The organism is Psychrobacter sp. Pi2-1 (genome assembly GCF_904846645.1).
Classification (GTDB): domain Bacteria; phylum Pseudomonadota; class Gammaproteobacteria; order Pseudomonadales; family Moraxellaceae; genus Psychrobacter.
On the sequence record NZ_CAJHBO010000003.1, the window covers coordinates 1 to 173,082 of the forward strand.

The 173,082-nt window shown below is 43.2% G+C and carries 138 protein-coding genes, 5 tRNA genes and 2 rRNA genes; 107 read left to right on the top strand and 38 right to left on the bottom strand.

All coding sequences use genetic code 11. The features are described 5' to 3' along the window. A 23S ribosomal RNA gene (locus tag JMX91_RS02945) occupies positions 1-105 on the top strand; the annotation flags it as partial. Between the two features lie 158 nt (positions 106-263). After that, positions 264-377 (top strand): 5S ribosomal RNA (gene rrf, locus JMX91_RS02950). Between the two features lie 397 nt (positions 378-774). Here rrf and JMX91_RS02955 read toward each other — a convergent pair. Then, positions 775-2,493 (bottom strand): hypothetical protein, encoded by a 1,719-nt coding sequence (locus tag JMX91_RS02955; protein WP_057758891.1) that lies wholly within the window; start codon positions 2,491-2,493, stop codon positions 775-777. A 121-nt stretch (positions 2,494-2,614) separates the two neighbouring features. On the opposite strand from JMX91_RS02955, the gene JMX91_RS02960 reads away from it, so the two are divergent. From JMX91_RS02960 to JMX91_RS02970, 3 genes are all read left to right on the top strand, one after another. Then, on the top strand, positions 2,615-3,028 hold the full coding sequence (locus JMX91_RS02960; RefSeq protein ID WP_201547601.1) for an OsmC family protein: 414 nt from the start codon (positions 2,615-2,617) through the stop codon (positions 3,026-3,028). Position 3,029: 1 nt separating this feature from the next. Next, the gene (locus JMX91_RS02965; RefSeq protein ID WP_201547602.1) at positions 3,030-3,494 is read left to right on the top strand and encodes a flavodoxin family protein; all 465 of its coding nucleotides are present in this window, start codon (positions 3,030-3,032) and stop codon (positions 3,492-3,494) included. A gap of 100 nt (positions 3,495-3,594) precedes the next feature. Further along, the gene (locus tag JMX91_RS02970; protein WP_201547603.1) at positions 3,595-4,269 is read left to right on the top strand and encodes a DUF938 domain-containing protein; all 675 of its coding nucleotides are present in this window, start codon (positions 3,595-3,597) and stop codon (positions 4,267-4,269) included. Positions 4,270-4,382: 113 nt separating this feature from the next. Here the strand turns inward: JMX91_RS02970 and JMX91_RS02975 are convergent, their stop codons facing one another. Further along, positions 4,383-5,174, bottom strand: a complete 792-nt coding sequence (locus JMX91_RS02975) for a dienelactone hydrolase family protein (RefSeq protein ID WP_201547604.1) — start codon at positions 5,172-5,174, stop codon at positions 4,383-4,385. Between the two features lie 560 nt (positions 5,175-5,734). On the opposite strand from JMX91_RS02975, the gene JMX91_RS02980 reads away from it, so the two are divergent. Next, positions 5,735-7,822: a catalase gene (locus JMX91_RS02980; protein WP_201547605.1), complete on the top strand. Its 2,088-nt coding sequence runs from the start codon at positions 5,735-5,737 to the stop codon at positions 7,820-7,822. A 328-nt stretch (positions 7,823-8,150) separates the two neighbouring features. Beyond that, positions 8,151-8,939, top strand: a complete 789-nt coding sequence (locus JMX91_RS02985) for an MBL fold metallo-hydrolase (RefSeq protein ID WP_201547606.1) — start codon at positions 8,151-8,153, stop codon at positions 8,937-8,939. A gap of 102 nt (positions 8,940-9,041) precedes the next feature. On the opposite strand, the gene JMX91_RS02990 is transcribed toward JMX91_RS02985, so the two are convergent. The 7 genes from JMX91_RS02990 to leuS form a co-directional block, all read right to left on the bottom strand. After that, positions 9,042-9,117: transfer RNA gene (locus JMX91_RS02990), tRNA-Lys, on the bottom strand. Between the two features lie 159 nt (positions 9,118-9,276). Continuing rightward, a tRNA-Lys gene (locus tag JMX91_RS02995) sits at positions 9,277-9,352 on the bottom strand. 194 nt (positions 9,353-9,546) lie between these two features. Next, positions 9,547-11,496, bottom strand: coding sequence for a MacB family efflux pump subunit (locus JMX91_RS03000; protein ID WP_227679252.1), 1,950 nt, complete (start codon positions 11,494-11,496; stop codon positions 9,547-9,549). A gap of 269 nt (positions 11,497-11,765) precedes the next feature. After that, entirely contained in the window at positions 11,766-13,091 is a 1,326-nt protein-coding gene (locus tag JMX91_RS03005) for an efflux RND transporter periplasmic adaptor subunit (protein WP_201547608.1), read from the bottom strand. 298 nt (positions 13,092-13,389) lie between these two features. Beyond that, positions 13,390-14,490 (bottom strand): DNA polymerase III subunit delta, encoded by a 1,101-nt coding sequence (holA, locus tag JMX91_RS03010; RefSeq protein ID WP_201547609.1) that lies wholly within the window; start codon positions 14,488-14,490, stop codon positions 13,390-13,392. Positions 14,491-14,648: 158 nt separating this feature from the next. Continuing rightward, positions 14,649-15,365 (bottom strand): hypothetical protein, encoded by a 717-nt coding sequence (locus JMX91_RS03015; protein ID WP_227679245.1) that lies wholly within the window; start codon positions 15,363-15,365, stop codon positions 14,649-14,651. 66 nt (positions 15,366-15,431) lie between these two features. Continuing rightward, positions 15,432-18,119, bottom strand: a complete 2,688-nt coding sequence (gene leuS, locus JMX91_RS03020; RefSeq protein WP_201547610.1) for a leucine--tRNA ligase — start codon at positions 18,117-18,119, stop codon at positions 15,432-15,434. Positions 18,120-18,330: 211 nt separating this feature from the next. Between leuS and JMX91_RS03025 the strand changes: the two genes are divergently transcribed. Next, on the top strand, positions 18,331-18,702 hold the full coding sequence (locus JMX91_RS03025) for a Spx/MgsR family RNA polymerase-binding regulatory protein (protein ID WP_201547611.1): 372 nt from the start codon (positions 18,331-18,333) through the stop codon (positions 18,700-18,702). 128 nt (positions 18,703-18,830) lie between these two features. Here JMX91_RS03025 and argB read toward each other — a convergent pair whose 3' ends face one another. The 5 genes from argB to JMX91_RS03050 form a co-directional block, all read right to left on the bottom strand. After that, entirely contained in the window at positions 18,831-19,742 is a 912-nt protein-coding gene (gene argB / locus JMX91_RS03030) for an acetylglutamate kinase (protein ID WP_201547612.1), read from the bottom strand. 77 nt (positions 19,743-19,819) lie between these two features. Beyond that, a complete protein-coding gene (locus JMX91_RS03035) occupies positions 19,820-21,622 on the bottom strand; it encodes a phosphomannomutase/phosphoglucomutase (protein ID WP_201547613.1) in 1,803 nt (600 codons plus the stop codon). Between the two features lie 136 nt (positions 21,623-21,758). After that, positions 21,759-22,223 (bottom strand): dUTP diphosphatase, encoded by a 465-nt coding sequence (gene dut, locus JMX91_RS03040; RefSeq protein ID WP_201547614.1) that lies wholly within the window; start codon positions 22,221-22,223, stop codon positions 21,759-21,761. A 159-nt stretch (positions 22,224-22,382) separates the two neighbouring features. After that, on the bottom strand, positions 22,383-23,786 hold the full coding sequence (mgtE, locus tag JMX91_RS03045) for a magnesium transporter (protein ID WP_201547615.1): 1,404 nt from the start codon (positions 23,784-23,786) through the stop codon (positions 22,383-22,385). Between the two features lie 168 nt (positions 23,787-23,954). After that, positions 23,955-25,988, bottom strand: a complete 2,034-nt coding sequence (locus JMX91_RS03050) for a UvrD-helicase domain-containing protein (RefSeq protein WP_201547616.1) — start codon at positions 25,986-25,988, stop codon at positions 23,955-23,957. Positions 25,989-26,816: 828 nt separating this feature from the next. On the opposite strand from JMX91_RS03050, the gene ndhC reads away from it, so the two are divergent. The 14 genes from ndhC (at position 26,817) to JMX91_RS03120 (ending at position 44,178) form a co-directional block, all read left to right on the top strand. After that, positions 26,817-27,440, top strand: coding sequence for an NADH-quinone oxidoreductase subunit A (ndhC, locus tag JMX91_RS03055; RefSeq protein WP_102091044.1), 624 nt, complete (start codon positions 26,817-26,819; stop codon positions 27,438-27,440). A gap of 174 nt (positions 27,441-27,614) precedes the next feature. Next, complete coding sequence (locus JMX91_RS03060) at positions 27,615-28,283, top strand: NuoB/complex I 20 kDa subunit family protein (protein WP_101206265.1); 669 nt, start codon at positions 27,615-27,617, stop codon at positions 28,281-28,283. 152 nt (positions 28,284-28,435) lie between these two features. Then, the gene (nuoC, locus tag JMX91_RS03065; RefSeq protein WP_201547617.1) at positions 28,436-30,211 is read left to right on the top strand and encodes an NADH-quinone oxidoreductase subunit C/D; all 1,776 of its coding nucleotides are present in this window, start codon (positions 28,436-28,438) and stop codon (positions 30,209-30,211) included. 147 nt (positions 30,212-30,358) lie between these two features. Beyond that, positions 30,359-30,868, top strand: a complete 510-nt coding sequence (gene nuoE / locus JMX91_RS03070) for an NADH-quinone oxidoreductase subunit NuoE (protein ID WP_057758927.1) — start codon at positions 30,359-30,361, stop codon at positions 30,866-30,868. Next, positions 30,865-32,289: an NADH-quinone oxidoreductase subunit NuoF gene (nuoF, locus tag JMX91_RS03075; protein WP_201547618.1), complete on the top strand. Its 1,425-nt coding sequence runs from the start codon at positions 30,865-30,867 to the stop codon at positions 32,287-32,289. The genes nuoE and nuoF overlap by 4 nt, the downstream gene beginning before the upstream one ends. A 10-nt stretch (positions 32,290-32,299) precedes the next feature. After that, positions 32,300-35,371 carry an NADH-quinone oxidoreductase subunit NuoG gene (gene nuoG, locus JMX91_RS03080; RefSeq protein ID WP_201547619.1) on the top strand — a complete coding sequence of 1,024 codons (3,072 nt, stop codon included), beginning with the start codon at positions 32,300-32,302 and terminating at the stop codon, positions 35,369-35,371. Between the two features lie 52 nt (positions 35,372-35,423). Continuing rightward, positions 35,424-36,416 (top strand): NADH-quinone oxidoreductase subunit NuoH, encoded by a 993-nt coding sequence (nuoH, locus tag JMX91_RS03085; RefSeq protein ID WP_179798733.1) that lies wholly within the window; start codon positions 35,424-35,426, stop codon positions 36,414-36,416. A gap of 55 nt (positions 36,417-36,471) precedes the next feature. Continuing rightward, positions 36,472-37,020 carry an NADH-quinone oxidoreductase subunit NuoI gene (gene nuoI / locus JMX91_RS03090; RefSeq protein ID WP_010198902.1) on the top strand — a complete coding sequence of 183 codons (549 nt, stop codon included), beginning with the start codon at positions 36,472-36,474 and terminating at the stop codon, positions 37,018-37,020. Further along, positions 37,017-37,760: an NADH-quinone oxidoreductase subunit J gene (gene nuoJ, locus JMX91_RS03095; protein WP_201547620.1), complete on the top strand. Its 744-nt coding sequence runs from the start codon at positions 37,017-37,019 to the stop codon at positions 37,758-37,760. The genes nuoI and nuoJ overlap by 4 nt, the downstream gene beginning before the upstream one ends. 98 nt (positions 37,761-37,858) lie before the next feature. Continuing rightward, entirely contained in the window at positions 37,859-38,167 is a 309-nt protein-coding gene (gene nuoK, locus JMX91_RS03100) for an NADH-quinone oxidoreductase subunit NuoK (protein WP_025653102.1), read from the top strand. A gap of 4 nt (positions 38,168-38,171) precedes the next feature. Next, entirely contained in the window at positions 38,172-40,046 is a 1,875-nt protein-coding gene (gene nuoL, locus JMX91_RS03105) for an NADH-quinone oxidoreductase subunit L (protein ID WP_201547621.1), read from the top strand. A gap of 3 nt (positions 40,047-40,049) precedes the next feature. Next, the gene (gene nuoM / locus JMX91_RS03110; RefSeq protein WP_201547622.1) at positions 40,050-41,675 is read left to right on the top strand and encodes an NADH-quinone oxidoreductase subunit M; all 1,626 of its coding nucleotides are present in this window, start codon (positions 40,050-40,052) and stop codon (positions 41,673-41,675) included. Positions 41,676-41,678: 3 nt separating this feature from the next. Continuing rightward, positions 41,679-43,157 carry an NADH-quinone oxidoreductase subunit N gene (locus tag JMX91_RS03115; protein WP_201547623.1) on the top strand — a complete coding sequence of 493 codons (1,479 nt, stop codon included), beginning with the start codon at positions 41,679-41,681 and terminating at the stop codon, positions 43,155-43,157. A gap of 193 nt (positions 43,158-43,350) precedes the next feature. Further along, complete coding sequence (locus tag JMX91_RS03120) at positions 43,351-44,178, top strand: ferredoxin--NADP reductase (protein ID WP_201547624.1); 828 nt, start codon at positions 43,351-43,353, stop codon at positions 44,176-44,178. A gap of 108 nt (positions 44,179-44,286) precedes the next feature. Here JMX91_RS03120 and JMX91_RS03125 read toward each other — a convergent pair whose 3' ends face one another. Next, positions 44,287-45,066: a hypothetical protein gene (locus JMX91_RS03125; protein WP_227679246.1), complete on the bottom strand. Its 780-nt coding sequence runs from the start codon at positions 45,064-45,066 to the stop codon at positions 44,287-44,289. Positions 45,067-45,647: 581 nt separating this feature from the next. On the opposite strand from JMX91_RS03125, the gene JMX91_RS03130 reads away from it, so the two are divergent. Both JMX91_RS03130 and JMX91_RS03135 read left to right on the top strand, forming a co-directional pair. After that, positions 45,648-46,535 (top strand): TonB family protein, encoded by an 888-nt coding sequence (locus JMX91_RS03130; protein ID WP_201547626.1) that lies wholly within the window; start codon positions 45,648-45,650, stop codon positions 46,533-46,535. Between the two features lie 161 nt (positions 46,536-46,696). Beyond that, entirely contained in the window at positions 46,697-47,572 is an 876-nt protein-coding gene (locus JMX91_RS03135) for a mechanosensitive ion channel family protein (RefSeq protein WP_101206253.1), read from the top strand. 49 nt (positions 47,573-47,621) lie between these two features. On the opposite strand, the gene ybeY is transcribed toward JMX91_RS03135, so the two are convergent. Continuing rightward, positions 47,622-48,221: an rRNA maturation RNase YbeY gene (gene ybeY / locus JMX91_RS03140; RefSeq protein ID WP_201547627.1), complete on the bottom strand. Its 600-nt coding sequence runs from the start codon at positions 48,219-48,221 to the stop codon at positions 47,622-47,624. Between the two features lie 319 nt (positions 48,222-48,540). Beyond that, the gene (locus tag JMX91_RS03145; RefSeq protein ID WP_201547628.1) at positions 48,541-49,644 is read right to left on the bottom strand and encodes a PhoH family protein; all 1,104 of its coding nucleotides are present in this window, start codon (positions 49,642-49,644) and stop codon (positions 48,541-48,543) included. Between the two features lie 599 nt (positions 49,645-50,243). Between JMX91_RS03145 and JMX91_RS03150 the strand changes: the two genes are divergently transcribed. The 3 genes from JMX91_RS03150 to JMX91_RS03160 all read left to right on the top strand — a co-directional run bounded on the left by JMX91_RS03150 (position 50,244) and on the right by JMX91_RS03160 (position 54,291). Further along, complete coding sequence (locus JMX91_RS03150; RefSeq protein ID WP_201547629.1) at positions 50,244-51,572, top strand: UbiH/UbiF/VisC/COQ6 family ubiquinone biosynthesis hydroxylase; 1,329 nt, start codon at positions 50,244-50,246, stop codon at positions 51,570-51,572. Positions 51,573-51,738: 166 nt separating this feature from the next. Next, positions 51,739-53,022, top strand: coding sequence for an FAD-dependent monooxygenase (locus JMX91_RS03155; protein ID WP_201547630.1), 1,284 nt, complete (start codon positions 51,739-51,741; stop codon positions 53,020-53,022). A gap of 36 nt (positions 53,023-53,058) precedes the next feature. Further along, positions 53,059-54,291 carry a PIN domain-containing protein gene (locus JMX91_RS03160; protein WP_201547631.1) on the top strand — a complete coding sequence of 411 codons (1,233 nt, stop codon included), beginning with the start codon at positions 53,059-53,061 and terminating at the stop codon, positions 54,289-54,291. A 1-nt stretch (position 54,292) separates the two neighbouring features. Here JMX91_RS03160 and JMX91_RS03165 read toward each other — a convergent pair whose 3' ends face one another. Continuing rightward, positions 54,293-55,204 (bottom strand): lysine exporter LysO family protein, encoded by a 912-nt coding sequence (locus tag JMX91_RS03165; protein WP_160021578.1) that lies wholly within the window; start codon positions 55,202-55,204, stop codon positions 54,293-54,295. 265 nt (positions 55,205-55,469) lie between these two features. On the opposite strand from JMX91_RS03165, the gene JMX91_RS03170 reads away from it, so the two are divergent. The 3 genes from JMX91_RS03170 to JMX91_RS03180 are packed head-to-tail and all read left to right on the top strand — an operon-like array spanning position 55,470 to position 60,187. Beyond that, on the top strand, positions 55,470-58,163 hold the full coding sequence (locus tag JMX91_RS03170; RefSeq protein WP_201547632.1) for an alpha/beta fold hydrolase: 2,694 nt from the start codon (positions 55,470-55,472) through the stop codon (positions 58,161-58,163). Positions 58,164-58,166: 3 nt separating this feature from the next. Next, on the top strand, positions 58,167-59,363 hold the full coding sequence (locus JMX91_RS03175; protein ID WP_201547633.1) for a patatin-like phospholipase family protein: 1,197 nt from the start codon (positions 58,167-58,169) through the stop codon (positions 59,361-59,363). Then, a complete protein-coding gene (locus JMX91_RS03180; RefSeq protein ID WP_201547634.1) occupies positions 59,360-60,187 on the top strand; it encodes an SDR family NAD(P)-dependent oxidoreductase in 828 nt (275 codons plus the stop codon). Before JMX91_RS03175 ends, JMX91_RS03180 begins: the two co-directional genes overlap by 4 nt. 26 nt (positions 60,188-60,213) lie before the next feature. Here JMX91_RS03180 and JMX91_RS03185 read toward each other — a convergent pair whose 3' ends face one another. The 3 genes from JMX91_RS03185 to nadA form a co-directional block, all read right to left on the bottom strand. Next, positions 60,214-61,107 carry a phosphatidate cytidylyltransferase gene (locus tag JMX91_RS03185; protein WP_201547635.1) on the bottom strand — a complete coding sequence of 298 codons (894 nt, stop codon included), beginning with the start codon at positions 61,105-61,107 and terminating at the stop codon, positions 60,214-60,216. A 121-nt stretch (positions 61,108-61,228) separates the two neighbouring features. Next, entirely contained in the window at positions 61,229-63,133 is a 1,905-nt protein-coding gene (gene nadB / locus JMX91_RS03190; protein ID WP_201547636.1) for an L-aspartate oxidase, read from the bottom strand. Positions 63,134-63,203: 70 nt separating this feature from the next. Beyond that, positions 63,204-64,343, bottom strand: coding sequence for a quinolinate synthase NadA (nadA, locus tag JMX91_RS03195; RefSeq protein WP_201547637.1), 1,140 nt, complete (start codon positions 64,341-64,343; stop codon positions 63,204-63,206). A 360-nt stretch (positions 64,344-64,703) separates the two neighbouring features. Here nadA and JMX91_RS03200 point away from each other — a divergent pair, with 360 nt between their 5' ends. The 3 genes from JMX91_RS03200 (at position 64,704) to JMX91_RS03210 (ending at position 67,700) form a co-directional block, all read left to right on the top strand. Beyond that, positions 64,704-65,735 (top strand): NUDIX hydrolase, encoded by a 1,032-nt coding sequence (locus JMX91_RS03200; RefSeq protein ID WP_201547638.1) that lies wholly within the window; start codon positions 64,704-64,706, stop codon positions 65,733-65,735. Between the two features lie 160 nt (positions 65,736-65,895). Continuing rightward, on the top strand, positions 65,896-66,756 hold the full coding sequence (nadC, locus tag JMX91_RS03205; protein WP_201547639.1) for a carboxylating nicotinate-nucleotide diphosphorylase: 861 nt from the start codon (positions 65,896-65,898) through the stop codon (positions 66,754-66,756). 302 nt (positions 66,757-67,058) lie between these two features. After that, entirely contained in the window at positions 67,059-67,700 is a 642-nt protein-coding gene (locus JMX91_RS03210; RefSeq protein ID WP_082624565.1) for a MarC family protein, read from the top strand. 152 nt (positions 67,701-67,852) lie between these two features. Here JMX91_RS03210 and JMX91_RS03215 read toward each other — a convergent pair whose 3' ends face one another. Further along, complete coding sequence (locus tag JMX91_RS03215; protein WP_201547640.1) at positions 67,853-68,455, bottom strand: LysE/ArgO family amino acid transporter; 603 nt, start codon at positions 68,453-68,455, stop codon at positions 67,853-67,855. Positions 68,456-68,621: 166 nt separating this feature from the next. Between JMX91_RS03215 and JMX91_RS03220 the strand changes: the two genes are divergently transcribed. The 3 genes from JMX91_RS03220 (at position 68,622) to JMX91_RS03230 (ending at position 70,802) form a co-directional block, all read left to right on the top strand. Then, a complete protein-coding gene (locus JMX91_RS03220; RefSeq protein ID WP_201547711.1) occupies positions 68,622-69,350 on the top strand; it encodes a hypothetical protein in 729 nt (242 codons plus the stop codon). A 173-nt stretch (positions 69,351-69,523) separates the two neighbouring features. Further along, a complete protein-coding gene (locus JMX91_RS03225; RefSeq protein ID WP_201547641.1) occupies positions 69,524-70,210 on the top strand; it encodes a hypothetical protein in 687 nt (228 codons plus the stop codon). 40 nt (positions 70,211-70,250) lie between these two features. Next, positions 70,251-70,802: a hypothetical protein gene (locus JMX91_RS03230; protein WP_201547642.1), complete on the top strand. Its 552-nt coding sequence runs from the start codon at positions 70,251-70,253 to the stop codon at positions 70,800-70,802. Between the two features lie 154 nt (positions 70,803-70,956). Here JMX91_RS03230 and rluB read toward each other — a convergent pair whose 3' ends face one another. After that, positions 70,957-71,883, bottom strand: a complete 927-nt coding sequence (gene rluB, locus JMX91_RS03235; protein ID WP_101206234.1) for a 23S rRNA pseudouridine(2605) synthase RluB — start codon at positions 71,881-71,883, stop codon at positions 70,957-70,959. A gap of 631 nt (positions 71,884-72,514) precedes the next feature. Here rluB and JMX91_RS03240 point away from each other — a divergent pair. From JMX91_RS03240 to JMX91_RS03315, 16 genes are all read left to right on the top strand, one after another. Next, on the top strand, positions 72,515-73,561 hold the full coding sequence (locus tag JMX91_RS03240) for a polysaccharide biosynthesis/export family protein (protein WP_227679247.1): 1,047 nt from the start codon (positions 72,515-72,517) through the stop codon (positions 73,559-73,561). Positions 73,562-73,759: 198 nt separating this feature from the next. After that, entirely contained in the window at positions 73,760-76,021 is a 2,262-nt protein-coding gene (locus JMX91_RS03245) for a polysaccharide biosynthesis tyrosine autokinase (RefSeq protein ID WP_227679248.1), read from the top strand. A gap of 51 nt (positions 76,022-76,072) precedes the next feature. Further along, positions 76,073-78,100 carry a polysaccharide biosynthesis protein gene (locus tag JMX91_RS03250; RefSeq protein ID WP_201547645.1) on the top strand — a complete coding sequence of 676 codons (2,028 nt, stop codon included), beginning with the start codon at positions 76,073-76,075 and terminating at the stop codon, positions 78,098-78,100. A 73-nt stretch (positions 78,101-78,173) separates the two neighbouring features. Next, complete coding sequence (locus JMX91_RS03255; RefSeq protein ID WP_201547646.1) at positions 78,174-79,490, top strand: oligosaccharide flippase family protein; 1,317 nt, start codon at positions 78,174-78,176, stop codon at positions 79,488-79,490. Between the two features lie 69 nt (positions 79,491-79,559). Next, entirely contained in the window at positions 79,560-80,576 is a 1,017-nt protein-coding gene (locus tag JMX91_RS03260) for a glycosyltransferase family 2 protein (protein WP_201547647.1), read from the top strand. A gap of 58 nt (positions 80,577-80,634) precedes the next feature. Beyond that, a complete protein-coding gene (locus JMX91_RS03265; RefSeq protein WP_201547648.1) occupies positions 80,635-81,759 on the top strand; it encodes a hypothetical protein in 1,125 nt (374 codons plus the stop codon). 13 nt (positions 81,760-81,772) lie between these two features. After that, the gene (locus tag JMX91_RS03270) at positions 81,773-82,855 is read left to right on the top strand and encodes a polysaccharide pyruvyl transferase family protein (RefSeq protein ID WP_201547649.1); all 1,083 of its coding nucleotides are present in this window, start codon (positions 81,773-81,775) and stop codon (positions 82,853-82,855) included. Then, positions 82,852-83,898, top strand: a complete 1,047-nt coding sequence (locus JMX91_RS03275; protein WP_201547650.1) for a glycosyltransferase family 2 protein — start codon at positions 82,852-82,854, stop codon at positions 83,896-83,898. Before JMX91_RS03270 ends, JMX91_RS03275 begins: the two co-directional genes overlap by 4 nt. A gap of 5 nt (positions 83,899-83,903) precedes the next feature. Further along, positions 83,904-85,016: a glycosyltransferase gene (locus tag JMX91_RS03280; RefSeq protein ID WP_227679249.1), complete on the top strand. Its 1,113-nt coding sequence runs from the start codon at positions 83,904-83,906 to the stop codon at positions 85,014-85,016. Between the two features lie 39 nt (positions 85,017-85,055). Beyond that, a complete protein-coding gene (locus tag JMX91_RS03285) occupies positions 85,056-86,096 on the top strand; it encodes an EpsG family protein (protein WP_201547651.1) in 1,041 nt (346 codons plus the stop codon). Beyond that, positions 86,096-86,959 (top strand): glycosyltransferase family 2 protein, encoded by an 864-nt coding sequence (locus JMX91_RS03290; protein WP_201547652.1) that lies wholly within the window; start codon positions 86,096-86,098, stop codon positions 86,957-86,959. Before JMX91_RS03285 ends, JMX91_RS03290 begins: the two co-directional genes overlap by 1 nt. A 32-nt stretch (positions 86,960-86,991) precedes the next feature. Continuing rightward, complete coding sequence (locus JMX91_RS03295; protein WP_201547653.1) at positions 86,992-88,134, top strand: glycosyltransferase; 1,143 nt, start codon at positions 86,992-86,994, stop codon at positions 88,132-88,134. Positions 88,135-88,137: 3 nt separating this feature from the next. Then, positions 88,138-88,749, top strand: a complete 612-nt coding sequence (locus JMX91_RS03300) for a sugar transferase (protein WP_201547654.1) — start codon at positions 88,138-88,140, stop codon at positions 88,747-88,749. Positions 88,750-88,894: 145 nt separating this feature from the next. Next, the gene (locus JMX91_RS03305; protein WP_201547655.1) at positions 88,895-90,094 is read left to right on the top strand and encodes a DegT/DnrJ/EryC1/StrS family aminotransferase; all 1,200 of its coding nucleotides are present in this window, start codon (positions 88,895-88,897) and stop codon (positions 90,092-90,094) included. A gap of 278 nt (positions 90,095-90,372) precedes the next feature. Then, positions 90,373-91,251: a bifunctional methylenetetrahydrofolate dehydrogenase/methenyltetrahydrofolate cyclohydrolase FolD gene (gene folD / locus JMX91_RS03310; RefSeq protein ID WP_201547656.1), complete on the top strand. Its 879-nt coding sequence runs from the start codon at positions 90,373-90,375 to the stop codon at positions 91,249-91,251. A gap of 99 nt (positions 91,252-91,350) precedes the next feature. Beyond that, the gene (locus JMX91_RS03315) at positions 91,351-91,869 is read left to right on the top strand and encodes a phosphate-starvation-inducible protein PsiE (protein ID WP_057759021.1); all 519 of its coding nucleotides are present in this window, start codon (positions 91,351-91,353) and stop codon (positions 91,867-91,869) included. Positions 91,870-91,948: 79 nt separating this feature from the next. On the opposite strand, the gene corA is transcribed toward JMX91_RS03315, so the two are convergent. After that, a complete protein-coding gene (corA, locus tag JMX91_RS03320; RefSeq protein WP_413772214.1) occupies positions 91,949-93,103 on the bottom strand; it encodes a magnesium/cobalt transporter CorA in 1,155 nt (384 codons plus the stop codon). A gap of 162 nt (positions 93,104-93,265) precedes the next feature. Beyond that, on the bottom strand, positions 93,266-93,655 hold the full coding sequence (locus tag JMX91_RS03325; RefSeq protein ID WP_057759025.1) for a DUF2237 family protein: 390 nt from the start codon (positions 93,653-93,655) through the stop codon (positions 93,266-93,268). Positions 93,656-94,143: 488 nt separating this feature from the next. Between JMX91_RS03325 and JMX91_RS03330 the strand changes: the two genes are divergently transcribed. The 12 genes from JMX91_RS03330 (at position 94,144) to JMX91_RS03385 (ending at position 110,319) form a co-directional block, all read left to right on the top strand. Continuing rightward, entirely contained in the window at positions 94,144-95,442 is a 1,299-nt protein-coding gene (locus tag JMX91_RS03330) for an ATP phosphoribosyltransferase regulatory subunit (protein ID WP_057759027.1), read from the top strand. A gap of 212 nt (positions 95,443-95,654) precedes the next feature. Further along, positions 95,655-96,944: an adenylosuccinate synthase gene (locus JMX91_RS03335; protein WP_201547657.1), complete on the top strand. Its 1,290-nt coding sequence runs from the start codon at positions 95,655-95,657 to the stop codon at positions 96,942-96,944. A gap of 331 nt (positions 96,945-97,275) precedes the next feature. After that, entirely contained in the window at positions 97,276-97,707 is a 432-nt protein-coding gene (gene ndk, locus JMX91_RS03340) for a nucleoside-diphosphate kinase (protein ID WP_057759031.1), read from the top strand. Positions 97,708-98,220: 513 nt separating this feature from the next. Next, the gene (gene rlmN, locus JMX91_RS03345; RefSeq protein ID WP_201547658.1) at positions 98,221-99,450 is read left to right on the top strand and encodes a 23S rRNA (adenine(2503)-C(2))-methyltransferase RlmN; all 1,230 of its coding nucleotides are present in this window, start codon (positions 98,221-98,223) and stop codon (positions 99,448-99,450) included. Between the two features lie 211 nt (positions 99,451-99,661). Next, positions 99,662-100,597, top strand: a complete 936-nt coding sequence (gene pilW / locus JMX91_RS03350) for a type IV pilus biogenesis/stability protein PilW (RefSeq protein WP_227679250.1) — start codon at positions 99,662-99,664, stop codon at positions 100,595-100,597. Continuing rightward, entirely contained in the window at positions 100,594-101,406 is an 813-nt protein-coding gene (locus tag JMX91_RS03355) for a helix-turn-helix domain-containing protein (protein WP_201547713.1), read from the top strand. The genes pilW and JMX91_RS03355 overlap by 4 nt, the downstream gene beginning before the upstream one ends. 158 nt (positions 101,407-101,564) lie before the next feature. Further along, complete coding sequence (ispG, locus tag JMX91_RS03360) at positions 101,565-102,680, top strand: flavodoxin-dependent (E)-4-hydroxy-3-methylbut-2-enyl-diphosphate synthase (RefSeq protein ID WP_057759039.1); 1,116 nt, start codon at positions 101,565-101,567, stop codon at positions 102,678-102,680. Positions 102,681-102,803: 123 nt separating this feature from the next. Next, positions 102,804-104,093, top strand: coding sequence for a histidine--tRNA ligase (gene hisS, locus JMX91_RS03365; protein ID WP_160021592.1), 1,290 nt, complete (start codon positions 102,804-102,806; stop codon positions 104,091-104,093). Positions 104,094-104,162: 69 nt separating this feature from the next. Continuing rightward, a complete protein-coding gene (locus JMX91_RS03370) occupies positions 104,163-104,957 on the top strand; it encodes a YfgM family protein (RefSeq protein WP_201547660.1) in 795 nt (264 codons plus the stop codon). A gap of 146 nt (positions 104,958-105,103) precedes the next feature. Further along, positions 105,104-106,312 carry an outer membrane protein assembly factor BamB gene (gene bamB, locus JMX91_RS03375; RefSeq protein WP_201547661.1) on the top strand — a complete coding sequence of 403 codons (1,209 nt, stop codon included), beginning with the start codon at positions 105,104-105,106 and terminating at the stop codon, positions 106,310-106,312. A 393-nt stretch (positions 106,313-106,705) separates the two neighbouring features. Next, entirely contained in the window at positions 106,706-108,127 is a 1,422-nt protein-coding gene (gene der, locus JMX91_RS03380) for a ribosome biogenesis GTPase Der (protein WP_057759046.1), read from the top strand. 227 nt (positions 108,128-108,354) lie between these two features. Further along, positions 108,355-110,319, top strand: a complete 1,965-nt coding sequence (locus tag JMX91_RS03385; protein WP_201547662.1) for a sensor histidine kinase — start codon at positions 108,355-108,357, stop codon at positions 110,317-110,319. A gap of 189 nt (positions 110,320-110,508) precedes the next feature. Here the strand turns inward: JMX91_RS03385 and JMX91_RS03390 are convergent, their stop codons facing one another. Both JMX91_RS03390 and JMX91_RS03395 read right to left on the bottom strand, forming a co-directional pair. Then, positions 110,509-111,675 carry a D-alanyl-D-alanine carboxypeptidase family protein gene (locus JMX91_RS03390; protein ID WP_201547663.1) on the bottom strand — a complete coding sequence of 389 codons (1,167 nt, stop codon included), beginning with the start codon at positions 111,673-111,675 and terminating at the stop codon, positions 110,509-110,511. 500 nt (positions 111,676-112,175) lie between these two features. Next, the gene (locus JMX91_RS03395; RefSeq protein WP_201547664.1) at positions 112,176-112,610 is read right to left on the bottom strand and encodes an MCR_0457 family protein; all 435 of its coding nucleotides are present in this window, start codon (positions 112,608-112,610) and stop codon (positions 112,176-112,178) included. Positions 112,611-113,150: 540 nt separating this feature from the next. Between JMX91_RS03395 and surE the strand changes: the two genes are divergently transcribed. The 12 genes from surE (at position 113,151) to modB (ending at position 123,719) form a co-directional block, all read left to right on the top strand. After that, the gene (gene surE, locus JMX91_RS03400) at positions 113,151-113,969 is read left to right on the top strand and encodes a 5'/3'-nucleotidase SurE (RefSeq protein WP_201547665.1); all 819 of its coding nucleotides are present in this window, start codon (positions 113,151-113,153) and stop codon (positions 113,967-113,969) included. A 135-nt stretch (positions 113,970-114,104) separates the two neighbouring features. Continuing rightward, positions 114,105-114,893: a peptidoglycan DD-metalloendopeptidase family protein gene (locus JMX91_RS03405; protein WP_201547666.1), complete on the top strand. Its 789-nt coding sequence runs from the start codon at positions 114,105-114,107 to the stop codon at positions 114,891-114,893. Positions 114,894-114,962: 69 nt separating this feature from the next. Then, entirely contained in the window at positions 114,963-116,261 is a 1,299-nt protein-coding gene (locus tag JMX91_RS03410; protein ID WP_201547667.1) for a lytic murein transglycosylase, read from the top strand. A gap of 406 nt (positions 116,262-116,667) precedes the next feature. Beyond that, complete coding sequence (gene glp / locus JMX91_RS03415) at positions 116,668-117,963, top strand: gephyrin-like molybdotransferase Glp (protein ID WP_201547668.1); 1,296 nt, start codon at positions 116,668-116,670, stop codon at positions 117,961-117,963. A 130-nt stretch (positions 117,964-118,093) separates the two neighbouring features. Next, positions 118,094-119,206: a GTP 3',8-cyclase MoaA gene (moaA, locus tag JMX91_RS03420; RefSeq protein WP_201547669.1), complete on the top strand. Its 1,113-nt coding sequence runs from the start codon at positions 118,094-118,096 to the stop codon at positions 119,204-119,206. Positions 119,207-119,335: 129 nt separating this feature from the next. After that, positions 119,336-119,866 (top strand): molybdenum cofactor biosynthesis protein B, encoded by a 531-nt coding sequence (gene moaB, locus JMX91_RS03425; protein ID WP_201547670.1) that lies wholly within the window; start codon positions 119,336-119,338, stop codon positions 119,864-119,866. Between the two features lie 18 nt (positions 119,867-119,884). Next, complete coding sequence (locus tag JMX91_RS03430) at positions 119,885-120,631, top strand: molybdenum cofactor guanylyltransferase (RefSeq protein ID WP_201547671.1); 747 nt, start codon at positions 119,885-119,887, stop codon at positions 120,629-120,631. A gap of 27 nt (positions 120,632-120,658) precedes the next feature. After that, entirely contained in the window at positions 120,659-121,165 is a 507-nt protein-coding gene (moaC, locus tag JMX91_RS03435; RefSeq protein WP_165596862.1) for a cyclic pyranopterin monophosphate synthase MoaC, read from the top strand. 93 nt (positions 121,166-121,258) lie between these two features. Beyond that, the gene (locus JMX91_RS03440) at positions 121,259-121,540 is read left to right on the top strand and encodes a MoaD/ThiS family protein (RefSeq protein ID WP_201547672.1); all 282 of its coding nucleotides are present in this window, start codon (positions 121,259-121,261) and stop codon (positions 121,538-121,540) included. A 77-nt stretch (positions 121,541-121,617) separates the two neighbouring features. Further along, positions 121,618-122,109 (top strand): molybdenum cofactor biosynthesis protein MoaE, encoded by a 492-nt coding sequence (locus JMX91_RS03445; RefSeq protein WP_201547673.1) that lies wholly within the window; start codon positions 121,618-121,620, stop codon positions 122,107-122,109. After that, the gene (modA, locus tag JMX91_RS03450; protein WP_201547674.1) at positions 122,102-122,971 is read left to right on the top strand and encodes a molybdate ABC transporter substrate-binding protein; all 870 of its coding nucleotides are present in this window, start codon (positions 122,102-122,104) and stop codon (positions 122,969-122,971) included. The genes JMX91_RS03445 and modA overlap by 8 nt, the downstream gene beginning before the upstream one ends. 46 nt (positions 122,972-123,017) lie before the next feature. Further along, the gene (modB, locus tag JMX91_RS03455; protein WP_201547675.1) at positions 123,018-123,719 is read left to right on the top strand and encodes a molybdate ABC transporter permease subunit; all 702 of its coding nucleotides are present in this window, start codon (positions 123,018-123,020) and stop codon (positions 123,717-123,719) included. 157 nt (positions 123,720-123,876) lie between these two features. Here the strand turns inward: modB and JMX91_RS03460 are convergent. Both JMX91_RS03460 and JMX91_RS03465 read right to left on the bottom strand, forming a co-directional pair. Further along, positions 123,877-123,953: transfer RNA gene (locus JMX91_RS03460), tRNA-Asp, on the bottom strand. A 37-nt stretch (positions 123,954-123,990) separates the two neighbouring features. Further along, a tRNA-Val gene (locus JMX91_RS03465) sits at positions 123,991-124,066 on the bottom strand. A gap of 423 nt (positions 124,067-124,489) precedes the next feature. On the opposite strand from JMX91_RS03465, the gene JMX91_RS03470 reads away from it, so the two are divergent. From JMX91_RS03470 to JMX91_RS03500, 7 genes are all read left to right on the top strand, one after another. Next, positions 124,490-126,127 carry a cardiolipin synthase gene (locus JMX91_RS03470; protein WP_201547676.1) on the top strand — a complete coding sequence of 546 codons (1,638 nt, stop codon included), beginning with the start codon at positions 124,490-124,492 and terminating at the stop codon, positions 126,125-126,127. A 116-nt stretch (positions 126,128-126,243) separates the two neighbouring features. Then, entirely contained in the window at positions 126,244-127,779 is a 1,536-nt protein-coding gene (locus tag JMX91_RS03475) for a tetratricopeptide repeat protein (protein ID WP_201547677.1), read from the top strand. A gap of 132 nt (positions 127,780-127,911) precedes the next feature. Then, a complete protein-coding gene (locus JMX91_RS03480; RefSeq protein ID WP_201547678.1) occupies positions 127,912-129,468 on the top strand; it encodes a 3-deoxy-D-manno-octulosonic acid transferase in 1,557 nt (518 codons plus the stop codon). Then, positions 129,465-130,187 (top strand): 16S rRNA (uracil(1498)-N(3))-methyltransferase, encoded by a 723-nt coding sequence (locus JMX91_RS03485; RefSeq protein WP_201547679.1) that lies wholly within the window; start codon positions 129,465-129,467, stop codon positions 130,185-130,187. The genes JMX91_RS03480 and JMX91_RS03485 overlap by 4 nt, the downstream gene beginning before the upstream one ends. Positions 130,188-130,454: 267 nt before the next feature. Further along, the gene (locus JMX91_RS03490; RefSeq protein ID WP_201547680.1) at positions 130,455-131,579 is read left to right on the top strand and encodes an extracellular solute-binding protein; all 1,125 of its coding nucleotides are present in this window, start codon (positions 130,455-130,457) and stop codon (positions 131,577-131,579) included. A 199-nt stretch (positions 131,580-131,778) separates the two neighbouring features. Further along, on the top strand, positions 131,779-133,455 hold the full coding sequence (locus JMX91_RS03495) for an ABC transporter permease (protein ID WP_201547681.1): 1,677 nt from the start codon (positions 131,779-131,781) through the stop codon (positions 133,453-133,455). A gap of 187 nt (positions 133,456-133,642) precedes the next feature. Next, positions 133,643-134,905 carry an ABC transporter ATP-binding protein gene (locus tag JMX91_RS03500; protein ID WP_413786766.1) on the top strand — a complete coding sequence of 421 codons (1,263 nt, stop codon included), beginning with the start codon at positions 133,643-133,645 and terminating at the stop codon, positions 134,903-134,905. 33 nt (positions 134,906-134,938) lie between these two features. On the opposite strand, the gene JMX91_RS03505 is transcribed toward JMX91_RS03500, so the two are convergent. Then, on the bottom strand, positions 134,939-135,784 hold the full coding sequence (locus JMX91_RS03505) for a methyltransferase domain-containing protein (RefSeq protein WP_201547683.1): 846 nt from the start codon (positions 135,782-135,784) through the stop codon (positions 134,939-134,941). 55 nt (positions 135,785-135,839) lie between these two features. After that, positions 135,840-136,121 carry a hypothetical protein gene (locus JMX91_RS03510; RefSeq protein WP_201547684.1) on the bottom strand — a complete coding sequence of 94 codons (282 nt, stop codon included), beginning with the start codon at positions 136,119-136,121 and terminating at the stop codon, positions 135,840-135,842. Between the two features lie 488 nt (positions 136,122-136,609). Between JMX91_RS03510 and JMX91_RS03515 the strand changes: the two genes are divergently transcribed. From JMX91_RS03515 to JMX91_RS03545, 7 genes are all read left to right on the top strand, one after another. Continuing rightward, the gene (locus tag JMX91_RS03515; protein WP_201547685.1) at positions 136,610-136,789 is read left to right on the top strand and encodes a hypothetical protein; all 180 of its coding nucleotides are present in this window, start codon (positions 136,610-136,612) and stop codon (positions 136,787-136,789) included. Positions 136,790-137,093: 304 nt separating this feature from the next. After that, positions 137,094-139,886 (top strand): DNA gyrase subunit A, encoded by a 2,793-nt coding sequence (gene gyrA, locus JMX91_RS03520; RefSeq protein ID WP_201547686.1) that lies wholly within the window; start codon positions 137,094-137,096, stop codon positions 139,884-139,886. Between the two features lie 177 nt (positions 139,887-140,063). Further along, a complete protein-coding gene (gene rarD / locus JMX91_RS03525; RefSeq protein WP_201547687.1) occupies positions 140,064-141,134 on the top strand; it encodes an EamA family transporter RarD in 1,071 nt (356 codons plus the stop codon). Positions 141,135-141,374: 240 nt separating this feature from the next. Continuing rightward, positions 141,375-142,445 carry an EamA family transporter RarD gene (rarD, locus tag JMX91_RS03530; RefSeq protein ID WP_201547688.1) on the top strand — a complete coding sequence of 357 codons (1,071 nt, stop codon included), beginning with the start codon at positions 141,375-141,377 and terminating at the stop codon, positions 142,443-142,445. Between the two features lie 243 nt (positions 142,446-142,688). Then, positions 142,689-143,357, top strand: coding sequence for a glutathione S-transferase (locus tag JMX91_RS03535; protein ID WP_201547689.1), 669 nt, complete (start codon positions 142,689-142,691; stop codon positions 143,355-143,357). Between the two features lie 189 nt (positions 143,358-143,546). Beyond that, a complete protein-coding gene (locus JMX91_RS03540) occupies positions 143,547-143,744 on the top strand; it encodes a hypothetical protein (protein WP_227679251.1) in 198 nt (65 codons plus the stop codon). Positions 143,745-143,776: 32 nt separating this feature from the next. Beyond that, entirely contained in the window at positions 143,777-144,919 is a 1,143-nt protein-coding gene (locus JMX91_RS03545; protein ID WP_201547690.1) for a ribonuclease Z, read from the top strand. Positions 144,920-144,959: 40 nt separating this feature from the next. Here JMX91_RS03545 and JMX91_RS03550 read toward each other — a convergent pair whose 3' ends face one another. Further along, the gene (locus JMX91_RS03550) at positions 144,960-145,931 is read right to left on the bottom strand and encodes an ATP-binding protein (RefSeq protein ID WP_201547691.1); all 972 of its coding nucleotides are present in this window, start codon (positions 145,929-145,931) and stop codon (positions 144,960-144,962) included. Positions 145,932-146,123: 192 nt separating this feature from the next. Between JMX91_RS03550 and JMX91_RS03555 the strand changes: the two genes are divergently transcribed. From JMX91_RS03555 to JMX91_RS03565, 3 genes are all read left to right on the top strand, one after another. Next, positions 146,124-147,164, top strand: a complete 1,041-nt coding sequence (locus tag JMX91_RS03555; protein ID WP_201547692.1) for a serine/threonine protein kinase — start codon at positions 146,124-146,126, stop codon at positions 147,162-147,164. 167 nt (positions 147,165-147,331) lie between these two features. After that, a complete protein-coding gene (locus JMX91_RS03560; protein WP_290176998.1) occupies positions 147,332-147,892 on the top strand; it encodes a DJ-1/PfpI family protein in 561 nt (186 codons plus the stop codon). Between the two features lie 57 nt (positions 147,893-147,949). After that, complete coding sequence (locus tag JMX91_RS03565) at positions 147,950-148,348, top strand: ribbon-helix-helix domain-containing protein (protein ID WP_201547694.1); 399 nt, start codon at positions 147,950-147,952, stop codon at positions 148,346-148,348. A 213-nt stretch (positions 148,349-148,561) separates the two neighbouring features. Here JMX91_RS03565 and JMX91_RS03570 read toward each other — a convergent pair. The 3 genes from JMX91_RS03570 to JMX91_RS03580 form a co-directional block, all read right to left on the bottom strand. Beyond that, positions 148,562-148,646, bottom strand: a tRNA-Leu gene (locus tag JMX91_RS03570). Positions 148,647-148,854: 208 nt separating this feature from the next. Continuing rightward, on the bottom strand, positions 148,855-150,636 hold the full coding sequence (locus JMX91_RS03575) for a sigma 54-interacting transcriptional regulator (RefSeq protein WP_201547695.1): 1,782 nt from the start codon (positions 150,634-150,636) through the stop codon (positions 148,855-148,857). A gap of 99 nt (positions 150,637-150,735) precedes the next feature. Further along, positions 150,736-152,100: a two-component system sensor histidine kinase NtrB gene (locus JMX91_RS03580; protein ID WP_201547696.1), complete on the bottom strand. Its 1,365-nt coding sequence runs from the start codon at positions 152,098-152,100 to the stop codon at positions 150,736-150,738. Between the two features lie 135 nt (positions 152,101-152,235). Between JMX91_RS03580 and rimO the strand changes: the two genes are divergently transcribed. The 12 genes from rimO to JMX91_RS03640 all read left to right on the top strand — a co-directional run bounded on the left by rimO (position 152,236) and on the right by JMX91_RS03640 (position 167,424). Then, complete coding sequence (rimO, locus tag JMX91_RS03585) at positions 152,236-153,822, top strand: 30S ribosomal protein S12 methylthiotransferase RimO (RefSeq protein WP_201547697.1); 1,587 nt, start codon at positions 152,236-152,238, stop codon at positions 153,820-153,822. A gap of 172 nt (positions 153,823-153,994) precedes the next feature. After that, entirely contained in the window at positions 153,995-154,720 is a 726-nt protein-coding gene (gene pyrH / locus JMX91_RS03590) for a UMP kinase (protein WP_057759121.1), read from the top strand. 112 nt (positions 154,721-154,832) lie between these two features. Next, positions 154,833-155,387, top strand: coding sequence for a ribosome recycling factor (gene frr, locus JMX91_RS03595; RefSeq protein WP_057759123.1), 555 nt, complete (start codon positions 154,833-154,835; stop codon positions 155,385-155,387). Positions 155,388-155,770: 383 nt separating this feature from the next. Next, complete coding sequence (gene uppS, locus JMX91_RS03600; RefSeq protein WP_201547698.1) at positions 155,771-156,529, top strand: polyprenyl diphosphate synthase; 759 nt, start codon at positions 155,771-155,773, stop codon at positions 156,527-156,529. Positions 156,530-156,718: 189 nt separating this feature from the next. Further along, positions 156,719-157,528, top strand: coding sequence for a phosphatidate cytidylyltransferase (locus JMX91_RS03605; protein ID WP_201547699.1), 810 nt, complete (start codon positions 156,719-156,721; stop codon positions 157,526-157,528). A 179-nt stretch (positions 157,529-157,707) separates the two neighbouring features. Further along, the gene (gene ispC, locus JMX91_RS03610; protein ID WP_201547700.1) at positions 157,708-158,916 is read left to right on the top strand and encodes a 1-deoxy-D-xylulose-5-phosphate reductoisomerase; all 1,209 of its coding nucleotides are present in this window, start codon (positions 157,708-157,710) and stop codon (positions 158,914-158,916) included. A 96-nt stretch (positions 158,917-159,012) separates the two neighbouring features. After that, positions 159,013-160,389, top strand: coding sequence for an RIP metalloprotease RseP (gene rseP, locus JMX91_RS03615; protein WP_201547701.1), 1,377 nt, complete (start codon positions 159,013-159,015; stop codon positions 160,387-160,389). 262 nt (positions 160,390-160,651) lie between these two features. Beyond that, entirely contained in the window at positions 160,652-163,069 is a 2,418-nt protein-coding gene (bamA, locus tag JMX91_RS03620) for an outer membrane protein assembly factor BamA (RefSeq protein ID WP_201547702.1), read from the top strand. 146 nt (positions 163,070-163,215) lie between these two features. Beyond that, positions 163,216-164,232 (top strand): UDP-3-O-(3-hydroxymyristoyl)glucosamine N-acyltransferase, encoded by a 1,017-nt coding sequence (gene lpxD / locus JMX91_RS03625; RefSeq protein ID WP_201547703.1) that lies wholly within the window; start codon positions 163,216-163,218, stop codon positions 164,230-164,232. Between the two features lie 52 nt (positions 164,233-164,284). Further along, positions 164,285-164,821, top strand: coding sequence for a 3-hydroxyacyl-ACP dehydratase FabZ (gene fabZ, locus JMX91_RS03630; protein WP_201547704.1), 537 nt, complete (start codon positions 164,285-164,287; stop codon positions 164,819-164,821). Positions 164,822-164,994: 173 nt separating this feature from the next. Then, entirely contained in the window at positions 164,995-165,774 is a 780-nt protein-coding gene (gene lpxA, locus JMX91_RS03635; RefSeq protein WP_101206170.1) for an acyl-ACP--UDP-N-acetylglucosamine O-acyltransferase, read from the top strand. Positions 165,775-166,071: 297 nt separating this feature from the next. Beyond that, entirely contained in the window at positions 166,072-167,424 is a 1,353-nt protein-coding gene (locus tag JMX91_RS03640) for a sodium-dependent transporter (RefSeq protein ID WP_102094408.1), read from the top strand. Between the two features lie 141 nt (positions 167,425-167,565). On the opposite strand, the gene tgt is transcribed toward JMX91_RS03640, so the two are convergent. Next, positions 167,566-168,717, bottom strand: coding sequence for a tRNA guanosine(34) transglycosylase Tgt (tgt, locus tag JMX91_RS03645; RefSeq protein WP_201547705.1), 1,152 nt, complete (start codon positions 168,715-168,717; stop codon positions 167,566-167,568). 420 nt (positions 168,718-169,137) lie between these two features. Between tgt and JMX91_RS03650 the strand changes: the two genes are divergently transcribed. Beyond that, complete coding sequence (locus JMX91_RS03650; protein WP_265089153.1) at positions 169,138-169,731, top strand: SOUL family heme-binding protein; 594 nt, start codon at positions 169,138-169,140, stop codon at positions 169,729-169,731. 63 nt (positions 169,732-169,794) lie between these two features. On the opposite strand, the gene asd is transcribed toward JMX91_RS03650, so the two are convergent. Further along, positions 169,795-170,928 carry an aspartate-semialdehyde dehydrogenase gene (gene asd, locus JMX91_RS03655; RefSeq protein ID WP_201547707.1) on the bottom strand — a complete coding sequence of 378 codons (1,134 nt, stop codon included), beginning with the start codon at positions 170,926-170,928 and terminating at the stop codon, positions 169,795-169,797. A 439-nt stretch (positions 170,929-171,367) separates the two neighbouring features. Here asd and JMX91_RS03660 point away from each other — a divergent pair, with 439 nt between their 5' ends. Next, positions 171,368-172,498, top strand: coding sequence for an endonuclease/exonuclease/phosphatase family protein (locus tag JMX91_RS03660; RefSeq protein WP_201547708.1), 1,131 nt, complete (start codon positions 171,368-171,370; stop codon positions 172,496-172,498). Between the two features lie 469 nt (positions 172,499-172,967). Here the strand turns inward: JMX91_RS03660 and JMX91_RS03665 are convergent. Further along, positions 172,968-173,082: transposase (locus tag JMX91_RS03665; RefSeq protein ID WP_201547709.1), on the bottom strand; the 115-nt coding region annotated here is incomplete at its 5' end.

Consider the following 173,082-nt stretch of genomic DNA (forward strand, 5'->3'; position numbering starts at 1 on the left):
ATTTCCCTAAAGAGCCGTTCAAGACTAGGACGTTGATAGGCAGGGTGTGGAAGCGCAGCGATGCGTGTAGCTAACCTGTACTAATTGCTCGTTTGGCTTGACCATACAACACCCAAGTGGTTTGTATTGTCTAATTATCTGTCACAGACAGAACATTTCGATATCACCTTTGACCTTGATTCAGTTAGGTTACAAGTTGATCGACAACTAGCTTAAACTTGATGTCAATAAAAACAATAACAGACTCATATCTAACCCCCTTTGCTGACGACAATAGCGCGATGGCCCCACCTGATCCCTTCCCGAACTCAGAAGTGAAACATCGTTGCGCCAATGGTAGTGTGGTTCGCCCATGTGAGAGTAGGTCATCGTCAGCTCTCTATTCTAGATAAATCCCCCGACATTAGCTTGTCGGGGGATTTTCTTTGCGTCTATCTTTTATTCCTAATTACCTACGCAGCAAATCCTGTTTAAAGGTGAGTAAGGAGTAACGACTGTCTGGGAGACAGTCATCCGTAGCGCAAGACGGAAGGATATGCCTGTAGATAGCTCTTGTGCTGCCTAGTAGAGCAATGCTTTGCCTTAATGGTGCTCTTCTCGTTCGTCAGCTCTCTATTCTAGATAAAGCCCAAACGCTCATGCGATGGGGGATTTTCTTCGTCTGTAGATTGGTGCTGAAAAGCTACTAGTAATTGAGTTCATGAACTTTCCCTATGATAGTCAAATAAGACTCTTATACGAAAAATTTGTCTAGAAAATATATAAAACAACAGATCACGATACATGTTTCTTGTCGAATATAAATACGTTGTGATGAATTGCTTCGTTAGTCTTTTGAATATTAAATGTTTTCTTATCTTCAGGTAATCGTAGTACTTTTGGTAGTCGTGCTATTGCCATTTTTTCATTAGCAATGGCATAGTGACGATAGTATTCATTTAAGATTTCATTGCAGTCAAATTCTACGTAAACAATATTATCATTATGTTTTTTAGCTAAATTTATTATGGACAGAAAAAACTCATTTTTCGCTTCATTTTTTGAATGTTCCACATCTTCTAAAGTATAATTTGGTGGGAAACCGACCTTTATTTTTTGCCAAATACTACCATTTTCCTTAGTTTCAAGATAAAATTTTAATTTTTCTTCTAATTGATTCAACTTTATCAGGTTCTGTTCAGTACTATCGAAAGCTTCCTTAACAATTGCAATTATTTCTTTAGAAGCATTAGTGAAATTTTTAATCTCAAATTTTTTATCCTCTAATGAATCATAAATCGTATCTAGAAAATATTTGAAGCTAATTAGCCTGGCAATCATAATTTCTACATTAGAAGAGTATGTAGCGATAGGTCTTAATTGAAAGTTTTGGAGATTATCTATAAGTTTATTAAAAATTTTAGTCAAATAATAAAATAAATAGTATCGATCATCACTATCAGTGACTGCATTATTAATTATATTAGGTAATTTATTCAAAATCGAAATTGTGATTTGGTGCTCATAGTCATTCATACGCTTACTGATATGATACTCTGTCTCTTCGCCGTCTTTTTTCAATTCTTTTTTGAGTAGAGGTATAATTTGTGTCTTACAGAGATGTTGTGCTTCTGCTATAAATTTGATGATTGTGTCTGATACACCAGCATCCAAAGTGTATAGTCGACTTGTACAGTATTTAACGTGTCGTATATAACGTTCTTCATCTATAAGCTCTTTTCTAATGACAACGTGTGTCAGATATACAAATAAATCATTACTACCGCCATCTTCATGTAAAAAACGTTTAATAGAATAAGGATTTTGTCTTGATTTGTCGGCAATACCTATTAAAAACCAGTAACGCTCACTTTCAATGACAAAGAACTTTTTACGCTTTGCCTCTCTTTTTATAATATCAGGTAATTTGTCTTGTTCCTGAAAGTCTATATCAGTAGAATCCCATGCGCGAAAGTCTCGCCCCTGAATCTTTTGCTTAATAAATACTTCTTTAAAGTATGTTTTTACGATATCAGTATTTAAGTGCCTTATACCAGGTTGTACTATAAGATTTACATTATCGATCCAAAATGCTAAATCGTACAAAAATGCTTTTTTTATACTTTCACGACTTTTTTGGTCTAAAATATGATCACCTATATCAATACGGTTAAGATAATCGATCATCGCCTCTACTTTATCAGCAAGTTCAATAGCATCATATGAATCCGGCTTGGACTCAATAAATTTCAACATCTGTATAGCAATTGCTTTTAGCTCTCGATGACGAATTGCTGTTTTAGATAACAAACTTCTCAAATCATCTGGAATAATATAAGTAAAATTTGGGCTAATGTTCCTTTTTGATAATATTTTTTCGTACACACTTTTACGACTGGGTATATCGAGCTGCGGCAAAATACTGATAAGAATGGTTTTCCAGTTACCACCTAATGCTGGGTCTATCGATTTTAATTGATAAACTTGGTATTCTGAGAGCTCATACACATACATATTACAATTTCCTTTACAGAACTAATGTTTGCACAAATGCTCGCTATCTTAGCATCTATCAAATAACTATCACAGCATCTTTATTTCTCAGGCAGCTAGTTTAATAAACTAAGGTAAGATTATGACCACCTCAAAAGTAACCTACCAAGGCAATTTACGCACCCAAGCCATTCATCTACAGTCTAACAACCAAATCATTACTGATGCGCCAACGGACAATCATGGCAAGGGCGAAGCGTTTTCTCCGACTGATTTGCTAGCGACCAGTTTGGGCTGTTGTATCTTAACGATTATTGGTATCAAAGCCGAAGCGATGGACATCGATATCTCAGGTACGACCGCAGAAGTTACCAAAGTCATGGCTGCCAAACCAAGGCGTGTGAGTGAAATACATGTCGTGGTCAATTTTTCAAAAGCATTGGACGAGAGTACCTTAAAGCGATTTTATAAAACTGCGTTGACCTGCCCAGTAGGCAATAGCTTGGATCCTGAGATTACTCAAAACTTAGTGTTTAACAATGGCATAGAAGCCTAATATGTCTACTAAGACGTTACTCATCGTCGCTCATGCGCCATCGCCTAATACTCAAAAATTGGCGCAGGCAGCTTATGACGGTGCCAATCATCCTGATATAGATATTACTGTCATTTTGAAATCACCGCAGGATACGCAGCCTGAGGATGTATTGGCTGCTGATGCGTTACTGCTAGGTACGACTGAAAATCTGGCGTATATGGCAGGGCTGACCAAGGACTTTTTTGATCGTTGCTACTATCCTATATTAGAGAAGAAGCAGGGCATGCCGTTTGCGGTATATATACGCGCAGGGCATGATGGTACAGGTACCAAGTTTGCGCTCAAAACGATTACGACGGGGCTACGTTGGTCATGGATTCAAGAGGCGCTGATACTACAAGGCGATTGGCAAGATAGCTTTGCTGAGCAAGTAGAAGAGCTTGCTATGACGTTGGCTGCTGGGGTAGAGGCAGGTATTTACTAGTAGTAAGTTGTTTGGCGGCCACTAGGTTAGTCTTAGGCAGTGCTTGTTAATCTACTGCTATCAATATTGAGAGCACAATAGACGGTCTGGGAGGATAGTGATGCATGACGATAATCTGAAGAGTAAAGTGGACATCGCTGCATTGCCGTTTTCTCAAGCGTGTGAGAATAATAAACAGCCTATTCTAGAAGTACTCCAAACAGAGCTACAAGGCTTTAATCATGTATTAGAGATTGGCTCTGGGACAGGTCAGCATAGTGTTTATTTTGCGCTTAATCTGCCTGAGGTACAGTGGCAAACGAGTGATGTCACTGGTAATCACCGCCATATAGTCGCTTGGCATAATGCTTATCCTGCGCCCAATCTATATTCGCCATTAGCGTTTGATTTGGCGCATGACTCAGTACCTGTTAGTAGTCATTCAGATAGTGGTCATTTAAATAGCAGTCATGTAGACAAACCTTACGATGTGATATTTACGGCCAATACTTTGCATATTATTAGCTGGGCTTTGGTAGAGCGGTTATTTGCATTGGCTGGTGAGGCGCTACCTGTTGACGGTAAGCTGATTGTATATGGCCCTTTTAATGAGCATGGTAAATATACCAGTGAGGGCAATCAACGATTTGATAGGATGTTGAGAGCAGGTAATCCTGACAGTGGTATTCGTGATAAAGAAGATATTGTAAGCTTGGCAACCGCGCATCATCTACTACTATGCAAAACTTATGCGATGCCTGCCAATAATCAACTATTAGTATTTCAAAAAAGTTGAATGCTTAAGGTTGCATAAAAAAAACACCTCAATGGATCGTTATAAGATCTTATTGAGGTGTCTTTTTGTTTGGGCTTGCTTATATTCTTACTTATTCAACTTGTGCCGCTGGATTATTTATATTCTTCTGCTAAAAAGTCCAAGTAGCGTTTCCAAGAGCGCTCATCGGCGCGAGCATCATATCTATCGCTGCCAAATACACTAAAAGCATGTGGCGCGCCGCTATAGGTCACCATCTCATGAGGTACCTTGGCCGCTTCTAATGTCTTGCCCAAAGTCGCAAAGCTCTCTAACGAGACAGATTGGTCAGCAGAGCCGTGGAATACTAGGATTTCTCCCGTAGTTTTGTCATAACTTTGACCGGTTGGAATATCGAAGGCACCGTGGAAGGGTACAAAGGCTTTTTGCTCAAAACCTGAGCGTGCTAGCTCTAACGCGACTGTACCACCGAAACAGTAGCCCATAGTCGTGCCTTTGCGCACATCATTGCCTTGTAGCTGTCCTGCCGTTAATGCCCCTGCCAATATGCGGCGCATTTTATTACGATCATCATATAGCTCCCCAGTTAGGCGTTTGTTTTCTTCGATAGAAGTAGGGCGAATGTCTTGTCCAAACATATCGGCCGCCAATACGTTGTAGCCTTCAGCCGCTAACATATCAGCACGTTTGCGCTCATAGTCAGTTAGACCATCCCAATCATGAATCAATAAGATAAAAGGTGCATTAGCTTTGTCCGCTTTTGCGTAATAGCCTTCGTACGCTTTATCATCGACCGTATAGGTCACGTTTTTGGTCGTGATAGCAGCAGCTGTTTGACTGAACGTTAATGCCATTAGACCCATTGACGCGCCTACTAGCAACGAGTGATAAGGTTTTTTAGTCGGGGAGCTTAGAGTTGGTAACATGGTAGGTAGCCTTATAGTTATATAAAAAATAGTCGCATCATCAAATCCATATAAATCCGTTACATCGTCATCCTCGCTAACTATACTAATGTATAGCTTACGCTCGGTTTTCTTGTATCGAAATTATTTGAATCCAAAGATATAAAGAAGATAAATATAAGGCTAAAACCCTGCCAATTTATTTATCAATAGTCTCTGGTACTTCATAAAAAGCATACCTTAAAGAATAACTACATTACAAGATTCTATTGTTAACGTTTATGCGCCTTTAAGACCAACTAAAGCTGCTGGTTTATAGCGTCTATAGACCTTAACCAAACATCAACAAGGTTTACTATATACGCAACTATATTTGACTTATTTTTTGGGTAGTATAACTCCTAAGCCTATTATTCCTTTACGAATTTTAGTGCGATATCAATTTAACGTTAAGCAATGCTGAAAACACAGATAAATAAATGACAGATGAAGTCACCACTATCTCAAAGGATATCAAACCTGTGTAGGCACTCTTTTAGTGATTTAAAAGAGCACTCTCAATCTATTAGCTAGGACTTTTTATGAATAATAATATCGATCATACTGACCCCGCCAAAGACATGAATACGGAACGTGGCAATGGTGGTGAAACCCATCAGCGCGCAGGTGACGACACCAAAGTATTAACTACGCAACAAGGTGTGGCCATCGCTGATAACCAAAACTCTCTAAAAGCAGGCTCACGTGGGCCAACGCTGTTAGAGGATTTTGTATTACGTGAAAAAATCAATCACTTTGACCATGAGCGTATCCCTGAGCGTATCGTCCATGCTCGTGGTAGCGCAGCACACGGTTATTTTGAGCTAACAGAGTCACTAGAAGAATATACAACTGCTAAAGTATTGACCGAAACAGGTAAGCAAACGCCACTATTTACTCGCTTTTCAACGGTAGCGGGTAACAAAGGTTCAAAAGATACGCCACGTGATGTACGCGGTTTTGCTGTGAAAATGTATACAGAAGAAGGTAACTGGGATATCGTTGGTAATAACATGCCAATCTTCTTTATCCAAGACGCGATGAAGTTTCCAGATTTGATTCATGCGGTAAAACCAGAACCAGATCGTGGTTTCCCGCAAGCGGCCTCTGCCCATGATACGTTTTGGGATTTTGTCTCACTAAGCCCTGAAACCATGCATAATCTAATTTGGCTGATGAGTGATCGTGCTCTGCCACGCAGCTTGCGCATGATGGAAGGCTTTGGTATTCACAGCTATCGCTTAATCAATAAAGATGGCAAGAGCACTTTTGTCCGTTTCCATTGGAAGCCAGTGCTGGGCGTGCAGTCAACCACGTGGGATGAAGCAGTAAAAATCTCAGGTGCTGACCCTGATTATCATCGTCGTGATTTATTTGAGTCAATCAATAATGGTGACTATCCTGAGTGGGAGTTTGGCGTACAGTTATTTACTGAAGAAGAAGCCAATGAGTTCCCATTTGACCATCTTGATGCGACCAAGCTGATTCCAGAAGAGTTGGTGCCAGTGAAAGTCGTCGGTAAAATGGTGCTGAATCGTTATCCAGATAATTTCTTTGCAGAGACTGAGCAGGTAGCATTCTGCCCATCGCATCTGCCACCGGGTGTTGACTTTAGTAATGACCCATTATTACAAGGTCGTCTGTTCAGTTATTTGGACACTCAGCTATCACGTCTAGGCTCGCCAAACTTTGCTCAGATTCCTATCAATGCACCAAAATGTCCGTTTGCTAACAATCAGCAAGATGGTCATATGCAGATGCAAGTGCCTAAGACGCGTGTACTCTATGAGCCACAAAGCCTAGATCCAACTCGTCCTCGTGAAAGCGCTAAACGTGGTTTTAACTCATTCCATGAGCAATTAGATGATGGCGTAAAAGGTCGCGTACGTGACGAGAGCTTTGCAGATCATTATAGCCAGCCACGTATGTTCTACCGTAGTCAGACAGCAACTGAACAAGCACATATCGCAACCGCTTATGCGTTTGAGCTAGGTAAAGTAGACACAGCCCATGTACGTACGCGTATGCTTAGCCATTTGATTCATATCGATGAAGACTTGGCCAATCGCGTAGCAACGGCATTGGGTATGGAGCTACCAGAGCCAGCGGATGCGGCTGCACCTGTCCAAGACTTGGGAACCTCTAAAGCGGTACAAACTATTGGCCTAACGCCTGATAGCTTAAAAGGTCGCATGATTGGTATCTTGGTTGCAGAAGGTTCTAATAGTAGTGAAGTTAAAAAATTCGAAGATGCTGCCAAAGCGCAGGGTGCTAGTGTCAAAATCGTAGCGCCTAATAAAGAAGTCGTATTGGATGATGGTACACGCATACAAGCTGATGAGCGCCTCGCTGGTGGTCCATCAGTGATGTTTGATGCCGTCGTTAGTATCATCATGCCTGACCAAGCTAAAAAGCTCGCAAAAGATAGCTCAGCATTAGATTGGTTTAACGATGCGTACAATCATTGCAAAGCTATCGCCTATTGCGGTGCGACTGATGAATTTATCCTAAGTAAACTGCCGGTTGAAAAAGATGAATTTGTCACTCCCTTAGCTGAGCTAGATGCCTTTATCAGCAATGCTAAGTCTCGTCTATGGGAACGTGAGCCAAAGGTTCGTGATCTTGCATAGTCGATAAGTAGGTAATTTACGAATTATCCAAAATACTAAATAAGATACTAAGTTTTTCCTCAAACCCAGCCTAAGCGCTGGGTTTTTGCTTTTTGTTAATAAGGTGAGATTTATCATGGGTAGAATTATATAGGCGGTTATTAACAGTCAGTTGTGCATAGTTAGTTGTTAGTCGCATTGTCTCTGTATACCGCCTAGCCTTTGTATATAGTCACAAGCGTTCACTCAAAGTCGTTTTATTTATCGTGACGGGCGCTATACTAAAGATTGGCTATAAAACTGAACAAAAGCCTCACAATAATAACGACGAATGAGGTAGGGAACACCAATGAGTCTATGTGAAATTGTACGTTTAGAAGGATATATCCAGAGTAGCTATCTAGCAGTATATCCAAATAAAATAATGCTGCTAGATGGCTGCTGCCGTGCTGATGTGCCGATGGTGCTGGACTATATTAAGACAACGTTAAAACGACCCGTCACCGATCTAAAAGTAGTAGTGGTCACGCACATGCATCCGGATCATGCAGGCGGCGCGAATAAGTTTCGAGAAAAGACGGGCTGTCTAATTGTCTCAGCAGATAGAAAAAAGCAGTGGTATAGCGGTATTGGCGGGCACACGATGCACTTCGTAGATATACATCTAGGATATTATGTAGCCAGACGTCAAGGTAGGCCATTTAAAAACCTATATTACTCGGCAAGTCTGAAACCGGATATCACCGTCAAAGATGGCGAGCTTGTGCCACATTTTGATGAATGGCAAGTACTAGAGACACCAGGTCATACAGATCGTGATTTGTCTTTGTTCCATCTGCCCAGTCGCGAAGTATACACCGCTGATTTAATCATTAAATTGCGTCACAAGTTCGTAGCGCCATTTCCTGTTTATTATCCTAAAGATTATGTCCAGTCGCTAAAAAAAATCAGAGCATTGCAACCGTCAATGGTGATGATGGCACATGGTCGAGAGTTGGCGATGAGTGAGGCGGAGTTTGACGAGTTTATTGCTCATGCTCCTAAGCACCCACGTACCATCAAAGATACGATCAGACATAAACTACTATGGCGCAAGAAAGATAACTTTAGACTGTTTAAACGCAAGCATAATAAATAGAGGTATATAAAAGCTAAGAAACTAATAGCTAAAAAACAACGTTTAAAAAGCCCAGACGAAAAAAAGCCCAATTACTAAGATAGTAACTGGGCTTTCTAAATATGGTGGGCTGTCCGCGACTCGAACGCGGGACCAATTGATTAAAAGTCAACTGCTCTACCAACTGAGCTAACAGCCCTGAAGAGTATATAAAAAAGCAATGCTTTTTAACTCTGCAAGAGAAAATTCTAACTAAAGAAATTTCTAAAACTAAACATCTTAACGATGTCTTTTAAACTTATCTTTATTAGTCTACTACCGGATAGGGCAGAACGATTAATAAAGATTAAACTAAATATGGTGGGCTGTCCGCGACTCGAACGCGGGACCAATTGATTAAAAGTCAACTGCTCTACCAACTGAGCTAACAGCCCTAACGTTTAAAGTGTTTGTATCCCTAAACGTGAGAGCACATTATATATATTATTATGACAATTACAACCCCACATGATAAAAAAAGTGTAATTCTCTTATAAAATTGCCAATTTATTCCAGTTTATTTAAATTTTCATCATTATATCGATATTGACTGCTCTATTTTCGGCCAAAGCGAGCCAATAATTGATTATTAGTCTCGAGAAAGTGCTTCAACAGGATCTAGTTTGGCAGCATTACGTGCTGGCAAGAATCCAAATACTACGCCAATTAACGTCGAACAAACAAAAGCGGCAATGATAGAGGTTGATGAATAGATAACTTTGAAATTATCACCGCCCACACTATTAATCAGTTCTCCAATGGCAAAGGCCAGCCCAATACCAATTAGTCCCCCTAAGATACAGACCAAAACGGCCTCGATGAGGAACTGCTGCATAATATCGCTCTGACGCGCGCCCACTGCCATGCGCACGCCAATCTCATTAGTGCGTTCAGTGACAGAGACCAGCATGATATTCATTACTCCAATACCGCCGACGATCAACGAAATAACCGCGACCGATGAAATAAGCAGGGTCATCGTGCCTGTTGTCGACTCGATGGTTTGCCGGATAGAGTCTGAATTGCGCAACTCAAAGTCATCTTTGCCATGGCGACTCTCTATCAAGTCAGAGATGGCAGATTCAGCAGCACTTGAGGAGATACTGTCGTCTAGTAAGGCTATAAAGCGGTCAATATTGGTGCTACCAGTGACACGCGACATCACCGTCGTATAAGGCATATAGATAGTGGGTGTCGTAACATCTTGACCAAAGCCACCGTCGCTTTCCTCAAGCACACCAATCACGCGACCAGGAACACTACCAATCAAGATAACCTCGCCGACCGGGTTGTCGACCTCTGAAAAGAAGGTTTCTTTGGCATTATTATCAATAATAATATCTTGGCTACGTAAATTGATGCTCTTCGCATCAAATCCTTGGCCCAATGCCAATGTCTCACCAGTGACGGTTAGATAGTCTTCACCAACGCCGTTGACGGTAGCGTCCTCTTGTATACTACGATAGCGCACGCTAGAGTTGGCATTTACCTGAGGGCTAACGCTGATAATATAGGGCTGGTTACCGACCGCTTCTGCATCTTCTGGTGTCAAGTTGTCATCGTTATAGCGGCGTCTAGGGTCGCCTCTAGGGTAGCCATCATTGACGGTAATGGTATTAGTACCTAACGAGCTAATATTAGCGAGGATTTGCTGCTGAGAGCCTTGTCCAAGACCTACGATAGATACAACCGCAGCGATACCGATGATAATGCCGAGCATAGTCAGTAGGGTACGCATCTTATGCGCGCGCATGGCAAGCAAAGACATTTTAAATGCTTCAATCAGTCGATCGATAAAGCTACCAAAGGCACTTTTACGGTGTTCACCCAGGATAGACTCTGGTTTTTTGTCTGTGTGCTTATAATGCTCAGTTTGATAATCAGCGATGATATAGCCGTCTTTTAGCTCAATCACACGCTCCGCTTGCGCCGCTAGCTTTGGATCATGAGTGACCATGATAATGGTATGACCTTGTGCACTGAGGTCATGCAAAATTGCCATGACGTCTTCGCCAGACTTACTGTCTAGGGCACCAGTTGGCTCATCGGCCAAGATCACGTCACCACCATTCATCAGTGCACGAGCAACAGAAACGCGCTGTTGCTGTCCACCTGAGAGCTGATTGGGACGGTTATTGACCTTATTGCCAAGGCCAAGGTCAGTTAGTAGCTTCTCAGCACGATTGGTGCGTGCTTCGGTATCCATGCCCGCATACACGGCAGGGACAGCGACGTTGTCTTTGGCACTGATATCACCAAGCAAATGATAGCGCTGAAAAATAAAACCAAAGTGCTCACGGCGCAGCTCAGCCAATTGATCGGCATCGAGCTTACGGGCGGATTGACCATAAATCTTATAATCGCCAGCCGTGGCTTGATCTAAACAACCTAAGATATTCATCAAGGTGGACTTACCAGAGCCTGACTGTCCAATGATGGCAACCATCTCACCTTGGTGAATCGTCAGATTGATATCATGTAACACTCGAATGGTTTGCTCACCAGCAGGGAACTCTCTGATAATGCCAGACAACTCCATAATGGGCTTGCCTGGTACAGGGTGGTTAACGGTATTGGTTTTTGCCCGATTATCTAAGTTATCTGAGCTGTTTGAAGGGTTAGCAGAAGTGTGTGACCCTAAGTTTTGAGCCGTGCTACTTTCAGAGCTATCTTCAGTCGACGGTTTAGGAGATTGAGATATAGTCATAGCAGTGTCTTTAATAAAGGCTAATAAGCGTTATGGTGTTGTTATGAAAGGGCTGCGATATTTAACAAGCCCTTTTTTATCCAACATAGTCAAAGAACAAGTTACATTCGAGGTCCACCAGGGATACGGCCGCTACCTGATTTCTTACCGCTTTCTTCACTGATGATTACTTCTTCCCCTTCTTTCAAACCACTTAAGATTTGTGCGTTTACTCGGTTATCGATACCGACTTCTACGGTACGCTCTTCTACAGTTCCATCCTCTTTTAATACACGTACAAACTTGCCAGTGGCCGCTTTGCCTTTTTCTTTACCTTTAGAGCGTTTTTCTTGTATCACTGTTGACGGTACTAATAAGGCGTTTTTGGCTTCATTGACAATGATATAAATCTGCGCGGTCATATCAATTCGGAACAAGCGGTCAGGGTTTGGTACTTCTACGTAGCCGACATAATAGATAGCAGCGTCTGTCGAGCTGGTACTACTGATTTGCTCTGGGGCAGGCTCGATAGCAGTCAACGTCGCATCATACTGCTGATCTGGATTACCAATGATATTGAAATAAGCGGGCATACCAGCATTGACGTTAATAACGTCAGCTTCGGAGATTTGCGCGTTGATACGTACGGTCGATAAATCTGCTAGTGTCACTAGTGTTGGCGCCGTTTGGTTGGCGTTAACCGTAGTGCCTTGCTCAGTGGTAATAGAAACGACAGTACCTGATATCGGGGCGCGAATCGTGGTATAGCTCAAATCTTCTTCAGCAGTACTAACGTTGGTTCGAGATTTGCGTAACGCCGCTTGCTGACTGTTGATATTGGCTTCGGTAGTCGCAATCGCGGCCTTTGCCGTATCGATAGCTGCACGTGCATTGGCAACGGCTGCTTTTGCGGTCTCGACACTGGTCGCTTGCGTATCATATTCTTGCTGCGAGATAGCGTCGATAGCGACTAAGTCTTGCAAACGCGCAAAATCAGACTGTGCCTGTTTGAGCTCAGACTGACGGCTGGCAAGATCAGCATAGGCACTTTTTAGACTGGCTTGTTTGCTCAACGATTCTGCTTGCGCACTTTGTAGCGCGGCTTCGCTTTGTTCAAGACTGGCTTGTTCATTGCTCAGGCTGTTCTTCTGAGTCACTTGATCAATCTGCGCAATCAAATCGCCTTGTTTGACTTCGTCACCGACTTCAACGTACAGGCGTTTTACTTCACCAGATACCTGTGCCCCTACATCGACGGTATTTAACGCTTTTACCTTACCGGACGCCATGACATTGTTTTCAATATCACCGACTTCAACGGTTGCGGTTAGGTAGTTAGGTGTGGTTTCTTCTGGTTTTAAAAAAGTATAGGCCAAAGCCCCTAATGCTACGATAATTAAGGCAATGACACCCCATTTTATAGCAGACTTTTTGCTTATTTTGCGCATGACAACAATCCAATCACAATTAAATCAAGTGTAGATATAGTAGAGACTTCACCTACAAAAGGGAATGGAAATTAGTTTACGAAAGGTTAAGGTAGCCAAGAATAGAGACAGGTACAGAAAAGGAATGCTTACTAAAAATCAATAAAACAGAGATTATAGGAGAACAAGATAGGGTAGTAGAATCTAGATTTATAGCGTTTAAATGTATAAACCAGTAAGAAAAACGTATAAATCAGTAAGAGAAGAGATGGATAACTCGTGGCTAAGCGCAACAATAAAAGGTGGTGACAGGCTAGTCTTAGCGCATAGCAAATAAACGCTTACCTGCAAGCTCTAGTGCTGCTTGTAATAATAGCTCCCATGCTGGCTGGCGTATAAGTCCTTTGATGGCTTGGTCACAGCGGTAAAGCAGTGCAGGCCATTCGCTCGTTTGTTGTTTTGACTGACGGCGGCAGGCTTGTTGGTATAACCCTTGCTTACTACGCCAAATGCCTAATGCTTGAGGGTCTTGACCGTCCATAAGTTGGATAATTTGACGCATGTCTTTGCTAATAGCCCAGAGTACTAAAGTAGTGGGCTCATCGGTCGACTTTAGCTGAAACATGATTTTGGCTACCTGCGTACTATTGCCCGCGAGCATTGCATCAGACAAATCAAACACGCTAAACTGCGCGTCGCTGACCAATGCTGCTTGTAGGTCTGCAATATCCAATGCCACATTATTCACAGGTTGTGAAAAGCTATTAGATTGTTCGGTACTGTTGTCAGTAGCACTATTTTCACCAGTACTGTCATTAGCAACTAGCTGCGGTGCAAACAAATAGGACAGCCGCCATAGGGTTTGATAAGCACTTAGCAAATGATGCTCAGTGTGTGACATGAGTAGCTGCCACGCCTCTTGAGACAGTCGTAAGCCAAACTTCTGAGCTTGTATTCGTAGTAGCTGTTGGCGCTGCTGCTCATTGTATAAATTGCAATCAATGACATTGCCATATTGCGCAAAAGGAGCAAACCATTTGCTGCTCTGGCTGCGTTTGTCTTGCTTAGGTGTGAGCCACAACACACTATGACCGTGTGTGCCCGCTTGCGCCTCGACCGCAAAACGTTCCAATTCAGCGATAACTGCTTTGTCGGGTTTATGGTTCCCCGTCACGATTAAGGCACTGGCATCATCAAATAGAGACTGGCTGCCAAGCTCGGACAGTACTTCTTGCCAGCTCTTGACAGAAATCAGCTCTATACGTTTGATTGCGTAATTCTGTGCGCGCCAGTGTGGGTGCAGCGCATCTATCAACCATTGACTCAGCAGTGGCTCGTCACCGTGCGCCAGCCACAAACCCGCTACCGCAACGGAAGGCTGCAGTAGTTTTGGGTAGGCTTTTATGAAAGTATCTTGCATAGCGTGGTGTTACACAGGTTGATGAGCATGTAATACCAGTTCTAAAATATGATCAGCAGTGTCAAGCTAGCTTAGTCTATTCAATGTAGTACTTACGCTCGCTTAGTTTGCTACTCATACTTCTAGAAATGGTATCGTTTGATAATCAGAACGACTAACTATTCCGGTTGTGGTACGACGACAACGGTTGGTGTCACGCCTTTATTCATCTGTATAGACTGTTTGGAAGCAGGTGCGACTTTTGGAAGCGAGATAGCAACGTACTGGTCAGTGATACGGCGAGCTAAAGTATCATAGAGCCAATCGCGAGTCTGATCGCCTTGCTGATCGTCAGTACTGACAGAGGCTTCGTTGTACTGATAGCTTCGCTCGACTTGAATGGGATTGCTCAGTGTTACAGGCTTACCATTTTCCATCGTTTGATAGCTGACATCTGCTGATAGTACCAAGCGAATCTCTGTTAATACGCCAACCAATTCGTAACGTTTAAAACGTACATTACGGATATCGATAGCGGCAATAGTCTCAGCCCCTGCTTGTTGGTTATTACGAGCAACTTCTTCCGAGCTCATATTACCAATAACATCGACACCTAACGTCTTTAGGCGCCGCGTCAATGGTAGTTTCAGCGGGAATGAGGTGCGATTATCTTCGATAATGACCGCTGTTTTTTCGACGTCAAGCAGCATCGCTGAGTCGTAGCCACGTAGCTGAAAGCCGCAGCCGCTAAGAGTAGCTGCTGCACCTACCACGGCGAACATTGGCAGCGTAGCAAGTAAGACTGCTCCGAGTTTTTGGCCATGGGACTTTTTGTTAGCTAGGCTGTGTGCGCTTGATTCTGGTTGCGCCTGCTCAGCTCGATGCTTGTATGACATAAACGCTATCCTCATATGATAAGAAGGCTTAGAGCACTAAGCCTAAAATACTTAGCTCAAGATATCTCAGCCTACAACCACGATGTTAACCAATTTGTTAGGAACGACGATTTCTTTTTTGATCTCGCCAGTGATGAATTTTGCCACGCTTTCCATAGTGCGAGCCTGCTCTTTTAGCTGCTCAGGATCGCTATTTGGTGCGACATCCATCTTACCACGCATCTTACCATTGACCTGTACCACCATCGTGATCATGTCCTGTACCAGCGCACTTTCATCCACGGTTGGGTAGTCTAAGGTTAAGGTATCAAGACCCAATTGCTCAAGCAGATGCTCACCAACGTGCGGCGCATAGACAGATAGCATAATCAGCAGGTTGGTCAACGCTTCGTGTTTAACGTGAAGCTCTTGCTCATTACTCGCGTTAAAGCCAGTCAGCTCATTAGCAAGTTCCATCAGGCTTGATACTGGCGTATTCAATGCCAGACGATCACCCAAATCACTATCAATCTTAGCAATCGTTTCGTGCGTTTTACGGCGTAAGTTTTTGGCTTCTTTGCTTAGACCGTCTGTGTTCAAGGTAGCACTGTTCAGCGTATCAATGCTGATATTGGCGGCTGTTAGCGCTTGCATATGGTCGGTTGCAATACGCCATACTTTTTTCACAAAGTTATAAGGGCCTTTTAGCGCGTCGTCTGACCATTCAAGCGTTTGATCCGCAGGCGCAGTAAATAGCGTATATAGACGAACCGTATCAGCACCATATTTATCAATGGTTAGCTGTGGATCTACGCCATTGTTTTTTGACTTAGACATTTTTTCGATTTTGCCAATCGTCACTGGCTGGCCGTCAGATTTTAAAATGGCTTTGATTGGTTGACCGCGTTCGTTGAAGTCAATATCGATATCTTCTGCAAAGTAGTAGGTCGTACTACCATCCGCGTTGACGCGATAGAACGTACCAGCGAGTACCATGCCTTGCGTCATTAGATTGGCAAATGGCTCATCACCTGTGACTAAGTTTTCGTCACGCATCAGCTTGTGGAAGAAACGCGCATACAACAGATGCATCACCGCATGCTCGACACCGCCCACGTATTGATCGACTGGCAACCATTTATTGGCAGCAGACCTATTGACCATGTTTTGCGCATCATTTGGGCTAGCAAAGCGTGCGTAGTACCAGCTTGACTCTACGAATGTATCAAAGGTATCGGTCTCACGCTCAGCAGGGTTGCCACATTTAGGACAAGTAGTATTGACAAATTCTGGGATGTTCTTGAGTGGATTACCGCGACCATCAGGTACGACGTCGGTTGGCAACACAACTGGTAGGTCTTGCTCTTCAACAGGTACCGTACCACAATGCTCACAGTTGATCATTGGGATAGGGCAACCCCAATAGCGCTGGCGAGAAACACCCCAATCACGCAAGCGATATTGAATTTTTTTCTTAGCAAGCTCTTTTGGCTCAAGCTTGGCAAGCATTGCTTCAAACGCTTGCTCAAAGTCTAGACCATCAAACTCACCTGAGTTAACCAAGGTATTACGCTCGGTATAAGCAAGATTCACTTCACTATCGTTCGCTTTAGCATCTGCTTTTAAATCATCAAAATAGCCATCAGGCGTATTGATAACCTGCTTGATCGGTAGATTATACTTCACCGCAAACTCGTAATCGCGCTCATCATGAGCTGGTACCGCCATGACCGCGCCTGAGCCGTAGCTCATCAGCACATAGTTGGCAACCCACACTGGCACTTCTTCACCAGTCAAAGGGTGCGTCACAGTGAGGCCTGTATCCATACCGATTTTTTCAGCTTTGGCCAAATCCGCTTCAGCGACTGAGCCTTTTTTACAAAGCGCACAGAATTGAGCGATTGCGTCATCTTGCTCAGAGGCATACTGTGCAAGTGGATGCTCTGCGGCCACGGCAACATAAGTCACACCCATCAAGGTGTCAGGACGAGTAGTGAACACATCTAAGGTGTTTTCTTCACCAGCAAGCTCATAAGGGAAGTGGACTTCCATACCAGCACTACGACCAATCCAGTTGCGCTGCATAGTCAGTACTTCAGATGGCCAATGACCTTCTAGCTGATCCAAATCATCTAATAGCTCATCAGCATAGTCAGTGATGTTGAAGTAGTACATAGGGATGTCGCGTTTTTCGACCGCAGCACCACTACGCCAGCCTTTACCATCGATGACTTGCTCGTTTGCTAAGACGGTGTTATCAACAGGATCCCAGTTGACCGTCGATAGCTTTTTGTAGACTAGTCCTTTTTTGTACAATTGCAAAAATAACCACTGCTCCCACTGATAATACTCAGGGCTACAAGTGGCAAACTCACGTGACCAGTCAATAGACAGGCCTAGCAATTTAAGCTGTGCACGCATACTGTCAATATTGGCAAATGTCCATGCAGCAGGTGGCGTTTGGTTAGCAATTGCCGCGTTTTCTGCTGGCAAGCCAAAACCATCCCAGCCCATTGGCTGCATGACTTCATAGCCTTTTAGGCGATAATAACGGCTTAATACGTCAGAAATCGTATAGTTACGGACGTGGCCCATATGCAGCTTACCACTTGGATAAGGGAACATTGATAGCATGTAACGACTTGGCTTGTCGCTTGGCTCATTGCTGACTTCAAAGCGCTTGTCAGTTGCCCATTTGGTCTGCTGCGCGGCTTCTATCGCTTGTGGGTTATAATAATTGTTTTCTGCTTGGTCTGCTGTCACGGCGTTGCTCATAGTCGGCTCGAAATTGGTTGATACTGATTTGTTTAATACTGATCAAAATAGGTGGAATTTGACAATGCCATAGCATAGCGTAATTTGGCGAAAATTGCGACGATATGATGCAGTTGCTTACTAGGTTTGACGATTAAAAGTAATGCATTCTCTATATCCCGTCAGCCTTAGGTATAATAGACAAATTAATGAATATTTATGAGGATTTATCATGACCATCACCATTTACGGTATCAAATCTTGTAGCACGATGAAAAAAGCGTTCACTAAGCTAAACGATCTAGATGTCAGCTATGATTTTCACGATTATAAGAAACAAGGTATAGAGAAAGAAACAGTACAGCGCTGGGTAAATGAACTAGGTATCGAAAAAGTGCTCAATAAGCGTGGTACGACATGGCGCAAGCTAGACGACAGTCAAAAGCAAGCGGCTGACGCTAATGTAGACAACGCGATAGATTTACTCGTGGAAAATACCAGCATGATTAAACGTCCGATTGTAGAAGGTCAGTTGGCAGATAGAGATCAAGCCGTATTACTATGCGGATTCGATGAAGCGGAGTTTAATAAAGTTTTTTCGTAAATTTAATCCATAAAAATTAAGCTAGGCTTATTTGTTAAGTATAAAAATGCACAAAAAAGCCCGAGCGTTTATATTAACTCGGGCTTTTCTATATTTAGCTTTTTTACATTTAGTATTGCTAGATTTTGCTAGCTCAATGATGAGTCTATCTCACGACTAATGAGCGTACCAACCCCTTCGTTGGTAAAAATCTCCAGTAAGGTCGCATGAGGCACACGGCCATCGACGATAACCGCACTTTTGACACCGCTACGCACCGCATCAAGTGCACATTGAATCTTGGGAATCATACCGCCTGAGATCGTACCATCTTCAATCAAGCCATCGACTTTCTTAGGTGTTAGTCCAGTCACCACTTCACCGTCACGGCCCAATACCCCTTTGATGTTGGTCAATAGCATCAGCTTCTCTGCTTGCAAAAACTCAGCCACTTTACCGGCCACCAAGTCGGCATTGATGTTATAGGTATTGCCTTCAGCGTCAACGCCAAGTGGTGCGATTACAGGGATAAAATCAGAAGCAATTAGCATGTTGATCACGTCTTTATTGACGCTGACCACATCACCGACGAATCCTAAATCAACTGGTACAGCGATACCATCTGCGCCAATTTTTTCCATCATCAGTTTTTTTGCTTGAATCAAGTTGGCATCTTTACCAGTTAGGCCGATAGCGCGGCCGCCGTGTTTGTTGATGAGACTGACGATAGATTTGTTGACGCTGCCGCCTAGTACCATCTCGACGACATCCATGGTGCTTTTGTCAGTGACACGCATGCCATCGATACGGTCTGATTGACGACCGAGCTCTTTTAGGAGGTTGTCAACTTGCGGGCCACCACCATGTACGACTACTGGATGCATACCGACGGTTTTTAGCAAAACAATATCACGAGCAAATGAGCTCTCAAGCTCAGGGTCGGTCATGGCGTTGCCGCCGTATTTTACGACGATGAGTTTATCAACAAAACGCTGGATATAAGGCAGAGCAGTGGTCAATACTTCAGCGGTGTTTTTGGCATCATCTAAATTAAGCGTCATTACAAACTCCTAAGGGCCGGGTTTAAATTGGTTGTTTTTCTATTATGTCTAATGAGACAGCTATATGTCTTATGAGGCTACTCCGCAGGAATAGCAAGAATCTGTTCAGCTAGCGCTGCGTTAAATGGTCGGCATAAAGTGGCAAATGTCGCCTGAATACTTTTTAGGTCATCTACACTGTCACCTGCAAAGCGCGCGGTCAGGCTATTGCTGGTATTTGATTGACGCAGTACGCCAAAACCATGCGCAAAATCCAAACGCACACCATCGATACAGCTCAGTTTAGTTCCCATAGGTAATAATTCATGCGTCTGTTTTACTGCTATTTGCGCCTTCGCAGTAGTGCAAGTACACGCTGATGACTTGCATGTTGTGGCGGGCAGGCAAGTACCTTTTAACTGCTGACTAGATGAAGAATCAGTATGAGTAGACATATCTACTAGATACTGCAAGTAATAACAAAATCTCGTTAGTTGCTCTACAAGTGAGCAGTCGGTAGTAGCGGTCTGCGGCATTGGCAAATAATGGTCAGCAGTACTGACTATAGTGGGCAAGTTTTGGATGATATCTGATAACGGTTTTTTATCGTTAATACCATTCTGAGTTTGGTCAAGCCAATGCAGCAACCGTAATGCAGCATACATCGCATCATCGTAGGGAATAAAGCGGCTGTCATTAAAGATGAAATGCCCTGATAATTCACCAGCGAAGACAATCTGATTGTCAGGATGCTGTACCTGCTGGCGCATAAAGCTGCTGCCAGTCTTGCTAATCACAGGTGTAGTACCAAGCTCAGATAACAGTCTTGGCAAATGATGGGCGCACTTAATATCGAAAAGAACTTCAGATGCTAATAAAGAGTCGCTAAGAGAGTTAGGATGTTCAGTAATAGCAATACGTGCCAATAGATAGAGCAAATGATCGGGCGTAACTATTTTGCCGTTGTTATCAACGATCATCAAACGATCGCCATCGCCATCAAACGCCAAGCCTATATCTGCTGCATTCGAAACAACGGCTCGTTGCAATTCGTTCAAGCGGTTTGGTTCGGTGGGGTCTGGATTACCAAGGGGGAAATTACCATCGGGTATGTCATTGAGAAAAATAACATTCTGACAAAAACGTTCGAACAAGCGTTGAGCAATTCTACCAGTTGCACCGTGCATACAGTCAATAACCACGATCAAATCAAGTTTATAAGCGCTTTTCTGATTGTCTGCAGTTGCCGAGTGATGGTGTTGAAATAATTGTTCAAATACCTGCGCAATAGCATCGATATAGACGCTTGCTACTTGATGAGCAGGTAGTTGCTCAAGCAAATCAATTGGTAATTTTGAGTCGTGGCTACTCTTAAGATTTTTAATGCCTTCTGAAAACCAGATAGGGTTGTTAGCTTGATTATCGGGATAGGTGTGATGACCATGATTGGCGGTGAGTTGATGATAGAGCGTCTGTATCTCTGAGCTACTAGGGGACTTGTTATTTACTAACCATTTGATACCTAGTATGTCTTTAGCAGAATGGCTCGCTGTTACGACAATGCCATGACCTTGATACTGCATTGCCCAAAATGCCATCATCGGCGTGGTAACCAGACCTAATTGGATTACGCGTAAACCCTGCTGAGCTAGTACAGTAGAGAGCGTACGTGCAATAGCCTCACTACCAATGCGCATATCATAACCAATAACGACAACATTCTGCTTAGTATCAACAGAGGCATTAGCATTGTTGTTTTGAGTCGGTTGGCTATCTTGGGCATTGTAGAGAGTAGCAAAAGCATTGCCTAACGCTTGTATAAAACTGCTAGTAAAATACTGGTTGGTACCACGAATATCATAAGCACGGAATAAGGATTGCTGCGCCGCAAAAGGTGGCATTGCTTACTCTCCTTATAACCGTGATAGATGTTCAATGATAAATAAAAATGAATAGCGCAAGGTTTTATATATAGCTTAAGCAAAACCTTGAAGGCTATCTAAAAATTACTAGCAGGATGGACCATCAAAATAGCTATTATTGACGACCTGAGTGTCCAAACCCGCCTGCACCGCGTACGCTTTCATCACTGAATTCTGCAACCACTTCAAACTCAGGACGCGCAACAGGTACCACGATGTACTGTGCCATACGCTCAGCTGGGTTAAGAACAAAGTCTTCGCTACTGCGGTTCCAAATACTAACCATCAGCTCGCCTTGATAGTCGGCATCAATTAACCCAACCAAGTTACCCAAGACGATACCGTGCTTATGGCCAAGACCTGAACGCGGTAAAATCATACCTGCATAGTTAGGGTCTTGAATATAAACCGCAAGGCCTGTGCCAATTAAATGGGTTTCACCTGCTTTAATCGTTAATGGCTCGTCAATACAAGCACGCAAATCAATACCTGCACTGCCATCGGTGGCACGAGTTGGTAGAGAAAACGCTTTATCTTCAGTAATTTTAGGGTTTACCACTTTAATTTGTACAGCTTGCATAACACACTCACTTAACGATTTGATGGTTTTTAAATTATGATTTTAAACTAGGACTTTAAACTAGGACTTTGAACTAAGGTTTAAATAAATCTTATTCGAAATTTTTATACAAATAGCAATTCTAGATTTGGATTGAGTAATTGATTATTCAGCAATCAACTAGAGTATCAATACGCTAGCCAATCCTAAAAAGGACATAAAGCCGACGATATCCGTGACGGTCGTTAAGATAACCGAAGCAGATAGAGCAGGGTCAATATTCATCCGTTTTAGCATCAGCGGTATGCTGATGCCAGAGACATTAGCTGCAGTCATGTTGATCGCAATGGCAAAACCAATGACGGCACTGATCTTAATATCATGAAACCATAACTGAGCAATAAACGCCATAATTATCGCCCAGATGATACCGTTTATCGCACCCACCCACAGCTCTTTATTCAATAGCCAGACACGGTTGGAACCACCGATTTGACCCATCGCCATCCCGCGAATAACGACCGTCAGCGTTTGCGAGCCAGCAATACCGCCCATACTGGCGACTACTGGCATCAATATCGCTAGCGCCACGACTTGTGCCAATACTTCTTCAAACTGTCCAATTACTGCTGCGGCCAAAAGGGCAGTACATAAATTGATACCTAGCCAAACGCTACGGCTTTTGGCGCTGGTTAGGATAGGGGCAAACAGCTCTTCATCTTGGCTAACACCAGCGAGGTTTTTCATGGTGCTGTCGACATCATCTTGGATAATTTCCATGATGTCTTCACCGTTTAGTTGACCAACTAGCTCGCCATGACTATTGATTACAGGCGCAAAACGGATGTCTTCTGAACGAAAAATCGCGGCAGCATCTTGGATATCTAAGCGATCATTAATCGTAATGGCGGTATCAATCAGCTCCGAGACCAAGGTGTTTTGTCTATGCTTAATTAAATCTACTAGACTCAATAGCCCTAGTAATTGCTGGCTTTGATCGACAACTAACAGCTCTTGGCTTTCGTCATCGAGCAGGTCGTCGTTTTCACGCAGCCACTCTTGCACATCTGCCAAATAGATATCATCCCTTATCTGGATAATATCGGGATCCATATAGCTACCAACTTCCCAGTCAGCATATGTATCAAGCTTATTGACTTGGACTCGAGTTTCTTCGTCTAGCGTTGCCATAACTGAGGTACGTACGCTCTCAGTGACAGTGTCCAAAATCTCAGAGATATCTTGCGCATCAAGATCTTGGGTAAACAACGATATTTCTTGAGAAGAAATATTCTCCATCAATGGCTGGCGCGTATCGACATCTAGCTCGGCAAGCACTTCACCTTTGATGTGCTCTGGCACCTGCGCCCAAATCAACAGACGGTTTTGAGTTGGGAAAGACTCTAGTAGATTGGCAATCTCATATTCGGATTGCTTTTCTAAAAACTCAGTAATGGCCTCGTATGCTTTATCAGCAACCAAACCCTGCAGATACAGAAGCTTATATTCGGCACTATACTCAGCCGAGTTATAATCTCCTGACAGCATGGCGGTTCGTTCCTGATTGGGCGTCGGGGTAGGCATAAGTGTTCCAAGTTTTTACAGTCAATTTTTTACAGTGTATAAAGAACAAGAACAAGAACAAGAATAATAACGATTATATCAATCGTTTTTTGCACAGTCTAAAGCGTGTTCTCTTGAGCGTTTTACTTAAGTGTTTATTGCTTAGGTGCTTAAATGTCTTGATTAAGATTAACGCTTACCCAGTAACGCTCGAATATTGGCCAAATATTCGTCAGCGACGGCCTCTGGGTCTTTGGTCGCTTTTTTCTTTTTCGCTTTAGCAGGCCAATCAATATGATCTTCAGGTAGCTCATCCAAAAATCTTGATTCTGAGGTAACGCGCATTTGACCACCAGCACGGCGCTGGGTCGCGAGTGTCAATGTCAGCTCACGGCGCGCACGGGTAATGCCCACGTACATCAGACGGCGCTCTTCTTCGACCGTCTCACTCATAATAGAGTTGCGATGCGGCAGCATCTCTTCCTCAAGCCCCATGATATAAACAAAATCAAACTCCAAGCCCTTTGCCGCATGTAAGGTCATTAAGTTAACTTTGTTGGTATTCTCTTCTTCTTGCTGTTGCTCGAGCATATCAAGCAATACCAGCTTACGAATGATGGTATCAATCGTCCGATCTTCGTCTTCTTCAGCACGATTAATCAACGACTGAATGCTGGTATAAAGCATATCGATATTATCAATACGGTTTTTTTCTTGTTGCGGCGTTTTGGCGTCGCTACGCACAAAATCAATATAACCCGTCTCATCAATCATCTGGCGTACGATTGGTACAGGGTCAGGATGTTGATCCAACTCACGCGTATAGTGCTCAATGAATTCACCAAACTCTTTTATCGTACCATAAGCCTTTGAGGGCAATACATGAGTTAGGCCAGCGTGGGTGCAAGAGGCCAATAGTGATATGCTGTGTTCTTGCGCAAACAAACCAAGCTTTTCTAGCGTGGCTGGTCCCATACCGCGCTTAGGTGTATTGATAATACGTAAAAATGCACTGTCATCTTCAGGGTTCAAAATCAGGCGCAGATAGCCCATGATGTCTTTGATTTCACTACGGGCAAAGAATGACTGACCGCCTGATAACTTATAAGGTACTTGCAACTGGCGTAATTGTGCCTCTAGCATACGTGCCTGAAAGTTACTGCGGTACAGTACGGCATACTGTTCCCACTCATTGCCGAAACGCAGCTTGTGCGTGACAATTTCTTTGGCCACGCGCTCGGATTCATCATCGTCATTACGACAGTTAATGATGCGGATTTTTTCGCCTTGACCTTTATCCGACCACAGTTTTTTCTCGAATAAATGCTCGTTATTTAGAATAACGGCGTTGGCCGAAGTCAAAATACGCGTGGTTGAGCGGTAATTTTGCTCAAGCATAACGATTTTTAGTTTTGGAAAATCTTCTTTGAGTAGTGCCATGTTTTCAGGCTTTGCTCCGCGCCACGCATAAATAGATTGGTCATCATCACCTACCACGGTGAATCGACCCTGAGGCCCGACCAAGTACTTAATCATCTCATACTGCGCTGTATTGGTATCTTGATACTCATCGACCAATAGATAACGAATACGGTTTTGCCACTTATCACGCAGTTCTCTATTTTCACGTAATATCTTGGTTGGCAATACAATCAAGTCATCAAAATCGACGGCATTATAAGCGCGCAAGTTACGCTCATAAAGCGCGTACAAGGTTGCAAAAATCATGTCTTCTGGATCGTCTAACGTTTCCATCGCCTTATCAGGCTCGACCAAGTCATTTTTCCAATCAGAAATCATTTTGATGGCTTTACCGACCAACTCACGGCTTTCAGCGCCACTCAAGTTGTCGCGCATCATCAGCTCCATCAACAAGCGTTTACTGTCATCGCTGTCCATAATGGAAAAGTTGCCTTTTAGTGGGGTATGAATCAGCTCATAGCGCAAAAACTGTAGACCAAATTGGTGAAAGGTCGATACGGTCAGACCACGCATTTTTTCGCTAGGGAGCAGTTTGCTAACTCGCGCTTTCATTTCACGTGCCGCTTTATTGGTAAAGGTCACAGCGGTGATACGCTCAGCTGGCATGTCGCATTCTTGGATTAGGTAAGCAATCTTACGCGTAATCACAGAGGTCTTGCCGGAGCCAGCACCTGCAAGTACAAGTAATGGACCAGATACGTAGAGCATGGCCTCGGATTGTTTGGGATTGAGTTGACTCATAACGTGACCTGTAAGACAAAAACAAAAAAGAGGGTAGCGCTGATATGACAAAGATAGATAAACGCAGCGCGCATCATCAAAACTCGTATCGTTGCGATATTTTAATAATCTTTATTGTAAGAATAATAGAATTTAAGGTTTGATGATGGCATATCATAAAAATCTGGTGGGTCATTATAAAGCAAAAATGCTCACTTTGGGGGAGGACTTGGGTGATGAAAGTGGGGTATTCGGACACTTGATTTTTGACAAATAGCGTGGCAGTGTTTGCTCATAGCCAAAAGTACGGATTTGGGGTTAATATAAGGTAAGGTCTATATCATAATTCATAGTAAAAAAAACACATTTTTTTTACACAGAAAGTGACCGTTCAATACAGTTAAAAACTAGCTTTTAGGCACTGATATGCGTATAGTACGTAAATAATTTATGCCAGTTGTCACGTCATTGTTGACCACGTGTAATGAGCTATTAAATCAATTAAGTAAGCAGTCAGATATGATATTGATTTAATACGTTGATCTTACGTTGTTAGAAGATGCGTTGGGCGACCAGCCTTTATCCGCGCGCATACCGGAATCTCTACAGTTGGTCACGTCTGACATCGTCGTCAATAAGCTTGATAGTTGGTTGTTACCAGAAAAATACCTAACATGTGACTCAATGACAGTTACTTAAACACAGTGACAGTTGCTGAAGTGCAGTGACAATTACTTAAATAAAGTCACTTTGTGTTTTCGTCTGCGTTATACCTGTCGCAACATGGCCTGAGTGGGTCAGTGCTTGCGCTGTGTCTAACACTCGATTGGGTGAGGAGCACGTATTATCATGTCTGCTTTTAATTGGTCAGCCATTGCTTTTATCTTAGCCGCCATTGGGCTAGTTGTCTTTATGCTGGTCGTACCGCGCTTACTTGGCGGTCGCTCTCAAGGCTCACAAAAGGAAGAAGTATTTGAAGCGGGTGTTGTCGGATCTGGCAACGCCCGTATTCGTTTGTCTGCCAAATTTTATTTGGTCGCAATCTTCTTTGTGATTTTTGATTTAGAGGCGCTATATCTCTACGCTTATGCTGTGTCAGTACGCGAGGCAGGCTGGCTTGGCTTTGCCGCCGCTGGCACGTTTATCACTATTCTAATTATTGGTTTGATTTATGAGCTGAGCTTGGGTGCGATGAACTGGGCACCTGCTGACAAGCTACGCAAAAAAGCACGCTTATATGCGGCGCCTGCAGGCTTTAATTTGGCAGACATCACCAAGTTTGATGGTGCTCATGAGCTAATGGTCGATCCGACAGGTAAAGTACCCGCGCAGTCATCCGGTCAAATCAATGTCTCAAACAATATTGAGACCAATCGTCGTCATCTACAAAACATCGATCATATTAATACCACGGGTAACGTTACTTCTGTGGATTTTGCGACGTCTGCTCAGCAGGACAAAACTGAACGTTAATAGCAGTTGATGCTCAGCTTATAGCGTTTGCAAAAACGAGCAGAAAAGCATGAAAGCGTAAGTGCTGTTTGTATTAATGATCGCTGATGATTAGCCACTTATTAATAATAAAATTATGGCGATAGCGCGAGCAAGATGATTGCCACGCCAAGCCTAATATGAAGGTTGTATGTTATGAAATACACATTAACAAAAGCCAACCCCGATGCAGATACCTATCCTGCACAGACCAGTCAAACGGTCAATGATCCTATCGAAGATGAAGTGAATAAAAACGTCTTTATGGGTCGTCTCGAAGACCTCGTTCATTCAACAGCAAACTGGGGGCGTAAAAATTCACTGTGGCCATTTAACTTTGGTACTTCTTGCTGTTATGTTGAATACGCTACTACCTTAACCGCCGTTCATGATTTGTCACGTTTTGGGGCAGAGGTTATTCGTGCCTCGCCTCGTCAGGCGGACGTCATGATCGTCGCTGGTACTTGCTTCGTTAAGATGGCACCTGTCATCCAGCGCCTATATGAGCAAATGCTTGAGCCAAAATGGGTTATCTCTATGGGTGCCTGTGCCAACTCGGGCGGTATGTATGATATCTATTCAGTCGTACAAGGCGTCGATAAGATTATCCCTGTTGATGTGTATGTGCCAGGTTGTCCGCCGCGTCCAGAAGCGCTTATTCAGGGTTTGATGTTGTTACAAGAATCTATTACTAAAGAGCGTCGTCCGCTGGGTATCCATGTCAATGAGCAGGGTATCTATCAGCCGCAAATGACGCCTGAGCGTGACCGTAAGCAGGCAGATCGTATCGCTGTCAAAAACTTGCGCAGCCCAGATAGTATTTAAGTTTCAAACAGCATTTAGACTTATAGCAACAGTTTCAATATTTTATGCGCTTATCATAGTTCGGTTATGATTAACATAGCTCAGTTATGGTTGACATAGTTCGGTTATGACTAACATAGTTCAGTTATGATTAATGAAGGAATACATCATTCATGGTCACGGTAGTCGAAAACATAGATCCTAAGATCAAGCCCGTCCCAGCAGTCATCACAGAGCTGGAACAAAAGTATGCTGGTAAATTTGTCGTGCAGCAGACTGTGGATGAGATTCCAACGGTTTGGGTGGCGCGTGCTGATTTATTAGATATTCTCTTATTCTTGCGCAAACTGCCTAAACCTTACGTCATGCTATTTGACTTGTCAGCGATAGATGAGCGTTTACGCCAGCATCGCGCGGGTTTGCCTGACAGTGACTTTACGGTGTTTTATCACTTGATGTCGCTTGAGCGCAATAGTGATGTACGTATCAAGGTCGCGCTGAGCGAAGACGATGTCAATGTACCGAGCGCCACCAATATTTGGCCAAATGCCAACTGGTATGAGCGCGAAGTGTGGGACATGTTCGGTATCGTCTTTACAGGTCATCCGCATTTAACCCGTATTTTATTACCGAAATATTGGGAAGGTCATCCACTGCGTAAAGAGTATCATGCGCGGGCGACTGAATTTACCCCGTATTTCTTGAATACCGCCAAGCAACAATACGAGCAAGAAAACCTACGTTTTGTCCCAGAAGAATGGGGCATGAAGCGTTCAGGTCGCGATGAGGACTTTATGTTCTTGAACATCGGTCCTAACCACCCCTCCGCTCATGGTGCGTTTCGCTTAGTACTACAGCTGGATGGCGAAGAAGTCGTCGACTGTATCCCTGATATCGGCTATCACCATCGCGGCGCCGAAAAGATGGCTGAGCGCCAAACGTGGCACTCATTCATTCCTTATACCGACCGTATTGACTACCTCGGCGGTGTAATGAATGAGCTGCCATATATCATGTCGGTTGAAAAGCTTGCAGGGATTACCGTGCCACCGCGCGCTGAAACCATTCGCGTGATGATGAGTGAGTTTTTCCGAATCACCAACAATTTGCTATACGTTGGTACGTTCATTCAGGATGCGGGTGGTATGACGCCTGTATTTTATATGTTTACCGATCGCCAAAAAGCCTATGACGTCATCGAAGCCGTGACAGGCTACCGTATGCATCCGGCTTGGTTCCGTATCGGTGGTACTGCTGCTGATTTGCCGCGCGGTTGGCAGCGTTTGGTGCGTGAGTTCTTAGATTGGATGCCTAAGCGCCTGGACGAATATGTCAAAGCAGCATTACAAAACAGCGTGCTCAAAGGCCGTACCCAAGGAGTTGCTCAGTACAATGCCAAGCAAGCACTTGCTTGGGGCGTGACGGGCGCTGGTCTGCGCGCGACAGGCGTGGATTTTGATCTACGTAAAGCACGTCCATACATGGGCTATGAGAATTACGATTTTGAAGTGCCAGTTGGTTACAACGGTGACGCTTATGATCGCTGTATGGTCAAAGTTGAAGAGATGCGTCAGTCATTGCGTATCATTCGTCAATGTATGGACAATATGCCACAAGGTCCTTACAAAGCGGATCATCCACTGGCCGTACCACCGCCAAAAGACCGTACGCTAAATGATATTGAGACATTGATTAATCATTTTATCTCAGTATCTTGGGGGCCTGTGATGCCAGCAGGCGAATGTACGACGATCGTTGAGGCGACCAAAGGTCTGAACAGTTATTACATCACCTCAGACAAGGCCACGATGAGCTATCGTACCCGTATTCGTACACCGACATTTGCGCATATACAACAGATGCCATCGGTCATCAATGGCTCGCTGGTTTCTGATGCCATTATGTACCTAGCATCGATTGATATTGTGATGGCGGATTGTGATCGTTAGAGCCGCTGCTTCAAAAGTATTTGTTCATCAATATATTATTGCCTGATGGCATACCAAAATGCTGTCACTTGTCGATATAACCACAGTTTCAATCAGACTGATATTGGCTTGTGATAGAGCAGGATGAGTGAGGAAAGACAGAAGATTATGAAAATTGTTTCCGACAAAATGCCAAAAGTAGATGTGGAAAGCATTCTCACTAGTGATGAAATTGCTGCCATTCATGAGTTTATGCACCATTACCCACAGGCGCGTGCTGCCTCATTAGATGCGCTAAAAATCGTGCAAAAGCGTAACGGCTGGGTCGATGATGCGCAAGCAAATGCCATTGCCAATATCCTAGATATCCCGATGTCAGACATGGACGGAGTTGCGACTTTCTTTAACCGTATTTATCGCCAACCTGTCGGTCGCCATGTGATTCTCATATGCGACTCTGTGGCGTGTTATTTGACAGGTTATGAAGCGCTGTCAGCTGAGATCAGATCACAGCTGGGTATTGAGTATGGTCAGACAACTGCTGATGGTCGTTTTACCCTATTACCAATTTGCTGCTTGGGCAACTGTGATAAGGGACCAGCGGTACTGATCGATGAAGACACTTATGGCCCTGTCCAGCCATCTGAGGTCGCGCAATTATTGGAGCTATACGCATGAGTTTAACGATTTCAGAGCAAATTGCTCGTCGCGGCCAAGGCCAAGCGCCAAGCCAGCTAAATGCACAGCGTGTTCCAATTTACGGTGATAAAGCGACAGCCACTAGCGAAACCAAGCCTTTGACGTGGCGTTTGGCGCATCATGATGCGGTGCTTGATTTAGCTACTTATGAATCTCTAAAGGGCTTTACGGGTCTAAAAGAAGCGCTATCTAAGTCGCCTAAAGACGTCGGCAATATGATTAAAGCGGCCAATGTCCGAGGTCGCGGCGGTGCGGGCTTTAATGCTGGTCTAAAGTGGTCATTTATGTCGCCGCCGGACGGTTTGCCGCGTTATCTGATCTGTAATGCGGATGAAATGGAGCCGGGCACGTTTAAAGACCGTTTGCTCATGGAGCGTCTACCGTTTCAGCTAATCGAAGGGATGCTAATTACCGCTCATGCGATTGGCGCCACTGACGGTTATATCTTTATCCGCGGTGAGTATATCTTAGCCGCTGAGCGTTTGGTCGCTGCTATCGAAGAGTGCTTGGCCAACAATCTCATGGGCGACAACATTTTAGGCTCAGATTTTAGCTTTAATTTGCACGTGCATACGGGAGCTGGACGTTATATTTGCGGTGAAGAAACGGCACTGATTAACTGTCTAGAAGGCCGCCGTGCTAACCCACGTACTAAGCCGCCGTTTCCACAAATCTCTGGTGCATGGGGTCGTCCAACCGTTGTTAATAACGTTGAGACTCTATGCAATATGCCAGCGATTTTGAATCACGGCGTCGAGTGGTATCAGTCATTATCTGAAATCAAAGGCAAAAGTAAAACGCCGGGCACCAAACTGTTTGGCTGCTCAGGATTGGTCAATGATCCAGGCCTCTGGGAATTACCGTTTGGCTATACGGCGCGCGAAATCATCGAAGATTTAGCGGGCGGTATGAAAGATGGTAAAACGCTTAAGGCTTGGCTGCCGGGCGGCGCATCGACAGACTTTTTAACCGCTGATCATCTAGACGTAGTCGTAGATTTTGACCCAATTCAAGAAGCGGGTAGCCGTATGGGTACTGGTCTCATTATGGTCGTCGATGAATCACAAGACATGGTGCCATTACTGCGCAACCTTGAGATTTTCTTTCAGCGCGAGTCATGTGGTTGGTGTACACCATGCCGTGATGGTCTGCCGTGGGGCGTTAAACTGCTTACCGCCATCAATGATGGTGAAGGGCAAGTGGGCGATGTCGAAAAACTAGAAGGCCTGACGCGTGACTTATGGATTGGTAAAACATTCTGTGCGCATGCGCCAGGTGCGATGGAACCACTAATGAGTGCGATTAAATATTTCCGTCCAGAGTTTGATCAAAAAATCGCGCAGGCGGTTGGTGTCGATGTTATTGATGCGGCAGCCAACCAACAGCCAGTAGTGAAATAAGGAGAGCGGCATGGCAGTCATACATATTGATGGAACCACTGTCGAAGTAGATAGCGCAGATAACTTGCTACAAGCCTGCTTATCACTCGGCATTGATGTGCCGTATTTTTGTTATCATCCAGCGCTTGGCTCAGTAGGCTCGTGCCGTCAGTGCGCGGTCAAGCAATTCCAAAATAAAGAAGATATGGAAGCAGGTCGCGGTCGCCTCGTGATGTCATGTATGGTCGCTCCTGGCGATGACATGTACATCTCTGTGACTGACGATGAAGCCAAAGCTTTCCGCAAGTCGATGGTTGAGCTACTTATGACCAACCATCCACATGACTGTCCAACTTGTGAAGAGGGTGGACATTGTCACTTGCAAGACATGACCTATATGTCAGGTCATAGCCGTCGTCGCTATCGCTTTACCAAGCGCACGCACCATAACCAAGAGCTTGGTCCATTCATCGCGCATGAGATGAACCGCTGTATCGCTTGCTATCGCTGTGTACGTTTTTATAAAGACTACGCAGGCGGCGAAGATTTGGGCGTTTATGGCTCAAACAACCGCGTTTACTTTGGCCGTGATAAAGATGGGCAGTTTGAAAGTGAGTTTTCAGGTAACTTGACTGAAGTCTGCCCAACCGGTGTGTTTACTGATAAAACCCACTCTGATCGCTACAATCGTAAGTGGGACATGCAGTATGCGCCTAGCATCTGTCATGGTTGCTCGGCTGGTTGTAATATCTCACCAGGTGAGCGTTATGGTGAATTGCGCCGTATCGAAAACCGCTATAACGGAGAAGTAAACCGTTACTTCTTATGTGACCGTGGTCGCTTTGGTTATGGCTATGTCAATCGTGATGATCGTCCAACCCAAGCGCTTGAACGTATCAATGATAAGCATGTCAAAATCAATATCGACTATGCACTTGATGAAACCATCAAACGTATTAAAGATAAAAAAGTCATTGGTATTGGCTCACCGCGTGCCAGTCTAGAGACCAACTTTGCGCTAAAAAACCTAGTCGGCTTTGATAACTTTTCAACCGGTCTGAACCATCAGCAGCAAGCATTGGTCAACAAGTGCATCGAAGTGCTGAGCACTGAAGGCATTTATAACCCTAGCATGACCGATATCGAAACGCATGATGCAGTGCTCGTATTAGGCGAGGATATCACTCAAACGTCATCACGTGTCGCATTGTCAGTACGTCAAGCGGCAAAAAATGAAGGCCTGAAAATGGCAGCGGCATTGCAAACGCAGCCTTGGCTTGCCGAACCAGTCAAACGTATCGCTCAAGATGCGCTAAGCCCAATCTATGTCATCGATGTAACGCAAACCAAGCTAGAAGACATCAGTAAAGTGAGTGTGGTGGCGACTCCCGAAGATATTATTAAACTTGGCTTTAAGGTTGCTGATGAGATTGCAAAACTTTCTGATGACTTATCAGAAATAGCAGATCCGCAAGCGGCTGAGCAAGATGCCAGTATCGATACTGATGGTATGCAAGCATTGGCGCAGCAAATCGCTTATGACTTGATCCAAGCCGATAAGCCATTGGTTGTGTCAGGTAGTAGCCTGTCTTCTACCGCATTGATAGAAGCAGCGGCGCAGATTACCCAAACATTGACCCAAAAACGCGAGGCGGTCAAAGCGACTGAGCAGCAGCAGGTTGAGGCACATAATGCCAAAGTCAAAGCCCAAGCGTTGTCTGCTAATGATCAGCCTGAAGAAGATAAAGAGCTATCAGCCAAACCGAACAAGCCTGAAACAGGTGTGGATACAGAAGTACAGGACGATATAGAACGCGAACCTGCTGAAAACCTTGAGCTGAAAGAAGTTAATACTAAATACCAAGCGCAAGCAGGTATTTACTTAACGGTTCCTGATGCCAATAGCATGGGCGTTTGTATGCTTGGCGGTCAATCAGTTGAAGAGTTGCTAGCCACTGATTACGATGTGGTTGTGGTTGCAGAAAACCAGCTAACAGATGCGATTGATGCCAATAAATTGACGCAGCTATTGACGGATAAAACGGTCATTGCGTTAGATCATCAGCTCCTTGATTGGCATAAGGACGTCGATATCGTATTGCCAGCGGCTAGCTTTGCAGAAGCGGATGGTACATTGATATCAGCTGAAGGTCGTGCGCAGCGTTTCTTCCAAGTTTACGATAACGAATACTACCATCCGATGAGCAGTATTAAAGAAGGCTGGCGCTGGATACATGCTGTGCATAGCAGCATCGAAGGTCGTGATGTCGACTGGACGCAGTTGGATGATGTGATCAATGCATTGATTGCCACCCATCCTAAACTTGCGGGTATCAAAGGCGCTGCGCCTGATGCTGATTACCGTATAACGGGTCTGAAAATCGCGCGTCAACCGCGTCGTTATTCAGGTCGTACTGCTATGCGTGCGCCAATCTCAGTGCACGAGCCAATGCAGCCAAAAGATTTGGACACTGGTTTGACCTTCTCAATGGAAGGTTATAGCGGTAAAGAAACGCCAAGCTCGATGATTCCTTTTGCCAATGCGGCAGGTTGGAACTCACCGCAAGCATGGAACAAATATCAAGATAAAGTTGGCGGTCATCTGAAAAATGGCGATCCAGGTGTGCGTTTGTTCGATCAACTAGAGCGCCTAGCCACTCGTCAATATGTGGCGCCAGAAGCCATGTCTGCAAACACTACTGACTTACAGCAAGGCCAAGCGAAACTGGTACCGATTCATAATATCTATGCCAGCTCAATGATGGCATCACGTAGCCCACTCGTTGCAGAGCAACTACCCGTTGCTGCATGGCGTATCGGTATAGACGATGCCAAAGACTGGAATATTGTGGCTGGTGATTACTTGGCGATTGAGATTGATAAACAACAAATCACCTTGCCAGTACAGCTGGTCGGTTATTTAGCAGAAGGTTGTATCGGTTACCCAGTTGGGCAGGTGAGTATCATTCACCCGTCAATGCCAGCGTCGGTGCGTAAAGTAGATGCACCAGTGACGATGATGGGTAGCATGGCTAACGATATGATTAATGATAATGACACAGCGCAAATGAACGCAGCGCCGACCACCACACAGGAGGTGTAATATGCAAGTTACCCGTATTATCCCTGATGTGCCAAGCTTTTTGGCCAATAGCATGAGCTTTGATACTTGGTCTATTCTGTTTTTGGTGGGTCAATCACTAGTCATCTTTTTGGTCGTGGTATTGGTTGCCGCGATGATGATTATCTATGAGCGCCGTATGCTGGCCTTATGGCAAGATCGTTATGGTCCAAACCGTGTGGGGCCTTTTGGTTCACTACAACTAGTCGCCGATATGCTCAAAATCTTCTTTAAAGAAGATTGGACACCAAACTTTACCGACAAGTTTATGTTCACCTTGGCACCTGCGGTCGCAATGTTTACTGCCTTGGCTTCATTTGCCATTATTCCTATCTCACCAACACTTGGCGTGGTTGATTGGGATATTGGTATTCTGTTTTTCTTTGCCATGGCTGGTATTGCTGTTTACGCCGTGATGTTCGGTGGTTGGGCATCTGCCAATAAGTTCTCGCTACTTGGTGGTTTGCGCTCTGCTGCACAGACAATCAGTTATGAAGTGTTTTTGGGTTTGTCGTTGATGGGCGTTGTTGCGCTAACAGGTTCATTTAACTTACGTGCCATTGTCGAAGCACAAGCGGATGGCTGGTATATCATCCCGCAGTTTTTTGGCTTTCTAACATTTGTGGTGGCTGGTGTTGCCGTTACGCATAGACATCCATTTGACCAACCAGAAGCAGAGCAAGAACTGGCTGAAGGTTATCATGTTGAATATTCTGGCATGAAGTTTGGTATGTTCTTTATTGGTGAGTATGTCAACGTTGTCTTGATTTCTGCCTTGATGACTTGCTTGTTCTTTGGCGGTTGGCTTGCGCCGTTCAATTTAGATATTCCATTTATTCCACCAGCTTTTTGGTTCATGATTAAAACGCTGTTCTTTATGACCATGTTTGTTTTGGCTCGAGGCTCACTCATGCGTCCGCGTTATGATCAGGTGATGAACTTTGGCTGGAAAGTATGTCTGCCCGTAACCTTGATCAATTTGTTGATTACTGCTGCGGTCATTTTGATCTTTTCCCCAACGTTATAGTCATTACTAGCCATCACTGATGAACTAGGGTAAAGCTGATAAGGATAATAATCCCATGTTTACTACCATAAAAAAGACCGTCATTGGTATATTTACCATTGTCCGCAGCATGTGGATGGTCAATAGTCATGCGCTCAGACCGCGTGACACCATCCTTTATCCTGAAGAGCCGGTACCTGTACCGCCGCGTTTTCGTGGACGTATTGTCCTAACGCGTGATCCTGATGGAGACGAGCGCTGTGTCGCTTGTAATTTGTGTGCGGTGGCATGTCCGGTAGGGTGTATCTCATTACAAAAAGCCGAGCGTGAAGATGGACGCTGGTATCCAGAGTTTTTCCGTATTAACTTCTCACGCTGTATCTTTTGCGGTTTGTGTGAAGAGGCCTGTCCAACGACAGCGATTCAAATGACCCCAGATTTTGAACTGGGTGAATATAAGCGCCAAGATTTGGTCTATGAAAAAGAGCATTTGCTCATTTCAGGACCAGGTAAATACCCTGATTATAACTATTATCGTGTGACAGGTATGGCGGTAGCAGATAAACCAAAAGGCGCAGCACAAAATGAGTCTGCACCAATTGATCTAAGGAGCTTGCTACCATGATGAATATTTTGAACCATCCTGAACTGGCTGGGTTTTATTCACTGGCAGCAGTGGCGATATTTGCCAGTCTGCGCGTAGTGACTCAGGCCAATCCAGTGCATGCTATCTTATCGATGATTGTATCGTTGCTAGCAATTGCTGGGATATTTTTTGTATTAGGAGCGCCGTTTGCGGGTGCGCTAGAGATTGTTGTCTATGCTGGTGCCATTATGGTGCTATTTGTTTTCGTTATCATGATGCTTAATTTGGGCATGAGCAATGACGAGCGCGAAGAGCGTTGGCTTGATGCCGGCACTTGGGCGATACCGACAGGATTGACGATAATCATTGCCGTTGTGCTCTATGCGATGATTGGTCTCAATCACGATGAAGCTGTCATGATGGGTGGCACGACTATCTCTGCCAAAGCAGTCGGTACAGTGCTATTTACCAAATACATTATGCTGGTTGAAGTGGCAGCATTGCTATTATTGGCAGCCTTGGTCGCCGCTTATCATTTAGGTAAAGAGACAGTCGACGATGAGGTCATCGGTAACGATAGCCAAAATTTCAAGCCAAGTGTAGGTAGTATCAAACAATACGACAATGATAGTACGCTTACACAGCATGACGGCGTAGAAATGGCTAAGCCTTACGAATATAAAGATGTTGACCCGCATGACTATGTAGGTATGAAGGTAGGCATGACAGCAGGTAGTCAAGTAGGTGCGAACAAAGTTACGCGCAAGGAGTCAGACTAATGGTACTAGCAGCAAGCGTGGCACAAGATGTGTCAAACGTGCCGTTTGCCCACGAGGTGGCAGGCTTAGTACAGCCAGTTGCTGAGGCGCAAAATGTACTGGGTATGATACCCATGAGCCATGGACTGATTTTGGCAGGTATTTTATTTGCTATCGGTCTGTGCGGCGTCATGGTACGACGTAACTTCCTATTCATGCTAATGAGTCTTGAAATCATGATGAATGCGGCAGCATTAGCATTTGTAGTAGCAGGTAGTCGCTGGGTCGATCCAGACGGACAGATTATGTTTATCTTTATTTTGACCTTGGCCGCGGCTGAAGCGTCAATTGGTCTGGCAATATTATTGCGTTTTTATCATCAGCGTGGGCATCTCGATGTCGATAGCGCCAATGAGATGAAAGGATGATGTCATGAGTTTATTACCATTAACCTTTATATTCCCGCTCATTGGCTTTTTGATTTTAGCCTTCATGCGCGACAAATTATCAGAGACGGTCGCAGCGATTGTTGGCGTGGGTAGCATGCTGTTATCAGCACTATGTACGCTAGTGGTTAGCTATACCTTTTTGACCACCAATCCTGCCGGAACGGTCGTACAGGTTCCGCTGTGGACATGGTTCCAAGTGGGCGACTTTGCGCCGCATTTTGGCTTGAGCTTTGATGGCTTAGCACTGACTATGACCGGCGTTATCACTGGCATCGGCTTTTTGATTCATCTATTTGCTTCTTGGTACATGAAAGGCGATACTGGCTTTGCTCGTTTCTTTAGCTATATGAACTTGTTCGTTGCCAGTATGTTGTTATTGGTGCTCGCAGATGATTTGTTCTTGCTATATCTCGGTTGGGAAGGCGTGGGTATCTGTTCGTACCTATTGATTGGTTATTATTATCACGACAGAGCCAACGGCCGTGCCGCGATGAAAGCCTTTACCGTTACTCGTGTCGGTGATGTGTTCTTAGCCTTCGGTTTGTTTTTATTATTCCGCGAATTCGGTACGCTTAATATTCAAGAGATTATTACGCGCGCGCCAGAAGTGTTCGATGTTAATAACCCAACGATGATGCTTACCACGATGATGTTGGTCGGCGGCGCGATGGGTAAGTCAGCGCAGTTGCCACTACATACATGGCTTGCTGATGCGATGGCAGGCCCGACACCGGTATCGGCATTGATTCATGCCGCGACGATGGTGACTGCAGGTGTTTATCTGATTGCTCGTTTACATCCTTTGTTTGAGCTGACCCCAGGTATCTTATTGTATTGGGTTGGCGGCGTCGGGGCTTTGACGTTGGTCGTTGCTGGATTCTGTGCGCTTGCGCAAACAGACATCAAACGTATCCTTGCTTATTCAACCATGAGTCAGATTGGTTATATGTTCCTAGCACTTGGCGTGGGCGCATGGCAAGGGGCTATCTTCCACTTGATGACCCATGCTTTCTTTAAAGCATTACTGTTCTTATCATCAGGTGCGGTTATCCTTGCGGTACATCACGAGCAAGATATCTTTAAAATGGGTGGTCTGCGCAAAAAGATACCATTGGTATTTTGGTGTTATATCATCGGTGGCGGTGCACTCGCTGCGATACCTTGGGTTACCGTTGGTTTCTATTCTAAAGAAGCAATTCTTTGGGAGACCTATGCGACTGGACACTTAGTACTATTTTATATGGGTGTATTTGGTGCATTCTTAACGGCGATTTATACGTTCCGTATGATTTGGATTATCTTCTTTGGTGAAGAGAAAACCCATGCTCATAAGCTATCAGGGGTGTCGTATTGGTTACCTTTAACTGTATTGCTAGTGTTATCTACAGCCGTTGGTGCTTGGATTACGCCACCACTAGATGGTGTATTGCCAGAGAGCGTTGGCCATCTATTAGAAGTCGCTGGTCAAGCACATGCTAAGCACACCGCAGAGTATATCGCGATGGGTGCCATGGCAGCAGGTTTGATATTGGCAGCACTGTTGTATGTGGTTAATAAAGGTCGCTTGCTCACTAGCTTTAAGCGCTCACGTATTGGTGGGGCGCTATATCACTGGTGCTATCATGGCCTAGGTTTCGACGCGCTATATGATGTAATTTTTGTAAAACCCTTTTTATTCATCGGCCGCTTATTAAAAGCCGACCCTATCGATAAAGCGTGGCTCGTCTTGCCTAAGCTGGCCTCAGCAGGTAATAAAGTATTGTCTGCGACACAAACAGGGTCTCTTCGAGGTTATGCCACAAGCTTTGGCTTGGGTATGGCTGTATTGCTGGTGCTGGTAATGATGACGGTGGTATAAAAGATGATTGAGTTACAACAAACGTGGATGCTACCAGCATTAATTGCAATTCCTTTTATTGCAGGATTGCTATGCTGGGTAGTAGAGCGATTTAATAAACGTCTGCCGCGCTGGATTGCCTTGATCGGTATGATGTTGACTTTTGCTTTGTCGTTGGTACTTTGGCAGCAAGGTAATTTTAGCGGTATGAGTAAGCAGGTCATTGCACCAGATGCTGCCGTGCCTTGGGTCGCTGAATTTAGTGTGCCATGGATACCAAGTTTCGGTATTAGCTTTCACTTAGCACTAGATGGTTTGTCACTGATGATGGTGGCTCTAACAGGTTTGCTTGGTGTGGCAGCTGTTGCTTGTTCGTGGAATGAGATTCAGCGCCGTGTTGGTTTCTTCCATTTAAACTTGCTATGGAGTTTGGGCGGCGTTATTGGTGTTTTCTTAGCGATTGACCTATTCTTATTCTTCTTCTTTTGGGAGATGATGCTGGTTCCTATCTACTTCTTGATCGCCATTTGGGGTCATGATGTGGTTGGCAAAACCAAAGAGTATGCCGCAACTAAGTTCTTTATCTATACCCAAGCGTCTGGGCTTATCATGCTCATCGGTATTTTGGTATTGGTCATTATCAGCTATGCCCAAAAAGGGGTAGTGAGCTTTAACTATAATGACCTGCTCGGTACGTCACTTGGCGGCTGGGAATATCCAATCATGCTGTGCTTCTTCATTGGCTTTGCGGTGAAGTTACCAATCATTCCTTTCCACGGCTGGTTGCCAGATGCGCATGCGCAGGCACCAACGGCAGGTTCGGTGGATTTGGCAGGTGTACTAATTAAAACTGCTGCATATGGTTTGATTCGTTTTGTGTTGCCGCTATTTCCAGCAGCCTCACAAGAGTTTGCACCGATAGCAATTACCCTAGGTACGATTGGTATCTTCTACGGTGCATGGCTTGCGTTTATGCAGACCGACATGAAGCGTTTGCTGGCCTATACCAGTATCTCGCATATGGGTTTTGTGGTACTAGCAATTTATGCTGGAACATTGCTCAGCTTGCAAGGTCTGATGATTCAGATGCTTGCTCATGGTTTAAGTTCAGCTGCACTATTCATTATGGCAGGACAGCTATATGAGCGTCTGCATACACGCGATTTGACCTTAATGGGTGGTATGTGGGGACAGTTCCGCTATTACGCACCGATATTGATGTTCTTCTGTGCCGCGCTGCTAGGTATTCCTGGTACGGGTAACTTCATTGGTGAGTTCATGATTTTATTTGGCTCATTTGCTCAGTATCCAGTGTTTGTGGTTTTTGCGACATTCAGTTTGGTATTAGCAGGTCTTTATTCGCTGATTTTGATTCATCGCGCACTATTTGGTGAAAACAACATCGCTGCATTGGCAGAGCGAGAAACTAAGTCACATGGCTTACCTGCACGTAAACTAAAAGATTTGGGCAAGCGCGAGCTGTCATTACTACTGATGTTAGCTGCTGGTTTGGTATGGCTCGGACTGTACCCACAGCCGTTCCTTGATACCTCAAGTCACGCAATGCAGTGGATCAATAACGCATATATATACAGTCAAGTGACACAGGTAGATGCGTCGCAGCTGCTTGATGTAATGGAGGCACGTTAAGTCATGAATGATATTACGATGAATGATTTGATAGGATTGTTGCCTTACGCGCCGATTATCGCCGTAGTGATTACGGTACTGACGGTTATGATCGCGATTACCTTTAAACGCTCGCACATGGTCACTGGTACGATTACGGTGGCAGGCTTGAATGTTGGTCTATTTACCCTTATCGGGCAGATGATCGGTGTGATTGACAGCGGGTCTATCGCGCCAAACGCTGAGCAGTTATTTGTTATAGATAACTTTGCTCAATTTAATATGGTGGTGATTTTTATCTGTGCTTTGGCTTGTTGTACGCTGTCTTATGCGTATCTGGCCAATCTCAAAGATAACAAAGAAGAGCTGTATTTGCTCATGCTGCTATCGACCATTGGTGCATTACTCATGGTAAGCGCGCAGCATATGGCGTCATTCTTTATGAGCTTGGAGATGCTGTCAGTACCGTTATATGGTTTGCTTGCTTATACTTATATGCGCAACCAGTCACTTGAGTCGGGACTGAAGTATTTGGTATTGTCGGCGACTGCATCAGCGACATTGCTAATGGGTATGGCCTTTATCTATGCAGAAGTAGGCTCACTAGCATTTAAGCCAATCAGCATGGTGCTGGGCAATATCTTTGAGTCGCCACTACTGATATTAGGCGCGGCAATGATGATGTTTGGTATCGCCTTTAAACTCTCGGCTGCTCCTTTCCATATGTGGACGCCAGATGTTTACGAAGGTGCACCAGCGCCTATCGCTACCTTTTTAGCATCCGTATCAAAAGTGGCGATGATGGCACTAGCCGTGCGTTTCTTAATCGATACTGCTTTGCTAGCATTGCCATCAGTGCAAATGCTATTGATGGTCATGGCTACTTTATCTATCTTGGTAGGTAACTTGTTGGCAGTACGTCAAACTAGCCTGAAACGTCTACTTGGTTACTCATCTATTGCCCATATGGGTTATGTGATGATCGTGATTGTCAGCATTGGTTCAGCCGCTGATAGTATCTCTAGTATGTATATGGCGGTTTATGCCTTTACCTCTATCGGTGCCTTTGGTGTAGTGACGTTGATGTCGAGTCCGTATCGCTTATCTGGTGAAGCTGATGAGTTGACGCATTATCAAGGGCTATTCTGGCGTCGTCCATTATTGACCGCTGTCATGACTATCATGATGTTGTCATTGGCTGGTATTCCGTTGACGGCAGGCTTTATCACTAAGCTATTTGCTATCTTAGCTGCAGTACAAGGCACCAACTGGTTCTTGGCTGCGATGATTATCTTGGGCAGTGCGATTGGTCTATTCTACTACTTACGCGTTTTACTCACGCTGTTCAAACGTCCTAAGCAGTTCATCGAGTTTGACGTGTCTGGGCAATGGGGTATTCGTACCGGTGGTATCATGGTCATTGCTGTGACGGCGATTATTCTATTCTTTGGTATCTTGCCAAATAGTATGATTGAGTGGGCAAGTTTGGCTCGCATTTGGTAATGTCGCTGAGTTAATACAACAGATAAGTCGCTGCGATCTATCTGTTGTTACGGTTAAAAAACCAAGATGCGCCAGCTTTATGATAAGCTTGGCGCATCTTTTTTATGCTTACCTTTTTGGTATTTATTTTCTTTTGCCTATCAAAGGTATCTTATAAAAATACAGTTTAATAAAGTATAAGTGACGAATAATTATGAGTGATAATATTCAAACAGTAACGGTGCTCAGTAAAACCACATGGACGCCAAATTTATTTAGCTTTACCGTCAGCCGTCCCGATAGTTTTAAGTTTACAGCGGGGCAGTTTGTACGCTTGGGCGTTAATCCTAGTCAATTAAAATATTATCAACAGACTGAGGCAAGTGACGAGAGTTCTGATACCGCATTGAATGAAGATGTTTTTCGCGCGTATTCGATTGTCTCTTCGCCCTTTGATGAGGTGATAGAATTCTTCTCTATCGTAATTCCTGACGGTGCATTTACCTCGCAATTGCAGCATTTACAAGTGGGCGATGAACTGCTGCTCAACACCATGCCATTTGGGTTTTTGACGTTAGCACGTTACCAAAAACCATTGCCAAAAGACTTATGGCTGCTAGCAACAGGGACTGGCTTAGCACCGTTCTTATCGATGCTACAAGATTTAAAGACATGGGAAGATTACGAGCACATTGTATTGGCTTATAGCGCACGCACGCTCGATGAACTTGCTTACGTTGAGAAAATAGAGAGCCTACAAGAAGACTTCGGTACACTGGTTGATAATCCAGCAAAGCTTATCTTTATCCCAATCGTTACTCGTGAGCCTGTCGATGGTGCATTGTCAGAGCGTCTGCCGAAGCTGCTGCTAGAGGGTACGTTGCAAGCGCGCGCGGGTATCGCATTAGATATTGATACTACGCATGTCATGCTATGTGGCAACCCAGATATGGTAGAAGATACCAAAGAGGCATTAAAGACACTGGGACTAGTAATGAATCGCCGCGGTGAGGGTAATATTGCCGTAGAGAACTACTGGTAGTTGACGACTTTAATAAAAAAACGCTGCATCTATAAGGCCAATAACCTCTAAGCTGCAGCGTTTTTTTATGGGATAAAACATTGTCTTATGGGATGAAACATTAGCGACTTACTCTTGGCTTGGTTCAGTCGCATCGTCTACAGGGTTAATAGGGCCTTGCATCAATTCAGGATCATCATCATCACCGATGATATCTTCGTTACTGCTGGCAGCCAGTAAATCACGATAGTTGATTTGAGCCTTCAAAATCATTTGCTCTTCTTCTAGCTCGCCATAATTTATCTGTACCTTATGCAAGGTACTCATGATTTTCTTATTGTTTTTTAACCAACGATGGATATCGAGATAAATCACTTCGTCTTTTGCGCGAGCAATATTGACGTACGACAGAATAAAGCCTAAAGGGTCTTTTTTGAGGACGCTATGATAAAACCAAATCGCAAGTTTGACACCTTGGCGTTTCACGAAAGATTCGCAGCGCAGATTTAATATATCGGTATAAGTTTGCTGACCAAATACAAAGCGCTGCACATTGCGATCGAGCTGAACGTGAACTAAGCGAAAGTTACTTGCTACCTCAGCATAGATGCCGCCTGCATTGACAGTGCAGTACAAACGAAACCAATCCTCATGCATCTCGACACGTAGCTCTAAAATGGCTTTTACATTGTCGGTGACGAATTTTTGTAGTGCATCATTAACGTAAGTCTGTGCCACTGGCAATGACAACTCATCTTCGAACTTGTCCGTCGTCTTATTATAGATATCTTTAACCGATTGGGCGATACGCTCCCAACCACTGCCGAATGACTCGTCAAAACGATAGCCAATACTCTCGAAGAACTCATCAAAATTGTCTGAATTATTCACGTTATCAAAGTCACTCAAACTTATTATCCTTATAGGGCGCGTCATTCAATCGGTGACGTAAAAATGGCTAAACAAACTTTGCAGGCTATCATTAATTTAAACGAAAGCTAATCATCTATAATTTCTGAATATCTACGACCATTAGTAATTTTTATACTGATAGGTAGCAAAAGCGAAAAACTGACCTCTGATACTAGTGCGTAGTGAATCTGCACTTATTGTGCTGCTTGATTATCTACTCTGCCTAATTAAGACGATGCACAGTTCTGATTGTTGCAAAGTATCATGCTACTAATTCTATTGTGCTAAAGCAGTATATAACAAATACAGTGGCTTCAAAATGAACACATGCGTTTTATAGCAATTCATTTGGTATAGACAGTGTTTTGTCTGTCTTATAGATTGTCAAATGCATGTTTTTCAATCAGTGGTTAAGGTTACCAATACTATATAGCAGATGTCAAAATGCCGTCTAGGTGCTTATACTGGCGACATAATTCTATGTCATGTTATGATAGCGCCAGTATAAATCATGCCTATCGTTACAACACTTGTTAAATAGTGCTTTGTACTGATGTGCTCACAAGCTGAGATTCATTGTGGCCTATATAAAAGACTCACAGAGCTATCATTTTTCGGCGCAAGCGCCCAAGCGCGATATAAGTTTGCCTGTTGCTATTGTTATTGCGGTGGCTGTTCATGTGCTGATTATTTTTGGGATTAGCTTCTCTATGGGAAAAGACCCAGCTGCTATGATGCAAGATGTGGCAAAGGTGCTGACCGATAACATGAAGCCTAACGAAGATGCGCACTTTATTGCCAACGCTTCACAAGAAGGCGGCGGTACAATAGAAGAGCAGCTAAGACAAGAGAACAATCAGCTAAGTGCAATGTCTGCTGAGCAAGTGAGTGAGACTCAAGACATCGTTAACTTACAGCGTAAAGTGCGTCAGCAGCGTTATCAAGAGAGTTATCTACGCACGACGTTGAGTTGGCGTCAGGCCACTGTAGAGTCGGATAATGACAGCGAGCAAGCGCAAGATGACGCGATGGCGCAAGAAGAGCGGCTACGTAAGCAGATTGCTACCTTAGAAGCTCAGCTATCTCAGCGTCAGCAGGTCTACGCGACCAAATCCAAAGTCGTGACCATGGATAGTAACTCGACCACACGGGGTGCGGCAGCAGACTATATCAATACATTTCGTGAGCATGTCGAGCGAGTGGGCAACTTGCATTATCCTGTGCAAGCGCGTGCCCAAGGTATTACGGGTGAAGTACGGCTTATGGTTATCATCAGTAACGACGGCAATATCAAAGCCATTCGTTTGCTTGAAAGCTCAAACTCTACGATATTGGATGAAGCGGCCAAGCAGTCGGTACGACAAGCTGCACCCTTTGGTAAATTCACTGAAGACATGAGCGATATCGTCGAGCTGCGCTTGATACGTACCTACCGCTATAGTGATACAGTCGAAGTAACGTACTAAGGTTAACGTATTCAAGCACTAAGAAGACAGGTGCTAAGAAAAAAGTTACTGAAAATAAAGTTACTGAAAACACAATTGTTAAGAATAACGCTTAACGCACTATTTTTTATCATTAAAGATACTCAAGTTCATAACACACAGCTATAAAATAAAGAGTCAGTATGGAATTTTTAGGTTTTACCGTCGATGTCGCTACCTTAACGAGCAACGCCCTAGAGCTGGTCATTAAAGTCGCTTTAGCAATACTTATATTTATCGTTGGACGTTGGCTTGCCAAAAAGGCAGTCGCTTTTTCCGATCGCTTGATGACGCGTAGCCATCTGGACGAGACAGTTGCTAGTTTTCTAAGTCGTCTATTGTATGGCGTACTACTGGTCGTGGTGATTTTAGCTGCACTTAGTAAAGTCGGTGTACAGACTACTTCGGTCGTCGCGATCTTAGGTGGTGCCGCTGTCGCCGTTGGTTTGTCACTAAAAGACCAGCTATCAAATTTTGCCGCTGGTATTATGATTGTGACGTTTCGCCCGTTTGTACGCGGTGATTATGTACAGATTAGTAGCTACACAGGTACGGTGACTGAGATTACCTTGGTTAATACCCATCTGACGACCATTAACAATCACGATATCATCATTCCTAATAGCGATATCACGACTTCACCTGTGGTCAATTATACAGCGCTACCCAATCGCCGCGTCGATATCACCGTCGGTATTGGCTACGATGCTGATATCAAAACGGCTAAAGACGTGATGCTAAGTCTGGCAAGAAATAACCCATTGGCTTTCACTGATCCTGAGCCTATCGTGCGAGTGACCAATCTAGGCGACAACTCAGTAGATCTTACCCTAAACGTTTGGACAACCAATGCCGATTGGTGGTCGATGCAGTGCGAGCTACTAGAGCAATTCAAGCAAGCTCTAGATGATGAGAAGATTGAGATTCCATTCCCGCAGCGCAGTGTCCATGTTAAAGGCTTAGATCATATGATCAACCAAATGGGTCAAGCGCAAAAACTACCATTAACTAAAGATTAAAGAGTAGCTGCCTAATATTTAAAAGACTGTTTAATAGAGCAGTGCTAGTTTATACATAAGGGTTTGGTAGGTTTAGGCCTGCCAAAATCTCAATCTCAAAGTACTCCATCTCATCTTGCTCAGCTTGTCCGAGCTCGTGATCAAAACCCAGTAGGTGTAGCACGCCATGCACTAGCAAATGGCTGATGTGCTGCGCCACGGTTTTGTCCTGTTCAGCCGCTTCACGTACCATCACTTCATGACAGATAATTAACTCTCCAAGAGGCAATGTTGGCATTAGCTCAATGACGGCAGCAGGTAATTCGCTTGGATAAGACAAAATGTTGGTCGCATAGTCCTTACCACGTGCTTCTAGATTTAAAGCACGGCCTTCGACGCCATCAGTAATATATATATCTAGAGTTTTAGATTTTTCTTGCCAAAGCTCAGGATCAATATCTGCAAAATAGGGTAGGGTCAGACCATTATTAATACGACCGTCTATATAATCTAAAGTCGCCATCATAACTGATAGTAAATGCTCGCGATTATAAAAAGTATCTAATATTTCATCATCAATACTGTCGGTCGCACTGATATCAAGTGCTGCTAAGCTGGCATGGTTGCTAGCGATCTTGTCGTCAAAATTAGTATTGTCAGGTTTGCTCATGTGACTGTCCTTTTTATTATAAATAAATGTGTTTTTAAGGCTGTATCGTCTGCGTTATTTACTTAGTGGTTTTTTTATCATAAAAGTAGTTCAATCACTGTTTATCTCATCGCTAAAGTGTTGGCTAATAAATAGAGGCCAATGTATAGAATGTATAGAGGCTACTATAGCTAAGTTGCTGGTAGGCGACTAGTAGCGAAAGAGCTAAATTCAATAAATTACCGGTAAGAAAAAACCGGACTACTTTTAGTAATCCGGTTTTCTTATGCAAGATAAACGCTTATAGCAAATGATTGTAATTCGATGATTAGCTTAATTACTACAGATTTGCTGCTGCATTAGCGACGGCTTGTCTACGCTCTTGTTCTTTAATACGTTCAAACTTACGTTTTTCTTCTAAAGCCATTTGCTCTTCATCAAACACATCATAGGCTTCAACAATTTGTTGTACCAATTGATGTCGTACGACGTCTTTTGAATCAAACTTTGTGATATGAATCTCTTCGATATCCTTTAGAATATCCATTGCTTGTGCCAAGCCTGACTTATGACCACGTGGCAAATCCACCTGAGTAATATCACCAGTGATGACAGCACGTGAGCCAAAGCCCAAACGCGTCAAAAACATTTTCATCTGTTCAGGCGTGGTATTTTGCGCTTCATCTAGAATGACAAACGAGTTATTCAAAGTACGACCACGCATATAGGCCAGCGGTGCCACTTCGATAATCTGACGCTCAATCATTTTACCGACTTTCTCAAAGCCTATCATCTCATAGAGTGCGTCATATAGCGGGCGTAAGTACGGATCGATTTTTTGGGTCAAATCACCTGGCAAGAAGCCCAGTTTTTCGCCAGCTTCTACCGCTGGACGCACTAGCAAAATACGCTCAATCTCATTACGCTCAAGCATATCGACGGCACATGCCACTGCTAGATACGTTTTACCCGTACCAGCTGGCCCAATACCAAACGATACATCAGAGCTCAGGACATTTTTTACATAGCGTTGTTGGTTGCCACCACGCGGAACGATGCGGCCTTTACGTGTACGTAAACTGATGGGCGTAAACTCGCTAGCCTCATCCAAATCTTCATCATATTCCATGTCATCGTGATCTTGTTCGTCTTCTTCCATGTCTTCATCACGAGAGAGGCTAGATTGGATGATGAGATGCAGCTCTTCTGCACTGATGTCTTTGGTGTTCTGTGCTTCATCTACCATTTTGTAGATAATACGTTCACCGCGTTCGACATTGGTCACATCGCCACTCAGGCAAAAATCGCCTTGGCGCTGCATGATTTTAATATCGAGGCGTTCTTGGATATATTTCATGTGGTTGTTGTATTCGCCAAGCACGGTTTTCAGCTGTGCTGGGGTCAATGATTCAAACTTTATACGGCGGCTCATGGAATCAGTCAAGCGATTATCCTTTTATTGTGTACCCGACGCTATGATTTGGTTTTAATTGCGTGGCGGGTTGCAGAGATAAAATAGTTAGTGGCGTTACAGTGTTTAGGTGATACAAAGATTGTAGATAATAAAGATGACGGCGATATTATTGTTGTTTTTGTGGAAGGTGATAAATGAAAGTAATGAAAGTCTTGCCTTCATTATGGTAGAGAATTTTTAAATTTCAAGCCATACATCAGATAGATAACGCTGTTTTTGTATGCGGATTGCAACTGTTTCAAAGATTTTCTATAGATTGATTCGATGTTGCTATCAGTTCCGTATAATTCATCGCTACCCATCGTATGATAGTGCTTTAATAAGATTAAGATTTTCGAGTTTTATGAATATAAACCTCGTTTACGATGAGAGTGGAGAAACGATTTGTCTACTGTTAAGACCACGGCATAATAGACAATTTGTGGTAATCTATGGGCGATACCATAGGTTGCTGTAAGCTATCTAACAACAGTAGTAACACGATAAAAATTATAAAATAAAGTCAGTGACGAGTGGCTATCTATCATTAATAAATTGCTTGTCCAAAAGATTATAATAGGAAAATAACGATGCAAGATACTGATTCACATTTATCCAATGCTGACAACATACCTAAAAATTTCGACAGCGTCTCTAAAAACAAAGAAGCGATAACCGACCAGCAAGTGCTTATCGCAGGTGGTGGTCATGTTGGTTTGTCTTTTGCATTGCTATTGGCCCATCACGGTATTGCGAGCACCTTATTAGAAAAAAACAGCTATCCAACCATCAGTCCAACGGATGATAGTACTCGCAGCCATTATTTAGACAGTCGCAATACGGCGTTATCGCGGCGCACGGTACAGATATATCAAGAGATTGGACTGTGGGATGAATTACAGAGCCATGCCTGCCGTATCGAGACCGTACAGATTAGTGAGCAAGGTAGTTTTGGGCGCGCGCAGCTGAATAAAGCAGAGGAAAAGGTCGAGTCATTTGGGCAAGTCATCGAAAACGCTTGGCTAGGGCGTAAGCTTTTATTAGCCGCACAGCAAGAGCCACTAATTACCTTGATAGATAATGCCAATGTGACGTCTGTCCAACAGCAGGCCGATAGTGTGACGGTTAGTTTTAATTATAACGATGAAGCCGAAAACGAGCAGGAGCTGCAAGCTAGCGTATTAGTTGCCTGTGATGGACGCGACTCTACAGTACGCCAATTGCTAGATATCGGTACAACCACGTATGATTATCAGCAAACGGCCATCGTCGGCGTAGTAGAGACAGATACGCCACACGAGCATGCAGCGATAGAGCGTTTTAGTCCAGCTGGCCCACTTGCCGTGCTCCCACTGACTGATCCAGAGGGCGATGGCAATGATGAGTATCAACAAGGCTACAGACGCTCTGTCGTGTGGGTATGCCCAATAGGTGAAGAAACCAGATACTTAGAAGACGACGCACATTTCTTGCAGACCCTACAACAAGCTTTCGGTCAACGCGCTGGCAAGTTTACTACTGCTGGTCGCCGCGGCGCCTACCCGTTGACCCGCGTACTAGCGGATAAGCAAGTAGAAGGACGCTGCGTCATTATGGGTAATGCTGCTCATACTCTGCACCCTGTCGCTGGTCAAGGGTTTAATCTCTGTATGCGAGATGCGCATGTGCTGGCACAAATGCTAAATGCACAAGTGCTCAAAGGAGCAGATATCGGTGATGCACCGCTATTAAAGCGTTATGAGAAAGCACGTCAAACCGACCAGAAGCGAGTGATTCGTTTTTGTGATGCGGTAGTACATGGCTTTAGGCATCCTAACCCAGCGATTAAGCTGGCACGAAATATGGCGCTATTGGCCTTTGATAAATTGCCAAATATCAAGCCATTAGTCGCCACTTATGCGATGGGTCTAAAATCATAGCGCTATAGTTAATCTTCTTTAAAAGAGTGACAGCGTTAACCTCGCTTGAAATATTGCCTATACATCTGCACTCGGTTGCCTTGTCTCTCTTTTAAACTGAATCAACTAACTGTAATTAAGATTGATAATAAGCATTCTAATATTGAACAATATTGAGAGACACCTTATGAAGAACAACCATACGCTGATTATCGGTAGCGGTATCGTTGGGGCAACGCTTGCGCTAAAGCTGGCACAAGATAAAATGCCGGTGACGTTGATTGATGCCCGTCCTGAGCGTGATGAGTCAGCTTGGCAAAATGAACTTAGCAAACGTGATGCACGTGTCTATGCACTTAGTATGGCTAGTATTAATTTGCTTAAAGATATTGGCGCGTGGCAAAAGATTGCCGCCTCTAAACGCAAAGCAGAGTACTCGCAAATGCAGGTATGGCAGCTCAATGGGATGGGTGAGTTATTATTTGGAGAAAGTGAAGATATTGGCGCCGAGGATAATAGTAGTGAAACTCATGAGCCTACATTATTAGGCAGTATGGTCGAGCCTGCTGTTATCGAGCACGCACTATGGCAACGCTTGCATGAAGCTGATGTTAGTGACTATCTGACCCTTATCGCTGGTCAAAAAGTTGTTGATATGGATTGGCTAGGGGCGCAGCAAGGCTACCGTGTAACTCTAGACAATGGCGAAGCGATTGATGCGCGTCTATTAGTTGGCGCTGATGGGCGCGGTTCATTTGTCCGTCAGCAAGCAGGGATTGGTGTAGATACGTTTGACTATAATCAAACGGCGATTTGCTGTGCGATTCAGACTGAGAAACCGCATCAAGCGACAGCACGTCAAGCCATGCTACCGACGGGTACACTGGCACTATTGCCATTAGCAGATATAACCGATGCTGATAAGACAAACCCGCAGCATTGGCAGTCGATCGTATGGACATTGCCGCGCAATCAAGCATTAGCACTGATAGAGGAAGAAGATCGATTTGTCGCTGATAAGTTAGCAGCTGCTAGCAATTACGAGCTGGGTGCGATTAATCAGATTGAGTCTATCGCTAGTTTTCCATTAGCGGCACAGCAAGCGAAAAGCTACGTGGCGGATAACTTGGTGCTGATCGGTGATGCTGCTCATGGCGTGCATCCGCTGGCGGGTCAAGGATTGAACCTTGGCATGCTGGATGTGCAAGTATTATGTGAACAGCTAACGCATGACTTTACCCGTAGTGGCGGCACGCTGTGGGGCAGCAATCAAACGCTGCGTCATTATGAGCGTTCGCGCCGTCCGCATAATAGCCTAATGATGCATAGCTTTTCTGCGCTTAACTGGCTATTTGCAGGGTCGCTTGCACAAGTGCGCCCTGTGCAGCAGATACGTAATGAAGGTATGTACCGAGTTAGCAAAATCAAGCCATTAATGCGTTTGTTTGCTAAGCAGGCGAGTGGTGTGTAGGAATAATAATTTAAATTAAATAATAAGAATATTTTCATGAAACACATTTTAATCGACTATGAGAACATTCAGCCCAAAAGCTTCGATAATGTAGAGGTGGATGAATGCCATGTATGGCTGTTTTTGGGTATCAATCAGCAGAAGAGTTTACCTCTTAAATTGGTTGAAAACTTGCTCAGGTTTGATAATGAAAATGTGCACATTATTAGGATGCAACATGCAGGGAAGAATGCGCTAGATTTTTACTTGTCTTTTTATCTTGGCAAAATCTCTGAAATTGATCCTAGTGCTGATGTTTGTATTTTAGCAAGAGATAGTGGTTATGATATCTTGGTTGAGCATCTCAATAGTGCTTATGATGGTATGAACATCATGCGGTTAGAAAATTCTAATCAGCTAACAGTGGCTTACGAGTCAAACATAGAAAGTGCACCAGATATAAAAAAAAGCCAACTTGTCATTGAAGACAGTCATCATGTTTTGTGTGATGACGTTACTAGCGTTGCCATGGACAATAAGAAATATTTAGCGCAAAGCCTTGAAGAGAGCGTTCCCAAATCGGTTATACATGAGTGTTATGTATTGGTTTTTGATAGCATTGTCAATCGTAAGGTTTTTTTACCGAGCTATAAATCCAACCTATTGTACTCGATAAAGAAGTACGTTCCAGTAACAGTACTAGAGAGATTTAATAGTACTGAGCAAGATTATATTTTTGAACAGGTTTTTGGAAAATTTATCAAAGCAGGACTTATCAGACTTGATGAAAATGAAGAAAAACTAAGTTATAAAGTAGACAGTCAAGGAATATTAGATTTAGTCACTGATCAAGTTTTACGAAGCAAGGCAAAAGAAATTGATGGATTGAATAATGTGATAAAGCAAAAACTTGCAAGTTATCGCCAAGCAAATAATCAGGATCAAATTGATTTAGTTGTAAATTACCTCAAAAAGAAAGACATAATAAAACAGGATAACAAAGCTATCTATTACTCACCTTTCGATAGTATCAAAGGAAATTCGAGTAAAGTGTCACAAGATGACAATAAGAAGAGCAAAGACTCTGCTACAACATATCAACGTGCAATAGCACAGCTAAAAAGTAGACCAGCAGGTACTCGACCATCCAAAAAGTCAAGTTTAACAAACTATCTTAAAAACCATTTACGCAATGAAGACCCTAAAACCATTGATAAGCTAGTTAAACAGATGGTTAGTAATAAAATAATCGTAATATCAAATACGAATAAGCTGATCTACAAAATATAGCCTACCCAAGCGCCGAAAAGAACACCATCAGCACTGGCGAGACAATATTAATCAAAAAGCCAAAGCTAATCGCTAGTGGCACGACTTTTAGACCACCTGACTGCTGAATGATAGGCAAAGTGAAATCTAAACTGGTCGCGCCGCCAAGCCCAACCGCAGCGGAGGGGTATTTGCGCATAAATACTGGAATAAAGATTAACGCAAAGAACTCACGTACCAAGTCATTAAACAACGCGACACTACCCCAAACCGCGCCATAAGCATCGGTCATGACAATCGCTGATAGCGAGTACCAACCAAACCCTGACGATAGTGCTAAGCCTTTCGTCCATGAGACATCCGTAAATAGTAGCGCGAAAATAAGCCCGCCTGCCAATACTGCTAGCGTAAAGATGACACTCATTTCTACGCCGCGTTTATTAAGTAATACTTCTTTTAAGGTGATGCCCGAGCCTTTTAAGCCTATACCAACCAGTAAAATCAAAATCATCAGCATGACGGTCATAGAGTTTTCAGGCGGCATATAATCAGCAGGCAAGAAATAGCCAATCACCATCCCGATCACCACACAAACCACTTGCGCCAAGCTACCTCGAATGCTCACCCGATGCTCTTTAGATTTTACACTTGGTTTTTTGGCATGCCATGGACGCAGATGGTCAAACAGCATAAGCGCAAACAATCCTGTACCAATTGTTAATATTGATAGGACGGTGACATATAGAGCAATTTCACCCAGCTGATTACCTAGACCTTCTACCTGAGACAGCTCAATACCGATCAGCGCTAGGATGATAAATACTAAGTATGATAGACCTTTGTCGGCCACTTTTGTCATGGTAGGGTTAGACGGAATGGCAAAGCCAATAAACATTGGCATTAGAACCAGAACAAGGGTGACTAGGCTTTCCATGATAAAGGGCTCGCAGCATTTTTAATAAGGCGTTTTTAAGAAGCTGAAGATTGTACCATATAAGGTCAGCAATACTGATATGAGCCATTGAGATTCATTGCAAATCATCGCTCATTGTTGGCCAAAATATAAAAAACTGGACGATTATAATGACGATAATAAATATCTTTTTCAAAATGTTTGAACGTTTTTGAGCGCTTTGTAATTCTTTACCTTATAAACTTTTGTTGCTACATTAAAGTACTGAAAATATTTGGCTAGACTCATGTCGCTATATCAGCTCAAAACTCAGTTTCAAAATCAACTACGTCCGATGAGTAATGCGCTGGTTGAGCAAAACATTACCGCTAACCAAGTGACAGTATCCGCTGTTTTATTAAGTATCGGTACTGCCTATATCATTGCCAAACCAGCGGCTGAACAGCATAGGCTGTGGCTTTTATTGCCTTTATCATTGTTTGTACGTATGGCACTCAATGCTATCGATGGCATGATGGCGCGTGAGCATGGACAGGCCTCAAGGCTCGGAGCCGTGTTAAACGAGGTAGGTGATATGGTTGCCGATACGGCGCTATTAGCGAGCCTGACCCCTCATATTCTGACCCATCATATCAATGATAAAGAACAGCAGACGTTAATAGCCAACTTGCCAACGAATATATCAACTTCTCAGCATCATATCACTGCTCTGATCGCTCTTAGTATTGGCACCGAACTGTTAGGCGTTACTAGTAATACCATGTTAGGTGTTCGTGCTAACCAAGGGCCTTTGGGCAAAAGCGACCGCGCCTTCTTATTAGGGGTGCTTGGTGCCTTTATGGGTAGCAGAGCCAAAGCGCCAGTAAGTATTAAAGGGCAGGTGGCTTCGCCTGCCGTCAGAATAGATCAATTATTTATACTAACAGAAATCATGCTACTAAAGACCTGTCTCAATCGACTACGTTATATGACAGAGTTATACTTGATGCACAATCCACCTGAGCTGCGATCCGTACTGGGTGAGTCAACAAACAACTCACTCTCTCTTACTGTTGTTTTGCCAAATACTTCTACTGATAACGTTCGCCCATTGGAGTTCAAAGAAATGCCAACCACAACCGTTGATAGTCAAAAATCCGAAGAACAGGCCAGTGTTGGTTTTGATTTGCCCGCATCTAAAATCATCAATGGTGAGAGCTGTTATAACGCTTACGATGGCACTGCTATTTATTATCGCTATTGGCTAACGAGGGCTTTAGAAGATATTAAGCAAGCCAACCAACCGTTGCGCCAAGTTATCTTATTGCACCGAGGACATGAGCATTCGGGACGATTGACAGAGCTGGGAGAGCAGTTTGCAACAGCTGGCTATCAAGTGTTTGCTTGGGATGCGCGCGGCAATGGTCGCTCAGGGGGCATTAAAGATCATGCAGAGAGCGTCACAGAGCTTGAGCGAGATTTAGAGGGTTTCGTCCAGTTGGTGATTGGGCAAACAGGCATTGCTATCGAGGATACATTGATTGTCGCCAGTAGTATCGGCGCGGTATTGGCAGCAGCATGGGTACACGATTATGCGCCTAATATTCGCGGCATGATACTTGGCACGCCTGCGCTCAGTATTCGTCTATATCTGCCCTTTGCTATACCATCGCTAAAGGTGGCACGTACGCTAGGTCTGATGTCACGTGTCAGCAGCTATGTTAAAGCACAAGTACTGACCCATGATAAAGACGCGCAGCAGGCTTACAATGCCGATCCATTGATATCGAATAGTATCTCGACTGATTTACTCATTGATACCCATGCAACGGGGCAGCGTCTACTCGATGATGCTGGTGCTATCACCGTACCGACGTTTGTCTTATGTGCGGGCAAGGATTATGTGGTCGATAAACAGGCTGAGCGGAAATTCTATGAGGCGATTAACACACCGATCAAACGCTGGCAGTTGTATCCAGACAGCTATCATGCAATCTTTCATGAGACCAATAAAGCCGATGTATTTGCCGACTGTATTGAGTTTGCTGAGCAAGTATTTAGCGCACCAGTCCAAGCCCCTGATCTGAGTACCGCTCACTTAGACAGTGCCAGTAAAGATAAAGTAGACCGTTTGGCGATTAAACCATTCAATCCAAACTTTGCCATTACCCGTTTTGCGATGCAAAAGTTCGGTCACGTCAGCGATGCGATTGCGACAGGGCTTGAGCATGGATTTGATTCAGGTCACTCGCTGGATCATGTCTATTACAATCAGCCCAGCGGGCAGAATAAATTTGGACAGGCAGTCGATAAGTTTTATTTAAATAATATTGGTTGGCAAGGTATTCGTATTCGCCGTGAGCACATATTGGAGTTGGCACGCTTAGCACTTACAGATATTGAAGATAAAAATCAGAGTAACGCCAAACCATATCAACCAAAACTGTTAGATATCGCCAGTGGCCATGGTTTTTATGCGTTTGATCTGTTGACTGAGTTTACCGATTTGCAGGCAGAGCTACGAGATTATGAGATGCATAATATACAGGCATTACAAGCAAAAGCGGAGCATTTGGCCATGAGCAGTCGAGTCGTGACCAGTAAAAAGGACGCCTTTGATCCTATTAGTTATATTGATGCACATACGAAAGACACTAGCACCGATACTAAAAAATCAGATCTTGCTATTGCTTCAGGGTTGTTTGAATTGTTCTCTGATAATGCGCTACCAGCGACAGCCTTAGCGGGTATTTATGACAGTTTAAAATCGGGCGGTTATCTGATTTATACCAACCAACCGTGGCACCCTGAACAGGAATTTATCAGTAAAACACTAAACAATCACCGTGGCAGTAGTTGGGTGATGCGTTGTCGCTCGCAAGCGGAAATGGATCAATTGGTTGAGCGTGCAGGCTTTAGGAAAATCACGATGCGTATCGATCGCTTTGGTATCTTTACTGTTTCGTTAGCGATTAAAACTGTATCAGCTGATGATGAGTAATAGATGAACAATCAGTTGGTTAAACCTTACGAGCGTGTTCAGCTGTTTTCAGGCGGCGGTTCACGTTTTGGTTATTATTTGGGTAGCTATGCAGCCTTAGCGTCTCATGACTTAGCGCCAGATATTATCGTTGGTACTTGCGGTGGGAGTTTGTCTGCTTACTTAGTACAATTTGCGCCTGACCCCAAGGATTTGCAAGCGTTGATATGTAGTCGTGAGTTATATCGCGTCATCACAGCCATCAGACATGTCGCGCCAGATGAAGCCAATAAACGTCTAAAGCTGCGTTATATGACACATGCACTTAAGCGTTGGCGGTTATCAAAGCAAAAGGATAATGGACAAAGACAACGTCAAGCAGACAGCTACGAGCGACTGTTAAATGAGCTACAGCAGTTAGCGATGTTTCGTATCGATAACGAGCAGTACTGGCTAGATGAGCTGTCGCAGTTTGCTACTAGTAATAATGATATTAGCAATACTGATAAAGCAACGCCAGAGATAGCCATCATTGCCAGTCGATTGTATCAATCACCTACTGATGGTTTGTATAGTGAAAAACTCGCACTGCAAGAGTTGTTATTTGCGCCGCCGCGCTTAGCAAATTTGCCAAATTTTGTATCAGGTCTGGCCGACGGGCAAATGACATCGCCTGCGCACACATTTGCAAACGGGCGCATACACCCTTCTGTAAAGGTTCAAACACAATGGGATTTTGCCCCAGTGATCCGCGCTTCTATGGCTGACATGTACTATCTGCCGCCCACACATATCACAGAGCTTGGCTGGTGTTTAGGAGGTGTGATTAATCTGACACCAATTGAGCTAGCCTGTCAGTTGGGTAACAGCGTATTTGCAGAGACTAAGGCAGGTTATGACCCATGGCTGGCTGCTCCCGCGATTCAGCGTGTTTTTGGTTTTGATCCTAATGAGCGTTTGGCACAAGTGCATGATTATCAACCAATCAATGTGTCGCCGCCCACTGACACTACTGATAAAAACCGTCAGCTACACTGGTTACCATTTGCAGATAATGAGCAGCAACTGAGAGGGCAAAATATGCAAAAGCGCTTTAACCTAAAACAAATGACCGTCGAGCTAATACATAGCGATTATGACGGTTTTGTGCAGCAAATGCAGGCGCAATGGCAATATGGCTACCAGCGTACAGCCGGTTATATACAGCAGCATAAACTATGAAAAACCTCGCAAAAGGTATCACTAGAAACCATGCGCCACATATTATTATCGTCGGTGGCACGAGCGGTCTTGGCTTAGCATTGGCGTTGCATCATCAGACGCTTGGCTGGCAAGTCAGCGTTGTCGGAAGTAGCGCAGCAAAGATAGCCGATATCAACAGCCAGCATCCTGCTATCGTGACTTATGTATGCGACTTAACTGACCCAAATCAAACGCAAACGTTATTAGACAATTTGTCAGGTATTTCATTTCAAAAACTGATATATAGTGCTGGTAGCTATACCAATGAGCGTATCCATCACTTAAATCAAGCAGATAGCGACCAAATGCTAGCGATTAATTTACAGGCGTTTGAGCAAGTTTTTAGATGGGCAAGCAGTCAGTTAAAGCAGCAGTTAAAACAGTCATGTCAGGCATTAGATATGACTAAAGGTGATAGACCTAGCCTCATCTGTATTGCCTCTATCGCAGGCACGATAGAGTATCCTTATGCCAGCCTTTATGCAAAAAGCAAGCGCGCAATGATTGCGACTGCCAGCGCTTATCGGGCAGCACTTGTACCTTATGATATCCAAGTGAACTGTATTGCCTCAGGCTATATTGATACTCAAGCATTACGTGATTTAAACGATGGTGATGCTAGCCATAAGCCATTTATTATGAGCACGCAAGCGGCGGTTAATCATATTATGCAAGCGATTGACGATGATGTAGAACTGGCTATATTTCCACGCTCGATGCGCTATATCACGAGTGCTTTAAATCATTTACCAAAGCCTGTGCTCAATTGGATATTGCACAGTAAGCTAGATAAAGCCAAATGATTTTTCCATCTGTGCTTTTACTAGGTTTAACCAAACAGCCAGTACAGTAGAGTAAATGCTGGCACTCCAATCAGTAAACTGTCTATCCGATCTAATACCCCACCATGACCAGCGAGCATCGTTCCGGTATCTTTTACCCCATGTTGGCGTTTAAATGCTGATTCTAATAGATCGCCAAAAATACCGCTCACAGCCAAACTATACGCAGCTAATAAACAGACCCACCAATCAAAAGGGGTGAGCCAAAGACCTAATAATGCTGCCAACATCGCCGCAACTAAACTGCCAAAGACAGCACCTTCAATGCTTTTATTCGGGCTAATAGTCGGTGCTAGACCTCGTTTAAACAGCTTACGGCCAAGCAGCCTTCCACATAGATATTGGGCAATATCGTTGAACTGACTGGCAAATAATACGAAGAGTAAAACGCCATATTGTTGGCGTTGCCAGGTCAATTGCTGTAAGACAATAAGGCTAATGATGAGTGAGAGGAAAGTAACACTCAGTAGCAGGTCTAAGTAATTAAGCCGCGTATAGTGTTGAGTCAGATTGAGAGAGGTTTTCGCTAGCAGGACAGTACTTGGCTGTAAGCCTTGCGCTTGGAGTTTGTGAATGAGTACGGCTTTACTGCGTAAACACCATAGGCGTTTAATCTCGTAGCTGCCGCGTAGACCAATTAATATAAAAAATAAAATGACTAGCCATTGATAGGGATATACTTGCGAATGAGAACCTTGCGTATCGTTTGTTATTTTTGCAATCACATAGCAAGTGCAGAGCGCGGCGAGCATCAACCACCACGAGCGGGCTATCAAGTAGATTTTTGGCAATCGTTTGCGCAGACGAGGTACGGCAAGTACACTCCAAGCCAAGCTGACGATTATCATCAGGGCAATCACAAACACAATATCAGAAGCCATACCGTGGACACTCAAAGAAGAGGTAATATTTTAAGCCTATCCATAATGATAGCTTAAATGCTTCTTTAACTATAGTGTTAGATATCGTCCTTGATGGGTTTGGCTATTATCTGCCGTACGCTTAAATATGGTCAGTAATAGGCATCGGATAACGCTCGTCTTCTATAACGTGAGAAAAGGAGTTAAGCGTAGTTTTTCTTAATGGCAGAATGATACTGGTTAAAGGCGTTTCAGCTAAGTTAGGATAATCCTCACGGTAATGCCCACCGCGACTCTCAAAACGCTGATAAGCCGATTGGACAATCATCGTTGCTAACGCTAATTGCTTCGCCAATTGAAAAATTGCCAGCTCATCGAAAGTAGTGGGGAGGTTGTTATTTATATTGGATTTACCAAAATATATGAGTGACTCCTGCCACTGCTCAATTTTTTGCAATGCTTGCTCTAATTGTTTGGCACTACGTGTAATGCCCATATTGGCTGTCAAAAGAGCTTTCAATGCTATCGTTATCTCTGCAATATCTACGTCAGAATGAAATGCTTTATCAGCATTATAAGTTGGATACGATGACTGCTTAGAAGATGGCAAAACAACAAATTGTGTGTTTTGTAGTGTCGGAGATTGCCACATATCGGCAGCTAACTGATGCAGTTCATAATAGTTAGTCGTATGTGGCTGCGCCATTTTTTCTAAAGCTTCAGCCGTTTTCTTTAAAGCTTCTAAGTTCTTTAAGCGATCCAATTTTGTTAAGTAACGAGGTAAGTTGGCGGCGATGTTGCGACCAACTACCACACACTCCAACAATGAATTACTTGCTAAACGGTTGGCTCCATGTAGCCCTGTATAAGCAACTTCGCCTGCTGCATATAGTCCTGCGACGTCGGTCAAACCATTGGCGCAAGTCACCACGCCGCCACAACTATAGTGGGCAGTCGGAGCGACTGGAATAGGCTCTGTGGTCATATCGACGCCGAATGCTAGCAGCGTCTGATAAATCTGCGGGAAATGCGCTTGTATAAATGCAGCTGGCAAGTGACTGACATCAAGGTGTACGTAGCCAAGTCCGTTACTACTAATCTGATTGGCTATTGCCCGAGCGACGATATCGCGTGGCGCCAATTCAGCACGCTCATCAATATCTAACATAAAGCGCGTCCCAGTCTGTGGACAATAGAGTCGTCCACCTTCACCGCGTAACGCTTCAGATATCAAAAAACTGCTGTCATCTAATGCTAGACCCGTCGGGTGAAATTGAATAAATTCTAAATTTGCCAAACGACAGCCTGCCTGCCATGCCATCATGACGCCATCACCAACACAGACGTTAGGCGCGCTGGCACGCTTAAATAACTGACCTAAGCCACCACTAGCCAGTACAACAGCCGCACTATGAATGGTGAGTTGGCGCTCATTGATATGATCAAAGACCAGTGCCCCTCGGCAATGTCTAATATCGCTATCGTTCATGCTAAAAGAGGAGCTGCTAATCATAGGTGAAGTCAGTAACTCTAATGCTTCATGATAAGGCAAGATAGTGATATTGGTTGCAGTCTGTGCTTTGATAATTAATGCATCCATCACGTGCCGACCCGTTGCATCATCCGCATGGGCCACACGTCTACAGCCATGACCGCCTTCTTTGGTCAAGTGTAAGTCACTGGTTTTTAAGACTGAAAAATCAGGTGTATTATCATTTTCTTTAGTTAAAGTGGTTTGAGTAAATGGCACACCTTGCTCGCATAACCACTGCACCGCTTGCTGTCCTGCACCCAAGATACGGGCAGTATTGTCCGTCGCACACAATCCTGCACCAGCGATTAAGGTGTCAGCGACATGATCAGTCACAGAGTCCGCCGTGTCTAAGCTGGCTGCGATACCACCTTGAGCGTAGTGACTTGAGCAAACCTCAAGTGCCGCTTTGCTTAAAACAGTGATATTCAGCGATTTTGGCAGAGATAGCGCGGTGCTCAAGCCTGCCAGACCAGCCCCAATAATAAGAACATCAGTTTTTATAATATTACTCATATCACTGCTGCTCCTGTTATTTTTATAGCGAGTGGTGTTGGAACAATCAACTGAATGCAACTGACTCATGCTAGGCTGCCCCAACGTTAGCGAACAGCGCACGGTCTTTTACTATGTCGCCACTGGCGGCTACACGTTGCTTTTGTGTTTCAGCAAAATCGAGCATCCGTTGTAATGGTTTTTTTGCTGCAGTCGCTAGCTCAGGTGTCATTAGCACTTCACCGCTTTGATTGGTTAGGCACTGTTCAATCCCTTTTAAGCCGTTCATAGCCATCCAAGGACAAAACGCGCAGCTCTTACAGCTAGCGCTCTCGCCAGCAGTTGGTGCGGCCAAGAATCGCTTGTTTGGCGAGCGTTTTTGCATCTCGTGCAATATGCCCAAATCAGTAGCGACGATAAAGGTATCAGCATCCATCTCATACGTTGATTGCAAAAGCTTGCTAGTCGAGCCGACCACATCAGCGAGTGCCACCACGCTATCAGGTGACTCAGGATGCACCAAGACTTTGGCCTCTGGGTGTTCCTCTTTTAATTGCAAAAGTTCAGTGGCTTTAAATTCGTTGTGTACCAAACAAGACCCTTGCCAAAGCAGCATATCTGCGCCAGTCTCACGAGCGATGTATTTGCCCAAATGGCGATCAGGCCCCCAAATAATAGGCTCGCCTTGCGCATGTAAATGACGAACGATGTCGATACCGACAGATGAGGTGACCACCCAATCAGCTCTCGCTTTTACCGCGGCGCTGGTATTGGCGTAGACGACAACAGTACGTTCAGGATGAGCATCGCAAAATGCTGAAAACTCGTCAGCAGGGCAGCCCAAGTCAAGCGAGCACTCGGCTTCCAAATCTGGCATGAGGACGGTCTTTTCCATACTTAATATTTTTGCTGATTCACCCATGAAGCGCACACCAGCGACCACCAAAGTCTGAGCGCTATGAGCTTGTCCAAACCGAGCCATTTCAAGTGAGTCACCGACGCAGCCACCGGTTGCCAATGCCAAGTCTTGGATAAAAGGGTCGACATAGTAGTGTGCTACCAGTACGGCATTATTCTCTTTCAGTAGCTTCTTGATATTTTCTTCGACCACGATGCGTTCAGCGCGAGGCAAGTCTGCTGGCATTTTAGCCTTAGCATATTCAATATTCATCTGAGTGGCGATGCGATTGTCCGTACTCATGATAGGTGCGTCGTAAGGATATTTTTTCATAATGGCAGCCTTTGTTGGTGCGATAACGATAAATGTATGAGCTAAAAAATAGGTAATTGGACATAACAAATTTATAAGTTGTCTTAATTATGCTCATTTTGAGTATAATTACAAGTGGTTTTTTATACTTAATAAGTCAAAAGATTAGGTTTGAGTGCTCAAAGTGATGTGCAATTAAGCCGTACTAAGCTTAAAAATGGTGCTAATTCATGCCCCTTATAACTATTTATCGATATTGATTTTTCATACTTACAACCACAGACTATGATAGTTTTAGATTCAAGCTATACTAAGTCATACAACGGCTGTTAGTCTCAATAGCCTTTTACATTTTAGAGAAAAAGGATAATTCCCAAAGCCATGACGTTGTCTTATTCACATGCGCACCAGCAAGGTAGCGGCACGACAGAAGTGGTCGCCGTATTGGTCGCTATCACCGATCATATCGCGCGCGTTCTAACCGTTGACCAAGGCAAGCTATTGCCAAATGGGCCACTTATGCCGCTACATCGCTCTCTACAAGCGGGAGTACGTCAGTGGGTAGAGGAGCAAACGCAGCAACCGCTCGGATACTTGGAGCAGTTATATACCTTTGTCGATACTAACAGGCGTAATATTGATGGCCATGCGTTGGTGTATGTGAGTTATTTAGGTTTGGTGCAAGAGACGCAAACGCAGGCACTCCAAAGCAAAGCACTCTGGCGAGATTGGTATGATTATTTCCCGTGGGAAAATCATTTGGACGGTATGCCTAGTATTATTATGGACTTCATTGTGCCTGCGCTACTTGAATGGGCCAATACTGCCAATGACTCAATCGTTCAACAGCGCAGGCGTCAGCGCATTGGCTTATGTTGGGGGCTGGACGAAGCGTTTTTAGCAAGTGGTAAACTCACTGACAGTCAATCCGTCAACGAACACGATAATGAAAGTAGAGAGTGGATTGCAGAGCATGTATTACTACGTTATGAGATGCTTTATGAAGCAGGTCTAATCCCCGAAGCCCCTAATTATCCGCCCAATTATCAGGCTATTGCTTTGCCAGAAGACTGGTCACAACGCATAGGCGTACCGATGTATTATGATCACCGTCGCGTGATTGCTACTGCTATCTCAAGACTGCGCGCGAAGATTGAATATAGACCGCTTATTTTTGGTCTGATGCCAGACGTCTTTACCTTATCGCAGTTGCAGCAGAGTGTTGAGGCGTTATCAGGAGTGCGCTTGCACAAGCAAAATTTTCGTCGCTTGCTTGATTCGCAAAATTTAGTAATGGAGACAGGAGAGAGTAGCACTGCTCAGCGCGGTCGTCCTGCCAAACTATATCGCTTCCGTCATGATATCGAGCTACAGAGTTTATTGATGGACAGCAAACTTCCTAAGCGAAAATAGTCATTTCAAGCCAGTCCGTTTTATCTCTAAATCGGTTTGTAAAACGAAAAATTTGTCACCTTTCCTTGCAGGGCCGCTAACTTTGCGCTATATTTATGCTCATTTTGAGTTTAAATAACGAGCAGTTTCTATCAATATCATGCCTAGATAAGGGTCAAAGATGACAATTGAAAAAGAGCCAGCATTGGATGACGTATTGCTTAAACCATTGGTTGAGAATGCACTAACTGAAGATTTGGGTAGGCGTGGTGATGTAACCTCACAAGCTACTATCCCAGCCGATATGCAAGCGCAGCTACAGATCAAGGCGCGGCAAGCAGGTGTGATATGTGGTATCGATTTGGCACGTTTGTCTTTTGCCTTAGTCGATGCGCAAATTGAATTTATTGCACAAGTACAGGATGGCGAAACAGTAGAGGCTGGCACAGTGTTAGCGACCGTAAAAGGTAACGCGCGTCACTTGTTGACAGCAGAACGCACGGCTCTGAACTTTATGACCCATCTCAGCGGTATTGCGACAGCGACCCGTCAAATTGTCGATAGTGTGGCCCAATATCCTGCACAAATTACTTGTACGCGTAAGACCATTCCAGGCTTACGTATCGTACAAAAATACGCCGTACGCTGCGGTGGCGGACGCAATCATCGCTTGGGGTTAGATGATGCGATTTTAATTAAAGACAATCATATCGCCATTGCGGGTGATATAAAAACAGCCATTCAGCAAGCACAGAAATTTGCTGGGCATCTGATTCCTATTGAGGTCGAAGTCGATACACTAGAGCAATTAAAGCAAGCGCTCGATGCAGGTGTGAGTTTAGTACTATTGGACAACATGTCGCCTGAAACATTGTCGCAAGCGGTTACTATGTGTAAGGGTCGAGCAAAGACTGAAGCATCAGGTGGTATTACGCCTGAAACGGTACAAGCGGCGGCAAGTACGGGGGTTGATTTTATCGCGATGGGTTATTTGACGCACAGTACCACCGCTTTGGATATTGGGCTAGATTTTAGTGCATAAATATAGATGTGCTAAAGGTTAATAGTGCTACAAGCGCTCGATTTCATCGAAAGGACTATCAACGAGTTAATACAATGTTAATTTATATTAATTACTTGTGCTGATAATCTGTTAAATGCTTGTTTTTACACTGAAGCTTTACTAAGGTGACATGTAGGCGTAACGGCGCAAAGTTAATGATTTTATTAGCTTATCTGCCTATGCTACAATGCTATTTTTAGTTGCCTATTGGGTCATCGTTGCACTCGCACGATGACTTTATCTTTTTGCACAAGCAGTATCAATAGACAAGCGAGCGCTCAGTGAATACTGAAATTATCAAGATAATCCTAGCCTTTATGGTATTGATCAATCCATTTAGCGCATTGACGTTATTTTTAGATTTGACTCGCGGCTATTCGATGAACAATCGACGCAAGGTCGCGCGCGTTGCTTGTCTGACCATTTTTATCACCATCAGCTTTTTCACGATTGCAGGTGAGACGCTGTTAAAAACCCTTGGTATTTCTATCGGCTCGTTCCAGTTGGCAGGCGGTATATTGGTATTTTTAATTGCCCTAAATATGATGAATGGAGAGGGTAATCCTGTTAAACCTGATCAAGAAAACTTCGATGTTGATCATGTAAAAGATGCGCCAGTTTCAATGGCAGCTGCCGTGGTTCCTCTTGCGATTCCGATGATGATTGGGCCTGGTGGTATCTCTACAGTTATCATTTATTCTTCACAAGTATCAGGTATTTTGCAGGTATCTGCCATCTTGATTGCTGGCTTATTCATCAGTCTGTTTTGCTATTTGGCATTGATGGCGGCAGGTCGAATCAGTCGCTTACTAGGCGATACTGGCTTGAACATCATGAGTCGAATCATGGGTATGCTATTGGCCGCCGTTTCTATCGAGATTATCGTTAATGGACTGCGTACGCTCTTTCCTAGCTTGATGTAAATGATCAATACAATATTGCTAACCATATATATTTATACAGTGGTTAGCGGATATCGGATATCGACGTAATTTAGTTTATCCAATACGTCGTTTACTTAATATTCAGTTTATTCAACACTCAGCTTATCTATCATTTCCTAGTTATACTTCTATCAGCTTTGATACAAATGCCAAGCTAGATAGAGCATCAGTAACCCTACCAAAGCATCCAGGATGTTCCATGCTTTAGGCTTCTCAAATAGAGGCCTGAGTAATCGCGCACCATACCCAAGCGCAAAGAAGAAAAAGAACGAAGCGCTAATTGCACCTGCGGCAAACGTCAATTTACTGCTTGCACCCGTAGAGACCATGCCGACGAGTACCAATGTGTCTAGATAGACGTGCGGGTTTAGCCAAGTAAAACCAAAGCATAGTAACAAGGCTTTTTTTAAGCTAGTCACGACTTGTCCTTCGACAGTCAAAGCATGTGACACACGTACGCTGGCATACAAACTCTGTAAACCATATCCTAATAAAAATATAACACCTGCTATTTTTGCGATATCTATAACGTGAGGATAGCGGGCCGTAACTGCACCAAAACCACCAATGCCTGCTGAAATTAAAAACGCATCGCTCACCGCACAAAACAAGCAAACAAAAAATATGTGCTCGCGTTTGAGACCTTGTTTGAGTACAAAGGCGTTTTGGGAACCAATAGCAATGATGAGAGATAACCCAAGTAGGAAACCAGAAATATAATCGGGAGCATTCATAATACGGTGCTTAACGGTTGGCGTGTAGGAATGGTGACATTTTGCTTACTGGCAGGCCAGCAAAAACCTGCTAAGATACGCTATTGAATGAATGTATGCAATATGCGCACAATGTGAGTGTAATAGACGAGGGGCAGAGCAAGTCATGGTAGTCAGTTTGACAAGAATGCTACAGTCATTTGGGCAAGCTCAAGATGACCTACCGACATTGGCAGCAAAGAATGCTCAGGAGATGAGCGTCAATCATGAACAAGATGCTACTGCCAATAGTGATAGCAATCACGCAGTACAAGAGCGTTCTACACTGACTCCGCCTGAACGTGTAAACCGCATATGTGATGCGTTGGCACAAGTGAGTGATAGCCAATCATCCACGCCTTTGACTGATCGCTATCTGAGTAATCGTGCTCAAATGCGCCCAACCAATAGACCGCCTTTTGACCCAGATACTTTGTGGTATCTCAAACATGGACGTTGTCCGATTATGACTGAGCTTGTTGATGTGGTTGATGAGGCCACCCTAAATGCCATGCCTATTGAAGCCGTTGCGATATTAGATCGTATCAATGGTAAGCTAAAGCGTTATCGTGAGTGGAGTAGTGAGCTGAACGAACAGCAACAGCAGCAACATAATGAGCGTCAGTTTGTTATCGATAAGCTGGTGTCCGAAAGTATCCCTGAAGCATTACATCATTATGAGCAGCTACAACGCTTTAGTCCGCATCGCACCAAAAACAATATGGTGCAGGGCAAGATGACAGCCGGTGATATGCTGACAGATTTGTTTTTAGAGATTGATTATGAGCTTGACGAATTATTGGATGAATTGCACCAAACAGTCTTAAACCGCCTTGCCTCAACCCATCGCTATGTTAAGAGCCGTACGCAAAGTTAAATGTTCTTTGATGATGTTTTTTTGAACACTGGCAAAGGTTAAGTATTATCAAAAAACACAATCGACGCAGTGCATAACAATATAGGGCTTTAATAGAGCCTTATTTTTTTGTTTAATAATAACAATCATAAGAAATCAGCCACGACATTCTGATAAGTAATAAGGACAATATAATGACCCAAATGACTGCAATGTTCGTAATGTTTGTTTTGTATGGGCTGTTGCCAGCGGCTGGGTTATATCTAGGTTATCGTGGCATTAAAAAAGTCACAGCACCCAAAATGCTCGAATATAAGGCGATGCCGCAACTGGGTTATATACCTGAAAAAAGCCTACCTGTCGACGTTAAAACCGCTCTGGAGCAAATTAATACAAAGGGTGAAAAGCTGCGTGTCATGTATGGCGATACCAATAACGATGGCAAGATTGATGATAAAGATACCGTCAACGAAACTTATATTATGATTCAAAACTTAATGGATAGGCACGTGCCACTTGCTGTAGCTGACTATAGACGCTTGCATGATTTAGATGTGACAGATAGTGCGCTTGCTGATACTACCAAAATTAGACATTCTAATGTCACTGGTAAAGAAGCCTTGTTAGACGTGCTTAAGACAATTAACACACAGTTCGATGACCTGCTCAACGCGTCATATCATCAAGACGGTCAAAAGCTACTCGCGACCAATCGCTATCTCCAAAAACGTTTTGACAATCCTGCTAGCAATACAGAGTTTCGAAAGCCCGATATCAATGCCAGTAGTAATGCCAATAATAATGCTAGCAGTGATGTCAATATCCAAGCGATTGAAAGCCCAACTGGTGAAAATGTGAGTGCTAAAGACATTAAGCTATAAATACAAAGTTGAATGGTGAAAGGGTAAAGAGCAAGCGTATATGAGTATCTTAATAGGCATCGGCATTGTAACGACCGTCACTACCTTTTATCTAGGTAGAAAAGGCTGGCAGGCTTTTCATAAAGCCGTCGGTATCTCACCTGGCGTACTCACTTATCAAGATTATGATGCGCCCTTGTCATTAGCCACATTAAGCTTGCAGCAGTTAACGTTAAATAAACAGCACTTAAAAAACTTGTCTGAGCAGCAACTACGCCAGTTAAAACGTATTGATGAGAAAGTAAGCAGTTATCACGCTTATCAAGCAGCCCTACAAACTCAGAATAAGACACCAGCGATAACAGAAGCGCAGTTTGTATTGAATAAAATGCTGCAAACACGGTTACCGGAAATGCTAGCCACTCACTATCAGTTAACAAATATAAATGCCAATAATGGGAATAACGACAAGAGATTGGAAGCTAATGAGTTATTGCAGAGTGTTTTAGATAATATCGAGCAGCGTTTGGATAGATTACTGGCACAAATGGACGAGGAGCAGCTAAAAGAGCTGCGAGTCATGAAACACTATATTAATAGCCATGATAGCTGAGCCGTTATATCTATACTGAGCGACTATGACGCCTGTAAACTGTGAAGCCTATAAAGAGACACAAAAAAGCGGTCAATGACTATTCATCATTGACCGCTTTTTCATGCTTCTCCTAAATCTATCAAAGATTTAGGGTAATGTTAAACCAAATCAACTAGCGCTTATCATTGCGATCACGGGTGTTACGTGTACCACGGCTGGCAGGGCTAGCACTACTTTTAGGTTTCGCGCTGCTGTTGCGGTTATCGCTACGGGTGTCAGTGCGACGCGCTTTAAGCGGCTTGTTTCTGATACGTTCTTGCTTTTCTTTGGCTGCGCCATGTAGACCCGTGCCATAACGTGGACGCAAGCTGACCAAATCCGTCAACGTGTTGATTTCTTTTTTATCAAGCTCTAAGAAACGGCCAGTACGTAGCTCTTTTGGTAGAACAATCGTGCCATAGCGTGTACGTAGTAGACGACTAACTTTTAGACCTTGTGATTCAAATAAGCGACGTACTTCGCGGTTACGGCCTTCTTTTAGCTGGACGTGATACCACTTGTTGACGCCTTCGCCGCCGCCTTCTTTGATGTCTTCAAATTTTGCAAGGCCATCTTCTAGCATGACGCCAGCGGTCAATGCACGAGCGATATCAGGCGTTACTTCACCCAATACACGTACCGCATATTCACGAGTGACTTCACCAGATGGATGCATCAAGCGATGCGCCATTTCGCCATCGTTAGTAAATAACAATAGGCCAGTTGAGTTAATGTCCAAACGTCCAACCATTACCCAGCGGTCATGCGTCAGCTTTGGCAAACGTTCAAAGACAGTTGGGCGGCCTTCTGGATCTTTAGCAGAGCAAACTTCGCCTTCAGGCTTGTAGTAAGCGATAACACGGCGACGCTTCTCATTTTCAGAAGTGTATTTTATTTGACGGCCATCAACGCGAATCTCATCACCTTGCGAGACGCGATCACCGATGGTCGCAGGACCGTTATTAACCGTTACGCGGCCAGATTTGATGACTTCTTCCATTTGGCGGCGTGAACCAAGTCCCATGCGGGCGAGTGCTTTCTGTAATTTTTCGTCTTTCATCATAATATCCTTGAGTCGGTGGGTTTACATTTCTCAATGTAAAAAAAATTGGATTGACTATTCTACGCTATTTTAACAAATTTAGCACGTAAACCAATACTTTACTGGTTATTAATGCCTAAACAAACATGGTGCTAATCAATAAAAGTTTATTAGTCATATACGAAATATAGACTTGAAGACTCTTACCGACTGATAGTATGAATGATTACATAGATACAAACACTTACACTATTTCGGCATTAAAAGGATAGTTCCAATCATAAATGTAATCGAAACAAGCCTTCGTTAAATTGAAGTTTTTCAAATTAAAAATAAAAACTCCATTTATTAAGAAGCTGTTTTTACTTCCGTTTTTTTATCGATCAGTAACCTGAAAGTCGATATAAATTTTCGCAATTAACCGTAAGCAAAGGGTTTGATGAGAAATTGCAAAATAGTCAGTTAATTATTTTATGACAGATTATATGTATTGCACTGAATATAGTTTAGGTGTATATTTATTAAATATATTCTTTTTTACGAATATAAATACTGTAGTAAGGTTTTCTGTTTTGATTCACAAATATAAATATGAGTAACTGTTATGGTTAATAAATATTTCATTTTTGTACACAAACGCTGCTTGGTAATGAGCATATTTTGCTTATTTCTAATGGGGTTGTTTAGTGGCTGTACGATCAACTCAGGACTTCAGTCAGGAAATCTTCCTGAATCTGGCACCTTTACCGCAGAAAACGGCCTTCAATTTCATATTCAGCCTTTAAGTCTGGCAAATTTACCGCGTACAGCGCCGCCTACTGTTACGCAAGACCTCTCTCATTTGATCAAAACCTCTGGACGAGTCAATTACGGCATTGCGAAAGGGGATGTGCTGAATATCATCCTTACCAATTATCCGGATATTAATGCGTCAACTGCTAGCTTAACGGTAGATCAACAAGGGTATATACAGTTTCCATTGATAGGTAGAGTTCAAGCCAGTGGACTGAGCGTGCCGCAGTTCACCGCTACGTTGCAAAGCAAACTACAGCGTTATCTCAAATACTCAGATCCTCAAGTCAAAATCATCAATTACCGTGGCAGCAAGTTTTTCGTAGATGGTGCGGTGAAGCAGTCTGGTGAGTTTGCTATTGCTGATGTGCCGGTATCGGTATATGGCGCTATATCTATGGCAGGTGGTACTACTGAGACTGGCGATTCAAACAACATTGTGCTAAATCGTCAGGGCAACAGCTACCACTTAGGAGTGCAGTCACTACAAAGAATGGGGCTGTCTGCCAATCAAATCTATCTGCGGGATGGTGATTCTATTCACGTCAATAGCCAAAGCCGCAATAAAGTCTACGTGTTGGGTGAGTTTGGCAAAATTGAGCCAGTGGCGATTCCAGAACAAGGGCTGAGCTTAGCGCATGTATTGGGTGAGTCAAATGGACTAAATTCCAATACGGCTAATGCAGCCAAAGTATATATCGTGCGCGACAACCCTCAGTACCAGTACACCAATATTTATTATGTCGATATGCAGAGCATTACAAGCTTAGCATTAGCCAGTCGCTTTGACATGCAAGCCAATGACATTCTTTATGTTGATCCAACAGGCTTGGCTCGCTGGAATCGTGTGATTAGCGCGATACTACCATCAACCTCTGCCATCAACGTGATATCAGGGTTATAAATGATAGCTAGTGAAAATACTGGATGTGCTTCGAATTTCAATACTGAGATTAATTGAAATAAGAATAGGAAGTAGAGTGATAGATTTTATAAGGTGCGATGAGGCAGGGGGCAATCTAACTGCAGTAAAGGGCAATTAGGGTCTTGAAGCTAAGCGAAAGCTATTAAGCGATTAACATTGAATAATGGGTATATGGTTATGAATAATATAGATTCAAAAGACCTATCGACACCTAAGGGTGACAACGACAATGACAACATCGACTTAACGGCGCTGGTTTTGGTTTTGTTGCGTGGCTGGAAAGTCATAGCGCTCATGGCAGCAATCGGACTCTTAATAGGATTTTTTTATACACGCTATATTAATCCAACCTTCAAGTCTGATGCGCTAATCCAAATTGAAGAAAATTCCCAAGGAGTCGATGCGCTTGGGGCGAATATCTCAGAGTTGGTCGGAGAAGAAGTGAGCAAGGCTGAGGCAGAAGCCGAGCTCATACGGTCTCGGATGATACTAGAGCCAGTCGTCGATATGCTACATCTAGACATCAAACTGACCGATCCTAATATTGGCTATCTCGATAAAATAACAAACGACCGCATTAACACTCAGTTGAACACGAATGATGGTGTGTCTCTGAGCACAAAAAACGGTTCCGTACAAATCAATCAGTTCGATGTGTCACCAGCGTATTTAAACCAATCTTTTACGCTATCACAGTCTGACACAGGGTTTGTCCTGAGCAATGGACTAGATGATTTTAAAGGACAGTTAGGTCAGCCGCATCAGTTCAATGGGGTAAACGGTGAGATTAACATTACGGTGACTGAGCTACCTGCAGACGGTTACCCTATTGGCATCACTCAGCAGACCTTAAAGACCACGACAGATGCAATGAATAGCGCCTTGTCTGTGGAAGAAAAAGGCGATAAAACCAACATTATTCAGCTGTCGATGACAGGCACAAACCAACAGCAAATCACGACCACACTTGATCAGATAGTCCAGTCATATATCGATCAAAACCAATCTCGTGGTACGGAAGAAACGACCAAAACATTGGCTTTCATGGAAACGCAGATTCCAGCGTTAAAAGAAAAATTAGACGCCTCTGAAGCTCAGTTCAATGAATTTCGTAAAAAGCACGGCACCATCGATGTAGGTAAAGAAGCTGAGCTGTTACTAAATGAAAAGTCTCGAATCGATGAGCAGCTCAATGATCTCAAATTAAAGCGAGCAGATTTAACGACTTACTATACCAATGAACACCCACTCGTTATCCAGATTAATGAGCAACTAAAAGTCCTCAACAGTCGAATAGGAGCGATAGGTAGCACCGTGGCAGGACTGCCTGAAATACAGCGAGAGTTCTTAAAATTATCAGAAGATACAGCCATTAATAGAGAGATTTACCTCACGCTGCTCAAAAATTATGAACAACTAAAAATCGTTAGAGCTGGTCAGGTTGGTTATGCCCGTATTCTAGATAGACCGACCAGTACCTTCGATGCCATTGCACCAAACAAATTCCAAATTATGCTGCTAGCGCTACTCGTAGGTACTGTACTTGGGGTAATGCTGGTTCTAATCAGAAACTTGATTAGAAATGTCGTAAAAGACCCAGAACATCTAGAGTCTAAAACGGGAATTCCTGTTATTGCAACGATTCCACGTTCGACCTCGATATATAAGCTAGGTAGGAACAAAAAAAATACTGGTCGGATGCTTGCTCATGTTGATCACAACGGCTTGAGCTATGAAGCAATTAAAAATTTACGAACAAACCTTTTATTCGGTAAGACGACGAAGACAATAGATGAGAAATCCGCTCAGACCATATTAATCACTGGAGAAAGCCCAGGTGTCGGTAAGTCTTTTATTACGGCCAATTTATCCGAAGTATTTGCACAGCTTGATAAGAAAGTACTGATTATCGATGGAGATATGCGTTTAGGGGAGCTGCACAAAATGTTTGGTATGAATCCAGACAGTGGTCTCACAGACTATTTACTGCAAGATAAAGATAGCTCTCTATCAGCCGATGAGCCTCGATTAGATACTGACGTGGCTAAGTTAAACCTTGAGAGCTTTATTCAACCTACTGGTATGGAGCATATCGACCTTATATCGCGGGGACGACCATCGCATAACCCGACTTCGTTATTGATAGGAGAGAGGTTCGATCATTTGATGGCAGCGCTCAAAACGAAGTACGACTATATCGTTATCGATGCGCCGCCTATATTGGCTGCATCAGATGCCATGGTGCTGGCACAGCACGCAGACAAAGTACTGATCGTCACCAAATTTGATCATTCAGTAGAAGGTCAGCTGGTCTATGCCATTAAACAGATGAGTAAAGCAAACGTACAAGTCGATGGCATCATCTTAAATGACATACAGCAAAGTATTTTGAATCGGTATAGCTATCACTACCATTATGCTTATGGACACAATTCATAGTCAGCTACTGTCCATAGCAAACGAGCGACATAACTTAAGTAGGTGGATCTTATGTTTATAAAAACAGAGTCTAACAATGCTTATCGAACGCCAAGTGATCTCAATCGATGGTCGAAGCGTATGACGCTGTTTTTATTAGCCTTACCACGCTTTGCGAAATGCTCTATCTTATTTGGCATCGATTTTTCAGTTGCTATCCTTTGCTTGATAGCGGCATTGGCACTGCGTCAGGGTTATGTCGATGATCAAATTGGCCTTACGGTATTAGCTTTTTATGCATTGATACCTGTCGTCAGCTTGTATCTGATTGGCTTTTATAGAGGCGCCTCTAGAGGGTTTTTCGATGCGGCGATGGGTCGAGTACTACAGTTGTTTTTATTACTTATTATCGTTTATCAGTTCATCATTTATGTGAACCCAGTATCAATGATGCCGCGCTCAGCGCCAATTATATTTTTGTTCTTATTCTTTATTTGGTTGTGGAACAGTCGGCTAATGATTCGTGGGTTGTTGAATCGACTACAGAAACCAGACAATCAAGATCGCCTAGATAGTTGCTGTGATAACGTGATTATTTATGGTGCAGGATCGGCTGGTAGAGAGCTATTAGAGAGTTTGAGACATTCTCATAAATACAATGTAGTGGCATATCTCGATGATGATCCGCAGCTAATAGGGGCTTATCTACATGGTAAAAAAATATATGCCGCTCATGCGTTACCTTGGTTAATAGAAAAATTAAATGTTGCGCAAGTGATTTTGGCAATGCCTTCTATGAGCCGTGGTCGTAAAAAACAGATTATGGATAGCCTGTCAGGTGTTTCTGTCAAATTAAAAGATTTACCGAGCTTACGAGAGCTTGCTGATGAGATCGTAACAGTCAGCCATATACGTCCGGTCGATATACTAGATGTGCTTGAAAGAGAAACTGTAGAGCCAGTTGCTGAGCTTCTCCAAAAAAACATTACGGGTAAAAACGTACTCGTGACAGGGGCAGGTGGTTCTATTGGTAGTGAGCTGTGTAGACAAATCATGAAAAACAAACCTGCATGCTTGGTGTTATACGAGCAGTCTGAATACGCTTTGTACACAATCGATCAGGAACTTAGAAGCCTTGTCTCTAGTAACGTCACTAGCAATGTCATTAGTAATATTGAGTATCACAATATCGAGATTGTTAGCATCATTGGAAGCGTGGCTAACGAAAAAAAATTAATCAATATATTCGAAAAATACCATATAAAAACGATTTATCACGCTGCTGCATATAAACATGTACCGATTGTCGAGTCCAATCCATTTGAAGGCACAATAAACAATACTAAAGGTACCTATCATTGTGCTTGTGCTGCGATAAAGGCTCATGTTGATACGTTTGTACTGATCTCTACTGACAAAGCAGTGCGACCGACCAACGTGATGGGAGCCTCTAAACGCTTGGCTGAACTCGTCTGCCAAGGATTGAGCCAAAGCAACAGTCACACGTGTTTTAGTATGGTGCGTTTCGGTAATGTCTTAGGTTCATCAGGCTCTGTGGTACCACTTTTTACCAGACAAATTGAGCAGGGTGGTCCGATTACCATCACCCATCCAGACATCACACGCTACTTTATGACCATACCGGAAGCAGCCAGTTTGGTTATCCAAGCAGGGGCTATGGCGTTCGGTGGTGAAGTATTTGTACTTGATATGGGAGCGCCCGTCAAAATTGTGGATCTTGCCAAACGTATGATTCGTCTGACAGGGTGCGAGCTAAAAGATGCGAGCAATCCTAATGGTGATATCGAAATTGTGTTTACTGGATTGCGGCCAGGTGAAAAGCTCTATGAAGAGTTAATCATTGGTGCCGACAACATAGAGACCACGTTTCATCCACTCATTATGCAAGCAATGGAGCATAGTTTTCCATTGGAAGATATCGAAGCTATCTTGTTTGAGTTTATTGAAAGATCAAAGCAGCACGATACTGAATGGTTGAAAGCACAGTTTAGGACCTTCGTTGAAGGCTACCGAGAAGGCGATGATGTCAGGATCGAGGTCGAAAAACTGACATCATCGTTGATGGATGAGGTTGGTTAATACAGTAGGTAGATAATCACAAGATTACTGGTTCTTTATAAGTTATATGAAACATAAAATTGGATGATGAGTAATGGCCTCTGAAGTGTTTTTATCGATACAAAGCGTAATCAGTCGATTGAAAACCAGTCACTTTGTACGGGATGTGGCCATGGTTGGAGGCGGTATTGCTGCTGGTCAGGCAATCGCTATGGTCTTTATGCCGTTTCTCACCAGATTATATAGTCCTGAAGATTTTGGTATCGCTGCCGCATTTGCCGCAGTCATCAGTATTATTACTCCGATTGCGACCATGGGTTATGCCAATGCCATTGTGATGCCTAATAGTGACGAGGATGCCGCTGCCATTATCAGATTGTCTGTATTGCTCAGTTTGTTTATAGCAGCTATAGCGTTTATCGCTGTCTATTTCGGCAATGTTTATTTGGCACGATGGACGGGTATGGAAAGTGCACCATACATGTTGTATCTCATACCGTTGACGCTATTGGCCGGCGCGTTTCTATCTGTTGCTGATCAGTCTGCTATCAGAGTAGGTTTGTTTAAAGCCAAGGCTCGTGCTTATGTGGAGAGCAAGCTTGTGACAGATACCAGTAAGTTGATAGGTGGTGTATTGGCCCCCTCTGGTATGTTACTTATTTTGTTAACGATAGCAGGACAGCTTACGAATTTTATGATGCAGATGCTTCGGGTACCTAGGATTGGTGTATTAAATATCCGAGACTGGTTTGGCACGGTTGGTATTCGTAATGCTGCTATATCGCAGCGTGACTTTGCCATATACCGCATGCCGCAAAGTATGCTCAATGCTGCTTCAGTAGGGCTACCAACCATCTTGTTAGCATCACTATTTAGTGCTTCTTCTGCTGGGCAGTATTCGTTGGCTGTTCTTGTGCTCGGTGCACCAGCGATGTTGTTAGGCCAAGCTGTTGGAGAGGTTTTTTATCCTAAGATTACGCGTGCGATCACAGCAAAGTCACCAGAGGCTTATCAGTTTTTATTAAAAGTGACGGTAATTCTATTGGTGGTTGGTATTGTACCATTCGGTACGGTGTTCGTTTTTGGCGATTATCTTTTTTCTTTAGTATTTGGCGCAGAGTGGGCATTAGCAGGTAGTTATTCGCAGTGGCTTTCTATTTGGCTTTTGACCAGCTTGGTATCAGGTGCGAGCACTGCGGCATTGCCAGCATTAAGTTTGCAGCGTTTTCTTTTGATTAGAGAGATTTTTGCAGTGATATTTCGTGCTGCAGCGCTGTATATGGGTTTTTACGTTTTTGAGTCAGATATGGTAGCCATTGCCCTGTTCTCATTCGTTGGGGTCTTGCTTAGTTTATCTATCATTTATGTCGCTTTTCGGCGTCTTGTTCATATTCATAAAGTGCCGCAGTAGGTAAATATGTTGACTGCGTTGGATGGCACAAAGGATATGCATTAGAAGTCTCAACTCAAGAGGCTCACTATGATTTCAGTTATTATCGCCGCATTTAATGCCGCTGCCACTATTGATCGTTGTATTAGTAGTATTGACGTTGCGAAAAAAAGCCATGAGATTGAATTGATCGTTATTGACGATGGTTCTGATGATGAAACTGCTAGGTTATTGCACAAGTGGGAAAGTGATAGGGCATGGATTACGGTGCAATATCAAAAAAATGGGGGCGTGGCAGATGCGCGTAATACTGGGCTTGATATCGCTATCGGCGACTACATCGTTTTTATAGATGCGGACGACACTATCGACGATTGGTATTTTGACTTTGTCATTGCACAAACGGTTGATCGAGATATTGAGCTGTTGGCGTTTGGTCATAAGCGCATCATGTTAGATGGCTCTGTTACCGAGCGCCGTAACATTACAGCAGAATATTCACGGCAAGACATTAAAATGCTACAGCTGAGAGTGACAGAGAATAGAAATATATATTGGTATGTAACTACCAAGGTTTATAGCAAAAGACTGATAGCGGATTTGCGGTTTAATTGTGACATAAAACTTGGTGAAGACAGTATTTTTAATATTGAGTGCTTGGGGAAAGCGAACCATTTATCTGTCGTACCCGACTGTCCATATAACTACTATGAAAATGCCACTTCGATGACGAGTTTGCAATATAAGCCAGGGCTACTAGAGTCTATTGAAGCAGACTACAACGCCAGAGTCAGGATACATGACTGGTCTATCAGTGCTACTGAGAGGCAAGTACTGCTATCAGATTTTGCCCGTAGTTATATCGAGCATATGCTGCCATATTTACTCAATAATTTGGCTCATATTCAGATGAGAAAACGCCATGCAGAGTTGATAAAAATACGCCAGTCTTTCGTTTATCAGAACTGTTTGCCACATTACCATCAACGGCATCCAGCACGCGGTATTCGTATCTTGATTTCATATTTTTCACGACGTTGGTATGTGATGACATTGGCTTTTTTGCAGCTGTCTTGGTCTAAAGCGAAGGTAAAAAGACATGTTTAATATTGATTTGTTTCCCCAGGCTTTAAAAAGTGACGAAAATGGACAGACTCGTTCTTGTTTGCTGAAACAAACAACCATGGGTGAAAGTGTCACTGAGCAAGAGTTGTGGTTTGCATATCCTATCAATCTACCAATGCCAGAAGACGATGATTGCGACTCTTACTTGTTAGCCACATTGTTGCCTGCGATGCAGCTAGGCGCGGCTATTCGGGTTCATGGCAGTGTGTCCCACGAGCTATTAGCCAATCTGACAGAGCTGCAGTATGTTTGGAATAAATGGTTACCAGAGCGTTATTTTGCGATTGATATACAAGTTGATCGTATTAGAGCGCGCGACGTACAAGTAGAGGGTGCGATTGCTGCATTTTCTGGTGGCGTTGATGCTCAATTTACCGCTTATCGTCATGCGACAGGCAGAGCAGGATATGCCACGCGAGATATTAAGGCAGGGGTTTTTGTGCATGGCTTTGATATACCTTTAGATGATACAGAAGGTTTTGATAGTGCTGTGGAGATAGCAACCAAAGTACTTTCTGATATTAACGTTGATCTACTGCCAGTTAAGACGAATGTTCGAGCATTGTGGTCTATCGATTGGGAAGAATATCACGCGGCTGCCATTGCTTCCGTTCTATGTGGATTGAAACGATATGCAGGAATTGGGCTCATCGGTAGTGGCGATTCTTATGAGGTATTACTTACGCCATGGGGTTCACATCCCATAACAGATCCATTATTGAGCGGTGGTAATTTTAGACTTCTTCATGATGGTGCAGGGTTTAGCCGGTCTGAGAAGTTAAACATTCTTTCAAATTGGTCTATAGGCATACGAAACCTACGTGTTTGCTGGGCTGGTAATAAGCATGATAGAAACTGCGGTCACTGTGAAAAATGTGTACGAACTCGATTAAACCTCGTACTTGCAGGTGTTGATAATCCTGCTTGTTTTGACGCTCCGATAGATTCGTCACTTTTCAAGTTCATGGTTCTGAAAAGTGACGCTGTACGCATAGACTGGTCTCTAATTCGTCAAGAAATGATTGAAACGGGCAAAGGTGTTGAGTGGCTTCCGTACATTGAAAAAGTACTCAAACGTAAGTCATCTCCAAAATTGAGTAAGTTATTTCCTTTTGGGTCAAAGCGTCGCATGTGGGTAAAAAAGATGTTAATGAGAAATAAATAAGGGAGTGTCAAAAATGAATACTACCGCCATAAAAAAGCTCATACCAATTAAACTGAAAAAACACTTAGTTACTTATATGGGCGCGCGCGATTTCCCTTTACCTAGTAGTAATCGATGCTTCATTTTTCTGGCGGCTGACTACGGCAATATTGGTGATATCGCTATCTCTTACGCTCAAAAGCAATACTTGCAACATGTGATGACCGATTATGAAGTTGTCAGTGTTCCTATTAGTCAAACCAGATTGGTGCTTAATTCGATTAAACAACAGATAAAACAGAGAGATATTGTCACTATTATTGGGGGAGGCAATATGGGTAGCTCGTATCCTGATATTGAAGAGCTGCGCCAATTAGTTATCAATACATTTCCTACGAATCGCGTTGTGTGTTTTCCCCAGACCTTGGATTGGAGTGATTCTGCTAAGTCTAAGCAAGCATTGCATCGTATCGTAAACGTCTACGCCAAGCATCCAGATATACACATTTTCGCTAGAGAGTCGATGACAGCGGCCAAACTCATCAAGCTTTTTACCGAGTATAGCAATGTCCATGTTGGTCTTGTGCCAGATATCGTTATGAGTGCAAACGCAGCAGTACTTGGGACGACAAATGACGTAGAGTCTTCAACTATTCTGCGATGCTTACGAGATGACAAAGAAGCTGCGCTATCAGGTGAGCAGTATGCAATGATAGACAAAGCCTTAGCAGATACTGGCTATCATATTGAAAAGACAGATACCCATGCTGGCGGTTCTCAATTGGGCGAAGTGCATTGCAAAAAATTACTGACCGACAAGCTTAGCCAGTTTCGTGCTGCAAAATTGGTCGTGACTGACCGCCTACATGGCATGATTTTATGTTTACTATCGGGTACACCTTGCTTGGTATTGCCGAACTCCAATCATAAGATAAGACAAACGCAGTTAGACTGGTTACGTAATCATCCAAGACTTGTGTTTTTAGAATTAGATGAGGTTGCTGAGATTTCAAAACATATCGACAAACTGATATCCCTGTCTCATGGCACCATGAATGAGTCACCCGTTCATATCAATGAATACCATGAGTTGGAAAAATCGGTGGTTATTATATGACTAGCCTAGCAGAGCCATTGGTGAGCATTATCGTGCCAGTATACAACGTCGCGTTATATGTCGACGCGTGTTTAGAATCTATCAAGCAGCAAACCTATAAGAATATTGAAATCATTGTCGTTGAAGATTGCTCTACTGATAATTCAAAACAAGCGCTTGCCTTACATCTCACAGATAAGCGTATAAGAGTCATTCAACATAATGAAAACAGTGGTCTTTCTGCTGCTCGCAATACTGGTATTAAATCTGCAGTAGGCGATTATATGATGTTCGTGGATTCCGATGACATTGTAGATACTCGCTTAGTGGCAGCTTGTGTAGATTGTGCTCTCACTACGAATGCAGAAGTAGTGACATATGGTTTTGCACCGTTTAAAGAGGGAGCGGCAGAGAATGAACTACCGTATTCAGCTGCTAACTTAGTATTTGAGGCAACCAAGATAGACGATTCGTATTTCAGCCTACCGCATTTTGCATGGCTTAAATTTATTAAATCCAGTGTCGTACAAAAGGCTTCTCTAAGTTTTCCAGTGGGTTTGTATTACGAGGATTGGCCTTTCCATTGGCATCTTGGCTTATCTACTAAGGTTAGATATCAGTTGCCTATTGATTTTTATCTGTATAGACAGCGAGGCACGTCGATTACGGGTTCAACAGATAAAAAGCTATTAGACCTATTTATTATTCATTCAGAAGTCATGAACCTAGTAGAAGACTATCAAGCGGATGACGTTAAAAAAATACTTGCTAATAAAATCAGACAGAGTCATTGGAGCATTCTCACCCGTATAGATAATGAGTATTTAGCAAGGGCATTGGTACAAGCTAAAAAAGCAGATAAAGCACTACGATTAAATGGTTATCAGAACAAGTGGACGTTAAGGAATACAGTGGTCAGCAATATAGTACGTATGCCAAGCCAAATCGCGCTACCTATAATGCAGGTGCTTCGTCAAGCACTAGAGAAAGAAACAATATTAAAAGGAAGCAAATTGGAAATAGTTACGAGAAGCAAAGTTGGCTTTATGTTTCTTAAAAGGTAAATGATATGACTATTCGAAGAGTACTGCACATAGTGGGAAAAATGGATCGCGCTGGGGCAGAGACCATGCTTATGAGTTTATATCGTCATATAGATCATCGCCAGATTCAGTTTGATTTTGTCACTTTTACCGACGAGATTGGCGACTATGACGCTGAGATAACAGCGTTGGGAGGTAGAATTATACCAATTTTAGCTGGTCATTCATTAACGCGCATGCTCAAACTTAAAAAATTCCTTAAACAGCAGCCTGATTATCGAATCGTTCATGCTCATATGCTATTAAACAATGCTTTTCATCTGTTGGCTGCTAAAGGTGCTGGCGTGCCGCATCGCATTTCGCACTCTCATAGCACCAGTAATGGTAAAACCAATATTATTAAAAAAATATATGAACAATGGGCATTAATTACCAATCGTACATTGGCTACTAAGAGAATCAGTTGCGGTGACCATGCTGCAAATTACCTATTTGGTACTACAAAAGATGTGTGGCTACTGCCCAATGCTGTTGATATACAGCAGATGATATCAGTCGCTAACCAATCACGGCACTATATCGATCAGGAGTTTAGTGCTAAAAAATTTGGAGATAAAGGGTTAAAAATCATCCAAGTTGGTCGTCTCAGTGAGGTTAAAAACCATCAGTTTTCTTTAGAAGTCGCTGAGCAGTTAAAAAAACGTCATGTTGACTTTACCTTATATATCGTTGGACAAGGTCCATTGGAAGATCAATTAAAACGACAAGTGAAAGAGCAAGCCCTAGAGGATAATATTAAGTTTTTGGGTATGCGTACGGATGTTACTGAGTTAATGGCTGGTGCTGACTGTATGATTATGCCATCCCTGCATGAAGGTTTCCCAGTGGTCTTAGTAGAAAGCCAGACAGTAGGACTTATGGCATTAGTTTCTGATCAAGTATCACCTGAAGTAGATTTAGGACTTGGACTTGTATGTTTTTTACCTATACAGTCAGCCAATGTTTGGGTGGATAGTTTGCTGAGTTTTCAGCCTCCAATATCCAATGAAGCAGAAATAATGAAGGCGCTAAATCTACATGGCTTTAGCGCCGCGACCAATTCGCAGAAGTTAACGCAAATGTATTTGAATATGCGATAAGGCTTTTACTTAATATTCAGCTACTTTATAGAGGGTTAAATGCTTCCTTATCTGTTGGTCCTTAGCCTTGTTGTTTTCTGGATAGTACTGGAGAAAAAATCTCTCAATCGTACGTCTTTTTGGCTGCCCTTAATTACTTTAGCTCTGTTCGCAGGCAGTCGTAGCTATTGGGTCGGTACAGATACTGCAAACTATACCAGAAATTTTAACAATAAATTGAGTCCTGAGTCCTTTAGATTTAATGAAGATGTTGAGTACGGCTACCAGCTATTTGAGTATTCATTACTGCATGTGACGAATAACTATTTTTGGCTACTGATTATCACCAGCTTGGTTATCGTCTATTGCTATTTGAGAATCATCAGAAGATACAGTGTGAACTATTGGTTCTCTGTATTTCTGTTTATTACGCTAGGCGTCTATACCTTTTCATTCAATGGGTTGCGTCAAGGAATCGCAATGGCTTTGTTTACGTTGGCCATTCCTTATCTGCTAGAGAAACGGCTTTTTCCTTATTTATTAATATGTGCCATTGCATCATTTTTTCATATCACGGCTTTATTTATCATTCCATTTTATTTCATTGTAAATTTGAGAGTGAAGCCAGCTTATAAAATACTTGCGACATTTTTTGGGTCGTTATTCGTTAGTAGGTTACTCGTATCTTATATTTCATCTACTAATGATCGATATGAAGACTATGCAAAAGTATCTGAAGAGTCAGGCGGGTTTTTGACACTTGGGTTTTACACTGTGCTTATGCTTCTCATCATTATTGCGAGCTATGTATATAAAATTAAAGACAAAAGCTTTCAGCAGCTATTGATGTTTTATGCATCAGGCGTGGTTTTTGTTATACCACTAGCGCTGTTAGGTACGAGCGCTTCAGGCCCGCAAAGAATCATTTCGTATTTTACATGGACTTTGGTTTTGTTGCTGCCTGTGGTTTTGAAAAAGATAAATAACATTTATGTCTATATCATTAGTGTGTTTATCTTCCTTGCGTATTTCATATTGACAACATCAAGGTTCAGCGATCTAAGTCCTTATATTATCAATCCTATGTTTGAGGTGTTCTGATGAAGAGTCACGCTTATATCTCAATTGGCATTCCTATCTATAACGCTGAAGCCTATTTGGCGACAGCCATAAAGTCAATATGGGCGCAGACACACGATCTGTGGGAGCTTATCTTAATAGATGATGGTTCTACAGACAACTCGCTAGCAATAGCCAAACAGTTTGAGAAGATTGATAGCAGGATAAGAGTGATATCCGATGGTTCCAACAAGAAACTGCCTGCTCGTCTGAACCAGCTTATTGATGAGTCAAAATATGATTACATTGCCCGTATGGATGCTGACGATCTCATTCACCCAGATAGATTGGCTGTTCAAATAAACTTTTTAGAGAACAATCCCAGTTATGACTTAGTGTCTACTGGCGTAGTATCTATTGATGCTCAAAACAAGGTGTATGGTTGTCGTCATGTAGACCGTTTATATGCAGGATTTGAGAGTGTGGAGACTGCATATCCCATTGTCCATGCGTCTATTTTGGCAAAAAAAAGTTGGTATGAGCGTAATAGATATAATGAGAATTATCCAAGGTCTGAAGATTATGACCTGTGGTGTAGAGCCATATCCAAACAGGATTTGCGCTTAGCCGTGCTCCCAGACTTGCTCTATTACTATAGAGAAGAGGGCAATCTGTCATTAGCAAAAATCGTTCGATCTTACAAAGATAGTCTTACGACATATAGTGAATATAAAAAAACCAATATCGTCGACAGTGCTAAGTTAGAAGCAAAAATCGGTGCGGTAAGGTTATTAGACTCGCTAGGGCTCTTGCAAAAGATAGCCAATAAGAGAAACAAAATAACGATGTCCGAGCAGCTACAAGAAAACCATCAAGCGGTTGTTAATGGTTTGGTTGCTGAATAAATTTATCAATGAAGTAATAATGAGGTGCTTAAATGAAACCAAAAATATGCTTTATTATGACGGACGCCGTTTCTTTTAATGTGTTATATCGCAATCAGCTTGAATATATTAGAGACTCTTCAAACTTTGAGATTACGGTAATCTGTGGCGGCAGTAGGGAGCAGCTAGATATTTTACGTGCACGTAATCTAGGAGAAGTGGTTGATTTAAATTTTCAGCGCAAGCCTTCTGTGCTACAAGATGCCAAGTCATTAGTGCTATTAACTCGTTACCTGTTCATTAGGCGATTTGATATTGTGATTTATTTAACACCAAAGGCTTTATTGTTAGGAAGCATAGCCAGCACACTCACTATGCAAAAGAGAAGAGTTGCCTTTAGTGTGGGACGAGCCTATGAGAATTTTTCAGGCCTAAAGAAACGCGCTTTTCAGGGTCTTGATCAACTTAGCTTTGGTCTTTCTCATGAGGTGCTATTCGTTTCTGATTCCTTAGTAAATGTGTGCTTATCAGAAAATCTTCTTAAAGAAAATAAGGCGCGTGTCATCGATAATGGTTCATTTAACGGTATTGATATTGATGTACTCAGACCGGTAGAGCAAATGGCAAAACAAAAATTAAGACGACAGTATAGAGTGCCTGTAGACGCTTTTGTAATTTGTGTTGTCGGTAGAATTTGTGAAGACAAAGGCCTAAAAGATATTGGTGAGATATCTGAAAGCCTTAAATCAGAGAATATTCACTTTATGTTCATCGGAGACTTCGAAGATGACATCGGCAAGTCGGTCGTGGATAGAATAGTGAAAGAAGGTAGGGGCGTATATATACCAGCCAATCCAAAAGTAGAAGAGGTAATTCAATGTGCTGATTTGCAACTATTTTTAAGCTACCGAGAGGGTTTTGGGAATGTTGCTATCGAAGCAGCTAGTTGCGGTGTGCCAACGTTTGCCTATGATGTGGTGGGTGTAAAAGATAGTGTAAAACAAGATATCAGCGGTCAAAAGTTCCAGTTAAAAGACACTGTGTCCGTGACAAAAGCCATCAAACAAGCAATCACTGATATCAATTTTAAAGATAAGTATCCTAAAGCAAGAGCTTGGGCGATTCAGAACTTCGAACAAAAAGAACTATGGCAGAGTTATTTGGATTTTTATCTACACCATACAAATAAGGCCTAACGGATGATAAAACGACTATTTGATATTGTAGGTGCAACGACAGCGTTAGTAGTGCTATCTCCTGTCTATGCTGCAACTGCCTACAAGGTGAGTAAAAATCTTGGCGCGCCTGTTCTATTTCGTCAGATTCGTCCAGGTCTGTATGGCAAGCCATTTGAGATGATAAAGTTTCGTTCCATGAAGGATGATATAGATGCAGATGGCAATCCTTTAGAAGATGGCGCGCGATTGACATCGTTTGGTAAAGCGCTGCGTAACACTAGCCTTGATGAGTTGCCAGAGCTTTGGAATGTCATAAAAGGCGATATGAGTCTAGTGGGCCCGCGACCATTATTAATGGAATATCTGCCCTTATATAATGATGAACAAGCGCGCCGACACAATGTCCGCCCAGGTATTACAGGATATGCTCAAGTCAATGGTCGCAACGCTATTGGGTGGGATGAGAGGTTTGCATTGGATACATGGTATGTGGACAATCAGTCGCTGTGGTTGGATATTAAGATTTTATTTAAAACAGTGAAAAAGGTCATTATCAAAGATGGCATTAGTGCTGAGGGCGAAGCAACTATGAGTAAATTCATGGGCAATAGTATTAATGAAGAAATGCTTTAAAAATACTCTTTGCTGACAACAATACAGTTAATCAAAAGACATTAGGCATCAAAAAAGTCATGATAGATAGTAAGATTAATAACAGAGTGAGCAGTTTATCGTAGAGCGTGACACAACATTAGACATAAGTACCATAGAGGAACATATGCTAAATACCCCTTTTTCACCTTGGCCAAAATTTACGCAACATGAGGCTGATGCTGTCAGTCGAGTGCTACTATCTAACAAAGTCAATTATTGGACAGGCGAAGAATGTCGTCAGTTTGAGCGAGAGTTTGCTGACTGGACAGGTAGTAAATATGCAATAGCGTTGGGTAATGGCACCTTAGCATTGGATGTCGCGTTACAAGCACTCGATATAGGTGCAGGTGATGAGGTCATCGTCACACCGCGTACCTTTATTGCTAGTATCTCATCAATCGTTAATGCAGGTGCGACGCCTATTTTTGCAGATGTCGATGAAGCAACTGGTAATATCACTGTCGAAACCATCACCGCTGTACTGAGTGATAAAACCAAAGGTATCGTGTGCGTCCATTTAGCTGGCTGGCCATGCGACATGGACAGCATTATGGCACTGGTAGATGAGCATGACCTATATGTCATTGAAGATTGCGCACAAGCTCATGGCGCACGATATAAAGGGCGAAGCGTGGGTAGTATTGGTCATGTTGGGGCATGGAGTTTTTGCCAAGATAAGATTATGACCACAGGAGGTGAGGGTGGTATGGTCACCACTGATAGCGAACTGCTATGGCGAAAAATGTGGGCGTATAAGGATCATGGTAAGAGCTATGCTGCAGTCTATGAAACGGAGCAATCACCTGGCTACAACTGGCTCCATGAGAGCTTTGGCACCAATTGGCGTATGACTGAGATGCAAGGCGTTCTAGGACGTATTCAACTGAATAAAATGAGTGAGTGGACAGCCAAACGGACTACTAATGCGGAAGCCATACTAGAGGCCTGTAGCAAGTGGGAGTCCAAAGGCTACCTTTGTGTGCCGAGACTAGAGCATTTAGCGCAGTTCTCCAATACGAACCATGCTTACTATAAATTATATGTCTATATGCAGTCTGATAATCTACCTACTGGTTGGACACGTGACCGTATTATTGAAGCAATTAACAATCAAGGTGTGCCTTGCTTCTCTGGATCTGCGTCAGAAGTCTATTTGGAGAAGGCTTTTGATAATACAGGGTTGCGTCCAAGTGTTAGATTGCCAATGGCAAAGCAGCTAGGAGAGAGTAGTCTCATGTTTTTGGTGCATCCTACGCTTACGGCGGCTGAAATTGAACTGACAATACAGGCGATCGATAGTGTGTTTGGTTCGATGGACGAATAAGACGATAATTAATGATTATTTTTAAAAATGCATCCCTCAGTCGACGCTATTTTTATTGAAAGCATAAGGTACATTTGCCTATATATAAGCAATACTGTTTAATTGACTTATTATGAAAATTTATCAGTGCGCAGGCTTTATCTTACGCTAGGATTTTGTAGCGTACACAGGTACAATATTACTCTTAGTCAAAGATTGACGAACCAAAGGACAGGCATGCAAAGTATTTGCGCGCGCTGTCTTTATTTTTTTATATCGTACCCTCTATTGGAGTTACTATGTCTACTGCCCAAGAATCCGCCACCGTTTTGGACGGCAAAGCACTTGCCAAACAAATAGAACAGGATCTGCGCACGCGCGTAGATACGATTAAGGAAAAGACTGGCCGCACCCCAAGCTTAGCGACGATATTGGTTGGTGACGATCCAGCCTCTGCCACTTATGTTCGTATGAAAGGCAACGCCTGTAAGCGTGTTGGCATGGACTCTATACGCGTTGAGATGCCGAGTGCCACGACCACTGAGCAGCTCATGGCAAAAATAGATGAGTTAAATAGCAATCCAGATGTACACGGCATTTTGCTACAGCATCCGGTTCCTGAGCATATTGATGAGCGTGCTTGTTTTGAGCAGATTGACTTAGCAAAAGACGTCGATGGTGTGACTTGTCTTGGTTTTGGTCGTATGGCGATGCAGCAGTCAGCTTATGGCTCATGTACACCGCAGGGCATCATGCATTTGTTAGAGCATCATAATATCGAGCTATCAGGTAAAGAAGCAGTAGTCGTAGGGCGTAGCGCTATCCTAGGTAAGCCAATGGCGATGATGCTATTGAATGCCAACTGTACAGTGACGATCTGTCATTCAAGAACTCAAGATTTGGCAGCACATATTAAGCGTGCAGATATCGTGGTTGGTGCCGTAGGTGTACCTGAGCTGATTAAAGCGGAATGGATCAAAGCAGGAGCGGTTGTCGTTGATGCAGGTTTCCATCCAACGGATGATGGCGGTGTTGGTGATATCGAAATGACAGGCATGGAAAATATTGCCAACGCTTATACGCCAGTACCAGGCGGCGTTGGCCCAATGACTATTAACACGCTTATTCGCCAAACGGTCGATGCTGCTGAAAAATCAGCGGGTTTGAATAACGGCTAAAAAGATAGTCATACGAATACTGATTGCCGATATATAAGGGGCCTGAGGCAACATAAACTCAGGCTAAATCAACCACATTTCAGTTGATAGGACCTAAACATGGCTAAAAAAAACGTAGGTGTCCATGAGCGACTACAAAGTATTGGTAGAGAGTTTGTTGATGTTTGTCATTACGTTATTTTATTTCTAATCAGTGTAGTGGTAGTCTGGACCGCAGGTAAAGAGTTTATTTATATCGTCCAAAAGGGTTCAGCGGATCTAAAAGACATATTAATGTTATTTATTTACCTTGAGCTACTGGCTATGATAGGTATCTACTTTAAAACCCACCGACTGCCAGTACAGTTTTTGATATTTATTGCCATAACGGCCTTGTCACGACATTTGGTGGTTGATGTGCAGGCTGTTTCAGACTATTTCCATTTATGGCTGCTAGCGACAATTTCCGTGGCCATCATGCTATTAAGCGGCTCTATTGTAATCCTGACTTGGACAGCAAAAACGTTTGGTCGCCCAGAAGACAATCTTGATAAGCAGCATGCAAACCTAACGGTTAAAGCACTATTGCCTGATAATGCTCAAGCGCCTGATAGCCATACTAAGCATCGCCGTGAATAATTAGATAGCAATACAAAAAGATAGCAACATAAAAAAAGAGCGACCAGTGGTTGCTCTTTTTTATGCCTAACGTTTGGCATTACAACCATTTCAATCTTTTAAAGTTATAGTACAGATAGCTACATAAGGCGATAATAATGGCCATAATGATAAGGTAAGAGTACTTCCAATGCAGCTCAGGCATAAAGTCAAAGTTCATGCCATAGATACCAGCGATAGCTGTCGGTACTGCTAAAATACCTGCCCATGCAGCGAGCTTACGCACCACTTCATTCTGACCCATATTGACCATCGCCATATAGGTATTCATCACCACGCTTAGCATTTCATTGAGACCATTAATAGCATCTAGTGAGTGCAACAGGTGATCGTTAACATCGCGAAAGTAAGGCTTAGCGGCTTGAGAAAACCCAGAGACAATCTCACTTTTTTTATGATTGATAAAAAAGCTACAGATGTCTTGCACAGGTAAGATAATGGCACGCATATGTACCAGTTGCGATTTAAGCTCGTAGAGGTTTTTTAGCGTACCTTTATCAAACTCAGAAGTAAATACGTAGCGTTCTTGCTCGCGCAAGTAACGGCCCAATCGATCGGTAATCGGCATATAGTTATCAACGATAAAATCGAGGATAGCATGCAGTACAAAGATAGGGCCCATGCGTAACTTTTCAGGGCGACGATGGCAGTGCTCACGGACAGGTGCATAAGAGTTTGACGGGCCATTGCGAATTGTAATGAGGTAGTTTTTACCCATAAATATCGCAGTAGTACCATAACGAATGACATTGTCTTCTAGCTTAGCCGTACGTAGCACCACAAAGACCATGTCATTATCGTAGTTTTCGACCTTGGCACGTTGATGATCAGCAAAGGCATCTTCAATCGCTAGCTCATGCAGGTCAAAGGCTTCTTTTACTTTAACCATGGTTTCTAAGCTTGGATCATATAGCCCAAGCCAAATAAATTGACCGTTGTTCCCTAGAGTACGACTTACATCATTGAGCGCCACTCTATTAAGGTTCTCACCTGTTTTACGTGAGTAAGCGTAGCAATTGACCACTTCACCTGCGCTTGATGAGTCAATATCTTCATAGCGTTCAGAATCAGGATCGTAGACCGTCATAGTCTCAATAGTATCTTCAGTAGTGGCGTCCACATCACCATAGATATAGCTATCATCATCGTCCAAATAGAGATGCTTGTCATTCATATTGGCGTAGATATGATTCATATTGGAATCAGGCGCAATATGAGCCGTTTTTTTAATCAATTGATTATTATCATTTTCCATATACTTTCCTGTCATATAATAAAAAACTTCAATAATCCAAATATACTATGAACGCTGCTACGGTTTTATCGTGTGCCAATACTATCTATAGGGCATAGGTTTCTATAGGGCATAGCTTTTTAGCGTATCGATATCTACCAATGCTAGCAGGCTCTCGTGACACGCTTCTAACTTGATTTGCGGTGCAATATCGAAGTCCAATGCTTCAACCCAACGTAGCGCACAGATGCACCAGTAGTCACCAGGTTTGAGACCAGGAAAATTGTATTCAGGTAGTGGGGTAATTAGGTCGTTACCGCGACTGGCAGAGAAGTTTAGAAACTCGCTGGTCATCTTGGCGCAGACGGTATGTTGACCAACATCATGGTTGCCAGTATGACAAAAACCATTGCGATAATAGCCAGTAATTGGATCGAAACAACAGCTGGCAAGTGCGGTGCCTAAGACATTGGTTTGGTTGATGGCAGGGTTTGGGTGGTAATCAGATGACATAAGGCTTCCGAGATAAAAATATGTGTTAGTGTATCATGAGTCTGTGCCGAAGACGCTGCCGTAATCACGCTCATTATCTTATGGGTAACAAAAAATAAACCTCTCGGCTATTTGCCCAATATTGAGTTAAATACATCAACGATGACCGTTACATCTGCTAAGCTAATAAGCAGCAATTGAACTGTAATTAGATAGTGATTGTGGCTAATTGTCACTAGGCGAACCTTGAGTGCTATGCTAAACTAAAGCATAAAGTGCCTTGATTATTTGTCGCAATTTTTTAGCGCATAAAGATACTCGTCTTATCATTCTAAATTATACTTATTATTCACCCTTTTGCGGTTACCTGGTTTGTTTATAAATAATTGGGTCAATGACGTTGCGCGTTAAAAATAAATACACACAGCGTCAATACCCAGCAAATCACCCTTTAAGTACCGCATCAGTACCGCGTTTTTGGTAAGCGATACGCCAAACAAGGATTTATTGTGTCTGTTAGTTCTGATTCTGCAAAACCTGACCAGCCAAACTCTACCAATGAAACAGTGTCTCAGCCTGCCGAAAACAGTGCTGCACCCAATCGTATGCCATATTTGAGTAACTTTGGCAGTGATGTTGCCAATAGTTGGCTATTGCCTGATGGGGTGGTTGATGTCCTGTTTGAAGATGCGCATAAGCAAGAAGTGCTTAGACATCAGTTAATCGAGCAGCTTATTACTCATGGTTATCAGCTGGTTTGTCCACCGATGATCGAGTTTACTGAGTCTTTGCTAAGTGATGCATCAGAAGATCTAAAACGCCAAACCTTTAAGATTATCGATCAGTTGACTGGTCGCTTAATGGGCGTACGCGCTGACATTACCCCGCAGATTTTGCGTATAGATGCGCATCATGGCGGTACGGGTATTGCGCGTTATTGCTATGTGGGCGATGTGATTCATACCTTGCCATCAGGTCTGTTTGGCTCACGTACACCGCTGCAGTTAGGTGCTGAGATATTTGGCTGTGCGTCACTAGCGGCAGATATTGAGCTGATAGATGTGCTATTTACGATGGTGAATAAACTCAATATGAGTGCAGCGCTCCATATCGATTTGGGTCACGTAGCGATATTCAAACGTTTGGCTGAATTGGCTGAATTGTCAGACAGTGATACTGAACAATTGATGTACTTATATGCCAATAAAAACTTACCAGAGCTCAAGCGTGTTTGTCGCGCTTTGCCAATGGGTGATGATTTTTATGTGTTGGCACGCTTTGGTCACGATATCGCAAACCTATTAGCCAAATTATCAGATGCGGCGCAGCAAGACAGCCAAATCGCAACGGCAATTGATGAGCTACAGCGTTTGAAAAACTATCTACAAGACCAATGGCAGTGCCCAGTCAGTATTGATGTGACTGAGCTATCAGGCTATCACTATCATACTGGCATCGTCTTCAATGGTTATATCAATAGCGAAACGCAGCCACTAGTACGTGGTGGTCGTTTTGATGGTATGCAAAGCCAGACACAAGCGTTACGTGCAGCTACGGGTTTTAGTATGGATGTCAGCCGATTGTTGGCCCATACACAGTTAGATGCGCCAACCGTTGTCTTGGTTGATTTTGCTGCTTTGTCTAATGCCAATACAGATGAGATGCAGACGCTAATGCAACAAGTAGAGAGTCTACGTCAGCAAGGCTATCGCGTCACTATGCCGTTAGATGCACAGGACAGTCCAGATGATGTGACGCATCGTCTGAGCATGGCTGATGACAGTCAGTGGCAGCTACAAACTGTTTAATGGTCTAATAGTAGGCGATTGAATGGCGCACGCGGCGCACGTAGCCAAGATTATTCAGTACAGATTACGAGAACGCAAAATTATTCGTTAGATATCTCAGTGTTTCTATTTCATAAATCACTGAGATAAAAAGATATAGCTAAGAAAATCAAATCATTTTAATTTTCAGCTTTTATTGCACACACCTCAATACATAAAGGTAAGGATTGATCATGGGTAAGAATGTTGTAGTTTTGGGTAGCCAATGGGGCGACGAAGGTAAGGGTAAAATCGTTGATTTACTTACCGAAAAAGCCTCAGCAGTAGCCCGCTTCCAAGGCGGTCATAATGCTGGTCACACGTTGGTTGTCGATGGCAAAACCACTGTCTTGCATTTGATTCCATCAGGTATCTTGCGTGAAGGCGTCACTTGCTTTATCGGTAATGGCGTGGTGTTAGCACCTGACGCACTACTAAAAGAGATGAAAGAGCTAGAAGACAACAACGTACCAGTACGTGAGCGTCTACGTATCTCTCCTAATTGCCCACTTATCATGCCTTATCACGTGGCACTTGACCAAGCTCGTGAAGCCAAGCGTGGTTCTGGTAAAATCGGTACAACAGGTCGCGGTATCGGTCCTGCATACGAAGACAAAGTAGCACGTCGTGCGATTAAACTTGCTGATTTGTTCCGTGAAGATCTAGAGGAAAAACTACGTAACCTAATCGAATATCACAACTTCCAACTGACTGAGTACTATAAAGTTGAAGCGATTGATTTTAATGAGACACTTAAGCTTTGTAAAGAGTGGAAAGAAGAGATTAAAGGTATGGTTACTGATGTAACTGAAGACCTAAATCAATTACGTCTAGCTGGCAAAAACCTAATGTTTGAAGGTGCTCAAGGTACGCTGCTTGATATCGACCATGGTACTTATCCGTTTGTAACCAGCTCAAGTGTAACTGCTGGTGGTGTATCAACTGGTACAGGTATCGGTCCATTGTATTTAGACTATGTACTTGGTATCACCAAAGCGTACACTACGCGCGTTGGTAGTGGTCCATTCCCAACTGAATTGTTCGATGATGTTGGTGCTCACTTAGCCAAAGTCGGTCATGAGTTTGGTGCGACGACTGGTCGTGCCCGTCGCTGTGGTTGGTTCGATGCTGAAGCATTACGCCGTGCAGTAGTACTTAACTCTATGTCAGGTATCTGCTTGACCAAGCTTGACGTACTAGATGGTCTTGAAGAATTGCTAATCGGTGTAGGTTATAACCTACCTGAGACTGAGTGTGCAGGCGCGCATGATGCTGAATTCTACGAGTCAGTTACGCCTAAGTATGAAACCATGCAAGGTTGGAGCGAGTCTACCGTTGGTATCACTAACTATGATGAGCTTCCAGAAAACGCTAAAAAATACATCAAGCGTATCGAAGCATTGATCGGTTGCCCAGTTGATATTATCTCGACTGGTCCTGATCGTGAAGAAACGATCGTATTGCGTGATCCGTACGACGCTTAATTTGTACTACAAACTTGATTAAATAGTTTTGAGTATTAATAAAAAACCCCGATGCTGAGCGTTGGGGTTTTTGCTTTTGTTAGAACTTATAGCATTATCAACGACTAATGCACAATAAATTTACTTTTATGCAAGGTATGGTCATAAATTAACCCTATCATTTATGGCCTTAATCATTATAATAGGCAGCAATCCGATGTTGGCGCTTATGGTTATATACTGATATACCATGAGTTGTGTAAAACAGTCCAAGTCAACATTGTGGCTAAAGCTAAAACAACGCATTAATTTTTCATATTTTATTGAATTTATCATTTATTAGGAGCTTCTCATGGCTAACGAACGTACTTTATCTATCATCAAACCTGACGCAGTTGCTGGCAACCACATCGGCGCTATCTATAGCCGTTTCGAACAAGCTGGTCTAAAAATTGTTGCAGCTAAAATGCTACAACTTGATGATGAAAAAGCAGGCGGTTTTTACGCTGAGCACGCTGAGCGTCCATTTTACAACGACCTAAAGTCTTTCATGATGTCAGGTCCAGTATTGGTATCAGTACTAGAAGGCGAAAACGCTATCGCTCAGCATCGTGAAATTATGGGTGCAACTAACCCAAAAGAAGCTGCTGAAGGCACTATCCGTGCTGACTTCGCTAGCAGCATCGATGAAAACGCAGTACATGGTTCAGATTCAGCTGAATCAGCAGCACGTGAAATCAGCTACTTCTTCAGCGATGATGAAGTTTGTGCACGTACACGCTAATATAGTAAATAAACTATAAGCTTTTACGGCGTTCGATTTGTTTGAGGTAACTGCTATAATAAGACAGCTACGATTTAAACTGATCTTACCTGTATGAGTTTTATACTTGATTGACTATAGACGAATTATTTACAACATTAATTGTTTATAATTGGTTTGCGAGACGGCTTATATCTTATGGGTATAGGCCGTTTTAGCTATTATAATAATCCTATAATCAAAGAATTACTAAACTGCGACGGCGTTACCCTCATCAGATGTACTACTTGTACAATCTGCAGTCGGCTGCCTTGTATCTACTTTAGAGTTCTATAATTATATTATTCATTGAAATTATCAATAACTTGCCTCATTATTAATTTTACTTAGCGTTATCAATCCCTTATCAGCATGTTTTTGTCAATTTAGAAAACTGCGCTCATAGCGGATTGCTCATGCACTCATGTATGTATGGCAAAGCCCATATAAATAATTGCACCGCTTATCTAAGCTTCTGCAAAAAGGTTACCTATTATGTCAACTGTTCAAACACCTACTCAGCACGTACCTGCTAAGATTACTGATAGCATTAAGCTGGTAGATGAGGTACATGCCAAAACCAATCTATTGGGTATGACGCAAGCGCAACTGGCTGATTACTTCAAGAGTATTGGCGAAAAGCCGTTCCGCTCAACTCAGGTGATTAAGTGGATTTATCAGCATGGCGTGACAGATTTTGAGCAAATGACCAATCTGAGTAAGTCGTTGCGAGACAAATTGTCACTTAATGCTTGTGTGGTACCGCCTAAAGTGATTCATCGTCAATACAGCGATGATGGTACGCGTAAGTGGGTATTTGAAGTCACTGGTGGCTCATTGGTTGAGACGGTTTTGATACCAGCAGATGACAGTAAGTTAAATGGCCGTAAGACATTATGCGTGTCTTCTCAAGTAGGCTGTGCACTAGACTGTAGTTTCTGTAGTACAGGCAAGCAAGGGTTTGAGCGTGACTTAAGTGCGGCTGAGATTATCGGTCAGTTATGGGTCGCTAATGCATCATATATGACAGATGAAAATGAAAGCTTAGAAAACGTTGATCATAGCCTATGGGAAAATAACGTCACCAACGTGGTGATGATGGGCATGGGTGAGCCGCTATTGAACTATAAGCCTGTAGTAGGTTCAATGGAGCTGATGCTAAGCGATCATGCTTATGGATTGTCAAAGCGTCGCGTCACATTATCGACTTCTGGTGTCGTCCCGAAAATGTATCAGCTAGCACAAGACATCGATGTGGCATTGGCCATTTCACTGCATGCACCAAATGATGTGCTGCGTAACGAGCTGGTACCAATTAATAAAAAATATCCGTTAGAAGAGCTGATTGCCGCGGCAAAAAACTATGTCTATGATGTCAATCCACGTCATAAGAAGCACGTTACAATCGAGTATGTGATGCTTGATGGCGTCAATGACAGTAATGAGCATGCCCATCAGTTAGTTGCTTTATTAGAAGGGTTACCAAGTAAGATTAACCTTATTCCGTTCAACCCATTCCCACATGCACCGTATGACAAATCAAGCAACAACCGTATTCATGCGTTTAGTAATATATTGAGCGAAGCGGGTTTCGTTTGTACGATTCGCCAAACACGTGGTGATGACATCGATGCCGCTTGTGGTCAGTTGGTTGGACAAGTTGCCGATCGTACTAGACGCTCAGCCGCGTGGCAGCAGAGCATCAAAGATCGTGAAAGCGTTTAGCACGTTCTCTAGAAGATAAACGTTATATCTGACTGGTATAGCGTTTTAGCTGTCTTTTGTCTGTCGCAACGGTAAGAAAATGTAGCAATGACTGTCAAGATTGCAGAACGCGGCAATTAATAACAACTAAATTGTACTTATAGGGGTTAAATCTATTAAACTGAGGCCTCGAAGATCGAACGCATTGAATCCCAGTTTTATGATGGCGGCTATGATGACTTCTAAAAATTCTTGTCAGTTCAAATATCAAAAATCATTTTCTAAATTTTATAAGCAGTCGAGTATTAGTGCTGCCCAAACCGCTTTGCCAAAGCGTGCAGTGCTGTCGGCAGTATTTGGCGTCCTTGTATTAAGTGGCTGTCAGACCACCCCGACTAATGATTTGCTAGGCAACTCTCCTTATCAAACATCTACGCGCGCTAGCAACGATCGAAATTTAGATCAGCAGGAAATCGCCCGTGTGCGTACCTCACTTGCCGCGCAATACATCCGAAAAAATGAGCTTGATACCGCGCAGCAGCAGCTCGAAAAAGCCTTTGCTGCCGATAGCCGTTATGCGCCAGCCTATGATATGATGGGCGTTTTGTTGCAGCAAGAAGGCAGCCGTATCAATCTAGCCAAAGCTGATGAGTACTTCAAAAAAGCAATCGCACTAGATAAAGACTTTGTACAAGCACACAATAATTATGGCGTGTATCTGTCACAGACAAAGCGCTATCGTGAAGCAGCAGAACAGTTTGAGATTGCAGGGGCGTCGCTAGGCTACGAAGGCCGTATTGGCGCGCTAGAAAACCTAGGCCGTACTTATCTGCAGTTAGGCGATAATAGTGCCGCTTCAAAAGCATTTTTACGGGCACTCGATGGCAATCGTAATAGCATCATTGCTCATATCGAATTGGTAGATTTATTGCTCGACCAACAGCGTGTACCGCAGGCACAGAGATTGTATGATGAGACACTGATATTGGTGCAGGGGCAAGGTATTAGCCCGCGCTTGCTCTTACAAGGTATCAAGCTTGCAGCAGCACAAAATAATATAACAACGCGCCAGCAATTGGCACAGCAGCTTTTATCCGCTTATCCGCTAAGTGATGAAGCAAAACAACTTAAGACTTGGCTTAACAATCCAGAGGCACCATGGAAATGATCACCCCATCATCTAACACTCAATCTAACGCTCAGGGATCATTTGGTGCCGTGTTGCAGCAAGCCCGTAGAAATAAGCAAGTAACTTTAGACGCAGCCGCGGCTGAGCTGTTTATTCTAAAGCGTCATCTAGAAGCGCTAGAAAGCGAAAACTTCGCTGAGCTACCACAGGCTGCGTTTGCTCGTGGTTTTGCGATTAACTATGCCAAATATCTGGGCTTAGATTCAGCAAAAATCGCTAGTAGCTTCGATGCCGCTTATCCCAATGAGCTAAAGGCCAAATCAGCCAGCAATATCGATACGCCACTGCGCCCAATGGGGACTTTGCAGCGTGATACTCACAACCGCATCCGCTTTAACCCGCTATTGATCATAGGCGTTATCGGATTGATTATCTTGGCGGTGTTCCTATTCCGTATGGTGAGTAACGCTAGCAAAGAAAACACCCAAGAGCCTGTATCAGCTGTTGAAGACATGTCAGCGATAGAGCAAGCCCAAGGTGCCGCCATCAATAGTGATGCAAGTGGCGTTGGTGCTTCTGGCTCTGCATTGAATCTAGGTGATGCTGCAGCAACGGCTAACCTAAACCTTGTATTGACAAGCGACGCTGTGGTTAGTATCACGGATGCTTCTGGAAACAGTCTGATAAATGGTTCTCAGTCTGCAGGTAACTATGACTTGTCAGGTATGCCACCGTTTAATGTGCAAATTGATAATATCGATAATGTTAACTTGATGCTCAATCAACAACCAGTTGCGTTAGATACGTATGCAACAGATAAGCAAGCTACTTTTGAATTGACACCATAGTCAGTTGCATAAGCACCAAATTTGAATAAAGCACTCATATATTTGGATGAAGCAACCATGTGTTTGAATAAAGCGAATATGTGTTTGTCGATTTAGCTGGTTTATATTATATGTACAAAGGCCTAGGGCTTTTCTATTTTTGATTCAAGGATTTATGTATGTCAATGCCATCGCCTATTAATCGTCGTCTGACCAAAAAAATCTATGTCGGTGATGTCGCGGTTGGTGGTGATGCACCAATTAGCGTACAGAGCATGACCAACACTGACACCTGTGATGTAGCAGCGACTGTTGCCCAAATCGAGCGTTGTGTCGAAGCAGGTGCTGATTTGATGCGCGTATCAACGCCAACAATGGATACTGTCAAAGCTTTTGGCGAAATTCGTAAACTGGTAAGCGTGCCTTTGATCGCTGATGTGCATTTTGATCATAAAATCGCTTTGGCAGTCGCTGAAGCGGGCGCTGACTGTTTACGTATCAATCCTGGTAACATTGGTAGCGATGCCAAAGTACGTGAAGTGGTCGCTTGTGCCAAATATCATAACATCCCGATTCGTATTGGCGTCAACGCTGGCTCTTTAGAAAAAGACATCCAGCGTAAGTATACTGAGCCAACTGGCGAGGCAATGCTAGAGTCGGCAATGCGCCATATTGATATTTTAGAGCGTCTTAATTTTGACCAATATAAAGTATCTGTCAAAGCCAGCAACGTGTTTTTGACATTGGATGCTTATCGTTTAATATCAGCGCAAATTGATAATCCATTACATTTGGGCGTGACGGAAGCGGGTGTCTACCGTACGGGCGCTGTTAAATCTGCTATTGCGCTAGGTGGATTATTGCTAGATGGTATTGGCGATACTATTCGTATCTCGTTAGCCGCTGAGCCTGAAGAAGAGATTAAGATTGGTTTTGATATTCTAAAATCGCTTAATATTCGCTCGAACGGCGTAAACTTTATCGCCTGTCCAAGCTGCTCGCGTCAAGAGTTTGATGTAATTAAAGTAATGACAGCGTTAGAGTCGCGCTTAGAAGATATTCGTGAACCGATGAATCTATCTGTGATCGGCTGTAAGGTGAATGGTCCAGGGGAAGCAAAAGAGGCCGATATCGGTATCGTTGGTGCTGCCCCTCGATCACTGGTCTATCGTATGGGTGAAAAAAGCCACCTTATCGATACAGGTAATCTGGTTGATGAAATAGAAGGTATGGTTCGCGCCCATGCAGAAGACTTGGCGAAAAAACGTGAAAATGAAATCATTCGCGTAAAATAAGCCATAGAATAGATTAATACTTTAGGCCATACCGTCGCAGTGTCAATTAGATACGACGCTTATTTGAATATATAGACAACAATAATAGAATACCTGTTAAACATTTAAGGATACGACCGTACCATGATCAAAGCTATCAAAGGTTTTAATGATATTTTGCCTGACCAATCAGCAAAGTGGCTGCATTTAGAAGCGATATTGGCTGATGTACTTGGTAGGTACGGTTACGAGCATATTCGCTTGCCTATCGTTGAACAAACGGATCTTTTTGCTCGTGCTATTGGCGGCGCGACTGACATCGTCGAAAAAGAGATGTACAGCTTTACTGATAAATCTGAGCCACCAACACCGTTAGCGTTACGTCCTGAAGGAACGGCTGGAGCAGTACGCGCAGTTATCGAGCACAACTTGCTACGTGGGGACACGCCTAAGCTTTGGTATATCGGTCCGATGTTCCGCTACGAGCGTCCGCAAAAAGGCCGCTATCGCCAGTTTCATCAGTTAGGTGTCGAGAGCTTTGGTAGTGCATTACCAGATGCTGATGCTGAGCTGATTGCCATGACTCATCTGATGTGGAAAGAGCTAGGCCTCAACAATGAGATGCGTTTGCAACTAAACAGTTTGGGTGAGCTGGATGAGCGCTATGCTTATCGCGAAGCATTGGTTACCTATTTAACTGATAAAAAAGACCAGCTAGACGAAGACAGCAAACGTCGTCTAACGACTAATCCTTTACGTATCTTGGATAGTAAAGAGGCGAGCACGCAAGCAGTATTGGCAGATGCGCCAAAGCTTGCTGACTTCTTGGGTGAAGAGAGTGTGGCACATTTTGAGCAGGTCAAAGCCTATCTGACTGCGCTTAATATCGATTTTGAAATCAATCCGCACTTAGTACGTGGCCTTGATTATTACAATAAAACGGTATTTGAGTGGGTAACGGATAAGCTTGGAAGCCAGGCTACCGTTTGTGCGGGTGGTCGTTATGACGGGTTAGTAGGACAATTAAAATCAATCGGTACAGATGGTAGTAAACCAGTAAAATCTGAGCCTGGTGTTGGTTTTGCAATGGGGCTTGAGCGTTTATTGCTATTGATAGAAGCGGTTGCGCCGATTGCTGATATACCTGCTTGTGATGTATTCGTTGTGGCCCATCCTGAGGTATATAGTGCTGGTATAAGCTATGCACAGAACTTACGTCACAGTCGTCCAGATGTACGAGTAAAGATGGCCAGTGCCACGAGTCTAAAAGCGCAAATGAAGAAGGCAGACAAGTCAGGCGCGGCATTGACAGTCATCATCGCACAGCAAGAGCTGGATGATAATACGATTAGTATTAAAGATATGCAGACAGGTGAGCAAAAGACGGTCGCCCAAGATTGGTTATCAAATAAAGATAACTTTTCTCGTCGCTAATCGACTTTGACTAATCAGATTTGTTTGTCGCACTAGCAATTTAATGTAAATTTTATCAGGTAAATATATATGGCTCTGACACCTAATTCGCCGAATGCAGATAACTCCATGCAAGCGCTAAAGCAATATGGTAGTTATATCGTCACTGCGATTTTGTTAGCACTGGCCGCTTACTTTGGTTGGACGTACTGGCAAAACAACCATGCGCGAGTAGATACCGTCGCCGCCGATCAATATGCTGATATTCAGCAGCTAAACGAAGAGGTCAAACTGGCCTCGCAAAACCCAGATTTGGAGGCAGAGGCTCAAGAAGCACTTACCCAAAGTCGTAGCCAACTAGACAAAGATATTGATACTTTGGTCAGTACGCATGGTGAGTCGGTTTATGCATGGCAAGCGCTAATGATAAAAGCACGTCAACAAGTAGACAATGATGACTTTTCAGCAGCGACTGAGACATTCAAAAAAGCATTGGCCATTGATTTGGGTGATGCTGGTCTAGAAGCGATTACTCGTTTACGCTATGCAAAAACGTTATTGGCCGCAGGTGATACAGATGCTGCACTATCAGAAGCAAACAATGATATGCCAAGCTCGTTTGAAGCAAGTCAGCAGGAGCTACTAGGGGATATTTACTTAGCGCAAGACAATAAAGACTCAGCGATTAAATCTTATAGCAATGCGTGGGAGCTATTACGTAGCCGTCAAGAAACGCGTGCAGTATTGGCGTTAAAGATGGAAAGTTTAGGTATCACGGCTGAGCCGATTGCTGAGCAAACCAGTCTTATTCAAGAGCCATCTGCTCCTGAGCCATCGCTAGTGATGGATACCTCGAATGAAGTCGCTGTCGAAGCAGGGCAGTAATTCAGTAGGCTAGATATTAAGTCAGTAGTATAGTATTGAGAGTTGGTAATCAGCCAAAGCTCTTTTTTAATATAACCTAATGATTACTAATTTGCCGTTGGCCAATTTACCAATTAATAATAATTTATCTGTAGTGAGAACATACAATGACTCAATCTATTCGCTCTAGCAAAATGTTAAACACCAAGACTATCAAAAAGACAGTCATGCATGTGGCCGTACTGGCAGTAATGAGCACGGCAGTGATTGGATGTAATCGCGGTATTAAGCCGGTCGTTAATGATCCGGTAAAATTGGTACAAATCGCTCAGCCGATTAGCGTACTACAACCCGTATTTAGTACCGATGTTGGCAACAAAAAAGCCAGCAAAAAAGATCCGCTAGATTTGCAAGTTGGCTATGCTAATGGTCAAATCGTTACGGCCTCACGCGGTGGTGAGCTGTCAGGGTTTAATAGTGCAGGCGAGCGTGTATGGTCCATCAATGTTGACGATCAAATCACCGGCGGTGTTGCATTGGATGCATTGAGCCAGACAGCTATTGTTAGTACTCGTGGTGGCAAGGTCATGGCGTTTGATAGCACGACTGGTGCAAAACGTTGGCAGCAGCAGTTGTCAGGTTCGGTGTTGACACCAGCACTGATTACTAATAATCGTGTGGTATTGTCAGCGAATGATGGTTTCTTACATGGTCTGTCGCTGCAAACTGGACAGTCAGTATGGCAGTTCGCAACTCAAGTACCTGCTATCAGCGTTCGCGGTAGCGCTGCGCCAACTTTATTAGACAATGAGACGGCACTTTTGGCGACAGCTGATGGTCGTTTGCATGCAATTACTGTTGATAACGGTCTTCCGCTATGGTCAAGACGTGTTGGCGTAGGTGCTGGTAGTAGTGAAGTTGAACGCATGAGCGATGTCGATGGCAAACCTATCGTAGATAAAAATCAGTTGTTTGCGATCAGCTATAGTGGTCAGCTATTAGGTATTGATTTGGCCTCGCGTCAGGTGATGTTCGTCAATGAAATTGCGAGTCTCAAATCACTGGCAGTAAATACTCAGCAAGTCATCGCTACCAGTCTAGATGGCAAAGTAGTTGCTTATGATCGCAACAGTGGCGAGACACTATGGGAAAGCGACGAATTGGCTTATCGTGATCTCACCAATCCTGTGATGATCGGCAACTATATTGCCATTGGTGACTTTGATGGCGTAGTGCATTTGTTTGATCCTGCTACGGGTAGCATCGTTAGTCGTGTAGAGACAAAAGGTGCGTTGACCAACTTGCAAGTCCAAGGTAGCCGATTAATGACTCAAAGTACGTCAGGACAAGTTGCTATCTGGCAACTAGTTCGCTAATAACTATATAGATAGGTGCTTATAGATAATTAACGAAGTGTAATATTTCACTATAGCCCTTAAGCCTATTCTTGATTATCATTTATAAAACACAAACGCTGCTTAGTCAGCGTTTAGTGCCTTGTGTAAATTGCTTGTTTAAACACAGGCTTTCGCGTACTCTATGCGACCGATGTGCTATCCATATATACTACTTATTTATGTATAATAGGTATAATGAATCCATCCTATATACTATTTTTAATCGTAAAATAGCCATCTATTATTTTTGCTATTGTTCTATCATTCATTTTAATTCACGGTCAATTGCAGCATATCTATTACTATTGTTATGTCACTGGTTATAAGAATAACTGTACTGCCCGTCATTGTGCCTTTCACTGAGAGTAACCCATGAGTATCAAGCCTGTGGTCGCCTTAATTGGTCGTCCAAACGTCGGTAAATCCACCTTATTTAATCAGTTCACAAAAAGTCGGCAGGCATTGGTCGCTGACCTTTCAGGATTGACTCGTGACCGTCAGTACGGTGATGCAACTTATGAAGACAAATCCTTTATCGTTGTAGATACGGGTGGTATCGGTGAAGCTGATGACGGTAGCGGTAATATCGATGACTATATGTCTGAGCAGTCGCATACAGCAATCCATGAAGCAGACATCATCGTATTTGTCGTTGACGCTCGTGCCGGTATGATTGGCGCTGATGCTGAAATTGGTAAGTTTTTGCATACGTTAGGCAAGCCTGTCTATGTTGTTGCCAATAAAGTCGATGGCGTACATGATGCAGCACCTGCCGAGTTTTATGCACTAGGCTTGGGTGAGCCATATCCGATGGCAGCCAGTCATGGTCGCGGTGTAGGCAATTTGCTTGAAGTGCTAACGGCTGATATGCCTGAGCAAGAAAACATAGTAGAGCCAAGAGGCTTAAAGCTTGCCATTATTGGTCGTCCAAACGTGGGTAAATCGACGCTCGTAAACCGCCTGCTTGGCGAAGACCGAGTCGTAGTATTCGATATGCCAGGCACGACGCGTGATAGTATTTATATTCCTTATCAGCGTGAAGGTCGCGACTATGTTTTGATCGACACTGCTGGTGTACGTCGCCGCGGTAAAATCGATGAAAAGGTAGAAAAATTCTCTGTCATCAAGACTTTGCAGGCGATTGAAGATTCTAACGTAACCGTGATTGTTATTGATGCTCACGAAGGTATCGTGGATCAAGATTTGCATATGATTGGTTATGCGCTTGACGCTGGACGTGCGTTAGTCGTTGCGATCAACAAGTGGGATGGTCTAACGCAAGATCAAAGAGACTATATCAAGCTTGAAATGGATCGCCGTTTTAGCTTTATTCCTTATGTAAAAATACATTTGATTTCAGCACTGCATGGTACAGGCGTTGGCAATTTATATCCGTCTATCTTGCGTGCCTATAAATCTTCGATGTTTGAAGTATCGACCAACCGTTTGACTCAGATTCTGCAAGATGCGGTAACGGCCAATCCGCCACCAACCGTTGCTGGTCGTCGTATCAAGTTACGTTATGCGCATATTGGTGGCCACAATCCACCCGTTATTGTTATTCATGGTAACCAAACCAGTGCGCTTCCTAAGAGCTATCAGCGTTATCTAGAAAATCAATTCCGTCAAGTGTTTAAGCTAGAAGGCACACCGCTTAACGTTATCTTGAAGCAAAACGATAACCCATATGCGAACAAGAGTGACACACCGACTAAGGCAAAAGCTCAGCAATTGCGTCAACGTGAGCGTAATAGATCACAGAAATTTACTACCAAAGATAAAAAGCCTCGTTAATTCTCGTATTTTATGCTTTATGCTTTATGCTTTATGCTTTATAGCTTTAGCTTTATGATTAATGTCATCGCGTTCGATAGCGCGATGACATTTTTCTATTAATACGCTATAGTTTGGGCTTATAAATAGTTATCTGAATGCTTTAAAAATACTCAAATGTTTTACTTATCACATCTTTAAAATACCTGTACTATAAATGAAAGCTGCACGCGACTCAGTAGAGTGATATGAACAACCGTTCGTCTCAAACCATTCCCGTACTTATCTGGCGTTCTGTCATACAAGCCGCTGTTTTGGCAGTATTGGCAGGTTTTTTATTGCCTTTTATTTATGGTTTAGTGCATCACTATCAAGAAAAAGAACAGCATATTCAACAATTGGCATCGCTATTAACGACTAGTGCATCGACTGCAGATGGCGCAGATATCGTGGCTGAACAAGTGAATATCTTGTTAGAAAATGAGCCGACTATCCAGAGTATTGTTTTCTATTCAACCTCTGAGCCAATTGAGGATATAGACCAGTCGCTTGCTGATTGGAAAAATGCTTTATTTGCGCACACGGTCAGTTTCAACTATCCAGTGATTAGTAAAGACCTTAATGCCAATAGTGCCACGTCCAATGAGTCTGATTCCAATCAACAGTTAGCACTGACTTTATCAAACATTATGAGCGAATCGTCAGTGCCAGATGAGACGACTGATACAGCTACCGAAAATAGCACATTGATTGGTTATATCAATATTACGATGGACGTAGAGTTGCTACGTTTACATTGGTTCCAAAATATCCTGTGGTTATGGCTAACAACAGTAGTAATGATTGTTATATTTGCCTTATACATTTTTAGAAAGCTGAATTGGCCAGTTAAAGATATTGAAGTGTTAACTGATGTTTGTGACATTGTCATAGACAACGCAAATCTAGAGCAACTGCCAGTCATTCCGCAACAATTTAACTTCCAAGAACTGACTCATATCAAGAAAGCATTAATTGTGCTATTTAATCGTTTACAAGAAGCGAGGCAAGGTTATGAAACCCTTGCGGCCTTTGAACAGCAGTTACACAATAAAGATGTGTCACTTGATGTGCAATTGCATAATTTTCAAAGCATGATTTCTCATGAGTTAAAAACGTCATTGAATGCAATTGTAGGTGGTTTACAACTATTGGATCATGAGGCGCTCAACAGAGAGCAAAAAGACGCGGTAGAGATTATCAGTAGTGGTAGTGATAAATTGGTATTGTCGTTAGATCATATTATACAGTTGAACCAGATCCAAAAAGGCCAGATAAGAATTCATAAAAATGAGTTTAACCCATTACAGTTAATCGCTGACCTGTTAGTTAAGTTTGAAAATACAGCTACGCAAAAAGGGCTAGAGCTGATTAGTAATATTCATCATATAGACTATAGCCTATACGGTGATTCAGAAAAAATACATCAGATACTATCGATACTACTCAATAATGCGATTAAGTTCACGCCTGTTGGAAAAGTTACGATTACGTCGCAACTGACACATTTTAATAAGAGTAATCGCTGGCAGATTAGCGTGAAAGATACCGGTATTGGTATCGATAATGAGCACCTAGACGATATATTTAACCCGTTCTTTCAGGTGGATTCGTCGCAAACTCGCCAGTATGAAGGCTCAGGGGTTGGCTTACCTATCGTTAGACAAATGGCACAGCTTATGGGTGCTACTATAGATGTTGATAGTGTGCTTGGTGTAGGTACGCAGTTTACGCTGACCATAGCGATGCCCAATCAACAGCAATCAAAACAGCAGCGCTTATTGTCTGGCCTAACGATTATTTATTATTACTATCATGAGACAGGCTCCTTGTTAGAGGAACTGGAATACCTAGGCGCTACGATTATTTGTCGCCAAGGTAACCAACTCGTCATAGAGGAGATGCGTAAGCAGAAAGTTGACATGGTGATGTTTGCTGAAGATGTCTTCCCAGAAACAGCTGAGATACTAGCCAAACGCATTCGTCAGTATGAAAGCGATGAGGGTAGTAAGAGCGAGCATCGTGCGTTATTGGTATATTGGTATCCGCAGCATCGGGCGCGCTATGTAGACAGTTTTGAGTATGGTTTAAAAGCAGCTGGCGTTGACTATTGTCATATTGCTACTTATAAAGACAAAGCGTTAAGCGACTTATTAAAACAATGGTTGGTTTAGACGTAGTACGGTTCTATTAAATCCGTATTCCTAGTTAGATTTATTTTACTAGGTAGCGTTTTTATATTTTCGACTTTTCAATGTCGAAGCACTTTTAAATTAAAGTAGGTATAAATACAAAAAAGACGCCCATTTTAAGGCGTCTTTTTTAAATAGTTTTTAGCTAGAATTGCTTTTTAAAAGTTTCTCTTAGAAAAGATTTTTTACCCAGCGTACGATATGTTCCCACGTACGGCTCATAAAGCCTGACTGTTCGATATCATTGGTTGCGATAATTGGAACTGAGGCTACCGCTTTACCATCGATTACAGCCATCATTTTACCAACTTCCTGACCTTTCTTGATCGGTGCTTCTAAGCTCTCAGGAATATCGACCACTGTAGTAATTTTGTTTTTCTGTGTTTTGCTGGTTAGAATTTGCAAGTTGTCGCCAGTTGCCAGTTCTACCTCGTCAGCTTCTCCAAACCATACTGGAAGCTTACTAACGAACTGTCCAGTGGGTGCTTTGGTAACGGTTGTAAAGTGACCGAAACCCCAGTTAAGTAGTTCACGTGACTGATCAGCGCGAGCCTGTTGGCTCTTGGTACCCATAATGACAGAGATTAGACGCATGCCTTCACGATTGCTTGATGCAACCAAGCAGTAGCCTGCCGCATCAGTGTGGCCTGTTTTTAAGCCATCAACAGTTGGGTCAGTAATCAGCAGAGCATTACGGTTACCTTGGGTAATACCATTATAAGTGAACTCTTTTTCTGCGTAGATACTATAGTAGTCGCCGCTGTTTTTGATAATAGCGCGAGCAAGTTTAGATAAATCCAAAGCAGATGCTAAATGACCTTCATCAGGCATACCGGTAGCATTGACAAAGTTAGAGTTCTCCATGCCAATCTTTTGCGCTTGTTCGTTCATCAAGATTGCAAACGAGGCTTCACTGCCAGCAATATGTTCAGCCATGGCTTTTGATGCATCATTACCTGATTGAATAATGATCCCACGTAGCATATCGATGACGCTGGCGGTTTTGTTCACAGGCACATACATACAAGATTGGCTGCTGCTACCACGGCACCATGCGTTTGGACTCATCAATACCTGTTCATCTTCTTTCAAATCGCCTGATGCTAAGCGTTGCTCAATGATATAACTGGTCATCATCTTAGTCAGAGATGCTGGCGGCAGTGCCTCATTGGCGTTCTTTTGAGCCAAGATTTCGCCAGTGTTATAGTCCATCAACACATAGGCAGTATTGTCCATTTCAGGTGGTTGAATGGCTGCGTTTGCCACTACTGCAATCATTGAGATACTTACACCAACTACCAGCTGTATCAGCTGATTTTTTACACGCTTTACTGTCATATATCATTACACCGCATCATGGAACCAAATGTATCTATCGCTTATGTTTTGTACCTATTTCCATACATTATTTTAAGCAGCATGTCTTAAATGCAGTGTTTAAAATAATGTATCGACGAAAATAGTAACGCCTACACAATAGACATAAAATTAACGCCTTATCTTAGCAAAATGACTACCGATGGGGAATCGATAAATGCAAAAATAAGGCAAGTTTGAAAAGAAAAATGAAGGCCTATCATATATTTGTTCTAACTATCATCTGACCAGTCTCTGTAATAAAAATTTAACGCTCACAAAAAAGCCTGCTGCCCTGCTTGTGAATAACAAGTAAAGTGACAGCAAGCTTTGATGCTACAGATATCTAAACAATCAGTTGATAATATTTGCTTAACCGATGTTATAAATAGTACATAGCTTTTATTTTATTATCATTGATACCAATATTATTAATAAGTTAAGCAGAGGACGCTAGTCGTTAAATCAAACTAGCTAGTTGTCTAATAATCCGCGTTTGCCAAATCTTCACATAGTGCTTTGTTTTCTTGCTTTGAGAATCCCATTGTCCAACTACGAATACCTTGTAGTATCTGGCGATAGTCTTGCTGTGTAGATAGGTATTGAATAGCCGCTTTTGGATCTTCTAGAGAAGGCATTAGCTCATGTAGCTGTACGGTATACGACTTATAGAACCGCTGTTTTTGCTTACCATTTAGCATTGGTGGGCATATCTCTGATAGTACCTGCATCACCGCAATTTCATGCTTAGTAATGTTAATGCCAGACAGGTCTAGCGGAATGGTAGTGCCAGAGTTATTCGCAGCATTAGAAGCTTGAGACAGCATAGCAACAGACGTTATCAGTCCTGCAATCCCAACTTTTGAGGCAGTATTTGCTATCACAGAAGCTATAGATAATATCGATTGTTTATTCATTCAGTATTACACTCGCTCGTCTTTATTTAATGGTCATATGTTAATCGGTAAAAAAACAAAAGTCACATAAAATATTGATTTATGTGTAGATATCTTGTGAGCCAAAACCATTTTTTAGCAACATATCAGTAGCATACCCTAATGACGTTACTTCAGTATCAGTACATCGGTTTGTATTGTTGTGGGGTGTTGCGTATTGTAACTCGATACTTAATTTACTAATTGTCATCCGCTCTACACAAGTATTTGTCACGTTACTTTTCTCATATAATTATTGGCATAAGAAGAGCATGATACTTTGCTAAAGACAGGGTTCGTGTCGTTATATTATTCAGTTATAATCGCCCATGCTATCAAAACGATTCTTTTTCTCTAGACTGAGACGTAATGTCACTGGAAAATTAGAGTATCATGATTTTATTTTAAACATGAGCATCGTTCGTTGATGGCTATTTTGATCAGATATGACACGATAGCAGAATTATCAAGTAGAGATGTAGAAAGACAGCTAATAAAATATTAACCACATACTGAGCAGAAATGAGATTTTTAATTAGTAATGATGATGGTGTTTATGCACCAGGATTATTGGCGTTATCTCAGGCATTATCGACTATCGGCGAAGTCGTCGTCGTTGCTCCCAACGATGAACAAAGCGGCTATGCCAGTGCGTTAAGTGTTTCAAGACCACTGCATACATATCAGCTGCCTTCTGGATTTATAGCGGTAAATGGTTCACCAGCTGATTGTGTTTATCTAGCAATCCATGATTTGTATCGTGATAGTGACTTTGACTGCGTGATTACAGGTATCAACTCAGGGGCTAACTTGGGACAGGATGTGATGTTCTCTGGTACGTTTGGTGCAGCATTGACTGCGCAACTATCTGGTATTCCTGCTATAGCAACGTCTTTGGTAGGCGGGGGTGTCAAAAACGGCGGGCAAGAATCAGCCAGTGATTATCAAGTGGCCGCACATGAAATCGTCAAACTGCTTACTGAGACTTCGGTTTTAGAGATGCTTAAAAGTTTGCCCTATCATGTATTAAACGTTAATATTCCTGATGTGCAGCATACCGATGATATCAAGGGTAGAAAAATAACCTCGCTAGGCCATAAGCAAGCTGCTCAGCCAGTACGTCATATGATAGACCCACGCGGCCGAGATGCATATTGGTTGTCTCTACGAAAAGGTAAAAATGAGCAATCATCAGAGACGTCAATCGATGCGTTACAAGCGAATCAGGATATGATGACAGATTATGAGGCCGTAGCGGCAGGGTATGTCAGTTTGTCACCAGTACGCCTACATCACACGCCAACGGCAGCGCTAGATAGATTATCAACACTCGCGCTATAAATTCTATAAGATATAATCCATACCGGCTTATTAAACACTGACGTGTTATGAGAATATCAGAAGACTCTTGTATGGCATTAAGATCTTTTGAATGATTAAACAATGAATGAGCAACACAAAGAATAGGAACCTTGTATGAAAAAAATCATAGCTGGATCGCACCTTGTTAAAGCCGCGTTGATTGGTACTATGGCAGTCGCTACTCTATCTGTCGTTGGCTGTGCAACGAAGCCTACCTATCAATCAGCAAACCAAGCAGGTCCTAAGATTATCACTAACGCGCAAGGCGTCCCTAACTATCACCGTGTACAACGCGGCGATACGGTCAGCCAGATTGCAGCGCGTTATCGTCTGAACTATCGCCAAATCGGTGCGATGAACAATCTAGATAGTAAATACACCATCTATAGTGGGCAATGGCTCAAACTATGGCAAGGCAATGCGGCAACCACTGCAAGTAACAATAGCTACAGTGCTCCAGTTCAAACGCAACCAACTTATACGTCACCTGTGACCCAATCTCAAATACCAGCCTATGAAGCCACTGCCAACTCGACCTCTGGTTATGATTACCCTACGCGCAACCCAGTAACTCGTAATATTGACCCTGCTGCGGGCAATATGGGAATGTGGTTTGCAGGCAAGGTTGGTGATCCAGTACTTGCCAGCCAATCGGGAACTGTGCTTTACTCAGGCAACGGTCTGCCAGAGTATGGCAATCTAATTATGATTCGTCATAGTGATAACTACATCACAGCCTACGCGCACAACAGCCAATTATTGGTGCAAGAAGGCGATACAGTACAGCGTGGTCAACGCATTGCCAGTATGGGCAGCAGTGGTCAGACCAATGAGGTAGGCTTAGAGTTTCAAGTTCGCTTAAATGGCAATCCTATTGACCCACGTAGCGTACTTGGGCGTTAGACTTAAATAATAGCTACGGATAGCTTGGCCACTGTGAGCCATTTTATTTATTCATGTTTGAGATTTTTTATGAGATTAAAAAAGCAATACCTCACCCTTATGCCAGCATTAGTGATGGTCGGGTGTACAAGCCAGCAGGCAATGCAAAGTAAGCCTGTTCGTCAAGGCGGCGTTGAGATTACTCAAACCCAAACCGTTCAGGTCAAACCAACACCTGCGCCAGTCGTAAAACCGCAGCCTGCGCCAAAGCCTAGCTACAGTAGTTTTTCTGATTGGAAGTCAGACTTTTCTATGCGTGCTATCTCGTCAGGCTATGATGCCCAAGTTATTGGTCGATTGCTCGATTCTGCTTATCTAAATCAGCAAGTCATCTCATTAGATTCAGGTCAACCCGAGTTTTCCAAGATGCCGTGGGAATACGTAGATTCTGCGGTATCAAGTGGACGCGTCAGTGTAGGGAAGCGTAAATTTGCCGAGCAGCGTGCTTATTTGTCTCAGCTAGAGTCTCAGTATGGGGTCAATGCAGAGATTATCGCTGCGATATGGGGCATGGAGTCATCGTATGGCGCTGTGACCGGTAATAGTGATTTGCCAAGTTCGCTTGCCAGCCTTGCCTATGATGGTCGTCGTCAAGAGTTTGCTGAAACGCAGTTGCTATCGTTAGCGACACTGCTACAACGCGGTGATGTATCATGGTCACAGTTGGACGGTTCTTGGGCAGGTGGTATGGGACAAACCCAGTTTATCCCTGAGACTTGGCTCAAACAAGGGGTCGATGGTGATGGTAATGGACATCGCAACCCTTGGGCCACTGGTGATGCACTAGCGTCGACTGCCAACTATCTGAGTAACTCAGGTTGGGTTCGTGGCTTAGCGCCTTTTTATGAAGCAACGGTGCCAGCCTCGTTTGATTACTCAGTGGTTGGTAGTAAACAACCTGCCGCTAGATGGGCTGCGATGGGCGTCGATACGATAGAGGACGTTTACTTAGATGCCAATACTCAGATGGAGCTATGGTTACCTGCTGGTAAGGATGGTCCAGTATTACTGTTAAGCCCAAACTTTGATGTGATTAAAGTCTATAACAACTCATCAAGTTATGCGTTGGGCGTTAGTCTGCTAGGCAAAACGATTAATGGACAAAGCGGTTTGCAAAAGTCTTGGCCTCGTTATGAGCGTCCGTTATCGACTACGCAAGTGACTAACCTACAACGTCGGTTGACTAGTATGGGTTACGATACCAAAGGCGCTGATGGTATCGTGGGTACCAATACTCGTATGGCATTCCAGCGCTGGCAAGCAGATAACGGCCAAACACCAGATGGATTTATTACTCAAAACAGTGCGTCTTCATTGGCTGGATGGTGAGGTAAACTGACGGTATTTATACACTGTATAAAAGTGGCTCTTTTTAATCGTACTTAGCCATTATGAATTAGTCACTAGTCATCAAACGATAATTTACTTTGTTCTACAAAAAGCACCTTGCCAAGGTGCTTTTTTTGTCTCAATCTATGTCTGATTTTGCTGACACCTTCAACACCATTGACAATGCAACAAATATCAAATATTAAGACCAGTGTAATCTGGCTTTATTCAAAACTTATCAGGACAAGGTTAATACAAGAAAGTTGATACTTTGAATGATAGACTCTAGATAATATGTTTTTTAACGACGACTTTTATCCATAGTGTTTAGTAACAGTTTTCAATGACCATTTTAAATAACAATTTTGATTATAAATAATTAGAACGACAGAAAGAGCGTGACCTTATGATTACCATGGAAGAATTACAAGCTGCGATACAGCAACGGATAGATAATTATCATATTACTGACTTTCCACTACAAAAAAGAGCCGTTAACACTCTAGAGTTGCTGGGCAGCCTAAACCATATACTGGCTCAAGATATTGCTTCGCCCTTTGATGTACCGCGACAGAATCTATCTGCGATGGATGGCTATGCGATTGCCAAAGGTAGTGAGTTATCAGAAAGCAGTACTATTGAAATCGTTGGTGAGTCGCAGGCTGGTAGTGCTTATACTGGTAAGGCAGCAGCAGGGCAAGGGGTGCGGATTTTTACGGGTGCAGTCGTGCCTGATTGCTGTGATACGGTCATTATGCAAGAGAATACAAATTTTGCAGATATCAGAGCAACCGTTGATAAATCTCGACCTTATTACATCAAACTCACGCAAACGGCCAAAGTTGACGATAATATCCGCTCACAAGGCGAAGAGATTGAGTCTGGTGAAGCCGTTTTAAAAATTGGTAAACGACTTAATCCTGCAGATATTAGCTTACTGGCTAACCTTGGTATTAGCCAAGTGAACGTGTTCCAGCCGCTTGTCGTAGGCGTGTTGGCAACAGGTGATGAACTTGTAGCTATTGACAATGAACTGCAAAGTCTAGCCCAAATATATAACTCGAATACCCCAACGCTCAAAAGCTTGCTATCAGATCTGCCTATCACTATTCGTGATTATGGCATTATTCCTGATAACCTAGAGCAGACAACTATCGCAGTCAATGAGGCCATGCAGGACTGTGATGTACTGATATCGACAGCAGGTGTCTCTGTTGGTGACTATGATTTTTTGACCAATGTGATTGAAACACTAGGTCGGATTAACCATTATAAAGTAGCGATGAAGCCTGGTAAGCCTTTTGTATTTGGTGAATTGAATAAAAATCTCGATAAGCCAGTACTGTATTTTGGCCTACCGGGCAATCCGCTATCTACGGTTGTGGGTACGTTACAGTTTGTGATTCCTGCATTGTGGCAAATGTCAGGTGCTAGCGTATCAGAGCAGCCGATGCCGCTAACGATCAAGGCCAAACTCATCAGTGATATCAGAAAATCTCCCGGCCGCAAAGACTTTCAGCGTGGCGTATTGTCACGAGATAATACAGGTCATTATCAAGTTGAGTGCTTCTCAAGACAGCAGTCACATAGAATTAAACAGTTGAGCCGCGCTAATTGCTTCATTGTGTTGGATAAAGATAGTGGGAACGTAGCAGCTGGTAATGACGTCGTTGTACAACCGTTTCCTTGGCTACATCGCTAATTCATCGTTTGCCAATTTATTGTAGGGTGGTCGCACAAAGTTAGAGAGCAATCCCATGACCTTACACTGGTATGCTAAACACGAATAATAAAGTAGTGCTTATAGTAAGCAGTACTGATGGCAGTAACATATGATTGATGACAACATAGATGACAAACACAAAATAGACAGCCCGCAACTCTATTCACCGAGCTTGGCACCGGCATTATCTGATGGCTACATAGAGCCTTCCTTGGTCATGCCCACTGAGCAGATGAGTGACTATCACCAGCCGCTAACCGATGGGTTTGCACGGCGTCTAACCTACTTGCGTCTGTCTATTACTGACTTTTGTAACTTTCGCTGTGAGTATTGCCTGCCAAATGGTTATCAAGGTAAGCGCCCTGATGATGAGCTGAGTATCTCTGAAATTGCCACCTTGGTGCGTGGCTTTGCTCAAGTAGGTACTAAAAAAGTTAGAATTACAGGTGGTGAGCCTTCTATTCGTCGTGATGTTGTCGAAATTATCGAAAAGATTAAGCAGACTGACGGTATTGAGACAGTTGCGATGACCAGTAACGGCTATAAATTGGGTAAACATATAGCCAGCTGGCAAGCGGCTGGACTTGATCAGCTCAATATTAGTATGGACAGTTTTGATGCCGCTACTTTTCATAAAATGACAGGCTTTGATACCTTGCCGCAGATATTGGCTGACATGGATACGTTGTTAGAAACGACTGATATCAAACTGAAAATAAATAGTGTCTTGATGGCGGAGACTGCTTTTGAGAACTTAGTCACGGCGATTGACTATGTCAAAGACAGACAAGTGACATATCGCTTTATTGAATTTATGCAGACCAGTGACAATAGCGATTTGTTTTTTGCTCAGCATGCTCAGTCTGATATTATCACTGATTACTTGTTAGAAAATGGCTGGCAGCCGCACGAGCGCGGTAGTGCCGATGGTCCAGCAGTAGAGTATAGCCACCCTGAGTATGTCGGTCGTATCGGTATGATTGCCCCATATGCGGCGCACTTCTGTGATACCTGTAACCGCTTGCGCGTAAGCAGCCAAGGCAAGGTGCATTTGTGTCTGTTTGATCAGGGCAACTATGATATCCGTCCATACTTACAGCAAGACGATATCCAAGGACTGGTAAACACTTTACATAGCTTTATGCCAATCAAGCCTGAGCATCATCATTTGCATGATTCTAACAGTGGCATCATGCACAATCTATCGATAATCGGCGGATAAAAACCTTTGAGTCTACAATTATGACGCTGATAGAGATTGTCTGCCAGTGCAATCGTTTTTCTACATAACTTTTTTTGATACAACGGATCTTTAATACAATTATAAAATGACATCTATAAAGGATTATTTATGAGTAAGCCTGCTGCACAATTTACACCGCTTAATATTGCTGTATTGACCGTTTCTGATAGCCGTACGCTGGCAGAAGATACATCAGGTCAGTACTTAGTAGATAGCTTGACTGAAGCAGGGCATCATTTGGCAGATCGCCAACTAATCACCGACGATATTTACCAGATTCGCGCAGTCATCAGTGGTTGGATTGCTAGTCCAGACGTTCATGCGGTTATTACAACTGGCGGCACAGGGTTTTTCATCAGAGATAGCATGCCAGAAGCTGTGAGTGTACTGTTTGATAAATCAATCGATGGTTTCGGTGAAATGTTCCGTTTAATCTCAAAAGATGGGATCGGTATGTCTACTGTACAATCGCGAGCAGTTGCTGGCATGGCCAATGGTACGGGTATATTTTGTCTACCAGGTTCTTCTGGTGCTTGCCGTACGGGTTGGGAAAATATCTTAAAAGATCAGTTTGACAGTCGTACTCGTCCGTGCAATTTTGTACCGCATTTTTTGGCACAAAACCCCAGCCATGATTGAGTTATAAATAATTGAGCTATGAGTGATATACAGTCAAGTCCGACAGGTAATGGCATAGTGACAGATTGCTCAAATAATCTGGATGTTTTGGCAGGCATGGTTATCTTGGCAGGCGGTGCATCTAGACGTATGGGAACGGCTAAGGCTATGTTGACGCTACCGTCAGGCGAGCAGCTGTTAGATTATCATGTTCGCCATGCGAGTAAGTTACAGGTTCCTATATTGGTTGCAGATAACGGTCGCGGCTTTCAGACTGGTTTAGATGTCCATTCAGAAAAACCTAATGCGCCTGTTATTCACATTGCTGATTATGGTGTTGATATTGACTCTAGTGAGCATGATGAGCAGGTCAAAACGGGCGGTGCTTTGGTCGCTATTGAATCAGCCTTACAAACATTGATCAGCTTGAAAGATACAGGCGTATCAAAAAACGTACAAGCATCGTGGTTACTGGTTATTAGCTGTGATAGCTTAATACCAGCAACTGACCTGTGGCAGAAATTGCAATGTGAAATAAGCCTTACTGCCGATAAAAAAGTAATTTGCTTGAAAGATGACAGTCACCTATATCCATTGTTAGGGCTGTATCAGCTAAGTATCGAGCGTGATTTGAAAAACTATATAGATAGCGGACAGCGTAGAGTAATGCAGTTTATTCAGCCATTAGTGCAAGCTGTACCATTTAGCAAAGAGTGGCAAAATTTGACCAACTTTAATACGCCTGAAGAGTTTAAACGGGCATGTGCTGCTCTACCAAAAAAATAAAAATATCAAATAAGAAAGGTTATATAAATGAGTGACAGCGTTCAGATAAATCAGCAATCTACTTTATCTCACTTAGACAGTGATGGTGATATTACCATGGTCGATGTCAGTGGTAAGACAGCAACGACGCGAGAAGCCAATGCCACTGGTCAGGTACGCTTTCCCAGTGAGATTTATGCGCAGATTAAAGCGGCTGATGGTATGACCAAAAAAGGCAGCATCACGCAAACAGCTCATATCGCTGGTATCATGGCGGCCAAACGCACTCATGATCTGATACCGCTCTGTCATCCACTACCGCTAGATAAGATAGGCTTAAGCTTTGAATACAACGACGCGCTCAGCAGCCTCACGGTCAGTGCGGTAGTCAAGGTCACACATAAGACAGGGGTTGAGATGGAAGCGCTAACAGCGGTCAGCGTTGCCTGCTTAACTATCTATGATATGACCAAAGCACTATCGCATGATATCGTTATAGATGATATTCATTTGGTCAAAAAGACAGGTGGCAAGTCAGACTATAGTCATGCTTAAAGTGACAATATTGCAAAGTGCGTCATCAATTAATTAATCAATAACAATGTGCTAAGTGTCAAGCAAGGAAGCTTGCGCAAGAGGGAGAGGTTTATGAGTGCTATCGATATGACAACTAATATCGAATCAACGATGAATATTAATGTCATGTATTTTGCCAGTTTGGCTGACGAGGCTAAATGTCAGCAAGAGACAGTAAACGTACAGCAGGATACGTCATTGACTGAACTATACGAACAACTTAGTCAAAAGCATCGCTTTAGCCGTCCGCAGTCAGAGCTACGCGTTGCAGTAAATGACTACTTTGCTAAATGGACTGACCAGATAAATGATGGTGATAGCGTGGTGTTCATTACGCCAGTCGCTGGTGGTTAGACAAGCATTTACTAGTGTCCATTTTATCAGTGGCTATTCAGTGGTTACAAAGAAAAAATAATAAATAGAGAAGAAAAATGACCGACAACGTCCACGATCATTCAATGAGTATCAAACGTAGTGCTGACGAGGCTTACCTTATCGCTGAGCGTGATGGTTTTGCGCTACTAGATATTGCTATAGATGAAGATAGACTAAAAAGTACGCTAGATAATGACAGCTGCGGTGCGTTTGTTTGTTTTGAAGGGCGAGTGCGTAATCATAATAACGCTACGAGCGTTGATCGCCTTACCTATTATGGTTATGAAGATTTGGCCATCAATCAAGGTCGCGCCATTATAGAAGAAGCCAAAAAGCGTTTTGAAATTACGCATGCTATTGCGATACATCGTATCGGTGCGTTAGAGATTGGTGATGTGGCTGTGTGGGTTGGGGTAGTGTCAGCGCACCGTTATCCAGCATTTGATGCGTGTCGCTGGATATTAGATACCATCAAAGCAGACATTCCTGTGTGGAAGCAAGAATACTACGAAGACGCCTCGTCTAAATGGCTCAGTAATAATGGTTAAGTCATTAGTTACTGTCTGTGTATCTGCTTGTCTGCTATTGTCACTAAGTGCTTGTACGCAAGACAAAGACGCTAATACGACGCTTACTGATACTACTGAGCAATCTCATACATTGCGTATTGCTGCGGCTGCTAACTTATCTGATGTACTCCCTCATATCATTGATAGCTATCAGGCTGATAATAGCTCATCTGCCCAAAATATTTCAGGTATCTCAGATATTGAAGTTACTTATGCCTCTTCTGGCAAGTTATATGCGCAAATCAAAGCAGGGGCACCGTATGATATATTCTTGTCTGCCAATCAAGATTTCCCTGCTAAATTGGCTGATGAAAATTCAGCTAGTGTTATTAACGAAGATAATAAACTAACTAAGCCTTTTACGTATACTAGAGGTCAATTAGCGCTCTATAGTGTCACCAAACCTTTAAACGATTTTACGCCAACATCGCTGGATGATGTGTTTACCAGTGCTGACTTTACTCAGGACACCAAGGTAGCTATCGCTAACTCTGAGCTTGCTCCTTATGGTGCCTCTGCAAAAGCCTATCTGCAATCACAAAATATGTACGGTAAGTTAAATGCTCAAAAAAGTTTGATACAGTCAGAGAATATCGGTCAGGCATTTCAATATGCGCATACGGGTAGTGTGGACTATGGTTTTGTAGCACAGTCTCAGCTTGTTGCGATTAAAGCCAAGCCTGAGCAGTTTATTGCTTTGCTGCCAGCGTCTTATCCAGCTATCTTACAAGATGGCATAATTATCAATAACACCGCCCCAGCAGCAAAATTCACCGATTACCTGCGCTCAAAAGCAGGGCAGCAGCACTTCTTACAAGCAGGCTATCTGGCCGTCCAGTAATACGTTAGACTAAACCCTCTCATCATAGAACGAGCAGTGACATTATATGATCGACCAGTCTCTTATGTCAGACATGCTCAGTCCATTTTGGGTGAGCATCAAGCTCGCTTGCGTAACTACCTTATGCTTATTGCTATTTGCAACGCCTATCGCTTACTGGTTGGCTAAGCCGAGCCGTATAAAAGCAATAGGACGTCTTAAGGTACTGCTCATGGGCATCATTGCGATGCCTCTGGTACTACCACCTACCGTGATTGGATTTTATCTACTGTTACTGCTCAGTCCTAGTGTGGGTATCGGTAAATGGTTGAACGAACATAATATTAGCCCGCTGATTTTTACCTTTAAAGGTCTGGTCATTGGTTCCATTATTTACTCGTTACCTTTTTATATACAGCCTGTCTATGCACAGTTTTTGCGTATTCCGCAAAGTGTCACGGAAGTCGCTCATCTTTTAGAACCAAGTCGTATGCGGCGTTTTATGAAAGTGGCTTTACCGCAAGCGCGGGTAGGTATTATTTTGGGTAGTTTGGTAAGCTTTGCTCATACCATTGGAGAGTTTGGGGTTGTACTGATGATAGGCGGCAGCATCTCAGGCGAAACTAAAGTAGTATCGATTGCTATATATGAGCAGGTAGAAGCGCTCAACTATGAGGCGGCGCATATGATGTCTGGTATTCTGATTATTATGGGTGTAGTGATGGTAGCGTTGATTGCTAGCGTAAGCCGAATAAGTCAGCGTCCATAGCACTGAAATATTTGTATGCGAGTTAAGACGTGTTAGATAGCGCAGTAGCTATATAAACAATGTCCAAGCAGAATATACAGACACAAAAAAACCTCAAACAATCTAATGCTTGAGGCGAAACTTGCTTAAACTCAAAGGTTTAAATTCGTTTTAAATATGGCGCAGCGGACGGGACTCGAACCCGCGACCCCCGGCGTGACAGGCCGGTATTCTAACCAACTGAACTACCGCTGCTTAGGTCTCTTAGCTTGTTTAGCCACTTGCTAAGAAGTGGTGGGTGATGACGGATTCGAACCGCCGACATTCTGCGTGTAAGGCAGACGCTCTACCAACTGAGCTAATCACCCTGAGCGAGGAGCAAACGAAGCACTGCTTCGTCCGAGCGCAAGAGAATTTACATTTTCGTAAATTCTAGAAGCTCAGTACCCAATATAAGGTATAACTTCTACTACAAGAGAAATTCTTTAAATAGAATTTCTGTATTGCTTCATTAACATTAGCTGTCACACTCAATGTTAACTTAATCAGCTGGGCTTATCTAAGTAAGTCCCCTTGCTGTGGGTGTGTATTATATAGATTTACAGTTGGGTGTCAAATATTATTTTAATATTTTTAGAAAATAATTATAAATCGGACTTGTAATCTATCAGAAACAGCACTCAAAGCTATGTATTATATAGCATTTCTAAAAATACACTTATTATCATTATTTGTTGTTTAGAGGTGAAAAGCTACTATACTATGGATGCTTTATTCGTTGAAAACGGTTGATGGAGGCCAATATAAACACTTTTACTATTAAAGATACTTTTACTAGCTGGACCTGGGGAGACTTAGCGGGTCTAGGTCTGGTGCTGCATATTGTACTTATGATAGTAATGACGCTGCGAGTGGTTTCTGTGCAGCGCAATATTGGTGTGTCTATTGCTTGGGTTGCGGTGCTTTATACGTTACCAGTATTTGGTTTTGTGGCTTACATTCTGCTCGGTGAGCCGATGATTGGACGGCGCTATCGTGAACGCGTGGATCAAGCCAGCATCTTGATGAACGATATGGCAAGGCGTGAGCATCTGATTTTTGATAAAGGGCAGGACTTATTACCAGCCAACTACCGCGGTGTTAGCCAAATAGGAACGCGCTGGACAGGGTTTGGTGTATTTCCCAATCATCAAATGCAGCTGTTGACCGATCCTGCTTCTATCTTTCAGCGTTTGATTGAAGATATTCATGCCGCCCAGCGTATAGTTCTCATGGAGTTTTATATTGTCTATCCAAAAGGACAGGTGCTAGAAGTCATAGAGGCGCTGTCTGTAGCGGCTCAGCGCGGCGTAGAGTGTCATATATTGGCTGATAGTGTGGGCAGCTTTAGCTTTATTAATAGCAGTGTGCACCGTAAATTAGAAAAAGCAGGCGTTTATGTCCATCAGTCATTGCCAGTGGGGTTATTTAAGACACTATTCAAACGCTCTGATTTGCGCAATCATCGTAAAATGGTGGTTATCGATGAACATATCGGCTATATCGGCAGCTTCAACTTGGTTGATCCAAGGTTTTTTAAGCAAAATAAAAACGTTGGTCAATGGATTGATGTGGCACTACGAACGACTAGCCAGCACTCGATTAGTATTAATACAGCGATGGCTAAGGTGATTGTTACCGATATCGGTGCTGAAAGTAATGACAATCTTGCTGAACTGCATCAACGGGTTAATAACTACACTCGTAAGTTATATGTGATGCATCCGACCATCAATGATTTAAATAGCCGAGTGAAGGTGTTGGCGGATACGGTTGATGATCATGAGCAGCCAGATGTAGGTGCCACTTCGATTGTCGTACCAAAGATGCCTGTCGTGGACAAAGTCTTGGCGCAGCTAATACCTTCAGCACCGCAGCTAACGGCTCATGTGATTTACAATACGTTAGTTACCGTGATTCATCGTGCCAATAAGCGCATCCGTATTACCACGCCTTATTTTGTCCCTGATGAATCCCTATCAGGCGCGCTGACGATAGCAGCTAAGCGCGGCGTTGATGTGACGATTATCGTTCCTGAAAAGGTTGATTCATTTCTGGTACAACATGCTTCTCAAGCTTATTATCAAGAGTTGTTGGATGCTGGGGTAGTGATTGCCTTGTTTAGAGGTGGTTTGCTACACGCAAAAACAGTGGTTATCGATGATGATTACTGTTTATTTGGCACCGTCAATATTGATATGCGCAGCTTTTACTTAAATATGGAAGTCAGTTTGGCGATTTATACGCCAGAAATGGTTGCCCAAGTAGCGGACTGTCAGGAAGTCTATTTAGAAAACTGCCGAATCCTAGATAGTGATGAGTGGCAACAGCGTCATGGATCAAAACGCTTGTTTGACAATGTCGTGCGCTTGTTCAGTCCTTTATTGTAGCACTCGGATTTTTAAGGTAAGGTAATCTACCAGTACCGTTCTATTATTTTAGTAGTAGCACTTTTATAGCCTATGCTTTTTTGGTTTATCTATCTGCAAAGAGGTCACGTCCGTCTATGTCTGCATCACCTTTAACACCACTGGACTATATTGCAGAAGGCTACTGGCAAGACTTCTTGGCTGGGCGTCCTATTGCGGGCGGTATAGCCTACGAAACTGAGCTGCGCGCTTGTATGCTAGACGAGTCACTTGAGAGTTTACAGCGTATTGATACGCTATTGTCCCAAGTGCGCCGAGATATGATCAAGAGTGGTATGTGGGATGAGATGACGCTGTTGGTCGATGAGCGCTATCGTAATTTCATGGTGTTTTTGGCGTTTTATGCCGGTCGTGTATTGGCGCAGCAGTGGCAAAGCAAGCCACATTGGTATGGTCAGTTTGAGCTGCGTAAACGTTACCCTGAGCTAACATTGATCACCGATGATTTTTATCAGCATATGGCGGTCGGTTATGATGATAGCGGGGTTAAAGAGCGCTTGTTTTTTGCACTAGAGCCAATAGGGCTGCGTCTGTTTGGTCATATTGATCGGCAGTTTGACGCAGTACTACAAGGCGGGCAAGTAGAGAGTGGGTTGTATCAAGCGGTTAGCCTTAGACTACCAACTACTTTAAGCAACGATGTTCATTCAGTGCCTGAATTAACAGCGCATAAAGTAACAACAAGCAAAGCAACAACACATAAAGCAACCACTCATCAAACCACTGAAAGCATCGTTCCGAGCGCAGATTCAAATACGCATGTCGGTACTAGTCAATTAAATGCTCCTCTTAACAAGCCAGAGGAAGTGTCGATAGGAGCTGAGTATAATCAAGCTAATGCAGTTGTAACTGACAGTGAGAGTCGCGCAATTCAGTCTGCTATGCCTGCTACGGTAACAACTGAGTTGCAAACAAGCGTAGTGCCTCCTGAGTCTGAGAGCTTGATAAAGCCTGAGCTGACTAAAGTAACGAAGCCAACAGCCAAGCCTGCGTTACCTGTAAAAAATACATCGACGTCAGAGATGTTTACGCAACTGCTCGTAGAGTTAGATGAGATAGCGGTGCCACAACCAACTGGTGATGTTCAATATCAGCAAGCACGCAAAGTATTAGATCAGTTCGAGCAGCATATTGCCAAACAGAACAAACCTCGTCGCCAAGTTATATTTTTAGATAATCATATCGCAGCAAAAAACAAAGCGCTGCTAATACTGCAAGCGGCTGCTGAAGATGGTAATACAGCGGCTATGCTACGTTTGGCCATGTATGAATTGTTAGGTGAAGGTTTGACAGCGGACAGTGACAATCAAAAAAAATCTGGCGTAGAGTGGGTCAATCAAGCCGCCAGCAAAAACGACAGCCGTGCTCAGCGTCTACTCAGTAAAATGTACTACCAAGGAGTAGGGGTATCTCAAGATATAGATAGCGGTAAATACTGGTTAGAGCAGGCAGCGGATAATGGTCATGCAGAAGCGGCCAATCTGGTTCAGCAATGGCAGCAAGCAGAAGTGCTGCTGACCACACAGAAGCAAGAGCAGCATAGCACCAAGCGTTATCAGATTTTAATTGGCGCAATCATCGCAGTCGCTTTATTGATAATAGTCATTATCTAAAAATCATTATCTAATAACTATTTACTCAGTGACTTTTTAAAAGCTTATTGTTACAGCTTAAATTCAGGTAGAATTGGCGCGCTTTACCTTTACCCTTTTATTGTTTGATTCATAACTAATTTGGGCTGTTCCATGCCATCATCTAATACCCCGTCTGACCACTCTGCAAATCCAATTGGCCCTGTATCATCGCCTAATCGTGCGGTACACGAGACACCTTTATATTATCAGTCTCTTATTGGGCTGCTAAAGCCATTATATCGTCTGCAAGTATGGCGTCGATCTCATAAAAACGACAATTACCAGCAGGAAATCGATCAGCGTTTTGGCAAGCAGTATCCACCGCGTCCAGTGGTCCATGCTAATATCGATAAAGGAGTGATTTGGTGCCACGCAGTCTCATTAGGTGAGACCAATACGGTCGCGCCTTTATTAGATATGTTATTGGCTAATGGCTATCAGATATGGTTGACCAATACGACTCAGACAGGTTTTGCCCGTGGTGCTAGTCGCTTTGCAGAAAAGATAGCTCAGGGTCAGATGAGTCACAGCTATGTGCCAGTCGACAGCCCTGCTGTGATCGAGACTTTCTTAACGCATGTGCAGCCGATCGCTGCACTGTTTGTAGAAACAGAGCTGTGGGCAAATATCTTGACCAAGTTATCCCAGCACCGTATTCCAAGTATTCTAGTCAATGGTCGATTATCTGCTTCTTCTTTTCAGAGCTATCAAAAAATTGGTGCAGTCAGCGCCAGTATGATGAAAAACCTCTCCTTAATTATTGCGCAAGACAGCGACTCTGCTAAACGCTTTAGGCAACTAGGGGCTAGTAGCGCCCAAATTCGCGTGGCAGGCTCATTAAAGTGGGTAATCAATGCGTCCAAAACTGATGACCAAGCGGTAGAAGATAACCGTATTTATAGTAAGAAAGCTGATCTGCGAGCAGATTTTGGTATAGCAGATCGTCCTGTGTGGGTAGCTGCGAGTACTCATGATGGCGAAGAGGCAGCAGCGTTGTCATTGCAGCAGCAACTACTGTCTCAAGCCACATTAGCAGATACATTGCTTGTTATTGTCCCTAGACATCCTGAGCGTTTTGACGCAGTAGCAGAACTCATTCAGAAAACTGGGTTAAATATGGCTCGGCGCAGTGATGGAGACGTGATTGATGCAGATACGCAAGTCTATCTAGCAGACAGCATGGGTGAGATGATGACTTGGTATACATTGGCAAATGTAGCGTTTGTGGGTGGCTCGCTGGTAGATATTGGTGGGCATAATCCAGTAGAGCCTGCAAGTGTGGCCACGCCTGTACTGATGGGGCGTTATACTCAGTCTTGCCAAAGCGTGATAGACAAATTGGCTAGCGTAGGCGCTTTATATCAGCCAAGTAATGATTTTTATTGTCAAATCGAGTCAAATCGCGCAAGTAGTACAGATGCACAGATAGTCAGTGATGATCAGTTAAAGGCGAACAAAAAAACTTCTCGTAAGGAAACAGTTTATAACCGTGAAGACGCTGTGAGCATTTATACGCAGCTGGCGACTTGGCTACGCAATTTGCCATTGGCCGCGCAGGCAGGGCAAGCTGGCGAGCAAATGACGATACAGCAGCAAGCGGTATTGACTCGTCAATTTGCTATGATTGAAGACGCTATCGAGCTGTCTTCTAACCAAGATAATTTATGAACTGTATATTATTGCCCGCTAAAAATCTCTCAGCAGACGCAGCAAAAATCGATGCTTTGTCTCAAGTCAGCCATGTGACTAAAGTGCTAGGAGCAAAAGTCGGTGATACGCTTAAAATTGGCCAAATCAACGGCAATCTTGGTACGGCTGTTATCGAAGATATTACCGCTGACAGCATTCAGTTAAGTAACGTTCAGCTCAATACTGTGCCGCCTACCAAATTAGACTTAACTGTTATTCTGGCGTTACCGCGCCCTAAAGTGCTACGGCGATTGATTATGGATATGACGGCGCTTGGTGTACGCGATATCATTCTTATCAATAGCTACCGTACCCAAAAAAGCTATTGGCAAAGTCCAATGCTTGAGCGGATTGACGAGTTTGTATTAGAAGGCCTACAGCAAAGCATCGATACAATTGTTCCTAGTATTACGCTACAAAAACGTTTTAAGCCATTTGTTGAAGACACACTGGCAAGCCTAATGAGCAATCGAGCGATTGTCGCGCATCCTTATAGTCAGCAGTCTTTTTCTGAGTTTTTACAACAGCAACCATCACGACAGCTACCAAATCTAGTCTGCATAGGTGCTGAAGGTGGCTGGATCGACTATGAGATAGAGCTACTGTCAGCACAAGGCTGCACACCTGTACATATAGGCTCTCGTATCTTACGTACAGAAGCTGCAGTCAATGCGATTTTAGGGCAATGGTTGCTTTAGATGGACACTAAAACGCGTCGCTAGACCAAACTATTGAAAGAACTGGGCCGCTAAAAATAGCTCTTAAAAATCAATGCTAAAGACTCATCACAGGTATATTTGCCAGTTAAACAAATGTATTGATAATTAATCTCACTTCCATTAGTATGTTGCTTTGATATATTATGGCCTGATTACTGCTAGCGCTTAGCAAGTCATCGTTATAATCACTGTTATTTTGTCTCACTATACATCTTACTTTTTTATAGCATTACTATGGGGAAAACCATGTCATTGAACGCTATCAGCGCTAATCTAACCTCTACGAAGCTTATCCTACCTGCAGCCGTATTTGGCATGATGTTGGGTCTGGCAGGTTGTAGTAATTCTTCAACCACAGAAGAGAACGTAGAAGTAGAGTCAACAGAAACAGGTGCTGAGCAGCAAGCAGCAACTGACGAAGCGACGACTGCTGATAGTCAGACGATTACTATCTACTCATCACGTAATGAGCAGCTGATTAAGCCATTGCTAGATCGCTATACTGAGCAAACAGGCGTAAAAGTTGAGTTGGTCACGGACAAAACAGGTCCACTCATGGCGCGTTTGCAAGCGGAAGGTCAGAATACTCCAGCTGATATGCTATTGACCGTTGATGCTGGTAACTTATGGCAAGCTGCAGAGCAAGGCCTATTGCAGCCAGTATCATCTACTGTGTTAGAAGCTAACGTCCCTGCAAAATACCGTGATCCAAAAGGTCAGTGGACAGGTCTGTCACTACGTGCACGTACTATCTTCTATGACCCAAGCAAAGTCACTGCTGACCAGTTGTCTACTTATGCAGATTTGGCCGATCCAAAATGGAAAGGCAAACTATGCTTACGTACCTCTAAAAAGGTTTATAACCAATCGCTTGTCGCTAGCATGATGGAGCATTTGGGACCAGAAAAAACAGAAGAAGTAATTCGCGGTTGGGTTGATAACCTAGCGACTGATGTGTTCAGTGATGACACTAGTATGCTAGAAGCTATCGCTGCTGGTCAGTGTGAAGTCGGTATCGCCAATAGTTACTACTATGGTCGTCTATTGGACGAAAAACCAAACTTCCCTGTGAAGATATTCTGGGCAAACCAAGATACTACTGGTACGCACGTAAACATCTCAGGCGCTGGCGTGGTTGCAGGTTCGGACAATCCAGATGGTACGCTTAAGCTGATAGAATGGTTGTCATCTGACGAGGCACAAGGTCTCTATGCCAGCTCTGACAAAGAATTCCCAGTAAAAGTAGGTATCGACGAGTCAGACATGCTCAGATCATGGGGTGAGTTCAAAAAAGACGATATCAATGTACAGAAATTCGGTGAACTACAAACTCAAGCTATCCAAATGATGGACAAAGCGGGTTATAAATAAGGGATCGCCAGTAATAGTGATACCAATCTTGAAATCATAACTTTTAGACAATAGTTCTCAAAACAGTAGCTTTTAAACAACAGCTTTTAAAGAATAGGTTCAAAGGTTAGTCGTTATAGATGAGCTATTCAGATAATGACGATTTTGAGGTTGGTATAAGCTTACAAGGTCTCTATACGTATGACACGGTAATGATAATATGATCACAACGCCAGATGCGTCTGTTAGTCAAAATGATACTGTCAATAACGGTGTTAACGACCAGCAGACTGTCAGCCAAGACCATGCCCTTCGTAAACGTATTATCTCGAAATCAGTCTTAGGGCTGATTTCGTTGTTTATGCTAGTACCGATTTTAATCGTGCTGCTGTCGTGGACACAGCCAGTGGCAGAGATTTGGACACACATGGCAGATTATGTACTGCCGCAAGTGCTTAAAAACACGGCGATTTTATTGCTTATGGTGACTGTCGTTTCAGGCACTATTGGTACTGCTTTGGCTTGGGTCACTAGTATGTATCGTTTCCCTGGTCAGCGTTTTTTTTCGTGGGCATTGATGTTGCCACTTGCCATCCCTGCTTATGTTTTGGCATTTGTCACTATCGGGATTGTTGATTTTAGTGGGCCGCTACAGACAGCTTTACGCGATTCTGGTATCAGTACTGCTATACCGTCGATAAGGAATGTATGGGGCGCAGGCTTGGTATTATCGCTAGCGTTTTACCCTTATGTATATTTGCTCGCGCGTCAGGCATTTTTGTCGCAAGGCAGGCGAGCGATAGAAGCGGGGCAAATGCTTGGTTTGAGTCGTAGCCATGTATTTTTTCGTCTGGCGCTACCGCAAGCACTGCCTTGGATTATAGGTGGCTTATTGCTAGCTAGTATGGAAACCTTAGCGGATTTTGGTGCAGTATCGGTATTCAATGTTGATACTTTTACTACCGCCATTTATAAAGCATGGTTTGGTTTTTTTAGTTTGACCACAGCGGCTCAGCTAGCAGCCTTGCTCATTGGTGTGATATTTATTGTGGTATTGTTTGAGCAGTATTGGCAAGCGAAGCGTGGTAGTTCACTTACCCAAGGTAGCAGCCAACGCTTTGACGCCAGTAAACCTGCTAAGCTGGCCATGACACTGCTGTGTACGCTCATCTTTTTAGTTGCCTTTTTAATTCCTTTTTTACAGCTTATCTATTGGACAGCACTGAATTTTCGCCAAGATTTTGATGCGCGTTACATTGATTTTGTCACTAACAGCCTCATGATTGCTAGTATGACCACGCTGTTTATTGCCTTTTTGGCGATTATCATTGCGTGGATCAAACGGCAGTATCCTGATAAATCGACTAAGCTAATGACCACTTTAGCCAATTTAGGCTATGTCGTACCGGGGACTGTGTTGGCGGTAGGGATATTTATACCTATTGCGTGGCTTGATAATCATATGATTGCTTTTGGTATCACCTCACAGCAAGTGCTTTCTGGCAGTGTCATTGTTATGCTAATGGCGTTATCGACGCGTTTTATGACGGTGAGTTTTCAGCCAGTTGACAGACAATTGCAGCGATTGACAGTCAATCAAGAAGCTGCTGCAAAATTACTGAGCGACAGTCCTTATCAGCGCTGGCGTCATGTGATGCTGCCTGTGCTTAGCCCTGGCGTATTGACTGCATTATTGATGGGCTTTGTCGAAGTGATGAAAGAGATGCCCATTACGCTGATGACACGGCGTCAAGGCTGGGATACGCTTGCAGTACGAGTGTTTGAAATGACGAGCGAAGGTATGTGGGGACGAGCCGCATTACCGAGTTTGCTAATCGTGCTGGTTGGTTTGCTCCCTGTTTGGATATTACTGCGTCAAAGTGACAAACACAGTTAGTAACAACAAAGCTAATAGCAATAATTTGACATAAGTTTAACAGCACACTCGTAGTGTCAGCTATATTATAATTTGCTCTATTTTATCGATGGTTTTACTTACTAATAGCGAACTGGTACCGTCTATGTACACTGATTCAATGAACGACTCCACAAATTCTAAGTCAGAAAAGGCTCGGGCTAGTCATATGCCTGTAGCAAAGTCACCACTGTCACAAAATAGAATCAATCCAGTTCAGCCGAATAAAACTGTAGAACAAAGCAATACCTCACAACAAAATACTGAGAAATATATCGCGACAGATCCTTATTTTAGTGTGCAAAATCTCATCGTAGGCTATGACGATACTATTGTTGTCAATGGTCTATCATTGATGCTGGAGCAAGGCGAGATTGGTTGCTTCTTAGGTTATAGCGGCTGCGGGAAGACAACAGCGCTTCGAGCAATCGCGGGACTGGAGCAAAGTCGCGGCGGCACTATCTACCTAAACAATCAACGCCTAACTGAAAAGACAGCTCGCCAATCATTTGCAGTTGCACCAGCCAAGCGTGGCATGGGCATGGTGTTTCAAGACTATGCTCTGTTTGGTCATTTAAGCGTGGCAAAAAACATCGCCTTTGGTCTTAATAAATGGTCAGCTGCTGACAAAAAAGCTCGAGTGGCTGAGATGCTAAGCTTAGTTGAATTGACTGAGCATGCGGATAAACGTCCTAATGAGCTATCTGGTGGTCAGCAGCAGCGTGTGGCTCTTGCAAGAGCGCTCGCCCCAAAACCAAAACTACTATTACTTGATGAACCGTTCTCTAATCTAGATGTGGTACTGCGTGAGTCATTGGCAATGAATGTCCGTGATATTCTCAAACGTACTAATACCACAGCGATTTTGGTCACTCATGATCAAAATGAAGCGTTCGCGCTAGCGGATAAAGTAGGGGTCATGGACAAGGGCAGATTGGTACAGTGGGCCAGACCAAGCGAGCTGTATCATGAGCCTGTCAGTCCTTTTGTCGCTGAGTTCGTAGGCGAAGGCGCCATGATCGATGGCATTATCAATGATGGACATGTCAAGACGGCACTAGGTAATATTTATCGCCGCATGGAAGTCTATGATGAATCGGGTCAGCCGCAGTATTGTGCATATGATTATCCAAATGGTACGCCAATCAAAGTACTCGTGCGCCCTGATGATATCATTCATGATGATGACAGTACGCAGACAGCTTTGGTTATCGGACGTGTGTTTCGCGGTGCCAACTATTTGTACCGTCTGCAGTTAGACGACGGACAGACTGTCTTATCATTGGTTGCGAGCCATCATAACCATGCAATCGGCTCGCATATTGGCATTCTGCCTTTGTTAGAGCATGTCGTAGTCTTCGATGAAAAAGACATCAATGCCACTACTTGGTCAGAATACGATAGATCATCGAGAATGGATGAAGAGGTTTAGCCATCTTTACAATTATTGAGCTGTTGTCTCAATTTACCGTTTAGCCAAAATGTGTAAGTAACGGCCAAGCCATTTGTACGGCTCTAATTGTGAGTAGCGTAACTCCATTCTGATCACTGCATCTGGGTCGTTGTGACCGCCACGTTTGAGCGGTGCATAATCATGAAACACTCGTAGACCACTGCTACGTACCGTCTGATAATCATGCGCTTTGAGCCAAGACTCAACTTCTTCTTTGGCCACGGGATGGTTGGGGGTTAGACTTTTCTTATTGTCTGCCTTATAGTTTGTATTATCGAGTAGATTAAAATTTCCCATGATAAGGTTACGATAATCAAAGCTTGCAGGATTATAGAAACAGACGGATAGCGCGCCACCATCTATTAAGTGCTTATCAAAAAAGTCCATGACCGCCGATGGTTCTGCCAACCATTCAAGTAGCGCGTGCGACATAATCAAATCAAACTTCTCTGTCTGGGCCAGTTTTTCCTCAAGCGCTTGATAAGGGCAAACATACCAAGTGATGTCTAGCTTTTTATCAACTTTTTCTGCGCTCGCTTTTGCCTTCTCAAGCATATTCGCTGATATGTCATTGATGACTACGCTATGACCTTGAGCAGCAAGTTCTATCGCAATTTGCGCAAGCCCTGCACCCACATCCAAGATACGTAAAGGTCGCCCAAGCGCCTCACTCATCTGTGAACTATATTCAAAAATATCACGGCGTAGTACAGCTAATCGAATCTCGCCTTTTAAACCACCATAGACCTTCTTTTCGAAATGATCGGCAATGGCATCGAAGCTACGATCAGTCCGTGTTTCTTCTGCTGGTATAGAAAGGTTTGAGTCAGGCTGGCTATCTTGATGTTTAATTGTCATAGGTATTTAGATCAATAATTAAGAGGGTCAAATTAATAAAACTATTCAGTATTAACTAGCGTTTCAGGCGTCTGTTAATTACCCATTTAAAAACGACCTTCGCTAATATAATAACGACAAATACCACGATAACAAACACCCACATACCGTTGCCTTGTAGATTCTCTTGATAGGCTTTTGACAAGTATGCTGATAAAGCCATAGCGACTAAAAGTGCTCCCCAACGGACATATGGGACAGCGCGATTGTTATGGTTAGGAAAGCTAGCAACATAATCGCTCGAAAAGCTGTATAGCACCATTGCTAAAATCCAAACAATTGCAAGAATGATATCCATAATAAAAGTAGCCTGTTAGGTCGTTATGTAAGTGCTATAAAAGATGAGGTAGTGTAGCGTTTAGAAATTTTTTGTCCAGTATCACTAAAAAAATAGCTGCATCAAAGTGGTTTAAATCATAATGTGCTCATTAAAATAATGTGATTTTGAAAGCTATTAGCTCATGGCAAAGCATTATGGTTATGAAAACAATATGACCATAAAAACAATCAGTTCACGTCAGAGCCTCAGTTCACTTCAAAGATAGTTGTAAGTGTTGTTGTATTGGCTAAATATTCTAAGCATCCTAGTTGTTTGGTCAATAGAGCTTATATGCAAACCACGTATGAGCTCTATGCTCAAGATTTTAGCGTTAAATTAAATGTCATGTTGAGTTGTAGATAGAAATATAAGTATCCACTCAGTTAGTCAAAATAAATCTTGTAGAGCTGTGGCTAATGAGTATAGTATTTTTCTATTTAATATCCATCAGATACGGAGAATAAATAATGAAATCAATCACCACAGCACTATTAGCTCTAGTATTTGCCTTCACATCTATCAATCAAGCCCAAGCTCGCAACACGCTTTGTTCAGGTAAAATGGGCGGCGTATCACATTGCTCGGCAGAGGGTAAGTTCGTTTGTAAAAATGGCAAAATCAGCCAATCGAAAAAAACCTGCCATTAGAATAAATTTAGTGTGTATCGGTAATTCAAAATACTACTGTGAATGAACCGTCTAGCTTGATTTTAATGGTACTCAGAACCCCCTAAATCAGCAAATTTGTGCTAAAATAGCTTCTTTAATTAAACATTGTTTTTAACAAAAACCGTATCACAATTTTCCTATTGTTTTGCACGTGTAGCAGTGTTTTTTATGGTGTGTATTTTGGTCATGACTGCCCATTTATGTGGCAATATTTTTATATGATCTATGGGAGCCATAAGCGATGTGTCAACGTTAGAAAAAAAATGTGAGTGAAGGAGTGTATATGAGCGAATCGGTCAGTCCTATTGGCATCGTAGATGAACTAAAGCAGTCGTATTTGGATTATGCGATGAGCGTGATCGTCTCGCGTGCGCTGCCTGATGTGCGTGATGGGTTCAAACCTGTACACCGCCGCGTGATGTATGCCATGCACGTGCTATCAAACGATTATAATAAGCCGTACAAAAAATCAGCACGTGTGGTCGGTGATGTTATCGGTAAGTACCATCCACACGGCGATAGTGCTGTCTATGATGCCATCGTACGTATGGCGCAGGATTTCAGCTTGCGCTACCCAATGGTTGATGGTCAAGGTAACTTTGGCTCGATCGATGATGATCCTCCGGCAGCGATGCGTTATACCGAAGTACGTATGACCAAACTGACCCACCAAATGCTCGCTGATTTGGACAAAGACACGGTCGATTGGGAAGACAACTATGACGGCTCTGAGCGCATGCCAAGCGTGATGCCAGCGCGTATTCCTAACCTATTGGTCAATGGCGCGACGGGTATTGCCGTTGGTATGGCGACCAATATGGCTCCGCATAATTTGACCGAAGTGATTAATGCCTGCCTGGCCTATGCTGAAAACCCACAAGTTTCAGCTGAAGAGCTGATGTCGCATATCTCAGGTCCTGATTTTCCTACGGGCGGTATTATCTATGGTCGCGCGGGCATTTTAGATGCTTATCGTACGGGTAAAGGCCGTTTGCATATCCGTGGTCGCTATCATATCGAGCCGATGAGCAATACTGGGGTCAACCGCGATCGTGAGCGTATTGTATTTACCGAAGTACCTTATCAGGCTAACAAAGCCAAGCTGATCGAGCGTATCGCAGAGCTTGTCCGTGATAAAAAAATCGAAGGCATTAGCGAGATTCGTGATGAGTCTGATAAAGACGGTATGCGTATCGCTATTGACTTGCGTCGCGGTGAGACCGCTGAAGTTATTGTTAATAACCTATTTCTACAAACGCCACTAGAGTCTAGCTTTAGTATCAATATGGTGGCGCTAGATAATGGTCAGCCAAAACTATTGACCTTGCGTCAGCTTATCGCTGCATTTGTCCGTCATCGTCAAGAGGTAGTGACACGCCGTACGATTTATGAATTGAACAAAGCCCGCGTTCGTGGTCATTTGCTAGAAGGTCTAACGGTCGCACTAGTCAATATCGATGAGATTATTGCGACGATTAAAGCGTCAGCAAACCGTGGATTGGCACGCGAAAGCCTATTGAACAATACGTGGGGCTCAGGCAGTGTCGTTGCGATGCTTACAGCTGCTGGTAGTCAGTCAGTACGTCCTGAGTTTATCGATGGCGAAGATCCTAAAGCGCCGTTTGGTCTAATCGAAGGCGAAGAGCGTTATCGCTTGTCACTTGAGCAGGTCAATGCGATTTTAGATATGCAATTGCATCGTTTGACTGGTCTTGAGCAAGATAAATTGACCGAAGAATACCAAGACTTACTGCGTGAAATCGCACACTTAGAGTCTATTCTTGGCGACTTTGATAAGCTGATGGCGATTATCTCTAATGAGATGATCGAGATTCGTGATAACTTTGGTGATGAGCGCCGTACCGATATCATCGATTCACGCATGGACTTTAGTCGCGAAGATCTTATCCCTGAGCAAACGGTCGTCATGACGGTATCGCGTACTGGTTACGCTAAGACTCAGCCGATTGATGATTATGTCGCGCAAAAACGCGGCGGTAAAGGTAAGTCTGCTACCGCAATGAAAGAAGATGATGTAATCGATCATTTAGTCGTGACATCAACGCATTCGACGGTACTGTGTTTCACTGATAGTGGACGTGTCTTTAGTCTACGTGGTTTTGAAGTGCCGATTGCTAGTCGCGGTGCTCGTGGTCGTCCATTGGTTAATCTAATTGGCCTAAATAGCGACGAAACCGTTACAACCATACTACCAATTCCAAAAATTGTGGAAGATACATCAGTAGTAAGTGAAGTATCAGAAGTAATCAATGATGACGATTCGGTAGAAGATAGCAACCAAGCAGAGCCACCTTTTGTATTCTTTGCTACGGCCAACGGTACAGTGAAGCGGGTAGAGCTGAAGCAGTTTGCCAATATCAGATCGAACGGTTTGATTGCAGTTGGATTAGAAGACGGTGATAAATTGGTCAGCGCTCGTATTACTAATGGCAGCCAAGAAGTGATGTTGTTTGCTTCAAGTGGTAAAGCGATTCGTTTTGATGAAAATGATGCGCGTGCGATGGGTCGTACAGCTAAAGGCGTCCGCGGTATGCGTCTGGCTACTGACGAATTTATCAAGTCATTAGTCGTTATCGAAGATGATGTACGTGAAATCTTGATTGCTTGTGAAAACGGCTTTGGTAAACGTACCTTCATCGATGAGTTCAATACGCAAAATCGTGGCGGTGGCGGTGTGATCGCTATCAAGACCAGCGAGCGTAATGGTGCGTTAGTACGAGCGACCAAGGTTGACTCTACCGACGATATCATTTTAATCTCTGATAAAGGTACGTTGGTTCGTACCCCAGTTGAGCATGTCGCTAGCTCTGGTCGTAATACACAAGGCGTAACATTGATTCGTCTGTCAAAAGATGAAAAACTGGTTGCCATGGCACGTGTTGAGCATGAAGAGAGCGATGATGAACTTATCGATGCCATGAGAGAAGACGGTACGTTTGACGTAGAAGGTCAGGAGCAGATAGATATTGATGCGACAACTGACAATACTGCAACTACTGACGTCGATGATGCGATTGATATTGCAAACGATCATAAACCAAGTGACAATCTATAATAGACTCACTATGCATAAGACGATGACGAGTAATAGTCTTGGTAATTAGCTTTTGAGTCTAGTCTCTTAGCATTTTTCTAGAAAAAAGCCTCTGACGTTATCGTCGGAGGCTTTTGTTTTTTTAACTCTCATTTTTTCAATATTGTAAATAAGGTTCTATTTTTTAAGGCTGTTGTTATGCTTACGACCAATCAAACTTTTCAGGGAACGGTTGCTTCGGTATCATCGAGCTTTTTATTCTCGATGATGTTTTTGTTTGGACTGTTTATGCTGCCCTTAACAGGGACGCAGGTAGCATCATGGCGTGTGCTCATGATGTTGCTCAGTTTGGTGATATTGGTCAGTTTGACTAAGCAGTGGCAACGTGTTTTTGATTATATAAAGACACTAAAGACACCAAAAGAATGGCTAATATTTATACTACCTGCGCCAATCCTAGGTGGACAGATTTGGTTGTTTATGTGGGCGCCGGTCAATGGGTTTGGTCTCGATGTCACGTTGGGTTATTTCTTATTGCCGCTAGTGATGATTGTGCTTGGTCGATTCTTTTACCATGAGCACATGAGTACTTTGCAGTATGTGGCGGCGATATTTGCAGCGTTAGGTATTGGCTATGATGTGTTTCAATATGGTTCGGTGTCTTGGGTGACGCTGTTTGTGTGTCTGGGTTATCCGCCGTATTATCTACTTCGGCGTACCCTCTCTGTACCACCCATTACAGGCTTACTGTTTGATTTGGCATTATTGACACCCGTGGTGCTCATCGTACTCTACATGACAGGTGGTTTTAGTGTGGCAGCACAGAACATAAAATTTTGGTATCTACTGCCGCTGCTGGGTGCTTTTAGTGCGATGGCAATGTCACTGACGATGGTCGCGAGTAGTAAGTTGCCAGTGTCACTATTTGGTGCACTAAGCTATATAGAGCCGATGCTATTGTTTGTGTTGTCCATTACGGTTTTGAGCCAAAGCCTTGAAGAAGGTGGTTCGCTCTTTATGTACGGTATGATTACGCTTGCACTAGTGGTCATGATGGCTGATAGTGTGGCAGGGTATCTGGCTCGTCGCCGAGATGATCATCTTCATGGATATAGAGAGCCGCAGGTAGGAGGCTTCCCGCCACGTCGTCATTTTATCAATCAGCGTATCGATGGCGTACTAAAAGCCCATCGTTTTCGCAAGATTCGTCACTACCAAAAAAAGATGAATAAGATACAGCAAAAAATCGAAAAACTTGATGCAAAATAATCATTTATCTGCATTAAATTTACTCAATGTAGAAGTTAATCTACTAGATGCATGCTGGCATTGCTTATCTATTCTGACTTTGACATAATGCGCCCCATGATGTAAGCCTAATACATCAAAAGCGTTCAACTTAGATTGCGCGACGACCTTATATGCAAAAGCCTCAGACGTTCTCGTCTGAGGCTTTTGTTTTTTTTAAAAATTGCCAAGGATGTGCCCCAATCTCTAAAGGCTGTTGTGATGTTGACTACTAACCAAACCTCGCAGGGTACGATCACTGCGGTGGCTGCAAACTTTTTATACTCTTTGCTGTTCTTATTTGGTTTGCTACTGCAACCCTTATCAGGTACGCAAGTCGCTTCGTGGCGCGTGTTGACAATGTTTTTTAGTCTAGTACTGCTGGTCAGCGTACTAAAGCAATGGCAGCACATTTTTGATTATCTAAAAACCTTAAAAAACGCAAAAGAGTGGCTGTTGTTTATATTACCCACTCCGATTTTGGGTGCGCAGATCTGGATGTTTACGTGGGCGCCAGTCAATGGTTTGGGGCTTGAGGTGACATTGGGTTACTTTTTATACCCAATGATCATGATCGTGATTGGACGCTTCTTTTATAATGAAAACATGAGCCTACTACAGTGGGTGGCTATTATATGCGCAGGCCTCGGTATCGCTTACGATATCTTTGCATATGGTGCAATCTCTTGGGCGACGTTGTTTGTGTGTTTGGGTTATCCGCCATACTATCTATTGCGTCGCAAACTGGCTGTACCGCCTATTACTGGTTTGATCTCTGATCTTGTATTGCTGCTGCCAGTCGTACTGATTGTGCTGTATATGAATGGTGGTTTTGAGATGGCAATCACCAACCATAAGCTTTGGTACCTGCTGCCATTATTAGGCATCATTAGCACGGCAGCGATGTCACTGACGATGGTCGCGAGTCAAAAGCTACCTGTCTCGCTGTTTGGGACTTTATGCTACCTTGAGCCAGTATTTTTATTTATATTCTCGATTGCAATTTTGGACCGTAACTTACACGAAGGCGGTTCTATCCTGATGTATAGCATGATTTTTGTCGCATTGCTTATTATGATTGCGGATAGTGCCCTTGGCTATCTGGCGCGCAAACGTGACAATCGCTTACACGGTTACAATGAGCCACAAGTGGGTAGTTTTCCGCCGCGTCGTCGTCTCAAAAACCGCCGTATCAAAGGCGTGCTGATTGCGCATCGATTCCGTCAAATTAAAAAGTATCAGCAAAAAATAGATAAGATGACGCGCAAGATTGAAGCGCTAAATTTATCATAATGCTAATGAGTGTAGCGCCATAGTCGTTAATACAGCTGACTTGGCAGGCGATATTTTTTGCCATTACTCTACAAACTTGCTGTGTCAAAGGGGATTAAATTACGCTATTATCGAGGAAGATGCTGCTGCGCTTAATTAAGAGCGTTGCATCAGGTTTAAGAGATTATGTTTAAGAGGCTGTCTCTAAGAACGTATCTCTTAAACTTAGGGCTGACCCAAAACAATATATGACTAGGACGGTTTATGTTACATCTTCATCATTTAGAAAACTCACGCTCGTTTCGTATCATTTGGCTATTAGAAGAGCTAAACGCTGATTATCAATTGACTTGCTATGAGCGCAATAAAGCATACCGCGCCCCTGATAGTCTAAAAAAAGTGCATCCAATCGGTAGTGCGCCAATGCTAGAAGTAGACGATCGCGTATTGCTTGAATCAGGATTCATTATTGAGTATTTGATTAAGCACTATGACAAAGAAAAACAGTTCAAGCCTGACGATAGCAATGAAGCGGCGTGGGAAGCCTATACGTTTTGGCTGCATTTTGCAGAAGCCTCGTTGATGCCGTTGTTGGTTATGCGTCTGGTATTTACAAAGGTTGTGAGTCAATCGCCTATGCTGGTCAAACCTATTAGCAAAAAAATCCAAGGTCAGGTCGAAAAGAACATGATCGGAAATGGTTTGGACAAAATGCTGAACATGATGGAACAACATTTGAGCAAAAATCATTGGTTTGCAGGTAGTGAGTTTAGTGCCGCTGATATTCAGATGCACCTTGCGGTTGTAGGCGCAAATGCGGGCACAGGTCTCAATAAGAGCAAATATGCCAATATCTTAACGTGGTTGCAGCGCTGTGAAGAACGAGATGCCTTTAAGCGCGCCGAAGAAAAAGGCGGTCGTCTTAATTTTTAGATGATGCTGGTATGACCAATAAACACTGCTCAGTACTTGGCTTATTACTCGAGTGGATATTTAGATAAAAGGTTTTGTTTATTTTTAAGCAAAGCCTTTTTTAGGATAAAATAATGACAGATTCCAATAGACCGAATCATACAGATCTAACTAAAAATATCAAACCCAACCAGCCATTAGGAACAGAATATGCAAGATAGACAAGCTATCGATAGCCAACAGGTATCTATCAAGGCATGGTCCCAAAAGCTACTGGTTGTCATCCTATGTGCCGCCAGTTTTTATGGTGGTTGGAAGTCTTATGAGTCCAACATGGTCAATGAATGCACGGCTAATGGGGGGCAAATGATTGAGGCTCAACGAACCATGATATGTCAGCGGTCATAATAAATACCTCTGATAAATAAAAGGCATCATCTATGCTAAAGCTAACCTTTTTGGGAACCTCTGCCGGTGCACCAACCAAACAGCGTAACGTAACTGCGTTGGCAGTTGAGTGCTTGAGTATTCATAGTTCTGGTTCGCAGCAGCAAGGCAAGCCGAAGCACAGTAGCAATCAAAATAAGAAATCACGTCCTTGGCTACTCATTGATTGCGGTGAAGGTACACAGAAGCAACTGCTACATACCAAGCTGTCTTTACGACAACTGACTGCTATCTGTATCACTCATGTACATGGTGATCACTGCTATGGTCTACCTGGATTGCTGGCGAGTGCTGCGATGTCAGGACGCCGTGATGCGCTGACTTTGATTGCACCAAAAGCGACTGCCAAATTACTTGAAGCTATTACCGCCACTACAGAGCTGTATCTACCTTTCGCTCTCGATTTTATAGCGATTGAAGAGGTGTTAGCTGAGCAAGGTGATACGAACAAGGTCAGTATTAGCTTAAATGACCAACATCAGCTTGATATTGACATCACGCGGCTATCACATCGGGTTGCTTCTCATGCCTTTGGTATTACTCAGACTATTAGCCGCCGCATCCTTAATACAGATAAGCTTGTGGCAGATGGTATTCCAGCAAGTGCGCTGTGGGGTAAATTGCAGCAAGGCGAAGATGTCACGACTGAGGATAATAGACAATTGCACTCAGTAGACTATGTTGATGAGGAAATACAGCGGACGCGAATAGTGGTGGCAGGAGACAATGATACGCCAAATTTGTTAAGCGAAGCCGTTGTCGATGCGGATTTATTGGTGCATGAAGCTACTTATACGCATGAGGTCATGATGGCTATTCAAGCCAGAAACCCTGACTATGACCCAATGCATAGCAGTGCGCATGTGGTGGGCACATTCGCGCAAAAGATGAACCTGAAAAATATAATTTTGACCCACTTTAGCGCTCGCTATCAGAACTTTGATAATCTAGATAGCGAAACGCCAAATATGGCATATATTCGTTTAGATGCTGAGAGCGTCTACAAAGGCAATCTCTGGTTAGCAATAGATTTTGACCAATATATGGTTGATGGTGCAGTTGAGTCGGTAAGCAATCAAGAGGGCAGTCAAGAAGAAAATCGCGTGCAGTATATAGGCTCTGCACGCAGTGATTAGACATGGCTAAGCTTAGATATGATTTAGCGTTAAATATGACCTAGCGCTTACTGTCTTCGATAGCCAATTGTGTTTCACCACTCCAAAAGCGGCTGAACTGGTAAGCAACTCGTCCTGAGCGACCACCACGTTCTGAGGCCCAACGTAGCGCATCCTTTCTGATCTTATCAGGCATAGAATGACTTGCTAAAATGTCCTTAGCATCATTATCCACATCAGCGGAGATTTTTTGCTGCTCTAAATTCAGATAATGCTGAACGATTTGCAGATAAGTCTGCTGATCCATAGGATGGAAGGTGAGGGACAAACCGAATCGATCTGATAATGATACGGTTTCATCAATGGCCTCATAGGGATTGACTTCATCCGTCTGCCCATTATAGATATCGACATTGTCTTTCATCATCTGCGGTAGCAAGCGACGGCGATTACTGGTGGCGTAGACCAGTAGTTTGTCTTGCTCAGAGTCTAGCGAGCCATCGAGCACGCTCTTTAGCGCACGATAGCTTTCGTCTTGACCATTAAAAGCGAGGTCATCACAGTATACGATATAGCGGCAATGACAATCTGCTGGTAGGGCATTAATGGCAGCACGAATCTTATCCAATACTTGCAGGTCATCGCGGGCCACTTCAATAATACGCAAGCCTTCACTATGATGGGCTTGTAGCAAAGCGCGAATCAATGATGACTTACCGGCACCGCGTGTCCCTGACATTAATACATGGTTGGCAGGATAACCTTTAATAAACTGGCGGGTATTTTGTACCAGTTTCGACTTTTGCGTATCGATACCATGCAAATCATCTAAGCTCAAAAATAGATTGACTGACAAAGGTTGCAGGTGACCAGTGCGTCCACCGACCCAGCGATAAGCAAGCTGGCTCGGGTCAATTTCAATAGTTGGTGTGACTCGCTCTTGTAAGTACTGACTGAGTAAGTCTAACAAAGGTGCGGGTAGGGTATAAGTGGGTTGATCAGATGGCGTGGTCGGGATAGTTGGTTGGGACATAGTGGCTCTAGCAATTAAGGTTGTCTTTAATACCATACCCAAAAATACAATTAACGCTGCTAAAATTTTAGTGCCTACAATCTTAGTATCTATTAAGCGTAGTACTTGTAACCATTATTCGCGTTATTATTATCTTTGGAAATGATACGAATGGGAAGGCTGTAATCTCACTATATTATGAGAAACAATACCATGGAAAATAGTGCCAGTAATCCGTCTATTACGCAAGCCTTGCAAGCGCAGGCGATGCAGCTATTGCCCATTATTTCCCAAGAACTGGACGCACAATGTTTTAGGCAGATAGTGCATCAACGTATTGCTCAGCAAAGCACAGAACAAACGCAAGATGAGCATGTGCAAGTTGTTAAAACACAAGGTATCGACAAGACTTACTTCCAAGGACTAACACGTGCCCAGCATCCGCAATTTGGTAGCGTGATGATTAAGTGGCAGTTGAGTGATGGCGCTTATCCTATCGCTTCTGATTTAACTCATGAAGCGGATATTTTAGCTGCTGTAAATGCTTCATCGAAAATCAAAAATAACGCTATCGCACCGCCGCTATTGGCTCATCATTGCGTGGACGTTCAAATACTAGAGCAGTTGCAACACCTAGTTATAGTAGTCACACCTTATTACCCTAATGGTAGCTTGGCGAGTCAGCTGACCGCTTCAAAACACCTGTCACTAATAGCGTCACAAAAGCATCATTTCATCATGAAGTCTGCACACTTGATAGCCAATTTGCATCAGGCTGGCTGGTTACATAATGATATTAAGCCCAGTAATATCTTGATTAAAGGTGCTCACGATGAATGGCCAGCAGATACCATGAGTAATAGTCTGATTCCTAGACTATTACTCACTGATTTTGCTTTAGCACAACGTATGACGGTGGCTAATAGCCAACCAAATCCTGCTGGCACACCAGCGTATCTCGCACCTGAGCGTTGGCAAGGTCAGAGTGCAACTATACAGAGTGATATCTACGCGTTTGGCGTAATGATGGTTGAGATACTAACAGGCAAGCGCCCGTTTCAGCTAAGCGCCAATAGCAATGATAAATTAAGAGTGTGGGCGATTCAGCATTGCCAACAACCTATTCCAACGTTGTCAGCAGAATATAGTCACTATCAATGTATTGTTGACAAAGCATTGACGAAGCGGGAAGAGAGACGGTATCAGGAGATGGATAAGATATTGATAGATTTAAAGTTATTAGAAAATAGCTGAATTTATTATTTTATTTTAAAAAGTGATTGTTTGTAGTATTCACATATTACCTAGTCGTTGTTTTTTATGTTTGAATGGATATTCAGGCTCATTTTAAGCGAAGTCGCTATAAACTAATTTGGGTTTCCGTATTTCATTACAGTGTTTTATTACAATACAGTGAGAATATCATGGCTAAAGTACTTATCATAACCGGTGATTTTGTTGAAGACTATGAAAACATGGTTCCGTTCCAAGCACTACTAGCGATGGGACATGAGGTTGATGCGGTCTGCCCAGATAAAGTGGCAGGTGATAGCATTGCTACCTCAATACACGACTTTGAAGGTGATCAAACTTATACCGAAAAACGCGGTCATAACTTTGTTCTTAATGCCTCTTTTGCTGATATCAATGTAGAAGATTACGATGCCTTGTATTTGCCAGGTGGACGTGCGCCAGAATACTTGCGCTTGAATGCTAAGGTCATTGCAATGATTCAGCATTTCGCAAATACTGATAAACCGATTGCCTCAGTTTGCCATGGGCCACAAATGCTGACAGCTGCTGGCGTACTAAAAGGTAAAAAAGTATCTGCTTATCCTGCGTGTCAGCCAGAAATAGAAATGGCTGGCGCTGAGTATATCAAGTTACCTATGGATGGCGCCATTACAGATGGCCAACTGGTAACGGCACCTGCATGGCCTGCCCACCCAGCGATGCTAAAGCAGTTTATTGCCTTGCTATAAGCATTAATTCGGGTCTGTTGAACGTTCAATAGACCCCAGTATCGAGAGAGAATATATATGTGCCAACTTTTTATTAGTGCTGACGATAGCTTGTGGAGCTCTAAAACCAAATCGCTTCGAATTCAGGGAGTTGTCACCTCAATTCGTTTAGAAGTGTTTTTTTGGGATATATTAGAAGAGTTGTCATTTCGTGATCAAATGACGGTTAATCAACTGATCACTAAGCTATACCTTGAATCTCTCGATGCTGATCATGATATTGGCAATTTCACCTCTTTTTTAAGAGTTTGTTGTTCTCGTTATTTATCCTTAATAGCAGATGGCGATCTTTCTCGCGAAACAAGATTGTCTTTAGAAAAAGTCGATGCAAAACATATCATTCAACGTGAAACCCTTCGTAAAAATCAACGTAGTGCATTATTCAATGACAGTGAGGGAAACCTTTCTATTAATTAGGTATGCCTATGGCAAGTGCATGCAAATATTGGCAAAGCGGGTAGAGAGGTGCTATAAAAGTACGGATGAGGTGCTGAAGGATTTAGAAAGGGTAGAAAAGTAGATTAATGCTCTTGATAAGATATTTTATAGTTCTAACACCAAATTCCAGACACAAAAAAACCTGCTAAAAAGCAGGTTTTGATATTTGGTCTAAGATGTACTATCCGAAAATGGTGGGGCTGGAGAGACTCGAACTCTCACACCTTGCGGCGCCAGAACCTAAATCTGGTGCGTCTACCAATTCCGCCACAGCCCCATTTTCGTTACTCTATCATCAAAAGCGATTAAACTCAAACGCTATCTAGACAGTTAACTGATTCGGTAGTGCGTCTCAGTGGTTGGCTATTATATAGAGTTTTAATTGTTTGGCAACCCCTATTTGCAATTATTTATCATTTATTTTCGATATTAATTTTAAGTAATTGATATTAATAATAATTTATTATCGTATTTTATGCGTTTCTTTATTCTTTAGTTGGTACTCTAGGGGCAGAAATATCCAACTGCTGCAATTTGCGCGTCAGAGTATTGCGTCCCCAACCAAGTAAGCTCGCTGCCTCTATCTTTTTGCCGCCGCTATGATTGAGTGCTGCTGTTAATAAAACACGCTCAAACTCAGGGGTTGCTGTTTGCAGAATATCAGTTTCACCCGTGCTTAGCGACTGCTCAGCCCAATCAGCCAATGCTTGCTGCCAACTCTGGTTTTTAGGCAACTGGCTACTTTGATTATTTTGATGACTGTTTAACGCACTATCGTTTAATATATCGCCATTTTGTACCAAATGCTTTTGAGTCTCTTGTTCTGCTGCGCCGTGCTCTTCATAAAGCACCGTATTAGGTGAGATGTTTTCAAGTAGCTCTGGTGGCAGATCTGTCGCCATCACCGTATCACCAGTGGCCATCACGGTTAGCCACAAGCAGACGTTTTCTAATTGACGCACGTTACCACGCCAGTCAAACGTCTGCATAATTTGCAATGCGGCAGGATGGAGATGCTTCGGGGTAGTACTCATTTGCTCTGCGGCAGACTGCATAAAGTAGAGGGCTAATGCAGGAATGTCTTCAGGGCGTGTACGTAGTGGTGGTAGGGGTAATCGAATGACATTAAGGCGATAAAACAAATCTTCGCGGAATCGGCTTTGTTTTACCAGCTCTTCTAAGTTTTGGTGGGTGGCTGCGATGATACGCACGTCGACCTTGATTGGCTGCTGACCACCAACACGATAAAACTCACCATTGGCCAGTACGCGTAACAGCCGTGTCTGAGTGCTAAAAGGCATGTCACCGATTTCATCTAAGAATAAAGTACCGCCGTCTGCCTGCTCAAAACGGCCTTGACGCATCGTTGTTGCACCAGTGAACGCGCCTTTTTCATGACCGAATAGCTCAGACTCGATCAAGTCATGTGGTATGGCTGCCATATTGAGGGCAATAAACGGTTGCTGTTTACGCGGGGAGTGTTGATGTAAAGCACTGGCCACCAACTCTTTACCTGTTCCAGACTCTCCAGTGATTAAGACGGAAATGGGAGATTGTGCCAACCTGCCAATAGCACGAAACACCGTTTGCATGGCTGGAGACTGTCCAATGATGCCGCTAGGGTTACCATTACTTTTGTTTTCGGCGGCACCTTTGCTCTTATTGTCTTTGGTTGTCTTACTAGCAGGTGCTACTTTAGGTTTTAGCAAGTTTTCAGTAGACGTGTCAGGCGCTATATTGGTATTGGTTTTATCTGAAAGGGAAACAGTTGTTGTTTCTAAATTAGGCTGGTAATTGATGGCTTTATAAATCGTTGCAACCGCGTCATCTAAGTCAAAAGGCTTGGGCAAGTATTCAAAAGCACCAGTCTGATAGCTATTGATAGCAGAGGTCAGGTCTGAGTGTGCCGTCATAATTACGATTGGCATTTTAGGGAAGTGCTGATGGACCCAGTCGCTAAAAGACAAGCCATCCATCATTGGCATGCGAATATCGGTCAATATAACGTCTGGCAATTGCTCAGCTGACTCTTGCTGTTTTAAAACATCATTAAGGCGAGTCCATGCTGCTTGTGCTTGGGTAAAACTGATAACGTTTAATCCAGCATCTTCAAACGTGTCGGCCAACACCATACGTAGGGCTGCATCGTCATCGATTAACCACAATGTTGCAGGGTGGTCGCTGGGTGCATTATTCACAGTTACTATTTGTGATTGTGTTGATTGATCATCGCTTTTAGGTTGGAGGTCGTCGCTATATTCAGTCATGTATTGGGCCTAATCAGCAATTATTGATGGTAAGTTGGGGATTGGGAGTTGAGCGTTATGAAACTTAGCAGCCTTTAATTCATAAATTCATAATTTGTTTTATGTCTCAGTGATGGGTTGAGTAAATGGCAGGTATAGCGTAAATCGGGTTTGCTTATCCTCTTGCTCTTTTGTCGAGCTCACATCAATCATACCATGATGATGACTGATAATATCTTGGACGATGGATAATCCAAGACCTGTACCGGCTGCACGGCTAGTGACCATTGGGAAAAATATTTGACCAATCAAGGCTGGATCAATACCTGAGCCATTATCAGTAATAGTAATTTGCATCACTTGCTTGTGCTGCTGTCCGACGATTGTATGCTGAAAAGCAACCCGCGTTTGAATATGCAATGTCGGTTGATAATCAGAATTGCCCTCAGTTTGTATGACAGATTGTGGTGATTCTTGAGACTCTGAGATTTTATTCTGTTGCAGCGTTTGTTCGAACTCAGTCATCGATTCACAAGCATTATTAATGAGGTTTAAAAACACTTGAATCAGCTGATCCTTATCTGCGCACAACTCTGGCAATGATAAATCATAATCCCGCTGTAACACTACCTGTGGATACTGATTGGTCACTAAGGTTAAGACATGCTCTAGGGGCTCATGGATATTAAGCGTTTGCCAGTTTGGTAGTTGATTGGAACCCAGAAGCTGCCCAATAAGATGGGTCAATCGATCAGTTTCTGAAATAATAATGTCCGTATAGTTGCGCAGCTTTTGATTCATTTTTTGCAAATCATGCTGCGTGTCAGCGTTGGTGGTTATCAAAGCATTATCAGCGCTAGAGGTGCTAGTAGTAGATGCGTCGCTGAATTTAATGAATTGCCGTTGCAACAGCTGGGCTGCCCCGCGAATACCAGCAAGAGGGTTTTTTATTTCGTGCGCCACCGAGCGTAGCATATGACGGGCCACTGTATACTGCTGTTGTTGGCGCTGCTCCTCAGAGATACGACTTTGACGATCTTTGCCCCACATCTCGATAATAAAATAAGGATGCTGTTCATAGATGACAGGCGTGACGCTATAGTCGACTGACAATGATAAATTACCATTTAGCGGTGTTTTGATAATGTGATCATGGTCGATAAAAGGCTGCTGATAGTTTTGCGCTTGCACAAAGCGCTCGGTCAAAGAGTAAGCTGGCTCGCTTGAAGACTCATTTTCATTTGTATCATTACTATCATTATCTATAGATACCGTATCTTTAGTCTTTAATTCATCAGGTGCTAGCAGTGTCAAGATGGATTGATTGATTAATCTGCCGCTACTAATGGCAAGTAGCTGCTCGGCTTGAGCATTCAACCGCGTGATTGATAGCTCATCGTTGACCCATAAAATAGCGGTGAATAAATGCTGAGATATAAATGCGAGGTCAGGGGTTGTTTTGGCGGTTATAAAATCAGCGTTCATCAGTAGGGCCCAAAAAAGTCAGATGCTTGAGATAATATTTAACCACAAATCAAGACTATAGAGCGGCAAAACTGGTGATTTTTGCAAAAAAAACGTACAATGCGCTCAGCCAATTTATCTCTAGCAAGGTCAGCCATGTCCAAAACTTCTACCGAGTCAGTGAATACGACAGCAACAGCTCCTCTATCTGCCGTAAAAGACACTGCCACTATCTTCAATCCTGCCGCGCCTACCATAGTACAAGCGCAGAGTCAGGCAGATGCCAGTCAAACAGATACTAAACAGCCTTACCATCACAAAGCCAACCACAACCAGAACCGTAGTGTAGCTCAAAGCAGCGATGTTACGACTGCCAACGCCACTGCTACGATGCCAGTTAGTGCAGCGCCAAAGATTGGTTTTGTGTCACTAGGTTGTCCAAAAGCATTGGTGGATAGTGAGCGTATTATCACTGAGCTAAGCCGTGACGGCTATCAAGTAGCCAGTGATTATGACGGTGCTGACTTAGTCGTGGTAAACACTTGCGGCTTTATTGAATCAGCGGTACAAGAGTCGCTTGATGCGATCGGCGAGGCCATTAGCAAAAACGGTAAAGTGATTGTTACTGGTTGCTTAGGTAAAGAAGCGGACAAAATCCGTGAGATGCATCCGGCCGTACTAGCAGTGACGGGCGCGCATGCCTATGACGAAGTGATTACGGCAGTGGCGCAGCACGTGCCTAAGCCAAATCGTAGTCAGAACGCTAACTATGATCCAAAAATAGATTTGATTAATGAAGCGGGTATCAAACTGACCCCAAGCCATTATGCTTATCTAAAAATATCAGAAGGCTGTAATCACCGTTGTACGTTCTGCATTATCCCAAGCTTGCGCGGTGATTTGGTATCGCGCCCGATTGATAATGTAATGAACGAAGCGCTAGCGCTCAAAAAAGCTGGCGTGAAAGAATTACTTATCATCTCGCAAGATACCTCGGCATATGGCCTTGACCTAAAGTATAAGACCAGCTTTTGGAATGGTATGCCGCTCAAGTCTAAGTTTTATGACTTATGCAAAGCATTGAACGATTTGGGCATTTGGGTACGCCTGCATTATGTCTATCCGTATCCACACGTAGACAAAGTCGTTGAGTTGATGGGTGAGAAGAAACTGCTTCCTTATCTGGACATTCCGTTCCAGCATGCCAGTCATCGTATCCTAAAAGCGATGAAACGTCCTGCGCATAGCGAAAACACCTTGGCCCGTATCAAAGCGTGGCGTGATATCTGTCCTGATATCGTGATTCGTTCAACCTTTGTGGTTGGCTTCCCTGGCGAGACAGAAGAAGATTTTCAGTGCTTGCTTGATTGGCTGGTTGAAGCACGCCTCGATCGCGTGGGTGCATTTACTTATTCAGAAGTAGAAGGCGCAGTTGCTAATGACTTGCCTGATCATGTGCCTGAAGACGTCAAGCAGTCTCGCTATGAGCGTTTAATGGCGCTACAGCAAGATATTTCAGCGCAAAAGCTACAAGAAAAAGTCGGCAAAACCTTAACGGTATTGGTCGATGAAATTGATAGCGATGAAAATATTGCTATCTGCCGTAGTTATGCTGATGCACCTGAAATTGATGGTCATGTCTATGTTGATGACATCAACGCTCAAGTTAAAGTAGGGCAGTTCTTAACCGTGACTATCGATGATGCTAGCGAATACGATCTATTCGCCAGTTATCAAGGCTAGATATCCAATAAGATATGCGAGTGAAAATTGCCCAATGGCGGGCAGTTTTTGCTACAATTAGCGCAATTTAGCCTTTTTAATACGCTTAGCTGTAAGTGTGGCGTTGTGGGCAAACTCGATTTGTATTTTACCGATAATTTTCTTTATAATTTCATGATAACAAGGTGACCTCATGTCTGACAAAAACCCGCGTTACGCTCGTATCTTGCTGAAACTCTCCGGTGAAGCCTTAGCTGGTAGTAAAGACATGGGTATTGATACCGAAGTGCTTGATAAAATGAGCTTGTCTATCGCTCACTTGCGTGGACTTGGTGTCCAAGTGGGTATCGTAGTCGGTGGTGGTAATTTATATCGCGGTGCACAGTTACAAAAAGAAGGTCTCGTTGGCCGCGTTACTGGTGATCAGATGGGCATGCTAGCGACCGTTATGAACGGACTGGCAATGCGTGATGCGCTTGAGCGTCGCAATATCAAAACGCGCTTGATGTCAGCGTTACCGATTGGTGAAGTCACCGAAAGCTATAGCAGTCGTAATGCCATTCGTTATCTCAAAAACGGCGAAGTTTGTATCTTTGTTGCAGGTACGGGTAACCCATTCTTTACCACTGACACTGCTGCTTGTTTGCGCGGTATCGAGATCGAAGCTGGTTTGATTTTAAAAGCGACTAAGGTCGATGGCGTTTATGACAAAGATCCGAGCCTACATGATGATGCAGTCAAATATGACGGTCTGACTTTTGATGAAGTACTAGAGCAAAAGCTAGGCGTCATGGATTTAACGGCTATCGCATTATGCCGTGAGCATAACGTACCGCTACAAGTGTTTGACATGACTAAGCCTAATGCATTATTGAATGTCATCATGGGTGAAAATGAAGGCACACGAGTTTTTCATTAATTGATGCGATACTGGCAATTAACGTCAGTAAATAGCTAACGATTAGCAACAAATAATTAATATCCCAATAGCAAATAAAAGATTTGTCGGTAACGATAAATAAGGATACACAATGATTAAAGAGATTAAGCAAGACGGCGAAGCACGCATGCAAAAAACATTGGAAGCGCTTGAAAGCACTTTCAGTAAAGTTCGTACTGGCCGTGCGCATCCAGGTATGTTGTCAGGTGTGATGGTCAGCTACTACGGTTCTGATACACCATTGAACCAAGTAGCAAGCGTGAACGTTGAAGATTCACGTACCTTACTGGTTCAACCGTTTGACCGTACGATGGTGCAAGCAGTAGACAAGGCTATTCGTGAAGCAGATTTGGGTCTAAACCCAATGTCTGCTGATGTGATTCGTGTGCCAATGCCAGCATTGACAGAAGATACTCGTCGCGATATGCAAAAACTTGCACGTGGTGAAGCTGAGAGCAGCCGAGTTTCTATCCGTAATATTCGCCGTGACATGATGAACGATATCAAAGACTTGGCAAAAGAAAAAGAAATCTCAGAAGACGATGAGCGCCGAGCTAGTGATGATATTCAAAAAATCACTGACAAATATATCGAAACAATCGATGCTCGCTTGAGCAAGAAAGAAAGCGATTTGATGGAAGTTTAATACTGATATATTTGGTATTTATAGCAAGAATCAGTTCGGTAGATTATCTGTAATTGAGCAGCCAATACTTTATAGCTATTGGCTGTTTATTATTGTGTAGTCTGATATAGTCAATCCTTTATAAAAGAGCTACAGCGTTAACCTCGCTTAAAGTATCACAGTTACATCTGCACTCGGTTGCTCTGTTTCTTTTTTAAACTGAATCAACTAGCCATATTTAAGGCAAGCCATAAATGTGGTTGATTGAACTGGATTCATCGCATTCTGAGCACTAAAAACTAACGACGCAATTGTGATAAGTTAGTGAATTATATAAATGGCGCTTTTTAATCGCTGTTGCACACGTTATTATTATTTTACCTTAACAATAAGCAAGTTCGCCTATGTCCACTTCAGCCGTTTTGGCGCCCGCTATTCTTCCTCGTCATATCGCCATCATTATGGATGGTAACAATCGCTATGGTAAGGCCAATGATTTGGGCCACGGTCAAGGGCATGTGGCTGGCAAAGACGCGCTCGATCCTATCGTTGAGTATTGTGTCAATACAGGCATTGAAGTGCTGACCGTATTTGCATTTTCTAGTGAAAATTGGCAGAGACCGCCTAGTGAAGTGGCACTGTTGATGCAGCTGCTCACATCGACGATTCATGAGCAAATGCCGCGTATGAATGAGTATCGTATTCGCTTGCGTTTCATCGGTGATCGCAGTCAACTTAGTGAGTCATTACAAACGCTAATGGCTGATGCGGAAGAAAAGACGGCGGATTTTGATGCAATGACGCTGGTGATTGCAATTAGCTACGGTGGACAGTGGGATATCGCAAACGCAGCAAAAGAGCTGGCTCAGCAAGTGCAAGATGGCAAATTAAAAGCTGAAGATGTCAGCGAAGAGCTGTTAGGTAACTACGTACAATTAGCTGATACCCCAGCAGTAGATATGCTGGTACGTACGGGCGGCGAGTATCGTATTTCTAATTTCTTATTGTGGCAATCTGCTTACGCTGAGCTGTTTTTCACTCCTACATTATGGCCAAATTTTGCAGCAGAAGAGCTAGCTTCGATGATCACAGAGTTTGCTAAACGTCAACGCCGCTTTGGCAAAACCAGCGAGCAGGTAGTGGTAGAGCAGCAAGGTCACTGAGCAATGAGTTGATAGATAAGTTTAGTCGGTTCAGTTCAGTTAGTATTGTATAACTGGTCAATAGGGTTGGTTTATGCAATGATAAACGGCTTGAATGAGTATTGAATGCTATCACTAGGCCATCGTTAGTTAGCTGCTATAATGCATTTTTTGACCATCTGTTCTTCATTATTATAAGGCTCGATAAGTATGTGGCAACGAATTAAGACGGCAATTGTTCTCGTTATTATCGTTGGTATTGCAATGTTTGCGAGCCAAACGCCTATTTTATTTGCACCACTGTTGGCCGTTGGGGTCATTATCGCCGCTCATGAGTGGGCCAAATTAATGCCTAAGTGGCGCCAGCCTGCTGTATTTGTTTTGCTAGTGTTGGCGATAACGCTCATATCGCTGATTTTTAAAGTGACATGGCTGTTTTGGTGGGTGGCTTCATTAGCAATATGGTTGATGGCGCTGTCTTGGGTTCGAGTCTTCCCGACACAAACGAGGTGGTACGGCAACCAGCTAGCTCTAATGGGTGTGGTTATTTTGACCGCGTCAATTACCGCAATGTTTTATCTCTGGCAACTGTCGGCATGGTGGCTGCTGTATGTGTTTTTATTAGTATGGTGTGCAGATAGCGGTGCGTATTTCGTTGGACGCAAGCTTGGTCGCCGAAAAATGGCACCAAATGTCTCACCCAATAAGAGCATGGAAGGGTTGGCTGGTGGCCTCGTCACAGGGCTGTTAGTTGTGGTGGCTATTAGCGTCTTTAAATTACAGCTGACCGGTGTACCGTTAATCGCATTTGTAGCGTTATCGGCCATCACTATTCTTGCCTCTGTATTTGGAGATTTGTTTGAGTCAATGCTCAAGCGCCGTGCTGATGTAAAAGATTCAGGCACTATCTTGCCAGGTCACGGTGGTATCCTTGACCGTATCGATTCTCTGTTGTCTGCTACACCGATATTTGCCCTTGGTTTTTGGGCGATACAGCAGCTTGGCTTGATAGTGGTGTAAGTTTATATAGCAGCACTTTTCTATTTGAACCTGTTCTGTAGTCAGTTCACCATAATATTGGTATAAGTCAGCCGAGAGCGAACAATGCATTGGTATGGCAAGCGTGGCTACTAGCATGACAATTTTATAGTTAACAGACAATATTCTATTTTTATTACTTTTAAGTATCATGGGCATTGATGGTTATGACGCAACGCATCGCCGTACTAGGCGCGACAGGCTCGATTGGCGATAGCACTCTAACAATATTAGCGGCGCAACCGCACACCTATGAAGTCTATGCTTTATCAGGCTATCATCGCTTAGATAAGCTATTTGCACTTTGTCAGCAGTTTTTGCCGAAACGCGTCAGTGTGCCGACGTCAGCCGTAGATGATTTTGCTAACAGGCTTAAAGCAGCAGGGATTGCTAGTGATGTCGTAGGGGGCGAGGCAGGATTGGTAGATATTGCCACTGACTCACAAACTGATACGGTTGTAGCGGCGATTGTAGGGGCGGCAGGGTTGCCGTCTACATTGGCAGCAGCCCGTGCAGGTAAGCGTATCTTATTGGCCAACAAAGAAGCCTTAGTCATGGCAGGTAAGGTCATGATTGATGCGGTCAAGACGCATAAAGCCACTTTGCTACCGCTCGACTCTGAACACAATGCCATTTTTCAATGCTTGCCACTCGCTATTCAGCAAGATAATACGCAAATCCATCAGTCAAATCATGGTGTTCGTAAACTATGGTTAACAGCCTCTGGCGGGCCATTTTTGCAGCAGTCGTTTGAGCAAATGCAGCAGGCAAGCGTCGCAGAAGCGGTCAAACACCCGAATTGGTCAATGGGTCAAAAGATATCTGTCGATTCGGCGACGATGATGAATAAGGGGCTTGAGCTGATAGAAGCCTGTCACTTATTTGATTTGCCTGAAGATAAGATAAATGTGGTCATTCATCCACAAAGTATCATTCACTCAATGGTAGAATATAGCGATGGCAGCTTTTTGGCGCAGCTGGGTAGTCCAGACATGAAAACGCCCATTGCGCACGCGCTTAGCTACCCTGATCGCATTGATAGTGGCTCGCAGCCGTTAGACTTATTTGCACTTAGTGGTTTGGAGTTTATTGAGCCTGACTTGCAAAAATTCGCCTGTTTGCGTTTGGCTCGTCAGGCTATGCAAGCAGGGACGCAAGCCACGATTGTGCTCAATGCGGCAAACGAAATTGCAGTGGCGGCGTTCCTCGATGGTAAAATTCGTTTGACGGACATTGCTAATATTAATGAACAGGCTTTAAATGACATGCAGCTGCCACCATTGAACGAAACTGCTGACATAGAAGATATCTTGGCAATCGATAAGATTGCACGCCACTTGACTGATAAGTTGGTAGCAAAGCTGACATAATCGTAGCAAGCGTCTCTGAGCTGATATATGACATTAATAAACGATATTAGCGAAAATGTTAATAAAAATGCTGAGAGACAATACTGAGAAAAAATCATGACGTTTTTACTAACACTTCTTGCCGCCATATTTGTCTTAGGCCCGCTTATTGCCTTACACGAATGGGGGCATTATATTGTGGCGCGGCTTTGCGGTGTCAAAGTGCTAACGTACTCTATCGGTTTTGGCCCTAAAGTTTTTGGTTGGACCAGCAAAAAGAGCGGTATCGACTATCGTATCTCAGCATTGCCACTTGGCGGTTATGTGAAGATGCTGGATGAGCGTGAAGGTAATGTCGCAAAAGATGAGCAGCACCTTGCGTTTAATCGGCAGCATCCGCTCAAGAAAATTGCTATTGTTGCAGCTGGCCCTATCATGAATTTTGTTATCGCTATCGCGCTATTTTGGGTGCTATTTATGACCCCATCTGAGCAGTTGGCGACTAAGATTGGACAGGTACTACCAGATACGCCTGCTGCGATGGCAAAGCTGCCAGTCGGTGATAAGATTGTGGCGATTGATGGGCACGATGTGCAAACATGGGAAGGTATTAACTATCGACTTGCAGGACGTATGGGCGAGACGGATAATGTCAGCATTACCTTGCAGTCAGATGCCCAAACCGATCAGTCGACTAAAACCTATCAAGCACCCGTCACACAGTTTATGCAAGGTGAAGCTCAAGGCAAAGACGCATTGACCAGCTTTGGTATGTTGCCATGGCAGCCGCAGATTGCGCCGATTGTAGGCGGTTTGGCTCCCGATGGTGCCGCTAGCCGCCAAGGTCTAAAGGTTGGCGACCGCATTACTGCTATTAATAATGAGTCAATCGAAGATTGGATTACTGCCACACGTATCATCCGTGATAATCCTGAAACGCTATTGAACTTTACGGTGTTGCGTGATGACAAGCCTGTACAGTTGCAGATTATGCCCCAAGGGAAAAAAGACAACTTGGGTAATGATTACGGACAGATTGGTGCAATGGTGGATCAGACTGAGATTGTTATCCCTGACGATTACAAGACCACTGTGGTCTACGGTCCTAGTGAGTCGTTAGTTAAGTCGTTTGAAAAGACTGAGCAGCTAGCAGTAATGACCGTAAGCTCAATGGGAAAAATGCTGTCAGGTATGATTGGATTAGACAATTTATCAGGGCCAATTACTATTGCTAAAGTCGCCAAGCAAAGCTTTGATATCAGTTGGCAAATGGTATTATCGACAGCGGCGCTGATTAGCTTGAGTCTTGCCGTCTTAAACCTTTTGCCGATTCCAGTATTGGATGGTGGTCATATTGTTTATCACTTTATTGAGTTGATTCGCGGTAAGCCACTGTCTGAAGGTGTGCAAATGGTCGGTCTAAATATCGGTTTACTCTTGCTGGCAGGTTTCATGGTGTTAGCAATTGGTAATGACATCAGCCGGCTATTTTGATCGGCTGATCAGCAATATGGCTGATAAAGCACGATATACTAATGGTTTTACGCCTATTATAGGTTGATTATTGTTATGATAGGCATGCTACTCTGTGTCGCAGCCTCTGTACTAATCGTAATTTTTAGTTTATTTTGTGATGCAATTTATATAAAGTGTTCTGAGTTACCCTTGCATGGGTTTATAACCTTGTGTGCACGGGTTAGACAATACGTGCCTTTTAACTTAACTTAAGCAATTTTTTTATTGACGGATAGTGTTTATGCGTACGCCTTTAATTATGAGCGCGGCTGGGTTGCCGTTAGTTGTAGCGATGATGAGTATGCCAGTACAGGCTGCAGAATTTGTAGTAACTGACATCAGTTTTAATGGCTTACAACGCCTAACCCCTGATAGCCTCTATCCGGTCTTACCTGTTACGGTAGGCGATACGGTGAATGATAGTAGCTTAGCTGCCAGTATTAAGGCGCTATATGCAACTGAGAACTTTGCTGATATTCAAAGCCGTGTCGAAGGTGGCAAACTAAGGTTTGACGTCATTGAGCGTCCAACGATCGCTGAAGTTACCTTTGAAGGTAACAAGCTCATTCCAAAGGAAGGGCTGGAGCAGGGACTGAAGAATGCTGGCCTTTCTGCTGGTGACGTGCTCAAGCAGTCTACTTTGCAGGGCGTGGCCAATGAGCTACAACAGCAATATATTAGCCAAGGTTACTACAATAGTAATATCGAAGTAGATCAAACGGTCCTTGATGGTAACCGTGTAAAACTTGACGTGCGCTTCGTAGAAGGCAAGCCTGCTAAAGTTGTCGATATCAATATCATTGGTAATAAGCACTTTAGTGATGAGGAAATTAAAGACGTTTTCGCGGTAAAAGAATCTTCATGGACGCGTCTATTATCTAAATCTGATCGTTACGCTCAAGAAAAACTGGCTGCCAGTTTAGAGAGCTTAAAGGCGCTATATCAGAACGATGGTTATGTGCGTTTTTCAGTTGATAATGCCGTATTGAACATCAGCGAAGATAAAAGTAGTGTGTTTATCGAAGTCAGCCTAAGCGAAGGCGAGCAATACCAGTTTGGCGAAGTGAACTTTTTAGGTAAACCTACCTTTGAGAACAGTGAGCTAAAAGAGCTGGTTAGCTTTGCACCTAATGAGAAATACTCGCAAGCAAAACTAGACGAAACCACTGCTTCTCTTAAAAGACGCTATGGTAACGAAGGCTACTACTTAGCCCAAATCAGACCAGTACCACGTATCAATGACGATACGAAAATGGTCGATGTCGATTACTATATCGACCCTGCACGTCCTATCTACGTTCGCCGTATCAACTTTACGGGTAATATCAAAACGCAAGACGAAGTATTACGTCGTGAGATGCGTCAGTTAGAAGGTACGCTGTCGTCCAATGACAAAATTCAGCTGTCCCGCACACGTTTGATGCGTACAGGCTTCTTTAAAAATGTCACTGTCGACGTTAAGCCAGTACCGAATCAGCCGGATCAAGTCGATGTGAACTATGTGGTTGAAGAGCAGCCTTCTGGTAGCTCAACGATTGCAGCCGGTTACTCACAAAGTGGCGGTGTGACTTTCCAATTGGATTTGACCCAAAACAATTTTATGGGTACCGGTAACCGTGTCAAGGCTGCACTTTCTCGCTCAGAAACACGTGACTCTTATAGCCTGGGTTATACCGATCCGTACTTTACAGAAAACGGCGTTTCTCAAGGTATCAGCGGTTATTATCGCAAAACCAAATATGATGACGACAACGTTAGTAACTATGTGACCGATTCATATGGTGCGACGTTGAACTATAGTTATCCTATTGATGAAACCAAACGCCTGAGTGCTGGCCTAAATGTAGACAACACAAAGGTTCGTGGTGGTCGTTACCTAGGTATATCTAATGTTCAAGAAATTCTAGACGAAGGCGGTACAAAAACGCCGGAAGTCGAGACTGATGGGGTTGCTAGCTTCAAGAATGACTATCAGACTTACAACCTATTGTTTGGTTGGGACTACAGCACCCTAGACCGTCCAGTATTCCCTACCAAAGGGATGAGCCATGCGATTGATGCAACTATCGGCCTTGGCGATGCTAACTATCAAAAGCTAACTTATAGCGGCAATATATATTACCCTATTTATAAAGACGTGATCGCGCGTGGTTATACTAAGCTTGGTTATGGTAATGATTTACCGTTCTATGAGAACTTCTATGCTGGTGGTTATGGCTCAGTACGTGGCTATGAATCATCTACTCTAGGACCTAAATCACAAGTTTATCTTGATGCAGTCAATGACTCAAATAATCAAACCTTCACTGCAGAAGAAGTGGGTGGTAACGCATTGGCAACGTTTGGTGCTGAATTGATTCTACCAATGCCATTTAAAGGTGATTGGGCAGATCAGGTACGTCCAGTATTGTTTGCTGAAGGTGGTCAGGTCTTTGACACCTCTGATAAAGAAGATCGTACTTTTATCAATCCTAGCAATGGGGAAGATACAGAGATTCCGTTATTAACCCAAGATAATGACTTCCGCTACAGTGCGGGTGCTGGTATTACTTGGTATACACCAATTGGTCCAATCTCACTTAGCTATGCGGTACCATTTGGTGACAAAGAAGGCGATGAGACTGAAAAAGTCCAGTTCCAGATTGGTAATACATTCTAAATTAATGACATCATTCTCATCTATTTGAGCAGTTTCAAAGATTGTCTCAAATAGACGGAAATATCATTAGAGCTTAGTAGGTCGTCAAAACGCATTGTTATTTTGGCGACCGTTTCATTTATAACCATATTTTATTAATAGTCATTATGATAACGATTGAGCAACTCATTACTCGAATTGAGCAGCGTCAGCCTATTATTAATAAGGCTGAGATTGATACTGAGCAATTGTGTCAACCATTCAGTAGCGTCGGTAGTTTGACGACGGCCAGTCAGCAGCAGTTAAGCTTTTTGGCAGATCCTCACTACATCTCTAGCTTGGCTAGCAGTGACGCAGGCGCGGTGTTGGTGACGGAAGCATATCGTGACCAAGTGCCTACCTCAGCGATAGCGCTAGTCGTCTCAAATCCATATTTGGCTTATGCCAGTGCCAGTCAGCTGTTTGCACGTCATTCTTTATCTAACGGGATTCATCCTAGTGCTGTGATTGCAGATAGTGCTGTTATTGGCGAGCAAGTCAATATCGGCCCTTTTTGCGTGATTGGTGACAATGTACAAATAGGGGCGCGTAGCTCACTCGATGCTCATGTTGTGGTTGAAGCTAATACCAGTATCGGTACCGACTGTGTGATTAAGTCGCAAGTCGTTGTCGGGCCTGAGAGTGTCATTGGCAGTCACGTTAGATTGCATGCAGGGGTAAGCATCGGATCTGAAGGGTTTGGTTTTGCTCCTACTAAAGATCCTAGTAACACAGGTTGGGAGCGTATAGCCCAGTTAGGCCGCGTCATTATTGGTGATTATGTGCGAGTTGGTAGCCAGACGTGTATCGATCGTGGTGCTATCGATGATACCGTTATTGGTAATCACGTGATTATTGATAATTTGGTACAAGTTGCCCATAACGTCCGTATCGGTGACGGTACTGCTATTGCTGCTCAAACTGGCATTGCGGGTAGTACTACGATAGGGAAGCGCTGTATAATAGGCGGCGCTGTCGGTATCACAGGTCATATTGAGATTACAGACGATGTCGTTTTGTCTGGTATGACCATGGTAACCAAATCCATTAAAACCGCTGGTTCATATTCATCTGGTACTGCTGCAATGCCGACTGCTAATTGGCGACGTGCTGCTGTACGTTTTCGTCAGCTAGGCAATAACTAATGCAAACACAAACAAATAATAAATATTCAAAACACAGCAAGGAAGCGTCATTATGAGCAATAACAATATAGATATCCCAACTGATAAAGACGTTAAAAGCTTGGCTGAGCAAGGTCTTACGCTACCATTGACGTATCATACGATTAAGCATTATTTACCGCATCGTTATCCTTTTATGCTGGTAGATCGTATTGTAGCTTGTACGCCAGGTGAGTGTATTACTGGTATCAAAAACGTGACTATTAATGAAGAGTTTTTTAATGGGCATTTTCCTGACGAGCCAATCATGCCAGGGGTATTGATGGTAGAGGCAATGGCACAGGTTTCAGGCATACTTGGGTTCATTACCGCAGGTCTGACTTCAGAAGACGGTTACCTCTATCTATTTGCAGGTGTGGATAAAGTCCGTTTTAAACGCCGTGTGATTCCTGGTGATCAGCTTATCATTCGCGCAAAAACTGTGATGCAAAGACATGGTATCTATAAGTTTGATTGTACTGTCCATGTCGAAGATGAATTGGCGGCTAGTGCGCAAATTATGATTGCACGTCAAGAGCAGCAAAAACCTGCTAACGTGAAGGGTGCTTAAGTTTTTAATAAGCCATACTGTACAAAGAGCAATATTGAAACCGCTCACTACCACTGCAATAAATAGCTACATGTAAATTCAACAACATAACTGGTATTAGCTTCGTTAGTAACACTGAAATAGCGATACTTTTTTATTATTTACTCGCATCAAATGATACAAGGGCCCATCTTATGAGTCAGATTCATCCTACAGCACTCATCTCACCGTCCGCGCAGATTGACGAGACTGCTATCATCGGGCCCTATTGTATCGTTGGTGATGAAGTATCAATTGGTGCGCATACGGTTTTGCATAGACATGTCGTTGTGACTAAACTGACTCGTATTGGCCAACACAATGAGTTTTATCAATTTGCGAGTATTGGTGAAGATCCTCAAGACTTGAAATATGCAGGTGAGCGCACTTGGCTTGAAATCGGCGATCACAATACGATTCGTGAAGCCTGTAGCTTACACCGTGGTACAGCGCAAGACGGCGAGCTGACTAAAATCGGCAGTCATAATCTACTGATGGTAAACACCCATGTCGCACATGATTGTGTCATTGGCGATCATAACGTACTGGCTAACAATGTCGGTGTAGCGGGGCATGTGACTATTGGCGACCATACCATCATCGGTGGTAACTCAGGCATACATCAGTTTTGTACAGTAGATGACTATAGCTTGATTGGCGGAGCAAGCCTCATTCTAAAAGATGTGGCTGCATTTACGATGGTATCTGGCAATCCAGCAAAGGCTCATGGACTCAATATCGAAGGCATGCGCCGTAAAGGTTGGTCAAAAGAAACCATTAATGTATTGCGTCAAGCGTACCGTACGATTTTCAGATCAGGTTTGACCACTGTACAAGCGTTGGAAGTCTTACATAATGAGCTATTAGCTAAAGAGCCAAAAATTCAGCTACTTATTGATTCATTACAAAATAGCAGCCGCGGTGTTGTACGCTAAAGAAAGCATAACTCGATTTGAGTTTGATACTTTTAATCAGTTAAATTCTTATGGAATGAAGGCGAATTAGATAAAAGCCATAACTATTTGTTATGGCTTTTTATATTTATGAGCACTTGACTTTTTTGGTCGCTTAGCAGAAACTGAGCGTTTACGATATTGTAATCAATTCTTTCTTAATGTTGCTGGGCGTTTCACATCGAAGCGTTTACTAAATAGCTCAATGGTAAGGCCGACTATTTATGTTGATCAAGGAAGATTATCAGTAACGTTAATTGAAGCACGAGGACGGAAAAAATGGCTATCAATAAACAAGAACATGCCCAATGGAGCTCAAGCTTTGGCTTCGTATTGGCAGCAGTAGGCTCAGCAGTTGGTCTAGGAAACATATGGAAATTTCCATACATGGTTGGCGAAAGCGGTGGTTCAGCTTTCGTTATTGCCTATTTGTTCTGTATCGCGCTGGTCGGTTTTCCGATATTAGTTGCTGAATGGTTAATTGGTCGACGTGGTCAAAAAAACCCAGTCAATACTTTTTCAGACGTAGCAGCGACTGAAGGTAAGTCACGTAGCTGGGGCATCGTTGGTGCTACTGGTATTTTAGGTGGCTTCTTAATTCTATCGTTCTATAGTGTGATCGGTGGTTGGGCGCTTAACTATATTACTAAAGTTGCAACAGGTAGCTTTGCTGGTCAAGACAGTGATTCTGTTGCTGCAACCTTTGATGCTATGCTTGCATCAGCTGGTACATTGACGATCTGGCATACGGTATTTATGATTTTAACCGCTGTCATCGTTGGTATTGGTGTGACAAGTGGTATCGAAAAAACAGCTAAGATTTTAATGCCATTATTGGGTGTGATTCTATTCGTTATCGTCGGTTATAACGTGATGAACGGTGGATTTGGTGAAGCAGTTGCTTACCTATTTACACCAGATCTTAGCAAACTAACGGCTGATGTTATGCTTGCAGCATTAGGTCATGCATTCTTCACACTATCAATTGGTATGGGTATAATGGTTGCTTATGGTTCGTATTTGGGCCGTGAAGTAAACTTACTAAAAACAGCACGTACCGTTGTTATTTTAGATACGGTTATTGCGTTGGCTGCTGGTCTTGCCATCTTCCCAATCATCTTTAGCAATGGTCTAGATCCTGCATCAGGTCCTGGTCTTATCTTTGTAAGTTTACCAATTGCTTTCGGTAGCATGGGTGCGGGCACTATCATTGGCGCATTGTTCTTCTTGCTTATTACCTTTGCCGCTATCACCTCATCTATCTCGTTACTTGAGCCAACCGTTGAGTTATTAGAAGAGCGTACGTCGATGAGTCGTACTGTATCGACTATCGTGGCAAGTACAGTAATCTGGTTGTTAGGTATTGCAGCACTGCTATCGTTCAACCTATGGTCTGACTTTACTATCATGGGTAATGGTATCTTTGATGCATTAGATAAGCTTACTAGTAAGTTCCTATTGCCTCTAACAGGTCTGGCTGCAATTGTATTTGTTGGTTGGAAAATGGATCAACGTAACATTCAGCAAGAGCTTGGTTTATCTAATGGTACATGGCAGCTGTGGCAAATCGTTGCGAAATTCATCGCGCCAATCGCTGTTATTGTAGTATTTGTGACGTCATTGATGGGATAGTAGTCAAAATAGACTCTACTTAAATCATTAAGTGATAATCATTGAGTGATAAAAGCAGCACAGAAAAAGGGCTTAAGATTATTCTTAAGCCCTTTTTTATTTCAACAGATATCATTATACGTTCGTGAATATTAAACAGGATTAACGCAAGTTTAACTCAGGAACCGTTTGACCGCGTTTGGCATAAAACTCGCTGACAAACTCATCAAATTTATCTTGCTCGATAGCATCTCTAATACCTTGCATCAAACGTTGGTAATAGCGTAAATTATGAATAGTCGCTAACTGAGCACCTAGCATCTCTTTGCACTTGTTAAGATGGTACAGATAAGCACGGCTAAAGTTTTGGCAAGTATAGCAGTCACATTCAGGATCTAATGGGCCTTCATCATTGCGATATTGGCTATTACGAATACGTACCACACCAGCATTGTCTGAATCGCCCGTCACAAAGTAATGACCATTACGCGCGTTACGCGTTGGCATCACACAGTCGAACATATCTACACCGCGGCGTACACCTTCAACTAAATCCTCAGGCTTACCAACACCCATAAGATAGCGCGGCTTATCTGCTGGCATATCATCAGGCAGGTAGTCTAGGACGTCTATCATCTCTTCTTTAGGCTCGCCAACTGATAGACCGCCAATAGCATAACCATCGAAGCCAATCTCTAACAGGCCTTCAAGTGATTGCTGACGCAAATCAGGATACATGCTGCCTTGTACAATACCGAATAATGCGTTGGTACTGCCCAGTCTGTTGTGCTCATCGATACAGCGCTGTCCCCAACGTAACGATAGCTCTAACGACTTTTTCGCTTCATCATGAGTGGCTGGATAAGGCGTACACTCATCGAACTGCATGACGATGTCTGAGTTCAAGCTGTACTGAATTTGCATGGATTTTTCTGGTGAGAGAAATACCTTTGCGCCATCGATAGGAGATTTAAAATTTACGCCTTCTTCGGTAATTTTACGCATTGCGCCGAGGCTGAATACTTGGAAACCGCCTGAATCGGTCAAGATAGGCTTGTCCCAATGCATAAACTTATGTAAGCCACCAAATTTATCAATGACTTCAGTACCCGGACGTAACCAGAGATGGAAGGTATTGCCCAAAATAATATCAGCACCAATGGCTTCGATATCACGTGGCAGCATGCCTTTGACCGTACCATAAGTACCAACAGGCATAAAAGCAGGCGTTTGCACGTCGCCATGATTGAGATGAACCGTACCACGGCGTGCACGCGTTGCACCGCTGGCCGTTTTATGTAAGACAAATTGCATATGATAACCGCTATTTAAGCTATGAAAATGACGCTAATTATAGCATTGTTAGCGGTTTTTTGGACATATAGTCAGAGAATCACTGAACTACTACGGCGTTACTCTCCCTAAATATACTACTTGTACAATTTTTAGTTGGCTACCTTGTACCTGTTTTAGCGTTCTCTAACTATAAATACTAGGTGTTATCGATATACGCGCAATATACACTTTGGTCAATATTGATTTACCATAACCAAAAAACACAGATAGCACGCCAAAAGACACAGACAGTGCTAGAGGTCTATTGATACAGTAGAAGTTATACAGGTGAGGTAGTAATCATTGCCACACCATGCTTTTAGATGCTGGAGACATGATATGAAAAAGACAGGTTATTTATTATTAATGGGCGGATTATTGTTGATATCAGGAGGGGCTATGGCTACCGAAGAGCCGAAATATACGGTGTTGACCCAAGTAGATGACTTTGAGCTGCGTCGCTATGATGAGCAGCTAGTAGCGCAAACGTGGGTGAGTGGTGACCAAGACTCAGCAAGTCGTGAAGGATTTAAGATCTTAGCGGACTATATTTTTGGTAATAACACAGCACCAAGTGGAGACAGTAGTAAAATCAGTATGACGGCACCTGTTACGATGCAAGCTGATAATAAAAAAAGTGATAATGAGTCACAGAAAATTGCCATGACATCACCAGTCAGTATGCAACAAGACGATGGTAAGTGGCGCGTACAATTTACGATGCCTAGTAAATATACAATACAGACACTGCCTAAGCCAAACAATCCAAACGTTGAGATTGTAGAAGTGCCTGCACAGACGTACGGTGTGATTAAGTTCTCTTGGCTAGCAGGAGAAGATAAAGTAGCGGAAAAAACCGAAGCGTTGCAAACATGGATGCAAGACCAAAATTTGACGCCTACAGGCGAGCCTGTATTGGCCCGTTATAATCCACCTTGGACGCTACCATTCTTACGTCGCAATGAGGTGATAATTGCTTATCAACCTAAGTAATAACAATCCATAAAAAAAGACAGCAATCGCTGTCTTTTTTGTGCTTAATTTAAGGTATCTGAGTTAGACGTTTTGCTCACGAATGATATTAAGCATACGACGTAATGGTTCTGCTGCACCCCATAACAACTGATCACCAACGGTAAATGCACCTAGATATTCAGGGCCCATATTAAGCTTACGCAAGCGACCTAGAGCAACAGTCAAGGTGCCAGTCACGGCTACTGGCGTTAGGCGATTCATAGTAGCTTCTTTGTCATCTTCGACCAAGTCCAACCACTCGTTGCCACTGTTTTTAAGTGCAGCTTCGATTTCTTCTAGCGGAATGTCTTTTTTCAGTTTGATCGTTAAACCTTGCGCATGACAACGCATGGCACCGACGCGTACACACATGCCATCGATAGGAATCGTACTGGCTTCATCATTACCTAAGATCTTATTGGTCTCGACGCCGCCTTTCCATTCCTCTTTTGACTGTTTGTTTTCTAGCTGTGCGTCGATATAAGGAATCAAGCTACCTGCCAGTGGTACACCGAAGTATTGTGTAGGGAAGTCTGCTGAACGCTGAGTTTGAGCGATTTTTTTATCAATCTCAAGAATAGCGCTAGCAGGGTCAGCCAATTCGTCTTGAACGGCATCACGTAACACACCCATGCCACTAATTAACTCGCGCATGTTGTTTGCGCCAGAACCACTAGCAGCTTGATATGTCATGGCGCTGACCCATTCGACCCAACCTTTATTAAACAGCTCACCGATAGCCATCAACATCAATGATACGGTACAGTTACCACCGATAAAGTCTTTTTTGCCATTGGCTAGGGCACTATCAATAACGTTACGGTTGACTGGATCAAGAATGATGATGCTGTCATCTTTCATTCGCAGCGTACTTGCCGCATCAACCCAATAGCCGTTCCAACCACTATCACGCAATGGTTGATGGACTTTTGACGTATAGTCACCACCTTGGCAAGTAATCACGACATCACAAGCAGCAAGTGCGTCAATATCATGAGCGTCTTTTAGTTGGCCGGTTTCAATACCATCGAATTTTGGTGCATCGCCACCAGCATTACTGGTAGAAAAAAACACGGGTGTAATACCGTTGAAGTCATTTTCTTCCTGCATACGTTGTATTAATACTGACCCTACCATACCGCGCCAGCCTACCAAACCTACTGTTAAATCACTCATGAAGTTCAATCCTATTTACAATTATTTGTTGCATCGTCAACCGATAACAATGCCGTGAATGGCGCGAAAAAGCAAGGCGTTTTGGCTATTATTTGGCCGTTTTCCATACACTATTAACTATGTCGACTATAACTTTAAGTTATTACTATTGATGAGATGCTCGGCTATCTTGCGACCTCAAAAATATAGTGTTTAATAAATCACGCATTACATTGAATGAGCCAATATTGTAACGTTTTATGATAGTTGTCGCATAATTGAGACTCACATGTAGGCGAGAATCTTCTGAAGTGCTAAAGTAAGTCTCAAACACAATGATTCGACGTTAGTTATTTGAGGTCAGGTGAGTTAAAACCACGATATTTCTTATCAAATAAAAGCTTGACCAATATACATCATCAGCTCTATCAACATATCAATCAACGGTTAGTACCTACTTATGGATCTCTCACTATTATATTACGGCTCACAAGGTCTAGCAGGATTCATCGCCTTTGTCACAATCTGGGGTTGGTTACCGCTAGATAACTGGTGGGTGCGCGGTGTTGAGTTTCCACGCATCCAAATAATGGTGCTTGGTATCATCGCTTGGGTCGGCATGATAGTGTTTTTCTCAGAGTGGGAATTAGGGCAGTGGATATTGTTTGTTGTGTTGAGCGGTACGTTAGCATTTCAGCTGAGAATGGTATTGCCATATACTAAGCTATGGAAAAAAGAAGTTCAGAAAGCAAAAGACAAGCCAGAAGGGCAAGCGCATCAACTAAAAATCATGGTATCAAACGTATTGACGCCCAACGATGAAACGCAAAAGCTGGTTAATTTGGTTAAGCAAAAGCAGCCAGATATCTTAATTACATTAGAGAGTGACAAGAAATGGGAGCAAGCCTTACACCAAGTCGAGTCTGACTATCCCTACACCGTGAAAGTGCCACTAGATAATTTATATGGTATGCACTTGTATTCTAAGCTTGAGCTGATTGATCCTGAAATTAAGTATTTGATGATAGATGATATACCGTCTATTCATACACAGTTGCGTTTGCAAGGAGGCCGCGTCGTTTGGTTATATTGCTTGCATCCCATGCCGCCTAGCCCAACTGAAGCTGATAAGTCCACCACGCGTGACGCTGAGCTGCTCATGGTGGGTAAACATATAAAGGAAAACGACCAAACGGCGATACTGGCAGGTGATCTTAATGATGTCGCATGGTCAAAAACCACACGTCGTTTCCAACGTATCTCAGGACTACTAGATCCTCGTATTGGTCGACATTTTATTAATACCTTCCATGTTAAATATCCATTTCTGCGTTGGGCTTTAGATCATATCTTCCATAGTGCCTGCTTTACAGTGGTTGATATTCAGCGTATGCCATCCGTAGGATCTGATCACTTTCCTGTGATGACTACCTTGCAATATGAGCCAGAAGAAGCAAGCAAGCAAGAAGGCAATGCGCCTACGGCACAAGCAGAAGATATCCAAGAAACTGACAACAAAATCGAAGAAGGCAAGAAAGAAGGCGAAAAAGTGTCAGAAGAGCACAGACAAGAGCAGCGCAGTTTTGGTTGATAAAAGAGGCTGTTTATTAACGGTAATGCATAAAAGTGATGTAAGCATATGCTTACGCAAAATAGAGTCTTTAGCTTCTATCGGCACCAAATTCATTGGCCTATAATACATCCATCAACACAAGGATACGCATGGATGTAGTGTTGAGACAGTACCAATAAAAGTACAGGTCAGCCCGCTGTCTTATATAATACTGTTAAATGACTTAGGATGAGTCAGCACGGAAGAGAGATAATAACAATAACACGAAGTATTGAAACCCTGAACCAATCGCCCTAGGTTCGGGGTTTTTCTTTGTGTGGATTTTGGTTTAATAAAGTTTAAAATGCTTAACTCCGATATTTTTTTAAAGCTTCCAGTTAAATATCTAACTGCGCAAAACAAAGAAGGGTATATGCAATAGCATATACCCTTCTTTGTTTAAATCGATTCAGTACTTTCGCTAACTTAATACTACTAGGGCGTGTCATCAATTAAGCCAAATGACACAAGAAACCAGATAAATAGCACTCAAGAAATGACGGGCTAACTTATCATAGCGAGTAGCAATCGCACGATACTGCTTAATCTTGGCAAAGAAGTTC

What these genes read in the sequence shown, in the direction of transcription:
- JMX91_RS02955 (WP_057758891.1), bottom strand. Translation starts at nt 2,493, where the DNA reads ATGTATGTGTATGAGCTCTCAGAATACCAAGTTTATCAATTAAAATCG.
- JMX91_RS02960 (WP_201547601.1), top strand. Translation starts at nt 2,615, where the DNA reads ATGACCACCTCAAAAGTAACCTACCAAGGCAATTTACGCACCCAAGCC.
- JMX91_RS02965 (WP_201547602.1), top strand. Translation starts at nt 3,030, where the DNA reads ATGTCTACTAAGACGTTACTCATCGTCGCTCATGCGCCATCGCCTAAT.
- JMX91_RS02970 (WP_201547603.1), top strand. Translation starts at nt 3,595, where the DNA reads ATGCATGACGATAATCTGAAGAGTAAAGTGGACATCGCTGCATTGCCG.
- JMX91_RS02975 (WP_201547604.1), bottom strand. Translation starts at nt 5,174, where the DNA reads ATGTTACCAACTCTAAGCTCCCCGACTAAAAAACCTTATCACTCGTTG.
- JMX91_RS02980 (WP_201547605.1), top strand. Translation starts at nt 5,735, where the DNA reads ATGAATAATAATATCGATCATACTGACCCCGCCAAAGACATGAATACG.
- JMX91_RS02985 (WP_201547606.1), top strand. Translation starts at nt 8,151, where the DNA reads ATGAGTCTATGTGAAATTGTACGTTTAGAAGGATATATCCAGAGTAGC.
- JMX91_RS03000 (WP_227679252.1), bottom strand. Translation starts at nt 11,496, where the DNA reads ATGGAGTTGTCTGGCATTATCAGAGAGTTCCCTGCTGGTGAGCAAACC.
- JMX91_RS03005 (WP_201547608.1), bottom strand. Translation starts at nt 13,091, where the DNA reads ATGCGCAAAATAAGCAAAAAGTCTGCTATAAAATGGGGTGTCATTGCC.
- holA (WP_201547609.1), bottom strand. Translation starts at nt 14,490, where the DNA reads ATGCAAGATACTTTCATAAAAGCCTACCCAAAACTACTGCAGCCTTCC.
- JMX91_RS03015 (WP_227679245.1), bottom strand. Translation starts at nt 15,365, where the DNA reads ATGTCATACAAGCATCGAGCTGAGCAGGCGCAACCAGAATCAAGCGCA.
- leuS (WP_201547610.1), bottom strand. Translation starts at nt 18,119, where the DNA reads ATGAGCAACGCCGTGACAGCAGACCAAGCAGAAAACAATTATTATAAC.
- JMX91_RS03025 (WP_201547611.1), top strand. Translation starts at nt 18,331, where the DNA reads ATGACCATCACCATTTACGGTATCAAATCTTGTAGCACGATGAAAAAA.
- argB (WP_201547612.1), bottom strand. Translation starts at nt 19,742, where the DNA reads ATGACGCTTAATTTAGATGATGCCAAAAACACCGCTGAAGTATTGACC.
- JMX91_RS03035 (WP_201547613.1), bottom strand. Translation starts at nt 21,622, where the DNA reads ATGCCACCTTTTGCGGCGCAGCAATCCTTATTCCGTGCTTATGATATT.
- dut (WP_201547614.1), bottom strand. Translation starts at nt 22,223, where the DNA reads ATGCAAGCTGTACAAATTAAAGTGGTAAACCCTAAAATTACTGAAGAT.
- mgtE (WP_201547615.1), bottom strand. Translation starts at nt 23,786, where the DNA reads ATGCCTACCCCGACGCCCAATCAGGAACGAACCGCCATGCTGTCAGGA.
- JMX91_RS03050 (WP_201547616.1), bottom strand. Translation starts at nt 25,988, where the DNA reads ATGAGTCAACTCAATCCCAAACAATCCGAGGCCATGCTCTACGTATCT.
- ndhC (WP_102091044.1), top strand. Translation starts at nt 26,817, where the DNA reads ATGTCTGCTTTTAATTGGTCAGCCATTGCTTTTATCTTAGCCGCCATT.
- JMX91_RS03060 (WP_101206265.1), top strand. Translation starts at nt 27,615, where the DNA reads ATGAAATACACATTAACAAAAGCCAACCCCGATGCAGATACCTATCCT.
- nuoC (WP_201547617.1), top strand. Translation starts at nt 28,436, where the DNA reads ATGGTCACGGTAGTCGAAAACATAGATCCTAAGATCAAGCCCGTCCCA.
- nuoE (WP_057758927.1), top strand. Translation starts at nt 30,359, where the DNA reads ATGAAAATTGTTTCCGACAAAATGCCAAAAGTAGATGTGGAAAGCATT.
- nuoF (WP_201547618.1), top strand. Translation starts at nt 30,865, where the DNA reads ATGAGTTTAACGATTTCAGAGCAAATTGCTCGTCGCGGCCAAGGCCAA.
- nuoG (WP_201547619.1), top strand. Translation starts at nt 32,300, where the DNA reads ATGGCAGTCATACATATTGATGGAACCACTGTCGAAGTAGATAGCGCA.
- nuoH (WP_179798733.1), top strand. Translation starts at nt 35,424, where the DNA reads ATGAGCTTTGATACTTGGTCTATTCTGTTTTTGGTGGGTCAATCACTA.
- nuoI (WP_010198902.1), top strand. Translation starts at nt 36,472, where the DNA reads ATGTTTACTACCATAAAAAAGACCGTCATTGGTATATTTACCATTGTC.
- nuoJ (WP_201547620.1), top strand. Translation starts at nt 37,017, where the DNA reads ATGATGAATATTTTGAACCATCCTGAACTGGCTGGGTTTTATTCACTG.
- nuoL (WP_201547621.1), top strand. Translation starts at nt 38,172, where the DNA reads ATGAGTTTATTACCATTAACCTTTATATTCCCGCTCATTGGCTTTTTG.
- nuoM (WP_201547622.1), top strand. Translation starts at nt 40,050, where the DNA reads ATGATTGAGTTACAACAAACGTGGATGCTACCAGCATTAATTGCAATT.
- JMX91_RS03115 (WP_201547623.1), top strand. Translation starts at nt 41,679, where the DNA reads ATGAATGATATTACGATGAATGATTTGATAGGATTGTTGCCTTACGCG.
- JMX91_RS03120 (WP_201547624.1), top strand. Translation starts at nt 43,351, where the DNA reads ATGAGTGATAATATTCAAACAGTAACGGTGCTCAGTAAAACCACATGG.
- JMX91_RS03135 (WP_101206253.1), top strand. Translation starts at nt 46,697, where the DNA reads ATGGAATTTTTAGGTTTTACCGTCGATGTCGCTACCTTAACGAGCAAC.
- ybeY (WP_201547627.1), bottom strand. Translation starts at nt 48,221, where the DNA reads ATGAGCAAACCTGACAATACTAATTTTGACGACAAGATCGCTAGCAAC.
- JMX91_RS03150 (WP_201547629.1), top strand. Translation starts at nt 50,244, where the DNA reads ATGCAAGATACTGATTCACATTTATCCAATGCTGACAACATACCTAAA.
- JMX91_RS03155 (WP_201547630.1), top strand. Translation starts at nt 51,739, where the DNA reads ATGAAGAACAACCATACGCTGATTATCGGTAGCGGTATCGTTGGGGCA.
- JMX91_RS03160 (WP_201547631.1), top strand. Translation starts at nt 53,059, where the DNA reads ATGAAACACATTTTAATCGACTATGAGAACATTCAGCCCAAAAGCTTC.
- JMX91_RS03165 (WP_160021578.1), bottom strand. Translation starts at nt 55,204, where the DNA reads ATGGAAAGCCTAGTCACCCTTGTTCTGGTTCTAATGCCAATGTTTATT.
- JMX91_RS03170 (WP_201547632.1), top strand. Translation starts at nt 55,470, where the DNA reads ATGTCGCTATATCAGCTCAAAACTCAGTTTCAAAATCAACTACGTCCG.
- JMX91_RS03175 (WP_201547633.1), top strand. Translation starts at nt 58,167, where the DNA reads ATGAACAATCAGTTGGTTAAACCTTACGAGCGTGTTCAGCTGTTTTCA.
- JMX91_RS03180 (WP_201547634.1), top strand. Translation starts at nt 59,360, where the DNA reads ATGAAAAACCTCGCAAAAGGTATCACTAGAAACCATGCGCCACATATT.
- JMX91_RS03185 (WP_201547635.1), bottom strand. Translation starts at nt 61,107, where the DNA reads ATGGCTTCTGATATTGTGTTTGTGATTGCCCTGATGATAATCGTCAGC.
- nadB (WP_201547636.1), bottom strand. Translation starts at nt 63,133, where the DNA reads ATGAGTAATATTATAAAAACTGATGTTCTTATTATTGGGGCTGGTCTG.
- nadA (WP_201547637.1), bottom strand. Translation starts at nt 64,343, where the DNA reads ATGAAAAAATATCCTTACGACGCACCTATCATGAGTACGGACAATCGC.
- JMX91_RS03200 (WP_201547638.1), top strand. Translation starts at nt 64,704, where the DNA reads ATGACGTTGTCTTATTCACATGCGCACCAGCAAGGTAGCGGCACGACA.
- nadC (WP_201547639.1), top strand. Translation starts at nt 65,896, where the DNA reads ATGACAATTGAAAAAGAGCCAGCATTGGATGACGTATTGCTTAAACCA.
- JMX91_RS03215 (WP_201547640.1), bottom strand. Translation starts at nt 68,455, where the DNA reads ATGAATGCTCCCGATTATATTTCTGGTTTCCTACTTGGGTTATCTCTC.
- JMX91_RS03220 (WP_201547711.1), top strand. Translation starts at nt 68,622, where the DNA reads ATGCTACAGTCATTTGGGCAAGCTCAAGATGACCTACCGACATTGGCA.
- JMX91_RS03225 (WP_201547641.1), top strand. Translation starts at nt 69,524, where the DNA reads ATGACCCAAATGACTGCAATGTTCGTAATGTTTGTTTTGTATGGGCTG.
- JMX91_RS03230 (WP_201547642.1), top strand. Translation starts at nt 70,251, where the DNA reads ATGAGTATCTTAATAGGCATCGGCATTGTAACGACCGTCACTACCTTT.
- rluB (WP_101206234.1), bottom strand. Translation starts at nt 71,883, where the DNA reads ATGAAAGACGAAAAATTACAGAAAGCACTCGCCCGCATGGGACTTGGT.
- JMX91_RS03240 (WP_227679247.1), top strand. Translation starts at nt 72,515, where the DNA reads ATGAGCATATTTTGCTTATTTCTAATGGGGTTGTTTAGTGGCTGTACG.
- JMX91_RS03245 (WP_227679248.1), top strand. Translation starts at nt 73,760, where the DNA reads ATGAATAATATAGATTCAAAAGACCTATCGACACCTAAGGGTGACAAC.
- JMX91_RS03250 (WP_201547645.1), top strand. Translation starts at nt 76,073, where the DNA reads ATGTTTATAAAAACAGAGTCTAACAATGCTTATCGAACGCCAAGTGAT.
- JMX91_RS03255 (WP_201547646.1), top strand. Translation starts at nt 78,174, where the DNA reads ATGGCCTCTGAAGTGTTTTTATCGATACAAAGCGTAATCAGTCGATTG.
- JMX91_RS03260 (WP_201547647.1), top strand. Translation starts at nt 79,560, where the DNA reads ATGATTTCAGTTATTATCGCCGCATTTAATGCCGCTGCCACTATTGAT.
- JMX91_RS03270 (WP_201547649.1), top strand. Translation starts at nt 81,773, where the DNA reads ATGAATACTACCGCCATAAAAAAGCTCATACCAATTAAACTGAAAAAA.
- JMX91_RS03275 (WP_201547650.1), top strand. Translation starts at nt 82,852, where the DNA reads ATGACTAGCCTAGCAGAGCCATTGGTGAGCATTATCGTGCCAGTATAC.
- JMX91_RS03280 (WP_227679249.1), top strand. Translation starts at nt 83,904, where the DNA reads ATGACTATTCGAAGAGTACTGCACATAGTGGGAAAAATGGATCGCGCT.
- JMX91_RS03285 (WP_201547651.1), top strand. Translation starts at nt 85,056, where the DNA reads ATGCTTCCTTATCTGTTGGTCCTTAGCCTTGTTGTTTTCTGGATAGTA.
- JMX91_RS03290 (WP_201547652.1), top strand. Translation starts at nt 86,096, where the DNA reads ATGAAGAGTCACGCTTATATCTCAATTGGCATTCCTATCTATAACGCT.
- JMX91_RS03295 (WP_201547653.1), top strand. Translation starts at nt 86,992, where the DNA reads ATGAAACCAAAAATATGCTTTATTATGACGGACGCCGTTTCTTTTAAT.
- JMX91_RS03300 (WP_201547654.1), top strand. Translation starts at nt 88,138, where the DNA reads ATGATAAAACGACTATTTGATATTGTAGGTGCAACGACAGCGTTAGTA.
- JMX91_RS03305 (WP_201547655.1), top strand. Translation starts at nt 88,895, where the DNA reads ATGCTAAATACCCCTTTTTCACCTTGGCCAAAATTTACGCAACATGAG.
- folD (WP_201547656.1), top strand. Translation starts at nt 90,373, where the DNA reads ATGTCTACTGCCCAAGAATCCGCCACCGTTTTGGACGGCAAAGCACTT.
- JMX91_RS03315 (WP_057759021.1), top strand. Translation starts at nt 91,351, where the DNA reads ATGGCTAAAAAAAACGTAGGTGTCCATGAGCGACTACAAAGTATTGGT.
- corA (WP_413772214.1), bottom strand. Translation starts at nt 93,103, where the DNA reads ATGAATCATATCTACGCCAATATGAATGACAAGCATCTCTATTTGGAC.
- JMX91_RS03325 (WP_057759025.1), bottom strand. Translation starts at nt 93,655, where the DNA reads ATGTCATCTGATTACCACCCAAACCCTGCCATCAACCAAACCAATGTC.
- JMX91_RS03335 (WP_201547657.1), top strand. Translation starts at nt 95,655, where the DNA reads ATGGGTAAGAATGTTGTAGTTTTGGGTAGCCAATGGGGCGACGAAGGT.
- ndk (WP_057759031.1), top strand. Translation starts at nt 97,276, where the DNA reads ATGGCTAACGAACGTACTTTATCTATCATCAAACCTGACGCAGTTGCT.
- rlmN (WP_201547658.1), top strand. Translation starts at nt 98,221, where the DNA reads ATGTCAACTGTTCAAACACCTACTCAGCACGTACCTGCTAAGATTACT.
- pilW (WP_227679250.1), top strand. Translation starts at nt 99,662, where the DNA reads ATGATGACTTCTAAAAATTCTTGTCAGTTCAAATATCAAAAATCATTT.
- JMX91_RS03355 (WP_201547713.1), top strand. Translation starts at nt 100,594, where the DNA reads ATGATCACCCCATCATCTAACACTCAATCTAACGCTCAGGGATCATTT.
- ispG (WP_057759039.1), top strand. Translation starts at nt 101,565, where the DNA reads ATGTCAATGCCATCGCCTATTAATCGTCGTCTGACCAAAAAAATCTAT.
- hisS (WP_160021592.1), top strand. Translation starts at nt 102,804, where the DNA reads ATGATCAAAGCTATCAAAGGTTTTAATGATATTTTGCCTGACCAATCA.
- JMX91_RS03370 (WP_201547660.1), top strand. Translation starts at nt 104,163, where the DNA reads ATGGCTCTGACACCTAATTCGCCGAATGCAGATAACTCCATGCAAGCG.
- bamB (WP_201547661.1), top strand. Translation starts at nt 105,104, where the DNA reads ATGACTCAATCTATTCGCTCTAGCAAAATGTTAAACACCAAGACTATC.
- der (WP_057759046.1), top strand. Translation starts at nt 106,706, where the DNA reads ATGAGTATCAAGCCTGTGGTCGCCTTAATTGGTCGTCCAAACGTCGGT.
- JMX91_RS03385 (WP_201547662.1), top strand. Translation starts at nt 108,355, where the DNA reads ATGAACAACCGTTCGTCTCAAACCATTCCCGTACTTATCTGGCGTTCT.
- JMX91_RS03390 (WP_201547663.1), bottom strand. Translation starts at nt 111,675, where the DNA reads ATGACAGTAAAGCGTGTAAAAAATCAGCTGATACAGCTGGTAGTTGGT.
- JMX91_RS03395 (WP_201547664.1), bottom strand. Translation starts at nt 112,610, where the DNA reads ATGAATAAACAATCGATATTATCTATAGCTTCTGTGATAGCAAATACT.
- surE (WP_201547665.1), top strand. Translation starts at nt 113,151, where the DNA reads ATGAGATTTTTAATTAGTAATGATGATGGTGTTTATGCACCAGGATTA.
- JMX91_RS03405 (WP_201547666.1), top strand. Translation starts at nt 114,105, where the DNA reads ATGAAAAAAATCATAGCTGGATCGCACCTTGTTAAAGCCGCGTTGATT.
- JMX91_RS03410 (WP_201547667.1), top strand. Translation starts at nt 114,963, where the DNA reads ATGAGATTAAAAAAGCAATACCTCACCCTTATGCCAGCATTAGTGATG.
- glp (WP_201547668.1), top strand. Translation starts at nt 116,668, where the DNA reads ATGATTACCATGGAAGAATTACAAGCTGCGATACAGCAACGGATAGAT.
- moaA (WP_201547669.1), top strand. Translation starts at nt 118,094, where the DNA reads ATGATTGATGACAACATAGATGACAAACACAAAATAGACAGCCCGCAA.
- moaB (WP_201547670.1), top strand. Translation starts at nt 119,336, where the DNA reads ATGAGTAAGCCTGCTGCACAATTTACACCGCTTAATATTGCTGTATTG.
- JMX91_RS03430 (WP_201547671.1), top strand. Translation starts at nt 119,885, where the DNA reads ATGAGTGATATACAGTCAAGTCCGACAGGTAATGGCATAGTGACAGAT.
- moaC (WP_165596862.1), top strand. Translation starts at nt 120,659, where the DNA reads ATGAGTGACAGCGTTCAGATAAATCAGCAATCTACTTTATCTCACTTA.
- JMX91_RS03440 (WP_201547672.1), top strand. Translation starts at nt 121,259, where the DNA reads ATGAGTGCTATCGATATGACAACTAATATCGAATCAACGATGAATATT.
- JMX91_RS03445 (WP_201547673.1), top strand. Translation starts at nt 121,618, where the DNA reads ATGACCGACAACGTCCACGATCATTCAATGAGTATCAAACGTAGTGCT.
- modA (WP_201547674.1), top strand. Translation starts at nt 122,102, where the DNA reads ATGGTTAAGTCATTAGTTACTGTCTGTGTATCTGCTTGTCTGCTATTG.
- modB (WP_201547675.1), top strand. Translation starts at nt 123,018, where the DNA reads ATGATCGACCAGTCTCTTATGTCAGACATGCTCAGTCCATTTTGGGTG.
- JMX91_RS03470 (WP_201547676.1), top strand. Translation starts at nt 124,490, where the DNA reads ATGGAGGCCAATATAAACACTTTTACTATTAAAGATACTTTTACTAGC.
- JMX91_RS03475 (WP_201547677.1), top strand. Translation starts at nt 126,244, where the DNA reads ATGTCTGCATCACCTTTAACACCACTGGACTATATTGCAGAAGGCTAC.
- JMX91_RS03480 (WP_201547678.1), top strand. Translation starts at nt 127,912, where the DNA reads ATGCCATCATCTAATACCCCGTCTGACCACTCTGCAAATCCAATTGGC.
- JMX91_RS03485 (WP_201547679.1), top strand. Translation starts at nt 129,465, where the DNA reads ATGAACTGTATATTATTGCCCGCTAAAAATCTCTCAGCAGACGCAGCA.
- JMX91_RS03490 (WP_201547680.1), top strand. Translation starts at nt 130,455, where the DNA reads ATGTCATTGAACGCTATCAGCGCTAATCTAACCTCTACGAAGCTTATC.
- JMX91_RS03495 (WP_201547681.1), top strand. Translation starts at nt 131,779, where the DNA reads ATGATCACAACGCCAGATGCGTCTGTTAGTCAAAATGATACTGTCAAT.
- JMX91_RS03500 (WP_413786766.1), top strand. Translation starts at nt 133,643, where the DNA reads ATGCCTGTAGCAAAGTCACCACTGTCACAAAATAGAATCAATCCAGTT.
- JMX91_RS03505 (WP_201547683.1), bottom strand. Translation starts at nt 135,784, where the DNA reads ATGACAATTAAACATCAAGATAGCCAGCCTGACTCAAACCTTTCTATA.
- JMX91_RS03510 (WP_201547684.1), bottom strand. Translation starts at nt 136,121, where the DNA reads ATGGATATCATTCTTGCAATTGTTTGGATTTTAGCAATGGTGCTATAC.
- JMX91_RS03515 (WP_201547685.1), top strand. Translation starts at nt 136,610, where the DNA reads ATGAAATCAATCACCACAGCACTATTAGCTCTAGTATTTGCCTTCACA.
- gyrA (WP_201547686.1), top strand. Translation starts at nt 137,094, where the DNA reads ATGAGCGAATCGGTCAGTCCTATTGGCATCGTAGATGAACTAAAGCAG.
- rarD (WP_201547687.1), top strand. Translation starts at nt 140,064, where the DNA reads ATGCTTACGACCAATCAAACTTTTCAGGGAACGGTTGCTTCGGTATCA.
- rarD (WP_201547688.1), top strand. Translation starts at nt 141,375, where the DNA reads ATGTTGACTACTAACCAAACCTCGCAGGGTACGATCACTGCGGTGGCT.
- JMX91_RS03535 (WP_201547689.1), top strand. Translation starts at nt 142,689, where the DNA reads ATGTTACATCTTCATCATTTAGAAAACTCACGCTCGTTTCGTATCATT.
- JMX91_RS03540 (WP_227679251.1), top strand. Translation starts at nt 143,547, where the DNA reads ATGCAAGATAGACAAGCTATCGATAGCCAACAGGTATCTATCAAGGCA.
- JMX91_RS03545 (WP_201547690.1), top strand. Translation starts at nt 143,777, where the DNA reads ATGCTAAAGCTAACCTTTTTGGGAACCTCTGCCGGTGCACCAACCAAA.
- JMX91_RS03550 (WP_201547691.1), bottom strand. Translation starts at nt 145,931, where the DNA reads ATGTCCCAACCAACTATCCCGACCACGCCATCTGATCAACCCACTTAT.
- JMX91_RS03555 (WP_201547692.1), top strand. Translation starts at nt 146,124, where the DNA reads ATGGAAAATAGTGCCAGTAATCCGTCTATTACGCAAGCCTTGCAAGCG.
- JMX91_RS03565 (WP_201547694.1), top strand. Translation starts at nt 147,950, where the DNA reads ATGTGCCAACTTTTTATTAGTGCTGACGATAGCTTGTGGAGCTCTAAA.
- JMX91_RS03575 (WP_201547695.1), bottom strand. Translation starts at nt 150,636, where the DNA reads ATGACTGAATATAGCGACGACCTCCAACCTAAAAGCGATGATCAATCA.
- JMX91_RS03580 (WP_201547696.1), bottom strand. Translation starts at nt 152,100, where the DNA reads ATGAACGCTGATTTTATAACCGCCAAAACAACCCCTGACCTCGCATTT.
- rimO (WP_201547697.1), top strand. Translation starts at nt 152,236, where the DNA reads ATGTCCAAAACTTCTACCGAGTCAGTGAATACGACAGCAACAGCTCCT.
- pyrH (WP_057759121.1), top strand. Translation starts at nt 153,995, where the DNA reads ATGTCTGACAAAAACCCGCGTTACGCTCGTATCTTGCTGAAACTCTCC.
- frr (WP_057759123.1), top strand. Translation starts at nt 154,833, where the DNA reads ATGATTAAAGAGATTAAGCAAGACGGCGAAGCACGCATGCAAAAAACA.
- uppS (WP_201547698.1), top strand. Translation starts at nt 155,771, where the DNA reads ATGTCCACTTCAGCCGTTTTGGCGCCCGCTATTCTTCCTCGTCATATC.
- JMX91_RS03605 (WP_201547699.1), top strand. Translation starts at nt 156,719, where the DNA reads ATGTGGCAACGAATTAAGACGGCAATTGTTCTCGTTATTATCGTTGGT.
- ispC (WP_201547700.1), top strand. Translation starts at nt 157,708, where the DNA reads ATGGTTATGACGCAACGCATCGCCGTACTAGGCGCGACAGGCTCGATT.
- rseP (WP_201547701.1), top strand. Translation starts at nt 159,013, where the DNA reads ATGACGTTTTTACTAACACTTCTTGCCGCCATATTTGTCTTAGGCCCG.
- bamA (WP_201547702.1), top strand. Translation starts at nt 160,652, where the DNA reads ATGCGTACGCCTTTAATTATGAGCGCGGCTGGGTTGCCGTTAGTTGTA.
- lpxD (WP_201547703.1), top strand. Translation starts at nt 163,216, where the DNA reads ATGATAACGATTGAGCAACTCATTACTCGAATTGAGCAGCGTCAGCCT.
- fabZ (WP_201547704.1), top strand. Translation starts at nt 164,285, where the DNA reads ATGAGCAATAACAATATAGATATCCCAACTGATAAAGACGTTAAAAGC.
- lpxA (WP_101206170.1), top strand. Translation starts at nt 164,995, where the DNA reads ATGAGTCAGATTCATCCTACAGCACTCATCTCACCGTCCGCGCAGATT.
- JMX91_RS03640 (WP_102094408.1), top strand. Translation starts at nt 166,072, where the DNA reads ATGGCTATCAATAAACAAGAACATGCCCAATGGAGCTCAAGCTTTGGC.
- tgt (WP_201547705.1), bottom strand. Translation starts at nt 168,717, where the DNA reads ATGCAATTTGTCTTACATAAAACGGCCAGCGGTGCAACGCGTGCACGC.
- JMX91_RS03650 (WP_265089153.1), top strand. Translation starts at nt 169,138, where the DNA reads ATGGCTACCGAAGAGCCGAAATATACGGTGTTGACCCAAGTAGATGAC.
- asd (WP_201547707.1), bottom strand. Translation starts at nt 170,928, where the DNA reads ATGAGTGATTTAACAGTAGGTTTGGTAGGCTGGCGCGGTATGGTAGGG.
- JMX91_RS03660 (WP_201547708.1), top strand. Translation starts at nt 171,368, where the DNA reads ATGGATCTCTCACTATTATATTACGGCTCACAAGGTCTAGCAGGATTC.